This window comes from Alkalihalobacterium sp. APHAB7 (assembly GCF_048323755.1).
GTDB lineage: Bacteria > Bacillota > Bacilli > Bacillales > Bacillaceae_F > Alkalihalobacterium.
The window spans coordinates 1-202,441 of record NZ_JBLWFS010000005.1; the positions used below are offsets into that span (position 1 = coordinate 1).

The window sequence follows — 202,441 nt, forward strand, 5'->3', positions numbered from 1 at the left end:
TCCATATTTAGGGTAAACTTAATTTGAGTCATATCAATTTCTCCTTTACGGTTTTTCGTGGTTGAAAACATTGTAACCAGAAATTGATATGGCTTATTCTTTTTACACAATTATATGGACTTTATCATTTAGAGGACTGAGAGGACCCTATTTGTTTAGATTTATTCAAAAACATCACGAAAAGTAGTAAATAAGAGCCGCTGAGTCCTTTATATTAAAAAAAGAGCAATTTTTACAGAAATAAGGGTCTGTGAGGCCGCTAATTTCGCGCTATAAATACACTGAAGCTACTCATACAAAAATGGATGTGATCGGCTTTAGATGTATAGGCTAGAGCCTTGCCATATATGGTAAAAGATACACGGCAACAATAGTTACCGGCAGCCGCTTTGAAAAAGAGGAATACTACAGCTTATCTTCGCAAAAAAAAATAGGCCAAAAGCTAAGGGGAAGCTTTTGTCCTAACAAGGGGATGTAAAACAACTTCCGTAAACTGAATGAAGGGATGAGCATAAACATCCAGTTTACAGGCATTGATGAAACCGTTCGAGATAATTATATCTTTCAACCGTAAATTTAGAATGAAGGTAATGTTAATATTTTGTAAATATAACTACTTTGCATCTAAACATCTAATTCATTGTTTGTACTTCTATGATTCATAAAAAAGCCATGTTCAGCTTTCGCTTCTTTATTAAATATAAGAATAAATAATGTACCTTTTCCTACATGACTTTCAACATCAATTTTACCATGATGGGCTTCTACTAAATGCTTTACAATTGCTAGACCTAGTCCCGTTCCACCTGAGTTACGGCTCCTTGCCCGGTCCACTCGGTAAAACCTCTCAAAAATACGAGGTAATTCGCTTTCACTTATCCCGATCCCTGTATCTCTTACCTTCAAGACCACATCTTCATCTTGTTCCTCTACTTCAACTAAGACCTCACCGCTTGCTGGAGTATACGTAATACTGTTGTTCACAAGATTAATAACGATCTGCTTTATCCGCACAGGGTCACCATCAATAACTGTGTCACCGATACACTTAATATTTAGTTGAATATCTTTTTCTTCTGCTTTTGGTCTTAATAGGGTATGAACATCTTCTACAATATCTGATATGTTCGTTTTCTGCCAATTTAATTTAAAATATTGCTGCTCAATTCTCGAAAGTTCTAAGAGATCATGAATTAAGTTTTGGAGCCTCTCACTTTCTTTCCAGATAATCGTTAAGAATTGTTCGCGGAGCTTTTGTTCTTCCATAGCTCCATCTAAAAGTGTTTCAGCAAATCCTCGAATAGAAGTCACTGGTGTCTTCAATTCATGAGAAACATTGGCAACAAAGTCTTTTCTCACTTGCTCTAATTTTTTTAATTCCGTAATATCATGGAAGACAAGAGCGATCCCCCGGAGCTTTTCGTCCTCCCCAATAATGGGTGCTCCATAGACATCGAAGTGCCGTACTTCTAAGTGAATTGGCAATTTTATTTGTTTCCGTTGTTTCTTTTCCGTCATAAAAATATCTTGTACAATTTTTATAATTTCCTTATGCTTTAATGCTTCGTGATACAAACGGTTTAACCATAAGTCCGTATCTTCTTGGAAAATATCTTTACATGACCGATTAATAAGCGAAATATCTCCTCGTGGATTAATAAAGATTAAACCACTTCCCATATTTTCAATTAACGTTTCCATTCGTTCTTGTTGAATTTGGTGTCTTCTTGTAATTTGGTCCAAGTTATAAGCTAGTACATTAATCGAACGGCTTAGTTGACCTACTTCATCATGACTACTTTCCATCGTTCGAGCCTTATAATTTCCTTCAGCAAGAGAGTTTGCCACTTTCGTCGCTGCTTCGATTGGACGAATCATTTGGTTCGCTATTCGATAAGAAACCGAAACAATCACGAAGAAGGCCAGTGAAAAGCTAAAAATGAGAAGCCCCCAAATTTTTTGATTCATCTTATTAAGTTCTTCAAACGGAATTCCAAGACGTAAAAACCCTATCGTTTCTCCAGCTTCTTCAACTGGAACTGCGTAGTATAGAAGTTCTTTACCCACCGTATCACTGTATCGAATTTCATAATGGCCTTCCCCCTCAATTACAGACTGAATTTCAGGTCGATCAATGTGATTGTCCATTAGTTGCGGATCAGAGGAAGATTCCCCAACCACTGTTCCATCAGCTAAGATAATTGTTACCCTCGTGTCAAGCTTCTCACTTATTTTTAGTGCCATTTCCTGAGATTGCCCATTTTCACTCAACCCTGATTCTAGTACACTGAATCCTGCTAACTCAGCTTCTTTTTTTAATCGATCCGTAATACTTTCAAAATAAAAATCCTTAAATAATTGACCAATGATTAGTCCAAGGCTTGCGAGCACGATAAGCGTGACTGCAAGTAATGAAAACACTAATCGAAATCGAAACTTACCCATTTAATTGAGGCTCCTCTAATTTATAACCTAACCCACGAATGGTTTTAATATAAATCGGTTTTTTCGTATTTGGTTCAATCTTCTCTCTTAAGTGGCTAATATGAACGTCCACAATCCGTGTGTCTCCAACAAATTCATAATTCCAAACTGCATTTAGTAATTGGTCTCGAGTCAATACTCTTCCTTTATGACTCGCTAGATATAAAAGCAACTCAAATTCTTTTGGTGTTAAATCCATCGGCTGCCCTTTATACTGTACCTCGTAGTTTTCTGGATAAATATCGACTTCACCAACACTAATTACTGTACCTTCAGTTTTTGATACTTCTTGGTCACTTTGACTTTGACCAACCCTTCTTAATATAGCCCGTACTCTTGCAACAACCTCTCTTGGACTAAAAGGCTTTGTCATGTAGTCATCCGCACCTAACTCTAAGCCTAAAACTTTATCAAACTCATCATCTTTAGCGGTTAACATCAAAATTGGTGTCATTAATTTATTTAAACGCATTTGCTTACAGACATCTAATCCATCCAGTTCGGGAATCATTAAATCTAAAACGATCAAATCAAATGGCTGTGATTGCGCTAATTCAAGTGCAGATGCCCCATCCATAGCTGTCACTACTTCATACCCTGCTTGTTCTAAGTTAAATTGAAGTAACGTTACAATCGACTCTTCATCATCTACAACTAATAATCTTTGTGTCATAGCGTCCTCCGATATTAAGGTTATTTAAAATTGTAATCTTTATTTTGATTATAGCAAATGAATGTAAATTTCATGTAAATTCTATTGAGAATTTTTTTCATTTACTTTACCCAAGACTCTTTCTCAAAGTTTTTTCGTATACTTTGTTGCATTTTGAAACATAATCCTAAAATGCTCCACACTAGGTATGAAACGCCAATAGAAACGATTAATAAAAAGTATATATGTTTCACATAGCAACACACAACTTATGTAGTGTAGCTATGTTTATCATAATAAAATTCTTTGGTTACGGTCCAATAGCTAAAAGCAACAACCTTTTAGAAAAGGGCCTATAAAAAATGACACACGCAGCAAGACTGCGTGTGTCATTCGTTAATTCCTATTTATCGTTGTTTATGCTTTCGGTAAAGCTGCCATTACGTTACGAACAGACTCAACAGATTGGTCTAAAGCCGTTTTCTCTTCAGCAGTTAACTCTAATTCAATAACTTTTTCGATACCGTCTCCACCGATAATTGTAGGAACTCCTACATATAGATCACTATATCCATATTCGCCTTCTAAGTAAGCAATTGTAGGGATAATTCGTTTCTTATCTTTCAGGATCGCTTCAACCATTTGAGTTAATGAAGCGGCTGGGGCATAGTATGCACTTCCGTTTCCTAGAAGACCAACGATCTCACCGCCACCTTTACGTGTACGTTCAACAATTGCTTCAAGACGATCTTTTGAAATAAGTTTTTCTAATGGAATTCCACCAGCATAGGAGTAACGGATAAGTGGTACCATATCGTCTCCATGTCCACCAAGAACAAAACCAGTTACATCTTCCACAGATACGTTCAATTCTTGAGCAACAAATGTGCGGAAACGAGCGGTATCAAGAACACCTGATTGACCTAATACGCGATTTTTCGGGAATCCTGACTCTTTGTATACAGTGTAAGTCATAGCATCTGCAGGATTAGTTAATACGATAATATAGCACTCTGGTGAATGTTTTACAACTTCTTTAGTAACAGCTTTCATGATACCAGCGTTTGTGTTAACTAGGTCATCACGGCTCATACCTGGTTTACGTGCAATACCTGCAGTGATAACAACAACATCGGACCCAGCAGTATCTTCATAGTTAGAAGTACCAATAATATTAGAGTCAAGACCTTGAACAGGTGTAGACTCAAGCATGTCTAATGCTTTTCCTTTAGTTGGGCCTTCCATCTGTGGAATGTCTAGAAGTACTACATCTCCTAATTCTTTTTGCGCTACCATAAGTGCAGTTGTTGCACCCGTAAAACCTCCACCAATTACAGAAATCTTTCTGCGTTTGATTGCCATTATTCACCACTCCCTTTGCGTTATTAGTGGTTGTTTGAAAAGTCCAGATGATTAAATCCTTTATCTCAGACAACCATATTAGATGTTGTTCAATAAAGTTGAACACATTCCTTGATAAAATCTAAACTTAAAGGGTATTAAAGGTTTTTAATAAGTTCATTTGCAAATTCAGAACATTTCACTTCAGTTGCGCCTTCCATTAGGCGTGCGAAGTCATATGTTACAACTTTACTTGCAATTGTTTTTTCCATTGAGCCCATGATTAAATCAGCAGCTTCAGTCCATCCAAGGTGACGAAGCATTAATTCACCAGATAGTAATACTGAAGATGGATTTACTTTATCTAAGCCTGCATATTTAGGAGCAGTACCATGAGTAGCTTCAAAAATAGCGTGACCAGTGTCATAGTTAATGTTTGCACCTGGTGCAATACCGATACCACCAACTTGAGCAGCTAGTGCATCAGAAATGTAATCTCCATTTAAGTTCATTGTTGCAACTACATCAAACTCAGCTGGACGAGTTAAGATTTGTTGTAAGAAGATATCAGCAATTGCATCTTTAACGATGATTTTGCCTTCAGCTTCTGCTTTTGCTTGCGCTTCATTTGCAGCATCTTTACCATCACGCTCTACGATTGCATCGTATTGAGCCCAAGTAAATACTTTGTCTCCAAACTCTACTTCAGCAAGCTCATAACCCCAGTTCTTAAATGCGCCTTCAGTAAATTTCATGATGTTACCTTTATGAACTAGTGTAACACTCTTACGTCCTTCAGTAATTGCATATTGAATAGCGGCACGTACTAGACGTGAAGTACCTTCTTGGGATACTGGCTTAATACCAATACCTGAAGTTTCTGGGAAACGGATTTTGTTAACACCCAATTCATTTTGTAAGAAACTGATTAATTTCTTAACTTCTTCAGAACCAGATTGATACTCAATACCCGCATAAATATCTTCAGTATTTTCACGGAAGATCACCATATCAGTATCTTCAGGACGTTTTACTGGTGATGGAACACCTGTAAAATAACGTACAGGACGTAAACAAGTAAATAGATCTAATTCTTGACGAAGTGCAACGTTTAATGAACGGAACCCTCCACCAATTGGAGTCGTTAACGGTCCTTTAATCGCAATTATGTATTCACGTACAGCCTCAAGAGTTTCCTCTGGTAACCAGTTGCCTGTTTCATTAAATGCTTTCTCACCAGCAAGAATTTCTTTCCACTCAATTTTCTTTTCACCGTTGTATGCTTTTTCAACTGCAGCATCTAATACTCTTGAAGCAGCTGCCCAAATATCTGGTCCAATTCCATCTCCCTCAATAAACGGAATGACTGGATTATTTGGTACTTCTAAAACCCCATTATTTACCTTAATTGCTTCTCCATTTGCCATAATCACAATTACCTCCCTAACTAAGATTAGTTAAAAACACAGAAATCATTCTATGTTTTTAACAATAAAATATGTACAAGGAGGAGTTTCCTCCTCCTGACATTATACACTAATAATCTTATTAACGTTGGTCAATTGGAACGTAAACTTGTTTGTCTGGACCAACATATTCTGCACGTGGACGAATTAGACGGTTGTTGCTGTATTGTTCTAAGATGTGAGCTAACCATCCAGAAGTACGACTCACTGCAAAGATTGGAGTGAACAAGTCATATTTAATTCCAAGACTATGGTATACGCTTGCTGAATAGAAATCAACATTCGGTAGTAAGCCTTTTTCACCACTTACCATTTCGTCAATTTTAATTGACATTTCATACCACTTAGGTTCACCAGTAATAGCTGTTAACTTTTTAGACATTTCACGTAAGTGTTTTGCACGTGGATCACCATTTTTATATACACGGTGACCGAAGCCCATAATCTTTTCTTTATTATCTAAAGCACGACGAATGTATGGCTCAGCATTTTCAACTTCACCGATTTCATGTAACATTTTCATAACAGCTTCGTTAGCGCCACCATGTAAAGGTCCTTTTAATGCACCAATTGCAGCTGTAATTCCAGAATACACATCAGACAAAGTTGCCACACAGACACGAGCAGTAAAGGTTGACGCATTTAACTCATGGTCAGCGTGAAGAACTAGCGCTTTATCAAATGCTTTCACAGCGATCTCATCTGGTTCTTCTCCTGTTAAAGTATATAGGAAGTTTGCAGCAAATCCTAAATCCTTACGTGGAGCGATTGGATCCTTACCTTCACGAATACGAGAAAACGCTGTTACAAGCGTTGGTATTTTGGCTTGTAAACGAATAGCTTTAAGGCGATTAGCTTGCTCGTCCATTACATCCGCTTGATCGTCATATAAAGCTAAACTAGAAACAGCTGTACGAAGAGCCGCCATTGGATGAACATCCTTGTTTGGGTAAGCTTTCATAAACTCTAAAACTTCTTGAGGAATGTCAGCGTTATCCGCTAAATCCTTTGTTAATTGATCAAGCTCATCTTGTTTCGGTAATCTACCATTCCAAAGCAGATAAATTACTTCTTCAAATGTTGCATTATTAGCTAGATCATCAATATCATATCCTTGATAAGTTAAAACGCTATCAATGATAGAACTCACACTAGAAGTTGTTGCTACAACTCCTTCAAGACCCTTTGTAGTACTCATTTCTCAACCTCTCCTTTTACCCTGTTATATTCATACAGATATTACACGAGGAAAAGTAAATGCTTACATTTCCATCTAAAAACTATGTAGGAAGGAAGTTTCAATCAACTTACATTATAAACATTTTTTAAGATTTTGTGAACGTTTAATCGAGATATTCATCACTCATCGTGAAAAGTTTTACTAATCTGAGTTTTCTGACAATAGCGAACGAGGCAAAATTAGCCTCCATTAGTTGTAAAAATTGATATAAGTTGAATAATTAAGTATGCGATTCCTGCGGCGATTAAAGGTCCTACAGCTATACCTTTAAACAATACAACAGCCAAAATAGTTCCTAGTACTAACGCTGTCGTAATGTGCGGGTCGTCTTTCAAAAGATCCACTCCGCTCGCTGCAATTAAGGCGACGGCTATTCCAGAAAATAATGCAATCCATGCATACGATGATTTAAGTGATTCTGTAAGTTGCTTAAACCCTATTTCACCAGTTGCGATGGGGACTAAAACGGCAATCGTAAGGATTGTTACTCCCCAATTAATCCCCTTTGCTTGTATAATTGGAAAGAGTTTATCACCTAGCCCAGTCCACTTTAATAATAGGAGTGCAACAACAGCTACTAGTAAAGACTGGTTTTTCCCTAACCAGCTAATGACTAGTAAAATCAGTAAAAACAATGATGATTGAGACAACAAATTAACTGTTCATCCTTCCTCCATAGACAATCCTCAGAATTCATCATATCATAATTTCTCAATATTCGCTATGTTTCATAATAGAAGAATATTTTTAGCTTCTATTATAGTACACAGCTTCTCTATGATAAATTATGATCGTTATATTGATATAAAAATGCTATTTCTAGTCAGGTTATTGTAGATCGCTCTTCACGCTGTGCGGAAAGTTTGAAAACGTCCAAAACAACAGCGTTTACGAAAAAAAGCCTTGTAATTTACCTTATTTTTGAGACTCGCCTCATTTTTTTCACTCTATGTTCATATGATGTACAAGCAGAGCATTAGGGGGCGATTTTTTGAACAAAGAGCAATTATCTTTAGCTTTGCGTATTCTTTTTGTTATCTTCATTATTTTTCTCGTGTTTATAAGCTCGTATTATGTTACATCGGTAACCTACCCCTTTCTATTTGGATTTATACTAGCATTTATTATTAATCCACTCGTCAATTTTTTAGAATTTCGTTGGAAGTTAAACAGAGCGGTAGCCGTTCTAATTTCACTTTTACTAATCCTGACTATTTTTTCTGGTCTTATCACTTTTTTCATCGCTGAAATCATCTCTGGATCAAACCACTTGGCTAACGTACTTCCTTATCATATAAATACACTAGTTCTTTATTTGGAGCGATTCTTTTTTACGACATTACTTCCGATTTATGATCAAATTATTCGTTCAATCAATTCGTTAGAGACCGAACAGCAGTCAACGATCATGAATTATATTCAAACGTTCAGTTCAGAAATTGCAACGACTGCAGGAACAGCGGTTCAGAAAATTTTCAATGGATTATCAGATTTCCTTATTTCACTGCCGAACTTAGCAACTGTATTTATTTTTACGATCATGGCCACTTTTTTTATTAGTAAGGATTGGTATAAAATAACGCGTTTCGTTCGAAAAACTTTACCACATAAAGTTACCGAAAGTTCAATAAAAGTACTCAATGATTTAAAACAAGCTCTTTTCGGCTATATGGTTGGCCAGCTTACATTGATTTCAATTACATTTGTTTTTGTACTTTCTGGTTTGCTATTCCTTAAGGTAGATTATCCTTTTACAATTGCTGTGGTTATTGCAATCGTTGATTTAATCCCTTACTTAGGAACAGGCCTTATCTTTATTCCATGGATTATATATACTTTTTTTGCGGGACAACTATCGTTAACGATCGGTCTTTGTGTCCTTTATGGAGTTATTTTAATTCAACGTCAATTATTAGAGCCTAAAGTTTTATCAAGCAGTATCGGGGTTGATCCTTTAGCAATGTTAATTGCTTTATTTGTCGGCTTTCAATTATTTGGTTTTCTTGGACTAATGATTGGACCAGCTAGCTTAGTTTTTCTAAATACACTTTATAAAGCAAATGTATTTCATGATATTCGTGATTTTATTTTGCAGAAAAAGGTGTAACTGCTGCCGTAAATAAGGAGCTTCAAAAACATGGAGAATATCTGAAATCACAGATTAAATAACAGATGAAACTATAACATTATTTGCAATATAATTAGACACAAAAAGGTTGGGGTTACTTAAATTCACCCCAACCTTTTTGTGTCTAATGTGTATAACGTTTATTGAGTTAAAACGAACCGGATGTTACTTTCTAGAAATAAAAATGAAATTACCACTATTAATCATTCGTTGCGAAATCTTCATTAAGAAGGCTTTTGCTGTTGCTCGAGTAAATGGAATTAATAAATAAAAACCAATAAAGTCCGTAATAAATCCTGGGGTGAGTAGAACAACTCCCCCAACTAAAATACATATTCCATCTAGGATCACACCACTAGGTAACTGGCCTTGTTGCATTTGTAATTGTGCCAGACGTAAGGTTTGAAGCCCCTCTCGCTTAGTTAACCATGCTCCCAATACTCCTGTTAGCACAACAAGAAAAACAGTAGGCCACACACCTAAATAATTTCCGGATAATATCAATACTCCAATTTCTAATGCCGGAACAATTATTATTAACAATAGTAACAATCGAAACAATATTAAAACCTACTTTCTAACTACCTAAAGACTTAAAAAATGGCAGGTAATTTTTCAACTACTATAAGATATAGAGCTTTATAGTTCCATTAGCTTTGAGCCTATATTCAACGGTAATTCACCCATGTTCTTTAGGCAAGTCATAATCTAAAAAAAGAAGGGAGAACCCCTTCTTTTCTAATTATAAAACACTAGCGTGTCCACTGTAAATATCGCCTCTTGTACTGTCGACTGTTACTTCTTCTCCATCTTTAAATCGTTCAGTAGCTAATTCAACACCAACAATTACAGGCTTCCCTAAATTTAAGCCAACAACTGCTGCATGCGAAGTTAAACCACCTTCTTCTGTAATAACTGCAGCTGCTTTTTCAAATGCCGGAATCATATCTTTATCGGTACTTAGTGTCACTAAAACATCTCCAACATTTACTTTTTCGTTTGCTTCTTCAGCTGTGGTTGCCACAACTACTTTCCCTGTAGCCGTTCTTCGACCTATACCTTGTCCTTTGGCAACAATTTCACCAATTACATGTACTTTTAGTAAGTTTGTTGTACCCGTTTCTCCAACCGGTACTCCTGCTGTAATAACAACTAGATCACCGTGCTTAACATAACCTGAGCCCATCGCAGCTTGTACAGTAATATCGAGCATTTCATCGGTTGTCGATGCTTCTCTTCCTAGTTGTGGAACAACACCCCAAACTAGCGCTAAACGCCGTAATACCTTTTCGCTACTTGTTACTGCGATAACTGGTGATTTAGGTCGATATTTGGCTGTTACTTTAGCTGTATATCCACTTTCAGTTGCTGTTAGGATTGCAGATGCATTTAAGTTATAAGCTGTATGAGAAACGGATTGACTAATTGCACTTGTAATCGTTATTCGAGTATCTTTAATACGTTTAGAAAGCATTTCTTTATAGTTTAGTGCTTCTTCTGTACGTTGTGCAATCGTGTGCATTGTTTGTACAGATTCAACCGGATAATCCCCAGCTGCCGTCTCTCCAGACAACATAATCGCATCTGTGCCATCAAAGATAGCATTCGCTACATCACTTGCTTCTGCTCGAGTTGGACGAGGATTACGTTGCATCGAGTCAAGCATTTGTGTTGCAGTAATAACAGGTTTTGCAACAGCGTTACACTTTTTGATTAATTCTTTTTGTACAAGCGGTACTTCTTCGGCAGGAATTTCAACCCCTAAGTCACCACGCGCTACCATTAAGCCATCAGCAATTTGTAAGATTTCATCGATATTATCCACACCTTCTTGGTTCTCAATTTTAGGAATAATATGGATATCTGATGCATTATACTTCTCTAATAGTTCTTTCATTTCTAGAACGTCAGATGCTCTTCTTACAAATGAAGCAGCAATAAAGTCAACACCTTGCTCAACTCCAAATTTAATATCTTCAGCATCTTTATCAGTAATAGCAGGTAAATTAACACTTACATTTGGAACGTTAACACCTTTTTTATTTTTTAAAATACCCGTATTTAGTACTTTGGTTCGCATTTCATTAGTTCCTACTTCAATAACTTCTAATCCAATTAAGCCATCATCTAGCAAAATCTTAGACCCAGGGTGTACATCATGGATAAGTCCAGGGTATGTAATAGAAATTTTTGAAGAGGTGCCAACTACTTCTTCCATAGAAATCAATAATTCTTGCCCTTGCTTAAGTTCTACTGATCCACCTTCAACCGTTTGTGTTCTAATTTCTGGACCTTTAGTATCCAATAAAATTGCTACATTTTTACCCGTAATTTCAGCTGCTTCACGGATATTTTTAATTCTTGCGCCATGCTCTTCGAAATCCCCGTGAGAAAAGTTTAATCGTGCTACATTCATACCAGCTTCCATTAAAGCGACTAATTTATCTACCGTTTCACTAGCTGGACCAATCGTACATACTATTTTTGTTTTACGCATCGTTATAGTATTCCTCCCAATATAATTGTTTAACTCTTCACAAGTTGTGTTTTATTTGTTTTAAATAAGAAATCGTTTTATATTGACAGTTCCTGTGAAAGTTTATACATTTCATTATCAATACTATGTTTTACTTGAAGAATATCATTTATGTCGTGGTGAACAAGTTTATTGCTTTGGATCCCTACTGTTCTTCCAGCTTGCCCTTCAAGTAACAATTCTACAGCCTTTGCCCCTAACCGACTTGCTAGTACACGATCAGCTGCAGTTGGTGAACCGCCGCGTTGAATATGACCTAGTACTGTCACACGTGTTTCTAAGCTTGTTGCCTCTTGGATTTTTTGCCCAATGTCAATTCCACTTCCTACGCCTTCAGCAACAATGATAATACTATGCTTTTTACCACGCTGATGTCCTCTTTTTAGACGACTTACAATTTGCTCCATTTCATATGGGGCTTCAGGAATAATAATTGATTCGGCACCACCTGCTAGTCCAGCCCACAATGCTAAGTCTCCTGCATCTCGCCCCATAACTTCTACAACATATGTTCGCTCATGGGAAGTGGCTGTATCACGAATTTTATCAATGGCATCAATGATTGTATTTAATGCTGTATCAAATCCAATCGTGAAGTCCGTACCCGGAATGTCATTATCAATTGTTCCAGGTACCCCTATAGTAGGATATCCATGTTCCGTTAATTTTTGCGCACCACGGTACGAACCGTCACCACCGATAACGACTAATCCTTCAATGCCATACTTCTTTAACTGCTCAATTGCTTTTTTCTGGCCGGCTTCTGTTTTAAATTCTTCACAGCGTGCCGTATGTAACATTGTTCCTCCACGATGAATAATATCACCAACGGATCCAATTTCTAATTTCTTTATTTCTCCTGTAATTAGACCGGAATAACCACCATAAACACCGTACACTTCTAACTCATGAAAAATTGCCTTACGAACAACCGCACGTATGGCAGCATTCATTCCTGGTGAATCGCCACCACTAGTTAACACACCAATTTTTTTCATTTCTTTTTCCTCCTTACGTGTGTATCTGCATTATTCAATCTACCATGTTGAAATAAGGAAAACAATAGCTCTATTTTGAAAAGAAAAGTGCTCTCTATAGTTGATAGAAAGCACTTTTCCTTATCTTATGCCAATGGTATCGTTTACAAACGTATATTGCCCAATATTTTTGTATTTTTTATGTCGATCCTCAACAAGCTCTTCTGGAGAAAGAGACGACATTTCATTTAATGCCTTTTGGATGATATTGTCAATCAGTTTTGCTTGTTCTTTCACATCACGGTGAGCCCCGCCCCTGACTTCAGGAATAATATCATCAATAACCCCTAACTCTTTTAAATCCGGCGCCGTAATTTTCATCGTATCTGCTGCACGTTGGGCTTGACCTGCATCTTTCCAAAGCAAAGCAGCTGCACCTTCAGGAGAAATAACTGAAAACCAAGTATTTTCTAACATATAAATTCGGTTCCCTACCCCAATTGCTAGAGCACCGCCACTTGCTCCTTCACCGATGACAACACAAATAATAGGAACGGCAAACCCTGACATTTCCAGTAAATTACGAGCAATGGCTTCACTTTGCCCTCTCTCTTCAGCTGACATTCCAGGATATGCTCCTTTTGTATCTAAGAAACAAATAATCGGTCGTCCGAATTTATTGGCTTGTTTCATTAATCGTAAAGCTTTTCGAAACCCTTCAGGATGTGGCATACCAAAGTTTCTGCGAATATTTTCTTTCGTATCTTTCCCACGCTGGTGTCCAATAATCGTTACTGGATTTCCTTTATACTTGGCAATTCCACCGACAATTGCTGCATCATCGCCATATAAGCGGTCTCCATGCATTTCAATAAAGTCAGTGAATAGGTTTTCAATGTAGTCTAGTGTAGTCGGCCTGTCACCTAAACGCGCAATTTGTACACGTTCCCAAGGTTTTAAATTTCCGTATATTTCCGTTTCCAACTGTTCAAGTCTTGATTCTAACTTTACAATTTCAGCGGAAAGATCAATATCCTTTTCTTGTGTAAAGGATTTAAGTTCTTTAATTTTCTCTTTTAGTTCTACAATCGGTTTTTCAAAACTCAACTCAGACATCTATTCCACCTCCTAACTTATTGATGCATTGAAATAACTTTTACAAGTGTGTCTTTCATATCCTTACGATGAACTACTCTATCAAGTTGTCCGTGCTTTAATAGAAATTCAGCGGTTTGAAAATCTTCAGGAAGCTCTTGACGAATGGTCTGCTCAATAATTCTTCGACCTGCAAAACCAATTAAAGCCTTCGGTTCTGCAAAGTTATAATCACCAAGAGAGGCAAAACTAGCAGAAACTCCTCCTGTGGTAGGGTGGGTCATAATTGATATAAATAAGCCACCTTGTTTATCTAGCTTCTGGAGTGCAGCACTTGTTTTTGCCATTTGCATCAAGCTTAATACACCTTCTTGCATTCTCGCTCCACCTGAAGCAGAAAATAGGATAAAAGGTTCTTTTCTATCAATAGCTTGTTCAATAGCACGTGTAATCTTTTCACCGACAACAGAACCCATACTTCCCATTCGGAAGCGTGCATCCATGACCCCAATAACAGCAGGATAACCGTCCATATTCCCGCGGCCAGTCACAACTGCTTCATTTAGTTCTGTTTTCTCTCGATCCTGCTCTAACTTTTCTTGATATGTAGGAAAGTTTAATGGATCCTTCGCTATCATCTCTTTGTCAAACTCTTCAAATGTTCCTGCTTCGACTAAACTGTCAATTCTCTCATAAGCAGTCATTCTATGGTGATGTCCGCAAGAAGAGCAGACGAATAAATTTTTCTTTAATTCTTTTGTGTACATGATCGTTCTGCACACTGGACATTTGGTCATTAATCCTTCTGGCACTTCTTGTTTGGCACGCTCAGATGGGATCGTTGCATACTTTTTCTTTTTTGAAAAAAAGTCTCTTAACACAATGACACCTCTCTCTAACTAGAGATATATTTTCTATCAAAATTTTACATTATCATATCATACTAATTTCTTTAATCGCAATAAATGGACCGATTAATCGTTCGTGGAATACCGATTAAAATCGACTGTTTTTCAAGTGTTTTTCTAAAGCTTTGACAGCGTCTTCTTCGTTTTTCCTCGCCAAGGCTTCAAAAATTTCTTCATGTTCGGCAATAGATGCTTCGGGCCTTCCTTCACGAGCTAGCGATTCCCGAATAGAAACTTTGTTATATTCAACTAACGGCATCCATAAATTCAACATAAGAACGTTATGACATGCTTCTACAATTGTTTTATGGAATAAGTAATCCTCTTCGACAGGAAAATCTCCATGACTCCATTCACTTTTTGATTGCTCAATTAGTTCTTTTAATCTAACAATTTGTTCATCTGTAATACGTTGGCATGCTAATCGTAACGCTTCAACCTCAACGATCTTCCTTGTCTCAGCTAAATCTTCTCTAGCACTATCATCATTTAATATAAAAGATAAGATAATTTCTACTAATCGATGACTTCCTACTTTTTTTATAAACGTTCCTTCGCCGCGACGTGTTTCAATTAACTCTAGTAATTCAAGTGCTCGAAAAGCTTCCCTTACAGAAGAACGTCCCACCTGAAGACGTTCACTTAACTCACGCTCAGATGGGAGGCGATCTCCGCTTTTTAATTGGTCGTTTCGAATAATTTGATTTAGTTGCTTAATGATTTCTATATACACTTTCGGATGGTCGTTAGCCACTATACTCACATCCTTTTTCATAAACTATTCAATAACTGCAAGCTTTCTCGTTTTTTCTGCAACTTGCTCTGGGTCGACCTTCTTGCGTGCTACCCCTGTTTCCATTGCTGCTTTTGCTACAGCTGCAGCTACAGCTGGCGCTACTCTCGGATCAAATGGGGCAGGTATTACATAATCTTCATTTAACTCTTCATCACTAACTAAGCTTGCAATAGCCTCGACTGCTGCTACTTTCATTTCTTCGTTAATATGAGTCGCACGTACATCTAAAGCACCACGGAAAATACCTGGGAACGCTAACACATTATTCACTTGGTTTGGAAAGTCTGATCTTCCTGTACCAATTACTTTTGCTCCAGCTGCTTTTGCTTCTTCTGGCATAATTTCTGGAACAGGGTTCGCCATTGCAAAAATGGTAGGCTCATCATTCATACTTTCAATCATTTCTTTCGTCAGTGCACCTGCTACGGATACACCAATGAAAACGTCAGTACCTTTAATAACATCTTCTAGACTGCCTTCTTTTTGATCACGGTTTGTAAATTTAGCTACTTCAGCTTTCACGTCATTCATACCGTATGGGCGGCCCTCATAGATTGCACCTTTGGAGTCACACATAATAATGTCTCGAACACCCATGCTATGCATTAATTTAATGATGGCAATTCCAGCAGCTCCAGCACCATTGGCAACTACTTTAATTTGAGACATTTTTTTGCCTGTTAGTTTTAACGCATTGATTAAACCTGCTAGAGTAACAATCGCTGTTCCATGTTGGTCATCATGAAATATTGGAATATTTGTTTCTCTCTTTAATCGTTCTTCAATAACGAAACAATTAGGTGCGGCAATATCTTCTAGGTTAACTCCGCCAAACGTCGGTTCAAGTAGCTTAACGGTTTCGATGATTTTCTCTACATCATTGGTCTTTAGGCAGATCGGAAACGCATCTACTCCAGCAAAAGACTTGAACAGAACAGCCTTTCCTTCCATTACAGGTAATGCTGCTTCTGGGCCGATGTTCCCAAGCCCTAAAACGGCTGTACCATCTGATACAACAGCAACCATATTACCTTTCATCGTGTATTCATAAACGTTTTCCACGTTATCAAAAATTTCTTTACACGGCTCAGCTACCCCCGGGGAATAAGCAAGACTTAAATCATCCGCATTACGAACGGCTACCTTTGATTTTGATTCTAACTTCCCTTGGTTTATTCGATGCATATGTAGGGCTTCTTCTCTGAGTGTCGACATGTGCATTCTCTCCCTTCTCTCTCTACCTATTGTCAATCCAGTAAAAATACCTCACTTTTTCTACTGGTCTGACCACTAACAAACTGACTATATTATACCAGAACCAACAAACCGTTACACTACTTATTCGCTTTTTATAACAACATTTTTTGTGCCTAAAATTTCCTGTAGCTGTCCAATCTCTTCACCTGTACTACTAATAGAATACTGATCAGCTAGAATAACTTTTTTATTTGTTTTCTCATAAAATAGAATGACTTGCGCTTCTCCTTCATTGGTTAAAAGAATACTTTTCACCTTTTCAAGGATTGCCTTATTCTCATATTTGTCTTGTATTCGTAGAAAAATTCTCGTTTTTTTCGGTTTTTCTTTTAACTCATTCATTAAGGCTAGGTGTTGTGCAATAAATGATCTTCTTTCTTGTCTTTCTTCAACTAACACCTCGACAAGAACTAATTCTTTTTCTTTCATAATTTGTTTATAGTGTTGCCAAACTTGAGGAAATATAACGATTTCTACTTCACCTTCTTCATCTTGAATGCGAATAAATCCCATTTCTTCCCCTTTTTTCGTTTTTACTATTCTTACACTTTGCAAAAAACCTGCTAAGAAATGCTTCGTTCTCTTTTCTTTAACTACAATTTGTCTGCTCGATATTCGGTTATACGACTTCAACACTTTACTGAAATTTTCGATTGGATGTCCTGAAAGATACATTCCCGTCAACTCTTTTTCAAATCGGAGAAGTTCCGCTTCACTAAATGGCGGGACAGAATAATAAATAGGTTGATCTAGTTGAATAGAAAATAATTGACCATCTGCCGTTTGGCTTTTTCTAATTTCGCCTCCGTACTCGATTGCCTCATCTAGTGTTGCTAATAGTTGTGCACGATGATAGCCAAATTCATCAAAGCAGCCAGCAACAATTAAAGCCTCTAACGCTCGTTTCGTTACAATCCGAGCATCTACTCGTGCACAAAAATCAAATAAGTCTTTGAACTCTTTTCTATTTCTTTGTTTAATGATTTCTAGCGCTGCCTTTTCTCCAACGTGCCGAATAGGTGCAAAACCAAAGCGAATCCCTTGTTTCTCTAAAGAGAACGGATAATAACTATAATTAATATGAGGTGGTGAAATAGTAATTCCATGATTTTTAGCTTCTGCGATATATTGACTTAGCTTTTCCTGGTGAAAGATAACACTCGAAAATAAAGCGGCATAAAACGGTTTAGGAAAGTTTGCCTTTAAATAAGCCAACTGATAGGCAATCATACTATAAGCCACCGCGTGACTACGGTTAAACCCATAGTTAGCAAATCGTACAATCATGTTATAAACGTCGTTCGCACTCGCTTCACCATACCCTTGTTCCATTGCACCGTTCACAAAGCGAAACCGTTGTTCCTCTAACACTTCCCGCTTCTTCTTACTAACCGCTCTTCTTAGCGAATCCGCTTCTCCTAGAGAAAATCCTGCCATCGTTGCGGCAATTTGCATAATTTGCTCCTGATAAACGATTACACCGTACGTTGGTTTTAAAATAGCTTCTAAATCTGGATGTGGATAAGTCACTTTACGTTTATGATGCTTACCATCAATATACGTTCCGATAAATTCCATTGGACCTGGACGATACAGTGCATTAACTGCGACGATATCTTCAAAATTAGTAGGCTGGAGCTGCTGTAAAACTCTTCGCATACCTTGAGACTCAAGTTGGAATATTCCCGTTGTTTCTCCTCTAGAAAGAAGCTCAAACGTCTTTTTATCTTCTAACGGTAATGCATCTAGATCTACTTGTTGACCAGTACTCCTCTCAATGGCGTGAATAATTTGTTCTAGTAGCGTTAAATTTCGCAGACCGAGAAAATCCATTTTTAGTAAGCCAATTTCCTCTAAAATATCCATAGGATACTGTGTTAATGATGCCCGGTCTTCCTCAATTAAGAGTGGGACATGATCTGTTAACGGAGCGGAACTCATCACTACCCCAGCTGCATGAGTTGAAGTGTGGCGAGGTAAACCTTCAACTAATAATGCAGCATCGTACAATTTTTTGGCATCAGGTGTATCTTCCAATATTGTTTGTAAACTCTTACTGTCTGCTATTGCTTGTACTAGCTTAATTCCAGGTGTATTAGGAATCAGCTTAGCCACTTTATCAACGACCCTTGTATCGGTGCCTAGCACCCGGCCAACATCACGAATAGCAGCCCTAGCAGCTAATGTCCCGAAAGTAATAATTTGCGCTACATGTTTTTCACCAAATTTTTGACGGACATATTCGATCACTTCATCACGACGATGATCTGGAAAATCGATATCAATATCAGGCATTGTTACTCGTTCAGGGTTTAAAAACCGTTCAAATAATAATCCATATTGAATAGGATCTATCTTTGTAATATCTAAAAGGTAAGCGACTAATGAACCAGCAGCAGATCCACGCCCTGGACCTGTGATCATCCCTTCCTCTCTAGCAAACTTCATAAAATCCCAAACAATTAAAAAATAGTCACTAAATCCCATCGTAGAAATCACTTGAAGTTCATATCCTAGTCTTTCTTTTATAGCTTCTGTCACTTTTGGATATTTTTCCGTCAACTGGTTATGGCAAATGTCAAACAAGTAATCATCGCTCGTAACGTCAGAACTTAACGGAAACTTAGGAAGATGGATTTTTCCTAAGGTTAGTGAAAGTGAACACCGCTCTGCTATTTTTAATGTATTCGATAGGAAACTTGGATACTTGTTGAAAATCTGTTTCATTTCTTCTTCCGATTTCAAATAATATTGTTCATGTCTACTTTCTTCCTCTAGCCATTGTCCATTTCGAATACTATTGACAATTTGAAAACCTAACAGCTGATCTTTATTTGTAAAATAAACATGGTTTGAAGCGATAATCTCAATATTTAATGAATGAGCAAGTTGAACTAGTTTATTCATCGTGACTAAGTCTTCACGCTGGTGGATTTGCAGTTCTATAAATAAATCATTTAAACTCAGCTTGGAGGTTAACTTAGAGATATAATTTTTAATTAGTTCGTAATTATTCGAATGAATGGCATCTAATAACAACCCGCCTTCATACCCAATCACGATGATTAAGTCATCACTAAACTTTAGGACTGTTTCCAGATCCACTGTAGGGGTATCGGATTGATTCGCTGTGGTGGAAAGGTTGATTAATTGCTGATAGCCTGCTTCATTTTTGGCATAAAACAGGAAAGGAAAGACATTTCCCCCCCCATCATTCGTTACTTTCAATTCTACGCCTATAATAGGTTTTATCCCTTCTTCTAGACAAGCCTTATAAAAAGGAATGACACCAAATAGAACATTCTCATCAGTAATTGCCAGTGCTGTATAACCACTTTCCTTAGCACGCTGAACCACTTCACGGATACGGCAAGTTCCTTTCAACAAACTGTACTCAGTATGTAAATGCAGATGTACAAAACTCATCTGTTTTCTCTCCCTTTTATATAGGATGCTTCAATTCGTGTGCCTTTGTCCCTTTTAATAGTAGCACCTTTCGAATTATCCACTTACTGTATGGCATTCTATTATAACTTCTCTTCTTCTATTCTCCATTTTTATTATACTACGCATAAACATAAAGGAAAAAACAAGCATATTATTCGTTCAGACGAGCTATACATGTAAAAAGGAAACTAACTAGTATAGATAAAGGAGAGGTTCTTTATGGACCGAAATTTTGCTGCTACTCTCGTCGTTGACTTCTTTGTCGCTTTCGGTGTAATCATTGGAGGAGCAATCATTGGAGGTATAAGCGCCTTTTTAATTGGGGAACCTCCGTTACAAAAAATTAGTGAACTAGCTGCAAGCTTAAAAATTTGGGCGATTGTTGCCGCCATCGGTGGAACTTTTGATGCATTTACAAGTTTAGAGCGCGGATTGTTTCAAGGAACACACGATGATATTTTTAAAACGTTATTCATGATTTTTGCTGCCTTATGCGGTGCCCAAGCTGGAACAACAGTTATTCATTGGCTGACCCAGAGTAATGCTTCATGAGAGTCCCTCCTTATTATAAAAGACCAGGTTGGCAGCGTTTTTTTGCAGGTGTAGTGATCGGAATGATTATCGGTTGGGCGTTTTTTGTTTATGAATTCGGTACTATTAATGAAACACTAGTAAGCGAAATTAAAAAGCAGCAAATTACGATTGAAAATTTAAACAAAGACCTTGAGACATTACGGAGTGTGGAAAAAAAACTGAATGAAGAAAATGAGAAAAGACTGACGATCCAAGAGCTAGAAATGTATTTTACAAATGAAAAACAGGTGAAGTTGAGTGAGCTAACTTTATATGAGCTTAAACAAAAAGGATTAAATGAACTCCGCTTTCTAAAAGGGAAAGATATCGCAACAGTCGCCTCGACAAATGAACTGATGATTAAAACGATAGAAAATACTGAATTTCAAATTGGCGATGGTCGATACAAGCTGAAAGTCGAACAAGTCTACTTATACACAACCTTGAAGCTTTATATGAAGATTGAACGGGTGCTTTAATTTCTCAACTCCCCTTCGTTCAAAGCCTGATTTGATTCCCTGTTTGAAGATTTGCAAAAAATAATACAAAACACTCTCATTTCCGATCTTTTTCCGTTATAATAGAATTAGCATATTTGTCTCATCGTACAAATTACTCCAATGCCTAGGAGGTGCTTTACCATGGATGTTACGGGAAAAGAAATGGTGATTAACCGAAAAGAAATGGCTTTAAAGAAAGTCGAAAAGTTAAAAGCTGGCTATTCTGCTTTTGCAGAATCTAAAGAAGTAACCGAAATGATTAAAAAACAACTTGCTAAAGAAGGTATTGATGTTTACGAAGACGTTACTGAAATGGGTTCATGGTTTATTCCCGCCAACAAAAAAGATTAATATCACGGAGAGGCTATCCTAAAGTGTTCACTGAATGGTGACTTTTTGGATAGCCTCTCTTCTATTAGGAAAATTCAAATTCTTTATCTAACCTTATCAACAATTGCTTCTATTGATAGCTTTTACAAACCTCATGTAAATCTGCAACAATGCTCTTCGTCTCTTCCCAATCTTTCGCTTTTGCTCCGGATGCCATTGGGTGACCACCCCCACGATATTTTTGTGCAATTTGATTAATCTGCGGTCCTTTAGATCGTAAGCGTACCCGTATGTCTTCGCTCTCTTCATCTTCTACAAAAAATACCCAAGCTTTTAGCCCGTCCACATCACTGAAGCAGTTTACTAGTTGCGAGGATTCATTAGCCGTATTATTAAATTTTCTAAGAATGTCAGCCGTTAAGTTCATAACACCAAGACCGTCCTCATACACTTCGAAATGCTGTAAAATGTACCCTTCTAACCGAGTCATTTTTAAATCCTTCTTATAAAACTGCGAATAAAAATCACTTTGATCAATGTTAAACTTTAACAGTTCGCCTGTGGACTGATGGGTTTTCGTCGTTGTATTTGGATAACGGAACCGTCCCGTATCCCCAACCATTCCAGCATATAAAACGAGTGCTCCCTTTTCCGAAAGTCTAAAACCTCTTTTCTTACCTTCCAAGTATAAATCAACAATCATTTCACTAACTGAACTTGCTTCGGTATCCACCCAAACGATATCCCCATACGGGTCTTCATTCGGATGATGATCGATCTTTATAAGAAAGTCGCCTTGGCTATAACGTTGATCGCTAATTCTTTCTGTGTTTGCCGTATCACATACAATGACGAGAGCTCCTTCATATGTAGAGTCTTCAATTTCGTCCATCGTGGAAAGAAAACGTAATGATGGCTCCTCTTCTCCAACAACATAAACATTTTTCTTCGAATCACTAGAGTTAATCAACTCTGCTAATCCCGCTTGTGAGCCTATCGCATCCGGATCTGGTCGTTCATGGCGATGGATAATAATCGTTTGGTACTCCTCGATCTTATTTAAAATTGTTTCAATCACTTGTCATTCTCCTTTGATAACTAGATTTCTTGAACTTTTCACGATAAAATATGTAATGTGCTTGTCCACTCATGGACACAAAGCTTAAGGAGGTCCTTACTACATGACACAATCATTACTTATATTAATTGTCATCTCGCTCGCATTCTTTATTTATTTTAAAATAAAGTTTTGGCGTACGACAGCTACAATTGAAAAAAAGTGGCAACAAACTCGAGCCAATATTGCACTAGGTTCTTTTCTCATTTTCTTCGGTCTTAATCTACTTGTCTTTCCTAGAAGTACAGTAGATATTATTATTGGTATTATCTTTGCTTTATTAGGTGCTGCTAATGCGTACTTTGGCTTGCAGAACTATAAACATTTTCTTCCTCAAGTCATTGAAGAGCGAAAAGCAAAATAAGAAAAAAAGAGGCGAAACTCTATTACCTACCCAAACCTCAATTATCCTATATAATTACATTGTACTTTTCGTACGGTCTGTAACTATATATTCACAAGAGGAGCGTAGACACTTTGGAGTCTGCCTCTTTTTCTTTTAGTCAAGAAGCTGTGCCATCATTAACGCTTTCCCGACAATTTCACCATTATGATAAAGCTCAACATCAATTTTCCCATTCTTCCTACCAATTTCAAGCACTTTCGGTCGAATATCAATGGTCGTATCAATTTGAACCGGTTTAATAAAGTAAAGGGTTACATTTTCGACGACAAGATCGCCTTTTTTGTATTTTCGTAAAGCTCGACTCCCTGCTTCGGTCACGATCGTCGTAACCACCCCATAGGATAACGTTCCAAGATGGTTGGTCATTTGAGGTGTTACTTCACATTGAAACAATAAATAATCTGAAGTGGAATGATCCGAAAAGCGACTGGTTACAACGTCCTCAATCGTTTCTCCCACATGGGGCTGACGTTGGGTCATCTGAAGGGCTTTTAGAACATCTTGACGACTAATAACCCCCATTAATTTCCGTTGTTGGTCTACTACAGGAAGTTGCTCGATTCCTTCCCATACCATCACGTGAGCAACTGAAGCGACAGACGTTCGTTCATTCACCGTAATCGGGTTTTTCGTCATTACTTTCTCAATAGGCGTTAACCGGTTTACCCCTAAAACATCTTTAGAAGTGACCATTCCTTGAACTCTAAACCCTTCGTCTACTACAGGATAACGGCTATGACCTGTTTTTTGATTAAGCTCATGCCATTTCTCAACTGAATTATTTATCGTCATATAATATGTATCTTGTAATGGAATTAAAATATCATCAACAAGAACAATTTCTTTCTTTATCAGTTGATCATAAATGGCGCGATTAATCATCGTTGCTACCGTAAATGTATCATAGCTTGTAGAAATAATCGGGAGCTCTAACTCGTCTGCTAGTTTAATGACTTCTTCACTTGTGTCAAAACCACCTGTTATTAATACAGCAGCTCCAGCCTCTAAAGCGATTTTATGAACTTGGTATCTGTTTCCAACAATTAATAAGTTACCCGGGTCTACATAACGCATCATCGCTTCAAGTTTCATTGCACCGATTACAAAACGATTTAACGTTTTGTATAGACCTTGTCGCCCGCCTAGAACCGATCCATCAACAATATTGACGACTTCAGCAAACGTTAGCTTTTCAATATTTTCTTTCTTTTTCTTTTCAATTCGTATCGTCCCGACGCGTTCAATCGTCGAAACAAATCCTTGGTTTTCAGCTTCTTTAATAGCGCGATATGCTGTTCCTTCACTGACATTAAGCGCTTTTGCAATTTGACGAACTGATATTTTTTCACCAATTCCTAGATCATTAATATATTGCAATATTTGTTCGTGTTTCGTTGCCATATCCCCTCACCACACTTTCTTATGAACTGTATCTATGAAAACTATCTAAACTGTATTAGTTCTATTATAACTGTTGGGGGATAGGCACTTCAAGACTACCTGCTATATCTTCTTAGCTTATTTCCTTCCTTTCTAGTTTCTTCGGTCAATACCGGTGTTTTTCTTTTATTCTTACCGTAAAGAAGTCCTACTAGATTTCCGCCCACAACAATTAGGGCAAATAAGAGCCAGGCGACAGCAAAAATACCTCCTAAGCCTGGATCACCTAATGGAATACGAGGAACAGCAAAATAAATAAGGGCAAATGCAAGCAGTAAACATAGTAACAGCCTTTGTTTCATTTCTTTTCATCCTTTCAAATGAGTATAATATCAAGCTATTTCTAGAGTTTCTTCTGTCCTGAACGATCAGTAAATTAAAGTTGTCCTACTTCATTCTATGAATATCCTCTAGAAAAAGAAGCATTACTTTCAAGAATTGACGAAGCTTGTTTGTGCTTATAGATACTCTAATATTGAATATTCATTTTATATTAGCGCTGTTAAAGAGTATTGTTGATTTTGGGCTCCTTCCTGAAAAAATAACCTGAAATTCTTGGAGAAAATGCATTTTCTCTTTCATTTCAGGTTATTTTTTCAACCTTTCAGTTCCTGAAAGGCGTGTGAAATGTTAATTTCACACGATGAGCCCAAAATCAACGGATATCAACAGTATTATTTAACATAGCTTTTATATTAATTAGAAACCGGATGTCACTTAGTTAGTAAAAACCGGTTTGTGTTTCTCCAGTTATATTGAGGGGCTTCTGTTCATAGAAAAAAGTACAACCTTTCAGATCTTCAGTAACAAAAAGAACTGAGTGTGGCAAAATGATATACTTCATATCTACATAAAAAGGACAACAGCACCTGTTGTCCTTTCTTCCTAACACTTATAATTCAAAGCCTTCTCCAGCTTCTAAAACTTTTCCTACACCTTCAGGCAGTTTTTCAACAAATTGGTTTCCATCTTGCTCAATGACAGGGAATGTATTGAAATGAATAGGTACAACTTGCTTGGCTTGAAGCCACTTAACAGCAACCGTTGCATCCTCTGGTCCCATTGTAAAGTTATCTCCGATAGGTAGAAAAGCTACATCAATCGTATTTAGTTCACCTATCATTTTCATGTCTGAGAATAACGCCGTATCCCCTGCATGGTAGATCGTTTTTCCTTCAACAGTAAGCAATATACCACTTGGCATACCTGTATAAATAATTTCTTTTTCTTCTTCTTTCACATAAGCTGAACCGTGAAACGCTTGTGTTAATTTTACTTTGCCAAACTCAAACGTATGAGAACCACCAATATGCATTGGGTGGACATTCACCCCTTGCCAGCCTAAATACGTTGCTAATTCAAATGGTGCGACAACTAGTGCATTATTACGCTTTGCCAGTTCAATAGTATCTCCTACGTGATCGTTATGACCGTGAGTTAGTAAAATAACATCTACTTTTACGTCATCTGCCTTTAAATCGGTTTGTCCATTACCTGAAATGAACGGGTCTATAATAATAGACGTACCATTGGTTTTAATCATCACAACAGAATGACCATGATAAGAAATTTTCATTATCTTCAGCTCCTTTTTTTCGTGTCTACACTAATGAATACGAGGTTATAAGATTATTTCCTGCTCTAATTTTTCGACGAATTTGAGTCAGGGTACACTCGCTTTTTCTTAATTCCTTGAGTTTCCGTCACAAAGGATGCTTCCAGTACGGCAATAGGATCTATTGTTAATACAACTTCCTTCAGCTTCGGGTACATAAAGCGGTTTGTAATACAATAGATGATGAGTCGTTCATCACCAGTATATCCACCTTGCCCATGAAGATAAGTAATTTGTACATCTAATTCTTTTAAAAGACTCTCTCCTACCTCATACGGACGGTCTGAAATAATCATTACCGATTTCCCTTGATTGAAACCATCCAACACAAAATCAATCATTTTCGAAACAATATAAAAAACAGCAATCGAAAACATTGCCTTTTCTAGCGTAAAAACAAAAGCAGCTGCCGTTAAAATAAGAGCATTAACTGCCAATAAAAACGTGCTAATCGGAATATGAAAGCGTCTTTGCATCCAAATTGCAATCATTTCAGTTCCGTCGACTGCACCACCTGATTTTACAACGAGCCCGACCCCAACTCCTAATAATAGTCCGCCGTAAAGAACAATTAACACTTCCGAAGAGGTGATGGCTGCCATTGGTGCTAACCACATAAGACCTATTGTTGTCACAACATTGGCATAGATCGTCCGTATAACAAACCGTTTCCCCATAAAATTAGCTGCAAACAATAAGGTAGGAAGATTTAAAGCAATATAAACGACCCATATCGGAAATCCCCATACGGAATTCACCATAATAGAGATCGCTGTTACTCCACCATCGACTAAACCATTTGGAGCCAGAATTAATTCAAGACCAGCAGCAGTGATTAAGGAGCCAATCGTCAGCAGTAAGTAATCAATTATTTTCTTCATTCGTTTCCCCTTTTGCTTTTCATCTTACTATTATTTTAACATATGCCCTCTTTCTCTCTTATATCAAAGGCTTGTAAAAATATTTAACAGCAAAAAAAACTAAAGAGTATTCTCTTTAGCCTTTTTACGAATTTTACGATTGAAGAAGTTCCAGTGCATTCTTGTATTCTAACCCTTGAGCTTCAGCAACAGCTTGATACGTAACATAGCCATCTAGTGTGTTAATTCCTTTTATCAGCGCTGAATTATCAAGACAAGCTTGACGGTATCCTTTGTTTGCTATTTGCGCAGCAAATGGGATCGTAACATTCGTTAAAGCAATCGTTGATGTTCGAGGAACTGCCCCTGGCATATTCGCCACTGCATAATGTAAGACACCATGCTTTTCGTACGTTGGATCATCGTGAGTCGTAATACGATCTGTCGTTTCAAATATCCCACCTTGATCAATTGCTACGTCAACTACGACAGAACCGGGCTGCATCGACTTAATCATTTCTTCCGTAACAAGACGCGGTGCCTTAGCGCCTGGAATAAGGACCGCTCCAATCACTAGATCCGAATCGCGAACAGCATCAGCAATATTCATGGGGTTAGACATCATGGTGTTGATTTCTTTTCCAAAAATATCGTCAAGCTGCCTTAAACGATCTGGACTTAAGTCAAGGATCGTAACATTGGCTCCTAACCCAATCGCAATTTTCGCTGCATTAGTCCCAACTATTCCTCCACCAATAATCGTAACTTTTCCACGACTAACTCCTGGAACTCCTGATAAAAGTGTTCCTTTTCCACCATTCGACTTTTCTAAAAATTGTGCACCAATTTGCGATGCCATTCTACCAGCCACTTCACTCATTGGGATCAGAAGAGGTAGTGATCCATTTGGTGGTTGTACCGTTTCATAGGCAATTCCAATGACTTTACGATCCATTAATGCCTGTGTTAATTGTCGTTCAGGAGCTAAATGTAAATATGTGAATAAGATCTGACCTTCATAGAAATAATCAAATTCCTCAGCAAGTGGTTCTTTTACTTTCATCACCATTTCTTGAGACCACGCTTCTTTTGATGTTTCCACGATTTTTGCCCCAGCATTTATATACTGATCATCGGTAAACCCTGAGCCGTTTCCAGCACCTCGCTGGATATAAACCTCATGGCCAAGATTGACGAGTGTAATCACACCAGCAGGCGTCATCGCTACTCGGTTTTCATTATTTTTTATTTCGGTTGGAACACCAATCCTCAAAGCCTACACCTCATTTGCATTAGTTAGTTCTATTACTAAATCTTGTATGTCATTTTAAAGAAGCTCCACTTTAGTCATTCCCAAATCTTTATTACCCATTACGAATGACCTCGATTACGCATGATCAATTACGGTTAATCTTTGTTCCATACCCATGTAAACAATTTTCCTTCACCGTTCATCATTCGTATATCGAGTCGCTCGATATCTTTGTAGCCATTTTCCTTTAGTTGTTTCACCATAAACTCCACTTTTGTGCCTTCGCGGAGTTGAATGAGGGAAATCATTGATTGCACCTCTTTTTCTGCCTCTTTCCCTCTTTTTATTACATTACCAGTTTCAAATTCGAATTTATCAGGGTTATCATATTCCCACTCATGTATAATCCCATTTTCGATAACTGTAATGCGAATCGCGAATTTATCCATAAGCTCTGATGCTAGCCCATGAGGTTGAAATGAGAATAAAACGAATAGTAAAACCATTAATAATAATAGCCTCTTTTTCATGATGATCACCTCTAGTATTAAGGTGTTCATTTCATGGAAAATAATACATATTTTCCAATCGTAACTTATATTTTTTCTTACAATTTGTAAATTTTTTATGTGAAAATAAATCGAGGTGAAAATCACTAACGATTTTCACCTCGACCAGAAATCTTATAAGAACACTAACAACACACTAGAAACGACTGAACTAGTCGTTATATTACGATCAATTCTTTAGTTACCTGTGGCTGTTAATGACATCTAAACCACCCGTGATTTCTAGAACAGTTCCAGTAATCATATCGGAATTATCTTGGCAAAGGAAACTTATAGCTCTAGCAATATCTTCACCCGTCCCCGAACGACCAACTGGTGTTTTCTCATCAAAAAAATGGCGTGAATGTTCAATGGTTGCCTCTTTCATTTCACCTAGTATATTGCCTGGACAAACCATATTTACTGTAATGCCGTGTTCAGCTTCTTCGATCGCTAAAGTTTTCATCAAGGATACGAGACCTACTTTTGCAGCTGCATAAGCTGAACGATAGATCCACCCTGGTGCATCGTTTGCCCCTTGAAATCCATATGCAACAATTCGGCCAAACTTCTGTTGTCTCATCAATGGAATAACACCTTTGGCAATATGAAAAAAGGAACTCAAGTTACCTTCTACCATTTCATACCACTCGTCATCTGTGTAATCTACAAGCTTTTTCCGCTCAAATATATAAGGGCCAGCATTATGAATAAATATATCTATTTTGTTGAACCTTTCTATTGAAGATTGGATGAGTTCGTCTAAATCCGCTTTATTAGTAACGTCAGCTTTTACAAACTGAAGCTGATCAGCTTTAGCTTCCCAGCGTTTCTTTAACTTTTCAACTGCACTCACATCGGTGCGATAACTAACCGTTACGGAGTAACCTTCTTCTAATAATTGTTCGGTAACTTTTAGACCAAGCCCTTTCGTACCTGCAGTAACAATCGCATGTCGCATAAACGTCCCACCTTCCACGTATTGGAACTACCTCTACTATATTGATCATACAATGAAAGGGACATGAAGTAAAAAAGATTGCACTACTGTTTACATTAAGTTTATGTAAAAAATCTTTCGTAGGTTGTCGCTCTTGCAAACGCAGGCTTTAAAGAACAACGAACTTTAGATAAAAAGAAGGCTGACTTCTAACTGTCAGCCTCACCCCTTAACTTACCCTTGTCGTTCGTCATTGTTTTGCTGTTGTCCATTTGCACGATCATCTTCGGTTGTTCCAACACGGTATGAGTCCATAATTTGTTCTAGCACCATCATTTCGCCATCCTCATCGTAGACCGTACCCGTTAACTTATGTTCTTTCATATGAAGCCCCCCTTCTGATCATTGAGACAAGTTTATTATTTAACAATTCATGAACTTTTATTACCAGCTGGATTATTATTAGAATGTTTTGATACAATGTTATTGTGGTAATAAAATACAACAAGATAAGCCACGTGGTTAAATTATAAATTCACAATTTTTTTTAGGGGAGTAGATATCAATGGAAAATAATTATCGTAATGTTTTAGTAGCAGTAGACGGTTCTGAAGAAGCAAAGTTAGCTTTAAACAAAGCTTTTACGGTTGCAAAAAAAGAAAATGCACATTTATTTATTGCACACGTAATCGACACTCGCACTTTTGCTACTGTTGAACAGTATGATCGTACAGTTGTCACCCGTGCGGAAAATTATGCAAAGGAACTTCTTGAAGAATATAAAGCAGAAGCTGAAAAAGCAGGGGTTGCAAACATTACAACAGTTCTTGATTTCGGCTCACCGAAAGTTAGAATTCCTAGAGATATCGCTAACAAACATGAAATAGATCTAATTATCACCGGAGCTACAGGTTTAAATGCTGTAGAGCGTATTTTAATCGGAAGTGTTTCTGAGTCAATTACAAGAAGTTCGAAATGTGATGTATTAATTGTTAGAAATAAATAAGTAATCTATAAATAAATGAAAGAGGATGGCACATTTGTCATCCTCTTTTCTATGGAAGCAACCATCTATGAGAAAGGCTCTTTTCTAAGAGATTGTTGCTTTTAGCTATTGGACCGTAACCAAGCGAATGCTTGGTTACGGTCCAATAGCAACAAAGTTTACGAAAACAGCCTTGAGATAAGAGTCATTAGAAAAAATTGTCTTTTTTCCCCTAAAAAAAGTGTTGAAATTCTTCTCCCAATCAGTAAAATTAGATTAGGTAAAAAACGCTTTTTATTTAACTACCGTAACTTTTTACTTCCATACTCACAACACAGGAACCCTTTTAGTTTTTTGAATATTTGAAATACTTTTATTCAAATGGTTTCTTTTATTAAAAAAAATTACAACAGAATATTGTTTAGGGAGAGAACAGAAGAAATGAAACATATTACATTTAACCCTTATCGTACTATAGGTATTCCGAATACTACCTATTTAAAATCTGATTCTATGTTTCAACATATTAAGCAAATCAAAGAGTCTGATTGGGTTTTGTTTCCTGAGTATTGGCAAGTAAATTCACTCGTTTACGGTTTAAATAAAAAGATCTTTCCTAGCGTTAACTCTTATCATTTAGGACATGACAAAATAGAAATGACCCGCGCCTTACTTTCTATTTGTCCTCAAAATGTGCCTTATACACTCATTTTACCGAATAATCAGTCCGGTTTTGAAACAGCTTTAAATGAAATGCCATTTCCGTTTATCGCTAAAGAAGTAAGAAATTCTATGGGCAAAGGTGTTTACCTCATTAATGACGTCACTGAGTTCCGTGAGTATGCATCTATTAGTAATGTATTATATGTACAAGAGCATTTACCAATAAATCGTGATATGAGGATCGTCTACGTTGGTGATGATGTTATAGCTGCTTATTGGCGAGTAGGTAATGGAGAGAGCCACTTAAACAACGTTTCACAAGGTGGGGAAATTGTATTAGAACTTATCCCGCGAGAAGCTATTGATCTAGTAAAACATGTAGCTCAAACATTAGGAATTAACCACGCTGGCTTTGACGTTGCCATGGTCGGTGATCAATTTTATATATTTGAATTTAACATTTTATTTGGAAACGTAGGATTTCAACAATTAGATGTTTCTGTAGAAGAAAAAATTGTAGAGTACATGCAAAAAGAAGATAGTAAATTGAGTATAGATACGATGTTTGTTTCTTAATAAATTAACGTTAAAAGGTAACGGAAAACTAATTCCGTTACCTTTTTTTATGTTTCGTATTTCGTAATGAAGATCTCTTATTAAATATAACAGGTTTTATTTATTATTGGCTGTTTACGTAAACTTTGTTGCTATTGGACCGTTTTTTGAATATAAATCAGCCCTAATGGATAAATTCATTTATCCATCTGGCTGATTTCTATTCAAAAGCTTCACGCTAAAGCGTGAAGAACCAAGCTTTCGCTTGGTTACGGTCCAATAGCTAAAAGCAACATTCTTTTAGAAAAGAGTCTTATTATTTAATAAGGTTTCAGCTTTTTCTAGCGCAAGTTGCACTTGAGCAAAGCCTGTACCACCAGCACTATTTCTACGAGCAACTACTGTTTTCGGTTGTAGTACTTCGTAGATATCTTCTTCAAATAATGAACTTGCTTCTTTATAATCCGCAAATGGCAGGTCTAGCAGGAAATGTCCTTGTTGGATACAATGAAGAACTAGCTTTCCTACCACTTCATGAGCATCACGGAATGGCATTCCTTTACTTGCTAGATAATCAGCAAGCTCAGTTGCATTTGAGAAGTCAGAATGCGTTGCTTTTTCCATCACATCTGTATTAACGGTCATTGTCTCAATCATACCCGTAAAGATCTTTAGTGAGCCTTTAACCGTTGTTACCGCATCAAACATTCCTTCTTTATCTTCTTGCATATCTTTGTTATACGCAAGTGGCAGACCTTTAAGAATTGTTAACAAGGAGAATAAACTTCCGTAAACTCTTCCTGTTTTTCCACGAATCAGTTCCGCCATATCCGGATTTTTCTTTTGCGGCATAATACTGCTTCCAGTAGCAAATGCGTCATCTAGTTCAATAAAGCGAAACTCTTGTGAAGACCAAAGAATGATTTCCTCACAAAGCCTTGATAAGTGCATCATCAAAATCGAAGAACCGCTTAAGAATTCTAAAATGAAATCACGATCACTAACTGCATCTAGACTATTTTCATAAATTCCATCGAATCCTAATAATTCTGCACTGTAATGGCGGTCGATTGGAAACGTAGTACCAGCCAACGCACCTGCACCAAGTGGAGAAATATTAACTCGCTTTAACCCATCTGCATAACGGTTATAGTCTCGTTCTAACATCCAAAAATAAGCCATTAAGTGATGGGCAAACGATACGGGCTGCGCACGTTGTAAATGTGTATACCCTGGAATTAGCGTTTCAATATGCTGTTTGCCTTGTTGAACTAAAGCGTTTTGCAGGTTTTTAATCTCTAAAAGAATTTCTTCCATTTGCTTACGTAAGTATAAATGCATATCTGTTGCTACTTGATCATTTCGACTTCTACCTGTATGAAGTTTCCCACCGACTGGACCGATCTCATCAATTAAGAACTTTTCCACATTTAAGTGAATGTCCTCATTTTGGACAGAATATTCAAGTTCACCGTTTTGAGCTTTTACTAAGATCTTCTGTAAACCTTCAGTAATTTTCTCAACCTCGTCTTCTGTTAAAATTCCACACTTGCCGAGCATTTTAACATGTGCAAGACTGCCTTCGATGTCTTCTTCTACGAGTAGTTGGTCGAAGCCGATAGAGGCGCCGAATTCATCGACCCACTCTTCGGCTGTTTTTGTAAATCGACCACCCCACAACTTACTCACAGTTTGACCCCCTTCTGGCTGTTAACGTCCTTGTTTACTTTACTGCTTACTTTTGTTGGTAGGCCCCAAAGTTTAATAAATCCAACTGCCGCATTATGGTCAAACTCATCATCAGTTGAGTAAGTCGCTAACTTCTCATCATATAATGAGTATTCTGATTTACGACCTTCAACGATAGCATGCCCTTTAAATAATTTTACACGAACAACACCCGTTACATTCTTTTGAGTTTCCGCTAAAAATGCTTGAAGTGCTGGAGTTAATGAAGAGAACCATAAACCGTTGTAAATCAGCTCAGCTAGTTTTTGGCTGATCACCGGTTTAAAGTGTGCTACATCTTTTGTTAATGTTAAGTCTTCTAATTCTTTATGTGCTTTTATTAGTGTCATCGCACCTGGACACTCATACACTTCACGAGATTTAATACCTACTAGGCGGTTTTCAACGTGGTCGATACGTCCAACCCCATGTTTACCTGCAATTTCGTTTAATTTTAAAATAAGTTCATGCAGTTCATACTTTGTTCCATCTATAGAAACCGGTACACCTTGTTCAAAAGCAATTTCTAAGTACTCTGGCACATCAGGTGTTTTCTCAAGAGGTGCTGTCATTTCATATGCACCTTCTGGTGGAGTCGCCCAAGGATCTTCTAATACTCCACACTCGTTCGCACGTCCCCAAAGGTTTGCATCGACTGAATACGGATTGTCTAAGTCAATCGGAATAGGAATATTATTATTTTTTGCATACTCAATCTCCTCATCACGAGACCAACCCCACTCACGAACTGGCGCGAGTACTTCTAAGTCTGGGTTTAAAGCTTGAATAGACACTTCAAAACGAACTTGGTCGTTTCCTTTTCCTGTACAACCATGTGCTACTGCATCAGCACCCACTTGTTCTGCAATTTCAACTAGCTTTTTAGAAATAAGCGGACGTGATAGTGCTGAGACAAGTGGATATTTTTGCTCATATAATGTATGAGCTTGAAGTGCTGGTAATACAAATTCTTCTGCGAATTCTTTCTTTGCATCAATTGTATAGGACTGAATAGCTCCCACTTTAAGAGCTTTATCTTTAATAAAGTCTAAATCCTTACCTTCACCAACATCTAATCCAACTGCTACAACATCGTATCCTTGATCGCTTAACCATTTAATCGCAACTGATGTATCTAATCCTCCAGAATATGCTAGCACCACTTTTTTCTTACTCATGTTATTCCCTCCAATAATATATGAATATAAATTCTCTGTGTATAATTTTTATGCATTGATGTTTTAAAAAATAAGAGGATCAATGTCCTCTGCTGAATGAATAAATTTAAATGAAAACTAATTATTATTCATTACTTTATCAACTATCTTCCTTTTTGGCAATAGGCTAAATTAAAAAAATGTATAATCTTTTTCTTTTTACGTTTTCACTATCTATATGTTTAAATCTCGAAAAAGTTCATGTAAAATTACTATAGGGGGTGGAGAAGTGGATTATCAATTTATTTATGATGAGCGTTTAGGAATAAAGCTTCCCGACTTTGATAAAGACTGGGATGAATATACATTTTCTACACAAACAGAAATTTTACTTCAATGGGAAAAAATACGTGGAAGTATACCTGATAGAATTGCTGATTTAGAAGTATTAATTAATAAGAAACAAGCTGCACTAAATAATGAAGAGAACTTTCAAAAGTCATGTGAGTTAAATAGTGAAATCTCAGAATTAGCTTCTATTATTAATGATTTATGGATTTGGTATCGTACCAATCAAAATATAAGCGATAAAGTTCATCAATAACAAAGCTGAGAATACACTTGCAGAGAAAATACGAAATAATATCCTATATCCTAATTGGAGTATAAATTGTAAATTTATACTCCAATCTCTTCGTAATTAAGGGTACATTTTTACCTTAATTTCTTTCAAGTAATAACCTTTTCTGATAAAAACGCTGCGCTACTTCAGTCACTTGTCTGGAAAACTGATAGTTCATCGTTGCTCCAAAAGCCATACCGATAAGTGGTACCCCTTGAATTAATTTTTTTCGCAGTAACATGATAACCATTGCTTTTACTAATTGTCTCAATGGTTGCTGGATCCAAGAAATGTCTGCAATTTCCTCATTTCCTGTATAAAACCACTCATCATTGTCTGCCGTCTGCACTTCGTTCCATAATGCATCCCATGCACCACCTTGTAAGTCTTTAGGAAGTGAGGCCACATGGAAAACTTTTAGCGCAATCATCATTTCTGATGGACGTTTTACATCATAGCCATAAGATAAGGCTATAAGTTGAATGGCTCGCATATTCATTGCGATCATCGCGGGCAGGTCTATTCCTAATAAAACAATGCCTCCCATACCAGCTACCCCACCTTGCCCTAAAGACAATAAACGTTGCTTAGCCATTTGCTGTTTGGCCATGAAGTTCAATTTTTCAATGGATAACTGTCTTATATCATGAACGTCTTCAATTTCTGCATCAAACACTTTTGCTTGTTCTAATATTCTCTCTCTTGCCTCTTCATGAAATCTTGAGTTCTGGATCATCGCATGTAAATGGAAAAGAAAGTTATCAATTGTCTCTAATACTTTGGATCGTTTTTCTTTAGCCATTTGATCGAGGCTAACATTTACCCATTTTTGATACATCATTTCAAAATCTGTAGGATCATGTTCAAAAAAAGTTTGTTCCCAACGTTCTACTTCAAGTACCAAGCGTTCTTCCTGTACCGTTAATGACACTCCTTTTGTCTCCTTTCGTTTGAACCATTTTTTCGAAACCATTTGACCATTTCATTTAATCGTCTTTCAACGCGATGATAGATCGTTCCTTCTGAGTAGCCGTGCAGTGTATCGTAGGCTCCCGCTTCATACCCAGTAAGAATTTCAATGCCTTCTTGTATCGATTGAATTGCCCAAATGGAAAACTGGTGATCTCTTACTGCTGTAACTACTTCTTCATCTAACATTAAATTTTTGACATTTTGTATCGGAATGATCACACCTTGATTTCCGGTTAAACCTTTCAATTTACATGTATAGTAAAACCCTTCAATCTTTTCATTAACACCACCAATCGGCTGTACTTCACCGAATTGGTTAACAGACCCAGTAACAGCGATCCCTTGGTTAATTGGAAGATCAGCTAAAGAAGATAAAATTCCATAGAGTTCTGTACTAGATGCGCTATCACCGTCCACCATATCATACGACTGTTCAAATGTAATGCTAGCAGCTAAAGGTAACGGATGATCTTTGGCAAACTCACCTTGCAAGTAACCAGATAAAATAAATAATCCCTTGGAATGAATAGGTCCGCTCAAATAAGACTCACGGTCAATATTAATAATTCCTTTTGATCCGATATACGTTCTAGCTGTAATTTTATTCGGTTGGCCAAACGTATAATTACCGGTACTTAATACAGATAAGCCATTAATTTGGCCGACCTTCTCTCCTTCTGTTTCAATCATGATCGTTCCGTCTTCGATAGATTTGTTTATTTTTTCTTCGATTAAGTTTGAACGTTGCTTGCGTTCTTTTAGGGCTTTATCGACATGAATTGCTGTCACATACGCAGCTTCTTCTATCACAGCCCAATAATTTGCTTCTACTAACAACTCTGTGATTTCATGAAAGCAAGTCGTTAGTTTGTTTTGATTGTTACTTAATCGAGTACTAAAATCAATTATTCTTCCAACGGCCTCTTTTGTATAATGCAATAAATTTTGAGTTTTACAATAAGTATGGATAAATGATGCATATTTCATACAATGCTCATCATTTCGTTCCATTTCCACATCAAAATCTACTTTTACTTTAAAGAATTTTTTAAAGTCTTCATCATAAGTATAGAGCAGTCGGTAGATATCGATTGTCCCAATTAAAATCACCTTCATTTCAACGGGGATCGACTCTGGTTTAAGCCCCGCAGAAACGACAGAACTACCGCTGTCCTCTAACAAATTCTCAATTCGCAATTCACCGGTTTTAAGCATTCGTTTTAATGCATTCCAAGAATAAGGATTTGCGAGCAGATCAGACGCCTGAAGAATAATATAACCTCCATTCGCCAAATGAAACGCACCTGGCTTCATCATTGAAAAACTAGTCATCAGCGATCCAAATGCACTTTTGAAATCAAATTTCCCAAATAGGTTCGTGTAGGTAGGATTATTTTCGTGGATGACCGGTGCCCCTTTTACCTCACTATTATCTATAAACACATTCACATGATAACGAGATTCGTCTTTTTTTTCATTTTTTTGTAATAAAGAAGTAAATAAGTCTTCTTCTTCATCCATTGGTGAGTCAATCAAGTCCTGCCAGTTTGCAATAATATCTTTTTCTAAACTCATAATATAGTCAGCCAGCTTATGTTGCCCTGAGTACTTATTTACTAACTGTTCAATATAAGGGTGGATCGTATCCAAGATTGTATTTTCTTCAAGGTCCTGAATACTTTTCTTTAAATCACGTTCTAAAAGAGCGGTTCGTCTGTTAATTTCGGTCAAACGTTTATTAAGCTCTCTCGACTTCTCAGCAATCTGTTGTTTTTGTTCATTTGAAAGATTGCGATAGGTTTCTTCCGTGTGTGCTTCTCTATTTTCATCTAGCGGTATCGCCATTAGGCTCGTTGAATTTCTTTCAATCTGAAAATATTCATTGTAAGCTAGCTCATCTAATTCTTGCCACTCTAAGTTAATAATTTCTTCGTAATATTGAATGATATCAATTTTTGTTTGTTCAAATTCTTTACTAGAAAGCACTTTTTCTATCTCTTGGCGAACTTCAGTGATAAATTCCGTAATGTCTTGCTGAAAAATAACACCTTGACCTGGCGGTAGCGATATCGCAATCGGTTGATCTGAGTGAGCAAAATTATAAACATAAATCCAGTCTGATGGTGTCGATTTTGTAGCAGCAACTTCTTTTACCTTTGATCTTGCAAACGTTGTTTTGCCAGTACCACTTGGCCCTACTAAAAATAAGTTGTATCCTTCTTGTTTAACGGTTAACCCAAAATCAATCGCTTGAACCGCCCTTTCTTGTCCGATCATTTCCCCTGTTAAACTGCCTGCTTCTGCTGTCGTTTCGAATGGGAATTGGCTTGGGTCCATACGATTTGTTAATTGATCAGATGTTAACTTTCTTTTCTCTATTTTTTCTAGCGATACTCGGTTCATCCCCTGTTCCCCCTCAGTTGTCGTCCAATTTACTTACGATTCGTGTACATTCTCCTCTTAAACATCGGTGAAAATGTCCAATCTTCATTGGCGTCAGTTCCTATCATAAAAAGAGCATTCAATTGATTATCTAGTTTATTAATATGTTGAAAAAATATGGCTTCTGCTGTTTTGCTGCTTACCCCGCTTTGCAGGCTATCATTCACGTGACTAGATAAAATACAATGCTTTACTGCTAAAACTTCGGTATCGTCTGTCGAAATTCCTGCTTCTATGGCTCCTTCTAATATCATTTCTATACTTAAGACAACATGACCAATTAATTCACCATTCGTTGTATAGTCTGGTACAACCGGATCACTTAATGCTTTTGTTTTTCCGATATCATGTAAAATACAGACTGCCATAATGACATCTTTATTTATTTGCGGGTATACTTGTAAGAGTTGGGCTGAGGCATGACAAAGTGTAACAATATGCTCGAGTAACCCAGCATAATAAGCATGATGATATTGCTTCGCTGCAGGAATGGTCGTTAACTTTTCGCGGACCTCTTTCTTCCTTAACAGTGTCTTTACTAGTTCTCGAAGCGTTTCACTGTCAATGTCTTCAATAAACATCCGTAACTCTTGCCACAAATCTTCACGTGGAATATTCGCATGATTTAATAGATCATTAATTTCAATCTCGTCTTCTTCCGTCACTAAACGAACCCGCTGGATCGTTAATTGTCGCTGCCCTCGATAAAATGTAATAAGGCCATCCACTTTAATAAGTGCTCGCTTAAGCAACCATTCCTTCTCTTTTTCCGTTACGTCCCATAATTTTGCTCGTATGATTCCATCCTTATTACTTAAAGTGAGAGATATATATTCGCTTCCATTCGTCGCAATGCTCGTTTCACGTTCTCTCACGATGAAAAATTCGACGACACGTTCTCCTTCTTGTTTGTTCATCCAGGTCAATTATGAACACTCTCCCAATAATTCTAAGTTACTTCCATTGTATGCGATCTATATCGTGAATAAAAGTTTTTTACGTTTGGATAAAAGGGCGGCATTTCATTAAAGAAAGGGGGAATATTTGCTGATCGAGAAATGTGGTTTCGAAGAAGGGCTTGCGTAAGTGATTGGAGTCAAAAGAAAAGGGTGTTTTCGTAAACTTTATTGCTATTGGACCGTTTTTTGAATATAAATCAGCCCTAATGGATAAATTCATTTATCCATCTGGCTGATTTATATTCAAAAGCTTCACGCTAAAGCGTGAAGAACCAAGCTTGCGCTTGGTTACGGTCCAATAGCTAAAAGCAACATTCTTATAGAAAAGAGCCAAAGAAAAAGAGGCTAACCATTTGAATGGGACGCCTCTTGAAACTGAATATTATTATTGTGATAATCTCATTGTATCTCTTGCAATCATCACTTCTTCGTTTGTCGGGATGATTAGTACTTTTACAGGTGAATGTGGATAATTGATAAAAGCTTCTTTTCCTCTTACTTTATTTAATGTCGGGTCCCAGTACACACCCATGAATTCTAATCCACGAAGTACGCGTTCGCGAATGACATCACTGTTTTCACCAATCCCTGCTGTAAAGATGATTGCGTCGACACCGTTCATACGAGCCGCATAAGAACCAATATATTTATGAATTCGTGAAGTAAATACTTCTAGAGCCAATTCAGCACGTTCATTACCGTTTTCCGCTTCTTGCTCAATATCTCGAAGATCACTTGAAAAACCAGAAACCCCAAGCATCCCGCTGTTTTTATTTAATACATCTAACACTTCTTGAGCTGTCTTCCCTGTCTTCTCCATAATGTACGGAATTAGCGCAGGATCAATATTACCAGAACGCGTTCCCATCGTTACCCCTGCTAGAGGTGTAAAGCCCATCGATGTATCAATTGATCTACCTCCATCAATTGCAGCAATACTTGCTCCATTTCCTAAATGACAAGAAATTAAACGAATTTGTTCTAACGGACGGTCAAGTAATTCTGCAGCACGTTCGGATACATATTTGTGTGATGTCCCGTGGAAACCGTATTTACGAATGCCGTATTCTTTGTAGTAATCGTAAGGTAAGCTATATAGAAATGATTTTTCCGGCATCGTTTGGTGGAAAGCTGTATCAAACACACCAACTGCTGGTACATTCGGTAAAACTTCTTTAAAAGCTTTTACTCCGACAATATTAGCTGGGTTATGTAATGGTGCTAGTTCAGAAACTTCCTCAATTCCAGCTAATACTTCATCTGTTATTAGAACTGAGTCATTAAATTTTTCACCGCCATGTACGATGCGATGACCAATTCCTTCAATTTCATCTAATGACGAAATAATGCCAAGAGTTGTTAACTTATCAAGTAACATTTTTACAGCAAACGAATGGTCCGGGATATCTGTTGTTTCTTTTTTCTTATCACCGTCAACCTCAATTGTAAAAATACTATCACCTAAACCTATTCTCTCAACGATACCTTTCGTTAACACTGTCTCTTCTGGCATCTCTAATAATTGAAACTTTAGTGAGGAACTACCTGCATTGATTGCTATTATCTTTGCCATTATTATCAACCGCTCCTTTTATTTGTACTGAGTTAATCATTATCACTCATTATCTATAATCAAGTTCTTAATCGTTGGTCATGAGTTGGTAATCCTAGACTAATAATCATATGATGACCATACCTATTTAAACATTGAAATTCAGTATTTTCAACTACATCTACTAAAGTCTTTAAATTCAGAAATGAATACGCTTTTCTTTTTAAAGAGTAACCCATCATTAATGTAACCGAATGTGAAGTTTATTATGTTGAAAAATTCTTAGAATGCGCATGTTACGAAAAGAAAGGCCCCTTGAGGTATTTGACTTGAAAGCCATGAATAACTAATCCCATGGTTTCGTGAACATCAAATATCAAGGAGCCTCTATTATTTTTTTACATCGATCTATTATTTTTTAGGGTATCTAGCGATTTTGGAAATTTTACGACAGATTTAATTCCTCTTTAAACCAACGATCAATTTGCTTTAACATATCTGCCAATGCGTCTTGACGTGAAAAAGATGGCATTTCTGCGAGTAAAGCTTGGCGTGGTTGAATTGCATTTGGCCCCTTTTTCTGCAGGATTAAAATGCTTTTTCCAGATTGTGCGTTTTTAAACATCGTCGGCGGCAATTGTAATAAGCCTAAGATGATTGATTTTTCTTTTAAGTAAGCATTAAGTGCCGGTGATTGATCACTTTCAAATAAGAAGTTAGGAACCAGAAAGATGAGATAGCCATCTTCTCTTGTCAACTCTAGTGATTTTTCAATCATTAAGTGGTGAACGAACGACCGGCCTTCTTTTGCCTTCAACTCATAATCAGCTGCAATGTCTTCGTTTGGATAATACCCTACTGGTAAATCCGATATCATTACATCTACAGGCGCTAAGCTTAACGGGCGAATACTATCTTGGTGGTACAGTTCAATTTCTTGTTGTTGTAAATTCGCACTGACAAACGCTAAATGTAATAGTGTTTCATCCGCTTCTAATCCGTAGCTTTTCGACTGCTTAGGAAGCCCATTCATAACAGCCGTTAGTAGGTTTCCTGTACCCACAGCTGGGTCGCCTATTGTAACTTCTTTCATTTTGCTCGTCACTTTGTTCACTAAATAACTGATAAAAACGGCTACGGTATCCGGCGTAAGAGCATGATTTGGTTGGGTCGCTTCTTTCATACCTTTTAGGACCGCTAACTGTAGTGCTTTTCGCACCTCTTCCTTATGTAATGATTCTACATCGACTTGTTCTAAACGTTGCTTTAATTGCTTTTTCGTAGAAGAAGTGAGTTCTTGCACGACTTCACCTTGAAATAGATTTTCTCCAGCTTCCGCTAAAGCTTCTAAGTAAGTAACGTCAAGCTCTTCTTTTAATAATTCCGCACTCTCATCTATAACCACGAATAGTTTTTCTAAATTAGTTTTTGCTTCTAACATGATTTCTCCCCCGTTCTATTTTTTGCCCATTCGTATATTCTAGCAAAAACATTCAAATAATAAACCTTTTGTGGAGGATTTTTTAATATTGTACGGGATTATTTTCTAAAAAGAGATTTTATAATTGAACTTTCTTTTCATTCCATAGAACAAAATAAGTTCGGTGTAAGCTAGTTCCGTCGCTTACAGCAAAAAAGAGGCTGATGAACTCAGCCTCTTCTGCTTTATGTGTTATTATTGAGCTGCTTTTACAGCTTCGATTGCTGCTTCGTAGTTTGGATGGTTTGTTGCTTCTGAAACATATTCTACATATGTTACTTTATCGTTAGCATCAATGACAAACACTGCGCGAGCTAATAAACGAAGCTCTTCGATTGCAACACCGTATGCTTTACCGAAAGATAAGTCACGGTGGTCAGAAACCGTTTGAAGGTTTTCAATACCTGCTGCAGCGCACCAGCGTTTTTGAGCGAAAGGTAGGTCAACACTTACTGTTAAAACTTGTACATCACCTAGACCCGCTGCTTCTTCATTAAATCGACGTGTTTGTTGATCACAAACTCCAGTGTCAACAGATGGTACTACACTGATTAAACGGACTTTCCCTTTGCTGTCTGCTAATGTTACCGGAGATAAGTCGTTAGCAAGTACTGTGAAATCTGGTGCCGTATCCCCAACGTTTACTTCGTTACCTACTAATGTTACTGGGTTACCTTTAAATGTTACGTTTGCCATAATAAATTTTCCTCCCTTAGTTATTAACATATGTACAGTGTTAATCATAATTTTTTTTAGCAATATTTTCAACCTATTTGTATTTCTACACGTTTGTCTTAATCCCTGCTTCAAGAGCCCTACAAAAAAAGCTAATCCTAAAAATTCATTTTTAAGTGAATATTGACTCCACCAAAAAACGAGAGGTCACAACGTACCCCTCGTTACTAACTCTTTTTAAGTTAAACGATCTGGATCAATATCTTCTAATGTAGAAGTTGTTGAAGTTGTCGTTGTAATTTTTGTTTCATCTTGATTTTGGTTCCCGCCACTACTGCTGTTTACCATTTGTTGAATTTTTTCAACTACTTGTGGTGCAAAATCAAGAAGCTTTTCATATAAGTGCGTACTACTGTCTAGATGAACCATTTTAACACCAGTTGAACTAACAACTAAGAAAGCGATTGGGGTAATGGAAACACCGCCCCCGCTACCTCCACCAAAAGGATGTAGTGTTTCAGTTGTACCTGTCGCTGTTTTATGGTCAACTACGAACTCACTACCACCCGCAGCAAACCCGAAGCCTACTTTCGAAATTGGCATAATAACACTTCCATCAGGAGTTTCAACTGGGTCACCTACAATTGTATTTACATCAACCATTTCTTTTAAATTTTCCATAGCTGTTTTCATTAAGCCTTGAATAGGATGATCTGACATAATAATTACCTCCTGTCATTTTTGTTATATTTCTATTGTCCCCAATTATCAACCTTTTATATCTTAAGTTTTGAATTATGTAGTTGTAATTGAGCTATGCTTTTTCCTCACTTGGTTTCAGTGATGCTGGTCTCCTTTTCCAGTGCCTTAATACAAGAAGACCCGCGATGATAGAATGTCCGATTCTAAAAGAAATTATACATTTAAAATCCGTTTGAGATAGCGTCTGTTGAAAATGGGGGGTAATCGTTAACTTCGGCATATTTCTCATTCTTGTGTAATTAGCAATTAAGCCGACGAGTCCACCTTTTACAGACCAGGCCATTCCTGAAAGGAAGCCTGTTAAAGCAGCATCAGATACACCTATATTTGTCGTCCATCTTATATCCTTAACAGATACACGTTTCAAAAAGCGACGTACAATTTTATGGAACCCGACGACATGCTGTAAAAAATCTTTAACCCTTTCAAGTTCTCTCATAATCCTTTCAAATGTTATTTTTACTTTTTTCTCATCTTCTATTCCACCGATTTCCTGTTCTTCTTCCACAATTAATGATGGAGAGTCTTTATCAATTTTGATTAATGGTGCTTTAAACGTATAAGAGAGAACTTTCCACATGCGAACGCGAACCATTAATTCATCGTCGTCGCCATTATGATAATAGCTGATAAAGATCGTTAATTTTGTTATAGAAATAATAAATAAGAGCAGAAAAATTATTAATATAACGAGAATGATGGTATTCATTCTAATCACCATTTCATTTTAAGATTATATTAAGTCGTAACCTTTTCCATTATTGACCAATGTAAAAAAAATAAACCTGTCAAATGACAGGTTATCTTTCTTCGTGTATGACATAGGTGTCGGCAATTCGATCATGCAAGCCTTGTTTTCTTTGTGAAAAAGGAATAATTAAATAAAGCATTTTCAAAGGTAAAAAAGGATGATGCAAATATCTGCCGATTACTTCGCGGAACACAGCTGTTTTCCAGGAAAGAGCTTCACCATTGGTTTGGACTACTTTTATACCAAATACTTGTTTACCTAATGTTTGTGAAAACCACTTGGTCAACAGCGTAAAATATATAAATCCGATTAGCGTCGTTAACGCTCCTGCCACTGAGAAAAACCAAATCGTTTCCTGTGTAAGGTCTAACCATCTTAAAACGGGTGTAACTAAAATTCCGTTAATGCTAAAAATGATAATGCCGTCTAATAAAAATGCCCATAATCGCATCCAAAACCCGGCATAACGGTAATCTTTTTGTGCATGGTTATCGGTCACTTCGACTTTTTCTTCTTGTAATTCGGTAAAATTATTTTCCATAAACCTTCTCCTACTTCGTATATAAATACATTAAGGACGGGGAATTGGTTTGTCGTAATAATTGCTGCAATCCAAGTAAATCACCTTGATCAGTCGATAACTTTTGTGCTGATAATTGCAGTAAATCATTAAAACCTACAGATGTCTCATAACGAATCACTCGTAAGTTCCCAAAACCTAAATCTTCAATTAATGCATCTACAGTTTCTTCATAGCTTCCAATTTCATCAACTAAATTGAGTTGTTTTGCCTGAGAACCGCTATAAATTCGACCATCAGCAATGTTTCTAACCTCATCCTCCGGTAGACCTCTTCCTTCTACGATTACCTGCACAAATTCATTATAAGCATCATCAATAATCGATTGAAGGATTTCTCTTTCATCTCCAGTCATATCTCTAGTCGGTGACATAATATCTTTAAATTCACCGCTTTTAATGGTCTGTTCTTTAATACCAATCTGTTCCGCTAACTCGGAAACATTGTACGACTGCATAATAACTCCTAAAGATCCTGTAATTGTTGATGTATTTGCAAAGATTTTATCAGCCGGAGCTGCTATGTAATATCCACCAGAAGCGGCCATACTGCCCATTGAAACGTATACTTTCTTAAAGTATTCCTCTTGAATACTGCGGATTTTGTCATAGACCTCAGCACTTTCAACGACTCCGCCACCTGGTGAATTCACTCGAATAATAATTCCTTCTACATCTGGATCTTTTCCAGCATGCTCAAGCATTTGTAAAAAGGTTCGATGTCGGTACCCAGGTGTTTGAAATAGTAATGAGCTATCTTCTTGGTCTTGAATGACTCCACTTACATCCAACACAACAATCTTTTCTTTTCTTTCCCCTTCACGTATTGTTCGTTCTACCCATTTACGGTCCACACCAGAAAAAACTTCATCCCAATTCGTTGTTGTAGTTGCAGTCCTAAAATTAATCGTAGTGGAAAGGATGAATAGGACCACAACTGCTAATAGCGCAAGCCATCTTTTTTTACTCATAATTAATATACACTCCTATACTTTAATACATTGTTAAATTTTAGCATATTGTTTGAAATTATGAAACGCATGTACATTTAAAGAGTTGACAATACTACGTATGAAAAAAATAATGTACCATAAGAAGGTAGCCTATTTTTGAAAGGAAGTTACATATTATGCCCAATCGTAAAAATCTTTTTTTCTTTTATAAACGAACACCAGAAATGGAGGAAAAAATTTCTGAATTACATGATTTAGCTCATCAACACGATTTTGAAACCGTTAATGAAGTGGACAAAGCCAACATCATTGTTTCTATCGGCGGAGACAATGCATTTTTACAAGCTCTTCGAAAAACAAACTTTCGAGAAGATTGTTTATACGTTGGTGTTAACACTGAGGATATTGGCTTTTACACAGACTTTACGATCCAAGAAGTAGATAAAATGATGGCTTCGATGAAAGATGAACAAGTTGAAGTAAGAAAATATTCAACCATTGAAGTAAAAATTGACGAGGAGACGCCATACTATTGTATTAATGAATGCAGTATTCGCTCTAATGTCATCAAAACATTAGTGATCGACGTTCTTATTGATAACGAGCACTTTGAAACCTTTCGCGGTGATGGAATAGTCGTTTCAACTCCTACAGGTAGCACGGGCTATAATAAGTCGGTTCGCGGCGCCGTCGTAGATCCTCGTTTACCTTCCATGCAAGTAAGTGAAATTGCTTCTATTAACAATAACGATTACCGAACACTCGGAACTTCATTTTTATTGAGTGATACGAGAACGTTAAAGCTTGAAATTGTTCAAGACGGAAATGATTATCCGATTATTGGTTTAGATAACGAAGCAATGAGCATTCGTCACGCGAAACAATTACAAATTAAAGTGTCACCACGTCAAATTAAAGTTCTGAAATTAAAAAACAATTCATTTTGGCAAAAAGTTCAACGCAAATTTCTCTAGATGATACAAAAGAATGCGGAAGATGCCGTTTACAGGCATAAATGTAGGAGCTATCCACCGAGATCGTGGGTTGAACAAAATTGCTTTAAGTAATTAGGGCACTGAGTGGACCTTATTTTAATGAAAACCACTACTTTTAAGGTTTTAGAGCACTCAGAAGCCCTTATTTGCAATGATTCTTTATGAAACAACACGAAAATCAACAAATAAGAGCCTCACAATGCTTCAAACTTCAAAAAGAACCGCTTTTGAAGGAAATAAGGGCTTGTGAGTTCCCTATTTTTAATCCAATGAGGCTGACATTGCGTCAGCCTTTTATTTGTTCATATATTCTAGTCTTATTATTGTTCATACATGACAGTTTCATCAACGACGGTCATGATTGGATTTGCTTTGATAATATCATTTCCTTTTAACTCAAAAAGGTCTTTTTCTAAGATTGTAAAATCGGCTGCAAATCCTTCTTTAATGAGTCCAAATCGATCTTGTTTGTTGATTGCTGCAGCACTTCCCGATGTATATAACTGTATCGCTTCAAACATGGATAACTTTTGGTCTGGCAAGTATCCTTCGTGGTCCTCAGATAGCTTTCTTCTTGTTACTGCAGCATGAATTCCTACTAATGGATTTACACTTTCAATCGGTGCATCTGATCCCCCAGCACATACGAATCCATAATCTAATAATGATTTCCAGGCAAAAGCTAAAGGTAATCTTTCGTATCCAAGCCTTTCTTCTACCCATGGGAAGTCGGTAGCAACGAATGATGGTTGAATGTCTAATATAAGCGGCAGCTTTTTCATACGATGTACTAGCTCTGGTCTTAACACTTGTACATGGATTAATCGGTCTGGCAACTCACCAATAAGCGGATATTTTTCTAACGCATTTAATGCAAACTCAACCGCTAAATCACCAATCGTATGAATCGCAACAGGTTTCTTTATAGACCTTGCGAACTTAACGATCTCCCCAAGTTCTTCTTCGGGGTGGATGGCTACCCCATTCGTATCAGGTGCATCATTGTATGGTGAGCTTAGTAATGCTGTTCTTCCACCCAAAGCTCCGTCAGCGAAGATTTTTACAGCGCCTAATTCAATATATGGATGATTAGAGAATTTCTTTGCAAATTCTTGTTCAACCGTTTTGGCTACTTGATGATGTACGAGTAAATGGGCTCTAAACTTCCTTTTCTGTCCATCAATTACTTCTTGAAAAGCTTGAAGTGGTCGGTCTGGAGAACCGTAATAGGATAAGTCTTCTGTATGTCCGCCAACTAATCCAAGTGAAAGCATGTCATCCACCGATTTCGTTAGTGCTTTATGTAAATATTTCCTACTGTCTTCAGGTACAGCTTGTTTTATTAATTCTTGTGCTTCATCAAGAAAATAGCCTGTTGGTTGACCATCATTATCACGAACAATCACACCACCTTGTGGATCAGGAGTTTCTATTTGAACATTAGCAAGTTCCATCGCTTTACTATTGGCTAATAAAGCGTGGCGACAAATTCTTTTGAGTAACATCGGATGCTCTGGTGCAATTTCATCTAACTCATTAAAATGAAAGATTTTTCGGTCAGAAAAGTTATTTTCATTCCAGCCTTCTCCAATGATCCAGTCACCTGCTTCTGCCTCTTTCACTTTTTCGATTAATAACTCTTTCATCCTCATTGCAGAATCGACTTCGGATAAATCAAGACGAATTAAGCGTTCCCCGTGTCCAATCATATGTAAATGGCTATCAACGAAACCTGGATATGCAAATCCACCTTTAATATTCACCTTCTCAGTAATTTGACTTCCAAAAGTTTGTTCCAATTCAGAAACATTTCCAAGCGCTTTAATAATTCCGTTTTTCGTTACAACCGCTTTTACTCTTTCCCCTTCCTTTTCCATCGTATAGAAAGTACCACCAAACCATAACGTTGCCATCGTATCACTCACTTTCTCTATCATGTCACTTCCAACATCTTCACAAAACTGAACATAAAATGCAAGGGGCAGACCAACGCTCTTTTACGTTAAAGAAAACTCACCGATTAGCGAGTCATTAGGCCAATAACAGAGACGTCGTTGCACTTGTCTTCTATCTTAAAATTGTTCAGTACGTCGAATAAACTTCTCTGCTCACAATTTTTCACTTTCTTAATGAAACAAAAGGTAGGAGACAGGTCTCCTACCTTTTAATAAACGAGCGCTCGCTCAATTAATATTTTAAATATTAAGCGTGCATTTCTTTTTCACGTTGACGTAACTCAACACGACGAATTTTTCCTGAAGTTGTTTTAGGTAAGTCTTGAACAAACTCAATACGTCTTGGATACTTATAAGGAGCTGTTAACGTTTTAACGTGATCCTGTAAACTAGCGATTAAATTTTCATCTTTTTCGTCTTCAGGGTTTCTAAGAACGATGAATGCTTTTACTACGCTTCCACGAATTTCGTCAGGGCTTCCTACAACCGCACATTCCTTAACTGCAGAATGCTTAGTTAAAGCATCTTCAACTTCAAATGGCCCAATTGTATAACCTGAACTAATGATGATATCATCGCTACGACCTTCAAACCAGAAGTAACCATCTTCATCTTTTTTCGCTTGGTCACCTGTAATATACCAATCGCCACGGAACGCCATTGCTGTACGCTCAGGATCTTTATAATACTCAGTAAATAAAGCTGGTGTACTGCGGTGTACTGCGATATCTCCTACTTCACCAGTTTGTACAGGGTTTCCATCTTCGTCAATGACTTCAACTTGGTTTCCTGGTGTTGGTTTACCCATTGAGCCTGGTTTAATTTCCATTCCCATTAAAGTACCAACTAATAATGTGTTTTCTGTTTGACCATACCCATCACGAACTTCTACATTAAAGTGTTTCTTAAATGTATCGATAACTTGACGGTTTAATGGCTCACCAGCCGATACGGTACTGCGTAAAGCTGGTAAAGAATACTGTTCAATGTTATCTACTTTTGCCATTAAGCGGTACTCAGTTGGTGTACAACATAATACGTTGATTTCATGGTCTTGAAGTAATTGTAAGAATGTATTTGGACTAAATTTACCGTGGTATACAAAAGCCGTTGCTCCCATACCAATTGTCGATAAGAATGGACTCCAAATCCATTTTTGCCACCCTGGTGCAGCCGTTGCCCAAACCGCATCTCCTTCTTGAACACCTAACCATTTTTTAGATGCTGTTTGTAAGTGTGCGAAAGCCCAACCGTGTGTATGCACAACCGCTTTAGGGTTTCCAGTTGTACCAGAAGTATATGGTAAGAATGCCATTTCATCACGTTTTGTTTTAGCGCCTTCATAAACATCACTTGCATCTGCAGCTAATGCATCAAGAGATGTCCAGCCTTCTTCTTCTGCACCAACGACAAACTTATGAGTTAATGATGGCATTTCTACTTGAATAAGGTTCACTTCAGTAGTGAACTGATAATATGCTATAACTGCCTTTGCTTCCGCATGATTAATACGGTAGATTAAATCTTTCGCACGCAGCATTTCTGAACATGGAATAATAACTAAGCCTGCTTTTAAACAAGCCAGATAAGTAAAATAAGCCTCTGGTAATCTCGGAAGAAGTAACAGTACTCGATCCCCTTGTTTTAACCCTTGGCTAAGGAAAGCGTTTGCAATCTTATTTACATTCTTTACTAATTCTGCATAAGAAACATTACGCGTTTCCCCTTCTTCGCTTAACCATTTGATTGCTAATAAGTCCTCATTCTGCGCAAATTTCTCTACTTCTTGTGATAAATTGTAATACTCTGGAGCAATTAAATCTTCGCGTTTCATGTAGTTTCCCCCTCATCAAAAGTATCGGACAATTTCATTATATCAGAATTCGACTATTTTTTTGAATATTTTTTTAAAATAAAAAATAGAGGGTACGGAATAAACCGTACCCTCATCAGCCATGATATAAATGGTAATTTAGATTATTGTTGTTGATAACCACCCATTTGTTGTTCTGCCATTTGAACTAAACGTTTAGTGATTTCACCACCGACAGAACCGTTAGCACGAGCAGTTGCATCTGGACCAAGTTGAACACCGAACTCAGAAGCGATTTCGTATTTCATTTGGTCTAATGCTTGTTGTACTCCAGGTACTACTAATTGGTTTGAGCTGTTGTTGTTTGCCATGTGTCTCACCTCCTTTGTTAACTATAGACTGTGTCAGACGAGGTGTTTTAATGCAAATTTCTCACTGGTAATTGTTACATTTAACTTGACAATTTCTTTTAGTTAAATAAAGGACAGGTATGATCCATAAGCAACAACGCATATAAAACCACGAAAAGACCGCCATTCGGCGGTCTTTTTATTAGCACTTATATGTCTATTTAAAATAAATCGTCCACAGCCTGTTCTTCTTTAGTTGGTTGATTACGAATAGTAACAACTTCTGTTTCAGCAACTGCTTTATCAACTAACGATGTGAAGTCAAAGTTACCTTCAAATTTATTCGCTAATTCTCTTCTAGGTCTTGTCTTAGAATTAGGAGGTAAGAAAATGGTACAGCAATCTTCATAAGGTAAGATTGACGTTTCGTACGTACCAATTTTTTTTGCGATTTCAATAACTTCTAACTTATCCATCGTAACTAATGGACGTATGATCGGCATATTCGTCACTTCATTAATTGCATTCATACTATGGAGCGTTTGACTCGCCACTTGTCCTAAGCTTTCGCCTGTAGCAATAGCTAACGCTGTTTGTTTTTGATTATCTGCAATCTTTTCACTGATGCGCATCATCATTCTTCTCATAATCGTCATCGCATAATCACCAGGAACTTTTTCATGGATGGTCGTTTGCATTTCTGTAAATGGGACAAGGTGCAATTGAATCGTTCCACAGTATTTCGTTAAAATCCTGACAAGTTCTTTTACTTTTTCTTTAGCTCGTTCATTTGTATACGGGGGACTGTGGAAATGAATAGCGTTAATTTTGACCCCACGTTTCATTGTTAAATAACCAGCGACTGGGCTATCAATACCACCAGATAACATGAGCATCACTTTTCCACCTGTACCAACCGGCAGCCCGCCAGCCCCAGGAATATTTCCACATGTGATATAAGTTGCCGTTTCACGAACTTCGACTCTTATTTCTACATCTGGTTTATGAACGTTAACCGTTATATCCTCCGTATTTTGTAGTACATATCCACCGACCAAAGGATTTAACGATTGTGAATCAATGGGAAAATTTTTGTTCGGTCGCTTAGCCGTTACTTTAAAGGTACGAACGGGTTGATTTCTACTATCCATTAGTGCAGCAAGTGCACCTTTTTGAATCGCTTCTAATTCGTTTTCGACTTTTAAAGCTAGGCTAAAAGAATGAATACCAAATACATCTTTTAATTTCTCAATAATTTCTTCTTCACGTGCATCATGCAATTCAATCATAATTCTTCCAAACATTCTATGGACTTTTACATCATAGCCCTTTAAAACAACATTGATATTACTTGCTAGAGCTTTTTCAAATACTGAACGGTTTTTTCCTTTTAATGCTAATTCTCCGACACGAACTAATATATGATCATATTTCATTTTCTTCTACCTCATTACTTGTAATAATTTGGGTACTTCTTTTTTCATCACTTGAATAAATGTATCAATTTCTTCAACTTGCGTTTCATAGGAAAAACTTATGCGAATTGCACTTTCGGCTCGTTTATGACCTAAGCCCATTTCTAATAAAATTCGACTTGGTGAAGATAATTTTGACGAACATGCAGATTTAGTGGATACATATATTTGTTGATGGGATAACGACTGTATCACTACTTCTGGTTTTGCACCAGGAATCGAGAAATTCACAATATGAGGAGCATGCCCTTTACCTGATTGACTATTAAGAATAATACCATCAATCTCTTTTAAGCCGGCAATGGCTTTTTCCTGAAGTCGAATTAGGTTTGATTTTCCTTTTTCTGACTTGTCCATCGTCATTCGAAGAGCTTTTGCTAAAGCAGCAATACCTGGTACATTTTCTGTTCCTGCTCTTAACCTCGCTTCTTGGACACCACCATGCAACATTGGACTTAAAGTAATTCCCTCTCTTACATATAATGCTCCAGTTCCTTTTACCCCATGAAATTTATGTCCCGATATCGTACAAAGATCAATATGATGTTTTTTTAAATGGACTGGAACTTTAGTGATTCCTTGTACATGATCGACATGAAATAATACTTTAGGGTAGTCTTTAAGTACTTCCCCAATTTCTTGAATTGGCTGAACAGCCCCTGTTTCATTGTTGACATGAATAAGGGATACTAAAATCGTATCAGAACGAATAGCTTTTTTAAGATCGTCAACCGAAACAAGTCCTGTTGGATTGACGGGTAAATACGTCACATCAAAGCCTTGATTTTCTAATTCGGCAAAGGTTTCATACGTTGATGCGTGCTCTACTACCGATGTAATGATATGTTTCCCTCTAGAAAGGTGCTCTAAAGAGACCCCTTTTATAGCTAAATTATTTCCTTCTGTCCCCCCAGAAGTAAAAATAACTTCTTTAGCTTTAACACCTAACAACTTGGCTATTACTTCTCGAGAACGTGTTAACACTTTCTCTGCTTCTAATCCTAGTGTATGAAGAGAAGATGGATTACCAAAATATTGTTCAGAAACAGTTAAATACGTCTCCAGAACTTCTTTATAGGGTTTAGTTGTAGCACTGTTGTCTAAATAAATCATACACAATTACCCCTTCTAATCAACTTCATTTTACAACTAATTATCATAACACATAAAAACCAAAATGGTAATAAGAAAAGCGAAAGGTGCCTGCTTATCGGCGAATGAGTGGTCCCTTCTAGATATACGTTAAGGGCTATTTAGGCTAATGCTTGTTTCTATTTGGCCCTTAATAATAATAGGTCTTTCATCAAAATAAGAGTATTGTCCGTTAATCCGTTAATATCAACCTATAAAAAATAGTGCGATACACACTTTTTTTGAAATTAGAGAATAATTTTAATTTTGGATCTTGTTTTAGGCTGATATAATTTTTAAAAAATTATGATAGTATGGTTACAGATATAAAGAAAACGTTTTCATCGGAGGTAAACGATATGAATACACTTTCAACAAAAGAAACGGTTGCCCTAGGCTTAATGACGTTCGCGTTATTTTTAGGTGCCGGAAACTTAATTTTCCCGCCAGCTATGGGTCAAGCAGCAGGAGAAAATGTGTGGGTAAGTACACTTGGATTTTTAATTACTGGAGTGGGTTTACCACTTCTTGCAATTATTGCGATAGCTCGAGCAGGAGGAAATTTACAATCTCTTTCGAACCGAGTCCATCCACTCTTTGGCGTCATTTTTACATTAACGATGTATTTAGCTATTGGTCCTTTTTTCGGTATTCCTAGAACAGGAACAGTAGCTTATGAAATTGGAGCAGTTCCATTTTTAAGCCCATCGTTTTTAACTTCTAGCATGCCCTTATTTTTATATACAGTTATCTTTTTCGGACTAACGTTTTGGTTAGCACTTAACCCAACTAAACTTGTTGATCGAGTGGGTAAACTTTTGACTCCTATCTTGTTATTGATTATTACCCTACTTGCAGTAAAAGGGGTTGTAACACCACTTGGTTCAATTGAAGGTGTTGCACCAGAGTATGAAGCAGCCCCATTTTTTAAAGGTTTTCTTGATGGATACTTAACAATGGATACAATTGCAGCTCTCGTATTTGGAATTGTTATTGTCTCACGTATTACCGAGCGTGGAGTTACCGATAAAAATGTCATTACCTCTATAACTATCAAAGCTGGGTTAATTGCAGGAATTGGATTAGCACTCGTCTATTTAGCTTTAGCATATCTAGGCGCAAGTAGCGTTTCGACTCTTGGCATGTTAGACAATGGTGGAGCTATACTTTCTGGAACAGCAAACGAATTATATGGTCTTCTTGGAACTGTGTTATTAGCAGTAGTCATCACAGTTGCTTGTTTAACAACATCAGTAGGACTAGTATCCGCTTGTGGTGAATATTTCGTTAAATTGATGCCAAAATTGTCTTACCCTATTATCGTTGCCATTCTTTGTGTTTTTAGTTTAACTATGGCAAACATGGGATTAGCACAGCTGATTTCATTCTCATTACCAGTTTTAATTGCGATTTATCCAATTGCGATTGTTTTAATTGTTCTATCGTTTTTACACAAAGCATTTAAAGGAATGCCACAAGTGTACGGCGGGGCATTAATTGGTGCAGGTGTCATTAGTATTGTGGATGGTTTAAATGTAACGTCATTACAGTTAAGTTTTATTAATTCCCTATACAGTTACATTCCTCTGTTTGCAGAAGGCGTAGGCTGGCTAATACCTGCAATAATTGGTGGAGTTATTGGTTATCTTTACGGAATTACGAAAAGAAATCCTACCAACGAAAGTTCTAGCTACCCTAATGCTAGGTAGATCATTCGAAAAATAAGAGGCTGACATTTAAAATGTCAGCCTCTTATTCATTAATTATTTCAAGTAACTCATCAACAGAAATTACTAGATGTGGCGCTAGTTCTTTTGCCTTTTGCAAAGTAATTCCGTTTTCTATGTGTAGACTAGTCTCTCCTACTACATGAATTTGAGATTGTTGTTCTTCATCTATTAACAGCGGTTTATACTCAACTTGAGGATCTACATGGTTTAGCTCTTCTGATGTTGAAGATGAATAAAGGAGAGTAAATACAACAGTCGTCCAAACTCCAATACATACTAACGATACGACTGTGAGTAAAATGAACTTTTTCATATTAACCCTCCCTATTCTATTAATTATTATACAGACACCGTATTCTTCTCTTCTTTTTCAGAAAGCTTTTCAAGAATGTTTGGTTCATACTTTTGAATAGCAGTTGATGCAAGTTCAATTGCATCATCATAATAAAAACTTCTAAAAGCCATTTCAGCTTCACTAAGTTGCATACTCGTCTCATCTGACTTTCTGCGATAGCGGTTTCCATATTGTATTAATCGTTCAGCTAATTGCGATTTTTCGACCGTCTCCTCAATTAGAGTATAAACATTATTAACAGCAATTGCAGCTTGTTCCACAATATGTATAACTCCAGCCATATCTAATGGTATTTCTTCTAACTTTTGAATAGCGGCTAAAAGTTTTTCTTCCCCATCTTCCATTTCGCTATTGATATAAGACGGCAAACCAGGAATATTGCTTTTTTGAACAATTCGCTTACCTTCTAATAATTTATACTTCAACTCTTTTAAAGTTTCTTTTGCTTTCAATTCATCTTTACGAAGTGTATCTAAGGCACCGCGAGACGTCTCAAGGGCTTCTTCTAACTTTTCATATTCACTATTGAAGTCCTCCACCATTTTTTGCAGTGTCGTAAAAGATTGCGTATTATTAATCGTTGCATCCTCTATTACGCTCAGTTGCGTAGTTAACTCTTTTAATTGTTTATTAATTTTTTGGTGGTTTTTCAAATCTTCTTCAGCGACACGATAACTTTGTTGCACTAGTTGCGCATCCTCATTTAATTCTTCTATTTTTTCGTCTGTTTGAATAAACTTGTCCGCGATTTGATCCAAATACGTTTGGACTTTCTGTTTGCATACTGCTTCAGTCTCTAGTGCTTCGTAGATCGCATCCACTTTTTCATTTAGTTCAGATAATTTTTCTTCCATACCTTCTAACTCTAATTTATGAACAGAAGAGATTAGTGCTTCACTCGTTTCTTTAATCGTTTCTATATCTTTTTCAAAACTAAAGTGTTCTAGGTTAAATCCAGCTTCCTCCATATCCTTCAGTCCAAAGTATAGGTTTTTCAATTCACTTGGTATATTCGTTTGTAACTGAACCAAATATTTAGGAATAGAATCCATTACAGAAGTTTCCTTTTCAATCTCTTCGTTTATTAAAACGAGCACTTCACGTGCTTGGATATAGTTACCGGATTTAGTTGCTTCATCAAATAAAGAAAACTTTTCGTAAATACCCTCAATTCTTTTTTCAATGAGGTCAGTAGCTTTACCGAATGAAGAACGATGTGTAGAAAAGTGTTTTTTTAAGTCTTGGTATAGCTTTTTTATGTCACCAATTTCCGTACGGTTTTGTTCTGCGCTTTGTACTAGTACATCAATATCGTCTAACATTCCTTTTAATTGGTCTTCTACTTCCATCAAACGTTCTTCAATGAGTTTATTCTTTTCTTTAGCCTTTTTAAAACGATATTTATTCGCTAATTCTTCAACATCAAACAAATCTTCTTCTATATCAGGAAGGACAACATCGACTACGCCATCCCACTCTTTACGCCACGTTTCAAACTTTTGTTCTGTTTCTCCCGACATCGTCAGCCCTTTAACTTTCGCAATTTCGTCAGTTATCGGCCTATTCATAATATCCATTTTCCAATCTTCTAATTGGTCCACCTGTTTGTATATACTTTTCCTCGTCCAAGCTCCGTATCCAAAAAACAGTATGACAACAGCAATTGTTATATATAAATAAACCATTCGAGGGTCTCCCTTCCGTCCTAACAAGTCGTAAATGCTATGTATTTATTATCCGTATTTAAAAGTATTCTATATTTCAACAGATTTTTATGTTTTCTGATAGATTCTGATACATATTATGATACCATGTAACAAAGGATTTGGGTTGACTTTTTTAGGAAAAATTAAAGAAAAGGAGTGTTTTTCATGATAATACACGATGGACATGTTCATACACCTTTTTGTCCCCATGGTTCTAAGGATCAGTTAGATTGTTATATTCAAAAAGCAATAGAGCTAAATATAAAGGGAATTACATTTACAGAGCACGCTCCATTACCACTAGATTTTGTAGATCCAGTACCTGAAAAAGATAGTGCTATGACGTGGGAGAATCTCACCCCATACATTCAAGGAATTCAACAACTTAAAGAAAAATATAAAGGAGAAATAACGATATTGTTAGGTCTCGAAGTGGATTTTATTGAGGGGTATGAAGAACAAACACGAAAGATCTTAAACGAAGTAGGTCCATATTTAGACGATGCTATTTTATCTGTCCATTTTTTAAAGCATAATAACCGCTATTTTTGCCTAGACTACAGCCCCGAAATGTTTAAAACTATGATTAGTGTTTTTGGATCAGTTGAAGCCATATATGACGCATACTTTACAACTGTACAAAAGTCAATTGATGCAAACTTAGGAACTTATAAACCAAAAAGAATCGGCCATATTTCTCTAGTTAAAAAGTTTCAACAAAAATTTCCTACGACTAAAAGCTATGATACTGTCTTCTCGCAATTGTTAGACTCTATAAAAGAAAAAGAAATGGCATTGGACTATAATAGCGCAGGTGTCGTTAAACCTTTATGTGGTGAACCGTACCCTCCTGAAAGTGTTATAAAAGGAGCATTAGAAAGAAAAATACCCCTTATCTATGGCTCAGACGCTCACAGTGTTAAGGGGTTATCACAAGGAATAGAAAAACTTTATTCGGGCGCCACATTAAGTGTTCCTGAACCGTTATCCTGATGCTTTTGTTACAAAGAGGTTTGGTTTCTGACTTAAGTAGCTATCCATCCACATGGATAAATAACTAATATAATGTTTTAAAAAGTAGCGCTCGTGCGGAATTAAATGGTGAACTTCACGAATGTATTGCGGATGTAAAAACGGCATGATCAACATTCCTCTTAATTGGATAATTATAAAATCGATCGGTTGTCTCTTAAACTCTTGACGGTCCATACCATTCTTAATCATTTGATAGTACATATGTTTTTCTTTCATTAAATAGGTACTCATCACTTCACGCACGAGCGTTGTATCTAATGTGATTTCCCGGTGCACAAAACGAGCCAAATGATGGTTTTCTTGTTGATATACAAGCGCATTTTCTAATGCAATTAACAAACAATCTCTGGTGGGCCTTTTGTTTAGTAATTGAACACCCTCTTCTAAAGCAGAATTAAACCCTTCGAAAAAAGTAGCCATTAATTCTTCTAGTAAACCCTTTTTGTTTCCAAAGTAATATGAGATCAACGCAACATTAACGTTAGCGCGGTCAGCAATCATTCGAACCGATGTACCATTAAATCCTTGTACATTAAATAAAGAAATAGCCGCATCCATAATTTTAAGTTTGGTACTTTCTTTTTCGTTTATCATTGTCCGTTCCCCCTTAAAAACTATGTACTAGTATATTTCTTGATCCTTTGTGGATGCCCTTCGTAAACCTCTCGACAAACCAGAAGAATGTTTCTACATGATCTGCTATAATGAAATGATTTCCGAGTTTAGGGAATTGATCCATGTTATACAAACCGTCGAATTATACTAGAGAACGTTCTTTTTGAGATGATAAAGTCGCATTAACACATAAACTTCCGTATACTACACCTGGAGTTTGAATAAAAAAAAGAGACTAACTTCATGTTAGCCTCCAATGATATATTTTCAAAGATGGGATTGGTCAATGACTTGATTTTTCCCTGACTTTTTAGCGATATACAGACATTCATCTGCCATGTTAAATAATAATTTAAGTGATTTTTTCTCCTCAGTTTGATCCCAAAAGGATATCCCGCATGAGATGGTAACTCTAGGGCTCGTTTCAATTGCAACATTTTTTACAATTCGCTCCGCTATCTTTTTACCTGTTTCCAACTGAACTTTTGGCAAGTAAATAGCTAACTCTTCCCCACCCCATCTAGCTGCAATATCGTTATCGCGAATATTCTTCTTCATTATATTTGCTACTTGAATTATGATATCATCACCGACTTGATGTCCGTACGTGTCATTAATCATTTTGAAGTTATCAATATCAATTAATACAAAACAGCCGTATGCATCACTCAACATCGATTCTTGGATTTTTTGATCAAGATAATTACGAGAATACAACCGAGTTAAATGATCCGTAATGACGAGACGCTCCAATTCTTCATGTAAAATTGAATTCGTAAATGCTAACGTCGAATGATGAATAAGTGATTGTAACAACTTGAAGTTTTCAAACGTGAAGTGATACGGGTTTTTATGAAGAACAACGACCATTCCTTTTAACTCTCCGCTTTGAACCATCGGAACAGCTAACAAGGACTGATAGGGGTCAATTTCATAAATACCATCAGCTTTTGCATCTCCTACAAATAACGATTCTTTCTCTACCTTAATTTTTTGGCTTAACGTCGCTAAAGGAACTTGAGCTTTTTCTGTAAAATAAAATTCAGTGCTTCCTTCTAATACATTTAATTCCCCGCTAGTGAACATGATATAGCCGACTTGTTCAGCACTAAATGATTGGAGAATTTGGTCTGTCATGAAGCGGATCGTATCTGATAACCGCAAGTTTGAATTTAGTTGATGAGACGTTTGGTTGATTAATTGCAAGTCATTAATTAGTTGTTGTGATTGCTGATACAACTCTGCATTTTCTAATGCATTTCCACCTATATCAGCTAACGTTTCAATAAATTCTATTTCATGCTTAGGAAATACTATTGAGTTGGTCGTTTGTATTTGCATTACACCGTATACACCCTGTTTTCCTCGTAACGGTGCATAAAGTCTCGAACATTGATCTTTAATTACGTCTTCAATTTGAATATCTCCTGTTAAAAATGCAGTTTCTCCAACACCATACGATTCAATGCCATAATTAAACTGCTTCACAGGAAGATCTTCACTTACTTTCCAGTCTCTAGATAATAATAAGTCTACTGAAAACGATGGATACATTTCTTCCACCGCATAAATCATTTCGCCTAATACATCTCCTACATCCATTGATGAATGAAATTTTTTTGTAACTTGAAGCAAGAGTGCCTTCCTCTTTAGTTCAACACTTGCTCTTTCGTTTTTATGTGCTTGTAATAAGATCGGTTTTACTTCTTGAAGAAAGCTCTTAAACTCTTCATAGTTATTCTCTTCTTCTAGTTGATCTCTCAACAAGATGACAAGAACGGCCACTGGATTGGCCGTTTCAGTACAGGTAGGAACAATTATAGCTTTGTCGTAGTGAAAGTCACACGACATCCACAGATTATCGGTCATTTCTGTATATGTATAAATACCCCATTCTTTTTGAATTGAGTTTTTGTGTAAGTAGCATTGTTTAGTGCTTGGTTTTGTTTGATTTTGAGTTGAAACAACTAAACTTAATAGTTCATCATCCATTCTTTCAAAAAGAAGCACATCTTTTACAATTTGATCAAATGATGTTCGAATTAGCTCTAATAAGGAGTTAGCAATAGTCGACATGCTTATATCGTAGTTCGACTTTTTTAGAATGTTTTGCAGTGCAGTTGCGTCTTCATTCATACCACTCTCGGTCTTTTCATGTTGATAATTCTGCAAATAGGAAGATAAATATAATGCATTACGGAAACCTTCAAGGAAACTTTTTATCGAAATGTCTTGGTCCGATTCGCCAATACTTGCAATCATTCCAAGGTAACCGTCCCAAGCCTTTTCTGGTAATGAAACACTAATTATATCCGCACGGCATCCGTTTAAATCAAATGGAAATTCATTTTCTAGCATACTATCTTTTAATTGGTACAACACTTCGATCATATCGGTCTTTAAACCACCAATTTCTCTAATGGTAATTATCTCTCCTTGTTGATCAGCAAGAAATAAGACAGCAGATGGAAAGTATTTTCCAAACGAAACACTGTCTGTGACTGACAACTGTAGGAGTTTAGACACATCTATTGAATTAACTTTGTTAGCATTAAGTTGATTCATGTTATAGCACCACCATTACATACTTAAGACAGCATTCCGATACTTTAATAATAGGGAAATAAAACTAATTTTATTGATATTTTTTCCAACCATAATAATTCTTTATTTCATTATACCTGATCTAATATTGTATTACTATAAATATATGGTAGGACTCACCTTATGATATTTGAATAGTTATTGTACACTGTCAAGGACTGTGGTTGACATCGGTATTGTAAAGTAATATAATAGCATTTGTGTGAAATATGACAGCCAAGGTAAGCTTGATTTGGACCCTCACATTTTGTTCCTCAATTCAGCGGCTGGTGATTGTGTTGAGGTGCATCGCGTAACTTCACGCTGTCGAAGCGAAGGTGCATGAAAGCAAAATGACCATTTCAGGAGATTGCCACAACTGTTGTTGTTTTGCTCAAACAAAATAACAAAGGAGGAGTCATTCATGGCTCGTTATACAGGTCCATCTTGGAAATTATCTCGTCGTTTAGGTATCTCATTAAGCGGTACTGGTAAAGAATTAGAAAAACGCCCTTACGCACCAGGACAACACGGTCCTAACCAACGTAAGAAATTCTCAGAGTACGGTTTACAATTACAAGAAAAGCAAAAGCTTCGTCACATGTTCGGAGTAAATGAGCGTCAATTCCGTCGTATTTTCGACGATGCTGGTAAAATGCCTGGTATCCACGGTGAAAACTTCATGATCTTACTTGAGTCTCGCCTTGATAACTTAGTTTACCGCATGGGTCTTGCTCGTACTCGTCGTGGAGCACGTCAGCTTGTGAACCACGGTCACGTAATGGTTGATGGAGGACGTGTTGATATTCCTTCATACCGCGTAAAACCTGGTCAAACAATTACTCTTCGTGAAAAATCTCAAAACTTGTCTGCTGTTAAAGAAGCTATTGAAGTGAACAACTTCGTTCCTGGATATATCTCTTTCGACGCTGAAAAGTTAGAAGGAACTTTCACTCGTTTACCAGAACGTTCTGAGCTTCCTGCTGAAATTACAGAAGCACTAATCGTAGAGTTCTACTCTCGTTAATAACAATGAGAACGATTGGATTATTCCAGTCGTTCTTTTTTGTTTTCTATTTTTCTTAGTATTAGGCTGTTTTCGTAAACTTTGTTGCTTTTGGACCGTTTTTTGAAAATAAAAAGCAGACTAACCAAGTCAGCCTGCTCTACATACTTAACTAATTTTTAATATTGAATTAAGTAGTACTTCTTCTTCCCGCGGCGAATAATCGTAAATTGTCCTTCAATTTTATCTTCTGTTTGTAAAAGACGACCTACATCCGTACATCTTTCACCATTAATGTAAATGGCACCATTTTGAATATCTTCACGGGCTTGACGTTTAGAAGGTGAAACTTTAGCTGCTACTAATAAATCAACTAATGCCATATTTTCATTTTCACAAGTATAAGAAGGAACATCTTTAAAACCTTGCTTAATTTCATTAGCACTCAAGTTCTTAATATCTCCACTAAATAAAGCATCGGAAATTCGAATGGCTTGTGCTAGCGCCTCTTCTCCATGAACTGTTTTAGTTAACTCCTCTGCAAGTCTGCGTTGTGCAAGGCGTAAGTGCGGCTCTGTATCAACTGCTTTTTCTAACTCGTTAATTTCATCGTGTGATAGGAATGTGAAGTACTTAATAAACTTAATGACATCACGGTCATCTGTATTGATTAAGAATTGGTAAAATTCGTATGGTGTTGTTTTTTCTGGGTCTAACCAAATGGCTCCACCTTCTGTTTTACCAAACTTAGTGCCATCTGCTTTTGTAACTAACGGGATGGTGAAACCAAACGCTTTTTCTTGATCACCTAATGATTTTCTAATTAACTCTAGACCCGCTGTGATATTTCCCCATTGGTCACTTCCACCAATTTGAAGTTTACAGTTTTCATTTTGGTATAAGTTAAGGAAATCGTACGACTGTAAGATCATGTAGCTAAACTCAGTAAAAGAAATCCCTGAAGAAATACGTGACTCTACAGAATCTTTAGCTAACATATAGTTAATCCCAAAGTTCTTACCTACATCTCTTAAAAACGTAATTACATCAAGTTTGCCAATCCAGTCATAGTTATTGACTAACTTAGCCCCTGATTCACCTTCAAAATCAAGAAAGCGGGACAACTGTCCTTTAATTCCTTCTGTAAATTGTTCAACGATCTCTTTTTCGTTTAACGTTCTCTCTGCTTTTTTACCACTTGGATCGCCAATAAGACCAGTAGCACCACCAACAAGTGCTAGCGGCTTATGACCGGCTAATTGAAATCTTCTTAATGTGAGAACCGTAAGCAGGTGTCCGATGTGCAAACTATCTGCCGTAGGATCAAACCCACAATATAACGTTACTTGCTCTTCACTTAACTGCTTAGCTAACCCCTCTTCATCTGTCACTTGATTAACTAATCCGCGAAATTGCAAATCCTTCAATAACTCCATTTGTTCCACTCCTATTTTTTATGAATTATTAGCCCGGAAATTAGCTATGTTAACACCATTTGAATGAAAGTCGTTGTTTTAGTCATTAGTGAAATCCATTCAATGATTAAAACAACTCAAATCAACACCTGTACATTAACAGAGCTTGTAAAAATAAAAGGCTCTTTTCTAAAAGGATGTTGCTTTTAGCTATTGGACCGTAATCAAGCGAAAGCTTGGTTCTTCACGCTTTAGCGTGAAGCTTTTGAATATAAATCAGCCAGATGGATAGATGAATTTATCCATTAGGGCTGATTTATATTCAAAAAACGGTCCAATGGCAACAAAGTATACGAAAACAGCCAAATAAAAAAAGTCCCTCAAAAAGGGACGAGAAATCTCGCGGTACCACCCTTCTTGAAGAACATTGATCTTCCACTTCACATGATAACGGAATTAATCCGCCTGTTATGAATAGTCATAACAGATTGCTCCTAGTTTGTAATTCATAGTTACTCTTTGTACCGATTCACACCATCCATCGGCTCTCTAAAACAGGGAGAGACTACTACTGAAAACTAATCAATGCAATAAATATTTATTATCCTTCTCTTTTTAACATAATTATTTTCTAATGTCAATCTTTGACTATACAATGTGGCAGAAAAACCATATTAATGACAAATTTAAATATGGTATAATATTGTTTGAAGTTTAGGAGGTTCTTATCTATGAGAAATCTATTAAATACTTTATCCAGTAAATGTGAACAGGTGGTTAACTTCTTAAGACGCAAAAAAATCTTAAGTAATCTCGATATTACATATCAAGTCGTTTGGAACATATTTTTAGTTTTTCTTGTATTTGGGGTTATTTCGATGTTTTTTGTAGGTGGTGCAGGAGCTGGCTTCTTTGCATCCCTTGTAAAAGATGAGCAATTAAGAAGTTATGAAGCGATGAAAAAAGACATTTACAATTATGAGGAAGTAAGCGAAATATACTTTGCTAATGATGTCTATCTAGGTGAACTTCCTACGGATCTAGAACGACGGGAAATTCCTTTAGAAGATATTTCTTCTCATCTGATTAATGCCATTATTGCTACAGAAGACGAATATTTTTATGAGCACGAAGGAATTGTACCAAAAGCCATCATGCGTGCAACGTTCCAAGAATTTACTAACGCTTCCCTGCAAACAGGTGGAAGTACACTCACACAACAATTAGTAAAAAATCAAATATTAACGAGCGAAGTTTCTTTTGACCGAAAAGCTCGTGAAATCGTACTTGCGATGCGCTTAGAGCACTTTTTTGAAAAAGATGAAATACTCGAAGCATATTTAAACATTGTACCGTTCGGAAGAAATGCCAATGGTCGAAACATTGCAGGTGTTCAAGCTGCTGCGCAAGGTATTTTCGGCGTTGATGCTAAAGATTTAAGTATTCCACAAGCGGCATTCATTGCGGGATTACCACAAAGTCCTTTTGGGTACACACCGTTTTATCGCAGTGAAGGAAAAGTCGTAGTTAAAGAAAATCTAGATCCTGGTATCAACCGGATGAAAACAGTTCTAAGAAGAATGCATGAAGGTGGACATATTACTGAACAAGAATATCAAGAAGCATTAAATTATGATATTCGTGCCAACTTAACAGCAGCAACACCAAGTATTAGGGATGAATATCCGTATATAGCCGATGAAGTTGTTGAGAGAGCGGTTAACATTTTAACTAACCAATATGTATTAGAAGAAGGAATTGAACTCGAACAGCTAGATGCCGAAGAAAGACTAGAAATCATTAACAAACATGCAGCCAAAGCTCGAGTTGACTTACGACAGAATGGTTATCGTATTCATACAACGATTGATAAAGAAATCCATGATGCGATGAACGAAGCGATAAAAGATGAACGTTTTTTTGGACCAACTAAAGATGGTGAACCTGAGGAAGTTGGTTCGATGTTAATTGAAAACCGAACAGGAGCCATTTTAGGTTTTGTCGGTGGTCGAGATTTTGAACGTGAACAGTTAAACCATGCAACAAATGCCCGTCGTCCAAACGGCTCGACGATGAAACCTCTTCTAGCTTATGGACCGGCAATGGATATCGGGGCACTTCAACCAGGACATATCATACCTGATGTACCTACATTTTATAAATCGGATTCATCGCGTCAGGTAAATAATTTCAATAGAAGCCACCGCGGATTAATTACTGTCCGAGAAGCACTTAAGACATCACAGAACACGACAGCGGTTCGGGGTTTATGGATGGCACCGCACGAAAAAAGCCGTGAAACTTTATTGAAAATGGGCTTTCGATTAAATCCAGGTGAACCATATGAAGCTGCAGCTCTTGGAGCAATAGATCACAATGTAACAGTTGAAAATAATACAAATGCATACGCTACTTTCGCAAATGGAGGAAAATACATTCCTTCTCATATGATTGATAGAATTGAAACGAAAGACGGCGAAGTTATTTTCGAACATCAAATCGAAGAAGTTGAAGTGTTCTCACCACAAACATCTTACTTAATGATTGATATGATGCGTGATGTGTTACGTGGAGGAACTGCAAGCTCATTGCCAGGGAGATTAAAATTTAGAGCTGATTGGGCAGGTAAAACGGGGACAACTCAAGACTTTTATGATGTCTGGTTTGTTGCTACCAATCCTAATGTCACAATGAGCGTCTGGATTGGTTATGATACACCAAAAGAAATCAAGCGAGAACCGATAGCGGGCCTAAGCTACAGCCAACGTACACAACAAATTTGGGCAAACATTGCCAATGCAGCCTATGATGTTCGACCAGAAGTCATGTCCCCAGGCCATAACTTCCAAATGCCAGATGGAATTGTTTCTAGAGCCATTTGTGGCGTATCTGGATTGCTTCCTTCTGATTTGTGTAAAGAAGCTGGTTTAGTAAAAACAGACCTCTTTAATGCTAAATTTGCGCCAACTAAAGTGGATGACAGCTTACAAAAAGTGAATTATGTTTTAATTGATGACCAACCTTATGTAGCGTTAGATAATACACCGAATGAGTTCACTTTTAGTGGAGTTATGATTAAAGAAGAGTATATCGAAACATATAGATTGAGCGGTTCTCTTCAAAACCAATTAAGCAATGTGATACCTGATCGAAAAGCAAAACATAACGGAAAGCAACCTTCTGCCGTTAATAATGTCAGCTTAAGTGGTTCAACATTAAGCTGGGGTAAACAAAATGAAAATGACATCGTTGGATACCGAATATATCAAGCACCAAATGGATCCGATCAATTTAAGCTTATTGCTAGTGTTAAAGGAAGTGCTACTACTTCCCACAACATTAATTCAGGTTCTTATGCCTACTATGTAACTGCGGTTGACGTTGCGGGCAAAGAATCTCCTGCATCGAATATTGCTAAAGGTGATAATTGGAGTGCGGAACCACTGAAAGAGGAAAAAGAAGAAAAAGAGCCTAAGAAAGATAAGAAAGAAGACGAAGATAAAAAGCCAAAACCACCGTCCGACGATAATGAAGACCCTAGAAAACCAACAACACCAAAACCTCCTTCAGAGTCAGGTGGAAGTGAAAATAATGGTTAAATATCCAAAGAGGCTGATAAAATGTCAGCCTCTTCTTTTTTGTTATTCATTAAATTTTTTTTATATCGACTAAACCGAAACTAAAAAAGAGACTAACTGAAGTTAGCCTCCCTTCTATTAATCTTCCATTGTAGATAAGTCACCAGTTGGTAAATCCAGTTCCCAAGCTTTAAGAACACGGCGCATAATTTTTCCACTTCTTGTTTTCGGAAGTTTTTCACGGAATTCAATTTCACGCGGTGCTGCATGTGCTGCAAGACCTTTTTTCACGAAGTTACGAATTTCCTCGATCAATTCATCATTTTGCTCATAACCTTCGCGTAAAGCGATAAAGGCTTTAATAATCTCCCCACGAACAGGATCTGGCTTTCCAATAACTCCCGCCTCTGCTACAGCTGGGTGCTCAATTAATTTACTTTCTACTTCAAATGGGCCAACACGTTCACCTGCAGTCATAATGACATCGTCAATTCGTCCTTGGAACCAGAAATAACCTTCCTCATCCATATAGGCCGAGTCACCTGATACATACCATCCTTTAATTTCAAAATAACTTTCGTACTTCTCTTCATTATTCCAAATCGTTCTCATCATAGAAGGCCATCCTTTAGCAATCGCTAAGTTCCCCATACGATTTGGCGGTAATTCGTTTCCTTGATCATCAATAATAGCCGCTTTTACTCCTGGAATTGGTTTACCCATTGATCCAGGCTTAATATCCATACAAGGATAATTACAGATAAGCTGAGCGCCCGTTTCAGTCATCCACCAAGTATCATGGATACGTAGATCAAATACTTTAGATCCCCAACGAACTACTTCAGGGTTTAGAGGCTCACCTACAGAAAGAATATGACGAATATTTGATAAATCATACTGCTTAACAAGCTCATCTCCAGCACTCATGAGCATACGGAACGCGGTTGGTGCACTGTACCAAACAGATACTTGATAACGCTGTAATGTTTCATACCAGTCTTGAGGGCTAAAACGTCCCCCACGAATGACGTTTGTTACACCACATAACCATGGACCAAAAATTCCATATGATGTTCCTGTTACCCAACCCGGATCAGCTGTACACCAATATACATCATCATCTTGTAAATCTAATACCCATCTAGCTGTTTGATAGTGTTGAATCATTGCGTTATGAACGTGAAGTACACCTTTTGGCTTACCTGTTGAACCCGAAGTGTAATGAAGAATTAGTCCATCTTCACGATCTACCCATGTAATTTCTAATTCACTACTTGCTTCTTGCATTAATTTATTAAAGTCCTTAATTGGACCTTCTTCTTTTACATTATCACCAATAATCAATACTGTTTCTAGATTTGGAAGATCCCCTACTGGGACACGTTCAAGAAGATCTGGCGTAGTTACTAAAACTTTTGCTGCACTATCTTCTAGACGATCACGTACAGCCCCCTCCATAAAAGCTTCGAATAATGGACCAACAATTGCACCTAGTTTAATAGCCCCAAGTACAGAAAAATATAGTTCTGGAGAACGTGGCATGAAAATAAAAACACGATCACCTTTCTCTACCCCTACGCTTTTCAAAACGTTACCCGCACGGTTAGACATTTGGCTCATTTGTTCAAATGTATATTTCTCATCACGTTTTGCGTCACTATAGTAAAGTGCCACTTTATCTTTTTTATCAGAAAAGGCATGACGATCAATGGCTTCATATGCCATATTTACCTTACCTGTTGTACTCCAAGAAAATTCTTTTTCAACTGTACTCCAATCAAAATTTGTAGCTGTTTCTTCATAACTTACTAGATTGTGGTTACCTTTCGTTGCTGGAAGCGCTTGCACGTTCATTTACCATCTTCCTCTCTACATGAATTTCCCTACTTTCTGAATTTATTATATTATAGTTAGAATATTTCTTCAATTATTATTTGGAAGTTTTGGAATTTTAATATTTTACCGATTAGATTAAATTGTGTAAACTTTTTGTGTCAATTGCTCGATGCAACGCTTTTGTAATATGATTCATGTATAATGATGTTGAAGTAAGGACTGAATAATTTTTAAGTTTTTTTAAAGGTGGTTACCACATTGAACCATGTAAAAACGTATTATCGTACAGAAATACCATTTGAAGATCGAACCATTGTGATTGAAGGTCCAATTAGCGGATCAGAAATTGAAAAATTAGATTACCACCCTGGATTAACTGCTTTTAGAACTCCAGAACAGCAAAAAAAAGCTTTAATTGGAATTGCTGATTTGCCAGAGGGTAGAATTAATATTGCTCGAGATGGAAATCAAATTATCGGGTATGTAACATTTGTTTATCCTGACCCTCTAGAGCGATGGTCTGAAGGAAAAATAGAAAACTTAATTGAATTAGGTGCAATTGAAGTTGCCAGAGAGTACCGTGGTATACAAATAGGAAAAAACCTACTAAGATTATCTGTAATGGATGATGCAATGGAAGACTACATTATCATTACGACTGAATACTATTGGCATTGGGATTTAAAAGGAAGTGGATTATCGGTATGGGACTACCGAAAAGTTATGGAAAAAATGATGCATGCCGGCGGGCTCGTTTGGTATGCTACTGACGACCCTGAAATTTGTTCACATCCTGCGAATTGTCTCATGGTTCGTATCGGTAGTCGTGTCGATAGTGAGTCGATTGAAAAGTTTGACCGTCTACGCTTTAAAAATCGCTTTATGTATTAATAATTCATAGGATTAAATCATAGTAACTTTGTTCTCAGTGAAAGGGTGCTTACAAATGATTGTAGAAGAAATAATGAATATTGGCATTACCACATTAAAGGCCACAGCAACCATTCAAGATGCAATTGAGATAATGAATAAAAATCGAATTCGCCATATACCAATTGTAGATGATGAAATGCATATCCTTGGAATTGTAACTAATCGCGATATACGTGATGCAAGTCCTTCTATTTTTCATGCAGATGAACATAAAGAAGACTTTTTAAAACCGGTAACTGAGATTATGACAACAAATGTGATTACGGCCCATCGCCTAGACTTTGTTGCTGAAGTTTCTGCTATTTTTTATGAGCATAACATTGGGTGCTTACCTATTACTGAAGATGATAAACTGATTGGAATTATTACAGAAACTGATATTCTCCACACATTAGTCGAATTAATGGGAGCACATCAACCAAGTTCACAAATTGATGTTCTTGTTGAAAACATTACCGGAAAACTTGCGGATATCGCTCATATTTTTAAAGAGAGAAAAGTCAACATTACAAGTGTACTCGTTTACCCTTATAGTGATGATCCGAATTATAAAGTCTTAACATTCCGTGTACAAACGATGGATCCAAGGGGGATTATTGAAGCAATCGAAAAAGAAGGCTATAAAGTGCTTTGGCCAAACATTCCAGGTATAGGCCTATGAATAAAGATGTAGCATTTATTTATTCCGAAGATCAACTCTCCTATAAATTTAGTAAAGATCACCCCTTCAATCATTTAAGGTTAAATCTAGTATACGATATGTTAAGAAAATTAAATGCTATTCATGATCATCAAATTGTTAAGCCAAGGATGGCAACAGATGAAGAAATTGCTCTTATTCATGATAAGGCTTATATCGATGCCGTTAAAGCAGCTGGTAAAGGTGAATTAAGCATTGGGATTGCCAACAATTATGGGCTTGGTACTGAGGATACTCCAATGTTTGAAAATATGCACGAAGCTGCTTCCCTACTCGTTGGTGGGACGCTTACCGCTTGTGATCTCGTTATGGAAAATAAAGTGAAGCATGCGATGAATCTAGGCGGTGGTCTTCATCACGGATTTCGTGGTAAGGCATCAGGTTTTTGTATTTATAATGATAGTTCCATCGCTATTGAATATATGAAACAGAAGTACGGTGCCAGAGTTCTTTACGTCGATACGGATGCTCATCATGGCGATGGTGTTCAATGGGCATTTTATGATGACCGTGACGTGTGTACTTTTTCTATTCATGAAACGGGCCGTTACTTATTTCCCGGAACAGGCCATGTGAGTGAAAAAGGTCAAGGGGAAGGTTACGGCTTTTCTATTAATATACCATTAGATGCGTTTACTGAAGATGAATCGTTTATGAAAGCCTATGAAACTGCTTTTCGTGAGGTCATCGAGTTTTTTAAGCCAGATGTCATTATTACTCAAAACGGTGCAGATGCTCATTATTATGATCCTTTAACTCACCTCTGTTCAACGATTGAGACCTACCGTTTTATTCCGAAGCTAGCTCATGAATTAGCACACGAATACTGTGATGGACGCTGGATTGCCGTAGGCGGCGGTGGTTATGACATATGGAGAGTCGTACCACGGGCTTGGTCTATGGTTTGGTTAGAAATGACAAACCAACTTCACTTAGCGCAAGGACCACTTCCTCAAGCATGGTTGGATGAGTGGAATGACAAAGCACCTGTATCTTTAACTACGACTTGGGAAGACCCAGAAAATCTATATCCAGAAATCCCAAGAAAACCCGAAATTGTAGAAAAAAATCATAAAACAGTTGAAAAAGCTCTATATCACATACGCCGAGAAATGAAAACGCAATCATGATAGAAAAGCGGAAGGCGCCTGCTTATCGGCGACAAGCGCTGGAGGGCCAGCAATAAGTGGCTCGCTCTTTAGACACGCTTGATGGACCGAAGCGACCTCGAGCCGATGGCGCCTGCAGCTAGACAGTAGAAAAGCGGAAGCGACCGGTTAGCGACGTAGGGACTGGAGCCCTCCGTATGAGATAAAGGATACACAGACTCAAAAATAACAGGCAGAGGTAAATCCTCGCCTGTTATTTTCTTATTATTCATCACTTTCTGTTATTCCATATGCTCTAACATCGCTTTGACAATGAAATTCGATTGCTTTGCTGCTACCTCAACAAATTCGTTAAAGCTCATCTTTGCTTCGCCATTTGCTTTGTCAGAAATCGAACGAATAATGACATATGGAATGTCATTTAACATCGCCACTTGGGCAACAGCCGAACCTTCCATTTCCACACAAGCTCCTGCGAATGTATCTTGAAGCTCCTGAACAAGTTCCTGACTCGCAATAAACTGATCTCCACTTAATACTCGTCCTTTAATAACTTGTATGTTTAACTGTTCCGATGCTTTTGTTGCTAACTCAATGAGTGAAACATCTGCAGGAAAATCAGACGTATGTTCAAACATTGGGATTTCGCCACGTTTGAAGCCTAATGGACTAGCATCAATGTCATGCTGAAGAGCACTCGTTGATATCACGATGTCCCCCACATTTAGGCTTGGATCAAGTGCTCCAGCTACACCTGTAAAAATAATCTTTTCCGTTTGAAAATGGTCAATTAAGATTTGGGTTGTCAGTGCAGCATTTACTTTCCCTACTCCAGATTTACAAAGAACAATTTTATGATTGCCCATCGTTCCTGAATAGAAGGTGTTTCTTGCAATTTTCGTTTCACTCTTAATGTCCATTTCTTCTTTCATCAGTTCAATTTCCTCATTCATTGCACCAATAATTCCAATTACCATACCTAAATCCTCCAACTATAATAGCGTTTATTATTTTAATGACTGTGGTTTATTGTAAACTAACTTCAGACGTTTCAACCTAGTGATAACTTGTACGAATATGCTTATTATATATTAGTTAAACATCATTTATCAGTGATACTGTCGAAAAAGATTTTCATAATAAAGAGCCTTTCCGATAGATGGTGAAAATCAAGCTTCCGTTTGATTAACGGTCCAAAAGGAAATAGCAACAATCTCTCTCTTTGATAAAAGAGCCTAAGCAAACAAAAAAGGCGACCGAAGGGTCAACCTTAAAATGTATCTTCAGCGTCATATGCAGGGTCAGAGATTACAATGACCACCCGACGATTCGTTTGTAAGTTCTCAACCGTTGTATTAGGAACAACTGGACGTGTATCACCATAACCGGTTGCCATAAAACGGTTAGCCTCCAGATTGTGATTGTCGACAAGGTAACGAATGACACTACTCGCGCGAGCACCAGATAACTCCCAGTTGGATGGATAACGATACGTTGATATCGGTCTAGAATCCGTATGACCTTCAACCTTTACCATATTGGGAATAGCCACTAACAACGTGCCGACTTTGTCCAAAAATGGTTTAGCATCTACCAGCACATCAGCTTCAGCTGTGGCAAATAACGTTCGCTCTTGTAATACGAGTACGACCCCGCGATCATCACGAGTTGCTGATATTAATTCAGTTAAATCATTCATCTCCAGGAATTCCTGAACTTCTTCTAGAAGCTCGTCCATATTAACATCTTGTTCTTCACCAAATTTCCCTTCATCAAAAGGGTCTTTTCGCTGCTCGCCTCTTTCTTCTCTCGGTGTCTCAAACTCAATTGCTGATGGAAGGAAGTCTAGCACTTGCCGCTGTTGAAACGATTCTGCTATCGCCCTAAATTTTTCAGCATCTACTACAGACATTGAAAATAATAGAATAAAGAATACTAGAATAAGAGTCATTAAATCCGAAAAAGTGACCATCCATTTTGGAGCACCTTTATCTTCTTTAGGACGTCTACGATTCAACATTTAAATCACTCGTCTCTTCGTTTGCATTTACTTTTTTACCTTTTGGAATGAAGGCACTTAATTTTTCTTCTAAAATTTTCGGGTTTTGGCCTGATTGAACACCAATGACACCTTCAACGATAATTTGTTTCACAAACACTTCTTCTTCTGTCTTATTTTCTAATTTAGCAGCAATTGGTAAGAAAACTAGATTAGCTAAAACCGTTCCATATAAAGTGGTTAATAGTGCGACAGCCATATTTGGTCCAAGTGTCGTTGGATCATTTAAATTTTGTAACATAAGAACAAGACCGATCAAAGTCCCGATCATTCCCCATGCAGGAGCATATTCCCCCATTTTTAAAATGATCGCCCTACCTTTACGGTGCCTTTCTTCCATAGCGATTACTTCAGCCATCATAATGTCCTTAATAACATCGGGTTCAATTCCGTCAACTGCAAGTAGCACCCCTTTTTTAATAAAAGGGTCCTCTACTTCCTCTAAACCTGCTTCTAATGCTAATAGCCCTTCCCGCCTTGCTTTTCCTGATAAATCAACAAATGTGTCGATTAACTTATTTAAATCATGTTCTTCATGACGGAAAGCCTCCATAAATACTTTTGGCAGTAATTTCACGTCCGCTATCGTAAAATTGATCACCGTAGCAGCTAATGTACCCCCAAAAACGATTAAGATTGAAGCAATTTGAATGAAAAATACAACTCCAGATGGACCAGCATTTGAGAAAATTGCTAATAATAGTACTGAAATTCCTACAAAAATACCTATAACCGTTAAAATATCAAACTTCTTCATAATCCTCTCCCTGACTATGTCCACCTACCACTTATAGCTAAAGTGTTTGAGAGTTAACTTTCCTTTTGAACGGTAGAATCTCGAAACTCTATCCGATGTGGCAGGACGACAATATGGTCTGTAACTTCTTCTTTGTTCATAAATTTTGTTAATAACCGCATCGAAACAGCCCCGATATCGTACATAGGTTGTACAACTGTCGTTAAGGTAGGGCGAACCATTGTTGCTAATCGAGTATTGTCAAAACCAATGACTTCAAAGTCTTTTGGAACTTCATAACCTCTATCTTGTGCCCCGTGAATAATACCAAGTGCCATTTCATCCGTTGATGCAAAAATAGCAGTCGGTTTTTCTTTAATCTCTAAGAAGCTCTGCATCGCTTCAATTCCGGAGTCATAAGTGTAATCACCAATTTTAATCATGTTATCGTTAAAAGTTAAACCAGCTTCTTCAATTGCTTGACGATAGCCTGCAAACTTTTGATACCCATTTACTGGATCTTCAAGTGGTCCTGATAACATTCCGATATTTTTATGGCCTTCTGATATTAAATGATTAATTGCATCATAAACAGCTTGTTGATAATCGATAACAACAGATGGAATCGTTTTTTCAGAGTCTAATGTTGCTGCAAGTACAACAGGTACTGGAGAATTCTTAAATTGTGCAGCATGTTCATCTGTAATTTGTCCACCCATGAAGACAATACCGTCCACTTGCTTTTCTAACAACGTATTAATCAGGCGAATTTCCTTTTCTTTGTTTTGATCTGAATTACATAAAATAATGTTATATTTATACATTGTCGCAATATCTTCAATTCCGCGAGCCAATTCTGCAAAGAAAATACTAGAAATGTCAGGGATAATTACACCTACTGTTGTTGTTTTCTTACTAGCCAACCCTCTAGCTACAGCATTCGGCCTGTATCCGAGTTGTTCGATTGCCTCCATTACTTTTTTTCTTGTTGCAGGTTTTACATTTGGGTTTCCATTGACAACACGAGAAACGGTTGCCATTGATACTCCTGCTTCTCTTGCTACATCATAAATCGTTGTATTCACGATGATCCTCCTCTATATTAATTACCTTATTTAAAATGGTTTAATTGTATAGTTATCATACGATACATTAAGGAGGTTCCGCAATCTGTTTACATTACTTATATCGACAACATTTTGATCATTTTTGAGCATAGATTTTAATTTTCCTGATTTTATGTAAAAAAATGTCGACACGGGTCCTTAATGAACCTAAAATTTCTTATAATTAGCAATATCCTTAACACTTATTTCCTATACCATTTAAATACGCAAAGAGACAAAAAGAGACTGTCCCAAAAGGTCCGGCTCTCGAAGTTACGTATGATATAGTGTAAGCTAATCTTCCACTATATCGATGAGATGCCTGGCTCTTTCATTTTGAGACAGCCTCGAATCATTTTAAATTAAAATTTGTATAACCCAGATTCTCTAAGATTACTTACAAATTCGTTAAATTGCCCGATATCCATTTGTTGTGCTGAGTCAGAAAGTGCTACGGCAGGATCTGGATGTACTTCTGCCATTACCGCATCAGCACCAATAGCTAGTGCAGCTTTTGCAGTTGGAAGTAAAAGATCTCTACGTCCAGTAGAGTGAGTCACATCAACTAATACTGGTAAGTGTGTTTCTTGTTTTAAAATTGGAACTGCTGAAATATCAAGTGTGTTACGGGTTGCCTTTTCGTACGTACGAATACCACGTTCACACAGCATGATGTTGCCATTTCCTTTAGATATAATATATTCTGCAGCATTGATGAACTCTTCAATAGTAGCAGAAAGACCTCTCTTTAGTAGAACTGGCTTATTAACAGATCCTGCTGCTTTTAACAATTCAAAGTTGTGCATGTTACGTGCACCGATTTGAATGACATCAATATATTCAACGGCAACTTCGATATCTTCAGGTCTTACAATTTCACTGATAACCGCCATATCATACTCGTCAGCAACACGTTTTAAAATTTGTAAACCTTCAAGCCCTAAGCCTTGGAAATCATATGGAGACGTACGAGGTTTAAATGCTCCACCACGTAACAATTTCATTCCTTGCTCTTTCATCGCCTTGGCTACTGCAGCAACTTGTTCATAGCTTTCAACAGCACATGGTCCCAATACGAGACGTTGTTGTCCATCACCAATTAGTTCTCCTTTAAGATCGATCACTGTATCTTCAGGATGTTTTTTACGAGAAACAAGTAGAGCTTTTCTATTATCATCTTCCTGTAATTCCAAACCTGCTTTAAAAATTTGTTTAAATAAATGTTGTAATGTAGATGTTTCAAACGGTCCGTTATTATTTTCAGCTATTAAATTAAGCATTTTTCGCTCACGCACTGGATCAAATCGATTTACACCTTGCTTGTTTTTTACTTTACCGATTTCTTGAACTAAGCGGGCACGCTCATTAATTAGCTCTAGTAACTGTAAGTTAACCTCATCTAACTTGTCTCTCAACATATCTAATTGCTCGTTGCTCATCTCTCCCACTCCTTATTGTTTGTTTCAAAGTTTTAAGAAATATGGTACATTTCTAATGATTAGGGATTATTATAAACGATATTTTCCTATATGTCACGACTTTTTTCTTTATTGATTAAACGCTTTTAAGCACTAAAGTGAAACTTATTATTTTTAGATAATAATTTACTGTTGATTTATAGCTTATGAAATATTTAGTGAGAAGGTGTTACATATGAACATAATTGAACAATCCCCTATATTCGCACTAGACATCGGGACTCGTTCTGTTGTTGGTCTTCTTTTACGCCAACAAAAAAATCACTATGAAGTAATTGATGTTATTTCAAAAGAACATAAAGAGCGTGCAATGCTCGATGGTCAAATCCATAATGTCTTATCCGTTTCTGAATTAATTTTAGAAATCAAAACAATTCTCGAAGAAAAGCACGGAAAGTTAACTAAAGTTTGCGTGGCGGCTGCTGGACGATCGTTAAAAACAAAGCGAGCTAAAATGGAGTTAAATATTTCAGGAAAAAACTTAGTAAATCAAGATGATATCCTTCACTTAGAATTAAGTGCTGTTCAACAAGCTCAATTTCAACTAGCCAACGACTTTCAAGATCAAGAAAGCTTTAACTACTACTGTGTGGGCTACTCCGTTCTTGACTATCGATTAGACGGGGAAAAAATCGGCAGTCTCCTCGACCAATCAGGGCAAACGGCAACGGTTGAAGTGATTGCAACGTTTTTACCGAAAGTCGTTGTTGAGTCTTTAATTGCGGCTCTTCAACGCAGTGGTTTAGAACTAGAGGCTTTAACGTTAGAACCGATTGCTGCCATTAATGTCCTCATACCACCATCGATGCGCAGGTTAAATGTAGCACTCGTCGATATTGGTGCCGGGACATCCGATATTGCTATTACAGATGAAGGAACAGTAACAGCTTACGGAATGGTGCCTTTTGCTGGAGACGAAGTAACAGAAGCGATTAGTGACCACTTTCTACTAGATTTCCCTGATGCCGAACTCATTAAAAGACAATTATCAGAAAAAGACGAAGTAACTCTTACTGATATTCTCGGCTTTGAAACAACGTACCCTAAAGATGAAGTAATTACAGCCATTGAAGGAACGATTAAAGAGTTAGCTAATGCCATTACGGCGCAAATCCTTGAACTCAATGGCAAATCTCCAAAAGCAGTGATGCTCGTTGGTGGAGGAAGCATGACGCCCTCTCTTACTAAGTATATCGCTCAAGCTTTACAATTACCTGATAATCGTGTGGCCATACGCGGAATTGATGCAATTAAAACATTGGCATCCACGGAAGGGATTAAGGAAGGCCCTGAACTAGTGACGCCGATTGGTATTGCGATTGCAGCAAAGGAAAATCCAATTGAATATATTAGTATCAATGTGAATGATCGCACGATTCGAGTTTTTGATGTTAAAAAATTAACTGTCGGAGACGGTCTCCTTGCAGCAGGAGTAGGAATATCAAAACTTTACGGAAGGCCTGGGAGTGCTATGATGATTTATGTAAATGAACAGCTAGTTACAATCCCTGGTTTCCACGGTGAACCGCCGACCATCTTAAAAAATGGTGAAAAAACATCCCTTGACGCCACTCTTGGACCAAATGATACGATCACTACTGAAAGAGGGAAAGACGGTGCTCCTGCCTCAGCCAAAGTAGGAGATATTGTGGAAGAAATCCCATCACTTCAAATCACGATTAATAACGAAATTAAATCTGTTTCAGCACTCGTTTTGAAAAATGGGAGCCCGACCGACATTGAGGAGTCACTTCACGAAAGAGACCAACTTGTCATTCAACTGCCAAAGACCGTAAAAGATGTTCTAACCTCTCTTCAATATATAGATGAGCTAACTGCTCTAACTCCGTTCTATGTTTATGTAGACGAAAAGAAAATCATCGTACCACAAGAACATACAATTATTCTGAATGGGGTTGAGGCAACGATTAACTCATCCATTAAAAATGGGGACACATTAGTGATTGATGTTGTAAAGGATCCTTCTCTCCCTACAACAAAAGAGTTGTTAGCGACTTTAAACGTTCTCACTCAACAAACCATTTCTGTTTTATATAATGGAAACCCAGTACAACTGACTAAACCTTCTGTTCAAATTACTCGAGAAGGGCAACCGATTGAAGAAGGAGCATCACTTGTACACGGCGAATTTTTATCGTTATCTAAGGTAGACAACGAACCGTTTATCTTTCAAGATTTATTCCGCTATGTAGATGTGGATATATCTCTGCAGCCTCTTCAACGTGTTTTAGTTGCTAAAAATGGAAAAGAAGCGTCCTTTAGTGAAGCGATATACAGTGGTGATAAATTGGAAATTCGTTTAGTCCCAATGAATCCTATAGAAAACTAGAGGCCAAAAGAAGTGCAACCGAGGGTTGCACTTCTTTTATTTATTAACTATGTTAAATAATACTGTTGATATCCGTTGATTTTGGGCTCATCGTGTGAAATGTTAATTTCACACGCCTTTGAAGAACTGAAAACTTGCAGGAATGAGCCCAAAATCAACAATACTCTTTAACAGCGTTTCTTTATTAAAGCTTCTGCCATTCAGCTTTTAATGCAGTAGCCGTCACATTCCAGTGGGAGGCATTCCAAACCACTTGACCTTCAGAAAACAATATGGCTTGCGGTGATTCGTGTTTTACTTCAAATTGCTCTGCAATATCATTGGAAAGCGGTCTTGCTTCTTGTACATTTAAGTAAAAGAATGCCCCCTCCTGTTCTTCTGCAAATTTAGAAAATTCCTTATAAGCTTCATGACTAACAGGACAAGTCGTACTATTTTTTAGTAAGAATAACTTACTGTGTTCATTTAATAACGCTGTAAACTCATCAGTTGTATTTACTTTCTGCATCTTTAATTTCTCCTTTTATGCTTGCTCTACTGCATCTTTACGCTTTTCTGTTTCCTCTGTAATCGTATCGTGCAAGTTGCTGACTTCTTGTTGAATACTTTCTTTTAAGTTTTCCGCACTATCTTCAACTTGATCAGTAACGTCTGCTACTAAATCTTCTGCAGAGCTTTGGGCATCTGCTACATCACTTTTAATATTCTTTGTAACTTCTTTCACTTTATCCACTACTTGAGAAGATTGTTCTGTAACTGTTTTTGCAAGATTAGAGGACTTTTCTTTTGCAAGTGTTGCCCACTCATTGCTTCTCTCATAGGCAGTATTTGTAAATTTAGTCGTTTTGTCTTTAGCCATTTGAGCTTGTTCATTAATATTACTTCTAAGCTCTTTCCCCGATTTAGGTGCTAAAAGAAGTGCTGCAGAAGCACCTACAATTCCCCCAATTAATGAACCAATTAAAAAGTCTTTTGTATTCATGTCTCCCATATCAAATTCCTCCTTTTATGAATTAACATCGTTTGGATGGTGTTGCTTCTTTTCTTTCCATTTCGAATATAAATCAATAGCAGCATTACCCCATTGAACAACTTGAGCAACTTGTGCAGATTGCTGCTCTGACTGCCTTGCTACTTCGTTTGAAACCCTCTTTAATGAATTGTTTACCGTCTGCACGGACTCACCAAGATCTTTAATCGAGTCAAACATCGTATTAAGAGACTGAGACTTTACATGAATGTCATCAGCAAGACGATTCGTCTTCTGAAGCAAATGTTCTGTCTCTCTCGTAACTCCCTGTAATTGCTTTTCTAGACTACTAACAGTATCTGCTACATTATTTAATGTTTTCGTTGCTGACTTTAAGGTTTGAACAAGATAAAGAACTAAAATTAGAAATGCTAATGCTACAACTGCTACACTTATGTATACGATAATCATGTTTATTCGCCACCTCCCTACATCATGCTATTTACCCACATAGAAGCTTTTTTAAACGGAGACTTGGTAAGAACTTCTACAAATATTGTAATAATCCTTCATTTATTTAGCTATTTTCTAATAAAAAATGTGTCAATCCTACTAACAATGAGTCCATAATCAATCGATGTGTAGTTAAGGTTCTTCAGCTATAAAGTTATGCATACAACCATCTATTTTGCATAAGTATCATTTACTATTGATGAAACGACTGCTATTATATTAGCTATTAAACGTTTACAATTAGAATATCAAACTTAGGAGGAATACAACTATGCGAGATCCAAGAATTACGACATTAGCGAAAAATCTAATTAATTACTCGGTTCGTCTTCAAAAAGGCGAAAAAATATTAATAGAAAATTTCGGTCTACAAAAAGAACTAGTTAATGCTCTCGTTCAAGAAGCTTATGCTGCTGGAGGCTTACCTTTCGTTACATTAAAAGAGCATCAAGTAGATCGTGCCCTATTAATGCATGCGACTGAAGAACAACAGTCTCTTACAGCTCAATTTGAAGCAAACGTTATGAAGGAGATGGATGCTTATATTGGATTACGTGCAGGGAATAACATTTCAGAGCTAAGTGATGTTCCTTCTGATAAAATGGCATTACATAGTAAAACCGTAGGAACCAAAGTTCACCGTGAAATTCGTGTTCCTAAAACGAAGTGGTGTGTACTGCGTTACCCTTCTTCATCAATGGCTCAATTGGCTAATATGAGTACGGAAAACTTTGAGGATTTTTACTTTGATGTTTGTAACTTAGATTACGGTAAAATGGACAAAGCGATGGACGCTCTTGTAGAGTTAATGAACAAAACGGATAAAGTTCAAATCAAAGGACCAGGAACAGATTTAACTTTCTCGATTAAAGATATTCCTGCTGTAAAATGTGCTGGGAATATGAACATCCCTGATGGCGAAGTTTATACGGCACCTGTTCGAGATTCCATCAATGGTACAATCTCTTATAACACACCTTCTCCTTATCAAAGTTTTACGTTTGAAAATGTTCAATTTACATTTAAAGATGGAAAAATCATCGAGGCCACTTCAAATGATACAGACAGAATTAACAAAATTCTTGATACAGATGAAGGCGCTCGTTACGTAGGGGAATTCGCGATTGGAGTTAACCCATTCATTCAACATCCAATGAAAGATATCCTTTTCGATGAGAAAATTGATGGAAGTTTCCACTTTACACCTGGGCAATGTTATGACGATGCATTTAATGATAATCACTCAGCTGTCCACTGGGATTTAGTTATGATCCAACGTCCTGAATATGGCGGTGGTGAAATTTACTTTGATGATGTACTCATCCGGAAAGATGGCCGATTTGTCATTCCAGAATTAGAGTCACTAAATCCAGAAAATCTTAAATAAATGTTTAAAGCAGGAGCTGATTTAACTTAAATTAACTCCTGCTTTACTTTTTGAATTTATTTGATTTCATCTTCATAAGCTTTTTGAAACTTTTGGATGTCACCCGCACCCATAAATAATAGTACACCATTTTCGTGCCTTTTCAGTTTCTCAACTTCCGCTTCACCAATAACTTCACTATTAGGAATTAATTCCTTAAGGTCATTAATCGTTAAACTTCCTTTATCTTCACGAGCCGAACCAAAAATATCGCATAAGTAAACCTTATCAGCTTCATTAAGGCTATCAGCAAACTCATTTAAGAATGCTTTTGTCCGAGTAAACGTATGGGGTTGGAATACAGCAACGATTTCCTTTTCCTCATACTTTCTCCTAGATGCATCAATTGTAGCTGTAATCTCAGTCGGGTGATGAGCATAATCATCAATTAACACTTGGTTATTATAAAATGTTTCGCTGAATCTACGCTTCACTCCTTGAAACGTTGCTAGGTGATCAATGAGAACATCTACTGGTACATTTTCATAATGACATAAAGCAATAACAGCTAAAGCATTTAATACATTATGCTTCCCATAACCTGGAATCGTAAATGTTCCATAAATGTTATTTCTTACAAAAACATCGAATGAAAGACCTGATTCTGTGACTTGGATATTACGGCCTTGGAAATCATTATGTTCTCCAAATCCGTAAAATACGATAGGAACATTGGCATGAGTTTCTTGTAAATATGGATCATCACCACAAGCCACTATCGCTTTATTCACTTGCATGGCCATTTCTTGAAATGCCGCACAAACATCTTCGACATCCTTAAAGTAATCCGGATGGTCAAAATCGATATTCGTCATAATACAGTAATCCGGCGTATAGTTTAGAAAATGTCTGCGATACTCACAGGCCTCAAACACAAAGTATTTACTATCTTGAGCACCTTTTCCAGTACCGTCACCAATTAAAAAAGAGGTAGGATAGGCCTCTCCAAGAACATGAGCTAATAGCCCAGTCGTCGACGTTTTTCCATGCGCACCAGTAACAGCAATATTTGTAAATTTCTTAATAAATTCGCCTAAAAACGTAGGATATGGATATACGTCAAGTCCCATCTCCTTGGCACGTTGAATTTCAACATGATCATCTTTGTAGGCTGCTGATGCAATAATGACCTGATTGTCCTCGATATTCTCAGCATTGAAAGGTAATATCTTAATACCTTTGTCTTCTAAAGGTTTTTGTGTAAAAAACTCTTTATCTACATCTGAACCTTGCACCGTATAATTCATATCATGCATGACTTGCGCCAATGCACTCATTCCCGACCCTTTAATTCCGATAAAATGGTAAACAGTCATTGACTGAACCTCCAAATAAATGATATATCTTCTCCAGTAAAAAGCGCTCTTACTACTTATGTATGAAAATTCCGCCAAATTGGGGAATAAATATTTTCAATTAGGATACGCCATACAAAGATTTATTATAACAGAAACAATGGTTTAGAAAAACAACAAATGAACAGACACATAAAAAATAGGTAAAAGACCACATTTCTTTTCCCACAAAAAAATATATGCCTCTTTTTTTAGAAAAGACCTGTCACTTTCGACAGGTCTTTTCAGACACGGAAACCTTCGTCAGCGATGACAGCAAATGTTCCGAGTAAATTTTTACTATTCTACAAGTTCAAGGTTAGGATTTTCTCGGTATCTTCTACCTGCTTTTGCTTCATCTTTTCCGTTAAGGATGACGTTATCACCAGTAAAACCGATGTTTATTTTCAATAAGCTACTCCCGACGCCATAAATATCAACTGGTACATTTAAATCTTCGTATTCTGCGATGCGTTGAGCAGTAAATCCACCAGTAGCAATAATATTTACATGGTTAAATCCTTCTTCATCTAGTGCTTGACGAAGAGCAAAAATGAGTTCCGGATTGGCTCCTCGCGGGTCAAAAGAACCCATCACTTTGGGGTTGCGACAAAAGTACTGATCAACCATCGTTCGAGAGGTGTCAACACGAACCCCTTTTAATTCCTCACCAAACTCTCTCGCTACTCGTAGTGCATCTGTAATTACGTCATTGTTATAATCAACAAGTGCCATTAAATCATCTTCTGGAAAAGTATCTTTATAGGCATGAGTTGCAGCAACTACGTCCCCTTCAAAAAGTTGAATTAATGCATGTGGCATCGTACCCATCCCTTTTTTACCCCACCATTCATGCATCGCATGCGTCGCCTGAGCCTTCGATCCACCAATATACGCAGCATAACCATCCCCAGATTGTTGGGTAAAATGATCATCACGATCTCCCATGAAAATAACTGGTTTTTGGCGGCCAGATTTTCTAGCTGATTTTACGACATTATAGACGTTAGTTGCTACTGACGTTCTACGTGCAAAGATTCCATCGATAATTCCCTCTAAGTATCCAAAGTATTGGTAAGGACCTTTAATTGTTAATACCGTTTCAAACGGTTTGATTTTATCTCCATCTTTAAGAGAGTAAATTTCGAGGCTATCAGGATCTTTTGCAAAAGTCTTGATTAATGCAATTACCTCATCCGTCCCGCATAGTACGGCATTGGTTTTTTGAAAAAACTGCATCGTAACTATATTATTCGGTTTATGTTTTTGGACAATTTCACGAGTTTTTAAGAAATAGACGGCAGAAAACCAGCCTTCTCTTACACGCTCATCAAATTTAAAAGTTTTGTTGGTTAGTCGTTTGATTTTCCCTTGTAACTTGAGTTCGATTTCTTTCATTCCTAGTCTCCTTGGATCTTTCCTGTAAAAAGCATTTATAGATAAACTTCCCTAGATTAAAGGATCTCATCCGTACAGGACTGTATTTTCTTTAGTTACAACTCCTAGAATTTTATCGCAGCCGACATCCTATTGGTAGAGAACATCTGCTCACTTAAATTTGATAGGACTGCATTTTTACATTCTGCATTTAGCGGACACACAGGCCGTTATTTCAGCGAAAAATACAATTTTACACAAATTAGCGGACTCAGAAGACGTTATTTACTAATATTCATGCTGTTTTTTAATGATTTTAGCTAAATAGGAGCCTCTGAGTCCGTTAAACATAGAAAACAACTATTCATCTATTCCTTTGACTACAAGTTATAGTGTTATCTTATCTAGAAGGGTACGCTCTATTCGTCGCTAAACAAGTGCTTCCACTTTTCTTATCATATAAAACCTGTTGAGGCATGACAACTTTTACTCGGTTGAAGTAGCTAGAATGTTCTCTTCAAATTCAGATACTGTTATAAGAATGTTTCGCGGCTTACTTCCCATTGCTTCTGAGACAATTCCTTTTGCCTCCATCATATCAATTAATCGAGCTGCACGATTATATCCAACTCGAAACCGTCTTTGCAAACTAGAGGCCGAAGCACCATCTTGTTCGATCACAAAGTAGCAAGCTTCTTCAAATAAATCGTCTTCCTGTCCTTCAACTTCTTGAACTTTATTTAAAAGCTCATTCTCAATTAAATATTGTGGTTGCCTTTGTTTTTTAACAAATTCAATGACTCTTTCAATCTCTTCATCTGATACAAATGTCCCTTGAACACGGACCGGTTTCGCTGTCCCGTTTTCATGGAAAAGCATATCTCCCTTTCCGAGTAATCGTTCAGCACCATTCATATCAATAATCGTCCGTGAGTCCACTTGTGATGAAACTGAAAAGGCAATACGTGTTGGAATATTGGCTTTAATTAACCCTGTAATGACGTCTACTGAAGGGCGCTGCGTCGCTAATAAAAGATGAATTCCACAAGCTCTTGCTTTTTGAGCAATCCGACAAATCGCTTCTTCAACATCTTGTGGAGAAACCATCATTAAATCTGCCAACTCATCAATGACTACAACAATATACGGTAAAGCAGGCTTTGCAGGATCTTCTGAATAAAGGTCATTATATCTGCCAATATCGCGAACACCACGCTGCGAGAACAATTCATACCTTCGTTCCATTTCAGCGACAACCCACTTTAAGGCAGCCGTCGCTTGTTTTGCATCTGTAATAACCGGTGTAACTAGGTGAGGCAATTCGTTATAAGGTGCTAATTCTACCATCTTCGGATCAACGAGCAATAATTTAACTTGATCAGGTGTAGCTTTATATAAGAGACTGACAAGGATCGAGTTGATACACACACTTTTTCCGGAACCTGTTGCACCTGCTACTAAGCCATGAGGCATTTTCGCTAAATTAGTAACGATTGGATGACCTGAAATATCTAGTCCTAATGCTACCGTTAGAGCTGAACCTCTCTGGAACTCTCCACGCCTTAATATTTCACGCAAAAATACAGGATCACTCTTCAAATTAGGCACTTCAATTCCAATCGCATGTTTACCTGGAATCGGTGCTTCCATTCGAATATCTTTTGCAGCTAAACATAGTTTTATGTCATCTGTTAAACTCGTAATCTTGCTAACCTTTACTCCAGGTGCCGGCTGAATTTCAAACCTTGTCACAGATGGCCCTTTCGTTACATGGATCACTTTTGCTGACACATTAAAATTTTGTAACGTCGACTCTAAAATCTCACCTTGTTCATTTAACCAATCCGTGCTTTCCTCTTCTTGACGCGGTGGAATATTCAACATTTGAATAGGCGGAAATCGATAACTCTCCTTTTCCACTACATTCTCTTCAAATGAAGTTTTTCGCTCCTTCTCTATCCGGTCTTGAGGTAACATGAGGACATTAAAAGGAATCGTTTTTGCAGCAGGCTGAGTCGTTTCCTCTTTATGGCTGTTAAGTAAAATACGTTTTTGAGACTGTTCACTTTGTTTTGTTTCTCTCTCTTTACTTTTTTCTTTTACTTCATTTACAGATGGATTAAATTCTTTTCGAGCTTCTGACTTTTCCTGACGTATCAACTCTATGTTTTCTTCTTTTAGCTGTTCATTTGGATACTCAGTATTTTCTTCCATTACTTCTAGATCATCAAATTGATCATCTAGATGATCAAGACTTGTAGAATGTGCTATGTGTTCATGTGAATCTGAGCTTCTTGCTTCTAGCTCTCTTTCAATGGTAAACTCGTTGCTGGCTAATTCTATCTCCTGTTGATGTAAATGGTCGCTTTTTACTTCCTCCACCTCATGCTCATGTGGAAACTCAATGCCCTTCTTCTCAAACTCCTGTTCATACTGAAGTTCGTTCCTTTGTTCCGCTACCGCTACCTCTTCTTCAATTAGATCCTTATTATCCTCTTTTATAGAATTGGCACTTGAATGATCTACCTCTTGCTCACGCAAAGACTGATTATTGTACTCAAAATCTAGTTGTTCAAGAGATGGCTTGAAGTTCGAAATATTCTTTAGCAGTATGACATCTTGAACATCAATTGCCTCTTCTGTTGTCGCTGCAATCTCATGCTCCTTATTTGGATAGTGATCTTCTTTACTACTAAGCTCATCGTTGATCTCACTTGATTTCGGTAGAACTTCTTGGTTAGAAACTTGTCCAAGATCAGCATTTTCAATGTCAGGACTTACTCTTTTTTCTTCGCGCTTTTTAAAGCCATAAATAGGAGAAGGAATGTATGTTGGCTTAAAATTACTGTTTGAGAATAACTCACGTTTATTTTCGCTTGAACTTTTATACTCTTCGCTTAAGCCCTGATAAGTAGAAACTACTCTTGTTTTTTCTTGTGGCTGATCTGATCCCTTTTTCTCTACCTTTCGCTCTGTTATTTTCTTGTTATTGAATTTATCATTTTCTTGGGTGACTGTTCTTGATTCATCGTCTATTACCGGAAATCGAAACTTTCCTTGTTTCGGGTATTGATGAACGACTCTCATCTCAGAAGATCGGTCGTCTGCTTCTAATCTGCCATATTGCGGTTTGCGTTTGTTTGGCTCCACCGTGTATGTCTCTTCTTTACCCAAAAACCACTCTTGGATTTTGCGTAACCATTTTGTATGTTTGGAAACCACTTTTTCACCTACTTTTTTTTAGGTAGTACTTGTCAAAACAAAATATTTTACTAGTCTTTTCATTTTAACGCAAAAACCACTAGAAATCTCTAGTGGTTGGCAAAGATATTACATTTTTCATATTTTTAACAACGTTTTTTAATGTTTGGGTTTCCGTTGCGCCAAAATAAACGTTGGTTCTAGCTCGCCATTTTCATAAATGAACGGAAGAGCTGTAATTGGGTTGCGACCTTGTGTAAAAAATTGAAACACCATTTGGCCTAATACATCATAGCCTGTATCATTTATAATATCTCCAAAAATTAATACATCCTGATGTGGTACAGCTACAGCTAATGTTCCTTTTGCCTTCTGCTTCATTTTTTCTAGCAATGACTCGTCTAAAATACGGCTTGCATCATAACCATCATTTGTATTTAAAAAGTAGAATGTATTCTCAGCCACTTGATCCTCTTTTAACGTATGAGTTAAAGATCTCACATTAAACAACGCAACTTCACGAATCGTTTTTAAAGTGTACTTATTTCGTTCTAGCATATCCTCATCAATGAGTGTATAGTAACTTCCCATGTCAACTGAATAGAATACTCGAGTTTCTGCTGTGTGTTCATCAAAAACTAGTTTTTTTCCATCCTTTGTTTCTGTTGGAAACGACGTCCCACGAATTACAGGGAAAATTTCTTTTTCTCTTCCATCTAATGAAATATCACGTTCCATTGCAGTTAACGTAATTTCTACATATCGAACCGCTTCTTCGATCGCTTCGTCCTTAACTCTTTCATACTTTGTTAATAGTGGCTGAAGTGCAACATTTGCCCCTTTTCGAATACCTTTGTTTTCAATGCGAAGGCGATCTTCCTCTTGATCATAATTAATCGTCCACTCCGGTCGCTCTAAACGCTTTTCAAGAGTTTCCCTTAGCATATGAAGGTCCATATAACGTCCCCCTAACTAATATCATGCACTAATTATAACACGATATAGGACTTAACACTTGCTTAATGCTTCTGATAAAAAAGTTTCAATTTCTTCCTGAGTCTTTCTATCTTTACTTACAAAGCGATCAATTTCTTTCCCATTATGATAAGCAAGAAAGCTTGGAATACCAAACACATTCAGTTCAGCACATAAATCAATAAACTTATCTCGATCTGCATATAAAAAAGTAATTTGAGAAAATTTGTCTTCTACTTCTGGTAGAAACGGCTCAATCACTCGACAATCTGGACACCAATCGGCTGAAAACATAACCACTTTTATGCCTGATGCTATTTCCGTATTAAACATGTCCATCGATTGTAAATCTTTCATTTTACATTCCCCCTATTTAATCATTTATTGCTCAATTTTCATATCACCCAGTTTTATTAGATTCATCTTTCTAAACCATTCAGATACGATGAGACTAATAATAGCCGGTCCAAGAATATGTAAAAATAATATAATAAAAAAGACATTCCAAGAAAACCCCATAGCCGTAAACGTCATAATTTGCCCTACAAATCCACTCGTCCCCATACCAGCACCAGCTGGGTTATTCACCATTTGAAAAACAACAGTTGCAAATGGTGCGAGGCAAATCCCTGCTACAGTTGGTGGAACGAGAATTAACGGGTTCTTTACAACGTTAGGTACTTGTAGCATGGAAGTCCCAATCCCTAAGGCCATTAACCCCGAAACACCATTCTCACGATAACTACTCACAGCAAAACCAACCATTTGAGCGGCACAACCCACCGTTGCTGCCCCTGCTGCAATTCCTTCGAGTTCTAGCATAATTGCAATCGCCGCACTAGAAATAGGTGCTGTTAATGCCAGCCCCATGAGTGTAGCAACTAAAATCCCCATGAGAAATGGCTGTTGTTCCGTTGCCCACATGACCAAACTTCCAAATTGGGTCATTCCAGATTGAATAGCCGGACCTATAAAGTTGGCTACAAAGAACCCTACAGCAATTGTAACAAAAGGAGTTACAATAATATCTACCTTTGTTTCTTTTGAGACCATTTTTCCAATCTCTGTTGAAAGTAGTGCACTGACAAACGCACCTGCAGGACCACCTAGCTGAGCACCAGCAGCACCGCTGACCACAGCTGCAAAAAGGACAAGACGTGGTGCTTTTAAACCGAAAGCAACCGCGACACCTATAGCAGGTCCCATAAGTCCCATCGCCAATACGCCCATTTCAGTTAAAAATTGTGGGATTGCTCCTAAAAACTGAAACCGAGCTAATTGTTCCCCAACAGTCCGGATAATCAGACCGATGATTAACGAGGAGAATAGACCAAGTGCCATAAAACTCAATGCGGTTATTACATAGGTTCGCCAAGACAAATCAATTCCCTTTCGCTCTAGAAATCCCATTTTGATTCCTCCTAAAGTTCACTTACTTTAGTTTTAGTCTTTATATTGTACACTATGTAAGATCTCAGTCATTATTTCAGTACTTTCTACTGCATTTTCTACCGCTGATAACGTTGTAATTTTAGCACCACCCAGTCCAACTATGATCTTATATAATCCTTCTTCACTTGGAGAAATAGATAAATAACCTAACTTATCTTCAGCCTCCAATACTTCAAACGCAACTGCATCGATTTCAAATTCTTGATCTCGTATTAAATGTACTTCGCTATCCCACGGTTCAACCGGTATGAAAAACAATAAAAAGATTTGATTATCTTTTTCTAACTGAATATTAAAATCGATTTCTTCTGTTACTTCCATTCCTCGCGGTAAATAAAAGTCGATTTGTTCACCTTCGTAATTCACTTCAACGATTTCTTCCGAAGCAAAACGTTCAGAAAAGACTTGTTGAGACGTCTCAATCGCTTCTTCTTCGGTAATTTGACATGCTGATATAAAAAGAATAAATGATACTATAGTCACTATTGAGAATAATGGCTTCACCCGTAATCGCCCTTTCAATTCATTAAAATCTTTCCTATATTTATAATACATTGAAATGATTTTTATTGACAAGTATAGCCTATTTTCGACAACTATCTTCCTTAGGCTTAATATGAAAATAGTACTCATTTCCTTACCTTATTATGGCTTTAATTTACTCTCGATGTTTCGACCTATAACGATGAATGCTAAAATAGAGCTAGCTATTATTAAGGAGGATGATTGTAAATGAAGTTATCTGTATATTTAGCTGGGCAAATTCACGACAATTGGCGCGAAGAAATTAAAAATTTGGCCCAACAGATGGACCTGCCTATTGAATTTACAGGTCCGATGGAAATCCATGAGCGTTCTGATAATATTGGTGAGGAAATTTTAGGAAAGCAACAGGATGCTATTTTGAAAGATGAAGCAGCATCCAGCATAAACAATTTACGCACACAAATTTTACTCCAGAAGGCTGACGTCGTCATTGCATTATTTGGTGAGAAATACCGCCAATGGAATAGTGCGATGGATGCAGCAACTGCAATAGCCTTAAACAAGCCTTTAATACTTGTACGTCCTGCTTCACTCCACCACCCTTTAAAAGAACTAGCAAATAAAGCGCAAGTCGTATGCGAAACACCTGAACAAGCCTTAAAAGCACTCGCTTACGTATTTGAAAACTAATATCGTAATGGTTAACTTAATGGTGACCTTCTCAGCGCTGTTGAGTTAACCTTCCTTTTTCTCCGAGTTTATTTAATTGCTTGAAATTCATACTGACCAACTAATAAATGAACGACATGCTCAAACATCGAGCTTCTGGTGACCCAACCGTTTGTTAAAATACCTATTGCTCCTCCTTTTTTACGGACATCTCGCTCTTTAGCATACCTATCAATGACCTCACCTAACTCTATCCCTGCTCTTACTTGGCTAGCGATTTGTTCCGGCAGTACAATTTTTGCGCCACTGGCAACAATAATTTCTCCATTTCGATCGACTAGCGCCCCCCAATTACAGAGCATAAGTCCAGCTTTTGTTTCGGTTACACCACCTTCTAAACCAAAACCAATCTGAACCTGTTCATTGACCAAACAAGCTTTTGCTCGATACAGGGCACCTTCCATCGTTTCCTGATCTGAAAACGGCTGTGCTGATACACCTGACCCTACTTCCATTCCTATAGTATTTACCTTATCTTGTGTAAAAACCGAACGGACCGCACTAATTTTTGCCGGATTCGTAGACCCTACAGCATATGTATTCATCTTCTCACCTCATTAGAAACAGAGGTGCCAACCATCGTGTGATTTGCACCTCTGTTTTGTGTATTATTTAATATTAACTTTCTAACTAAATCGCAACTTATTTCTTTAACTATTTTTTAAAATTTGCTCAACAACATTATTATCTGTTGTTTTAACTAATTTCGTTAATAGTTCTTTTGCAGCGGCATAATCATCAACGTGTACAATGGAAGCATGTGTATGGATATAACGTGAACATACTCCAACAACAATTGATGGTACTCCATTATTACTTGTATGAACACGCCCAGCGTCTGTTCCGCCTTGAGATAGGAAATACTGATATGGAATGTTATTTGATTCAGCCGTGTCTAAAACAAAGTCTCGAACGCCGCGGTGTGTGACCATCGTGCGGTCGTAGATACGAAGAAGTGCTCCTTTACCTAACTGTCCGAATGCATCTTTACCACCTGTTGCATCATTTGCAGGACTTGCGTCTAATGCATAGAAAATATCAGGTTGAATCATATTGGCTGCTGTAGCGGCCCCTCTTAGTCCCACTTCTTCTTGTACAGTGGCACCAGAATATAGTGTATTAGGAAGCTGTTCTCCTTGTAACTCTTTTAAAAGTTCAATGGATAAACCAACACCATAACGATTATCCCAAGCTTTCGCTAAAATTTTCTTCTCGTTTGCCATCGGTGTGAATGGACAAATCGGAACAATTTGCTGTCCTGGTTTAACACCAATTTTCAATGCATCAGCTTTATCATCTGCTCCAATGTCGATATACATTTCCTTGATATTCATTGGTTTGTTTCGTTGAGCATCCTCTAATAAGTGTGGAGGCGTTGAGCCAACGACACCGATAACCGGTCCATTATCTGTAATAATTTGAACGCGTTGAGCAAGTAATACTTGACTCCACCAACCGCCTAACGTTTGGAAACGGATAAGACCTTTATCATTAATCGAAGTGACCATGAAACCGACTTCGTCCATATGACCAGCTACCATTACTTTGGGTCCGCTTTCATTTCCTTTCTTAACACCAAAGATGCTTCCTAACTTATCTTGGATCACTTCATCTGAATACTTTTCTAACTCAGTGCGAACAAAACGACGAACTTCATGTTCAAACCCTGGTGCACCTGGTAATTCTGTTAATGTTTTAAAAAGAGCTAATGTATCTTTGTTCATGACTAGACTCCTTTCGAGTTCCGAAAAATATTATGTACACGCTTATTTTACCGAAAGATCACTTGTTTTTCCAGTGAAACGTAACAACAAGTACGTTATTTCACTGTCTTGATTTGGAAATCTCTTAAGAATTAAGTATACTTTAAGAAACGACTAATTATGAAGGTGGGATTGTTTTGGGAATGAAACGCTTTGCAATTGGTATTGGAGTTGGACTCGTTGCTGGACTTTTACTTCGCTCAAAGATGGGGCAAGAGCTTATTGCACCTGAGAAAGCACTAAAACAAGTCAAAAACAAGTTATCTCACTCATTTAATGTAACAGGTTCTTGGATTCATATGATACCCGAAACGTGGAACAAAAATCAGCTAGAATACACAGTATACCGTGGTGGGTTAACTGCATCCACAGAAAATGATGAAAACCTACAGTACGACTTCATCGTAGATGCTAAAACCGGAACCATTTTAGATGTAAACCAATAACACAATGGAAATTTCTGGCGCAAAAAAATATGGTAGCAGGTACCTTTAGTACACTAAAGGTACCTGCTACCAAAAAAGCGACACTGAAAAAGGCTGCGGGTCGCAGCCTTTTTTCGGTGTTATTTTACTGGTTTCTTTAAAATCTCAAGCTTAAGTGCCGTTACGGCTGTGCCTATATTAATTACCTATACACTCTTTGATTCGTCCTCTGCTTGTGGAATCGACTTTTTATTCACCCATTGTTTTTCTAATATCAACCATAGGACGATACCTACACCTAGCCCCCAAGCTGCACCTTGAGTAGCTAACACAGCTCCAATAATAATAGCGATCCCTTTTTCTAACGTTCCTTTTTCTTTTAAAATTTCCATCGCTAAGTACCCGCATAAATAACCTTGAATTAACATTGTTAACGCCATCCCAATATTAATACCTGGCTGGAATAACGTTACGAGTGGTCCTAATAGAAGTGCAATACTCATTCCCCAGTAAATCCCTGTAGCTCCACCCCAATAACTATCAACTTGTTTTCTACTATTATTCATATAGCGATTTAATACCAACGCTTGCCCACCTGTCCATTGCGGACCTGATAATGGAAGAAATGGCATAAAAACACCTGAAATAAAGTTCCGAATTGACACAATGATACTGTTTCGAGCTGGGCTAAAAATAACCTTTTCATCTTTTCGAACTTCATCTGCGTTTTTCAATAAGGAACTTGCTACTAGAACATCACCAAACGCTATGATGTATGCAGCAATTGCTAATGGAAGCGCTTGCAAAAAGTAACCTAATGGAGGGAATCCCACTCCAAAAATACTATAGGTGGATACGATTTCACCAATTGGTAGTGCAACAATACTCCAACTTATTTGTGGCATTCCTACTTCACCTATGATAATTCCAAATAAATATGCTAAAGCAAACGGAATTGCAATTCCGAATTGTGCTACATATCTAAAGAATGGATATCGTTCACGAAGTGGTGCTGCTGTTTTTGAAAACATCATGAAAAAACCTAAAGCTGCTCCAAGTAAGATTGTAATAGGCATAGTCCAGACACGACCGCCATCTGCAAATTCCCCATAGAGCGCCGCAAACCCAGCACCAAGTAATATCCCTGCTTTCAAGGAAGTTGGAACTCTCTTTACAAGAAGATCTGCCCCTTTAAAAATTCCCATACATAGGAAAATGACTGCAACGGTTAACTGCAATGCAATTAATGCTAAAATCCTCGCTTCTCCTTCAGGAAAACCAGCTAGAAACCCTACATATAATGGTATACCTGCAGTGATCCAACCTGCTATAGATGGGTCACCAAAATGGGTATGAAGCAAGTAAAGGAAGTTATTAATGATAACAAAGGCTATAGCTAGTTCAAATGGTATTCCTAATGTATCCATCATTACAGCTGTAATACTCATTGGAACTACACAAAGAATAGCACCTTGTAACCAATCAGGATATTCCATTTTATAATGGATAAACGGTAACCTTAGTTTTAACGGACCTAATATATACGGTTGCTCACTACCATCTTTCCTCTTTTTATATAACCCCATTTAGCAGTCGCTCCTTTAATTTTTATATTCTATTAGACTAGCGATCTGTAAGTTAGCATCTATAAAGTTGCTTTATTGCTGAATTGATTTTCCAGAATAAATTTTTGGATTTTACCACTTGGTGTCTTCGGTAAAGCATCTACAAAATGGTATTCTCGTGGCCTTTTATATTTTGCAAGTTTATCTCCTTGTATTAAAAATTCATCAAGTTCTTCTTCTGTTAAATTACTGTCACTTTTCGCCACTATGAAAGCGGTTACAATTTTTCCCCACTTAAGATCTGGCTTACCGATAACAGTAGCTTCAACTACATCGGGATGTTCTATTAATCGATCTTCAACTTCTCGAGGGTATACATTTTCAGCCCCTGAAACAATCATATGATCGATTCGATCTCTAATCCAAATATACCCCTCTTCATCAACAGAACCTAAATCACCTGTATGATACCAACCATATGCTAGTGCATTTTTGGTAGCTTCTTCCCTTTGGTAATATTCTTTCATTACACATGGGCCTTTTACGATGATTTCACCTACTTCGCCTACTTCACATAGGTTTTCTGGATGAGAAGGAGTGCCATCCTCATTAGGTTTTACTATCCTTACTTCATGAGTGAGTATAGCCTTCCCCGCTGATCCTGCTTTCGATAATTGCTCATCCTCATATAATACCGTCATAACAGGTCCCATCTCAGTCGTGCCGTACATTTGAACAAGGCCAGCATTCGTGCGTTTTTCAAATTCTTTTATAAGCACAGGAGCCATCGAAGCCCCCCCATAGCCTAGCAAGCGAAGGGCTGAAAGATCATATTTTTCAAAGTTTGGATGATTTAATAGCATATTCACCATTGTGGGAGCTGCAAATAAGTGACTTACTTTGTTCTTTTGTAACACATCAAGGGTTTCAGTTGAGTCGAAATGGTGTAATAAAATATTAGTAGCACCAACCTGTACTCTCGGTAAAAATGAAGTATGGAGTTCCGCCGTATGGTTTAATGGAGCAATCGATAAACCAATGTCATTTTTAGTTAAACCCATACATTGCATCATTAAAAAACTGTGATGTACCATATCCCGATGTTTATGAAGTACCCCTTTTGGTCTTCCCGTCGTCCCACTCGTATACATCATAATATAAATGTCATCTTCATCTACTAGATTAGTTGATCTTCTGTCTTCACCTTCTTCTAATAGCCGATAAAAATTAACACTAAAATCGGGGGTATCGGTATCTACGTAAACAAAGCTGTCAACATTAACTCCTAGCTCTCTCGTTTTAACAACGGTTTCTAAAACCTCTTCTTCATACAATAGAACTTTTGATTTCGCATCTGTTAAAATGTATTTTAGTTCATGAGCCGTTAAACGGTAATTAATTGGATTAAAAACTGCACCTAACCTCGCTGCTGCAAATAACGCTATAACGAATTCACTCGTATTATAAAGAAAGGTAGAAACGACATCTCCTTTTTTCACTCCTAACTTTTGGAGAGATGACGAGAAGCGATTAACTTTTTCGTCTAACTCTGAAAATGTCCACTCTTGATGTTTTCTTTCGTACACTAAAGCAAGTTTATTTTCATAATTTTGTGCTGACCAATCAAGCATTTGACCGACCGTAATTGTCATTAGCATTTCCTCCTTTTTAGATGGGGGCATTGCACCCTTAGCATGATTTCACCCTAGCCGCCCTTTTAACTCTGTAAGGCTACAAAAACTATAGTGTTTACTTTCTCATCACACCTCCCTACCTTTTACTAAAAGGCTTTTTTCGTAAACTTTGTTGCTTTTCAAAAGCTTCACGCTATGCGTGAAGAGCCAAGCATTCGCTTGGCTTACGGTCCAAAAGCAAGGAGCAACAATCTTTGAGAAAAGAGCCTACTAAAAAGAACTTAGTTTCTAGTTGCAACATCCATGCCAGTTTTTGTACCCCGGTTTTGCAATCTATATATTACTCAATTTTCTATAATTGTTTATTAAATAAACAAAAATGTATCCCCTGGAAACATCATTATTTCCAAAGGATACATTACAAAAAATTATATTTAGGTATTTGATATCAAATGAATTCTGTTTAACGATAGACTGCCTCGCATCTATAAATCCTCATTCCTTTGGACGAGAATTTTTCTTCGTATTCAGTCATAATATTTCCTACCATATCACTTTTGTGAAGATCTAAACTTACATTGTTAAGAATCAACCCGTACTTTGAAAAACTATGAAGTGAATACTCAAATAACGCTTGGTTATCTGTTTTAAAATGAATTTCACCATTAGGCTTTAATACTGATTCATATAACTTCAAAAACCCTTCATAAGTAAGCCGCCTTTTTTCATGCCTTGCTTTTGGCCATGGGTCAGTAAAGTTAATGTACACAAGACCAATTTCGCCAACCTCAAAATAATCGCTTAGATTTAAAACATCCTTATTAAGTAGTTTTACATTATCTACGTCTTCATCCCGAACATTTTCCATAGCGGAATGAATAACACTCGTATATTTCTCCATTCCAATGTAATTTATTTGAGGATTAGCTTGTCCCATCCTCGTTAAAAACTGCCCCTTCCCTGTTCCCACTTCGATATGAATAGGGTTATTGTTGCCAAACAGCTCATTCCATTTCCCTTTATATTGTTCTGGATGAGCAATGACAATAGAAGGTTCATTATTTATTTCATCTTGTGCCCAAGGTTTATTACGTAAACGCATGCTTCCACTCCTTTTAAATACGCTTTGTTAATGGGTAGTGTTGACAGTCAACTCAAAATTTTATTATATGTCCTTTCCATGAAATTGTATAGACACTCCTATAACTTATTCATTCTCCAATGTTTATTTAATCTTGATTAGGGTATTCGATTTATATAATAGCTCATTAAGGAGGGAGTAAGATGACATATAAAAAGCTAGTGAATACAAAACCTATCATTTCTATTTTACAATCCCAACTGGAAAAAGGTACAACGTCTTTTTCACAGTGTGAAGATTTACAGGAAGAAATTTCAAAAATGATTCAGGATGACATCGATCCAAACTTCAAGGGAACATTACAAGAAATACTCGCTTATTGTAAAACCATTAAAGAGAGTGAAGACGCAATGGAGCATATTAAATTAAATGATTTAAATTTGACACGTTGGATCGAGGAGCTTCACCTTGTTATGAAAGGAAGCGAAGCGGTTACGATTGACTACGACCAACGAAAAGGAAGAGAAATTTAACGGATAGTAATTCATTCCTTAACGCATTCTATAATTAGACTTATGTATATTATGCTGAAAGGACGTATCCGTTATGCCAATGAACAGTTACGATAAACTCGGGCTCCTTACTGATATTTTAAAAAACCAATCTTCCGAGCAATACATGACCAAAGATGAGTATGAACAAATTAACCGTCTTACCCAATCTCTTATCGCCGAAAGCCACAATGATCCCAATTTATTACAAGCACTACAGTCAATCCAACAATTAAATGTCGATAACCATCAACCTTTTGTAGATCAAGATGTCAATCAATGGATTGAAATTCTTGATAACACGAGCCTCACCTAGTTTTGAGGTTATCCAAAATTATTACAACAATTAAATTTTCGAGTAAACCAACTGCATAACGACAATATAAATAAAAAAATTCCCCATATTTCCTGGGGAATTTTGCATGATTTGCTAGTTTTAGACGTTATTTCTTCTCTTATCGACAGTTATTAATTAGAACTGTCACTAACCAGTTCGACAAGATATCTTTCCCAACGTTCTACTTGATCTAGTTCGTTCCTTTGAATGTGCCAAAGTATAATAAACATCGTTTGTGATACAACATACCAGTGCATACGCAAGTGCAACTCAGGTGTTAAAGGTATCCCATACTGACTAAGCCAACTTTCCCATTGGCTTTCTGATATATACAAATATAATAATAACCCTAAATCAAGAGCTGGGTCAGCAACTGTAGCCCCATCCCAATCAATCAAGTACAATTCGTTATTTTCACTCAAAACCCAATTGTTATGATTAACGTCAGTATGGCAAACAACAAATTTACTATGTTCCACTCTATCTTTTTGTTTGAATAAATAGATCAACCCATGCTCTAAAACTTCATCATATGATTGTAGCAATGATAACTTCTTTTGTAGATTTTCAATAATAATTTGTGGAGTTAGAGGTGTATTGCCAATCCGTTTAAACATTTCTAGTAACTCACTAGAACGATGAATTTTAGATAATAATTGTGCAACATTCTTACCATTCATCTCATGTGATTTTAATTCACGTCCATTTACCCACCGTTGCGCAGTAATGACATCTCCGCTTTCTAATCGTTTCGTCCAAAGCAATTTGGGAACAATTCCTTCTGCAGATAAAACGGCTAAAAATGGAGACGAGTTCCGCTTTAAAAAAAGCTTCTGGTCACCCTGCTGTGCAATATACGCTTCTCCTGTTGCTCCACCGGCAGGCGTTACTTGCCAGTCGTCTCCTAAAGAAAACTTCAACCATTTCACCCTCAATTTCATCTGTAGTTATTTCCCAACCATTTGTTATCTACAGTATAACCCAATTTTGTGAGTTAGCCTATGTATAATTTCACAGAATAATGAAGCAGAGCCATTTTGACAGGCTCTGCCTTATGTCTGAAACAATACTTTTGTACTAATTGGGGCAATTTTTACCTGCCTGTCTTTTTCCGAATATAATGGTATCAAATCCGCACTATTATCGTCAACGACTACTTGCCATTCACCATCATATGGTAAACGAACTTCGATTGTTGACCAGCTGCCGTTATGAATAACAGCGATACGATCCCATTCATCAATTGCTTCCAAGTGATCTAACATATAACCTATCACATGAGGTGGGGTAGGGAAAGGCTTCATATGTGCTTTAACTAATTCCATAGAGTTCAAACGAAAAGCAGGATGTTTCCTGCGTAACGCTATTAAACCTTTAACATACTCCACATTATCTTTAAACCTATCTTTACGTTCCCAGTTCAATGCATTAATAGAATCTGGCGAATTATAACTATTTTCTACACCATGTTTTGTCCGAAAAAACTCTTGACCAGCATGGAGAAATGGAATACCTTGAGCCGTTAAAACCATTGACGTTCCTAACCGGTGCATCCTGTACCGATACTCTTCCGGATCTTCACCATTCGATAGTGTAAGCTTATCCCATAATGTATGATTATCATGACATTCAATATAATTAATCGATTGCAGAGGGTGTAAGAATAGTTGATCCTGTGGTTGAAATAATCCTGTCGTTCCAGCTAATATCTCTCTCGTACTATCCGTCACTTCAGCATTACCGTTAATAAAACCTTTCTCTTGATGGTTAAAGCTACTTCCCTTTAACCGGTCACGAAAACGGTCATTAAAAAAGCTGACTTTCTCTAAAGTTTTTGCCTGCTCTAACACGGCTCGCTTTTCAAACGGAAAGGCAGTTGGTAAGTTCCAACCCTCTCCTAACAAAACGATAGACGGGTTAAGACGGTATAAGTGTTTCACGATCTTATCCATAGTCTCAACATCTAAGATCCCCATTAAGTCAAAGCGAAAACCGTCGACCTTATATTCCTCGACCCAATAAGAGACACAGTCTACAATGAATTTTTGAACCATTTTCCGTTCAGAAGCGATGTCATTCCCAACACCGGTTCCATTAGAAATTTGTCCATCTGAATGATATCTAAAATAATAGCCGGGAACTATTTTTTCAAAATCGCTCGTTTCCCAAATATAAACATGATTATATACGACATCTAAAATGACACGCAGATTAAATTTATGCAAAGTAGAAATTAATTGCTTTACCTCTTTAACACGTAAAAAAGGGTTTGCAGGGTCCGTTGAATAACTACCTTCTGGAGCAAAATAATGGGTAGGATCATATCCCCAATTATAGCTATCTAGCTTTAACTCATCGACACTTCCAAAATCATTGATAGGTAGAAGTTCAACATGAGTGACACCTAACTGTTTTAAATAATCTAATCCCGTTACTGTTTCATTTACACCCGTTGTTCCCTCTTCTAGCCAACCTGCATATTTCCCCTTCTTGTCTACACCACTCGTTGTTGCTATCGTAAAATCTCGTATGTGAGCTTCATATATGATCGTCTCATCTCGATTGTGAAACAATAATTGTATTGGCCAATCAGGTGGATTTGTTTTCTCTAAGTCAATAACAACTCCTTTTAAACCGTTTACGGCTAAGGCTTTAGCATAAGGGTCGACTGCCTCTTGCCAGTTCTTATTGACACATACTTTATAAAGATAAAACAGACCATCTTGATCTCCAGGTAACGTTAACTTCCAAACCCCTTTTTGCTTACGAACCATTGGAATTTCTATTCCCTTTTCCTCTTGCCAATTAGTAAAGATAACTAGCCTCACTTCTGTTGCAGTAGGAGCCCATACTTTAAATGTAGTTCCTGCTTTAGAGTAATTCGCTCCTAAATCATTTAACTCATAATAAAACATATCATCAAACGCTTTGGTCCGAACGACCTCACCTACTTCAACAAAAACACTCTCGCCATCTTTCATATATAACGTATAGTCTTTACCAAATTCAATAGAACCCATGAGCTGTAACGTCACTTCATTGCTAGAGGTTTGCTTCACATGAAGAATTGGGATTTCTTTGTTCCCCATTCGCAATCTAAAGTAATCATAGTCTAGTTGTTGTTCAATCGGTGAGGACATGATAACTGTTATTTGGTCTACTTTTTTTATTACTGCTTTTTGAACTTGAAAAGCCCTCATAGACATGCCCCCTAAACTTTTTCTTTAATAATAGCTATGTTAAATTAAGCTTTTGATATCCGTTAATTTTGGGCTCATCGTGTGAAGTGTTATTTCACACAACTGCTCTTTATTAATAGTATATTTCAGAAGCTGTAAATTGGTTATTTTTCAACCACCATTAATTATTAACCTTAATAATTAGGTATTCAGACATTGATCATTTTACTATTTTCTTTTTATGTACAAACATGATACTATTTTCTAAACTAACTGGTAAAAAAATTAAGGGTGGAGAAAAAGATGAGACAAAGAAAATCAGAAAACCGTGCAAAATTACTTATATCATGTCCGGATCGTCCTGGAATTGTATCAACGATATCTACTTTTCTACATGAAGAAGGTGCAAATATCGTCCAATCCGATCAATACACAACTGATCCAGAAAGCGGCATGTTCTACATGCGAGTCGAATTCGATCTAGAAGATTTTGATCAATCGTTTGAAAACATCCAAAAAGGAATTGCACCTATTGCTGATAGACTAACGATGGAATGGCGCCTTGAAAGTGAAAAGCGTATGAAGAGAATGGCCATTTTTGTATCAAAGCAAGATCATTGCTTATTAGAATTACTATGGAAATGGCGCTCTGGAGAATTATTAGTAGATATTCCATTAGTAATTAGTAATCATCAGGATCTCAGAGAAACTGTTGAAGCTTATGGAATTTCATTTTATCATATACCCGTAACTAAAGACACGAAAGCAGAAACTGAACAACGTCAAATACAACTTTTGAAACAATATGATATTGACTTCATTGCATTGGCTCGATATATGCAAATCTTATCATCAACCTTTGTTGCCGCGTTTCCAAAGCAAATCATTAATATTCATCATTCCTTTTTACCTGCATTTGTCGGAGCAAATCCATATGACCGAGCATTTGATCGTGGGGTAAAACTGATTGGTGCAACTGCTCATTACGTAACAGATGATCTAGATGAAGGGCCGATCATTGAGCAAGATGTCCTTCGAGTCAATCACAAATTTACAGCCGAGCAATTAAAAATAGCTGGTCGAGATGTAGAACGGATTACCTTTGCCCGAGCCGTTGCTTGGCATAACGAAGATCGTATCATTACGTATGGAAATAAAACGATTGTCTTTTCATAAGGCTCTTTTTACAAAGATTGTTGCTCCGTGCTTTTGGACCGTAAGCAACAAAGTTTACGAAAACAGCCTTTCATAAAGTGATGGAAAGGGGCTGCCACAATTTTTGTTGGCAGCCCCTTTCCGCGCTGTACAGACTTTTTTTGATAGGAACGAGCCGTTGTTTACTTAAATCGGAAGACGTCTGAAGGTAACACGAACTGAATAGTTAAACGCTATTTTCTTAACCATTCTATGGAGTAAATCGACCTTTCATTCATTCCATTCTTTTACGATTACATTTATTTGATTGACCTCTTCATCCGTCATCGCAGGTTCGATATATAACAATGGTTTTTCATTCTCGTTTAGTCTTAGGAGTTCTATTCGGCCTTCTTTCTTTACCCACAACTTAATAGCAAAAATTAAATCTTCCTTTGCCTCTTTATATGTATCACCGTGGCCGACACAGCCATCAAGACCTTTAACCTCTACACAATATTCTTCCTGACCATTCCAATTGTATTGTCTTCGCACAAGTAATGATTGCTGCCTTAAATCTAATATATTCTGATACTCTTGATGTCCGCGTTTCATAAAATTCCCCTTTTTATACGTTTTAAAAAGACTAACTGTATTTGTTGGGCTACATAGTTATCTGAACTTTTTTTCAAAGTCAAAAATAACCACTATTTCAACCAACATAACTCCATTCAGTCAGTCTTTTTCTATTTTTCTTCATAAAATTAAATTATACCCAATTTTCAATTCATCTATTCTCTATTTTTCAACTAATATCATGATTGATCTTGATCCGTGTTACCGTCTTCGATTCTCTGACGAACATGAGCCGAAGTATGACAATGGTCCAATAAAAGTTTAGCAACTTTTAATTGTTGACTCTTTATAGGAGAAGGATGTTTTTTCAGTTTTTCATGCCACTGAGAAAACGTACGTTTATCAACTAATTCCACCTTTAAACCTTGGCCTTTGTAATCAATGATACAGTCATTTGCCAGAACTGTTCTTTTAATTGGGAATTCACAATTGTTCTCTTGCAGGAGGTCCTTAATTATACTTGCCATCCTATTAACAGCTACAATTGGACTTAATATTTTTTTTTCTTTTTTATGGACGAGTTCTACCCAAAAACGATCCGATGAAGCTTCAAAAACACTATGTTCACTTCCTTCTAAAACCGTAATACAATGAATTTCGCTCGGCGTAATTAAGATAATATCCATATCTACCGGTGCTTGTTTGATCCAAAAAACGGGAGAGTACATCAAAAAGTAATTATCAGGAATTTGCTGAGCAAAAAAGCGTAATTGTTGATCGTATTTGTATTTTGGATTTAAGTAAGATCGTTCAAGTAATGAGGAGCTTGCCCACATAATTTGCGATTCGTATAAATCATCAAGAAATAATCTTTTCAAATGTTCAAGGTTTTTAGCTTTTAAAGGTATTCGATCTTCTTCCTCTCCAGCGATTTCAATTACCTCTACTTCTTCTCCCTTTTTATCTTTAAAAAAGACATTCCATTTTTTAAATTTTTCGACCGTTAACTTTAAAATGTTCGCTTGCGTTGACTCCTCTTCGGCAACCGTATTCACATGTTGAACTTCTTCATTCGAGTTAGGCAATCGCAATTGTTCCCATTCATTTTTTAAGTAATACCAACGTTCCTTTTTCATCCTTGTAAATTGAGTTGGATAACGTTGCATATCAAATTGATATCTAGAAATATAATCTTCTAACTTGATCAAGTGGGCCAATTCATGAACCTCCGTAATACTTATCTTCTATTCTTCTTTAAGTTATAGCGTGTGAAAAATAACAACATGTATTCACACAGCCTATCTATTAGAGGATGTTCAAAAAGTCCGGGAAAAATCTCTGGCGGTAGATGATCTTCGACTAAGAGCCCCACGTCCTGTGGGAACGTCGAAGTCACCACATCCTGTGGAAGCTCGTTGGTTTGCTGCTGCGTTCCTCACGTATTTATAGCATACGCTGCGGTACTCGCAACTGCACCTCCTCGAACTTCTTGGATCTTTTTGTCCTCCCTTTTTGAACACATACTATTAAACTATTTTTTTGCGAACCAGTTACTCTTTACTAATATAATAGGAAAACAAGCATAGGGCCTAATACCGATACAACAATTGCACTTAAAGTCATTGCAACTGAACTAGCCGCCCCTTCTTCTTCACTATTCTCTAAAGCTTTTGCTGTTCCAATCGCATGCGAAGCACTCCCTGTTCCAATGCCTTTTCCAATAAAATGATTAATCTTAAACCACTTAAATAAATAAGGAGCTAATACAACTCCTCCAATTCCTGCAACCATCACAAATATAGCTGCCAGCGGTGGTGCCCCACCCAGCGTCTTTGCAACGTCCATTGCTACAGGTGTTGTAACAGACTTCGGTACTAGAGAATAAATTAACATTTCTTCAACACCAAGCCATTTCGCTAAAAGCAAACCACTTGTAATTCCAATAATCGCCCCAACGAATACACCTACGACAATTGAGGTAAAATATTTCTTTAACATACTTAACTGTTTATATAGTGGATAAGCAAGTGCAACTACTGCGGGACCTAAAAGTCTTTCTATCCATTCCCCGCCTACACTATACGCATCGTACGGAATTCTAAACACAACTAAGATCGCAATCATTACAAGCGTTCCTACTACTAAAGGTAGTGTAAATGGATATGGAAATTTTTGATAAAACATTCTAGCACCCAAATAAACACCAACTGTTAAGCTAATAAAAAAAAGAGCTAAGAAAAAATCATTCATAATTTCTGCTCCTTTCGTGTTGCCAGAAGTTGACTAAGGGCACCAGAACAAACCATTACGATTAGGGTACTAATTAAAGCAATAATTACGAGTAAGAACCCTTTTCCAGAAAAGACGTCTAAAAAATTTAAAACACCTACGGTTACCGGTAAAAATAATAAAGGCATATGCCTCAGCAATAATGATGTGCCATATTCGATCCACTTCGGCTTTATGACTTTTGTAGCAAATAACACAAATAAAAGTAACATTCCAATGATACTACCCGGAATGAATAAATCAAACGTTTGTTGGATCCATACTCCAACCCAATAAAATAAATATAGTATCGCTACGTGAAGAATTGTTCGAAAGATAGTCAATTGAGACACTACTCCTCTTTGTTTGTACGAAATGCTCAATACCTTGAGCTGCTGACACCCCTAGATAGACTAGGCATCAGCAGAAAAAGAAAAAGTACGAAGTGGTTCATACATCGGACTTTTCCCTATGTGCGATTGATACAAGTGAAATTTATCGACTTTCCATGAGCTTAAATCATTTTTTGTAAATGACTGATTAGCTTTATCTGGTGAATAGATATCGTCACCATTCCACCGCCTTGCTAACGTAATATGCGGGCGGTATGGGCGATTTTCAATTTCGAGCCCAAGCCTTGCACACGTTTTAGCAACATTCGATTGTAATTCAATTAATTGTTCTTCTTTATCGACACCTGCCCAGAAAATTCTTGGACGTTTTTTTTCACCAAAAGTATCTAACCCATTAATGTTCAATGTGAAGGAGCTCTGTTGTTTTGCGACTAGCTCAAGCTGATCTCCTAAGCATTGTAACAAGCCGTCTTCCACATGTCCTAGAAAGACAAGCGTAATGTGTAAATCTTGAGGGTGCACCCATTTTTTAAATAAGAAGTAATTCTTATTTTGTTCCTGCCAGTTTATTAAACTTTGATTTGCAATCCCTACCACCGGAATAGCCAAGAAAAAATGTGTTTTCATTATCATACACCTTCCTCTAAATATTTTAACGAATTTCTCACATTTTGTCGTTACAATTTTTGTTATTCCTTTAACTAAAATGTAAGTGGTTAAATCCAATCTATTTGATAGGAATTATTCTTTTATTTGTGATAAAATAAGACTAAGTATTGTTGAAAACATAAAAATAAGGAAGTGACTATATGCGAGTTGTAAACAATATTGCGGAATTAATCGGTCATACCCCTTTAGTTAAACTTAACCGAATTGCAGATAAAAATGGTGCAGCCGTTTACCTCAAGCTTGAATTTTTTAACCCAAGTGGAAGTGTAAAGGACCGTGCTGCTTATCAAATGATTATTCAAGCAGAAAAAGACGGGTTGTTGAAGCCTGGAGCAACGATTATTGAACCTACGAGCGGTAACACTGGAATTGGTCTTGCTATGAATGCTGCCGCAAGAGGCTATCGTGCGATTTTAACAATGCCTGATACGATGAGCCAAGAACGTATTAATATTCTTAAAGCCTATGGTGCAGAAGTAGTGTTAACCGATGGAGATAAAAAAATGCCTGGGGCTATTGATAAAGCTCATGAATTATCAAAAAAAATACCAAATAGCTTTGTCCCTATGCAATTTGAAAATGCCGCAAACCCTGATGCACACCGTTACACGACTGCGGTAGAGATTAAAGAAGCACTCGACAGTATCGGCAAACATTTATCAGCATTTGTAGCTGCCTCTGGTACAGGTGGAACGATTACTGGTACGGGCGAAGAACTAAAAAAGTTTTACCCAAATGCTACAGTTCATGTTGTTGAACCAGCAGGCTCACCAGTACTATCTGGAGGAAAACCGGGCCCACATAAACTCGTCGGGACAAGTCCAGGGTTTATTCCACCGATCTTAAATCAACAGGTTTATAATGAAATTAAAAAAATTGAAGATGAAGATGCGTATTGGGCAACGATTGAGCTAGCCCAAAAAGAAGGGATCCTCGTTGGTCCTTCTTCTGGTGCCGCATGTTTTGCAGCTTTAGAAGTAGCTAAAAAGTTAACACCAGACGATGTGGTTGTAGCAATCGCTTGTGACACCGGTGAACGCTATTTATCCACCGATTTATTTGACTTTGAAAAAAAGTAGTCCATACAAGAAAGGCTAACTCATAATGACGCTACCCCTTATATGACATTCAGTAAGGTTAGGATAGCAGCGTACGAGTTAGCCTTTTTTATTTAATTGAATTCGCCATTTCAATCAAGTCATCGATGGAGACTTGATCCTCGATTCTCTTACTATTGGCTAGAATGTATTCCCAACCGTTTTTATGAAAAATTAAGATATTATGATATCTATCCCTTAATTGAATAGCCTTAGAATCATCTGTTAATGTAAATAACCGAGCAACCTTTGCTTTATTATATATACCTTGCTGCGCAGGAATAACAAACATTTTAATTTGTTCTCGGGGTTTATTTTCGTTTACATACTCAATTTCTAATTTTGCCGGATAACTATAGGAGTCAATAATTCCAAACGTATGGGTAATTTCGATTGGTGGTAATTTATTTGGCAGATTTACCTTTCTTTGATACAAATTCTCAAACTTTTTTACTGCAGCTTGAATCGATTGGTACCCCATTATTTCGTATTGCTCTTCAATGGACTGCGGATTCCAATAACTTTCACCGTAATAATCCTCAGCCTCAGCTTGCACCAAACCACTGCTACTAACAAGTCCAATTATTATAAAAAGGAAAGTAGATACAAATGTCTTCACCCAAACCCCCCCTTGCCGATTACACTCACTTTTCTTATTATCCTTAGCAACACCAACATTATACAAAGAAAAGAGAAAGGAATTCTAAATATACTACTGCAGCTGATAGTTTGCGGACTGAGAGGACCTTATTTTAACAAAAATCATCTCTTTGAAGCATCTAACGGACTGAGAGGCTCTTATTCACTTGATTTCGCTCAAAAACATCATGAATTTTACCAAATAAGGGCTTCTGAGTCCTCTTAAGCTTACAAAAACTGATTTTGACACTAATAAAGGCCTGTGAGTCCGCTTCTTTCATTAGTTAAACGGGTTATCCACTCCAATAATAGTGAAGCGGCGCCAACACATCGTGTGAACAAGACAGGTTGGAAGGTTAGTCATATGTGCTTTTATTTAATAACCCACCCAGCTTCGTAAAAAAATCTATTCTTTTGCTAATTCAAATATAGCTTGAGCATAAATCGCTGTTGCCTTCAATAAGTCGTCAACCATAATATACTCGTCTTTTTGATGGGCAACATCTTCACGGCCCGGAAATAGAGGGCCAAACGCAACTCCAGATTCTAATGAGCGCGCATATGTACCGCCGCCAATCGATAGAAGCTCTGCTTTTTCTCCTGTTTGTTCTTCATATACTCTAGACAATACTTGAATAAGCGAATGCCCACTATCCACATGATGAGGTGGCGAATGGTCAAGTACCGTTATAGAAAATTTTTTCTTCTCAGCTAATGATCGTAGGTTGTTAATCATTTTTTCACCATCATTCGTAACAGGGTAACGAATATTTAACCCTAAACTACCGCCACTGTCTCTTTTATAGACAAGGAGGCCGCAATTAACCGTTAAGTCACCTGTAACGTCATCCGTAAAGGCTACTCCTAACTGATTGCCTCTAGATTCGTTATGTAAATACTCTGCTGTAAATTGCGTAAACTGCTTACCAACCCCTCCAGTTAAAATCCCATTGAGGAATTCAGCTAAATACAATCCTGCATTTACACCTAATTTAGGCTCCATGCCATGAGCGGATTTTCCTTTAATATGTAGGATCAATTCTTCATTCTGTTCAGTTATATGTCCTTCCAAATTATTTTCTTTCAAAAATATATTGAAGTCCGTTTTAATTCGTAAAAGGTCTTCTTGTTTTACTTGGATTGTCGCAGTTGCTTGGTCAGGAACCATATTCATTCTTCTACCTGATTGAAAACTCACTAATAAAGGCAAGGATTGATCATCTGTACCATTCTTTGTCGTCTTTAATTGAATATCGCATATTCCCTTTTCGGCATAAATGATTGGAAAATCGGCATCTGGAGCAAAGCCAACGGTTGGCATTTCTTCATGTTTAAAGTAATGATCAACACATTGCCACGTACTTTCCTCATCCGTTCCTATAATCATTCTCACTCTTTTAGATAATGGTACCCCTAGTTCTTTAACGATTTTCATTGCGTAAAATGCAGCCATTGTTGGCCCTTTATCATCAATGGCTCCACGAGCAATGATTTTGCCGTCTACTATCTCAGCAGCGTAAGGAGGACTAGTCCACCCTTCCCCTTCTGGTACAACATCAATATGGCAAAGTATTCCTACAGATTCTTCTCCTTGACCAAATTCAATATAGCCTGCATAACCGTCTAAATTTTTAACATGAAAGTTACATTCTTTACCTATTTTTAATAAAAAATTTAGAGCATCGTTTATACCTGTACCAAATGGTTGTCCTACTCCTGCACTAGATTCGTCCAAAACACTTGGTATCTGTAGGAGTTTTCGTGTTTCATTGATTAATTCATGTTTTCTTTTCTCGACTTCATTTTTCCAATTAATACTTGACAATTTGCCTTCACAACCTTTCATTTCTTCAAAATGGTATTACGGTGCTTTGCTAAATTAAATGAATTATTGTACAATAAGTAACAAGAGGGATTTGATGTGAATTTTAGCCATATGATGGCTGCTACTGTTCGTCAATTACAACAAACGTTACGTATTAATATACTAAACTGTTTAATGGCAACACAAGCAGCTTTTGCAGTGATTAAGATTGATCATTTTTCATTCAGATTTCAAACATGACATCAGCCCCTCACCGGATAGGACAAAACATTGATATTAAAGGCTAATGTCCACTCACTGCTCATTCGACCATGTAGCCATAACTGTAATTGGCACGAATGATCATTACCCCTTTTTAATACAATGGTTGTAAGGACGATCATTTATAACAAGGAGTGGTTTTTTGAAAGCTTCAACTGATCGAATGCTGACTCGTATTAAGTCGATTTACCTCTACATTAAACAAAGGGGGACTGTCACAACGAATGAATTGGTTGAAGAGTTTGGCATAACTCAAAGAACGATCCAGAGAGACTTGAACGTCTTAGAGTATAATGATTTAGTACTTAGTCCTAGCCGTGGAAAATGGACCGTAAACAAGAAGAAAACGAAAGTATCTTAGATCCTTTGAATAAGAAAACAGCCACTGGAGTGGCTGTTTTCTTCATTTAGAATTCCTTAATATCTCAATTTCCTCTTCTGTCATCTCTCGGTATTCCCCAAGACGCAAATTAGAATCTAGCTCTAGAGGACCTATTGATATGCGTTTTAATTCCAATACTTTTTTTCCGACTGCTTGAAACATCCGTTTTACTTGATGAAATTTACCTTCAGTAATGGTTAACTCAATTTCTGAAATTGGACCAGCTTCACGAATTACGAGATGACCAGGCTTCGTAACATAGCCATCATCTAGTTCGACCCCTTCTTTAAACTTCTGCACATCTTCTTCTGTCACTTCTCCTCTTACGGTCGCTGCATAGGTTTTATCCACGTGTTTTTTAGGAGACATCAATTCATGTGATAGCTTTCCATCGTTCGTTAAAATAAGAAAACCTTCCGTATCTTTATCGAGCCTACCAACAGGAAAAGGTTCGTACACTGCATGTTCAAAGGCTAATAAATCAATGACGGTCTCATGCTGGTTGTCCTCAGTAGCAGAAATAACTCCTTTAGGCTTATTAAGCATCAAGTAAATATATGGCTTATACTCTACCGACTCACCGTGAACAGTAACAGACTGTTCGTCAAGTTTTACATGATATTTACCGTCCTTAACCGGTTCTCCATCTACATGGACAACACCAGTTTTCAGTAACTTTTTCACTTCTTTCCTTGTACCGAATCCAACGTTAGCTAGCAATTTATCAATTCTCATTTCCTGACCCCTCACTTTGTTTTTCTAATTCTTTTAGAAGGTCCCGTCCAAACCCTCCTAGCTGTTGATGGCAATAACTTTTAATCACACCTCTAACTGTTACTTCAAGTGAATGATCGATCCACTTCTCTACAAAACCCTTTTTATGTAGTTCTTTTTTTATAGATACTGCGAGTTCAAGCGCCGCTTTTGTGGCATGTTGATTAATGAGAAGCACGTCTTTTTCTTCTCCTGTTTGCAAGGTCATATCTTTTGAAAAAAAAGATTTGAGCCACATCAATTCCTGTTCAAAGGCTTCTGGTACAATGAGTAATCCTCGTTTATCTGTTACCATCTGATCCGCTTGACCGATACATTTGCACGGTACTACTTTACTGCCTTGCGTGTATGAGATGACTTCCTGCTCCATAATGGCAGTCGCCATATGAAAGATGATGGCTTCTTTATGTAAGTATTGACCATATTGAGTAAAAAAATCGTTGTATGCTGAAGCCGGTAATGCTAAAAAAATATGACTAGCCTTTGAAAACATATCTGGACCTGCATACTGAACTTTAAATTGATTGTAATAGTCCTCATCTCGAAGATTTTTATGAAAGACATAAATGGTTTCTTCGCTCTGTATAAAGGGTAAAAGTGACTGCGTTAACCGACCAAATCCAATAAATAAAATCATGTGCTCCTCCCTCTTCTAACTCGTACTATATGACGCCTAAACTAAACATACATGTATTTTCTTTTGGCCTTTTTCTAAAAGAATGTTGCTTTTAGCTATTAGACCGTAACCAAGCGAAAAAGCTTGGTTCTTCACGCTTTAGCGTGAAGCTTTTGAATAGCAACAAAGTTTACGAAAACAGCCTTTCTTTTAGATCATCTTATCCCCGTTTTCAGGAAAATGGCCAATAAAGGAAATAGAATAAAAACACCCACACCTCATGACGAAATATAGCGCTAACGTGCATTAGACTATATCATCCATTCAATGGTGCGGGCATCTCTTTTTACACTTCTTCGGTTTGGAACATATAATGCCTGGTTCTCATATTCACATTTAAAACGATTCCAAGAGCTAGCATATTTGTCATGAGGGCACTACCGCCATAACTGATAAAAGGTAAAGCAAGACCTGTAATAGGCATTATCCCTATCGTCATAGCGATATTTTGGAATATTTGAAACACTAGTAATCCTACAATTCCCGAAACTAAATACGTTCCAAATAAGTTATTACAACTAAAAGCAATGACAATCATTCGATAAAACATTAAGAAATAAATAACAATTAAAATGGTCGCGCCGAGAAAGCCAAATTCTTCCCCGATTACTGTAAAAATAAAGTCAGTATGGAGTTCTGGAACGCGGGCAGGTTCACTTTGTGATTGAACCCCTTGCATAAATCCACTTCCATATAGTCCCCCTGAACCAATTCCTTTTAAAGCCTCAACTAGCTGATACCCGTAACTACCTGCGTTCTCATTCGGATACAGCCAACCATAGATCCGTTCCATCTGGTGATTCTTAATAATTTTATTAAATAACGCAAAGTAATTGTTGTGTAACCAAACTAAGAAACCAATACCACTAATGACACTAACAAATAGTAAGGATAGCATTCTCCAACCGACACCAGACATTAAAATCATAGTGGCCATAATACTTGCTATGACTAAAGCAGTCCCTAAATCGGGTTGTTTTAGAATGAGGAAAAATGGCGGCAGACCTATCGCTACCACTTTCGCAACAACGATACAATCTGATTTAAAACTTTTTTCACGACCATCTTTTGTAATCTTATATAATAAATGAGCTAACGCAATAACGACGAAGACTTTTACAAACTCAGACGGTTGAAACCGTTGACCAGCAATTTGAATCCAACGTTGTGAGCCATTAAAGACGACTCCAAAAAACTCAACCCACAACAGTAGTAATATTCCGAGTATATATAAAGGAATTGAAAAATTCTTTAACATATCGTAATCAATAATCATTGCAGCGCCCATTAAAAAGAGCCCTGGCACTAACCATATAGCTTGTCTTTTCACGAATTGCATAGGATCAGCGGTATACTGTCCACCTGATCCACTATAAATTGCCATTAAACTGATACACATTAACAAAAAGAACAAAAACAGTAACGTATAATCAATCTGCTGTAACCCCGATTTACGTTCTTCCATAATTTCCTCCATCTATATAAAACGAGCTATGCTCCTAAACGTTCGTCACTTTCTTCAGCGAGCCGTCGTTGTTGTCGATTTTGTCTTGATATATTTGCTAAAACCGCTACCGATATCATCGATACGAGCAATGATGACCCCCCATTACTAATAAATGGTAATGGAATACCTGTAATCGGCAGCAAACCTGAAACCGCTCCAACGTTAAAAACAATTTGTATCCCAATTTGAAAAACAATCCCGAAAGCTAACAAGCTTCCAAACGGATTTTTACAACGAATACCAGCCATTACTCCTTTAAAGAAGATAATCGTGTAACAAGCAAAAACAAATGCTACACCTAATAACCCTAACTCCTCTGAAATGATCGCTAATATAAAATCAGTCTGTGGTTCAGGAAGGTACATAAGCTTTTGTACACTCTGTCCAAGACCAGCTCCAGACAAACCGCCATGTGCGATCGCGATATAGGACTGCAATATTTGGTACCCGTCACCAGCTGCATCTGCAAATGGATCCAGATAAGAGGTAATTCGCTTCATCCGATACGGCGCTGCCAAAACGGCAATAACAAACACTGCAACGCCTGACATACCTAATAAGATTAGGTGCTTAATCTTTGCTCCTGAAAAAAACACGATTAATATCGTGACAAGGAGGATTGACGTTGCCGTTCCTAAGTCAGGTTGTCTGACAATTAATGCCAATACGATCGTTACAACAATTAAAGGAGGCATAACACCTTTAATAAACTGATCAATATAGGCTTGTTTTTTACTATATACAGACGCTAAATACATAATCATTCCTAACTTTACAAACTCGGATGGCTGGATATTTAACGGCCCAATTCTAATCCACCGCTGTGCACCATATACTTCATGCCCGAAGAATAAAACGGCAGTCAATATAACGATTGACCCTAATATAATGACTGCTGATAATTTTCGATATAGTTGAAAGGGGATATGCATAACAATGAAAAATACAAAAATACCCATAAAAAACCACATCGACTGTCGCTTAATGAAAAAATAAAAATCCCCAGTTTGATAGAGAGCCCAAACATAACTTGAGCTAAATACCATAATCAACCCAAATATTGATAACAATGCAGTAACGACAATGAGTAGCCAATCATTGTCTTTTGAAATTGAATATTTCATGGCCCCTCCAAAGTTTATGTCCTCAAAAGGCTCATTAACGTAGTAATTGAAATTCGATTACTTTTCATGCTTGTACAATTATATCAAACCGCGAAAATAAGAGAAAGAGACTTTTGCTGGCACTTATTGTAGAAAAATAAGTAAAAATGAGGATTTAATCAAGAATTATAGAAAAATAGGCAGTTGCCTCATTCCATTCGCCCGCTTTTTACATAAGCTAAAACTGTAATGTACGAATACCCAGTTAAGGAGAGAGATCATTGAATTATAATTATTATCAACAACATCAACAACAACCTTATGTGATGGATGAAAGTCAATTTCAACAGCCTATGATGCAAGGCGAAAACCAATTCCAGCAACAGTCTTATGTGCAACAGGATGAAAGACAACAGCCTCAATTTTTCCCATCGCCTGGAGCACCTGGCTTACCTGGTCCCGGATTTCCTGGTACAGGGTTTCCCGGCACTGGCTTCCCTGGCCATACACCGCCTCGAGATATTGAACGCCGCTTAGCAAGGCTAGAGCGTACTGTTGAACAAAATACAGAGAGAATTAACCGTTTAAACCGTCGTCTGCGCAGAGTAGAGCGTCAACTAGGCTTTGGAGGCTTCGCTGACGGTTTCTAAGCAAAGAACATTATAAGCTCCTAACACGAAAACAAAAAACAAAATGCTAGGGTATTGCTTTGCCCTAGCATTTGCATTCATTTAAGCAGATGTTAATGTTGTAAACAGGACCATAAGTTCACCTAACCAAGCTACAGCACATTGAACTTTTACCCTTTTATAGACAAATTTATTAGCTGCTCTAGAGATGATTAGTGTGTTTCCGTTCTTTTTTTCTTCCAGCGCAGGAAAGAAAAGCGCTGACCAAGAATTTGGCCTGCTAAGTGTGACCTCACCGTTAAGAATAAATAAACGAGTCCACCAGTCGCTATCGACGGAATTAACACAATCAATGCATTCGTCCAGCTTGTCATCGGGAAAACGAGTTCAAGTACATGTTTAATGATGACAACAACAAATGCCATGATGGCTACAAAAATTGATATAAGTATAAATCGCTTAACAATAAAACGATAATTATAGTTAGCAAACTTGCCAATCGCCCAAACGTTAATGGCAATCGAAATCGTGTACCCTGCGTAAGTTGTTAACACACCACCAAGTGCACCTAATGAATAAATCGCCCAGTAATTCGATAAGAGCTTTACGATGAGTGCAACTAGTAATCCGATCACAGCATACTTTTGCTTATTCATTCCTTGCAATATCGCGGCAGAAACCGCAAATAATGAAAAGAATATAGCAATTGGTGCGTAGTATCTAAGAATACTTCCGCCCACTTCAAGATCCCCCAGTCCAAACAGGACACCAAAAGCCGGAAATGATAAGATCGATAAACCGACTGCTGCAGGGATCGTTAAGAATAAAATAATCTGATAGGTTTGTGTGATTTGACTTCGTAATAAGTCCTCATCACCATTAATAAACGACTTTGTAATCGTTGGGATAAGAGTGATTGAAAAAGCAGTCGCTAATGCTACTGGAATTAATATGAGCTTATGAGCAGATTGTGAAAATACACCAAAAGCAACCTCCGCGTCCTCTTGACTAACCCCTGAAGCAATCAACGCATTATTAAATGTAAATAAGTCAATGATTTGATATAACGGAATGGAAAGCCCAATAAAGGATAAAGGTAAAGCATAGGAAATGAGCTCTCGGTACATACTTTTAAGCGGGATTTGATGATCGACTGTACTCTCACTCATTTGGCGATTTAGGAGCTCTTTTCGTTTAAACCAATAAATTAATAGGACAGCAAGACCACCTAAAGCTCCAACGAATGCACCGAATGTAGCAAATCCAACGGCTAATCCGATTCCCCCTTGATAAACTCCAACAATCAAGAACGTTAAGCTTAAAATAAATATAATTCGTACGATTTGTTCAACAACTTGGGATATAGCTGTCGGTCCCATAGATTGAAAGCCTTGGAAATACCCTCGAATGACGGACATGATTGGTACAATAATTAAGGCCGTACTCACCATTCGGATGGAAAAGATAATATCATCCATCGAGTTTCCTTGAAGGTCACTAGGGTCTCTTATAATCAACGTAGCCAAAACAGGAGCCATGAAGAACAACATTAAAAAGGCGATAAATCCCGTGATGGACATGACGACCATTCCTGAGCGAAACAACCTTCTCCCTGTATAATAGTCTCCCAATGCATTATATTTAGCCACAAATTTAGAAACCGCCAAGGGGACTCCCATTGTGGCTAAACTAAGGATGACCGTATATGGCAAATATCCGTAAGCATACAATGCTAGACCTTGTTGCCCAACAATTGCACTAAACGGGAAAATATAGATTAAGCCAAGTATTTTAGAAATAAACGTCGCGGCTGTTAATATCATCGTGCCACGGAGAAGTTTAGAGTCTGACATTTTGTCCTCCTGAGTCATTAAAACGAACTGAACATATTCAGTCTACCTTATTTTTACAAAGTATCAAGTTACCCTTTTATGATTTTAAGAAAATAATTTCTTTTTCTTGGTCCGTCAAATTCGCAAAAGTAAATTCCTTGCCACTGACCTAATACGAGATCCCCACTAAAAATAATGACAGATTGCGAGGAACCTACCGTACTCGCTTTCAAATGAGAAGCTGAATTCCCCTCCATATGACGATACTTTGGATGTTCCCAAGGATAAACTTCATCTAACCGCATGAGCATATCATGCAAAACATCCGGGTCCGCATTTTCATTAATCGTAATACCTGCCGTTGTATGTGGACAATAAACCATCACTAAACCGTCCTTCACGCCAACATCTTTTACAAATTGTTGTACTTCATTCGTGATATCAATCATTTCATCTCGAGAAGCTGTATGTATTGTTAGTTTCGTTAACATGAAAAAGCCCCTTTCTTACTACCATTACTACATTGTACTAATCTCTTATTTTTAGATCAATGTTATTAAACCATATTACGATCTCATTTGGTACTTTCCACATATGACCTATTGCAATTTGTTACTTTTTGCATAAGTTGTACTAAGTAAGGTTAGAGGAGGTGTTTAGGATGGGCGCATACAAATTCGACTTTGCGTTAATCGTAGTCCTATTTATCTTGTTAGTTATTGTTGGTACTTTCTACACTTACTAATCAAGATATAGGAGTACCATCTATGTACAAAGATCAACCTACCTTGCTTAACTTACAGGCACCAATTCGGTGCCTGTTTTTAAATATTTTTTTCTATAGGGCTAGCGCAATTCTTTATGGCTATTTATCCTGAGAAGTTTTTTCGTATGAATTAGCTGTGACGCGCCTCTCGTAGTATAATTTCTTTTAAAAGTGAAACAATTACCAACAGACGTATAACCATGATAAACTACCTCTATAAATACCTAACGAAAGGTGCTATGAAAGTATGTATGATGTAATTGTAATTGGCGGTGGTCCATCTGGTTTAATGGCGTCCATTGCTGCTGCTAGTCAAGGGGCTGCCGTCCTTCTAATCGATAAAGGAGATCAGCTCGGCCGAAAGCTTGGCATTTCCGGTGGCGGTCGCTGTAATGTGACCAATCGTATGGCACTTGATGACTTAATTGCTCACATTCCTGGAAACGGGCGTTTTATGCACAGTCCTTTTTCCGTCTTTAATAATGAAGATATCATTCAATTTTTTGAGAATTTAGGAATTCGACTAAAAGAAGAAGACCGAGGTAGAATGTTCCCTGTCAGTGATAAAGCTTCTACCGTTGTAAGAATACTCATTGACAGGGTAAAAGATCTTGGAGTGAAAATTAAAACACATTCCTCGGTCAAAGAAGTTCGTTATGATGAAGAGAAAGTGCTTGGGGTTACCCTTGAAAATGGCGAAACGATTGATGCACAAGCTGTTATCATTGCAACAGGCGGGAAAAGTGTCCCACATACGGGCTCTACTGGCGATGGTTACCCTTGGGCAAGAAAAGCAGGTCACACAATTACTGACTTATATCCAACAGAAGTGCCGATTACATCCAACGAAACTTTCATTAAAAATAAAGTGCTTCAAGGGCTATCATTAAGAGACGTTGCACTTTCGGTTTTAAATGCAAAAGGAAAAGTCATTAAAACTCATGAAGGGGATATGATTTTCACTCACTTTGGAATTTCAGGACCTATTGCTTTAAGATGTAGTCAATACGTTGTAAAAGAATTAAAAAGGCAAAAAAAACAACCCGCCACTGTTGTGATGAGCATCGATCTTATTCCTGATAAGTCCGGGGAAGAGATTTTTCAAGAATTGAGGAAACTCATCAACAATGAGCCGAAAAAAGCAGTGAAAAATGTCCTAAAAGGCTACTTACCTGATCGAATGCTTACTTTCTTATTAGAAAAAATAGAAATTGATTTAGGGACGAGTTGTGCAAACATTGGTAATGAACCTTTGCGGTCTCTCTCTCTATTCATTAAAGAGTTTCGTTTTGAAGTCAACGGAACATTACCCATTGAAAAGGCATTTGTTACAGGTGGTGGTGTATCAGTAAAGGAAATTCATCCGAAAACAATGGAATCGAAATTCAAGAATGGTTTATATTTTTGTGGAGAAGTTTTAGATATTCACGGGTATACAGGTGGATATAACATTACAGCAGCTTTTTCCACAGGATATACAGCTGGTTTCTCAGCTGGATCAAGCAAAATGTAAGTTAACCACAAATTTATACACAACCTGTGGATAACCACAACCACAAATTGTGTATAAATTATTTACGTTAAATTAACGGTTTCCTTACATATTGAAAGGATTGTGGATAATTCCCTTGTTTATCCACATGATTATTCACAAAAAAAGTGGTTTTTCGACACATTTTATTTAGGTTTTTCAAATTTTTCATCATCATTTATAAATTTATGTGGATGAACGAAGAAATGAGGCTGAAGTTTCAGCCTCACTCTTTCTTATATCGAAAAGCCTCCAAGTTTTGTTTCTAAATACTCATGAATGCCTTCTTTTCCACCTTCGCGTCCGAGGCCACTTTCTTTCATACCTCCAAATGGGGCTGCGGCTGCAGTCGGGTTAATATCGTTTATGCCGATAATTCCGAACTTCAATTTTTCAAACATCGTCATCGCTCGCTTTAAATCATTTGTATAGACGTACGCAGCTAATCCGTAGTCTGTGTCATTCGCCATCTTCAATACTTCTTCTTCCGTGTCAAATGGAATGATCGGAGCTACCGGACCGAATGTTTCTTCATAATAAATAGTCATCGATTCATCAACACCGGTTAATACAGTTGGTGAATAGAATGTACCTTTATGAAGAGGTTCACTGATTATACGCTCACCACCAATCGCCACTTTAGCTCCTTTACTCGTTGCGTCACTTACTTGGTTATGAACTTTTTCTAGTGCTTGCGTATCAACGAGTGGGCCGATCGCAATTCCCTCTTCTAGCCCATTTCCTGCTTTCATTTTACTTACACGTTCCACAAATGTTTCAGTGAACTTGTCAATAATACTTCTGTGGACAAATATTCGGTTTGGACTTATACACGCTTGACCCGTATTTAAAAATTTCACAAGGGTTGCACCTTTTGCAGCATGAACAGGATCTGCATCATCGAAAACGATAAAAGGTGCATGGCCGCCAAGCTCCATCGAAACTCTTTTCACTTGTTTTCCTGCTTGTTCAGCAATATATTTCCCTACTTCTGTAGAGCCCGTAAACGTAATCTTCTTAACTGATTTATGTGTTAAAAATACGTGGCCAATTTCTTCTGGCTTTTCAGTTGTAACTAAGTTCACGACCCCATCAGGAAGACCAGCTTCTTCAAATACTTTAAACATTTCAACCGCACATAACGGTGTTTGTTCTGCAGGTTTTAATACGACCGTACAACCAGCTGCAATGGCTGGAGCTATTTTTCTAGTAATCATTGAAATCGGATAATTCCAAGGCGTAATCGCACAAACAACTCCTACAGGCTGATGTAGCACCATAAATCGTTGGTCTTTTCGTGGGGAAGGCAAAATCTCACCGTTTACTCGTTTCGCTTCTTCTGCATACAATAAGAGAAAATCTGCGCCATATTGGACTTCATTTCTTGCTGCTTTCAATGGCTTACCTTGCTCTTTTGACATCATAACTGCTAGTTGTTCTTTCTTTTCAATCATAATTTCATAGGCTTTATAAAGATAGTTAGAACGTTCATAAGCAGTTAGTGAAGACCATGCTTCAAATGCATTTTCAGCTGCATGGATCGCATTCAGAGCATCTTCAGCTGTCCCATTTGCAACCGTGTCTAGCACTTCACCGGTAGCTGGGTTAAACGAAGAAAAAGTGTTTCCGCTTTCTGGTTGTTTCCAGTTTCCATTGATATACAACACAATAAATCGCTCCTCATGTTTATTTGACGTTTACTGCTTTTTTGACTTGATCACAAAAAGCTTCAATTTGTTGTGCAAACTGTTTTGGCTTCTCTAGTTGAACGTAATGCCCAGCACCTGAAATGACTTCTAACTGGACATTTTTATTAGCATTTGCAATTTCTGTTTGTGCATTTGGAGGTAGTAATTTATCCTCATCACCATAAAGAGCTAAAATAGGAACTGCCAATTGAGAAATCGTTGTTTTTCCATTTTTATATTGATCACACGCTTTAAAATCATTTAAAGCAATTGTTACTGGCGTTTGATCTAGTTCTGCCTTCTCTTCAGTCATTAGACTTTCATCTGTCGCTTTGCTATATGAAGCTAAGAAAAGAAATTCCGGAAATTGCCCCATTTCTAGTTGGCCAATAATTTTCGGGTGGACAGGTAGTTCGTAAAAAGATGCAGCTAATACGAGACCTTTCACATGAGGGTTGATTGCAGCTAGTTCAATACCTACCATTCCGCCCATTGAATGACCTACAACAATAACGTCTTCTGTAATCGTATCGGATAAGCGTTTAGCATAGTCTTCAACTGACTCAGCGATCACTTCTTGGTTAGACCCGTGTCCTGGTAGGTCGATACTCTCAAACGAAACACCATTGAAATGTTCAGCCATTTTCCGCCACTTACTACTTGAACCGCCAGCACCATGAATAAATAATAGTTTCATTTATTTCCCTCCTAACAAATTTCTCGCGACAACTAAACGTTGAATCTGGTTTGTACCTTCATAAATTTGAGTAATCTTAGCGTCTCTCATCATTCGCTCTACATTGTACTCCTGAATGTAACCATACCCACCTAACAATTGGACGGCATCTGTCGTAACTTTCATCGCTACATCAGAAGCGAACATTTTGGCCATCGATGACGCTTGCGTAAGTTCTGGATTTTTACCGGTTGCCGTTAAATCATTTACTTTTGCTGCTGCACGATATACGAGACCTCGGGCAGCTTCTACTTGTGTCGCCATATCCGCTAACATGAATTGTACACCTTGGAAGGAGGCAATCGACTTACCGAACTGTTCTCTTTCTTGTACATACTCTAATGCAGCATCTAAAGCACCTTGAGCGATGCCAAGCGCTTGAGCAGCAACGGTCGGTCGCGACTTGTCAAAAGTTTTCATAGCCGCCATCCAACCTTCACCTTCAGCGCCGATCATATTTTCAGCTGGAACACGACAGTTTTCAAAGAAAAGTTGAGCTGTTGGCGATCCTTTAATTCCCATTTTCTTTTCTAACTTGCCGACTTCAAAGCCTGGAGTTTCTTTTTCAACGACAAATGCTGATATACCATTTTCTGTTTGCGCAAATACAGTGTATAAATCGGCAACCCCACCATTACTGATGAACATTTTTTGGCCGTCAAGAATATAACTGTCTCCGTCTTTTACCGCACGTGTCTTTAAGCTTTTTACATCAGAACCAGCGCCAGGCTCTGTTAACGCATAAGCAATTACCTTTTTGCCTGAAGCAACATCTGGGAGAAAACGTTGCTTTAACTCATGACTTCCGCTAATGATTATCGGCAACGCCCCAAGCTCTTGGACCACAACGACCTGTGAAGAAGATGCACACACACGTGCAATTTCTTCTACTATCGTACAAAAGCTAAGTAGATCTAACCCGGCCCCACCATATTCTTCAGGCATATTCGCTCCGATATAACCGTATTCAGATACAAGCTTCAATATATCCCAAGGATACTGTGCTTCTTCATCAATTTCCAACGCACGTGGCTTAATCTTTTCTTGAGCTAATCTATGAATCTCTTGTTTAATTTGCTGATGCTCTTTCGATAATTCAAAATAACTCATTCATTCTCCCCCAATTTCTAATTAATCACTCTCGTGTATCTTAGTACTCGTAAAAGCCTCTGCCCGTTTTTCTACCCAGGTGACCTGCTCTTACAAGTTTTCGTAATAAAGGTGCTGCACGGTATTTTGAATCTTGTGTTTCTTCATATAGAGAATCCTGTACGAATAATAACGTATCAAGTCCAATTAAATCAGCTAATGCTAACGGTCCGATCGGATGATTAGCGCCTAATTTCATTCCTGTATCAATGTCTTCAGCACTTGCAATTCCTTCTTGTAAAACAAAGATTGCTTCATTAATCATTGGTACTAAAATGCGGTTAACAGCAAACAACGGTGCTTCTTTAACATCAATTGCTTGTTTTCCTAAAGACTCTACTAAAGTTTTTGATTTTTCATATGTTGCTTCTGTCGTATCATATCCACGAATTAACTCTACTAATTTCATAACTGGCACGGGATTAAAGAAATGGAATCCCATTACGCGACTAGGGTCCTCTAGAACACTCGCCATTTCCGTAATACTTAATCCTGACGTATTGCTGACGATTAATGTTTCAGCACCTACAATCTTATCTAGCCTCTTGAAGATTTCTTTCTTCAATTCCATATTTTCATTTACAGCTTCGATGACACAATCCACTGTTGCTAGATCCTGCCAATTTGTTGACGTAACTAGTCGACTTTGATACTCTTCAACTTGTCCTTCCGTAATCTTCCCCTTCTCAACTGCACGCTTCCAATTTTTATTGATTTGTTTTAATCCTCTTTCAAAAAATGCCTCTTCTTGCTCAACAGCCTTTACAACGTACCCCGCTTCTACACAAACTTGAACAATACCTGATCCCATCGTCCCAAAACCAATTACACCAATATTTTTCATCTAATTTCTCCTCCTCAATTATTGTATAGTTCTAATTCTTATTTTCTTGTAAAATTAGGTTCTCTTTTCTCAAAGAAAGCAGCTACACCTTCATTTTTATCTTCAGTCTCACATAGCGTACCGAAATATGTAGCTTCCGTATGCAATCCTTCTTCTAATGATTGATCAAGTCCTTCATTTACTGCTTTTTTTGCAGCTCTCACAGCTAATGGACCTCTTTTCGAAATTTTCTCAGCCCATTTTCTAGCCTCATTCAATGCTGATTCTTCTGTTACTTCTTCAATAATTCCAACTTTATATGCCTCTTCAGCTGAAAGGAATTCACCCGAGAAGATAAGCTGTTTTGCTTTTCCACTACCGATTAAACGTGGTAACCTTTGCGTCCCTCCATATCCTGGTAATATTCCTAGCTTCACTTCTGGTAAACCGAATTGCGAGCGACTTGTTGCAATTCTAAAGTCACACGCAAGAGCTAACTCTAACCCACCGCCAAGTGTAAACCCATCAATTGCGGCAATGACAGGCTGTTCGAGATCTGCGATTTGTTGAAAGATTTGTTGGCCTTTCTTTACGAGCTCTACCCCTGTCTCCTTTGTCAAGTTAGGAAAATCTTTAATGTCTGCACCAGCAACAAACGCTTTATTGCCTCCTCCAGTAATAATAATCACGTTAACATCTTCATTAATTTTATTTACAATTTCTGAAAGTTCTTCTAGTACTTGCTTTTCTAACGCATTTACTGGAGGTGAATCAATTGTGATTGTTCCAATTTGATTTTCTACCTCATATTTTACTTTTACCATTGTATACCCCTCCTAAATTAATTAAATAATCTTCACTCTTTATAGTTGCAAAAATTGTGCCAATTTTTGCAACTATCCTATTCACTCTTTTTTCTTGGATTATCCATTTATCATTTATATAGTTGTTTCCTATAGAAACATTGCATGTTTCTATAGGAAACAACTGTTTCTTAAAGGAACACAAAATAGCAGTCGCACGAAGTTGCCCTTTTATTACAGCTTAAGTATAATATTTAAAAATCAAAATCTTAAAATAATCCTAATTTTTCAGTCTTTTTAATGTGAAGTTGCATCCATTTAAACTAGTCAAGGAGCTGATAACATGTTGGTTTATGCACTTAGTGGTCCAAGTGGTACTGGAAAAAGTACAAGTGCCCTTGCATTTGCCTATACTAAAAAAATTCCTGCAATTATAGATGATGGTCTATTAATTTATAATGGTAAAAAAATAGCCGGTACTTCCGCAAAGTTCGAAAAGAATTATATTACAGCTGTTAAAAGAGCTACTTTTTACTTCAAAGACCATCAGAAAGAGGTTCAGAATGCCATAAAGAAATATCATATTTCAAAAATATTAATCATTGGCACTTCACCAAGAATGGTCCACTCTATTTGTTCTGCACTTGAATTAGGAGAAATTGATCACCTATTCGATGTAACTGAAGTAAGGTCTTCTAAAGAAATTAAGATGGCTCAGTACGTTCGGTTAACACAAGGAAAACACGTGATCCCAGTCCCACACATTCAAGTTGAGCAAAGTTTCTTTAAGCGATTAATTAAACAAGGAATGAAAATAATATCACAAAAAGAAGAAATCATTGGAGAAACAACCGTCGTCTACCCCGATTTTGATCGGAACTCCATTCAAATTTCAAATAAAGTATTAAACTCCATAGCCTTATATGAATGTGAACATATCACTCAAGTTAAACAGTGTCATTACGTCCATGTTCAAATGACAGCACTACCTTCTGTTGAGGTATCTATCAGTCTCAATCATCCAATACAACAACCAATTCAAGAGATTGGAGAACTGATTCAACAAAAAATTCACCAAGCTTTTCAAGATTATTTACATGTTGAAGTTTATTCAATTCATGTTCACATCGTTAAGTAACGTATAGTAAATTCATGTCTCTAATGGCGCATCTTGCTTTACTAGATTCTTCTCTTAAAGTTTGGTCGCCTTTTTTCTACAAAAGAAGCTACACCTTCTGGAAAATCATTCCGATCCACAAAAGGGGTTTCTTCCTGCCATAATTCTTCGACACTGTTTACACAATTTGCAACAGAACGTTTAATTGCTTTAAGGGATGCGGGAGACTGGGAAGCAACTAGTTTCCCCAACCGAATAGCATAACGGTCAAGTTTTTCCTCCTGTATTAAATAATTAATTAAACCTAAACTTTTACATTCTTCAGCATCATAAATTCTACCTGTGTATACAAGATCCTTTGTTCGACTTGGACCAATTAAACTAACTAGCCTTTGAGCAAATTTATTATTTAAGGTAATTCCTAACCTTCCTACCGGAATCCCCATCTTGGTAAAATTTGATCCTATTCTAATATCACAGGCTAGTGCTAACTCTAACCCAGCTCCCATCGCTGGTCCATTGATGACACCAATTGTCGGTAAAGGTAATCGTTCAAATGTAGAAATAGCTCTTTCCATAAGGAGAAATGACGCTTCCGCTTCCTCTACAGACATCTCATGAAATTCCTTAATATCTGATCCTGCAGTAAACTGTTCTCCAGCTCCCCTCAATATTACAACCTTATTTTTCGGATTATCTAAAATTTTTGCCCCAATCTCTGATAATTGTGTCCACATATTGCTCGTTAGGGCATTTTTTGAACGAGGACGACTTAAACTAATAATTGCTAAACCTGCTGTTTCTTGGTAAGTAATTTTTGCATCTCCATCTTCCATTCTCTGAATTAGAACTTTCATATATATGCCTCCTTGCTTTTATTAAAAATCTATTTAACAGTATATATGCAAGTAACGTGCCAATTTTACAGAATAATAGAAGAGGGTAATCAAAGTTGTATGTTTGTTATAACATATCGTATTTTTTAAGTTTGGAATAAAAGGCTTTTCTGCTGATTCCTAGTGTTTTAATCGCATCTGAACGATTTTTACTTACCTTAATCACTTTCTCAATAAGATTTCTCTCTGTGTTTTCTAACACTTCATTCAGTTGATAATTTGTGTTTTTCTTATCGACATATTCTCTTTGCAGTATATGAGGATCTGCGAGTTTACTTTCTGTTCCTTCTCGAATGTAATCTGGAATATCTTCGAGTTCAAAATGAGATTTAGAACATACCGCAACCATATGTTCTAACACGTTAAATAATTCTCTTACATTTCCTGGCCAACGATATTCCATCAACACCTCTATAATCTCTTCGTCTACTATTACGTGCTTTCCATATTTGGATTTCAATTCACGTAATAGGTTATCTATTATAAACGGTATATCTTCTTTTCTATCTCGAAGAGGAGGAATTGTAATTGGAACGACATTAATCCTGTAATATAGATCTTCTCGGAAAGTCCCTTTTTTTATTTCTTCACTTAAATTTCGATTCGTTGCACAAATAATACGAATATCCATTGGAACGGCTTTCGTCCCACCAACCTTGTTAAACGAACGTTCTTGGATAACGCGTAGGAGCTTCGCTTGTACATTTAACGACATTTCTCCAATTTCATCTAAAAATAACGTACCACCACTAGCTAACTCAATCAATCCTTTTTTGCCACCTTTTCTAGACCCTGTAAATGACCCTTCCTCAAACCCAAACAATTCACTTTCAAATAAAGCATCCGGTATTGAAGCGATATTTATTGGAATAAAGGGCTTACTATGTCTTGTACTCGCTTCGTGAATGGCTTTTGCAAAAACTTCTTTTCCTACTCCACTTTCACCGTATAACATAATCGTGGCATCCGTTGCAGCCACTTTTTTAGCTAGAGAAACGACTGTCTTCATTTTATAGACATTACTGTGTAACAAGGAAAAATTCTTTTGATCTAATTGTTTTCTTAGCTCCGATGAATACATCTTATAACGGTTCAGTTCTTCCTGTAGGTTAGTCACTTCACTAATATCTCTCATAATGGTAACAACACCAGTCATCTTACCTTTTTCTATTAATGGTGTGATATTTGCACAGACATCTTTTTTTAGAGAGTGGACATAACTGCAATCATTAATAAGTGGCTCACCGCTTTTTAAGACTTCAATAATTCTAGAATTTTCTTCTATTTTATGTAAGTTTCTGCCGATAATTTTTTCTTTAGGCACATTAAATTGTTCAGTGTATGCTTTGTTCACATATGCTACTGTATAATCAGTGAGAACAACAATTACTGCATCATGAAGAGATTCTAAAATAGATAATAGTTGATGGTCTAACTTCATCTGCATTCTCCCCATTCAATTCGTATTTTTATAGCAATTGTTCAACTTGCAAAATATACTTAGCTGCCCTTCATTAAGATCAATATATAGAAAGGTGACTCATAAATATCCTGGCCTCAGAATGCAAGACGAAAGGCACAGTGATCTGATCTTATGAGTCACCCTATAGAAACATTATTTAATAATCATAACAGGTATTGAAGAAGTTTGTGCAACTTTATGACTAACACTTCCTAACACCATTTCTTTGAAACTACCAAGTCCACGACTTCCAATAATGATTAAATCAACGTTTTCTTTTTCTGAAAACTGACAAATAGAATTTGCCGGGTCACCTTCAAGAATGTAATATTGAGAAGTACCTCCATTTTCTTGCACTTCTTGTTTTGCACGGTTAATTATTTGTTCAGCTTCTTCTTTCTTTACTTCTTTCAGTTTCTTTTTGTAATCATATTGAGCTGTTGAAAAATCACCAATAATAATAGGTGCTGAACCTGTATCCGGAACAATGTGAATAACCGTTAATTGCCCCGAAACATCTTTTACATGTTCTACCGCCTTTTTTAAAGCAAGATAACTATGCTTTGAACCATCAATCGCAACTACTACTTTTTTAAATCCCATTATTTCTCCTCCTCAGTTATATTGATTCTATAATAAGTGAAATGCCTTGTCCGCCACCTATACAAAGTGACGCTAGACCGTATTTCTTATTTTGAAGCTTTAATTCTTTCGCCAATGAATATACAATTCGAGCTCCACTAGCCCCGACAGGATGCCCTAGTGCAATTGCGCCACCGTTAACATTTGCTTTCTGACGATCTAACCCTAATTCTTTTTCAACCGCTAGATATTGAGCTGCAAACGCCTCATTGATTTCGATTAAATCTATATCTTGGATCGTTAAACTAGCTTTCTGTAATGCAATTTTACTAGCTGGAACTGGACCTATTCCCATATAAGCAGGATCAACTCCTGCAATACCCCATGAAACAATTTTAGCTAATGGCTTAATATTCCTTTCTTTAATAAAGGTTTCACTAGCTAAAGTGACTGCAGCTGCACCGTCATTAATACCGCTTGCATTTCCAGCTGTAACCGTTCCCTCTTTTTTAAATGCTGCATTTAGCTTACCTAATTTTTCAACCGTTGTATCACCTTTAATATGTTCGTCTTTATCTACAACCACTTCTTTTTTTCTTACTTTTAAAGAAACGGGGACAATTTCTTGATCAAAACGTCCATTTTCACGCGCATTAGCAGCTAATTCATGTGAACGTACTGAAAATTCATCCTGTTCTTCTCTACTAATGTTATATTTTTCAGCCAAATTTTCTGCAGTCACACCCATACCGCATCCAGCATGATGATCTGTCAAAGTTGCCCAAAGCATGTCATCAATTTTTGGTGCTTGTAACTTACTTCCGAAGCGTGTATCTCTTAATACGTGCGGTGATTGACTCATGTTTTCTGCTCCGCCAACTAAAGCTGTTCTACCATCACCTAACATAATTTGCTGTGCTCCAGAAACAATTGCTTGTAATCCTGAACCACATAATCGATTGACAGATAAGGCTGGAGCTCCATGAGGAACTCCAGATTTTAATCCGATATACCTAGCAAGATATGAAGAGGATTGATTGGTATGAATAACGTTACCAAAAAACACATGGTCGATTTGTTCAGGAGATATGTGGCTACGTTTCATCGCTTCTCGACTAGCTGTAACTCCTAAATCAATATCTGAAACGTCTTTAAATGCTCCTCCAAAAGTTCCAAATGCTGTTCTTGCTCCTTCAACAATATAAACCGCTTCCATTTTAAATCACCTTTTTCTAAAACTTTTTTTATGCAGATTTCTCTTCAGAAACTAATTCAGTCTCTTTTGGCTCCTTACCAATTAGTAAGATGTACAATATGATACCTGCTCCAATTCCCCACGCAGGACCTTGAACAGCTGTTAAAAGACCAATACCAAGAACTAACCCTCTTGATGTATTGTTAGATACCATTGACATTGCAACATAAGCACAAGCAAAACCAGTTAAAAGAAGAGTAAGCGATAATGCTACAGGTAACAACGGAATCATAATACCTATCATTGGTGTAAAGAAGGCTAAAGGTAAAGATAACCAATACCAGTTAACTGGTCCTGAGAAAATCGTATCCAGTGCTGTTCTACTTTTCTTATACCGCTCTAAAATATATACTTGGATACCTGTCCACATAGGTCCATGCAATGGTATAAGTACTCCACCCGTGAATAGTTGTCCAATGTTACGGAAAACTAACGCAAAATGTGTACGTGTATGGTTTACATCTATCTTTTCATCAGGTCGAGCCTTCGAAGCATCCTTTAATAACGTATCTGCTACAAGAAGGTCACCGAATACGAGAATGTAGACCATGATTGAAATAGGAATAGCAGCTACGATCACTGACCAAGTTGGAAACCCTACACCCCAAGGTGAAGTCGCTGCTAATAATTCTCCAAATTGTGGAACAAAAATACCCCATTCTATCTCGAATTTTAATTCTCCAGAAAGGATACCTGCTATACTCGCAGCAACAAACCCCATTAATATAGCATTTGATGTAACTATTACTTTTGCCTTTGTATTTGGTAACTTATTAAATGGGATTGAAAACATAATAACTAATACAACAATCCAAGATGTAATCAACGTAATAGGTAATGTTTGAACTCGTGTAAGTTCAGATTGAAACGCTGCAATCGCAGCCCCCATTATTATACCTGCCTTTAAAGTTGTTGGTATTAGCTTATTAAACCTCGCTCCTAAACCCGTTATACCAAAGAAAAGGAACAAGGTTGAAACAACTAAGGTGATAGCTATCATGGCTTGAACAGCCTCAGCACCTGGAGTAAAGCTTCCTAAAAATACTAATATTAATGGTAATGCAGGCGTGATCCAACCTGCAGCATAAGCATCCCCGAATAAAAATGATTGAGTCCATACCCAAAAGAGTTGAATAGATACAATCGACCATGCGACACCAAAAGGAATATCAAAATATTGCATCATTAGGGGGACAAGTGCTCCACCTGTCGCTAACGATAGAAAACCTCCTTGAATAACTTCAGACCAAGTAATTGGTACATGTACACCAGGTAACCTCAGTGTAAAAGGCCCCCACTTTACACCTGGCTGTATACCGCCATATTCACGTTTTTTTAGCATAGTAAGCCCCCTATTATAAACCTCTAAGTTCCTATGATTTATAATTTAATAAAAATATAAAATTTTCAGTTAAAATGTTTGAAAAGAATAGGGGATTATTCCCTAATGTACCGATTTTTTTTATGATTTGTTCATGCTGGTGCCGGTATTAAATTCACTATTAAATTTCGGATTTTTTATTTTATTGTCTAAGATATTAATCAGGATACACTCATTTTTTCTTCAAGTTGACTGCGCAACTCACGTTTTAAAAACTTCCCAACGGTTGTCTTTGGAATTTCATCGATAAATAATACTTTATCAGGAAGCCACCACTTTGCAAATTTAGGTGTCAAAAATTCAATGATATCTTTTTCTGTAACTTTATCCTTGTATTCCGGCTTTAAAACGACACAAGCAACAGGACGTTCTAACCACTTTTCACTAGGGACAGCTACTACAGCAGCTTCAAAAACTCCTTCATGTGCCATTAAAGCATTTTCTAAATCAACAGAAGAGATCCATTCTCCACCGCTCTTAATTAAGTCTTTTGTTCGGTCTACAAGCTTAAGGGTTCCTTCCTCATCAATTGTAGCGATATCACCAGTATGAAGCCAACCATCTTTAAATGTATCAATCGTTCTGTCATCTTCAAAATAACTATCAGCGATCCAATTCCCTCTTAATAAGAGCTCACCCATGTCTTTTCCATCCCACTCAACTGGTCCCTGTTCATTAACAATTTTCATTTCAACACCTGGAACAAACAACCCTTGTTTTGATCGAATTTCAAGTTTCTCTTCGTTGCTTAATTCTTGCTGATAACTCTTAATACGAGATAAAGCTACAATTGGTGTTGTTTCCGTCATACCATATGCATGCATAAATGGTATCCCGTAATCCTCTTCATATTTTTTAATCATGGACATTGGTGCAGCTGACCCACCGCATATAACAGCTCTTAAACTACTCATTTCACGTTTCTCTTTTTCTAGTAAATTTAAGACGCCAAGCCATATGGTTGGTACACCGGCTGTAATAGTAACCTTTTCGTTCTCAATTAATTCAGTAATCACTTCAGGGGTGAAATTTGGTCCAGGTAAGACTAGCTGTGTACCATACCAAGCAGAAGCATACGGTAATCCCCATGCATTAACATGGAACATTGGAACGAGCGGCATACAAACATCACTTTCAGAAAGCGCTAACGTATCTGCCATACCAAGCATCATACTATGTAGAGTTAGAGCACGATGACTGTATAGTACTCCTTTGGGGTTTCCAGTCGTGGCCGAAGTATAACACATACCTGCCGGAGTATTTTCATCAATGTCTTTTCTAAATTGAAAATCTTTGTCACCTTGGTTAATTAAATCCTCGTAGGAATATAGAGGCTCTAATGTTGTTTCTGGTAGTTCTTCCTGATCTGTCATTAGTATAAAAGCTTCTACAGTCTTTAGTTCATCTTTCACACTTTCAATAATCGGCAATAAGTCCTCGTCAATCAGTAGTATACGATCATTCGCATGGTTGATGATATACGAGATATGTTCTTCAGATAAACGAATATTCACCATATGAAGAACTGCACCTAAACTCGGAACAGCAAAATACGTCTCAAGGTGACGATGTTGATTCCATGCAAATGTTGCAACCTTGTCCCCCTCTTTTATTCCAAGTCTTTCAAGAGAACTTGCTAACCTGCGAGTTCTTTCACCAATTTCTTTATAATTTAATCGATGAGTCTTAGATAAAGTCCTTGATACGACACCCTTCTTAGGAAAAAAGTTCTCAGCGCGCTCTAACATCGAACTTATCGTTAATGGAACATTCATCATGATTTTTATTCCTCCCCTATCCATTTCTATCTTTACCGACCGACCGACCGGTCAGTTATTTTAAATTTTAAGAAAAATCTGCTAATAAGTCAACTATAAATCGAAATAATCTGACTATATTAGACAAAGTTTTCACTAAAAATAGTTACATATTTTTCATTACTGGTATAAGCTAATTTTTCAGATTAACTATATTTATATACTAAATCTTTATTTCTAATCATATTTATTCACAGGTTGTTAATAAGTAAACGAATAAATGTTTAGAATTAAATGTTGGTTTTATCGTCTTTTCTAGCTTTTTGTGGATAACTGCATAGTCTATTCACAGACTTATGCACATTATTCACGGTCATCCACAATCCTTCGTGCCACCTACTATTTAGTTTTTAAAAATGAAAACGAGCAAAACATTTTATTATAATAATGTTTTGCTCATTTATCTTAATTTGCTACAATATTTACTAACTTCCCAGGAACGGCAATTACTTTACGAACCGTTTTCCCTTCGATTGCTTCTGCTACTTTTTCATCCGCTCGTGCCAGTTCTTCCATTTGTTCTTTATTTGCATCTTTCGGAATGACTAATTTTGCTTTTACTTTCCCGTTTACTTGAACAACAATTTCAATTTCATCTTCGACCAAATACTTCTCATCGTATGTTGGCCATGCTTCGTAAGCTAGTGTTCCTTGATGCCCAAGCTTTTGCCATAATTCTTCAGCCAAATGAGGAGCGACTGGAGATATGAGCTTCACAAAGCCTTCCATTAATGATTTCGGTAATTGCTCTTGCTTATAGGCTTCGTTAATGAAGACCATTAATTGTGATATACCAACGTTAAAGCGTAAGCCTTCAAAGTCTTCACTTACTTTTTTAACAGTTTGATGATACGTACGTGTTAAAACTTCTGTCCCTTCTTCATCGGTGATTATTGTGTTGAGTTCGCCAGTCGCTTCATCAATAAACAATCTCCAAATACGATCTAAGAAACGACGCGCACCATCTAAGCCATTTTCAGACCAAGCAATGGATGCATCAAGTGGCCCCATAAACATTTCATAGAGACGAAGTGTGTCAGCCCCATGGCTCACAATAATATCATCGGGGTTTACCACATTTCCTTTTGATTTACTCATCTTTTCATTGTTTTCACCAAGAATCATGCCTTGGTTATATAACTTTTGGAATGGCTCTTTTGTTGGAACAACCCCAATATCATAAAGAACTTTATGCCAGAAACGTGCGTACAGTAAATGAAGGACCGCGTGCTCTGCTCCACCGATATAAATATCAACTGGAAGCCAGTGGTTTACTTTTTCAGGGTCTGCAAGCTGTTCATTATTTTTTGGATCAATATAACGTAAGTAGTACCAGCAGCTTCCTGCCCATTGAGGCATTGTATTTGTTTCACGACGTCCTTTTTTCCCTGTCTCAGGACAAACGACTTCTAACCAATCCTTTGCATTAGCTAATGGCGATTCACCTGTTCCAGAAGGCCTGATTTCATCCATCTCTGGAAGAACTAACGGTAACTCTTCTTCAGCTACAGGAGTCATTGTCCCATCTTCCCAATGAATAATTGGAATTGGCTCACCCCAATAACGTTGACGACTAAATAACCAGTCACGCAGACGGTACGTAATTTTCTTCGTCCCTTTCCCTTCTTTTTCAAGCCATTCAAGCATTTGGCTAATAGCTTCTTCTTTATTTAATCCATCAAGGAAGCCTGAATTGATATGAGGACCGTCTCCAGTATATGCTTCTTCTTCAATGTTACCACCAGCTACCACTTCTTTAATTTGCAGGTTAAATTCTTTGGCAAACTCATAATCTCTTTCATCATGTCCAGGAACCGCCATAATCGCACCTGTTCCGTAGCTAACGAGAACATAATCTGCAATCCAAATCGGCAACTTCTCGCCATTTACAGGGTTAATGGCATAAGCACCAGTAAATACACCTGTTTTTTCTTTAGAAAGCTCTGTACGCTCAAGATCACTTTTGGTAGCTACTTTCTTCTTGTAAGCTTCAATTGCTTCTTTTTGTTCTGGTGTCGTAATTAAGTCAATGAATTTGTGTTCTGGCGCTAATACCATATACGTTGCACCAAATAACGTATCAGGACGCGTTGTAAATACCGTAATAGACTCATCGTGACCGTCAATCGTGAACGTCACTTCTGCCCCTTCTGATTTCCCAATCCAGTTACGTTGCATGTCTTTAATGCTTTCAGGCCAATCTAATTCCTCTAAATCTTCTAATAGGCGGTCCGCATATTCTGTAATCTTCAGCACCCATTGCTTCATTGGACGGCGTTCTACAGGGTGTCCCCCACGTTCACTTTTCCCGTCAATGACTTCTTCATTCGCAAGCACTGTTCCTAAAGCAGGACACCAGTTTACAGCTACTTCATCTACATAGGCCAATCCTTTTTTATAGAGTTGGATGAAGATCCACTGTGTCCACTTATAGTAATTCGGGTCTGTCGTATCTACTTCACGATCCCAATCATATGAAAAGCCTAGAGATTTAATTTGTCTTCTAAAGTTATTAATATTTTGTTGCGTAAAATCACGCGGGTGTTTACCTGTATCAAGTGCATACTGTTCTGCAGGAAGTCCAAAAGCGTCCCACCCCATTGGATGTAATACATTATATCCTTGCATACGCTTCATTCTTGATAATATGTCTGTAGCTGTATAACCTTCCGGGTGTCCCACGTGAAGACCTGCACCAGACGGATATGGAAACATATCTAGTGCGTAAAATTTCTTTTTCTCTAGCTCATCTAACGTTTTAAACGTTTTATTTCCTTCCCAATACTGTTGCCATTTTTTTTCGATTACTTGATGTTGAAAAGACATTATTTTTCCTCCAATTGAATGTTATGTTTAGTTTAATATGTATTAGTTTTACATTAAGCTTTCATAAAACATAATGTATGAAAATTTTACTTCTGACCAATAAAAAAACCTCCCATCCCTAGCGTTATCGTTAGGGACGAGAGGTTGATCACAAAGTAAAATTTCCCGCGGTACCACCCAAATTAGCATAAACTTAAGTTTACACTCACTTTAGTAACCTTAACGCGGCGGACGGCAGTAGCTACTCTTCGTTCACTTCTGCAACTTGGAGGCGAGTTCATGGGTATCATCGATTGACTTTCACCAACCGTCAATTCTCTAATTACGAGATACGTCACTACTATTCCTCTTCATCGTTATTAGCGATTATTTCAATTCTATAAAGTCAATATACTTGCTATTGTATGAATATGTCGATTTTCTGTCAAGACCATTTTTGCCAAAATCCACTAGAAACATACTCTTTTTATACAATTAAGACTGAATAGAATGTTTGGCCGTAGGTTCAGCAGCTGTTTTTTCTTTTAATATTCGATCATATACGGCAGTTGATATGAATGCAAAACAGAATAATCCCATGATTGCATAGAAAAGAATGACCATACCAAAAGCTTCAGCAATCAGTCCTCCTATAAATGGTCCCATCATTCTTCCACCTGTCGCTACACTGTTAACAACACCTTGATAAAAACCGGCTTTACCTTCAGGAGCGAGCTTATGAGCGATCGTAGGAATCGCTGGCCAAATAAACATTTCACCAATCGTTAAGATGATCATCGCCGCAATAAACATTGTAAACACTTGTGCTTGCGACAGAACAAAAAAGGAAATAATAAATATAACTAACCCTGTGTATATTTGTGCTTTTAATGTATGCACCCATCTTCGAACGAAGAAAGCAATAACCGGTTGAAATAGTACGATCATGGCCCCATTTATCGTCCATAATATACTATATTGCTTTAATGATATTCCCAGTTGTTGAGTATATACAGAAATATTCGACTGCCACTGTACATAGGCTAACCAACAAATAAAGTACCCCGATAATACAATAAGTAGGGCTATAAACGGTCGACTGAACGAAAAGTGTTTCTTTTGTTCAAACACATTTGAAGTAGTAGCGTGTGACACCGTTCGGTTCGCTTCTATTTGTCTAAAACCGAAAATAGCCAAAAATAAAAATAAACAGTAGACAATTCCATTAGAAATAAAAATATAATCGATCTTTATAGAAGCAACAACACCAGCTAATGCTGTTCCTAAAGCAACACCAACATTTTGGGCAACGTACATTGCATTGAAGGCTTTTCTTCCTCCTTCAGGCCATGCGGTTCCAGCCATTGCATAGAGGGCAGGAAACGTCATCCCAGCACCAAAACCAATCCCTACTAAAAGGGCTACATACCACATAAAGGTGTGGTTATAGGCAAGAATAAAGGCACTGATGATCGTAATCGCAATTCCATAGATGACCGTTTTATAACCACCTATTCGATCAAACAAAGTTCCCCCAATGAGATTTCCAATGACACCAGCACCTGCATTCATCATTAATACGAATCCAGCAACAGATAATGGTTGGCCTAACTCTTGATGTAAATAAATCGTGTTTAACGGCCAAATGAAAGAAGCACCTGTTACATTGATAACCATACCAATAACAAGTAACCAAATTGCTTTAGGCATTATATGACTCTCCTCTTATTTCGTCTCTCTAAAGAAATAGTAAAAGATAACAATCAAAATAGCAATGCTTTTTCAATGGAAAAGAACGTATAAGTGTTTAAATGTTTTCTAGCTGGAGGTGCCATTGGCTCAGGCTCGCTGACTCCGCTTACTCTCATGCACTTCATCAACATTAGTTATGCAGGGAAGGACCTTGACGACGAAGATTTAGCGGACTCCACAGGCCCTTATTTCTTTAAAAAATTGCTAATTTGACTTCTTAGGGACCTCAGAAGCCCTTATTTACTAAATTTCATGATGTTTTTGCTTAATTTTAAGGGAATAAGGGCCTCTCAGTGCCACAAATGATTAATTGTGGTCATTTTTTCTAAAATAACGTCCTCTCAGTGCCCCAAAAATAAAAACCTATAGCACCAGTTGGAGAACGCTGCAACAAATGCCGCATCAGCACCCTAACTATAATCCGATATTAAGCGGTAAACACCGAAAATAAACCTTACAATTAGGACCCTCCAACTTTTCAAACTTCTCTATTTCAACCGTTCGAGTTTCTTGTTCGTTTGTGATAGGATGATGAAGTAACAGTAACTTATAACCAACTAAAGGTGATATATATGGAGATTAAACAACATCAACCTGTTCCTCTACGTTTCGGTGACAAAAGGTACCATTCTTGGAACTACCATTTAAGACAACAATTCGGTGAAAAGGTGTTTAAAATACCACTCGATGCTGGCTTTGACTGCCCTAACCGTGATGGTAAGGTAGCCAGTGGCGGCTGTACGTTTTGCAGTGATCGCGGTTCTGGTGATTTTGCCGGTGATCGAAAAGACGATTTAGTCACACAGTTTCATACGATTAAAGAACGTATGCACCGGAAATGGAAGAGTGGTAAATATATCGGCTATTTTCAGGCATACAGTAATACGTATGCACCTGTTAGCGAGCTTAGAGAAATGTTTGAAATTATTTTACAACAAGAAGGTGTGGTCGGGCTTTCGATCGCCACTCGCCCAGACTGCTTGCCTGATGACGTTGTTGACTATTTAGCTGAATTAAACGAACGAACTTATTTATGGGTTGAACTTGGCCTACAAACCGTTCATGAACGCACCGGTCTCTTAATAAACCGCGCACATGACTATCAATGTTATATCGATGGTGTAAATAAACTTAGAAAGCATGGCATCCGGGTATGTGCTCACATCATTAATGGGTTGCCTTTAGAGACGACTGAAATGATGAAGCAAACGGTAGAAGAAGTTTGTAAATTAGACATCCAAGGAATTAAAATTCACTTGCTTCATTTAATGAAAAAAACGCCAATGGTTAAACAATATGAAAAAGGACTTGTCCAGTTTATGGATTTCGATGAATACATCAACCTCGTCGTCGACCAAATCGAAATGCTCCCGCCTCACGTCATTATTCATCGTTTAACAGGAGACGGACCAGCCGACATGGTGATCGGACCGATGTGGAGCCTAAAAAAATGGGATGTCCTCAATGCCATTGAAGCTGAACTCAAACGCCGTGACACATGGCAAGGAAAGTTGTACCGAAAGGAAGTTGAAATGGAATGAATGTAGATGGAATTCTTCCTTATGCCAGAATACTACTAGAAAAAGTGGTTCACAGTGGTGACATTGCTATTGATTGTACGGCAGGAAATGGTCACGACACATTATTCTTAGCTAAACGAGTCGGAGAAAATGGCCACGTCTATTCTTTTGATATTCAAGAAAAGGCGATTGAAAAAACCAAAAAGAGAATACAAGACCATGATGTGGAAAAACAAGTAACTCTTCTTCATAAAAGTCATGACCACTTAACGGATTGCATCCCAGAAAATCACCAAGGAAAAATAAAAGGAGCGATCTTTAATTTAGGGTATTTACCCGGCGGTGACAAAGAAATTGTAACGAAGCCTGATTCAACACTAGCATCTATTGAACAGCTCTTTCGTATGTTGGATGCAGGCGGCATAATTGTACTTGTAATCTATCACGGTCATGAACAAGGAAAACTTGAAAAAGCTGCCGTTTTACATTACGCAGAACAACTAAATCAAGAAGACGCTCATGTACTAAAATACGAATTTATTAATCAAAAAAATAATCCCCCATTTATTGTCGCGATTGAAAAAAGGTAAATTACATTATTTTTTATTTTTCAAACGGTTGACAAGTCTGTGAAGGTGTCATAAAACTATAGTTATCATAAAAAGTCAGAAAATTAGAGATAGAGACCAGTTAATGAATTAGCGGGGGGAGAAACCTATGACAATATTACAGACCATCCTTGATTATAACGAGACGTTTGTAGAAGAAAAAAAGTACGAAGAATACCAAACGACGAAGTTTCCAAATAAAAAGTTAGTAATTTTAACTTGTATGGATACTCGCCTTACAGAATTATTACCTCGTGCAATGAACTTAAAAAATGGGGATGCAAAAATTATTAAAAATGCCGGAGCGGTAATTAGCCACCCATTTGGCAGTATTATGAGAAGTATAATTGTGGCACTTTACGAGTTACAAGCCCAAGAAGTATGTATCATCGGTCACCATGGCTGCGGAATGGCTGGATTAGAGTCTTCTAGCGTTCTGTCTAAAGCCGAAGATCGCGGTGTCTCAATGGAGAAAGTCGAAACGGTCGCCTTTGCGGGTATTAATGTGAACGAATGGCTTAAAGGCTTTTCTAAGGTAGAAGAAAGTGTAATGCATAGTGTTGAGATGGTTAGAAAACATCCACTGCTACCACAGAATACACCGGTCCACGGATTAGTTATTTGTCCTGAAACAGGTAAGTTAGAAATAGTCATCGATGGTTATACATCTTCCTAAAATGCAACTAGATTCAAAATAAACCGAAAGCTCCTCATTTATTTTGAAAAGGAAACATTGTAAGTACATACGATTTGATGTTCCCTTTTTCTAATAAGACAGCTAGACAACAAAGCCACATTGGATTATAACCCCAATGCGGCATTTTTTTATATTCAATTTTAGCAGACTCAAAGGACGGTATTTCAGTCTGTTAAAATGAATCGGTATAATTAGCCGTTTCTCTTTTTTTACTGATCATCACCCTACTGTAAACAATCGTCCAGCAACTCTCTAGTTCATCACTTACTTCCTCGACGGTAGACCCAACTATTTAAATAGAAGAAAAGTGTAGCCATGCCGCCAAGTCTAATAAACTTCTTGGCTGTATCCTTGACCTTCTTTTGCCCTTGTACCTTCTCATCTGCTAGGTAAATTGCAACTAAACCTTTATTAATCAAGTAATGAAAGTTTCGATTAGGGAGTTGGTCAATACTCGACTCTGCTTGTTTTACAAAATGACGAAAACGCGAAATGAGTTCTTCCTCACTTTCATAGTAAAAACAAAAATTTAAGTCTCCGCCGACCCGATCTTCCTCCTGATCAATAAAATAATCTAGCAATATATGTAACCCTTGTACATAAGGAAAATAACCATCTCTCACTCGTTGAACCGTCTCTTCCGTAAGACCTTCATTCGTTGCATAAGCCGCAAGACAAAAGATCCCTAAAGTCGAACCTGCACAAGCAGAAAACTCAAACCATGACATTTCTGGAACCTTGTCTTTATGTTGGGTAAACCAGTCTTCGAGAAGCGGGACACGGTCCTCTTGTTTAACATGTTTGTAAACTTGAAGGTCACAGTAATATTGACAAAGCTCTAGCATGACAGGCTGAGCCTTTTCAAAGGACGGTAGCTGCTTTAAGACTTGCTGGCACGTAAACACTAAGCTACTTAAGTAACCACCATCGTCCTGTTCTTCTCTCAATCGATAATAGTTTACTGGCTCAGTCCCAGGTGTTAAAGCGTGAACCATAGATTGATGAAGCGCACGGAAGTCTTCAGGATCTAAAGATGTACTACGATCACATAGGTTATCTAAGTAATCACTAATGGTTTGATACGCAACGATAAACTTAATAATTTTATTTACTTCTGGCCCTGCCAATAAGCCGTATATACCGCCACCCTCACAATGAAAAGTCTTTGACTCTATACTCATCAATGCTTGTTTTCTTAGTTCTGGATTCGGAATAGCATCCGCTTTTTCTTTCCATTCCTCTAAATAACGATGAACGGTCGGTATTACATTCCGATAAACACTGTACATCAACGTCCAAGGCTGACTAGGAATTTTCAAATTAACCCCCCTCACCAGTTTCTTCCTTTTAATAATAGTACTTTATCATACCCGTTTTTATTATCCAAATCTATTGACCCGTGGAAATGCGAAGGTGCCTGAATATCTCATTGCACCCATAGAAAGCAACAACTGTCCTGCTTTGGACTTTGTTTACTAGCCTGAAACAACTTGAGCGATAGATCTTTGGCAAAATTCGCCTTATAATATTTCACTTATCGTTTGAAAAAGCCTCACCCAATCAAAGGTGAAGCTCAGCAAATAGTTTGGCATATTGAAAAACGTCGTCTCGTTCAGGTTCATTGAATAGCTCATGGTACATCCCATCCCATTCCTTAAACCATTTCTCCGCAATTTTTAACTCATCATACCAAAACCTAGAAGCTTCATTATCTACAATATGATCGTCACTAGCTTGTATTAAAAGAAGTGGAACATTTGGAAATTTATTTACCTTCTTTTTAGCAATTGCCATTGCTTTTACAATTTCTTGATACCATCGTAAAGAAACTTTAGTTACTCGTAATTCATCCATCATATACGCTTCTCGGATCTCTGCATTTCTAGTCACGAGATGTGTCTTCAACCCTGATGGTGCAGTAACACTCGGTAATAGTCGATGCAATGCCTTCGAAGTCATCGTCTTATATTTAGGTGGTTCTTCCGCTAACCTTAATAACGGGGATGACAAGATGACCCCATGTAAATCCATTTTCTTTTCCATTAACGTACGAATGGAAACGAGCCCCCCCATACTATGACCTAGCAAATAAATAGGTAAACCATATAATGCAGCTTCTTTATACCATTCATATACCGTCTCAATATATTGATTAAACGAATCAATATGGCCACGTTTCCCTCGCGTTTTTCCTTGTCCAGGCAAGTCTCCCATCACGATATGAAAGCCAGCCTCCTGCCACTGTTTTCTTAACCAGCCGTATCTGCCATGGTGCTCCCCGGCTCCATGTACGATTACGATAACCCCTTTTGGTTGTTGACTACATTCCCATTTCCACATATTAATCCCCTTTCTCTCTATTTTTTTCCCCCAGCATTTGCTAAACTAAACGTATTGTATCAGGAGATATGATGGTGTTTATTATATTTATGTCAGATCTTCGCCTCATTGTCATCTTAAATCTTTTTATCATTTATTAGTTTAAAAGGAGTTGTTTTCTTTGATCTATCCATATAACGGTAAAACACCAGATATTGCCGAGTCAGCATTTATCGCAGACTTTGTTACAGTTACGGGTGATGTGAAAATTGGAGAGGAAACGAGCATTTGGTTTAACTCCGTCATCCGTGGTGATGTAGCCCCTACCATCATTGGTGACCGAGTCAATGTACAAGATAATTCAGTTCTGCATCAAAGCCCAAACAATCCCCTTATTATTGAAAATGACGTTACAGTAGGTCATCAAGTGATTTTACATAGTTGTATTCTACGCAAAAATGCACTTATCGGAATGGGATCGATTGTACTTGATGGAGCAGAAGTCGGTGAAGGAGCTTTTATCGGTGCTGGAAGTCTCGTTCCCCAAGGAAAAGTCATTCCACCCAACAGTCTTGCGTTCGGACGCCCTGCAAAAGTGGTACGTGAACTAACAGAAGAAGATCGTAAAGACATGGCCCGCATTCGTAGAGAATATGTGGAAAAAGGACAGTACTATAAAAGTTTGCAGAAAAAGTAAACTGAGTAAATCATTATGGGTAAGGGAGTTTTAACATAAAGATTTAACAAAACCTTCCTTTCCCTTACGTTTTTTTCTTCAACGAACGCCCCATTTACTCAATTATGAAATTACCACCAACATCTCTACGCTTTTTTATCTAGTCCCTTTAGCCAATATTTAACTAAATAATTCGATATATATGCAGTTAAAGGAATAACTGCTATTTAAGCTATGAAACTAGTCAGAAATATAGGAGATAAAGACATTGAAGCAGTCTTGTCATAAAACTTTAAGTAAGAGAGCGACGTTTTTTTGTCTGAACGATGTTTTATTAGCCAAATTTAGGTTTTTATTGTCCGATTTAAAATTTTATTGTCCGATTTCGCGTTTTTATTGTCCAAATTGTATCATCGCTTTTAGGGTGTAAGTTTAATTGATTTTCTTTTATACAAAGTTACATTAAGAAACACACTAGGATTAAACTTGATCGTGTTGTGTTTTTCCTCCCCCTTTTTCTTCTCTATTAACTCCCCCACTCGCTTTCTTTCGTCAGTATTTGCAGAAAAATGAGGAATATCATTAAGGTTTCTTTACGTTTATTAACTATTTTTTAAAAATTCCTTCATATTAAGAAAACAAATAATTGCTACAATTTTATTAACAATATTTACCGAGTGCCATAGGGCAACTTCCTTAGGAAAGAGGGTTTCGTATGGATCGATCCAAACAATGGTTTTACCAAACGGATTGTAACTTGTTTTATTTTTTCAACGAGAAAAGTCGTTCCAAAGGTTCTTTTCTTTTCATGAACTACATTACACATTTAGGAGGAGCCACTTTTACGGTAGGCAGCACCGTTATCCTTTGTATGCTACTCGCTGCTCCATTCCAACCCACGGCATTTGCAGCAGCGCTGGCCTTAACTCTTAGTCATGCCGTTGTCGTAATCGTAAAGAAAGGGTACCACAGAAAGCGCCCTTACCTCGTCTTACCAAATACTAATGTAGTTAAAAACCCGTTCAAGGATCATTCCTTTCCTTCAGGACATACGACAGCAATCTTCTCAGTGGTAACACCATATATTCTTTTTAATCCTATGCTTTCCCTTCTTTTGTTACCTATTGCCATATTAGTAGGCCTATCTAGAATATTTCTAGGACTACATTATCCTTCTGATGTGGTCGTTGGAGCTTTACTTGGGTTTTCTAGTGCATTTTTGACGACTATTTTCATGAATTACTGGTTCTATTAGTTTACTAACCTTTAATGAAGGAATGATGTAGGAGGTCTATAAATGAAAATTGCTTTATTTACTGATACATTTACTCCACAAGTAAACGGTGTAGCTCGAACCTTACAACGCCTAGTTCAGCACTTTGAGCATCGAAATGTACCTTATCAATTATTTGTTCCTGAAACCATTCAGCAAAGCGACATGTACTCTAATCATATTCACTCATTTTTCAGTTTACCTTTTTTCTTGTATCCAGAATGTCGGATGGCCCTTCCCAACCCATTTACCATTCGGCAACAGATGGACAGCTTCAAACCCGACCTCATTCATATTACAACTCCGTTTAATATCGGCTTAAGCGGACTCCATTATGGAAAAAAACATAGTATTCCGATGGTTGGCTCGTACCACACTCATTTCGATCACTACTTAAAATACTATAAACTCACCTTTATGTCAGAGTGGTTATGGAAATTTATGAAATGGTTTTATTCTCATTTTCATAAGACCTTTGTACCTTCCCAAGAAACGAAGACACATCTAACTAAACGGGGATTTACAAATATTGAACTTTGGACTCGTGGTGTAGACTGTTTTCAGTTCAGTCCTAAAGAAAAAGATTTCAGTTTATACGAGCGTTTTAACATACGTAACAAGTATGTCCTTCTGTATGTGGGAAGAATGGCTCCTGAAAAAGATTTAGACACATTACGCTTAGTTATGGAACAACTTCCAGGACACCTAAGGAATGAAGTTCATTGGATCTATGTTGGGGATGGTCCACTGTTAAATGACTATAAAGAACGCTTCAATGAAAACATTTCATTCACTGGTTATTTAACTGGTAATGAGTTAGCTTCGATCTATGCATTAGCAGACTTATTTGTTTTCCCGTCCACTACTGAAACATTCGGCAATGTCGTTTTAGAAGCTTTAGCATCAGGAACACCGGCAATTGTCGCTAACAAAGGCGGCGTCACTGAGATTGTAGGTCATGAAAAAACAGGATTAATTTGTGAAGCTAAAAAACCACAATCCTTTATTATGGCTATTGAAAAACTATTAAACGACCCTACACTTCGCTTACAAATGGGCTACGAAGCTAGAAAGTATGCCAGAACTCAATCATGGGAAGCTATCTTTGACAACCTTCTTATCCAATATGAGAAAGCTTACGAAATGTCTCGTTCACACATTAAACTAGCTTCTTCTAACTAAGAAAAACGAAAGGCGCTTAAAGCTAGACTAGAAAAATGCAAACGCCCGTTTAGCGACGGACGGACTGGAGCTCACCGTATGAGATAAAGGAAACACGGTGTGATCGCTAGGGAGCCGATGTTGAATTATCGCAAGGAGGTGAACGAAGTCTCGCTAGTCGCTGAGTGCTGGAGCTAGACATCTTCAAAAAGTTATACATTCTTACCACCAAAAGAAAGGAGTGGGAAATCCCACTCCTTTCTTTCCTATATTATAGAGCTTCCGTTTTTAAAACATCGGCTTTATCTGTTTGCTCCCAAGGAAGATCAATATCATTACGTCCAAAGTGACCGTAAGCAGCTGTTTGCTTATAGATCGGACGGCGAAGATCTAACATTTTAATGATACCAGCTGGACGAAGGTCAAAGTGTTTACGAACAAGTACGACTAATACTTCTTCTGATACTTTGCCTGTTCCAAACGTATCAACAGCGATAGATACTGGTTGTGCGACACCAATGGCATAAGCAAGTTGTACTTCACAACGGTCTGCCAAACCAGCAGCGACGATATTTTTAGCTACATAGCGAGCAGCATATGCACCAGAACGGTCAACTTTTGTTGGATCCTTACCTGAGAATGCTCCCCCACCATGACGAGCATAACCACCATACGTGTCAACGATAATCTTACGCCCTGTTAAACCAGCATCTCCTTGAGGTCCACCAATTACGAAACGCCCCGTCGGATTAATGAAGTATTTTGTTTCGTCATCAATTAACTCAGCTGGTACTACCGGTTTAATGACATACTCTTTAAGATTACGCTGAATTTGCTCTAACGATACTTCAGGGTGATGTTGAGTCGAAATAACAATTGTATCAATACGTACAGGCTTTCCATTCTCGTCATATTCCACTGTTACTTGCGTTTTTCCATCGGGACGTAAATAAGGAAGAATTTCATCTTTACGTACTTCTGTTAGGCGACGAGCTAATTTATGTGCTAAAGAAATCGGAAGCGGCATTAATTCTTCCGTTTCATTATCTGCGTAACCAAACATTAACCCTTGGTCTCCTGCACCGATTGCTTCAATTTCTTCATCTGACATTTGGCCTTCACGAGCTTCAAGTGCTTGGTTAACCCCTTGAGCAATATCTGCTGATTGCTCATCGATTGAAGTTAATACTGCACATGTTTCAGAATCAAAACCATACTTCGCTCGCGTGTAACCAATATTTTGAACCGTTTCACGAACGATCTTCGGAATATCAACGTATGTACTTGTCGTGATTTCACCAGCTACAAGTACTAACCCTGTAGTTACTGAAGTTTCACAAGCTACACGTGCATTCGCATCATTTGTTAAGATTGCATCTAAAATTGCATCCGAAATTTGGTCACAAATTTTATCTGGATGCCCTTCTGTCACTGATTCTGAAGTGAATAAGCGACGACTTTTCTTTTCTACCATCTAACAGTATCCTCCTTTTACACATCTTTTAGAGTGAATACAATCCTATACTAGTAGCTTCCCCTTAAAATGTGTTAAATATTGATACGGCACTCATTCCCTCACCATTGTGAGTAAAATTTAAGACATGTATAGTCATGAAAACCCTTTTCCTCATGAGGAAAAGGGTTAGACTTATCACCTTTAACCTCTTATCTTTCAAAGCATTCGCTTTGCAGGTTAGCACCTTTTCACCTTTTTTAACTGGTGTTGGTTGCTGGGTTTCTTCGGGCCTGTCCCTCCACCGACTCGGGATAAGAGTATCCGTTCGCGACATATCATAACTTACAAAGCAAAAGATGTCAACAGTTGCTAGTTGACATCTAAAAAGTCGAAAAAAAACAAAATAAAAAAATGGATTTAATAAGGAGTATCTATATCTTGGTTATGGTTTTGATTTACATTTTGATTTACATTTTGGCTTTGGTTTGGAAGACGGTTTTGACGTTGATTACTATTTTGATAATAACTCATGTTTTGGTTTTGACTTAAATTCATCTGATTTTGCCGTTGTTGATCCTGCTCTTCTCTAATTTCTTCCCGCATTTGCATTTTTAATAATTCATTTTGGTTATCTCTCGGTTTGACTTGACTGTACACACCACTTGCCGTTAACCCAATTACCAAAGCAACTAACACTTCGTTTCCCCATTCTCTTGGAATAAACCATAATAGACAGGCTACGCCGATCGCCAGCAATGCACGATACTTTTTATCAATATTAAAAGCATTTCCTACAACCGTAACTAATGCAGCAACGACAGCTGAAACGGTCGCAAGGTCCATTATTGAAATACTGTCCACTGCACTCCCTCCTTTTCCTTCTATACTATGCAACATAAAAAAAAAGGGTACAGCACTATTAGTGTCCTAATTTTTTGTCCACCTGGCTTCCTTATTTCAAAAGAGCTGTTAAAATTGATATTGTAACTTTTTTTAAAGTTAGAATTCGAATAAGAATGGTACAATTATATAAACAGGCTTAACAATTAGATACCTATAAAAAACGCTTAAAGATGTAAACCTATAAAGAAACTTCCTATATAGTAGACCCCATTATAAATAGACACATAATTTTTCAACTTATTTGCACACAAATTGAAATAATAGTATAGACTATTTAGTAAAATGTGTTATACTAATTTCAACATAAAAAATTGATTGTTAATCCTGACTAACATAATTTTAAAATATAAAAAAGAGAGGGTTTTGTGACCAATGAGTACAATTAGCTTCGCTACTGAATTAGAGCATATTTTACGAGGAGAAAATGTTCACCTAGATCTTCCTGTTTCTAAATTAGTCGAAAGGTCACTAATGAGAAATGAAGGCGCTTTAACTTCAACAGGTGCACTGAGTGTGGCTACGGGAAAATACACTGGACGTTCACCTAAAGATAAATTTATCGTTATGGAAGACTCGGTTAAAGACAAAATTGACTGGGGTTCTGTCAACCAACCAATTGAAAAAGAAGTATTTACTAAATTATATAATAAAGTAATGAATTACTTAAAAGAACAAGAAGAATTATTTGTTTTCCGTGGTTTTGCCGGCGCCGATAAAAGCTACCGACTGCCGATCCAAGTAATCAACGAATATGCTTGGCATAACCTTTTTGCAAAACAATTATTTATTCGCCCATCTCAAGAAGAATTAGAAAATCATGAAGCTGAATTCACCGTTATTTCTGCTCCAAACTTTAAAGCAGACCCTGAAGTGGACGGAACTCGCTCTGAAACTTTCATTATCGTTTCTTTCGAAGAGAGAGTTGTACTAATCGGTGGTACTGAATATGCTGGTGAAATGAAAAAATCTATCTTCTCTATTATGAACTACTTATTACCAGAACAAGATGTTCTTTCTATGCACTGCTCAGCAAATGCTGGGAAAGAAGGAGACGTTGCACTATTCTTCGGACTTTCTGGTACGGGTAAGACAACATTATCTGCAGACCCTAACCGTTACTTGATCGGTGATGATGAGCATGGTTGGTCTAACAATGGTGTATTTAACGTTGAAGGCGGATGCTATGCTAAATGTGTAAATTTATCTTATGAAAAAGAGCCAGAAATTTGGAATGCGATTCGTTTTGGTTCTGTATTAGAGAATGTTGTTCTTGATGAAAAAACAGGAAACCCTGATTACGACGACACTTCCCTAACAGAAAACACTCGAGTAGCTTACCCATTAGAAGCTATTCCGAACACATTAATGCCAAGTATTGCTGGCCATCCAAATACTATTATTTTCTTAACTGCTGATGCTTTTGGTGTATTACCTCCAATCAGTAAGTTAACGAAAGAGCAAGCAATGTACCATTTCTTATCAGGTTACACTAGTAAACTAGCAGGAACTGAGCGTGGTGTTACAGAGCCTGAAGCAACATTCTCAACTTGTTTCGGTGCACCATTCCTTCCATTACCTGCTCGTCGTTATGCTGAAATGTTAGGTGAGAAGATCGCTCAACACGATGCACAAGTGTTCCTAGTGAATACAGGTTGGTCAGGCGGTCCTTACGGTGTTGGGAAGCGTATGAACTTAGCTTATACTCGTGCGATGATCCAAGCAGCTCTTCAAGGTGAATTAAACTCTGCTGAATTTTCAGTAGATCCAATCTTCGGACTCAATGTGCCTATTCATTGCCCTGGTGTTCCAGATGAAGTTCTTCAACCGAAACTAACTTGGGATAACGGTGAAGAGTACGATAAAAAAGCTCAAGAGCTTGCAAACAAGTTCAAAGAGAACTTCGAAAAGTTCGATAACGTTACTAAAGAAATTAAAAATGCAGGTCCACTCGTTTAAATCATAAAGAAAAGCGCAGCCTCGTTAAGCAACGTACGGACTGTACCTAGATTTCTTCAAATTTTAAAAAATAAAGGAGACTGATGTAAATCAGTCTCCTTTTCCTATGAAGAATTCTTTTCACTCCTATACATTTGCCGTTTCATCCATGCCGTCAACTCTGTGACAATTCCTCGATTATCTGGTTCAGGGAAAAAGTGATTAAACCCTTCGTAATACCAAGTCTCTACACTTTTACCTTTGCTTTTTAAATTCTCTTCTAATCGATAACTATGCTCAATCGAAACATGTTCATCCTGCTGCCCATGAATAAGGAGTGTAGGACATGTAATTTTTTCACTTACATTAAGCGGCGTTCTCCAGTCATACTGTTCTGGAAATTTAGTCGGCGTTCCGATCACTCGTTTCATCATTCGCCGTAAATCGGTCCGTTCTTCATACGTGAGCCTCATATCAGAAACACCATTCCAACATACAAGTGAACGAATAAAATTCAATGTAGAAGCTGTAAATAAAGCCATTGCACCACCTCGAGAAAACCCAAACAAATGTATATTGTCTTTCTGAACCGAAGGATGTCTATGTAAGAGCAAACATGCATGAATTGCATCATTACGGTCATTACCCGCAAAATCCTCTTGTCCCTCTCCCCCTTTATTGCCTCGATAAAAAGGAGCGAATACAACAAAACCTTCTGAAGAAAATTGAATGATCCTCGCAATTCTCGGCATACCTACATTTTTAATTCCACCTCTCAAGTACAAAAATCCAGGTAATTTTCCAACAGTATCAGGTTCGGCTAAGTAACCTTTAACTCTTAAACCGTCACTGCTGTACGTTACTAAATAGAGCTTTATTCGAGGATGTGGTGAAGGTATGCGATTCTTTTCAATGACTTGACCATCCATCATTGCGCTCCCTCACTACCCTCAAGTAAATGGGCCCATTTTTCTTTTACTTCCTTTATAGCCAGTTCAATGACTTGGTCCTTCATAATAAAACTAAACCGATCATCATTTTTTACATTACTTGGAAACCCCTTCATTAAAACTGGGCCATTTGTTTCTAGATAATTATCTTTCTTTATCAAATCATCTACTAGCCCAAAATATATATTTTTAACAAATTCTCCGTCTGGATCGTACACCTTATATTGTCCTAAATATAGAAGCTCATTTACAGTTGCTCCTGCTTCCTCAAAGAGTTCTCGCTTTGCAGCCTCTTCAACCGTTTCACCCATTTCTACCTTTCCACCTGGAAATTCAATTCCTCTTTTCGGATGTTGAATGAGTAACCAACTATCTTTGTAATAAGAAATGACCAGCACATGTTTTGGCTGTAATGAAAAGGTGGTCGTATCAAGGCTTAATTCAACAAGGTATCCTCTTTCATCGTAAAAACTTATGAACTTACACATTTATTTCTCCTCAACCCTATTTGTTTTTTCTAATCATCTTCTGACGGTTTGATCGCAACTAATGCCGTTATGAGAGCACCAATACATACAAGTGTGTTTGTAAAAAATAAAATAAAATGAGATGCTTTCATAAGTACAGCAAAAACAGGTGGTCCCAGGGCAACGCCAGCAAACCGCATACTACTATAAATGGAAGTAATCGTTCCTCTCTGTTCTTTTGCTATCCCTTCTGTAACGAGAGCATCCAAGCTAGGCAAAGCAATTCCAATGCCAATCCCACTTGCAAATAGTGCCGTTAAAAGCACATATATATCTTTTGAAAAGGATATGGAAAATACAGAAATTGTTAATAAAGCCAAACCAATAACTGTCATCCACTTCATTTTTAGTTTTTCTTCACCAATCCCTTTTCCAGTCACATAAGATGATAGACAAAGGGCCGCTAATGGGATTGCTAAGACAATCCCTTTTTTTACACCATCAATACCGTGTTGTTCCTCAAGCATTGTCGATAAATAAAAAAGTACACCAAAGATGACGAACATACAAATACAGCCGATTAAAAAGATCGCATATAACCAGCGACCTTCATTATTAAATATTCTTTTAATCGAGTGAAGAAAGTCCTTAAATGCAAGAGGTGCTCCAGTTTTTGATGGTGTCTTAACTAGAAATATCATTAAAAAAATTGAAACGGTGCAAAAGACTGGAAAGGCAAAGAATGGCATAAACCAAACCCAACTTGCTAGGAGTGCCCCTAGGATTGGACTTAATACTTTACCGAATGTATTCGATGTTTCGATGACCCCTAATCCTTCACTTACTTCACTTTCCTGTTTAAACAGATCACCTACTAAGGGCAGTACAATTGGTGAGGCACCAGCTGCTCCCAGGCCTTGTAACAGTCTGCCGAAAATAATAATTCCATACGGATCATTAACTTGCCAAGAAGCAAATCCGGATATTAATCCTCCAATCCCTGCAATGATTAAACTAGGAATAATGATTTTTTTTCGTCCATAACGATCCGACATATAACCCGCAATAGGAATACATATGATAGCAACAACCGAGTAGACAGTTATAATCATACTTACTTGCAAGGCTGAAATGTTTAATTCTTTTTCAATCGCTGGCAAGACAGGTATTAACATGGAATTCCCAAGAGTCATTACTAACGGTATGGAGGCTATGGAGACTAGATCCCATGTCTTTTTCTCTTCCATCACAATCCCCCCAAGGTCCAATCAATAAGTGTAGTATTAATCATCTGAATAATTCTATACGTTGGATAATTGGGGAGTTGCCAACCTGCAGACTAAAGCCAATGACATAGTGACTATCTTTTGTTTTTTTGAAATTTTTAGTTAAGCTTTGAAGAACATTTATTTTTCACTAGGTTCTATAGTGTGAAAGGTAAGATTTTCATCGGTGTTAACTTGTTTGTAAATATTTTCTACGATTTTCTCGACACCACGCGTTGCTTTTCTTCTTTTGAACTCTTCTAGTAAAGCCTCACCTGTTAAACCTTCATCGACGATACTTTCTAAGATAACATCAATAATGTCATCTTTTCGGACGGCCATTAATCCATCCAGCAAAATACTCACTTTATTCGAGAGATGGGTAATTTTTCGAACTTTTGTGACCATCGTTGCCGGATAATTGTTTTCACTTGTAATGACTGCTTCAAGAATTAACTTGCCATTTTCCTTTTCACATTTTTCAAAAATACCGATAACATCTTGATTAATAACAGCATCGATTAACCATTTTTTAGCACTATCCTCCATATCGATAATTAGACCATCTTGTAGAGGAATTTCAACTTGGCTAACCCCTTTTTCATGAGGTTGCAACACTCGAAGTGAAAATAACCGATAAGTTTTCACACGATCGCCTCCGTTAACTACATTTTATATGTATCATTAAAACATATATTTTATTGTGATGCATGTTCATCTTGGCCTAAACGTAAAAGAGACTGACTCAATAGGTTGTGTCAGCCTCAACATTAATAGGGTTTAAGAACTTTTTAACTTTTTGTACTTCTTTTCATATTGGCGCTCTTTCACCCACGTAATGAGCTCTAGCTCTTTTTTCGTAAGTTTTCTTCCTAATTTTAAAGTACATTCGGTAACTAAATCATTGTAAATCTTGTCAAAGGTCATGAATGGTGACTCCTCTGTACCATATTTCTTTTTGAACACCACTTTACATATTAGACATTACGTATAGGAATACCTTCAAATATTTTTATTTTTTTCAAAGGCTCTTTTTACAAAGATTGTTGCTCCGTGCTTTTGGACCGTAAGCCAAGCGAATGCTTGGTTCTTCACGCTATGCGTGAAGCTTTTGAAAACGGTCCAAAAGCAACAAAGTTTACGAAAACAGCCGTTTCAAAATAGGCTTAAGAACAAGATTTAGGTCGTGTCTTAAGAGTGATTATCAGATTTGTCATACTTTTTTAACATTCACTACGTGTTTTAACACTACACCTTAACAAATCATTAATATTACTACTGTATACTAAAGTGGATATACTACTTTAGAGAGTCATACGCATTTTTTAATCTTTTAAGTCCTTCATTTACCGAATTCCTCGAACAAGCTAAGTTCATTCGTTCGAATGGCTCTCCTTCTTTACCAAACACAATTCCGTTACTTAAGGCTAATTTCGCTTGCTCGGTAAGCCATTTTTTTCTTTCTTGAGCCGTCATTCCTAATCCACTACAATCGAGCCATAGTAAATAGGTGCCTTCAGGTTGTATCACTTTAATTTTCGGCATATGTTCTTCGATATATGCTTTTACAAATTGAACATTTCCTTCTACATAGCGAAGGAATTCTTCGAGCCACGATTCACCATCGGTATATGCTGCTTCCATCGCAACCGCGCCAATTGAATGAAACATATTTAAGAATTCTTGACTTAGATGGTTCTTAAACTTTCGTCTTAAAGCTGGATTAGGGATGATCGTATATGAGGTTTGCAATCCTGCTAAATTAAACGTTTTACTTGGAGCCATACACGTTATCGTTCGTTGGCTCATTTCGTCCGATAATGTAGCTGTTGGTATATGTTCATGCCCTTTAAAAATAATGTCACAATGAATTTCATCAGAAATCACTAACAAGTCATGCTTAATGCAAATTTCAGCTAATTGCTTAAGCTCTTCTTCTGTCCATACTCTCCCAACTGGATTATGCGGGCTACATAATAATAATATTTTCGTTTCTTGATCAATGACTGATTGAAGATGGTCTAAGTCCATTCGATAGTGAGTTCCGTCAAAAACTAATGGATTTTCAATTAATTTTCGATCCTGATTGGTAACTACATTAAAAAATGGATAATAGACGGGTGGTTGAATAATCACCTTATCCCCAGGTTCCGTAAACCGTTTAATAATTTGCGCAATAGCTGGAACGACTCCTGAAGTGTAAACTAACTGTTCTGCGTCAACGTTCCAATTAAACCTTCTCTTTACCCAAGATTGTACGGCAGTGTCAACGGAAGCCGACCTGACCGGATAACCAAAAATTCCTCTCCCAACCTCTTCTTGAATCGCCTTTATAACTTGGGGTGGTGCTGGAAAGTCCATATCTGCTACCCACATCGGCCATAAGTCTTCACCCTCATAAAGCTTATCTACAGCATCCCATTTCATAGAACTAGTACCTTTACGATTTTCAACTTGATCAAAGCGTGATGTCATCGTTCATCCCCCTTTTCAAATTTAGTATGACTCTATTTGAATCCCTACTTTTATGTAAACCCTTCGTGCGAAATGTTATCAACCGATTGACATAGCTCGTATACATAATGATGTCTATAGCAGGTAGAAATACGTTCATTCAATTTAGTTTAGTGAATAAAACAAGCTTGAACTGAAATACATCAATCCAGGAGGGATCTTTTTGTTTAATAACTTATATTTTCAATATTCTATGATGTATACCTTCTTTTTCGGTGGGCTTTTAATTGGCGCTGACTATGTTTTTAATCTCTCTAATAGTAGCTTCAATTCTTATCTCTTTGCTAAATTTGTTCTCATCCAAGTCACTATTCATCTAGTCGTTTTATTTATTACAGTTAAGCTAATGGAAAAACGATTATACAACACTCGAAATCAAAGTTATTTTAAAAAAATCAATCGCCTTCGTGCTATTACAGAGTTAACGGCCGCCGTTGCCCATGAGATACGAAATCCTCTAACCTCGGCTAGTGGCTTTCTTCAATTACTAATGACTGGAAAAGAAATTCCTCTTAAAGCACAAGAGTATGTTCAAATAATTCATAGCGAAATTGCAACAGTTGAAAAAGTTGTGGAGAAATATATTCGTATCACTCATCCTAGTCAACTAAGTCTGACCCCAATTTCCTTAGACCTTCTCCTTCATGAAATCTACATGGATTTTTCAAGTACTTGTAACTCGCAAAACATACAATTTGCGATAAACTTACGTCAAAATGGTACATTCCAAGCAGATACCGAGAAATTAAAACAAGCATTATCCAACATCGTCATGAATGGAATTGAAGCCATGCCAAATGGCGGCAAAATTACGATCTATGGTAACGTTTCAAAAAAAGAGGTAACGATCCGAGTTAGCGACGAAGGAATCGGCATGACTGAATCTGAAATGGATCAAATCGGCACTCCGTTTTATTCATTAAAAGAAAAAGGGACGGGGCTTGGACTGATGCTTTGTTATCAACTCATTCATTGTATGGATGGACGAATTGAAGTTTATAGTAAAAAAGGAGTGGGTTCCACTTTCATTATTTACCTTCCCAGTCAAGAAAAAGAACTGGCACTAAATATCTTTCCTGCTACTCTTAGTAATAAAACAGAAGGACAGAATTAATTAACTCTACCCTTCTTGTTGTTGCTGTACGTATACATATGTGGCGGTTCCACCTTTATTAGCTGTACCAACAAAAGAAGCCCGGTCTTCTTGTAAAACTAATTGAGCCCGAAAAACCATAAAGTCCTCTTTTGATATAAAAACCTTCTCCTGTGCCCCGCTTCTCAATTGCTCTAATAATTCAATTGCTTGCTGTTCATTCATCATGCTCACCCTAACACTTTTTGTTCATTTACCCCTATCATACCTTATCTAACGAAAACAAAAAAGGTACCTAATCACGTAGAGATTTGGTCATGACTTCTACAAAATCATGAACAAAAAATTGGTAATTCAACTCTAAAGCTACACGGCGTAATACGTCTGTCGGTTCAGGCTCCCAACCAGGTCGAAAATCGGTAACACTTTGCCCTCTCGTTTCCGCTAATATTTGAACTGTAACGGGACGCATCACGTATTGAACCAAGTCTCGATTCGTCACTGCACTTAAAGTCAGCACATCATGCATTGGTGCACCGTTCAATCCTGGAACTAGCTCTACGTATGCATCTGCGTAAAACTCAAAAATCGGTTCAATTAATGGTGTAAAGGGATTGAACTGAAACTGTGTGATATAGTCTACCACTTCAGAAGTAACGATAGCCTCGGTCGTTACATTTAAAGGTATGATCGTTACATTTGTCGCTTTACTAAGCACTAAATTAGCTGCGATAGGATCCCCGTAAAAATTAGCTTCTGCAACTGGAGTCACATTACCTGGAACTAAAAAGGCTCCACCCATAATAAAATAATCCTTCACCTTCTTCATATGTTCTTCCCCTAGAATAAAGGCAATTGCTAATGAAGTCATTCTGCCAATTTCAACAATCGTAAGCTCTCCTTTATATTGTTCAATGATCTCAAATACGCGATTATAGTTTAAGAGTTCGCCGACAATCGTTTCTGGAGGTCTGATCGGACCTAGCCCCTCTGGTCCATGAATTTCAGGATAGTAAACGGTAATTTCCCCAGAAAGAGGGCCTTTTGCTCCACCGATTAATGGAATATCCTCTCTACCAGCTAACTTCAGTAAATAGGCCACATTATTCGTTGCCTGCTCTTGTGGTACATTCCCATAGCTAGACACGATTCCAACTACGTCTAAATCAGGATGAAGTAAGGCATACATAATAGCTAAAGAGTCATCGATACCCGGATCACAAAAAAGGAGAATTTTATTCATTATTAAACTCCCTTCGTTTTTTATCAGTACTAAAATACATATTCTTGCAAAGCGAATATTAAAACACCCTTTTCTACCTATGAAAAGTTCACAGATAGGCGTAGTTAGGGATATCGATGTTTAAATAATGGAAATCTATAAGGAACCTATACAAAATACCAGATTTTTATTAAAGGTTGTTTCCATATACTTTATTGCTTTTGGACCGTTTTCGCTTCACGCTTTGCGTGGAGAAACTTAAAAATAATTAGTGTTTCATTTTTATCTATTTACAAACAAGTTAGTAACAGTGTATTATTTAACTAGTACACTAAATAATTAATATTAAGAGGTGACAATTATGAAAGAAGGTACTGTACTTTCTGTTCAAGACGTTTCTAAAGTGATTAAAAATAAAAAGATTATCGATTCCGTCTCTTTCGATGTTTATCCCGGTGAAGTATTTGGGTTCTTAGGCCCCAATGGTGCTGGAAAAACGACAACGATCCGAATGATTGTGGGACTTATTTCGATTAGTGAAGGTGATATATATATCAATGGAAAACATATTTCAAAAGAATTTGAAAAAGCGATTGCTCATACCGGTGCAATTGTAGAAAATCCTGAGATGTATAGTTATTTAAGTGGTATTGAAAATTTACGGCAATATGCCCGAATGGTAGATGGTGTTGGCGAAGAAAGAATTAAAGAAGTCATTGAATTAGTTGGCTTAACAGACCGTATTAAAGAAAAAGTAAAAACCTATTCTCTTGGAATGCGGCAACGGTTAGGAATCGCACAAGCACTTCTGCACTCCCCGTCCCTGCTAATTTTAGATGAACCTACAAATGGTCTAGACCCAGCTGGAATAAGAGAAATTCGAGACTACTTGCGACGTTTAGCACACGAAGAGGGATTAGCCGTTCTCGTTTCAAGTCATTTACTCTCAGAAATGGAACTAATGTGTGATCGAATTGGAATCATTCAAGATGGGAAGATGATTGACATCAAAACCGTTAGAGATTTTGTTAACGAAGAGGAGAAGCAATCGTATGTCTTTGATGTTAAGCCTTTAGATAGTGCTTTAACCGTCATCAACGAAAAATTTCCACAACTCCATAGCAAACTAGAAAATGAACATATGCAAGTGGTCGCTTCTTCCGATGATATTCCATCAATTACGCGTGAACTTATACAAAACGATATACAAATATATTTAATAGAAAGAAAAACAACGACGTTAGAGGATAAATTTTTACAAGTGACAGGAGGTCGCAAATAATGAAACGAATGTTGAACCTGATTCACAATGAAAATATAAAGATAGCTTCACGTACTAGCACGTGGGTGATGATTGGTTTATTACTTTTTATGGTATTGAGTGTCGGTGTCCTTACAAAGTTTTTACTGCCTTATGAAGAAGTAAACGACTGGAGAGCAACTGTTTCCGCTGAAAATGAGCACCTGGCACAAATTGTGAACGATCCTATCGTTTCTGAAGGAGAGCGTCGGGCTTTACAAGAAACGATCGCCCTAAATGACTACAGGCTTACAAATGATCTCCCCCCGGTTAGTGATCAATCCATTTTGGGGTTTACTTTAAGCAGTTCGATGCTTATTAGTATCATTACATTATTTACAATCATTTTCGCCGCAACATCAGTAGCTGCGGAATTTTCGTCTGGGACCATCAAGCTTTTACTCATTCGGCCTGTTCATCGATTAAAGATTTTATTTTCTAAATACATTTCTTCTTTTTGTTTTTCGATCATATTTCTAGTTGTATTACTCGTCTCATCTCTACTATTTGGTGCCTTATTTTTCGGATTTGAAAATTTTAATGCAGTGAACCTTTCATATGAACAAGGAATAATAACTGAAACACCGATGCTCTTACACATTCTTTTCATTTATGTACTAAACAGTGTAGAATTATTAATGATGGTAACATTTGCTTTTATGATTGCTAGTGTTTTCCGCAATCAGTCGTTAGCGATCGGTTTATCCATCTTCTTAATGTTTACTGGATCGCAACTTGTATTTGCTTTAAGCCAATACGATTGGGTCAAATATATTTTATTTGCCAATACACACCTTCAACAATTTTTTACAGGACAACCGCTCATTGAAGGCTTAACATTAGGATTTTCACTAATGATGCTACTTATTTATTTTATTATTTTTCATGCAATAGCATCTTACATGTTTGTAAAAAGAGATGTAGGTGCTTAATTAGGTTAAGGGAGATGAGTTATGTCTCGTGACTTTGACAATACAAAACCAATTTATTATCAACTAATGCATCGATTTTTCCATAAAATTTGCAGTGGTCATATTCAACCGGGGGAGAAACTCCCTTCTGTCAGAGAAACCGCCGTTGATGCAGGCGTTAATCCAAATACGGTTCAGAGGACCTATATGGAAATGGAACGGATGGGTGTCGTCGAATCCAAACGGGGGCAAGGTACGTTTGTCGTGAATGAACCGGATGTTATTAAACAACTAAGACTCCAGCTTGCTGAAGAACAAATGGATTCGTTCATTGAAGAAATGAAAAGTATTGGCTTTACTCCACCTGAAATTTTACAAAGACTGCAAACCAAAATTACAGAGAAAGGAGAATAGCTAAATTGAATACACCTATTCTTTCTGTTGAAAATGTAATGAAACGGTATGGAACGAAAAAGGCAGTAGATAACATTACATTTTCTGTAAACCACCCTGGCATTATCGGGCTAATCGGTGCCAATGGAAGCGGCAAATCGACGATATTAAAACTCATTGCCGGATTACTAAAAACATCCACTGGTACGGTGCAACTATTAGGAAGTAATGTGTCTAGAAAAACAACGAAATATTGTGCTTACCTGTCAGAAGATGATGATTTATACCCCTTCTATACAGTCAAAGAAACATTATTATTTTATGAAAAAGTGTTCCCTGACTTTGAACGATCCAAATCAGAAAACATCTTAACCGATATCCATGTTTCTAAAGAGGAAAAAATCGGTCATCTCTCAAAAGGAAACCGGGCTCGAGTGAAGATTGCGCTTGCTCTTGGAAGACAGGTCCCTTGCCTTCTTCTAGATGAGCCCTTATCAGGTCTAGATCCTATCGTGAGGGAAGATATTATCAAAGCTTTTGCAAAATATGCAGACTTAGAAAAGCAATTAATCATTTTGTCAACACACGAAGTAGAGGAGATTGAGCCACTTCTTGATCAAGTTCTCTTCATTAAGGATGGTTCCATCATTTACTTCAATGAGGTGGAACAACTTCGTGAAGAACGAGGGCAAAGTGTAATTGATTACATGAGAGAGGTGTTAAAGTGAGTTGGTTTGCCTTATATCAAAAAGATTTACGAGCCAACAATTTACGTCTAGTTGTAAATATTAGTCTCTTACTTCTTTTTTTCCTCTCCATATTTTTTATGATGTTCAGGTACAATAACGAATTTATTTTAATGAGTTTTGTGCCCGTTCTTATGTTGCATGTGATCTATTTATTTATAGGGATGTTCGATTCCCTCTCCAAAGAATGGCGCCATCATAACGTAAATCTTTGGTTAAACATACCTCAAAGTGGCTGGTCCCTTATCACTGCGAAGTTTTCAGCAGTGGCTACCCACTTTTTGATTTCACTTTCGGTTACTTTTATCGGGTTTTACCTTTTCATTTATGTATTTAACCATCAAATAAGCGAACCGTTTTTTATTGCACTGTCTATTTTTCACACGTATTGGTATGTTCCGGCCTTTATTTTAGTCCTAGCCTCATTACAACTTGGGGCTTTTGCAACCGTGTTGTACCTCATTTCCAAAACGGTTTACAAAGGTGGTTGGATCCTTGCTGTTGCGATCGGGATCGGAACGCAATATATTTGGAACATAGTAAAGGATACAGACATTTACCTTACGATGACTGGATGGGGAGCACTTATTACACCTGCAGATATACAGGCTACACTTCAGCAGATGATGCTACTAGAAGCTGACATTGGCGTGTCCGTGGATATGGACGGTACGTTTTATTTAGGTTATCTCATCTCTGAGGCCGCAGTTATCGTTGTCCTACTCGTTATTTCTAGTTGGTTATTAGATCGTTATGTTCAATTGTATAAATGACAACAGGAGCCTCGATGGCTCCTGTTGTCATTTTAGGATACGATTTATTGAGCGCGAGAAAACGTTAAAAACAGGGTATCCTTTTAGTTCTCCCAAATAAAAACCCCATCTTCATTAACAATATCCGTGGCGGCTGGAACTATTAAATCGGCTAATTCTTCTAACTCCTCACTCCTGCTTGCCCCAGATAAAACTCCAATCGCTAGTCCTGCCCTCCCATTATGAGCCAATGCCAAATCAACGTTAGTATCTCCAACTACAGCGACTTCGTTTGACTGCAGGCCGGTTCTTTCACAAAACTTCTCAATAATTGACCGATGCGGTTTAGAGAATCCATGTGTATCTGCAGTAATTACGAAAGAAAAATACCTAGTGAGACCTAACTTAGTTAAACATATTTTTGTTGTTTCAAGATCGTCCGCTGTGGCAATGCCAACTTCTATATTTTTAGCTTTTAACACGTTAAGCATCTCAATTAAGTTTCCAGTTGGCTCAATGTATTGACTATTTTCTCTTGTGATTTCAACCATCTTTTCTGATAACCAAACATAAATTTCATCGAGTTTATACTGATGATAGCCTGCCTCTAACATGAATCTATAAAATGTGTTTGCAATATCATGTGTGGTCCCCCCTGCTAAAATTCCATTACCATCGACCCTTTCTCCTTCAAGACCAATTAATTTTTCCAATTGGTCACAAATGTCATCCCCATGATTCAAATAGGCCTTGGCAAATTGCTTTACTAAACTTTTAGCAATCGGTAACCAAATAGAATGAAAGTGAATTAACGTACCATCTTTATCAAAGAGGATTCCTTTGATTGGTTGTTCTAATTTTGCAATCCTGCTTGTTCTAGTAATTGTGACCATATTTCATCCCGCTTTCCTTTTCTTAAATAATACACGCACCGCTTCACATACCTTTACCATAACAGATAGATATGAACGAAGTATTAAACTAATATTAAGTTCGACCTTTTTTAATTAAACGTTTATTTAATTTTTGTCTGTTCTATCTAGACGTCTAATAAGAATGAAAAAGACAAATAAAAAGGGAATGCTCAAAGAGCATTCCTTCCGCTTTAATTATACAATTTTAAGTTTGACCAGTGATTCTAGAGTTCCTTCTTTAGCTAACGCTTCCATGCTAACGGCCTCTTCACTTATTGGTGTAGAGAACACTCGAAATTCGTATAAGCCTGTTTCTAACCCAACGTCAGTAAAGGTATTAACATGCATATCATTGGATGCTTGCTTTTCACCCTGCTCCACTGTAACTTTTCTTAATGCTTTCTGCTTCCCGTCCCCAGCTAATAAAATTAAATGTAAATCACGCTCCATTTGATCGATAGCAGATATAAACATCACGAGACTGAAGGTAACTCCCTTTTCTCCCTTTTTAAATTGATTATGTATACCTTTTAATGCTCCTGTACCTTTGTCGATTTCGTGACAAAGCACAAGGTTAATATTAAGTTTACTCATGATTACACCTCTTTAATTCATAGACTGTCCTTTTAATATACACAACTTTATTAAATTTTTGAAGCTTCAGATGAAAATGTAATGAGCTATTCCACTAGCGCTTGTCCTGCTCTAGTGAAATAGCCCGTAATGTTACTGGTTATCGAAATTCTCCATTTCTTTAAAGCCTTCCTCAGCTCTTCCTAAATCTGCATTGTTTCGCGTTTCCTCAATTTCACCATCAATTGTACCTTCTACATAAGCATCACTTACTTGTTCATGTACAAAAGCAAGACCTTGCTCCGTTTCATTAGAACTTTTGTAATCAGATGGATGATACGAGTTTTCAGCAACTTCTCTACTCTGCTCGATTGGTGTTTTGTTATTATCTTTATTCACTGTAAGCCCTCCCTTCATTAGTTATAGTTTCCCTTTCATGTAAAATAATATTTACTTCTTATTCCATAGATGTTTATGTAACCGTATAACTTGCTATCGTCCAGTTGCTGACTCATATTCATAAGAAAAGAGGGTGACTGCTAAGCATCACCCTCTTTTCATGAACTGATTAATAGCCGTAACCAGTGTAAGAAGCTCCAATGATGATAAGGAGGATAAACAATACGACTAATAACGCAAATCCACCAGTGTATCCGTAACCTGACATTTCGTTCACTCCTTTAAATCAATTTCAGCTTACAACAATACTGTATGCAAATCAGTTTTTAGATGTTTGGGCTTGAGTCCTCTTAAAAAAGAATGAACAGATGCCTACCTCATGAATATGATATGGGTGAATACATTAAGGAGGGTAACTAAATGCAACATTCTCATATGAACGGCCATATGGCTCATCAACCCACTGGACACATGACTCAACAACAAACTGTTCCTATGCAACACGGTCACATGGCACAACCTACTGTACATGGTCCACACATGACGGCAGCTGCAGAAGGCCATCAAGAACATAACAAGAAACTGCATGACTCATGCATGAGTCTTCATTTACACTTTGTTCAGTTACAAACGATTGACGGTCAAACTGTAGATGGAATTATTGAACATGTTGACCATGAAGGTGTTACAATGTTAATTCCAACAGGAGAAATGGAAGATGACCACCATCATCACCAACACCAGCACGATCATTCACGCCAAATTGGTGCAGGATACGGCGGACTTGGATATGGCCCTGGACTCGGATATGGCCCCGGGTTAGGATATGGTCCTGGATACGGATTCGGCCCTGGGTTTGGATATGGCCCTGGATTCGGATATCCTAGACGCTTCCGTAGATTCAGACGTCGTCGCTTCCCATTCTTAGGATTAGGCGGATTATTTTTACCTTTCTTTTTATAATTGCGCGTTCTTCGTTTGGGAAAACGACAAGAGAAGGTGACTCATTAAATGCCTTTATGGCACTTTTTGAGCCACCTTTTCTACATTGGACAAGTTGCTTGTAAAATGCATACAAAAAAGCAGATAAATTCAATTTAAATTCATCTGCTGAGCGGGGTCATTTTTTTCTCGACGACCGTTATTTACTTTTTTTCTTTGCCTCAGGTTGTTCAGTGCTCTCCTGTTGAGCAACTGGTTGTCTAGGAGGACCAAATACAAGCATATCCCAAGGATCCATTACTACTTCCTGACTTTTCGGCTCCGCTTCTGTTACCTTTTTTTCTTTTTCTGCCACCATTAACCCTCCTCATACATTAATCAGTTTATAATATTCTCTAAAAATAAAATGGTTCGAGTCTGGTGATCTTTTTTACAATTCGCTTTGAATTCCTTTTAAGAAAGTATCAATTATAAAGTTTAGACTTACATTGACATCTAGAGGGAGACCGAAGCCTCCACTCTGTTCTAATGCAGAAAAGCCATGAAGAATACTTCGCAGTCCTCGTACAGCATGAATAGTGTCCTCTTTTGATAAATGATATTTAGCAAACGCTTGAACGACGAGGTTTACAATACGATCCCCAACCTTCTGAACATCGGGCTCGCTCAAATCAGGCACTTGGACCGTTGCTTCATATAAACTAGGATGAGAACGAACGTATGAAACGTAAGCTAAAGAAATAGCCTTAATGGCATTATCTCCACTTTTGTTCGCAGCAGCTGTTGCTAACCTTTCATACAGTTGCTCCAAACCATAAATGGCTACTTTTTTCTTTATTTCTTCTAAACCTGTAATGTGATTATAAAGTGAAGGTGGGCGTATATTTAAGTGTTTAGCCAAAGAGGCTATGGTTACAGCGTCAATTCCTTCTGCATCTGCCATAGCAATTCCTGCTTTTACGATTGTTTCTGTATCTAATCCAACTCTCGGTGACATGTTAATTTTTCCTTTCTATCTTTCGTTTCGCGTAATCAATGGCTATTGCCATTTGTGCCTCGGGATTTTTAAGCATGTTCCCGTGACCAACAGCTAGTAAAGAGGGTTTTACATTCAATAATTTCTCAGCACTCGTTAATGCAAGACCTTTATTCCATGTAGCTAATGCCGGAAAGGGAAAACGTAGTTTTAAGTCGCTAACAACGGTTAGCCCCGTCCGCGTTTGAAAGGCATCTCCGGCAATGAGCGCTTGAGACCTCGTGTCAAAAAAGGCCATCTGACCTGGGGTATGACCTGGAGTAGAAATAGCAACAAGAGAACCAATTTCATCTCCCTCTCCGAGATGAACATCCGCACGCGTTTTTAGTTTTTTTGGCACGCCTCCTCGTATAGGCGTCTGCGGTTCTTCTTGATCAAGAGATAAGTCACCGGCCATTAATCGGGCATCACGCTTTGAAATATAAACAGGAACATGAGGAAGAACGTCTTTTAAGCGATCTAGTGAACCGACATGATCATCATGTGCGTGTGTCAACACGATACGAGTGATTGGTTTCCCTATGCTTTTTGCAGCGTTCAAAATGGCTTTGCTGCTAAAAGGCATTGCGGTATCAATTAATGTCAAACCATCATCTTCTTGAACAAAGTAACAATTAACAGGAAAAAATCGTGGCATAAACGACAATTGGTAAACTGAACCTTCTCGTGTCATTCTCATTTCATTCTCTCCTCACAATAAAACTAATACCATTAGTTTAAATTATAACTAATGGTATTAGTTTTACAATAGTTTCTTCCATTATTTTATATTTTTTTGGGAAAGGTTTTTTATGTAATAGCTTGTGTTACCAAAAAAAGGTTGGAATTTCTTAAATTTCCCTACCTTTTAGAATTTAGTGAGTATTTCATATATTAAATTAAACACTCGCCCGTTCGCCATACAAATGAAGGACATATTCCTTGCAGTTCTATCTTGGTATGTCCTTCATCAGCTTTATGAAGGACATTTCCACTTAAGTTCTTCCTTGTTTTGTCCTTCATCAACTTTTTGAAGAACACTCAGTCTTTGTTGCAATGACCTGTCTCATTATTTAATCTTTTAGTATGAAACAATCAATCCTTTACTTTGATATCAATGGAGGTGCTTTTATAATTATTTAGTTACGGTTTATCAATTGGCATATCTCGATCATTCCCCCACTCTGCCCATGAACCTTCATACACATGAAGATTTTCAAAGCCTAATAATCGTAACACAACATACGTATGTGACGTTCGTAAAGCCGTGTGGCAATAGATAATAATCGTTTTGTCTTTGGTGACCCCTAGTTCTTCGAATTGCTGTTCTAGTTGATATAATGGTTTAAGATTAGGAATACCTTCTGGGTTTATGGTATTCTTCCATTCTAAGTTTACAGCTGTAGGTATATGACCTCCCCTTTTCGCACGTTTATCTTCTCCGCGATACTCTTCAGGAGACCGGACATCAAGGAGGACTACACCTTCTTTTCCGATTGCATTTTTTACAAAGTCCTTATCAACTAGAAGGTTTTCTTTTAGGCTTGCTTTGAAGTTTCCTTTTTTATATTCATCAACATCGTGTGCTAGTTCTTTACCACTTTCGGTCCAAGCTGTTAGTCCTCCGTCTAGTAAACGTACATCCTCGTGCCCGTAATAATCTAATGCAAAAAATAATCTAGCCGCATAAGGGCTTCGGCCGTCATCGTATACAACTACCGTCTGGTCGTTACGAACCCCTATTGTTTTCATCTTTCTTTCAAAGTCTTTTTTCGAAATCAAGTAATCTTCAACTGGATGCTTAGGATCGTTTAATTGGGTATAAGGCATATGAACTGCTCCTGGAATGTGCTCCTCATCGAAACCTTTTTTTCGAGCATCAATAACTTGGACTAGCTCTTTATTTTTTTGGAGCCAGTCGGTGCTAACGATTATATCCGCTGCAACCCTTACATCTTTTCCAATTTCACTCGCCATTGTTCTGTCTGTCAAAGGACTTCCTAATAAAACGGCTAGCACCGATAAAATAGCAACGAGTACAACTAACTGCTTTTTCATCAATATAGAACCCTCCACCTCATTTAGTCCCGACTTATTATGCTCAATTACGGAAAAGATACAATCCATATCACCTAGTGGAAAAATGATACAAGATGTGAAATAAGATGAGTGAGTACACATCGGTCAACAAGTCCCAACCATTATAACAAACACAAAGAAAAAAAACGGTAGCAGGTACCTTTAGTGGACTAAAGGTACCTGCTACCGAATTTATTGGATAGCTAATTGTTGTTTCTATTTTGTTGCCCTGGTGGTTGTTTTGGTGTGTTCGACCGTTCTTCTCGTTTTTGTTGCCCTGGAGGAGGTGATGGTGGTCCTTTAATTTCTTTTTGTTGTTTTCCTGGATTGGATGAGGAATTCCCTTTTGTCTCTGACGGCTTTCCTCTTTCACTAGGGGCATTCCCTCTATTTTCAGCTGGTTTCCCGCGTTCGCTAGGAACATTCCCTTTATTTTCTGATGATTTCCCACGATGATTCGGGGCATTTCCTTTATTTTCAGAAGGTTTTCCACGCTCACTAGGAGCATTTCCTTTATTTTCAGAAGACCTTCCTTCGTTTTGATCCTTTTTATCTTCCTGATGTTCGTTTGAAGGTTTATTCTGCTTATCGTCTTTTGGTGGAGCGCCATTCTTTTTAGACTGGCCATTTGACGATTGCGATCTTTCTTTTGCTCGTTCCGGCTGTTTTTCCATTCTTTTTAACTCTGAGATGGATCTTCCTTTAATTTCAGAGGGATTTTGTACAATTCCTCGCTTTTCTAATTGCTTAAACTCTTTATAGTAGTTGACAGACATATTGGATTGTTTCGCTTCTTCATAAGTCTGTTTTTCATCGAGAGAAATGGAAACAGGAACAGTCGTCTCATTTTTCTCTAACGATGTATCAATCGCTTCTTTAAGTTCGTCAATAAACGGTTCAGACGTTTCCTTTAAAGGAATAACTGATGTCACAACGACCGGCTCTATATGCTTCTCGATATAACCAGCTTCAACCGTCAGGTCAATAATTTCATCGATTACCGTATATAAATTATCATTCCAATGGAGTGCCTCTATAATTTCTAACCCTTCTTCGTTCAAACCTTCTGCACGAACCACTTTAAAGTTACTATTCGTTGCGATCTCAAAGCTAGGATTAATGTCGAGTGAAATGATGTAAACCTCTTCACCTTCCCCACTAAAAGGAAAAATAAAGTAAGTGACGATCATTAAAAATAATGCAGCTGCAGCTGATGCTACCTTATATATAGGGAATATTCTTTTCGGCTTTTCAATATGAGTAAACGATTGTCCAATAAGTGGTACCTCGGAAGTAGATCGAGGAACATTTTTGAACCTTCCATCCATGGTTAACAAGACAATATGCTGCTCTGTTACTTTTACAACCGTACCTTTGATCGTCTCCACCTTTATTTCCCCCCTTGTCCTGAAGTTCCTTTAACATACTCTGCTAAATGTACCCATTGTGGATGTAAGCTAATTAAAATTAGTGTAATAATATATTTTCTGTGACGCTCAAGCGTCTTTCTTTTGTACACAGTTTTCTTAGAAAATGGACCAATTGGTAGCTGCTTTTTCCGTACCAAGCTTTCAACCAGCTCATCATCATTTAAAAAATCAGCAACCATTTCAAATAAAGACAATCGAGTATCTTCATGTTTAGGTGAGTAATGCTCGAGTTCTTCAAATGATATTTTATATTCGCTGAGCTTCTGATCTAATTCTAAGATTTCATCGACTAAGTCATTCGACTGGACCATTTCTTCATACTTACCGATCGCCTGATCATTTTCAAAATTTGAAGTAAGTGTATCTTGCTCAGAATCATCCAATGTAAGAGACAGATGAGATTCCTTTTGTTCTTTTCGGAAGAAGTCAATTAAATCTCGTTTAATTAACAAGTAAACAAAGTTTTGAAAAGTACGACCACCTTCCTCAGAAAACGTATCGATCGCTCGATTAAAGGCAATTATAGCTATACTTGATTCCTCATCACTCCAAGTGATATACCTCTTACAAATACTTCCTGCAACATTAATAACGTATGGCTTGTAATGAAGAATTAATTGCTCACGTGCAATGTCATTCCCCGTCTTTGCTTGAGCAAGGGCTGTGTTTAAATTAAAATTCTCCATTATCGATACACCTTCTTCATGAAACCGCTATTGTATGTCGATAAGCATACGCTAAATTAATTAATAGGTAAAGCTTTTTAGAGATGTACAGCGCTCCTTCTTGCAGGCCAAATATTACCTAGAGGAGAGCTATTTTGATACGTCATTAGAAAAAGACTGACCCATGCGCCAGCGCCTCTCTTGAGGTGTGCACGACACGTTCAAATGAGCCAGTCAGTCTAATTTATTTCTTAAGGTCTTCCACCATTTCCGTTGCCGTTCCCGTTTCCTGGTCCATTTCCATTGCCTTTACCATTTGAGTTTCCTGGGCCATTTTCCTTCGCTTGTTGACCACGGTTTTCTCCTGGTTGCTTAGCCTCGTGTCCACGTTTTTGTCCTTGTTCCTTAGCTTCATGACCACGTTTTTGACCTTGTTCTGCTTTTTGCTTTGCATTTTCTCTAGCTTGCTCCGCTCGTTCTTGACCCTTTTTTGCATTTTCGTTCTTTGGCTTTTGGTTTGCTTTTGACTCCTTCACTTTTTCTGTTTTGGGAGCCGTTGCGTCCTCTAGATCAACAAACTCTTCTTCAAGCTCTTCTTCTACTACTTCTTTATTTTCTCTTTCGGCTTTACGAAGTTCGTTTCTTTCTTTTGCTCGTTGACGATTTTCCATTGCTCTTTCTTGATTAGCAAGAGCTTTTCTAATTCCTGCCTTTGCTTGTTCTGGTAAGTCATCACGCTCTAATAATGCTACTAAATTCACACCACGCATCGAAGTTCTTTCAGCTACTTCTTCTTCAATATCCGTGTCAACCAACAATTCGTCTCCCTCGATACCGTTATCCTTATCAGTGATATCATCAGTATCATGACTAAGTGTTTCGTTCTCAATCCATTGATTGATACGGGCTACATCTTCGTTATATCTTTCAAGTAAGATCGTTGCTTTGTCAAACTGGCCTTGTTGAAGCAGGAATTCTAATTGTGCATTCTTACTTGCTACAAATTCAATTAAATATCTCAATTTCTCTTTCTCGCTAGGTGTTAAATCAATAATTGCTGAGTGAATAGCGTCCACAAAATCAACTAACTCATGGTTTGCTTCAGTTATATCCTCTTCATTAACCTCAACGTTTTCATAATAAGCAGTTAAATCCCCTGTGTTTACTGCAGGTTCGTAAACAATAGTTTCATCAGCTTTAACCGCTCCCGCAATTAAAAAAGAACCTGCTACGATTGTACAAATTATCTTTCTCATTCAACTCTCCCTTTCACTACGATTCTTGCTCAGTAAGCTTTATATTATTTTTGAATTGGTTCATATCTTCCTGATAACGTTCGAAATCATCCATTGGAGACATGAACGTTACAATTAATGTCTTTCCTTGATCATGGACTAGGAATAAATCTGATCGAATCCCTTCTTTTTGGTTCGTATGAAACGAAAAGAAATAATCGTTTTCTTCTAGGATCGTAATTAATCCATCCCCTAACTGAAGTTCCTGTTTAATTTGATCCATCGACTTCTCACTCGGAATCAGCGAAACTATTGCTTTTACTGTTTCATATTGAAAGGTTGCATTTAAATTTCGTGTAAACACTTCCTGTTCTAACGTCCATTGGTTAGATTCATAGATTTTTAATCCAGCATCCATATTTTCATAAATGATTGATTTACTCTCGGCTTGTGCTTCACCATCAGATGTTGTTGATGATACAGAAGAACAACCCGTAGCGAGCATTGCACCCGCTAGTAAACCAACCATTAATTTTTTTATTTTTAACATGAGGCACCTCACAGCTATGTACATATTTTCTTGTTTCGAAAGCCGCTTTCCTATAGCTTTACGTAAGAGGTTTTTATTTTGAGGGGGTTTGAAAAATATTTTTAAATACCAATTTTTATTAAAAAGGTTTGTGATACAAAGGTTGATATAGCGCGTATTATTGAAGAGTCTTAAAGGATACTTGGGGAAGTGGGCAATAAGAACTGCGTGTATCGAGAATTTCTTTACATTTTGACCGCCAATATAACTCACTACAGTTCTTAGCGGACTGACAGGCCCTTATTACCTTAAAATCTATCATTCTCACAGTGTTATAGCACTGTGAGGCCCTTATTTTAAATAATTTTAGGGAAATCGTCTGTTTTTTCATGTAATAAGCGCTTCTGAGTCACCTAAACATTAGAAATTCACTGTTTTGTCACAAATAACGGCTCTAGAGTTCCCTAACAAGATCACAATTAGTCTACTAAACATATTGATAATCCCTGATAATGCTATCGTCATAAAATAAAAAACAGAGGTGCTAATCATAGCAGCACCTCTGTTCTACTTAACTAAAGCATCACTCATAACGCAACGAATCAATTGGATTTAGCTTAGACGCCTTATTAGCTGGTAGCATGCCAAATAGGACACCGATCAGCATGGAAAACAGGACTCCTCCTAAGATGACTGGCCAAGAAACTAGCGATGGCCATCCGGCAATAAGTGAAATGATGGTTGCGATTCCTGCACCGAGTAAGATCCCGATTATGCCCCCAATTAAAGTTAAAATAATCGACTCGATGATAAACTGAAACAGAATTTGTCTTCGAGTTGCTCCTAACGCTTTTCGGATCCCAATTTCTCTCGTGCGTTCGGTAACGGATACTAACATAATATTCATGACTCCGATGCCACCGACTAAAAGGGAAATTCCTGCAATGCCTCCAATAATCATCGTCATGACTCGAGTAATTTGACCAATGGCATCTGCTATTTCTTCCATATTTAAAACTTCATAAGAATCTTCTGTGTTATTTGCTTGATTGAGCATGGTTACTGCTTTTTCACCAGCTACTTGTAATTCTTCTAAACTATTAGCTTGTAACGTGACTTGGCTAAAACTCGTTTTCATATAGATCGAACGCCACGTTTGCCAAGGAAGATACACATCCATAGAACCGAAAGCAAAAAATCCCGTCGGCGTTTCGAGAACACCAATAATCTCAACCGGTTGATTGCCAATTCGAATGATTTCACCTAATGCGGATTGATCTTCAAACAGCTCTTCTTGTAGTGTTGCTGAAATCAGTGCTGTTCTTTTTCCACCTATGAAATCACCTTGTGAGAAGGATATGCCTTCTGCAACATTTAATGTGTGGACTTGTAAATACGCATCATTAATTCCAAACACAGCAGCATCTACGGTTTCCGACTGATGTCTAATCGAACTGTATTCTGAACTAGAAGCAACTACACGCTTAACTTCTGGAATACTTTCTAAGCTGCGGATATCATCTAAAGAAAAAGCAGTATCAAAGCCAATATTCGGATTAGACCTTATCTCCTCATCGGAAGGATAATAATAAATTTCAAGCGTATTGTCTGCTCCGGCAATTTGTGACTTGATCATCGCTTCCCCGCCCTGGCCAATGGCTACAACAATAATGACAGCGGCTACACCGATAATAACACCTAACATCGTCAGAAGAGACCGCAACTTATGAGCACGTATGGACTGTAATGCCATCTTTACATTTTCCATTATACTCATAACGTTTTTAAACCTTCCCTATTTAATGATTCATCTATGATTTCACCGTCTCGAACAACAATTGTCTTATCCGTATATTCTGCAATTTCAGGTTCATGCGTGACAATTAGAATCGTCGTCCCCTCGGCATTTAATTCTGTAAGCAATTCCATAATAGAACCGCTCGTTTTTGTATCCAATGCTCCTGTCGGCTCATCGGCAAGCACCATGTTCGGGTGATTAACCAATGCTCTTGCAATGGCTACTCTTTGCTTCTGTCCACCAGATAGTGAATTCGGCAAATGTTCTACCCGATCCGCTAAACCGACCTTTTCTAGTGCAAGTATCGCCCGCTCTTTTCTTTCCTTTTTGTTAACTCCAGCATACACCATTGGCAGTTCTACATTTCTTAAAGCCGTTAACCTTGGCAATAATTGAAACTGTTGAAAGACAAATCCAATCGATTTATTTCTTAACTTGGACAGCTCAGCATCATTATAATGGGTAATATCCATTCCATTGAGTTCATATGTTCCACTTGTTGGTTGGTCTAAGCAGCCGATAATATTCATTAACGTTGACTTTCCAGAACCAGAAGGACCCATGATCGCGATAAATTCCCCAGTGCTAACATCTAGATTTATGTTTCGAAGAACATTAACGTCTTGAGCTCCCAGTTTATACGTTTTAGAAAGTGAGCGTAGCTTAATCATGGATACTCACTTCCATTCCATCATATAAGCGTGAGGTTGGTTCCTTAATGACACGGTCTTCTCTACCCATACCGCTTATCACTTCAATATTTTCACCACTTACAATTCCTAACTCTACCTCTTTCTTTTCCACAAACCCATCATTCTCAATAAACACGTAACTCTGTCCGTCCTCTTGCCAGATCGAAGACAATGGAATAGTCAACGCTTCCTTTTCTTCTATTACAATTTGAAGGATTAATTGTAAGCCTGGTCTTAATGAAGCCGTGTTTCCTTCAGTCAGTACGACAGAAATCGGATATTGAACTGCGGTCGCATTCAGATCCAAGCCTTCGACAGTCTTTGGAAAATAAGCAACAGTATCAACTAAACCCTTCCATTCTTCATCTAGAATGGCATCGGATCGAATGTGAACCTCTTGCCCTTCGTTCACAAGGAGAGAATCGTATTCGGATAGTGCGCCTCTCACAACAAGATTTCCTTTATTTGCCAGATGCAAAATTGGTGAGTTTGTTTCGTTTAAATCGTTCCCAGAGAATTCGTTGACTTGAATAACGGAACCTTCAATCTCACTTTTCACTATTAGCTTCTCTTCTTGGTGAGTCATTCCTTGGCGTTGTAATTGAATTTGCCTCAACTCAATATTTGCCATTTTTAGTTCCATATCTACTTGTTGTTCTTCGGCTTCAACCATCTTTCGTGCCTCATCTTTTCCTACTTCTTTTTCAAGATCATTTTTCTTTTTACGAAGTGCTTCCTGTTGCTTTTTGATGTGGTTAATTCGTAAGTTGGCAGACTCCACCGATAAGGCCATTTGTTCTTTTTCAAGATCCATTTGACTATTCGTATATTGAACTAACTCAGTGCCGACTTCAACATCTTGCCCTTCCTCTACTAAAATTTCAAATTCTTCACCGTTTTTAATAGAATGATAAACCACCTGTTCATCTAGTAATTCTAACGTTCCTGGTATTAATACTTCCGACGCTATTGTTTCTTGTTTTGGTTGAATAACTACCACTTCTACATTTGAGTCTTCCTTGGCTTTTAAAACGCCAATTGAACTGAGACCAAGTATTGCGACGACGACACAAATAATGACCGATATCTTTTTTTTATTCATTTGTTTCTCCTTCATTAACAACCGTTTATACCCCAATAAGACTAATGAAAATACCAATCACGCTATAGATAATGACTGTTGCCCAAGCTAAACCGGCATTGAATTCTGCTACTTTTCTTAAACCAAGGACTGTTACAATTAGTTGCCAAATCGTAAAGACTTCAATGGAAGCAAGTATTATTGCTAATTTTCCTTCGGCTTGCATTAAAACAGCTAAACTCGTAAACGGAGTATTCGGGTTCGCTCCAAAAACTGTAGTCATAATGCCATTAAATAAAAAACCCAGACCCCCAATTACTGAAACGAATAAACTTAGAGAATATAGCTTTTTAAACGTGACATTTGCCTTTCCTGCGGCTTTGGCAATAATTAAAAAAACCACGGCAAAGATTAATGCACCAATTAAAGGGATCAATAATCCAGTCACTAAAATCATAATTCGCATAAATCCTTCTATTTCAGCAAAAAATTGTGCTTCTTCAGGACCTAACTCTTGTAAAATCCAAATACTGTCCATTCCAAATGCAGTGATAGCGGCTCCAATCGTATAAAGAAGGGTAACTAATAAAAGCGGAACGAGAACTTTTGGGTTTCCCTTTACTCGCTCTAACTGTTCACCCGGACTAAAAACCATCCCTATTAATGAGGGCTTCTCAGGCTTAAAATTCTCCTCTGAATTAACATTTACTTCTGACATATAAACACCTCTCCCAATTTGCTTCTAAAGTTTATACAAGAAGAAGAAATCGCTCCTCCTGTACTTCGATATGTAATACGTTTTAATAAAATGAAGGTTTCGTTTTTCCTAGAAAAATTTTCTAATTAATTCACCCTCCTATATATCGAATGTCGCTGAAATGAAAAGGTTGTTTTCGTAATTTCTAGAGAAAAGAGCATTGAAATTAGGCTCAATAACGGAAAAACTGTCAGCCAGTCGTTTTTTCTGTTAAACTAAGCATAGTTAATAAGGAGGATGAAACAATGGTTGAGGCATTTCTTTTCGGTATAGCGATCTTTTTTGGTTGGGTCATCTTCGACTTCGTCAAGCATAAAAAATTTTCTAAGGAGAATATTCTAAGTGCACTCGTTGTAGGGGTTATCGGCGGGGTGGCGTGGTTTATAATCGAGTGGATTTTTTGACAAAATGTACCACCTTTTAAAACCAATATGTTTGAGTAAAGTACATAATAAAAAGGATCCATACTCATTCGTTCTATAAAGCTAAACAATCCTATTGACAGAATCAGTTGAGAATTGTAAATTTAAATAAATTAGTAAATTTTTAAACGGGGCATTAGCTCAGCTGGGAGAGCGCTACGCTGGCAGCGTAGAGGTCAGGGGTTCGAGCCCCCTATGCTCCACCATACATAAACGTTGTTACAACAGGGTTACTTCACTTCGAAGGAATCCTGTTTTTCTGTTGTTTTTGGTCGTGGTCACGATATGGTAACGGTGAAGTATTTGTAAGGAAATTGTGATTCAACTAACAATCATAATGTATAAGCATCATGGCTGCTTTTAAACGTGTAAACTTTCGCTCAGATGTTTCCATAAGAAAAAGTATTGTTTCAATACAGCGAAACAATACTTTTTTACTTTACTACTTATGCTTTATATTTTCGAAATTCGTCCTGAAGCTCATCGGCTAAATTTGATAAGGAATTAGCGGATGATGTAATTTCCTCCATTGAAGCCAATTGTTCTTCAGAAGCTGCTGAAATTTTTTCTATACTTGCCATACTACTTTGTGCAATCTTTGAAAACTCATCTACAACTTCTACCGTACGTAAAGAGTCCTGAGAAATTGAATTAGACAAAATAGAAACCTCTTTAACTTGCTTAGCTACTTTATGTGCTGCATCTTGAATCTCCTCGAATAACTGCCCCGCATTATTGACGCTTAGGATTCCTTCCTTCACCTCACCTGTCGTCTTCTCATTAGCTTTTATCGCCTCATCCGTCTTACTTTGAATCGTTCGAATAAGACTTGTAATTTGTTTCGCATTAGTAGCTGACAGTTCAGCTAATTTGCGAACTTCTGAAGCCACGACAGAAAATCCTTTTCCATGTTCCCCTGCACGGGCTGATTCAATAGCAGCATTGAGTGCAAGCAAATTTGTCTGTTCTGATATATTCGTAATAACACTAATGATTTGCCCGATTTCTTGAGAATATTGACCTAATTCAGATATCGAGTCTCCTAATCCTTGAACAGATTCACTGATATCACCCATTTTCTTAACTGCAGTTAGGATTGATTGCTCTCCTTCAGATGATTTCTCCGAAGCAAAATTTGCCTGAGTAGAAGAGGACTCTGCATGCTCAACTACATTACATATTCTTTCATTCATATTCTTCATAGTATCTGAAAGTTCATCCACCATTTTTACCTGTTCATCTAAACCTTGAGAAATATCCTCCATCGAATTAGAAACAGATTCCGTTCCTAGTGTTGTCTGTTCAGCGCTCGCTGTTAGTTGTTGTGCTGAACTAGATAGATGATTTGATGAATCACCAACAGAGTTGAGAATAGAACTAAAAGAATCTAACATTCTATTAAAACTAGAACCAACGATACCAATTTCATCTTTAGAACGAATATCTGCACGTACAGATAAATTCCCATTACTTACTTTTTCAGATATCTCTTTTAAGTGGTCTAACGGTCTTGTAATTGATTTAATAACAAAGTATGCAAGTGCTACCCCTACAATAATAGCAGCAATAATGACAATCAAAGTAATATTAAAGATAGGAGCTGCACTACGTTCAATTTCTTCTTCACTTATTGTACTTCCAATTGTCCACCCTGTTAGTTCATTTGTGACAAAGTTACTTCTCATAATTTGACCATGAAGGTTTACATAATCAAATTGACCACGATCACTAGCTAGAATATTTACGCCCCAGTCCGCTTCCAACGGTTCACCAATTTCAAGTTCTGGGTGTACTACAGGCACGTTGTTTTCATCAAGAATAAAGACGAAACCTTCTTCACCTATAGTAATGGTTGATATAATATCTTGAAAATCAGTTAAATCCATTTGTAATCCAATAACTCCTGATAAATCACTAGTTGCCTTCGAAAAAGTGACAACCATCCGTCCTGTTGAAATGGCTATGTATGGTTCGGTAATGCTCACAGCACTTGTATCAGCCATCGCACCTTCATACCATGGTCGAGTTCGAGGATCAAAGCCTTCTGACTCTGGTCCAGGATTTGGCTGACGAATCATCTCTCCTTCAAACGTACCTAAGTAAGCAAAGTCAAGTTCAGGATGATTTACTACATAATCATCTAATATTTGTCGTACTTTATGACTTTCCCAACCATCATATAGTTCTTGACTAATTAATTTTGATAAAAAATCAACTTCTGCCATTTTACTTGAAACCATTTCATCAACTTTTTGATTAACTATATTAGTATTTTCCATTGCTCCATCCATCATTTGATTCTCTAATGAACTTTTGGCAGATTGATAGGATATTGTTCCTATAACTAGTGATGGAATAATTAGGAGTAACAAAAAAGTAAATAGTAGTTTGTTTTTTAAATTCATTGCGTTCTCCTCCCCTAAACATCAACACAATTACTAATTTCCAGTAATCACATTTCTATATAGGACTATTTTATCTATGAGAACTCAAATAATATGTGATGAATCTCACACTTCACAACTTTGTCGAGTTTTCTACTACTTTAGTCATAGTGATACTAACTTATTCACCCTAAAAAACATCCTTTAAAAAAGTCTTTCAAATTCACAAAAAATTGAACAGTCACTAAATAGTGACTGTCCAATTTTTTAACTTTTTATAAATAATATCGAAATGATAAAGTCTATAAGAGCTGAACATTTCTAACGCTTTTGCAAGAACATAAATATCGTTTTTACCAGAATGTAAAAGTGAACTCACAGCTGAAAATTAGAGTGTTTTTCCTTAAAGTTATCCCTTCACTCTAGAAAGGGTCAACCCATCACCGATTGGAATCAGAAGTGATTCCAATCAAGGATGATTGGCCACGACTTCATTAAATTTCTTCATTGAGTCGGTATATTTTCTACGTTTAAGAGTCTCGTCTGCCACACTGCCGCCTGCAAGTACGTTGTCCGTTACAATTAAAGCATGGGGTGCAGCTAGTTTTTTGCAGTATTCGAGGTAATTTTCATAGTTTTCTTTATCTGCGTCGATAAAGAAAAAATCATACTTCTTCTGTTCGTTCACTAGCGTTTCTAAGCTCGTTAATGCTTCCCCGATTATATATGTAACCTTCTTGCCTAGGCCAGCCTTTGTTAAATTCGCGTGTGCAAGTTTTCCATATTCTTCTTCAAGCTCAAGTGATGTTAAACGCCCTTGGTCATCTAAGCCTCTTGCCAAACAAGTTCCACTATAGCCACCTAGTGCACCGATTTCAAGGATCTCCTTTGCACCTGAAATAGCTACTAGCATGGTCAGGAGCTTTCCGGCATTCGGCGAAACCGATATCGATGGCATTCCTCGTTCCATAATGGATGCTTTAATTTCTTCTAAAAAAGCTTCATTCGTATGAAACGTTGACTCAATATACTGCTCCACTTTCTCCATTCTGATTCACTCATTTCTTTTCGCGTTTTCATTTTGCAATAACTATATAGATGCTACTATGAGTTACTTCAGTCTATTTAAGCTTCTTGTTTCTTAACTGCCTTTACCTCATACATATTCACATTTATATCAAGGATATATTCGGGCTTGGTTTTTCCTTTGTTGTTCTTATGGCCTTGGATATGGACGTCACTTTTCTCCCAATTCTTCCATGCTTCTAATGATTCCCAACGGACCATGAAGATGACCTCTTCTTGGTCTTTCTTTTTTCGATTAACCATGACCGTTCGATCAATCAGTCCGTCCATTGTGTCGATTGGACTATCTTGTGAAAAACGCTCTACCACTTGGTCGCTATAGCCCGGTTGAACGGTAATTGTTCTTGTTTGAATAACCATATTAAAATTCCTCCCTCTATTCTTCGGAGAAAAGACCTGTTTTATCAGGTGAAAAAACAGGGCTTTCTCTCATTATTGAATTGCTGCTTCGATCGCCTTGACCATTTCAGAAACAGAAACTAACCCGCCTCCAGAAAGGTACCAATAGTTTGGATCAAGATATATGATGTTTCCATTTTGATAAGCTTTTGTTTCTTGAACTAACTCATTTTCAATCGTATCTTGAGCAGCCGCTTCACCTGCTACAACTGCGTTACGATCGACTACAAATAACAAGTCAGGATCTTTCTCCACAAGGTATTCAAACGATACGTTCATACCATGAGTTGAAACTTCTATACCTTCATCTACAGCTTCTACACCAAGCACATCATGGATAATACCAAAACGTGAACCTGGTCCGTATGCACTAATATTTCCTTCGTTCGCTAAAATAATTAAAGCTTTTCCTGCGTCAGCAGCTTTTTCGTTAATACCTGCAATTGCTTCGTTAATTACTGATAATTCAGCAGCAACTGCTTCTTCCTTAGCAAAAATTTGTCCAAGCACTTCCATGTTATGAGTGAAAGACTCCATATAATTTGTATTATCTACTCCCATAAAAATCGTTGGCCCAAGCTTTGATAATTCATCATATAAATCAAGTTGTCTTCCAGAAATGATGATCAGATCTGGATTAATTTCAGCAATTTTTTCAAAATCCGGCTCTTTTAATGAACCGATATTCTCGTATTTTGCATCTTCATATTTTGCTAAGTATGGAGGAACATTAGCTTGTGGTAATGCAGTAACCTCTACGCCTAATTTATCAAGTGAATCTAGTACTCCAAAGTCAAATACGACAACTTTCTCAGGATTAACAGATACTGTAACCTCACCTAATTGATGTTCAAAAGTAAGCTCAGTTGGCTCCGCTGTTACTTCTGTTGCTTCTGTTTCTGTTACTTCTGTCTCTTCAGCTGGTTCAGTTGACTCATTTCCTCCTGTTTGCTGTCCACCGCAAGCAGCTAAAACAAACATTAGTACAAGTGCTAAGAATAGTAATAGTGCATTCTTTTTCATCGATCATTTCTCCTTAGTTTTAATATATATTGTAATGTTATTTTGATACTTCTTTGATAAAATAGTTGATCAGGCTATTTTAGGAAACGATCAAAACAACGAATTACCCATGGTTCAGTGTTTATAGATTTGTTTTTAACTCTTCGCTAACTACTAACCACTAATTGCTATCTCTACCTAAAAATACACACAAATGCGATTTTGATTAATGTTCTCGATGTGAATATCCATATCATAAATTTCTTTTAGTGCCTCTGGGTTAATAATCTCAGGTGTAGTACCCTTTCTGACAATTTTCCCATCTTTAAGAGCTACGATATGATCCGAGTAACAGGATGCAAAGTTTATATCATGAATAACAATTACGACTGTTTTCCCGAGCTCATCTACTAATCTGCGTAACACCTGCATGATTTGTACAGAATGCTTCATATCTAAGTTATTCAGTGGCTCATCGAGTAAAACATATTCAGTATCCTGCGCAATAACCATCGCGATAAACGCTCGTTGGCGCTGGCCTCCACTTAGTTGGTCGAGAAACTTATTTTCCATCTCACCAAGCTCCATATATTCGATGGCCTGATCCACATGCTGCCAATCTTCTTTTGTCAGGTTGCCTTTTGAATAAGGAAATCTTCCAAAAGCCACAAGGTCACGTACAGTTAAACGTATATTGAGGTGATTGGATTGCTTAAGTATTGAAATTTTCTTCGCTAGGTCCTCACTTTTGCATTCGCTCAGTTCCTTATCATCAATGCTAATCAGACCACAGTCCTTCGCAATCAACCGGCTAATCATCGATATGAGTGTACTTTTTCCCGCTCCATTCGGTCCGATAAACGAAGTAATTGTTCCTTTTTCAATATCTACGGAAACATCTTCTACGACATTTTTATTTCCATATTTTTTTGAAACGCCTTTTACAACTACCATGATTTATTCCCCCTTAAAAGTAAGTAAATAAAGTACACACCACCAATAAAGTTGATGATTACGCTGATGGGTACAGAGAAAGCAAATACTCGTTCAACTAAAAACTGACCACTGACAAGAGCAACAATACTAATTAACATCGCACCGGTAATAAGGTAAGAGTGCTTATGTGTTTTCAGAAATTCATACGTAACATTGGCGACAAGTAAGCCTAGGAATAAGATTGGACCTACTAATGCGGTTGAAATAGAAACGAGAATGGCCACTAGAATTAGAAGCCTCTTTACCACATGGTCATAATCGACACCTAGATTGACTGCAGTATCTCTACCTAGTGAAAGGACATCTAGATACTTCAAATATCTCCAAAAATAAATCGTCACTAGAATAAATAAGCCGATCGCAATCCCAAAAATATTAGTGTTTACGTTATTAAAGCTAGCAAACATTCGATCTTGAACAATAAGAAATTCATTTGGATCAATTAAGACCTGCATGAACGTTGAGATGCTAGAAAACAATGTTCCAAGTACAATCCCTACGAGGAGTAAGAAATATATATTTCTTACTCCTTCTCGCTTGAACAATATGTAGTAAAATACTCCAGCAAACGCCATCATAATCAAAACAGATAGAAAAAAGTTAACCTGTTTATTCATAACTAGAAAACTAGCAGATCCAAAAACAAAGATTAAAAACGTTTGAATGAGTAAATACAGTGAATCAAACCCTATAATACTTGGGGTTAAAATTCTATTGTTCGTTATCGTTTGGAAAACGACGGTTGAAAACGCAATAGCTGCACCAGTTACAATAATCGCTAAAATTTTAGCTCCACGTCTTGGTAAAATGTATTCTAAGTTACTATTGAAATTTAGGTTATAAAAGATAAATAAAGCCGTAAACACAAGTGATAATATAAAAAGTATGATTAATTTTGTTTTATTACTCATAGGCTTTTCTCCTCATTAGCAAGTAAAGGAAAATCGCACTTCCGATTACCCCAACCGTAGTTCCTATTGGTATTTCATACGGAAAAATTATAACTCGACCTAAAATATCACAGATTAAAACGAATACTGCACCGAGTAATGCCGTATGAGGCAGGTTCTTCTTTAAGTTATCTCCATTGTAGATACTTACTATATTTGGAATAATCAGCCCTAAGAATGGGATCATCCCAACTGTCAAAAGAACGACGGAAGTAACAGCAGCAACAAGGATTAAACCAATATTCACGACCTTCTTATAATTAAGACCGAGATTAACTGAAAACTCTTCCCCCATACCTGCAACTGTAAAACGATTCGCATAGAGGTAAGCAATAATCATGAGCGGAATACTTATGTATAAAATCTCGTAGCGCCCTTTAATAATTAACGAAAAATTTCCTTGCAGCCACGAGGACATATTCTGAATCAAGTCATTTCGATAAGCAAAAAATGTGGTGATCGATCCTATGATGCTACCAAACATTAATCCTACTAAAGGGATAAAAATAACATCCTTATGCTTCACCTTTTCAAGGATCTTCATAAAAATTAAAGTCCCTACAAGAGCAAAAGCAAATGCTACCAGCATTTTCACAAATGCACTAGCAGATGCAAACAGCATCAAAGACACTAGGACCCCTAGTCTAGCAGAATCTAATGTACCTGCCGTCGTTGGGGAAACAAACTTATTTCTCGTAAGTTGCTGCATGATGAGCCCACAAATACTCATACCCACCCCGGCAAGGATGATACTCACTAAGCGCGGAAACCGACTTACCCATAATATTTGTGCTTGTTCCTCCGTTAAGTTGAAAAGATCTAACGGACTAATTCCTTTTACACCGATAAATAACGAAGTGATAGATAATAGAATTAGTGCTAAAAATAAATACCTTAATTTCATTCTCTACCCCTGCTCTCTATGCTGCTCACTAGAAGTAATAATCATTATCAATTAAAGAGTTAAAAAAAGAAAATATGGGGGGTTTTCAGTTTTCGTTATCTAACTGATAATGATTATCTTTAACACTGTTACAGTATATTATCAACTGATAATCATTGTCAATGGCTTTTATTAAATTTATTTGTTTAAACAACTAAATTTAATGGTAATATACCTCTTTATTACTTATTTTTATTTACATCATTAATATAATACTTGTTTAAACTAGTATTTTAGGGAAAATAAAACACCTAGCTGAAACGATTTTTCGTTACTAGGTGTTCGGTTTATGTTCTAAAAAATTGGTATTATGGGATTTCGAACTTTAGCGGACTCACAGGCCGTTATTTCGTCGAAAATCACTAATTTTGCAATTTCGCGGACTGAGAGGACCTTATTCGCGTAAAATCGACTGTATCAACTTCAAAAACTAGCAAATAGCGGCTTCTGAGTCCGCCAAACTCATAGAAATCGCTATTTTACTGCAATAGAGGCCTCTGAGTCCCCTAATTTCCAGGCTTGCTCAATAAAGTAACAGCCTCCCCACTTACTCGTTCCACTCCTTGAAGATGGAGGTTTTCTGGCTGATATTTTTGATAATAATTAGCTCTGTTCTGACAGAACTAATATATTGTAGCAGGCATTTTCTATTCAAGTTGAGTAATGCTACGCATGGATTTGTTAGGCTTGGTAATAATACACGTAGAAAATGAAACCGAGTTTGGGCACATCTAAACATAAAAGGAGTAAGCCGCATGAATTTACAAACGGGTACGTATTATTGGCCGACTACATTAAAAAATCCACCTACCTATCCACCTCTGCAAGAAGATCTTGAATGTGATGTTCTTATTATTGGCGGTGGAAGTTCTGGTGCTCAATGCGCCTACTTGTTAGCAGATTCCGGCTTAAATGTCGTTGTAGTTGAGAAGAATACAATTGGTAGTGGGAGTACTACGACCAATACAGCTATCATTCAATATTCTGGTGAAAGGTTGTTTTCTGATCTAGTCAATAGCTTTGGCAGACCGTATATCTCCAGACATTTACAACTATGTAAACAGGCGATCAATGATATTGAAAAGGCCTCTTCGGTTGGAGATATTGATTTTGAATTTACGAGAAGAGATTCTTTTTACTTTGCTAGCTATAAAGAAGACGTTCAGAAATTACAAAACGAATACAACTTATTAGTCGAGGAAAAGTTTCCAGTCGATTTTCTAGACGCCGACCAAATTGAAGAACGCTATCCCTTTAGAAAAGAAGCCGCTCTTTATTCTTATGACGACGGAGAAATAAATCCATTTGCATTTACTCATAATTTATTTGATTACGCTGCAAAAAAGGGCGTAAAAATATTTGAACATACCGAAGTGAACGGTAAAAAATTCGAACAAACAAAGGCTACGATACGAACGAAAAATTATCATAGCATTCAAGCACGTCATGTCATTGTTGCTTGCGGCTACGAAGGACTGGATATCAAAAAAGAAAAGAAAACTTCTTTTGTCAGTACATATATCGTCACAACAAAACCTGTAGAGGTCGATAATTTCTCGTCCTGGTACAATAAAACCCTTATTTGGGAAACAGCACGACCGTATACCTTTATTCGTACAACAAAGGATAATCGAATTATTATCGGGGGTTTAGATGAAAATACCCCATACGCTGAAGTACGCGATCGTAAATTGATTAGTAAGAGAGATAAGCTTATCATTGAATTTAACAAGCTTTTTCCTGATATAAAAGTAGAGCCAGAATATTATGCCACCGCTTTTTATGGAGGAACGAATGATGGACTTCCTATCATCGGAAAATATGATGAATACCCAAATTGTCACTTCTTGTTTGGCTTTGGTGATAACGGTACAGTCTATAGCATGATTCTTTCTAGGATTATTGTGGATGACATTGTAAAAGGGCATAGTCCTGACCTAGAACTGTATTTACAAACTCGGCCGGTTAAGCCTAGTTAAATGATTCGAAAAAAATGCAGGACGACAAAAAACTGAGTGAACTCACTCAGTTTTTTTATTATTTTATAATAGCGTTAATCTTGCTGTTTTCCGATACTTAATCGATAAACTCTCATAATCTGTTCAACACTTTGTACAACTAACCGTTCTGCTTGAGTCATCGCCTCCTCTACCGAACAAGGTCCTGAAACGATGGGAAAGGCTGCCACAACCCCCAATCGCTCTAACTGAACACTCGTTAGCTCATTACTTCCACAGATTGCGATTACGGGAATGTTATATTGATTAGCCGCTTTACATACTCCTGATATTACCTTGCCAGAAAGGGTCTGTTCGTCTAACTTTCCTTCACCGGTTATGACGAGGCATGCGTCCTCTAGTTGACTCTCAAATTGAACTGCTTCTATCACTGTATCAATGCCCGACATGACCTTTGCTCCTAGAAACGAAATTAAACCCGCCCCCATTCCACCGGCTGCGCCTGCACCTGGAAAAGAGTGAATATCAATATTAAATCGTTCATTGATGACCTTTCCGTATTGATCAAGGCTATCATCCAATATTTCAACCATTTCTGGTGTCGCACCTTTTTGTGGACCAAAGATATGCGAGGCTCCATTCGGACCACATAGAGGGTTCTTAACATCGCTCGCTATGACAAACTCTGCTTCCGTTAGGCGCTGATCTATACTCGATAAGTCTAGTTCATCTAGTTGACGCAGATCACTGACATCACTTTTAATCAATTGGCCATTTTTCATAAAAAGTTTAACACCTAGTGCTTGAAGCATCCCGATACCACCATCGTTTGTAGCGCTTCCCCCTAAGCCGATGATAAATTTCCGATAACCTTGATCTAGTGCATGTAAGATTAATTCACCGGTCCCGAAACTGCTCGCCCTTAAAGGATTTCTTTCATGCTCTGTTAATAAAGGCAGGCCAGATGCTTGAGCCATTTCAATGACCGCTGTTTTTTCATCGCCCAACACTCCGTAAGCAGAAGAAATACTTCTTCCTAATGGGTCGGTTACATTCACACTTATAATGAATCCATTTGTCGCATGAACTAAGTTTTCCATCGTTCCTTCCCCGCCGTCTGCCATCGGAAGTTCAATTAACTCAGCTTCTGGAAAGATCGGGCGGATCCCTGCCCCAATTGCAGAACATAATTTTTTTGCAGAAACGGAACCTTTGAATGAGTCTGGAGCAATTATGATTTTCATTGTCTATACCTCCTTTGGCTCCCTTTAATATTACTTACTTCTTATGTAGCCTATTCAGTATTTTAATTGGCTTTTTAGCCATTTTTGTTAGCAAAACCAAACTTTAATAAAAAGACAGACCCATAGAGTCTGCCTTTATTTTACTATACTATGCTTTTTATTTTTACTTCTAGCTCCTGTTTTTCCTCAGGTGAAAGAAATTGCTCAGCAAGTGGAAAGAGGACATTTTCTTCTTTCATAAAATGCTCTGATAGGATCAAATACGCTTTTGCTGCATGATCAGCTATCGATCTAATGTTAGCAACATCTGTTTCAGCCCCTATTAAAGCAGCTTGTTCTAGGAACTGCCTTAAGTGGCTTTTGGCTTGATCATGCTCATATTCCATCACTGCAATCGGTCCCGTTTCACGTCCGATGTATACTGCAACCATTTCAAAAAGAATTCCTTCCTCCCGCTCTGAATGCGGCTCAAGTTCTGTAACAAATTGAGTGACTTGCTTATAAAGCTTTTGGAAGTTTTCGTGTGTTGCTTCTGTCTCCTTTTCTTCCATGAGTTGAGTAAGTTCGTAAAAATTCTCCATTTGCCTTGTGAGCGGAACATGCTCCTTTTTCAATTGCTCAAGCCCTGGACATAAATGGTCAATCTCTTTAAGCATCATACTACTCATGCAGCCTAATGGTTGTGTTTTCATTTTATTGAACCTCCTTTAACTCATTTAAGACTCTTGGAAACAGAATATTATTTTCAAGATGAATATGTTCGAACAGGTCGCTTTCCAACTGTTCGAGCTTTTGATAAGTTAATTGGTACGTCATGCAAGCCCAATCTGGAGCTGTGTATTCGTTTGTTACTTCTCGAAGTTTTCTAAGGAGGTCTCCTGCTCCTTCGTGGTCACCTTCCATGTCGCCAATTTTAGCTGTTAATTCACGCATTTGTTCTTTAGCTAGTTGTTCTTCAAAAGCCTCAATTAGCGGAAAAACCACATTCTCCTCTTCAATCGTATGCTGTTCAAGGTCTATTTTTAAGCTGTGAAACAATTTATGAACTTGAGCTAGTTCCGGGCAATGATTTCCGTGCACACGGAAAACCTTCGTAGTAAATTGACTCAGCTCAGGAAGGATCAAATTTAAAAATTGATGGTGGGTAGTGATGATATGATGAATTAATTCCTTGTTGGTCATTTCATCCCAAGTCACACTAGGCTTCTCTAAAGATTTAATAAAAGCACTATTTAACTGCTCTAAGATGTCTGGTCCATTTAAGTTTTTCTCTGCAATCACATCACCAATGGGACGGTTACCACCGCAGCAGAAATCAATTTTATATTTTTTTAAAATCGTACTTGTTTCCGGTAAACGTGTAACTATCTCACCTGTTTTCGTTGAAAGATTAAAGACAGTTTCCATATGAATAACCCCCGATTAGGATTTTTTAGTTTGTTCTACGATTTAAGTGTAACGAATCCAACCGGCAGATGAAGTGATATACATCACAAAAACAAAAAAAACTGTCTCAAAAGTCGTTTCCGAGCTTAAGAGACGGTTTTTTGATTGAATATCATTCAGTCTACTTTTAATCGGATCATTATAAACAAAATGAGCCTCTAATCAATTTGAAGTTCTTGCTTTACTAAATCAGTTGAAATAAGTAAGTATCCTTTTGGACCCATTTGTACAATGTTATTCTTCTTAAGCTTCGTTACCGTTCGATTAACTGTTTCTCTTGTAGTACCAATCATGTTCGCCAGTTCTTGGTTGGTAAAATGAATCGTTAATTTTACCAATCCATCATTGTAGTTTTGACCATGCATTTTGGAAAGCCGGAGAAATAACATCAAGATTTGCTCATACGTATTATGGAAAATTTGTTCGTCAAGACGATTTTGTAAGTCGATGATTTTCTCCCCCATGACACGAAATAACTTCATACAAATATCAGGACGCGTAAGTAGTAAACGTTCAAATTCGATAATCGGAATAACGAGTAACGTAGCATCCTCCATCACTTCAGCATGAGCTGGATAATTCCCTGTTCGAAAAAAACCTGCATGAGGAAACATGTCTCCATTTTGTAAGATCGAAACAATTTGTTCTTTCCCACTTACATCTGTTTTATAGATCTTAACTTTCCCCTTATGAATAAAGAAAACTCGGTCTAACGGTTCCCCTTGCATGAACAAAATTTCACGCTCTCTAAACTCTCGAGGAAGAGCAATTTCAATCACTGGATCGAGCTCTTGATCCGATAACTCTTTAAATAATGTGACATTTTTTAATAAAGTTTTCATTTCTTTTTTACTCACTGTCCATTACCCTCTTTGCTTTTTTATTCATTGTATCGAAGAGATGTTTAGTGGGGCGTGAAAAAAATCACTTTTTTATATTGTATAGCTTTTCTTTTAGCCTTCCTTCCTATTTATTATATCCAAGCCAAGATAGTGAATGAAATTCGTGAACGATTTGTGAAGTGTGATATTCATCACAACTCCAAAATTTTACACAATCTATCATAAAATCATTAGAAAGGAATGATCCTAAAATTACCTTGATTGGAAGAATAATAGAATAGGCTCAGTCCTTTCTATAAAAAAGATAGAAAGGAGCCACAAAATGAAAAGCTCAATACTTACTTTTGTCCTTACTTTTGCAATCGCCTTTGGAGGAGGCTATCTAGTTTTTCAACCGGAAAAAGAGGCGGAAATTCAGCATGAACAATCAGAAGAAACGGGCCAAGATCAAATGGATGCTGTTGAGATCGCTGAAGAAATGTCAGCAACTGTTGATTCGCTGGCTGGAGAAACATTAAACAACTTTAGTTGTTTAACTTGTCATGCCGTTTCAGGATTAGGGTTAGATGGTGGAGTTACAGGACCCGACTTGACCAACTCATATCTAAATGTAGAAGGAAAGCACGGGAAACCACTGGATGAATACTTAAAAGAACCTACTTCTGCTGTAATGAGTAGTGTTGTTAGCGGTAATCCAATGTCTGATGAAGAAATTGAAGCCATCGTTGCTATTTTGAAAGAAGCGTCTGAACAATAATTTGGGGGTGATTCGTGTGAAAAAGATTATATTTCCTGGGGTTGCTGGTTTAGTATCTGGAGTTTTAGCTGCAACTGTATTTTTTGCCGACTTTAATACAACAACTCCAACAACATCAGCGAGTGTCAAAAGTAAAGCTGAACAAGTATATGTACCTCATGGAGAATTAGATGATTATTACTTATTCAATTCCGGCGGACACTCCGGACAGCTATTCATTTATGGTGTTCCATCTATGCGCCATATTCGGACAGTCCCTGTCTTTACACCAGATCCTGCGACAGGATATGGTTTTGATGACTATACACGTGAAATGCTAGGCGACTATACGTGGGGCGATCTCCATCACCCTGCCTTTTCCGAGACAGATGGTGATTATGACGGAAAGTTTCTTTTTGCTACCGACGTAGCAAATAACCGTGTAGCTGCCCTTGACTTAGCTGATTTCCATACGGTCGATATGTTAAAAGTACCAAATAGCGGTGGACCACATTGTGCAGCATTCGTTACAGAAAACACTGAATACTTATTCTTACCAACACGCTTTGCTGTTCCGATGGGGAATGAATTTGCTTCACTTGATGAATACAGTGAGACGTATCGTGGCGTCATGTCTGCTGTGACTTTCGATGAAGAAGAACAAAAGTTAGATATTGCTTATCAAGTCTCCCTCCCCCCTTGGTCTTATGATAAGGCAAGAGCAGGTAAAGGACTTTCTGGTAAATGGGCCGTTATTACAACGTATAACACCGAAGAAGCAACAACAAATTTAGAAATTAACGCTTCTCAAGCGGACCGTGATTACATCGTCTTATTTAACTGGGAAGAGTTAGAACAAAAGATTGAGAATGGTGAATACGAGGAATTTGACGGACAAAAAATGATTTATCCAGAAAAACATAAAGGTGGCATTTATCTAGTCCCTGTTGCCAAATCTCCTCATGGTGTCGACGTTAGTCCAGATGGAAAGTACTTTGTCGCTTCTGGTAAACTAGCACCTGCAATGACCGTATTTTCATTTGAAAAAGCCTTTGAAGCTATTGCCAATGAAGATTTCTCTAGTGAAAGAAATGGTATTCCTGTCTTAAATTATGAGTCTGTTATGGAACGTGAAGTTGACCCTCCAGGAGCACTTGGACCACTTCACACTCAATTTGATGATAAAGGATATGCTTATACTACCATGTTTATTTCTTCTGAAGTCGTAAAATGGGACTATGAAACAGGAGAAGTCGTAGATCGACACGATGTCTATTATTCACCAGGTCACTTAGTAACGGCTCACGGTGATACAGCTAAACCACGTGGTGATTACTTAGTTTCCTTAAACAAAATTGCAAAAGACAACTATTTATCGGTTGGACCTTCGCATCCAGAATCAATGGATTTATTCAATATTAATGGGGAGAAGATGGTTCACTTATCATCTACACCTGTTAACCCTGAACCACACTATGGGCAAATGATTCATCGCGATGTGATCAACACCTTCCATGTATACCAGCAAGATGAAAACAATCCATATGCTGTATATGACCAAAAGAATACTCGTATTGAGCGAGATGGAGATCACGTTTCTGTTTACGGTATTTCAATGCGTTCGAAATTTATCTTTGATGCAGCTGCAGACCGTCCTGATGTCATCGAGGTAAACGAAGGTGATACAGTCACCCTTCATATTACAAACACGGACTTTGATCAAGATATCGTTCACGGACTTGGTATTATGGACTATAACTTGAACTTTGAACAAATGCCTGGCCAAACGAAATCACTCACATTTGTCGCCGATAAACCAGGCGTATTCCCGATTTATTGCACAAACTTCTGTTCAGCACTACACCAAGAAATGACTGGATACCTACTAGTCAAACCAAAGGAATAACAGGCGAAAGGGTATTGTAGCAATACCCTTTCCACTTCTTTTAGTGAGGTGAACTTTATGAATAATAAACTATCTTTTCCCTCCGTTGTTAGTTTACTAATAGCTGCCGGATGTATCGTTATCTCAATCTTTTTACCTTGGTGGGGAATGAAATTTTACGCTCCCCAATATCAAGAAGGGTTAAATATCCTGGTCTACCCTTACAAATTAGTTGGTGAAATTCAGATTATCAATAGCCTCAATCATTATATTGGCATGGCAAACTTTAGTGATTCTACCTTTCCAGAGTTGCAGTTTTTACCTTATATCATAGGTGGATTAGCGGTGTTTACGGTAATTGTCGCATTATTACAGAACAAAAAGTGGCTTTATGGCCTTATTAGTCTCTTCCTAGCTTTTGGTACTTACGGACTCTATCATCTGCAACAAACATTAACGAAGTTCGGAACCGAGCTAGACCCCAAAGCACCGATCACGATTGACCCGTTTGTTCCTCCAGTGATTGGAGAAAACACGTTAGCTAATTTTGTAACGCATAGTTCCTTTAGTTTTGGGTCTTATTTAATTGGCTTTGCCTTTTTACTCATCTTGTATCCTCTTTGGAAGGAGAGAAAGTAATGGTAAAAAAAGTGGCTTTGTTCCTGCTCTTATTTTCTGTTATCGGACATACTTTCACATTTGCCCAAGATGACCTGCAAAAAATAATTGAGAGTGCTCCAGAACATGGCGTTATCGAACTAGCTGATCAAGTCTACCATGGAAACATCGTCATTACAAAGCCACTTACCCTTATTGGGTCAAGAGAAACGGTGATTCGCGGTGACGGCACAGGAAACGTGATTTCGATTATTGCAGAAAATGTTCAAATTGAAAATGTGTCAGTTCAAAATAGTAGCTTCTCCTTAAATTCAGAAGAAGAGTTTTCAGCAATAAAAGTTCATACCGACCATAATGTTGTGAAAAATATAACGATTACCGATGCCTACCACGGTGTCTATCTTAGCCAAGCTCACGATAATCTCATTGAAGCTGTATTTGTGAGCGGTCAAGGGAATAACGCGATTCACGGTCAAGGCAATGGAATTCACGTTTCGTATTCGAACCGCAATCAATTTATCGATAATATCGTCACAGGGACAAGAGATGGGCTGTTCTTTGATTACTCGAATGAAAACGAAGTGAAAAATAACAAATTAACACATACAAGATACGGATTACATTTCATGTATTCGGATGACAACCAATTTATGAACAATCAGTTTAGTTTTAATACTGGTGGCGCTGCCATTATGAATTCGAGAAATAATCTGATCGCCAATAACGAATTTTCGTTAAACCAAAGTACTCGTTCATTTGGGTTACTTCTACAATCAGCCAACGATAATGTCATTACAGAGAATGAGTTTTTCCAAAACCAACGCGCATTCTTTATTGATCAGTCACAAAATAACCGCATTGAAAAAAATAATATTATACAAAATCAAATTGGTGTAGAACTTTGGGCAAGTTCAAAAAACCAAACCTTTACCGAGAATTCCTTTTTGAAAAATGTCGCCTCCGTTATTACTGTCGGCGGAGTACCCGAAACGAACTGGAGTGAACATCATCGCGGAAATAATTGGGGTCCTAATATGCCATTACTCGATTTAGATCAAAATGGAATTGGGGATACTCCATTGAAATATAGCTCGTCTCTTTACCGTCTAATTCAAGAAAATGAACTCGTCTACCTTTTTTTAAATAGCCCGACGATTTCTGTATACGAAAAGATGAATCAATTAATCCATAAAGATGAAGTGATGGTTGTCGATGAACATCCGTTAATACAGCAGGATACGAGCCTTCGTCTAGCTTGGGTTACCGCTCCTTTAATACTCCTATGGATTGCACTGTACTCGAAAAGGAGGACAAACAAATGATGATGTATTTGGCAAAAGAGTGGAAAGAGCTATCACGAGCAAAAGGGCTTTGGTTAGCTCTTGGAATCGTGATGATCTTGTCTATTTTATTACTGTTGGAAGCTCGAAGTTTTCCGATCGAACATGGATTTCAAGTCTTTTTACTATCTCTTTATGAAATGCAAGTTTTCTTAATTCCTTTATTAAGTTTGTTTTTAGCCTCATTTACGATTATGCAAGAGAAAGAACTAAAGACGTTAATGATCCTCATGACGAAAAAAGAGTCGTACCGTAGTTTTCTTTTAAAGAAAAGTTTTGCTATACACGGGATAACGTTAGGCGTTTTCATTAGTTGGTACATTATCTTTGCTATACCTATGAAACTATTTTTATCATTTAATAGCATCGATTTTCTCTACTTCTTAATTTCGATTTCTGCCTTATTATTAATTTTTAACCAAATTGGATTTCTTATGGGAAGTCTTTGCAACACCCGCATGCAACTAGTTGGTGCCAATACATTCATCTGGTTTTTCTTTATATTTTTAGTTGACCTAATTTTTCTTTATGCCTTACCTTATGTCACGTATTCCAACGTAACCATTTTTTCTGTTTTTTACTTTCTTGATCCTCTTCATACGCTAAAGTTTTTCTTGGAAACTTCGTTGGGAGTCTTTTCATTAGAGTACATGTCTCGTTTGATGGAAAAAGTGGTCTGGATGTCGCCATCACTTTTCTTCATCAGCAACCTCATCATTTGGATGGTCGTATCCTTTGAACTAGCCGTCTTTTTACGAAATAAGGGGGACAGACAATGATTACAGTAGAGCAAGTAACCCATAGCTACAAACAAACAAAAATTTTGGAGGATATTAGTTTGGAAGTCCAACAAAATGAACTTTGTGCCTTAGTCGGTCGAAATGGAGCAGGTAAATCAACGTTAATTCATATCATTCTCGGACTTCTACCTATGAAACAAGGTAAGGTCCACCTCGGAGGGATCTCTAATAAAAAAACCGGGTGGAAGAAGAAGGTCGCTTACTTACCAGAAAAGTTTCAGTTGTACCCACAATTAACAGGTGAGGAGAATATGCATTTCTTTGCTTCCCTAGCAGAAAAGGAACTCGATGAACAAAAAGTAACGGACGTGTTACAGCAAGTCAACTTACTTGAAGCACGAACAATGCCCGTAAAAAGCTATTCTAAAGGAATGTTACAACGTTTAGGATTAGGCATTATGCTCTATTACGATACTGAGATCTTAATTTTGGATGAACCGACGAGCGGCCTTGATCCAATGGGACGAGAAGAAATTCTTCAAATTTTAAAATCCTTACAGAATAAAACAATTTTATTATCTTCTCACCATATGGATGAAATCAGACAAATTTGCTCTCACATTGCTTACTTAGAGGATAAAAAAATTACGAAGTATACCGTTGAAGAGTTTTCAAATCACATACCTTTTGGAGGAAACACAAAATGAAAAAAATAATCGGATTACTCTTTCTCCTCTTAATCTTTACCGGATGCAGCTCAACTGCAAGTTCAGGAATTGAAACTATTATTGAACATGAACCTCAGCATAAAGAGGATATCCTCCAAATTTATATATCTGACAATGGTGACCCACTTACAGGACTCGTTATCACAGGAGTCTTTGAGATGGTACGAATGGATCATGGGGTCATTGAACACAAATTTACAGAAATTAATAATGGAGTTTATGAAGTAAATTTACATTTACCGATGGCTGGAGAATGGCTCTCACAACTGACAATGTCTAATGGTGTACAAACCTTTGAACATTTATTAACGTTTGAAATTCCATCCGAAATGGCACATAAAGAAAGTCCTCACCCACCTGAACAAAACATAGAAGGAGTTATATCAACGATTAATGGCGAGGAGATATTAGGAGAAGATCTCGAATTTTACCATTTTATAAATGTCTTACAAATCGCTCTTTACCGTAAAAATGATAAAGAACGGTATGAAGGAAAAGAATTAGAGGAAGCTTTAAAATTTTGGGAGGCCCAAGAAATAGAAGCTGGAAATGTTAATACATTGTTGACACAAATTATTCGACTTCGTGCTGTTGCCCTGTTAGCAATTGAAAAAGGACATATCACGACACAAGAAGAAGTAGCTCGTGAAATCGCTAAGGCAAAAGATGAATTGACCAATGAACCTGTTGCCATTGAACTCATTCAACAATACGGTGAAGACCGATTTTGGGAGAAGCAACAAAATCAGTACCAACTCATCGTTTTGTCGCAGAAGGTCCAACAAGATATGATTGATAAAGTGAGAGACGAGCACCCGACTGCAGTCGATGCAGAAATAAACTATTTAGCTCATCAAGAATACGAAGAACTACTCACTTCACAAGTCGAGTCGTTAGATATCCAAATCTACTTGCAATAGGTTGTCATGCAATAGAGGTGCCAGGCACCTCTATGCCACCTTCTACCGTAGATTATTAGAAACGGTTGAAACTGCCACCTTATATTTTTGGGCTATTTCCTGTTGAGTATATCCTTTATCATTATAAAGTTCTTGCCATATCGGAACCCATTGTTTTATTGTTTCTGTTTTAGTCAATTTTCTACGGATTTCAACTCTATTACAAATATTTTTATAAACAGTGTTAGAACTTACATCGTACTTTTTAGCAATACTTTCAAAAGATAGCCCTTCCTCATAACTTTTGATCCAATTTTCAATTAAATGGTCATAGGTTTTTCTTTGATTAATACAAGGAATGGCAACCTCACTTTCGATTGTATTTCGAACAATTTTAGGATGTATATTATATATTTGGCCAATTCCCCGTAATGAATGACCTTTTTTATACAATGAAACCCAATTCCATTTGAGGTCATTAATAACAGGGATTATGCCATTGTAAATATACCTCCTCACAACTGTTTTGCTTACTTTATACGACTTAGCAATATCACATATCCTCTTTCCAGATTGATAATTTTTAATCCAATCATTCAGATATTCATTATAAGCAAAGTTGTTAGTTACAGTGATTTTATCTTTTATATATTTAGAAACAGTCTCAACTTGCACACCATGTTTTTGGGCTATTTGTGAAAAATTCATTCCCTCTTCATTATAAAGTCGAAGCCACTCATTCTCTAAGTGTTCAAATTGTCTCTTTCTCCCTCTTGGCATTACAATTTACCTTCCTTATCTTAATCATTAATCGTTTACAAATATTAATTAAGCACTTTCAGGTCTTCCTAATAAATAACCTTGACCCATTGGTACTCCTAATACTTTTGCCGATGCTAAGTCAATTTCGTATTCCAGGCCTTCTAAAATCAACTGAATGTTATTTAACTGACAATATGTGACTAAAGCTTGTATCATCGCTTGTTTATCAAGAGAACTAGATAATTTTAATGAAAAATATCTATCTAGCTTTGCAAAATGGGGCCTTAATTCAATAATTTGACTTAGTGATGACCATCCATTTCCTAAATCATCTATCGCGATTAAAAAGCCATATTCTTTCAACATTTCAATTCGTTCTTTTAAAGTAATGATATTCGATACAACCTCAGACTCATTAATTTCAAATACCACTTGTTTGCAAGATAACTTTGTTTGATTTTTTAAATCAAGAATAAACATTGGAAACATCGGATTAAGCAATGTTGACGGAAAAATATTTATAAACAACAGTTCAGATTTTACAGAATTTACAATGTCATCAGACGTAAAGACTTTTTCAATCGACCCGGTATCTAATTCATACAGTCGGTTATTTTGTTTGGCGTAATCAAACAAAAGATTCGGCGCTCCTAAATTAGAACGTAGTAAAACTTCATAACCATACTTTTTCCAAGATTGGATATTGTAAATCGGCTGAATAAAGTGGTAAAAATCGTTTTCCTTCATTAGTTCGTCAAATTGAGATACAGTAACTTCCATGATAACCCCCACGATTGTATATTATTTTATTCACCAATTCCCAATAAAAAAGACTATTCAAATAAAATGAATAGCCAAAATCACAGTTCTATTAATGGAATGCATTTCCTTTTGGCAGCCTGGCGATCATAGTAAAAACCTTAGACCCATAGCTTTGCGTCCTACTCTTTCGGTGTAGTTTGCCTATATCAATATTTTAATTTTTTTCTTTTTTGAAGTTAGCTTTTAGCAACGTTAAAATTATCTACTACTTGATTTAAACCGCTAGACAACTGTTGTAACTTTGTACTCATATTAGTTAATTGCTTCATCGTGGAAGTGAGTTGTTCAGCTGATGCGGCCACCTCTTCGGTACTAGCCCTAGATTCCTCGATAAATGCTCCTGTATTTGTAACCGATTGTTGCACTAAGTTGCTGCTTGTAGTTAAATCTTTAATAAATTTATTAATTTCTTCTGTTTGTCCATTTATATCTAATGTGGATGCATTAATATCATTAATCGTTCCCTCTGTACTCTTAACCTGCTCAACCATCATCTCCACTTCATTTCCACTCTGGTTTGTTGCTTCGACGATTACTTTAATACCACTTTGAATTTCATTTATTAAATCCTGTATTTTTACGGTTGATTCTTTCGACTGATTGGCAAGCTTTCTAACTTCCTCAGCAACCACAACAAATCCTTTACCCGCTTCACCGGCCCTTGCAGCTTCAATGGCAGCATTTAACGCCAATAAATTAGTTTGTTCAGAAATACTATTAATGATCTCAATGATATTGGTAATTAACTCGGATTTTTCTTGTAGAGTAGTAACACTTTTTATAGTTTCATTCACTTTAACTTTAGTTACTTCAGCTTTTTCAATCGATGAGTGGATAGATTCATATCCTAACGCAACTAAATTAGTCACCTGTGAAGTCCTTTTATCTACAGCTTCCATACTTGATGCAACCTGTTGTATAGAAGAATTAATATCACTAATTTCTTCTACAATTCCACTTACCTCATCGGCCATTTGTTCTGAGCCCCCAGATACCTGTTCCGTACTCTCGGCAATAAGTTGAGATGAGGAAAGTGTTTCTTCTATAGCTACTTTCATATCATTCGCTTGAGTATCTACAATTTTACTGGCCTTTTGAAGTTCTCTTACCATTTCTTCAAACCGAGAGGCAGTAATATTGAAAACCTCACCTAACTGTTGGAACTCATCCTTCGTTGTTAATTTTACTCGTTTTGAATAATCATTTTCTAGAAAGGCATAAGCTAGTTCTGTTAATTGATCTAGAGGCTTTTTTATCACAAGTCGAATGATGATAAAAGCTCCAAATGACGCTAAAACGATACTTACCCCAGCTGAGAGAATATTTAAGAAAAATAAGTTTTCAAAATACATATTAGCAAAACCTAGGAAAATTGTTCGAAGTGATATAATTAGAGTTAACAATACGACAATGATTGCAGTTAATTTTACTTGGAGATTAAAACGGTGCTTCTTTACCATTTCTTTTTCATTACGTTGATTTCTTTTCAAGTTATCCACCCTTTCACTTCATAAACCTTAAGACCCATTACTTTAATCATTACTCCGTGTAATTAACTGTATTTTTATAGTGCTAATGTAATATAATAACAACGACTTCTATCATAAAACAATATTCAGCGTTATTCAACAAAATATGAAAATGTTCCAGTTTTTTTTTATAGAATTTTGGGAAACTCATAAAAAATTCAGTATTTTCATATTAAATAAACTCTTAACTATGTATTTTTATACGATGAGATTAATATCGAGTAGGAGGAGGTGATTAACCTCCGACCTCTCACACCACCGTACGTACGGTTCCGTATACGGCGGTTCAATTTTATACTAAGCATGTACTTTGTTGTAATGTTGGACACAAGAGATTAGCCCAAAGTTAGCTAATCTCTTAT

Annotated in this window: 189 protein-coding genes, 1 tRNA gene, 2 riboswitches and 2 other annotated features; of the genes, 54 read left to right on the forward strand and 136 right to left on the reverse strand. The window is 37.3% G+C overall.

Annotated features, from left to right (window positions below):
* Positions 1–624: 624 nt before the first annotated feature.
* From pnpS to ACNSTQ_RS06970, 6 genes are all read right to left on the reverse strand, one after another.
* Positions 625–2,445 carry a two-component system histidine kinase PnpS gene (gene pnpS, locus ACNSTQ_RS06945; RefSeq protein WP_418199129.1) on the reverse strand — a complete coding sequence of 607 codons (1,821 nt, stop codon included), beginning with the start codon at positions 2,443–2,445 and terminating at the stop codon, positions 625–627.
* The gene (locus tag ACNSTQ_RS06950; protein ID WP_418199130.1) at positions 2,438–3,157 is read right to left on the reverse strand and encodes a response regulator transcription factor; all 720 of its coding nucleotides are present in this window, start codon (positions 3,155–3,157) and stop codon (positions 2,438–2,440) included. The genes pnpS and ACNSTQ_RS06950 overlap by 8 nt, the downstream gene beginning before the upstream one ends.
* 396 nt (positions 3,158–3,553) lie before the next feature.
* Positions 3,554–4,498 (reverse strand): malate dehydrogenase, encoded by a 945-nt coding sequence (gene mdh, locus ACNSTQ_RS06955; protein WP_418199131.1) that lies wholly within the window; start codon positions 4,496–4,498, stop codon positions 3,554–3,556.
* Positions 4,499–4,635: 137 nt separating this feature from the next.
* Entirely contained in the window at positions 4,636–5,904 is a 1,269-nt protein-coding gene (gene icd / locus ACNSTQ_RS06960; RefSeq protein ID WP_418199132.1) for an NADP-dependent isocitrate dehydrogenase, read from the reverse strand.
* Positions 5,905–6,025: 121 nt separating this feature from the next.
* Positions 6,026–7,141: a citrate synthase gene (gene citZ / locus ACNSTQ_RS06965; RefSeq protein ID WP_418199133.1), complete on the reverse strand. Its 1,116-nt coding sequence runs from the start codon at positions 7,139–7,141 to the stop codon at positions 6,026–6,028.
* Between the two features lie 221 nt (positions 7,142–7,362).
* Entirely contained in the window at positions 7,363–7,836 is a 474-nt protein-coding gene (locus ACNSTQ_RS06970; RefSeq protein ID WP_418199134.1) for a DUF441 domain-containing protein, read from the reverse strand.
* A 338-nt stretch (positions 7,837–8,174) separates the two neighbouring features.
* On the opposite strand from ACNSTQ_RS06970, the gene ytvI reads away from it, so the two are divergent.
* Entirely contained in the window at positions 8,175–9,290 is a 1,116-nt protein-coding gene (ytvI, locus tag ACNSTQ_RS06975; protein WP_418199135.1) for a sporulation integral membrane protein YtvI, read from the forward strand.
* 186 nt (positions 9,291–9,476) lie between these two features.
* Here ytvI and ACNSTQ_RS06980 read toward each other — a convergent pair whose 3' ends face one another.
* The 8 genes from ACNSTQ_RS06980 to dnaE all read right to left on the reverse strand — a co-directional run bounded on the left by ACNSTQ_RS06980 (position 9,477) and on the right by dnaE (position 20,306).
* Positions 9,477–9,872 (reverse strand): FxsA family protein, encoded by a 396-nt coding sequence (locus ACNSTQ_RS06980; protein ID WP_418199136.1) that lies wholly within the window; start codon positions 9,870–9,872, stop codon positions 9,477–9,479.
* Positions 9,873–10,053: 181 nt separating this feature from the next.
* Positions 10,054–11,808 (reverse strand): pyruvate kinase, encoded by a 1,755-nt coding sequence (pyk, locus tag ACNSTQ_RS06985; RefSeq protein ID WP_418199137.1) that lies wholly within the window; start codon positions 11,806–11,808, stop codon positions 10,054–10,056.
* Positions 11,809–11,885: 77 nt separating this feature from the next.
* A complete protein-coding gene (pfkA, locus tag ACNSTQ_RS06990; RefSeq protein WP_418199138.1) occupies positions 11,886–12,845 on the reverse strand; it encodes a 6-phosphofructokinase in 960 nt (319 codons plus the stop codon).
* 120 nt (positions 12,846–12,965) lie between these two features.
* On the reverse strand, positions 12,966–13,940 hold the full coding sequence (gene accA, locus ACNSTQ_RS06995; protein ID WP_418199139.1) for an acetyl-CoA carboxylase carboxyl transferase subunit alpha: 975 nt from the start codon (positions 13,938–13,940) through the stop codon (positions 12,966–12,968).
* A gap of 17 nt (positions 13,941–13,957) precedes the next feature.
* Positions 13,958–14,800 carry an acetyl-CoA carboxylase, carboxyltransferase subunit beta gene (gene accD, locus ACNSTQ_RS07000; RefSeq protein WP_418199140.1) on the reverse strand — a complete coding sequence of 281 codons (843 nt, stop codon included), beginning with the start codon at positions 14,798–14,800 and terminating at the stop codon, positions 13,958–13,960.
* A gap of 115 nt (positions 14,801–14,915) precedes the next feature.
* Positions 14,916–15,581 carry a FadR/GntR family transcriptional regulator gene (locus tag ACNSTQ_RS07005; RefSeq protein WP_418199141.1) on the reverse strand — a complete coding sequence of 222 codons (666 nt, stop codon included), beginning with the start codon at positions 15,579–15,581 and terminating at the stop codon, positions 14,916–14,918.
* Positions 15,582–15,605: 24 nt separating this feature from the next.
* On the reverse strand, positions 15,606–16,838 hold the full coding sequence (locus tag ACNSTQ_RS07010; protein ID WP_418199142.1) for an NAD(P)-dependent malic enzyme: 1,233 nt from the start codon (positions 16,836–16,838) through the stop codon (positions 15,606–15,608).
* Between the two features lie 123 nt (positions 16,839–16,961).
* Entirely contained in the window at positions 16,962–20,306 is a 3,345-nt protein-coding gene (gene dnaE, locus ACNSTQ_RS07015; RefSeq protein ID WP_418199143.1) for a DNA polymerase III subunit alpha, read from the reverse strand.
* 240 nt (positions 20,307–20,546) lie between these two features.
* Here dnaE and ACNSTQ_RS07020 point away from each other — a divergent pair, with 240 nt between their 5' ends.
* From ACNSTQ_RS07020 to ACNSTQ_RS07030, 3 genes are all read left to right on the forward strand, one after another.
* Complete coding sequence (locus ACNSTQ_RS07020) at positions 20,547–20,879, forward strand: YtrH family sporulation protein (protein ID WP_418199144.1); 333 nt, start codon at positions 20,547–20,549, stop codon at positions 20,877–20,879.
* Entirely contained in the window at positions 20,876–21,379 is a 504-nt protein-coding gene (gene ytrI, locus ACNSTQ_RS07025; RefSeq protein WP_418199145.1) for a sporulation membrane protein YtrI, read from the forward strand. Before ACNSTQ_RS07020 ends, ytrI begins: the two co-directional genes overlap by 4 nt.
* Positions 21,380–21,541: 162 nt before the next feature.
* A complete protein-coding gene (locus ACNSTQ_RS07030) occupies positions 21,542–21,751 on the forward strand; it encodes a hypothetical protein (protein ID WP_275116955.1) in 210 nt (69 codons plus the stop codon).
* A 109-nt stretch (positions 21,752–21,860) separates the two neighbouring features.
* Here the strand turns inward: ACNSTQ_RS07030 and ACNSTQ_RS07035 are convergent, their stop codons facing one another.
* Positions 21,861–22,808, reverse strand: coding sequence for a DHH family phosphoesterase (locus tag ACNSTQ_RS07035; protein ID WP_418199146.1), 948 nt, complete (start codon positions 22,806–22,808; stop codon positions 21,861–21,863).
* Between the two features lie 103 nt (positions 22,809–22,911).
* Here ACNSTQ_RS07035 and ACNSTQ_RS07040 point away from each other — a divergent pair, with 103 nt between their 5' ends.
* Positions 22,912–23,211 (forward strand): YtpI family protein, encoded by a 300-nt coding sequence (locus tag ACNSTQ_RS07040; RefSeq protein WP_418199147.1) that lies wholly within the window; start codon positions 22,912–22,914, stop codon positions 23,209–23,211.
* A 135-nt stretch (positions 23,212–23,346) separates the two neighbouring features.
* On the opposite strand, the gene ACNSTQ_RS07045 is transcribed toward ACNSTQ_RS07040, so the two are convergent.
* The 8 genes from ACNSTQ_RS07045 to ACNSTQ_RS07080 all read right to left on the reverse strand — a co-directional run bounded on the left by ACNSTQ_RS07045 (position 23,347) and on the right by ACNSTQ_RS07080 (position 30,292).
* Positions 23,347–24,654, reverse strand: coding sequence for a DRTGG domain-containing protein (locus tag ACNSTQ_RS07045; RefSeq protein ID WP_418199148.1), 1,308 nt, complete (start codon positions 24,652–24,654; stop codon positions 23,347–23,349).
* Positions 24,655–24,749: 95 nt separating this feature from the next.
* Entirely contained in the window at positions 24,750–24,995 is a 246-nt protein-coding gene (locus ACNSTQ_RS07050; protein ID WP_418199149.1) for a hypothetical protein, read from the reverse strand.
* Between the two features lie 590 nt (positions 24,996–25,585).
* The gene (locus ACNSTQ_RS07055; protein ID WP_418199150.1) at positions 25,586–26,269 is read right to left on the reverse strand and encodes a metal-dependent hydrolase; all 684 of its coding nucleotides are present in this window, start codon (positions 26,267–26,269) and stop codon (positions 25,586–25,588) included.
* Between the two features lie 65 nt (positions 26,270–26,334).
* On the reverse strand, positions 26,335–27,189 hold the full coding sequence (locus tag ACNSTQ_RS07060; RefSeq protein WP_418199151.1) for a YitT family protein: 855 nt from the start codon (positions 27,187–27,189) through the stop codon (positions 26,335–26,337).
* Between the two features lie 133 nt (positions 27,190–27,322).
* Positions 27,323–28,441 carry an alanine dehydrogenase gene (ald, locus tag ACNSTQ_RS07065; RefSeq protein WP_418199152.1) on the reverse strand — a complete coding sequence of 373 codons (1,119 nt, stop codon included), beginning with the start codon at positions 28,439–28,441 and terminating at the stop codon, positions 27,323–27,325.
* Between the two features lie 134 nt (positions 28,442–28,575).
* Complete coding sequence (locus tag ACNSTQ_RS07070) at positions 28,576–28,950, reverse strand: hypothetical protein (protein ID WP_418199153.1); 375 nt, start codon at positions 28,948–28,950, stop codon at positions 28,576–28,578.
* Between the two features lie 220 nt (positions 28,951–29,170).
* Positions 29,171–29,929 carry an SDR family oxidoreductase gene (locus ACNSTQ_RS07075; protein WP_418199154.1) on the reverse strand — a complete coding sequence of 253 codons (759 nt, stop codon included), beginning with the start codon at positions 29,927–29,929 and terminating at the stop codon, positions 29,171–29,173.
* Positions 29,930–30,142: 213 nt separating this feature from the next.
* A complete protein-coding gene (locus ACNSTQ_RS07080; RefSeq protein WP_418199155.1) occupies positions 30,143–30,292 on the reverse strand; it encodes a hypothetical protein in 150 nt (49 codons plus the stop codon).
* Positions 30,293–30,473: 181 nt separating this feature from the next.
* On the opposite strand from ACNSTQ_RS07080, the gene ACNSTQ_RS07085 reads away from it, so the two are divergent.
* Positions 30,474–30,914 (forward strand): universal stress protein, encoded by a 441-nt coding sequence (locus tag ACNSTQ_RS07085; RefSeq protein WP_418199156.1) that lies wholly within the window; start codon positions 30,474–30,476, stop codon positions 30,912–30,914.
* Positions 30,915–31,334: 420 nt separating this feature from the next.
* The gene (locus tag ACNSTQ_RS07090; protein ID WP_418199157.1) at positions 31,335–32,132 is read left to right on the forward strand and encodes an ATP-grasp domain-containing protein; all 798 of its coding nucleotides are present in this window, start codon (positions 31,335–31,337) and stop codon (positions 32,130–32,132) included.
* A gap of 279 nt (positions 32,133–32,411) precedes the next feature.
* Here ACNSTQ_RS07090 and argH read toward each other — a convergent pair whose 3' ends face one another.
* Both argH and ACNSTQ_RS07100 read right to left on the reverse strand, forming a co-directional pair.
* Positions 32,412–33,800: an argininosuccinate lyase gene (argH, locus tag ACNSTQ_RS07095; RefSeq protein ID WP_418199158.1), complete on the reverse strand. Its 1,389-nt coding sequence runs from the start codon at positions 33,798–33,800 to the stop codon at positions 32,412–32,414.
* Complete coding sequence (locus ACNSTQ_RS07100; RefSeq protein ID WP_418199159.1) at positions 33,797–35,017, reverse strand: argininosuccinate synthase; 1,221 nt, start codon at positions 35,015–35,017, stop codon at positions 33,797–33,799. Before ACNSTQ_RS07100 ends, argH begins: the two co-directional genes overlap by 4 nt.
* Before the next feature lie 268 nt (positions 35,018–35,285).
* Here ACNSTQ_RS07100 and ACNSTQ_RS07105 point away from each other — a divergent pair, with 268 nt between their 5' ends.
* Positions 35,286–35,600: a hypothetical protein gene (locus ACNSTQ_RS07105; protein WP_418199160.1), complete on the forward strand. Its 315-nt coding sequence runs from the start codon at positions 35,286–35,288 to the stop codon at positions 35,598–35,600.
* A 115-nt stretch (positions 35,601–35,715) separates the two neighbouring features.
* Here ACNSTQ_RS07105 and ACNSTQ_RS07110 read toward each other — a convergent pair whose 3' ends face one another.
* From ACNSTQ_RS07110 to sppA, 10 genes are all read right to left on the reverse strand, one after another.
* Positions 35,716–36,549 (reverse strand): EcsC family protein, encoded by an 834-nt coding sequence (locus tag ACNSTQ_RS07110; RefSeq protein WP_418199161.1) that lies wholly within the window; start codon positions 36,547–36,549, stop codon positions 35,716–35,718.
* Complete coding sequence (locus ACNSTQ_RS07115; protein ID WP_418199162.1) at positions 36,540–38,993, reverse strand: AAA family ATPase; 2,454 nt, start codon at positions 38,991–38,993, stop codon at positions 36,540–36,542. Before ACNSTQ_RS07115 ends, ACNSTQ_RS07110 begins: the two co-directional genes overlap by 10 nt.
* A gap of 29 nt (positions 38,994–39,022) precedes the next feature.
* The gene (locus ACNSTQ_RS07120; protein WP_418199309.1) at positions 39,023–39,949 is read right to left on the reverse strand and encodes a 3'-5' exoribonuclease YhaM family protein; all 927 of its coding nucleotides are present in this window, start codon (positions 39,947–39,949) and stop codon (positions 39,023–39,025) included.
* A 427-nt stretch (positions 39,950–40,376) separates the two neighbouring features.
* Positions 40,377–41,564: an acetate kinase gene (locus ACNSTQ_RS07125; protein WP_418199163.1), complete on the reverse strand. Its 1,188-nt coding sequence runs from the start codon at positions 41,562–41,564 to the stop codon at positions 40,377–40,379.
* 424 nt (positions 41,565–41,988) lie between these two features.
* Complete coding sequence (locus ACNSTQ_RS07130) at positions 41,989–42,984, reverse strand: class I SAM-dependent methyltransferase (RefSeq protein WP_418199164.1); 996 nt, start codon at positions 42,982–42,984, stop codon at positions 41,989–41,991.
* Between the two features lie 234 nt (positions 42,985–43,218).
* Positions 43,219–43,719, reverse strand: a complete 501-nt coding sequence (gene tpx / locus ACNSTQ_RS07135; protein WP_418199165.1) for a thiol peroxidase — start codon at positions 43,717–43,719, stop codon at positions 43,219–43,221.
* A 216-nt stretch (positions 43,720–43,935) separates the two neighbouring features.
* The gene (ytfJ, locus tag ACNSTQ_RS07140; RefSeq protein WP_418199166.1) at positions 43,936–44,418 is read right to left on the reverse strand and encodes a GerW family sporulation protein; all 483 of its coding nucleotides are present in this window, start codon (positions 44,416–44,418) and stop codon (positions 43,936–43,938) included.
* Positions 44,419–44,512: 94 nt separating this feature from the next.
* The gene (locus ACNSTQ_RS07145; protein WP_418199167.1) at positions 44,513–45,169 is read right to left on the reverse strand and encodes a DUF2953 domain-containing protein; all 657 of its coding nucleotides are present in this window, start codon (positions 45,167–45,169) and stop codon (positions 44,513–44,515) included.
* A 91-nt stretch (positions 45,170–45,260) separates the two neighbouring features.
* A complete protein-coding gene (locus tag ACNSTQ_RS07150; protein ID WP_418199168.1) occupies positions 45,261–45,752 on the reverse strand; it encodes an RDD family protein in 492 nt (163 codons plus the stop codon).
* 10 nt (positions 45,753–45,762) lie between these two features.
* Positions 45,763–46,761, reverse strand: coding sequence for a signal peptide peptidase SppA (gene sppA, locus ACNSTQ_RS07155; RefSeq protein WP_418199169.1), 999 nt, complete (start codon positions 46,759–46,761; stop codon positions 45,763–45,765).
* Positions 46,762–46,919: 158 nt separating this feature from the next.
* Here sppA and ACNSTQ_RS07160 point away from each other — a divergent pair, with 158 nt between their 5' ends.
* Positions 46,920–47,717 (forward strand): NAD kinase, encoded by a 798-nt coding sequence (locus ACNSTQ_RS07160; RefSeq protein ID WP_418199170.1) that lies wholly within the window; start codon positions 46,920–46,922, stop codon positions 47,715–47,717.
* 341 nt (positions 47,718–48,058) lie between these two features.
* Here ACNSTQ_RS07160 and ACNSTQ_RS07165 read toward each other — a convergent pair whose 3' ends face one another.
* The 5 genes from ACNSTQ_RS07165 to ACNSTQ_RS07185 all read right to left on the reverse strand — a co-directional run bounded on the left by ACNSTQ_RS07165 (position 48,059) and on the right by ACNSTQ_RS07185 (position 54,444).
* Positions 48,059–49,675 (reverse strand): amidohydrolase, encoded by a 1,617-nt coding sequence (locus tag ACNSTQ_RS07165; protein ID WP_418199171.1) that lies wholly within the window; start codon positions 49,673–49,675, stop codon positions 48,059–48,061.
* 265 nt (positions 49,676–49,940) lie between these two features.
* On the reverse strand, positions 49,941–51,527 hold the full coding sequence (gene mbcS / locus ACNSTQ_RS07170) for an acyl-CoA synthetase MbcS (RefSeq protein ID WP_418199172.1): 1,587 nt from the start codon (positions 51,525–51,527) through the stop codon (positions 49,941–49,943).
* A gap of 143 nt (positions 51,528–51,670) precedes the next feature.
* Positions 51,671–51,877: an alpha/beta-type small acid-soluble spore protein gene (locus ACNSTQ_RS07175; protein WP_275120490.1), complete on the reverse strand. Its 207-nt coding sequence runs from the start codon at positions 51,875–51,877 to the stop codon at positions 51,671–51,673.
* A gap of 200 nt (positions 51,878–52,077) precedes the next feature.
* The gene (gene thiI, locus ACNSTQ_RS07180; RefSeq protein ID WP_418199173.1) at positions 52,078–53,292 is read right to left on the reverse strand and encodes a tRNA uracil 4-sulfurtransferase ThiI; all 1,215 of its coding nucleotides are present in this window, start codon (positions 53,290–53,292) and stop codon (positions 52,078–52,080) included.
* Between the two features lie 6 nt (positions 53,293–53,298).
* The gene (locus ACNSTQ_RS07185) at positions 53,299–54,444 is read right to left on the reverse strand and encodes a cysteine desulfurase family protein (RefSeq protein ID WP_418199174.1); all 1,146 of its coding nucleotides are present in this window, start codon (positions 54,442–54,444) and stop codon (positions 53,299–53,301) included.
* Between the two features lie 377 nt (positions 54,445–54,821).
* Between ACNSTQ_RS07185 and brnQ the strand changes: the two genes are divergently transcribed.
* Entirely contained in the window at positions 54,822–56,171 is a 1,350-nt protein-coding gene (gene brnQ / locus ACNSTQ_RS07190) for a branched-chain amino acid transport system II carrier protein (RefSeq protein ID WP_418199175.1), read from the forward strand.
* Between the two features lie 43 nt (positions 56,172–56,214).
* On the opposite strand, the gene ACNSTQ_RS07195 is transcribed toward brnQ, so the two are convergent.
* Together ACNSTQ_RS07195 and ezrA are read right to left on the reverse strand one after the other, a co-directional pair.
* The gene (locus ACNSTQ_RS07195; protein WP_418199176.1) at positions 56,215–56,505 is read right to left on the reverse strand and encodes a hypothetical protein; all 291 of its coding nucleotides are present in this window, start codon (positions 56,503–56,505) and stop codon (positions 56,215–56,217) included.
* Between the two features lie 26 nt (positions 56,506–56,531).
* Positions 56,532–58,232, reverse strand: coding sequence for a septation ring formation regulator EzrA (gene ezrA / locus ACNSTQ_RS07200; protein ID WP_418199177.1), 1,701 nt, complete (start codon positions 58,230–58,232; stop codon positions 56,532–56,534).
* 186 nt (positions 58,233–58,418) lie between these two features.
* Here ezrA and hisJ point away from each other — a divergent pair, with 186 nt between their 5' ends.
* Positions 58,419–59,246: a histidinol-phosphatase HisJ gene (gene hisJ, locus ACNSTQ_RS07205; RefSeq protein WP_418199178.1), complete on the forward strand. Its 828-nt coding sequence runs from the start codon at positions 58,419–58,421 to the stop codon at positions 59,244–59,246.
* Here the strand turns inward: hisJ and refZ are convergent.
* A complete protein-coding gene (gene refZ / locus ACNSTQ_RS07210) occupies positions 59,238–59,882 on the reverse strand; it encodes a forespore capture DNA-binding protein RefZ (protein WP_418199179.1) in 645 nt (214 codons plus the stop codon). The two genes, hisJ and refZ, sit on opposite strands and share 9 nt — an antisense overlap.
* A gap of 288 nt (positions 59,883–60,170) precedes the next feature.
* Complete coding sequence (locus ACNSTQ_RS07215; protein ID WP_418199180.1) at positions 60,171–62,468, reverse strand: diguanylate cyclase domain-containing protein; 2,298 nt, start codon at positions 62,466–62,468, stop codon at positions 60,171–60,173.
* Between the two features lie 442 nt (positions 62,469–62,910).
* Here ACNSTQ_RS07215 and rpsD point away from each other — a divergent pair, with 442 nt between their 5' ends.
* On the forward strand, positions 62,911–63,513 hold the full coding sequence (gene rpsD, locus ACNSTQ_RS07220) for a 30S ribosomal protein S4 (protein WP_418199181.1): 603 nt from the start codon (positions 62,911–62,913) through the stop codon (positions 63,511–63,513).
* A gap of 158 nt (positions 63,514–63,671) precedes the next feature.
* On the opposite strand, the gene tyrS is transcribed toward rpsD, so the two are convergent.
* Entirely contained in the window at positions 63,672–64,928 is a 1,257-nt protein-coding gene (gene tyrS / locus ACNSTQ_RS07225) for a tyrosine--tRNA ligase (protein ID WP_418199182.1), read from the reverse strand.
* Between the two features lie 362 nt (positions 64,929–65,290).
* Positions 65,291–65,502, reverse strand: a binding site (T-box leader).
* Positions 65,503–65,638: 136 nt separating this feature from the next.
* On the opposite strand from tyrS, the gene ACNSTQ_RS07230 reads away from it, so the two are divergent.
* Positions 65,639–68,506 carry a transglycosylase domain-containing protein gene (locus tag ACNSTQ_RS07230; protein WP_418199183.1) on the forward strand — a complete coding sequence of 956 codons (2,868 nt, stop codon included), beginning with the start codon at positions 65,639–65,641 and terminating at the stop codon, positions 68,504–68,506.
* 117 nt (positions 68,507–68,623) lie between these two features.
* Here the strand turns inward: ACNSTQ_RS07230 and acsA are convergent, their stop codons facing one another.
* The gene (acsA, locus tag ACNSTQ_RS07235) at positions 68,624–70,339 is read right to left on the reverse strand and encodes an acetate--CoA ligase (protein WP_418199184.1); all 1,716 of its coding nucleotides are present in this window, start codon (positions 70,337–70,339) and stop codon (positions 68,624–68,626) included.
* A gap of 240 nt (positions 70,340–70,579) precedes the next feature.
* Between acsA and ACNSTQ_RS07240 the strand changes: the two genes are divergently transcribed.
* From ACNSTQ_RS07240 to ACNSTQ_RS07250, 3 genes are read left to right on the forward strand one after another with little or no spacing between them, the layout of a single operon-like run.
* The gene (locus ACNSTQ_RS07240) at positions 70,580–71,212 is read left to right on the forward strand and encodes a GNAT family N-acetyltransferase (RefSeq protein ID WP_418199185.1); all 633 of its coding nucleotides are present in this window, start codon (positions 70,580–70,582) and stop codon (positions 71,210–71,212) included.
* 55 nt (positions 71,213–71,267) lie between these two features.
* The gene (locus ACNSTQ_RS07245) at positions 71,268–71,915 is read left to right on the forward strand and encodes an acetoin utilization AcuB family protein (protein WP_418199186.1); all 648 of its coding nucleotides are present in this window, start codon (positions 71,268–71,270) and stop codon (positions 71,913–71,915) included.
* Positions 71,912–73,084, forward strand: coding sequence for an acetoin utilization protein AcuC (locus ACNSTQ_RS07250; RefSeq protein ID WP_418199187.1), 1,173 nt, complete (start codon positions 71,912–71,914; stop codon positions 73,082–73,084). Before ACNSTQ_RS07245 ends, ACNSTQ_RS07250 begins: the two co-directional genes overlap by 4 nt.
* 260 nt (positions 73,085–73,344) lie before the next feature.
* Here ACNSTQ_RS07250 and ACNSTQ_RS07255 read toward each other — a convergent pair whose 3' ends face one another.
* From ACNSTQ_RS07255 to ACNSTQ_RS07275, 5 genes are all read right to left on the reverse strand, one after another.
* The gene (locus ACNSTQ_RS07255; protein ID WP_418199188.1) at positions 73,345–74,040 is read right to left on the reverse strand and encodes a 5'-methylthioadenosine/adenosylhomocysteine nucleosidase; all 696 of its coding nucleotides are present in this window, start codon (positions 74,038–74,040) and stop codon (positions 73,345–73,347) included.
* A 293-nt stretch (positions 74,041–74,333) separates the two neighbouring features.
* Positions 74,334–75,080, reverse strand: coding sequence for a flagellar motor protein MotS (gene motS / locus ACNSTQ_RS07260; protein WP_418199310.1), 747 nt, complete (start codon positions 75,078–75,080; stop codon positions 74,334–74,336).
* On the reverse strand, positions 75,070–75,879 hold the full coding sequence (motP, locus tag ACNSTQ_RS07265) for a flagellar motor protein MotP (protein WP_418199189.1): 810 nt from the start codon (positions 75,877–75,879) through the stop codon (positions 75,070–75,072). The genes motS and motP overlap by 11 nt, the downstream gene beginning before the upstream one ends.
* A 53-nt stretch (positions 75,880–75,932) precedes the next feature.
* The gene (ccpA, locus tag ACNSTQ_RS07270) at positions 75,933–76,943 is read right to left on the reverse strand and encodes a catabolite control protein A (protein ID WP_418199190.1); all 1,011 of its coding nucleotides are present in this window, start codon (positions 76,941–76,943) and stop codon (positions 75,933–75,935) included.
* Between the two features lie 383 nt (positions 76,944–77,326).
* Entirely contained in the window at positions 77,327–78,403 is a 1,077-nt protein-coding gene (locus ACNSTQ_RS07275) for a bifunctional 3-deoxy-7-phosphoheptulonate synthase/chorismate mutase (RefSeq protein ID WP_418199191.1), read from the reverse strand.
* Positions 78,404–78,617: 214 nt separating this feature from the next.
* On the opposite strand from ACNSTQ_RS07275, the gene ACNSTQ_RS07280 reads away from it, so the two are divergent.
* Entirely contained in the window at positions 78,618–80,792 is a 2,175-nt protein-coding gene (locus ACNSTQ_RS07280; RefSeq protein ID WP_418199192.1) for a cell division protein FtsA, read from the forward strand.
* A gap of 184 nt (positions 80,793–80,976) precedes the next feature.
* Here ACNSTQ_RS07280 and ytxJ read toward each other — a convergent pair whose 3' ends face one another.
* The 3 genes from ytxJ to ACNSTQ_RS07295 are packed head-to-tail and all read right to left on the reverse strand — an operon-like array spanning position 80,977 to position 82,233.
* Positions 80,977–81,300, reverse strand: a complete 324-nt coding sequence (gene ytxJ / locus ACNSTQ_RS07285) for a bacillithiol system redox-active protein YtxJ (RefSeq protein ID WP_418199193.1) — start codon at positions 81,298–81,300, stop codon at positions 80,977–80,979.
* 15 nt (positions 81,301–81,315) lie between these two features.
* A complete protein-coding gene (locus ACNSTQ_RS07290) occupies positions 81,316–81,783 on the reverse strand; it encodes a YtxH domain-containing protein (RefSeq protein ID WP_418199194.1) in 468 nt (155 codons plus the stop codon).
* A gap of 15 nt (positions 81,784–81,798) precedes the next feature.
* Positions 81,799–82,233: a DUF948 domain-containing protein gene (locus tag ACNSTQ_RS07295; RefSeq protein WP_418199195.1), complete on the reverse strand. Its 435-nt coding sequence runs from the start codon at positions 82,231–82,233 to the stop codon at positions 81,799–81,801.
* A gap of 313 nt (positions 82,234–82,546) precedes the next feature.
* Between ACNSTQ_RS07295 and ACNSTQ_RS07300 the strand changes: the two genes are divergently transcribed.
* Positions 82,547–83,662 carry an aminopeptidase gene (locus ACNSTQ_RS07300; protein ID WP_418199196.1) on the forward strand — a complete coding sequence of 372 codons (1,116 nt, stop codon included), beginning with the start codon at positions 82,547–82,549 and terminating at the stop codon, positions 83,660–83,662.
* A gap of 56 nt (positions 83,663–83,718) precedes the next feature.
* Here the strand turns inward: ACNSTQ_RS07300 and murC are convergent, their stop codons facing one another.
* The 7 genes from murC to ACNSTQ_RS07335 all read right to left on the reverse strand — a co-directional run bounded on the left by murC (position 83,719) and on the right by ACNSTQ_RS07335 (position 92,544).
* Positions 83,719–85,017, reverse strand: coding sequence for a UDP-N-acetylmuramate--L-alanine ligase (gene murC, locus ACNSTQ_RS07305; RefSeq protein ID WP_418199197.1), 1,299 nt, complete (start codon positions 85,015–85,017; stop codon positions 83,719–83,721).
* 318 nt (positions 85,018–85,335) lie between these two features.
* On the reverse strand, positions 85,336–86,433 hold the full coding sequence (locus ACNSTQ_RS07310; RefSeq protein ID WP_418199198.1) for a nicotinate phosphoribosyltransferase: 1,098 nt from the start codon (positions 86,431–86,433) through the stop codon (positions 85,336–85,338).
* A gap of 465 nt (positions 86,434–86,898) precedes the next feature.
* On the reverse strand, positions 86,899–89,562 hold the full coding sequence (locus ACNSTQ_RS07315; RefSeq protein WP_418199199.1) for a DNA translocase FtsK: 2,664 nt from the start codon (positions 89,560–89,562) through the stop codon (positions 86,899–86,901).
* Between the two features lie 210 nt (positions 89,563–89,772).
* Positions 89,773–90,570, reverse strand: coding sequence for a DUF1444 domain-containing protein (locus ACNSTQ_RS07320; protein ID WP_418199200.1), 798 nt, complete (start codon positions 90,568–90,570; stop codon positions 89,773–89,775).
* Between the two features lie 51 nt (positions 90,571–90,621).
* Positions 90,622–90,945: a thioredoxin family protein gene (locus ACNSTQ_RS07325; RefSeq protein ID WP_418199201.1), complete on the reverse strand. Its 324-nt coding sequence runs from the start codon at positions 90,943–90,945 to the stop codon at positions 90,622–90,624.
* 24 nt (positions 90,946–90,969) lie between these two features.
* Positions 90,970–91,998 carry a PTS transporter subunit IIC gene (locus tag ACNSTQ_RS07330; protein WP_418199202.1) on the reverse strand — a complete coding sequence of 343 codons (1,029 nt, stop codon included), beginning with the start codon at positions 91,996–91,998 and terminating at the stop codon, positions 90,970–90,972.
* A 33-nt stretch (positions 91,999–92,031) separates the two neighbouring features.
* Entirely contained in the window at positions 92,032–92,544 is a 513-nt protein-coding gene (locus ACNSTQ_RS07335) for a hypothetical protein (protein ID WP_418199203.1), read from the reverse strand.
* A gap of 228 nt (positions 92,545–92,772) precedes the next feature.
* Here ACNSTQ_RS07335 and ACNSTQ_RS07340 point away from each other — a divergent pair, with 228 nt between their 5' ends.
* On the forward strand, positions 92,773–93,216 hold the full coding sequence (locus ACNSTQ_RS07340) for a YtoQ family protein (protein WP_418199204.1): 444 nt from the start codon (positions 92,773–92,775) through the stop codon (positions 93,214–93,216).
* 68 nt (positions 93,217–93,284) lie between these two features.
* Here the strand turns inward: ACNSTQ_RS07340 and ACNSTQ_RS07345 are convergent, their stop codons facing one another.
* Positions 93,285–93,800: a DUF84 family protein gene (locus tag ACNSTQ_RS07345; RefSeq protein ID WP_418199205.1), complete on the reverse strand. Its 516-nt coding sequence runs from the start codon at positions 93,798–93,800 to the stop codon at positions 93,285–93,287.
* A 105-nt stretch (positions 93,801–93,905) separates the two neighbouring features.
* Complete coding sequence (locus ACNSTQ_RS07350) at positions 93,906–94,979, reverse strand: M42 family metallopeptidase (RefSeq protein WP_418199206.1); 1,074 nt, start codon at positions 94,977–94,979, stop codon at positions 93,906–93,908.
* A gap of 182 nt (positions 94,980–95,161) precedes the next feature.
* On the opposite strand from ACNSTQ_RS07350, the gene ACNSTQ_RS07355 reads away from it, so the two are divergent.
* On the forward strand, positions 95,162–95,464 hold the full coding sequence (locus ACNSTQ_RS07355) for a PepSY domain-containing protein (RefSeq protein ID WP_418199311.1): 303 nt from the start codon (positions 95,162–95,164) through the stop codon (positions 95,462–95,464).
* A gap of 185 nt (positions 95,465–95,649) precedes the next feature.
* Here ACNSTQ_RS07355 and ACNSTQ_RS07360 read toward each other — a convergent pair whose 3' ends face one another.
* The 3 genes from ACNSTQ_RS07360 to trmB form a co-directional block, all read right to left on the reverse strand.
* The gene (locus ACNSTQ_RS07360; protein ID WP_418199207.1) at positions 95,650–97,029 is read right to left on the reverse strand and encodes a hypothetical protein; all 1,380 of its coding nucleotides are present in this window, start codon (positions 97,027–97,029) and stop codon (positions 95,650–95,652) included.
* A 59-nt stretch (positions 97,030–97,088) separates the two neighbouring features.
* Entirely contained in the window at positions 97,089–98,660 is a 1,572-nt protein-coding gene (locus tag ACNSTQ_RS07365) for a long-chain-fatty-acid--CoA ligase (RefSeq protein WP_418199208.1), read from the reverse strand.
* Positions 98,661–99,105: 445 nt separating this feature from the next.
* A complete protein-coding gene (trmB, locus tag ACNSTQ_RS07370) occupies positions 99,106–99,744 on the reverse strand; it encodes a tRNA (guanosine(46)-N7)-methyltransferase TrmB (RefSeq protein WP_418199209.1) in 639 nt (212 codons plus the stop codon).
* Between the two features lie 182 nt (positions 99,745–99,926).
* Between trmB and ACNSTQ_RS07375 the strand changes: the two genes are divergently transcribed.
* Both ACNSTQ_RS07375 and ACNSTQ_RS07380 read left to right on the forward strand, forming a co-directional pair.
* Positions 99,927–100,256 (forward strand): YtzH-like family protein, encoded by a 330-nt coding sequence (locus ACNSTQ_RS07375; protein WP_418199210.1) that lies wholly within the window; start codon positions 99,927–99,929, stop codon positions 100,254–100,256.
* Between the two features lie 73 nt (positions 100,257–100,329).
* The gene (locus ACNSTQ_RS07380; RefSeq protein WP_418199211.1) at positions 100,330–100,590 is read left to right on the forward strand and encodes a YtzH-like family protein; all 261 of its coding nucleotides are present in this window, start codon (positions 100,330–100,332) and stop codon (positions 100,588–100,590) included.
* A 152-nt stretch (positions 100,591–100,742) separates the two neighbouring features.
* Here the strand turns inward: ACNSTQ_RS07380 and ACNSTQ_RS07385 are convergent, their stop codons facing one another.
* Together ACNSTQ_RS07385 and pulA are read right to left on the reverse strand one after the other, a co-directional pair.
* Positions 100,743–101,531, reverse strand: a complete 789-nt coding sequence (locus ACNSTQ_RS07385; RefSeq protein WP_418199212.1) for a phosphotransferase family protein — start codon at positions 101,529–101,531, stop codon at positions 100,743–100,745.
* Between the two features lie 132 nt (positions 101,532–101,663).
* Positions 101,664–103,811 carry a type I pullulanase gene (pulA, locus tag ACNSTQ_RS07390; protein ID WP_418199213.1) on the reverse strand — a complete coding sequence of 716 codons (2,148 nt, stop codon included), beginning with the start codon at positions 103,809–103,811 and terminating at the stop codon, positions 101,664–101,666.
* Between the two features lie 282 nt (positions 103,812–104,093).
* Between pulA and purU the strand changes: the two genes are divergently transcribed.
* Entirely contained in the window at positions 104,094–104,966 is an 873-nt protein-coding gene (gene purU, locus ACNSTQ_RS07395; protein WP_418199214.1) for a formyltetrahydrofolate deformylase, read from the forward strand.
* Positions 104,967–105,215: 249 nt separating this feature from the next.
* Here purU and ACNSTQ_RS07400 read toward each other — a convergent pair whose 3' ends face one another.
* The 5 genes from ACNSTQ_RS07400 to thpR form a co-directional block, all read right to left on the reverse strand.
* Positions 105,216–105,539, reverse strand: a complete 324-nt coding sequence (locus ACNSTQ_RS07400; RefSeq protein WP_418199215.1) for a type II toxin-antitoxin system HicB family antitoxin — start codon at positions 105,537–105,539, stop codon at positions 105,216–105,218.
* A 200-nt stretch (positions 105,540–105,739) separates the two neighbouring features.
* The gene (locus ACNSTQ_RS07405; RefSeq protein WP_418199216.1) at positions 105,740–106,717 is read right to left on the reverse strand and encodes an NERD domain-containing protein; all 978 of its coding nucleotides are present in this window, start codon (positions 106,715–106,717) and stop codon (positions 105,740–105,742) included.
* A 343-nt stretch (positions 106,718–107,060) separates the two neighbouring features.
* Positions 107,061–107,750: an LrgB family protein gene (locus tag ACNSTQ_RS07410; RefSeq protein WP_418199217.1), complete on the reverse strand. Its 690-nt coding sequence runs from the start codon at positions 107,748–107,750 to the stop codon at positions 107,061–107,063.
* Positions 107,747–108,112 carry a CidA/LrgA family protein gene (locus ACNSTQ_RS07415; protein ID WP_418199218.1) on the reverse strand — a complete coding sequence of 122 codons (366 nt, stop codon included), beginning with the start codon at positions 108,110–108,112 and terminating at the stop codon, positions 107,747–107,749. Before ACNSTQ_RS07415 ends, ACNSTQ_RS07410 begins: the two co-directional genes overlap by 4 nt.
* A 69-nt stretch (positions 108,113–108,181) precedes the next feature.
* Positions 108,182–108,748: an RNA 2',3'-cyclic phosphodiesterase gene (gene thpR / locus ACNSTQ_RS07420; RefSeq protein ID WP_418199219.1), complete on the reverse strand. Its 567-nt coding sequence runs from the start codon at positions 108,746–108,748 to the stop codon at positions 108,182–108,184.
* Positions 108,749–108,930: 182 nt separating this feature from the next.
* On the opposite strand from thpR, the gene cysK reads away from it, so the two are divergent.
* Positions 108,931–109,869, forward strand: a complete 939-nt coding sequence (gene cysK / locus ACNSTQ_RS07425) for a cysteine synthase A (protein WP_418199220.1) — start codon at positions 108,931–108,933, stop codon at positions 109,867–109,869.
* Positions 109,870–109,957: 88 nt separating this feature from the next.
* Here the strand turns inward: cysK and ACNSTQ_RS07430 are convergent, their stop codons facing one another.
* Both ACNSTQ_RS07430 and pepV read right to left on the reverse strand, forming a co-directional pair.
* Positions 109,958–110,506, reverse strand: coding sequence for a hypothetical protein (locus ACNSTQ_RS07430; RefSeq protein ID WP_418199221.1), 549 nt, complete (start codon positions 110,504–110,506; stop codon positions 109,958–109,960).
* Between the two features lie 426 nt (positions 110,507–110,932).
* Positions 110,933–112,351: a dipeptidase PepV gene (gene pepV, locus ACNSTQ_RS07435; RefSeq protein WP_418199222.1), complete on the reverse strand. Its 1,419-nt coding sequence runs from the start codon at positions 112,349–112,351 to the stop codon at positions 110,933–110,935.
* 96 nt (positions 112,352–112,447) lie between these two features.
* Here pepV and ACNSTQ_RS07440 point away from each other — a divergent pair, with 96 nt between their 5' ends.
* Positions 112,448–112,591, forward strand: a complete 144-nt coding sequence (locus tag ACNSTQ_RS07440; protein ID WP_418199223.1) for a hypothetical protein — start codon at positions 112,448–112,450, stop codon at positions 112,589–112,591.
* A gap of 163 nt (positions 112,592–112,754) precedes the next feature.
* The gene (locus tag ACNSTQ_RS07445; RefSeq protein ID WP_175576473.1) at positions 112,755–112,973 is read left to right on the forward strand and encodes a DeoR family transcriptional regulator; all 219 of its coding nucleotides are present in this window, start codon (positions 112,755–112,757) and stop codon (positions 112,971–112,973) included.
* Between the two features lie 42 nt (positions 112,974–113,015).
* Here the strand turns inward: ACNSTQ_RS07445 and ACNSTQ_RS07450 are convergent, their stop codons facing one another.
* From ACNSTQ_RS07450 to ftsW, 4 genes are all read right to left on the reverse strand, one after another.
* Positions 113,016–113,729 (reverse strand): pseudouridine synthase, encoded by a 714-nt coding sequence (locus ACNSTQ_RS07450; RefSeq protein ID WP_418199224.1) that lies wholly within the window; start codon positions 113,727–113,729, stop codon positions 113,016–113,018.
* Positions 113,719–114,405 carry a hypothetical protein gene (locus ACNSTQ_RS07455; protein ID WP_418199225.1) on the reverse strand — a complete coding sequence of 229 codons (687 nt, stop codon included), beginning with the start codon at positions 114,403–114,405 and terminating at the stop codon, positions 113,719–113,721. The genes ACNSTQ_RS07450 and ACNSTQ_RS07455 overlap by 11 nt, the downstream gene beginning before the upstream one ends.
* Before the next feature lie 325 nt (positions 114,406–114,730).
* Complete coding sequence (gene rodA, locus ACNSTQ_RS07460; RefSeq protein WP_418199226.1) at positions 114,731–115,909, reverse strand: rod shape-determining protein RodA; 1,179 nt, start codon at positions 115,907–115,909, stop codon at positions 114,731–114,733.
* 26 nt (positions 115,910–115,935) lie between these two features.
* The gene (gene ftsW / locus ACNSTQ_RS07465) at positions 115,936–117,075 is read right to left on the reverse strand and encodes a putative lipid II flippase FtsW (RefSeq protein ID WP_418199227.1); all 1,140 of its coding nucleotides are present in this window, start codon (positions 117,073–117,075) and stop codon (positions 115,936–115,938) included.
* A gap of 260 nt (positions 117,076–117,335) precedes the next feature.
* Between ftsW and ACNSTQ_RS07470 the strand changes: the two genes are divergently transcribed.
* Entirely contained in the window at positions 117,336–117,704 is a 369-nt protein-coding gene (locus ACNSTQ_RS07470; RefSeq protein WP_418199228.1) for a hypothetical protein, read from the forward strand.
* 191 nt (positions 117,705–117,895) lie between these two features.
* On the opposite strand, the gene ACNSTQ_RS07475 is transcribed toward ACNSTQ_RS07470, so the two are convergent.
* Together ACNSTQ_RS07475 and ACNSTQ_RS07480 are read right to left on the reverse strand one after the other, a co-directional pair.
* A complete protein-coding gene (locus ACNSTQ_RS07475; RefSeq protein ID WP_418199229.1) occupies positions 117,896–119,536 on the reverse strand; it encodes a putative polysaccharide biosynthesis protein in 1,641 nt (546 codons plus the stop codon).
* A gap of 68 nt (positions 119,537–119,604) precedes the next feature.
* Complete coding sequence (locus ACNSTQ_RS07480; protein ID WP_418199230.1) at positions 119,605–120,006, reverse strand: secondary thiamine-phosphate synthase enzyme YjbQ; 402 nt, start codon at positions 120,004–120,006, stop codon at positions 119,605–119,607.
* A 170-nt stretch (positions 120,007–120,176) separates the two neighbouring features.
* Here ACNSTQ_RS07480 and ACNSTQ_RS07485 point away from each other — a divergent pair, with 170 nt between their 5' ends.
* Positions 120,177–120,260, forward strand: coding sequence for a YjcZ family sporulation protein (locus ACNSTQ_RS07485; RefSeq protein WP_275120328.1), 84 nt, complete (start codon positions 120,177–120,179; stop codon positions 120,258–120,260).
* A gap of 268 nt (positions 120,261–120,528) precedes the next feature.
* Positions 120,529–121,794 carry an NAD(P)/FAD-dependent oxidoreductase gene (locus ACNSTQ_RS07490; RefSeq protein ID WP_418199231.1) on the forward strand — a complete coding sequence of 422 codons (1,266 nt, stop codon included), beginning with the start codon at positions 120,529–120,531 and terminating at the stop codon, positions 121,792–121,794.
* A gap of 254 nt (positions 121,795–122,048) precedes the next feature.
* On the opposite strand, the gene ACNSTQ_RS07495 is transcribed toward ACNSTQ_RS07490, so the two are convergent.
* The 5 genes from ACNSTQ_RS07495 to ACNSTQ_RS07515 are packed head-to-tail and all read right to left on the reverse strand — an operon-like array spanning position 122,049 to position 127,032.
* Positions 122,049–123,479: an NAD-dependent succinate-semialdehyde dehydrogenase gene (locus ACNSTQ_RS07495; RefSeq protein ID WP_418199232.1), complete on the reverse strand. Its 1,431-nt coding sequence runs from the start codon at positions 123,477–123,479 to the stop codon at positions 122,049–122,051.
* Positions 123,480–123,498: 19 nt separating this feature from the next.
* A complete protein-coding gene (locus tag ACNSTQ_RS07500) occupies positions 123,499–124,197 on the reverse strand; it encodes an alpha/beta fold hydrolase (RefSeq protein WP_418199233.1) in 699 nt (232 codons plus the stop codon).
* Positions 124,198–125,346, reverse strand: coding sequence for an acyl-CoA dehydrogenase family protein (locus ACNSTQ_RS07505; protein ID WP_418199234.1), 1,149 nt, complete (start codon positions 125,344–125,346; stop codon positions 124,198–124,200). It abuts the gene before it with no gap.
* A gap of 40 nt (positions 125,347–125,386) precedes the next feature.
* Positions 125,387–126,229 carry a 3-hydroxyacyl-CoA dehydrogenase NAD-binding domain-containing protein gene (locus ACNSTQ_RS07510; RefSeq protein WP_418199235.1) on the reverse strand — a complete coding sequence of 281 codons (843 nt, stop codon included), beginning with the start codon at positions 126,227–126,229 and terminating at the stop codon, positions 125,387–125,389.
* Between the two features lie 38 nt (positions 126,230–126,267).
* Positions 126,268–127,032: an enoyl-CoA hydratase/isomerase family protein gene (locus ACNSTQ_RS07515; RefSeq protein ID WP_418199236.1), complete on the reverse strand. Its 765-nt coding sequence runs from the start codon at positions 127,030–127,032 to the stop codon at positions 126,268–126,270.
* A 322-nt stretch (positions 127,033–127,354) separates the two neighbouring features.
* Here ACNSTQ_RS07515 and ACNSTQ_RS07520 point away from each other — a divergent pair, with 322 nt between their 5' ends.
* On the forward strand, positions 127,355–128,149 hold the full coding sequence (locus tag ACNSTQ_RS07520) for a hypothetical protein (RefSeq protein WP_418199237.1): 795 nt from the start codon (positions 127,355–127,357) through the stop codon (positions 128,147–128,149).
* A gap of 41 nt (positions 128,150–128,190) precedes the next feature.
* On the opposite strand, the gene ACNSTQ_RS07525 is transcribed toward ACNSTQ_RS07520, so the two are convergent.
* The 8 genes from ACNSTQ_RS07525 to ACNSTQ_RS07560 all read right to left on the reverse strand — a co-directional run bounded on the left by ACNSTQ_RS07525 (position 128,191) and on the right by ACNSTQ_RS07560 (position 140,036).
* Entirely contained in the window at positions 128,191–128,985 is a 795-nt protein-coding gene (locus ACNSTQ_RS07525) for an enoyl-CoA hydratase/isomerase family protein (RefSeq protein ID WP_418199238.1), read from the reverse strand.
* Positions 128,986–129,091: 106 nt separating this feature from the next.
* Positions 129,092–130,465 (reverse strand): sigma-54 interaction domain-containing protein, encoded by a 1,374-nt coding sequence (locus tag ACNSTQ_RS07530; RefSeq protein WP_418199239.1) that lies wholly within the window; start codon positions 130,463–130,465, stop codon positions 129,092–129,094.
* Between the two features lie 174 nt (positions 130,466–130,639).
* Positions 130,640–131,089, reverse strand: coding sequence for a universal stress protein (locus ACNSTQ_RS07535; RefSeq protein ID WP_418199240.1), 450 nt, complete (start codon positions 131,087–131,089; stop codon positions 130,640–130,642).
* Between the two features lie 16 nt (positions 131,090–131,105).
* Positions 131,106–132,284 (reverse strand): thiolase family protein, encoded by a 1,179-nt coding sequence (locus ACNSTQ_RS07540; protein ID WP_418199241.1) that lies wholly within the window; start codon positions 132,282–132,284, stop codon positions 131,106–131,108.
* Between the two features lie 28 nt (positions 132,285–132,312).
* Positions 132,313–133,665 (reverse strand): hypothetical protein, encoded by a 1,353-nt coding sequence (locus ACNSTQ_RS07545; RefSeq protein ID WP_418199242.1) that lies wholly within the window; start codon positions 133,663–133,665, stop codon positions 132,313–132,315.
* Positions 133,666–133,865: 200 nt separating this feature from the next.
* Positions 133,866–135,482 (reverse strand): long-chain fatty acid--CoA ligase, encoded by a 1,617-nt coding sequence (locus ACNSTQ_RS07550; protein ID WP_418199243.1) that lies wholly within the window; start codon positions 135,480–135,482, stop codon positions 133,866–133,868.
* A gap of 444 nt (positions 135,483–135,926) precedes the next feature.
* Positions 135,927–138,347 carry a leucine--tRNA ligase gene (leuS, locus tag ACNSTQ_RS07555; RefSeq protein ID WP_418199244.1) on the reverse strand — a complete coding sequence of 807 codons (2,421 nt, stop codon included), beginning with the start codon at positions 138,345–138,347 and terminating at the stop codon, positions 135,927–135,929.
* Positions 138,348–138,476: 129 nt separating this feature from the next.
* Positions 138,477–138,710, reverse strand: a binding site (T-box leader).
* 111 nt (positions 138,711–138,821) lie between these two features.
* A complete protein-coding gene (locus tag ACNSTQ_RS07560; protein ID WP_418199245.1) occupies positions 138,822–140,036 on the reverse strand; it encodes an MDR family MFS transporter in 1,215 nt (404 codons plus the stop codon).
* A 614-nt stretch (positions 140,037–140,650) separates the two neighbouring features.
* Here ACNSTQ_RS07560 and ACNSTQ_RS07565 point away from each other — a divergent pair.
* From ACNSTQ_RS07565 to ACNSTQ_RS07575, 3 genes are all read left to right on the forward strand, one after another.
* Positions 140,651–141,619, forward strand: a complete 969-nt coding sequence (locus tag ACNSTQ_RS07565) for a TIGR01212 family radical SAM protein (protein ID WP_418199246.1) — start codon at positions 140,651–140,653, stop codon at positions 141,617–141,619.
* Entirely contained in the window at positions 141,616–142,188 is a 573-nt protein-coding gene (locus ACNSTQ_RS07570) for a class I SAM-dependent methyltransferase (protein ID WP_418199247.1), read from the forward strand. Before ACNSTQ_RS07565 ends, ACNSTQ_RS07570 begins: the two co-directional genes overlap by 4 nt.
* A gap of 127 nt (positions 142,189–142,315) precedes the next feature.
* Positions 142,316–142,882, forward strand: a complete 567-nt coding sequence (locus ACNSTQ_RS07575; protein WP_418199248.1) for a beta-class carbonic anhydrase — start codon at positions 142,316–142,318, stop codon at positions 142,880–142,882.
* Positions 142,883–143,163: 281 nt separating this feature from the next.
* Here ACNSTQ_RS07575 and ACNSTQ_RS07580 read toward each other — a convergent pair whose 3' ends face one another.
* Together ACNSTQ_RS07580 and ACNSTQ_RS07585 are read right to left on the reverse strand one after the other, a co-directional pair.
* Entirely contained in the window at positions 143,164–144,222 is a 1,059-nt protein-coding gene (locus tag ACNSTQ_RS07580) for a tetraprenyl-beta-curcumene synthase family protein (RefSeq protein WP_418199249.1), read from the reverse strand.
* Between the two features lie 241 nt (positions 144,223–144,463).
* Positions 144,464–145,243, reverse strand: coding sequence for a lysophospholipase (locus ACNSTQ_RS07585; RefSeq protein WP_418199250.1), 780 nt, complete (start codon positions 145,241–145,243; stop codon positions 144,464–144,466).
* Positions 145,244–145,403: 160 nt separating this feature from the next.
* Between ACNSTQ_RS07585 and ACNSTQ_RS07590 the strand changes: the two genes are divergently transcribed.
* The 3 genes from ACNSTQ_RS07590 to ACNSTQ_RS07600 all read left to right on the forward strand — a co-directional run bounded on the left by ACNSTQ_RS07590 (position 145,404) and on the right by ACNSTQ_RS07600 (position 148,353).
* On the forward strand, positions 145,404–145,919 hold the full coding sequence (locus tag ACNSTQ_RS07590) for a gamma carbonic anhydrase family protein (protein ID WP_418199251.1): 516 nt from the start codon (positions 145,404–145,406) through the stop codon (positions 145,917–145,919).
* Positions 145,920–146,613: 694 nt separating this feature from the next.
* Positions 146,614–147,153, forward strand: a complete 540-nt coding sequence (locus tag ACNSTQ_RS07595) for a phosphatase PAP2 family protein (protein WP_418199252.1) — start codon at positions 146,614–146,616, stop codon at positions 147,151–147,153.
* 42 nt (positions 147,154–147,195) lie between these two features.
* Positions 147,196–148,353, forward strand: coding sequence for a glycosyltransferase family 4 protein (locus tag ACNSTQ_RS07600; RefSeq protein ID WP_418199253.1), 1,158 nt, complete (start codon positions 147,196–147,198; stop codon positions 148,351–148,353).
* Between the two features lie 250 nt (positions 148,354–148,603).
* Here the strand turns inward: ACNSTQ_RS07600 and metK are convergent, their stop codons facing one another.
* Together metK and ACNSTQ_RS07610 are read right to left on the reverse strand one after the other, a co-directional pair.
* Positions 148,604–149,806 (reverse strand): methionine adenosyltransferase, encoded by a 1,203-nt coding sequence (metK, locus tag ACNSTQ_RS07605; RefSeq protein ID WP_418199254.1) that lies wholly within the window; start codon positions 149,804–149,806, stop codon positions 148,604–148,606.
* Positions 149,807–149,994: 188 nt separating this feature from the next.
* A riboswitch (SAM riboswitch) is annotated at positions 149,995–150,106 on the reverse strand.
* Between the two features lie 99 nt (positions 150,107–150,205).
* Complete coding sequence (locus tag ACNSTQ_RS07610) at positions 150,206–150,649, reverse strand: hypothetical protein (protein ID WP_418199255.1); 444 nt, start codon at positions 150,647–150,649, stop codon at positions 150,206–150,208.
* Positions 150,650–151,063: 414 nt separating this feature from the next.
* Here ACNSTQ_RS07610 and pckA point away from each other — a divergent pair, with 414 nt between their 5' ends.
* Complete coding sequence (gene pckA / locus ACNSTQ_RS07615; RefSeq protein ID WP_418199256.1) at positions 151,064–152,647, forward strand: phosphoenolpyruvate carboxykinase (ATP); 1,584 nt, start codon at positions 151,064–151,066, stop codon at positions 152,645–152,647.
* A 104-nt stretch (positions 152,648–152,751) separates the two neighbouring features.
* Here pckA and ACNSTQ_RS07620 read toward each other — a convergent pair whose 3' ends face one another.
* The 6 genes from ACNSTQ_RS07620 to ACNSTQ_RS07645 form a co-directional block, all read right to left on the reverse strand.
* Positions 152,752–153,558, reverse strand: coding sequence for an alpha/beta hydrolase family protein (locus ACNSTQ_RS07620; protein ID WP_418199257.1), 807 nt, complete (start codon positions 153,556–153,558; stop codon positions 152,752–152,754).
* Positions 153,555–154,064: an RNA deprotection pyrophosphohydrolase gene (ytkD, locus tag ACNSTQ_RS07625; RefSeq protein WP_418199258.1), complete on the reverse strand. Its 510-nt coding sequence runs from the start codon at positions 154,062–154,064 to the stop codon at positions 153,555–153,557. The genes ACNSTQ_RS07620 and ytkD overlap by 4 nt, the downstream gene beginning before the upstream one ends.
* A gap of 29 nt (positions 154,065–154,093) precedes the next feature.
* On the reverse strand, positions 154,094–155,290 hold the full coding sequence (locus ACNSTQ_RS07630; RefSeq protein WP_418199259.1) for an MFS transporter: 1,197 nt from the start codon (positions 155,288–155,290) through the stop codon (positions 154,094–154,096).
* A gap of 159 nt (positions 155,291–155,449) precedes the next feature.
* Complete coding sequence (locus ACNSTQ_RS07635) at positions 155,450–155,956, reverse strand: YwpF family protein (RefSeq protein ID WP_418199260.1); 507 nt, start codon at positions 155,954–155,956, stop codon at positions 155,450–155,452.
* A 132-nt stretch (positions 155,957–156,088) separates the two neighbouring features.
* Positions 156,089–156,235 (reverse strand): hypothetical protein, encoded by a 147-nt coding sequence (locus ACNSTQ_RS07640; protein ID WP_418199261.1) that lies wholly within the window; start codon positions 156,233–156,235, stop codon positions 156,089–156,091.
* Between the two features lie 372 nt (positions 156,236–156,607).
* The gene (locus ACNSTQ_RS07645) at positions 156,608–157,783 is read right to left on the reverse strand and encodes a MalY/PatB family protein (protein WP_418199262.1); all 1,176 of its coding nucleotides are present in this window, start codon (positions 157,781–157,783) and stop codon (positions 156,608–156,610) included.
* A gap of 202 nt (positions 157,784–157,985) precedes the next feature.
* Between ACNSTQ_RS07645 and ACNSTQ_RS07650 the strand changes: the two genes are divergently transcribed.
* The gene (locus ACNSTQ_RS07650; RefSeq protein WP_418199263.1) at positions 157,986–158,936 is read left to right on the forward strand and encodes an ATP-binding protein; all 951 of its coding nucleotides are present in this window, start codon (positions 157,986–157,988) and stop codon (positions 158,934–158,936) included.
* Positions 158,937–158,942: 6 nt separating this feature from the next.
* Here the strand turns inward: ACNSTQ_RS07650 and ACNSTQ_RS07655 are convergent, their stop codons facing one another.
* Positions 158,943–159,140 carry a hypothetical protein gene (locus ACNSTQ_RS07655; protein WP_418199264.1) on the reverse strand — a complete coding sequence of 66 codons (198 nt, stop codon included), beginning with the start codon at positions 159,138–159,140 and terminating at the stop codon, positions 158,943–158,945.
* 70 nt (positions 159,141–159,210) lie between these two features.
* The gene (locus ACNSTQ_RS07660) at positions 159,211–160,158 is read right to left on the reverse strand and encodes a nucleoside hydrolase (RefSeq protein ID WP_418199265.1); all 948 of its coding nucleotides are present in this window, start codon (positions 160,156–160,158) and stop codon (positions 159,211–159,213) included.
* A 340-nt stretch (positions 160,159–160,498) separates the two neighbouring features.
* On the opposite strand from ACNSTQ_RS07660, the gene ACNSTQ_RS07665 reads away from it, so the two are divergent.
* The 5 genes from ACNSTQ_RS07665 to ACNSTQ_RS07685 are packed head-to-tail and all read left to right on the forward strand — an operon-like array spanning position 160,499 to position 164,260.
* Positions 160,499–161,419, forward strand: coding sequence for an ABC transporter ATP-binding protein (locus ACNSTQ_RS07665; RefSeq protein ID WP_418199266.1), 921 nt, complete (start codon positions 160,499–160,501; stop codon positions 161,417–161,419).
* Complete coding sequence (locus tag ACNSTQ_RS07670) at positions 161,419–162,369, forward strand: ABC transporter permease (RefSeq protein ID WP_418199267.1); 951 nt, start codon at positions 161,419–161,421, stop codon at positions 162,367–162,369. The genes ACNSTQ_RS07665 and ACNSTQ_RS07670 overlap by 1 nt, the downstream gene beginning before the upstream one ends.
* Positions 162,370–162,390: 21 nt before the next feature.
* On the forward strand, positions 162,391–162,762 hold the full coding sequence (locus ACNSTQ_RS07675; RefSeq protein ID WP_418199268.1) for a GntR family transcriptional regulator: 372 nt from the start codon (positions 162,391–162,393) through the stop codon (positions 162,760–162,762).
* Positions 162,763–162,767: 5 nt separating this feature from the next.
* Positions 162,768–163,469 (forward strand): ABC transporter ATP-binding protein, encoded by a 702-nt coding sequence (locus tag ACNSTQ_RS07680; protein ID WP_418199269.1) that lies wholly within the window; start codon positions 162,768–162,770, stop codon positions 163,467–163,469.
* Positions 163,466–164,260, forward strand: coding sequence for a hypothetical protein (locus ACNSTQ_RS07685; protein ID WP_418199270.1), 795 nt, complete (start codon positions 163,466–163,468; stop codon positions 164,258–164,260). The genes ACNSTQ_RS07680 and ACNSTQ_RS07685 overlap by 4 nt, the downstream gene beginning before the upstream one ends.
* An 83-nt stretch (positions 164,261–164,343) precedes the next feature.
* Here the strand turns inward: ACNSTQ_RS07685 and ACNSTQ_RS07690 are convergent, their stop codons facing one another.
* From ACNSTQ_RS07690 to ACNSTQ_RS07705, 4 genes are all read right to left on the reverse strand, one after another.
* Positions 164,344–165,132 (reverse strand): HAD family hydrolase, encoded by a 789-nt coding sequence (locus ACNSTQ_RS07690; RefSeq protein ID WP_418199271.1) that lies wholly within the window; start codon positions 165,130–165,132, stop codon positions 164,344–164,346.
* A gap of 216 nt (positions 165,133–165,348) precedes the next feature.
* Positions 165,349–165,747: a hypothetical protein gene (locus ACNSTQ_RS07695; RefSeq protein WP_418199272.1), complete on the reverse strand. Its 399-nt coding sequence runs from the start codon at positions 165,745–165,747 to the stop codon at positions 165,349–165,351.
* A gap of 132 nt (positions 165,748–165,879) precedes the next feature.
* The gene (locus ACNSTQ_RS07700; RefSeq protein ID WP_418199273.1) at positions 165,880–166,125 is read right to left on the reverse strand and encodes a YozQ family protein; all 246 of its coding nucleotides are present in this window, start codon (positions 166,123–166,125) and stop codon (positions 165,880–165,882) included.
* A gap of 169 nt (positions 166,126–166,294) precedes the next feature.
* On the reverse strand, positions 166,295–166,393 hold the full coding sequence (locus ACNSTQ_RS07705; protein WP_418199274.1) for a YjcZ family sporulation protein: 99 nt from the start codon (positions 166,391–166,393) through the stop codon (positions 166,295–166,297).
* Between the two features lie 152 nt (positions 166,394–166,545).
* Between ACNSTQ_RS07705 and ACNSTQ_RS07710 the strand changes: the two genes are divergently transcribed.
* Entirely contained in the window at positions 166,546–167,088 is a 543-nt protein-coding gene (locus ACNSTQ_RS07710) for a hypothetical protein (protein WP_418199275.1), read from the forward strand.
* 178 nt (positions 167,089–167,266) lie between these two features.
* On the opposite strand, the gene ACNSTQ_RS07715 is transcribed toward ACNSTQ_RS07710, so the two are convergent.
* From ACNSTQ_RS07715 to ACNSTQ_RS07770, 12 genes are all read right to left on the reverse strand, one after another.
* Positions 167,267–167,422, reverse strand: a complete 156-nt coding sequence (locus ACNSTQ_RS07715; RefSeq protein ID WP_418199276.1) for a hypothetical protein — start codon at positions 167,420–167,422, stop codon at positions 167,267–167,269.
* 75 nt (positions 167,423–167,497) lie between these two features.
* Entirely contained in the window at positions 167,498–168,064 is a 567-nt protein-coding gene (locus tag ACNSTQ_RS07720; RefSeq protein ID WP_418199277.1) for a TetR/AcrR family transcriptional regulator, read from the reverse strand.
* Between the two features lies 1 nt (position 168,065).
* Positions 168,066–168,782: an MBL fold metallo-hydrolase gene (locus ACNSTQ_RS07725; protein ID WP_418199278.1), complete on the reverse strand. Its 717-nt coding sequence runs from the start codon at positions 168,780–168,782 to the stop codon at positions 168,066–168,068.
* A gap of 443 nt (positions 168,783–169,225) precedes the next feature.
* A complete protein-coding gene (locus ACNSTQ_RS07730; RefSeq protein WP_418199312.1) occupies positions 169,226–170,140 on the reverse strand; it encodes a sulfurtransferase in 915 nt (304 codons plus the stop codon).
* Between the two features lie 224 nt (positions 170,141–170,364).
* Positions 170,365–171,549, reverse strand: coding sequence for an anti-sigma factor domain-containing protein (locus ACNSTQ_RS07735; protein ID WP_418199279.1), 1,185 nt, complete (start codon positions 171,547–171,549; stop codon positions 170,365–170,367).
* A 2-nt stretch (positions 171,550–171,551) separates the two neighbouring features.
* Positions 171,552–172,277 carry an RNA polymerase sigma-I factor gene (gene sigI, locus ACNSTQ_RS07740; protein ID WP_418199280.1) on the reverse strand — a complete coding sequence of 242 codons (726 nt, stop codon included), beginning with the start codon at positions 172,275–172,277 and terminating at the stop codon, positions 171,552–171,554.
* A gap of 230 nt (positions 172,278–172,507) precedes the next feature.
* The gene (locus ACNSTQ_RS07745) at positions 172,508–173,512 is read right to left on the reverse strand and encodes a hypothetical protein (protein ID WP_418199281.1); all 1,005 of its coding nucleotides are present in this window, start codon (positions 173,510–173,512) and stop codon (positions 172,508–172,510) included.
* Positions 173,513–173,528: 16 nt separating this feature from the next.
* A complete protein-coding gene (locus ACNSTQ_RS07750; RefSeq protein WP_418199282.1) occupies positions 173,529–174,041 on the reverse strand; it encodes a hypothetical protein in 513 nt (170 codons plus the stop codon).
* A gap of 562 nt (positions 174,042–174,603) precedes the next feature.
* The gene (locus ACNSTQ_RS07755; RefSeq protein ID WP_418199283.1) at positions 174,604–175,797 is read right to left on the reverse strand and encodes an ABC transporter permease; all 1,194 of its coding nucleotides are present in this window, start codon (positions 175,795–175,797) and stop codon (positions 174,604–174,606) included.
* Complete coding sequence (locus ACNSTQ_RS07760) at positions 175,794–176,489, reverse strand: ABC transporter ATP-binding protein (RefSeq protein WP_418199284.1); 696 nt, start codon at positions 176,487–176,489, stop codon at positions 175,794–175,796. The genes ACNSTQ_RS07755 and ACNSTQ_RS07760 overlap by 4 nt, the downstream gene beginning before the upstream one ends.
* The gene (locus ACNSTQ_RS07765) at positions 176,482–177,612 is read right to left on the reverse strand and encodes an efflux RND transporter periplasmic adaptor subunit (RefSeq protein WP_418199285.1); all 1,131 of its coding nucleotides are present in this window, start codon (positions 177,610–177,612) and stop codon (positions 176,482–176,484) included. Before ACNSTQ_RS07765 ends, ACNSTQ_RS07760 begins: the two co-directional genes overlap by 8 nt.
* A gap of 25 nt (positions 177,613–177,637) precedes the next feature.
* A complete protein-coding gene (locus ACNSTQ_RS07770; RefSeq protein WP_418199286.1) occupies positions 177,638–178,309 on the reverse strand; it encodes a YIP1 family protein in 672 nt (223 codons plus the stop codon).
* Positions 178,310–178,593: 284 nt separating this feature from the next.
* Here ACNSTQ_RS07770 and ACNSTQ_RS07775 point away from each other — a divergent pair, with 284 nt between their 5' ends.
* Together ACNSTQ_RS07775 and ACNSTQ_RS07780 are read left to right on the forward strand one after the other, a co-directional pair.
* Positions 178,594–178,752 carry a hypothetical protein gene (locus ACNSTQ_RS07775; RefSeq protein WP_418199287.1) on the forward strand — a complete coding sequence of 53 codons (159 nt, stop codon included), beginning with the start codon at positions 178,594–178,596 and terminating at the stop codon, positions 178,750–178,752.
* Positions 178,753–178,900: 148 nt separating this feature from the next.
* A tRNA-Ala gene (locus tag ACNSTQ_RS07780) sits at positions 178,901–178,976 on the forward strand.
* Between the two features lie 240 nt (positions 178,977–179,216).
* Here the strand turns inward: ACNSTQ_RS07780 and ACNSTQ_RS07785 are convergent.
* The 7 genes from ACNSTQ_RS07785 to ACNSTQ_RS07815 form a co-directional block, all read right to left on the reverse strand.
* Complete coding sequence (locus ACNSTQ_RS07785) at positions 179,217–181,175, reverse strand: methyl-accepting chemotaxis protein (RefSeq protein WP_418199288.1); 1,959 nt, start codon at positions 181,173–181,175, stop codon at positions 179,217–179,219.
* 448 nt (positions 181,176–181,623) lie between these two features.
* Positions 181,624–182,202, reverse strand: a complete 579-nt coding sequence (locus tag ACNSTQ_RS07790) for an O-methyltransferase (protein ID WP_418199289.1) — start codon at positions 182,200–182,202, stop codon at positions 181,624–181,626.
* Between the two features lie 77 nt (positions 182,203–182,279).
* Positions 182,280–182,600 (reverse strand): antibiotic biosynthesis monooxygenase, encoded by a 321-nt coding sequence (locus ACNSTQ_RS07795; protein WP_418199290.1) that lies wholly within the window; start codon positions 182,598–182,600, stop codon positions 182,280–182,282.
* A gap of 72 nt (positions 182,601–182,672) precedes the next feature.
* A complete protein-coding gene (locus ACNSTQ_RS07800) occupies positions 182,673–183,662 on the reverse strand; it encodes a siderophore ABC transporter substrate-binding protein (protein ID WP_418199291.1) in 990 nt (329 codons plus the stop codon).
* A 177-nt stretch (positions 183,663–183,839) separates the two neighbouring features.
* A complete protein-coding gene (locus tag ACNSTQ_RS07805; protein WP_418199292.1) occupies positions 183,840–184,595 on the reverse strand; it encodes an ABC transporter ATP-binding protein in 756 nt (251 codons plus the stop codon).
* Positions 184,589–185,548, reverse strand: coding sequence for an iron chelate uptake ABC transporter family permease subunit (locus ACNSTQ_RS07810; RefSeq protein WP_418199293.1), 960 nt, complete (start codon positions 185,546–185,548; stop codon positions 184,589–184,591). The genes ACNSTQ_RS07805 and ACNSTQ_RS07810 overlap by 7 nt, the downstream gene beginning before the upstream one ends.
* On the reverse strand, positions 185,541–186,491 hold the full coding sequence (locus tag ACNSTQ_RS07815) for an ABC transporter permease (RefSeq protein WP_418199294.1): 951 nt from the start codon (positions 186,489–186,491) through the stop codon (positions 185,541–185,543). Before ACNSTQ_RS07815 ends, ACNSTQ_RS07810 begins: the two co-directional genes overlap by 8 nt.
* 794 nt (positions 186,492–187,285) lie before the next feature.
* Here ACNSTQ_RS07815 and ACNSTQ_RS07820 point away from each other — a divergent pair.
* Positions 187,286–188,509 (forward strand): NAD(P)/FAD-dependent oxidoreductase, encoded by a 1,224-nt coding sequence (locus tag ACNSTQ_RS07820; protein WP_418199295.1) that lies wholly within the window; start codon positions 187,286–187,288, stop codon positions 188,507–188,509.
* A gap of 74 nt (positions 188,510–188,583) precedes the next feature.
* Here the strand turns inward: ACNSTQ_RS07820 and ACNSTQ_RS07825 are convergent, their stop codons facing one another.
* The 4 genes from ACNSTQ_RS07825 to ACNSTQ_RS07840 form a co-directional block, all read right to left on the reverse strand.
* Positions 188,584–189,732, reverse strand: coding sequence for a glycerate kinase (locus ACNSTQ_RS07825; protein ID WP_418199296.1), 1,149 nt, complete (start codon positions 189,730–189,732; stop codon positions 188,584–188,586).
* A gap of 143 nt (positions 189,733–189,875) precedes the next feature.
* Positions 189,876–190,424, reverse strand: a complete 549-nt coding sequence (locus ACNSTQ_RS07830) for a hemerythrin domain-containing protein (protein WP_418199297.1) — start codon at positions 190,422–190,424, stop codon at positions 189,876–189,878.
* A 1-nt stretch (position 190,425) separates the two neighbouring features.
* On the reverse strand, positions 190,426–191,139 hold the full coding sequence (ric, locus tag ACNSTQ_RS07835) for an iron-sulfur cluster repair di-iron protein (RefSeq protein ID WP_418199298.1): 714 nt from the start codon (positions 191,137–191,139) through the stop codon (positions 190,426–190,428).
* Between the two features lie 197 nt (positions 191,140–191,336).
* On the reverse strand, positions 191,337–192,020 hold the full coding sequence (locus tag ACNSTQ_RS07840; protein ID WP_418199313.1) for a Crp/Fnr family transcriptional regulator: 684 nt from the start codon (positions 192,018–192,020) through the stop codon (positions 191,337–191,339).
* A 322-nt stretch (positions 192,021–192,342) separates the two neighbouring features.
* Between ACNSTQ_RS07840 and ACNSTQ_RS07845 the strand changes: the two genes are divergently transcribed.
* Genes ACNSTQ_RS07845 through ACNSTQ_RS07875 form a run of 7 tightly spaced genes read left to right on the forward strand, consistent with a single transcriptional unit; the run spans position 192,343 to position 198,987 of the window.
* A complete protein-coding gene (locus ACNSTQ_RS07845; protein ID WP_418199299.1) occupies positions 192,343–192,777 on the forward strand; it encodes a c-type cytochrome in 435 nt (144 codons plus the stop codon).
* Positions 192,778–192,793: 16 nt separating this feature from the next.
* Positions 192,794–194,662: a Sec-dependent nitrous-oxide reductase gene (gene nosZ, locus ACNSTQ_RS07850; RefSeq protein ID WP_418199300.1), complete on the forward strand. Its 1,869-nt coding sequence runs from the start codon at positions 192,794–192,796 to the stop codon at positions 194,660–194,662.
* 57 nt (positions 194,663–194,719) lie between these two features.
* The gene (locus tag ACNSTQ_RS07855; RefSeq protein ID WP_418199301.1) at positions 194,720–195,280 is read left to right on the forward strand and encodes a hypothetical protein; all 561 of its coding nucleotides are present in this window, start codon (positions 194,720–194,722) and stop codon (positions 195,278–195,280) included.
* Positions 195,280–196,581: a nitrous oxide reductase family maturation protein NosD gene (gene nosD / locus ACNSTQ_RS07860; protein ID WP_418199302.1), complete on the forward strand. Its 1,302-nt coding sequence runs from the start codon at positions 195,280–195,282 to the stop codon at positions 196,579–196,581. The genes ACNSTQ_RS07855 and nosD overlap by 1 nt, the downstream gene beginning before the upstream one ends.
* Positions 196,578–197,378: a copper ABC transporter permease gene (locus ACNSTQ_RS07865; RefSeq protein WP_418199303.1), complete on the forward strand. Its 801-nt coding sequence runs from the start codon at positions 196,578–196,580 to the stop codon at positions 197,376–197,378. The genes nosD and ACNSTQ_RS07865 overlap by 4 nt, the downstream gene beginning before the upstream one ends.
* Positions 197,375–198,046 carry an ABC transporter ATP-binding protein gene (locus tag ACNSTQ_RS07870; protein ID WP_418199304.1) on the forward strand — a complete coding sequence of 224 codons (672 nt, stop codon included), beginning with the start codon at positions 197,375–197,377 and terminating at the stop codon, positions 198,044–198,046. The genes ACNSTQ_RS07865 and ACNSTQ_RS07870 overlap by 4 nt, the downstream gene beginning before the upstream one ends.
* Positions 198,043–198,987: a FixH family protein gene (locus tag ACNSTQ_RS07875; protein ID WP_418199305.1), complete on the forward strand. Its 945-nt coding sequence runs from the start codon at positions 198,043–198,045 to the stop codon at positions 198,985–198,987. Before ACNSTQ_RS07870 ends, ACNSTQ_RS07875 begins: the two co-directional genes overlap by 4 nt.
* Positions 198,988–199,029: 42 nt before the next feature.
* Here the strand turns inward: ACNSTQ_RS07875 and ACNSTQ_RS07880 are convergent, their stop codons facing one another.
* From ACNSTQ_RS07880 to ACNSTQ_RS07890, 3 genes are all read right to left on the reverse strand, one after another.
* Complete coding sequence (locus ACNSTQ_RS07880; protein ID WP_418199306.1) at positions 199,030–199,746, reverse strand: hypothetical protein; 717 nt, start codon at positions 199,744–199,746, stop codon at positions 199,030–199,032.
* Between the two features lie 48 nt (positions 199,747–199,794).
* Positions 199,795–200,508 (reverse strand): EAL domain-containing protein, encoded by a 714-nt coding sequence (locus ACNSTQ_RS07885; protein ID WP_418199307.1) that lies wholly within the window; start codon positions 200,506–200,508, stop codon positions 199,795–199,797.
* A 110-nt stretch (positions 200,509–200,618) separates the two neighbouring features.
* Positions 200,619–200,702: riboswitch (cyclic di-GMP riboswitch) on the reverse strand.
* A gap of 24 nt (positions 200,703–200,726) precedes the next feature.
* Positions 200,727–202,040 carry a methyl-accepting chemotaxis protein gene (locus ACNSTQ_RS07890; protein ID WP_418199308.1) on the reverse strand — a complete coding sequence of 438 codons (1,314 nt, stop codon included), beginning with the start codon at positions 202,038–202,040 and terminating at the stop codon, positions 200,727–200,729.
* Positions 202,041–202,441: the final 401 nt, after the last annotated feature.

Excerpts from the sequence above, each read along its gene's own strand:
- pnpS (WP_418199129.1), bottom strand. The coding sequence starts at position 2,445 with ATGGGTAAGTTTCGATTTCGATTAGTGTTTTCATTACTTGCAGTCACG.
- ACNSTQ_RS06950 (WP_418199130.1), bottom strand. The coding sequence starts at position 3,157 with ATGACACAAAGATTATTAGTTGTAGATGATGAAGAGTCGATTGTAACG.
- mdh (WP_418199131.1), bottom strand. The coding sequence starts at position 4,498 with ATGGCAATCAAACGCAGAAAGATTTCTGTAATTGGTGGAGGTTTTACG.
- icd (WP_418199132.1), bottom strand. The coding sequence starts at position 5,904 with ATGGCAAATGGAGAAGCAATTAAGGTAAATAATGGGGTTTTAGAAGTA.
- citZ (WP_418199133.1), bottom strand. The coding sequence starts at position 7,141 with ATGAGTACTACAAAGGGTCTTGAAGGAGTTGTAGCAACAACTTCTAGT.
- pyk (WP_418199137.1), bottom strand. The coding sequence starts at position 11,808 with ATGCGTAAAACAAAAATAGTATGTACGATTGGTCCAGCTAGTGAAACG.
- pfkA (WP_418199138.1), bottom strand. The coding sequence starts at position 12,845 with ATGAAAAAAATTGGTGTGTTAACTAGTGGTGGCGATTCACCAGGAATG.
- accA (WP_418199139.1), bottom strand. The coding sequence starts at position 13,940 with ATGTCTGAGTTGAGTTTTGAAAAACCGATTGTAGAACTAAAAGAGAAA.
- ACNSTQ_RS07010 (WP_418199142.1), bottom strand. The coding sequence starts at position 16,838 with ATGTCGACACTCAGAGAAGAAGCCCTACATATGCATCGAATAAACCAA.
- dnaE (WP_418199143.1), bottom strand. The coding sequence starts at position 20,306 with ATGAGTTTTGTACATCTGCATTTACATACTGAGTACAGTTTGTTGAAA.
- ACNSTQ_RS07020 (WP_418199144.1), top strand. The coding sequence starts at position 20,547 with ATGGACCGAAATTTTGCTGCTACTCTCGTCGTTGACTTCTTTGTCGCT.
- ytrI (WP_418199145.1), top strand. The coding sequence starts at position 20,876 with ATGAGAGTCCCTCCTTATTATAAAAGACCAGGTTGGCAGCGTTTTTTT.
- ACNSTQ_RS07030 (WP_275116955.1), top strand. The coding sequence starts at position 21,542 with ATGGATGTTACGGGAAAAGAAATGGTGATTAACCGAAAAGAAATGGCT.
- ACNSTQ_RS07040 (WP_418199147.1), top strand. The coding sequence starts at position 22,912 with ATGACACAATCATTACTTATATTAATTGTCATCTCGCTCGCATTCTTT.
- ACNSTQ_RS07045 (WP_418199148.1), bottom strand. The coding sequence starts at position 24,654 with ATGGCAACGAAACACGAACAAATATTGCAATATATTAATGATCTAGGA.
- ACNSTQ_RS07050 (WP_418199149.1), bottom strand. The coding sequence starts at position 24,995 with ATGAAACAAAGGCTGTTACTATGTTTACTGCTTGCATTTGCCCTTATT.
- ACNSTQ_RS07055 (WP_418199150.1), bottom strand. The coding sequence starts at position 26,269 with ATGAAAATTTCTTATCATGGTCATTCTGTTGTGATGATTAAAACCAAT.
- ACNSTQ_RS07060 (WP_418199151.1), bottom strand. The coding sequence starts at position 27,189 with ATGAAGAAAATAATTGATTACTTACTGCTGACGATTGGCTCCTTAATC.
- ACNSTQ_RS07070 (WP_418199153.1), bottom strand. The coding sequence starts at position 28,950 with ATGAAAAAGAGGCTATTATTATTAATGGTTTTACTATTCGTTTTATTC.
- ACNSTQ_RS07075 (WP_418199154.1), bottom strand. The coding sequence starts at position 29,929 with ATGCGACATGCGATTGTTACTGCAGGTACGAAAGGGCTTGGTCTAAAA.
- ACNSTQ_RS07080 (WP_418199155.1), bottom strand. The coding sequence starts at position 30,292 with ATGAAAGAACATAAGTTAACGGGTACGGTCTACGATGAGGATGGCGAA.
- ACNSTQ_RS07085 (WP_418199156.1), top strand. The coding sequence starts at position 30,474 with ATGGAAAATAATTATCGTAATGTTTTAGTAGCAGTAGACGGTTCTGAA.
- ACNSTQ_RS07090 (WP_418199157.1), top strand. The coding sequence starts at position 31,335 with ATGAAACATATTACATTTAACCCTTATCGTACTATAGGTATTCCGAAT.
- ACNSTQ_RS07100 (WP_418199159.1), bottom strand. The coding sequence starts at position 35,017 with ATGAGTAAGAAAAAAGTGGTGCTAGCATATTCTGGAGGATTAGATACA.
- ACNSTQ_RS07115 (WP_418199162.1), bottom strand. The coding sequence starts at position 38,993 with ATGAACCGAGTATCGCTAGAAAAAATAGAGAAAAGAAAGTTAACATCT.
- ACNSTQ_RS07120 (WP_418199309.1), bottom strand. The coding sequence starts at position 39,949 with ATGAACAAACAAGAAGGAGAACGTGTCGTCGAATTTTTCATCGTGAGA.
- ACNSTQ_RS07125 (WP_418199163.1), bottom strand. The coding sequence starts at position 41,564 with ATGGCAAAGATAATAGCAATCAATGCAGGTAGTTCCTCACTAAAGTTT.
- ACNSTQ_RS07130 (WP_418199164.1), bottom strand. The coding sequence starts at position 42,984 with ATGTTAGAAGCAAAAACTAATTTAGAAAAACTATTCGTGGTTATAGAT.
- tpx (WP_418199165.1), bottom strand. The coding sequence starts at position 43,719 with ATGGCAAACGTAACATTTAAAGGTAACCCAGTAACATTAGTAGGTAAC.
- ytfJ (WP_418199166.1), bottom strand. The coding sequence starts at position 44,418 with ATGTCAGATCATCCTATTCAAGGCTTAATGAAAACAGCTATGGAAAAT.
- ACNSTQ_RS07145 (WP_418199167.1), bottom strand. The coding sequence starts at position 45,169 with ATGAATACCATCATTCTCGTTATATTAATAATTTTTCTGCTCTTATTT.
- ACNSTQ_RS07150 (WP_418199168.1), bottom strand. The coding sequence starts at position 45,752 with ATGGAAAATAATTTTACCGAATTACAAGAAGAAAAAGTCGAAGTGACC.
- sppA (WP_418199169.1), bottom strand. The coding sequence starts at position 46,761 with ATGAGTAAAAAAAGATGGCTTGCGCTATTAGCAGTTGTGGTCCTATTC.
- ACNSTQ_RS07160 (WP_418199170.1), top strand. The coding sequence starts at position 46,920 with ATGCCCAATCGTAAAAATCTTTTTTTCTTTTATAAACGAACACCAGAA.
- ACNSTQ_RS07165 (WP_418199171.1), bottom strand. The coding sequence starts at position 49,675 with ATGATAGAGAAAGTGAGTGATACGATGGCAACGTTATGGTTTGGTGGT.
- mbcS (WP_418199172.1), bottom strand. The coding sequence starts at position 51,527 with ATGAAACGCGAAGATTTAATTGCTCCAGAGTATTACAATTTATCACAA.
- ACNSTQ_RS07175 (WP_275120490.1), bottom strand. The coding sequence starts at position 51,877 with ATGGCAAACAACAACAGCTCAAACCAATTAGTAGTACCTGGAGTACAA.
- thiI (WP_418199173.1), bottom strand. The coding sequence starts at position 53,292 with ATGAAATATGATCATATATTAGTTCGTGTCGGAGAATTAGCATTAAAA.
- ACNSTQ_RS07185 (WP_418199174.1), bottom strand. The coding sequence starts at position 54,444 with ATGATTTATTTAGACAACAGTGCTACAACTAAACCCTATAAAGAAGTT.
- brnQ (WP_418199175.1), top strand. The coding sequence starts at position 54,822 with ATGAATACACTTTCAACAAAAGAAACGGTTGCCCTAGGCTTAATGACG.
- ACNSTQ_RS07195 (WP_418199176.1), bottom strand. The coding sequence starts at position 56,505 with ATGAAAAAGTTCATTTTACTCACAGTCGTATCGTTAGTATGTATTGGA.
- ezrA (WP_418199177.1), bottom strand. The coding sequence starts at position 58,232 with ATGGTTTATTTATATATAACAATTGCTGTTGTCATACTGTTTTTTGGA.
- hisJ (WP_418199178.1), top strand. The coding sequence starts at position 58,419 with ATGATAATACACGATGGACATGTTCATACACCTTTTTGTCCCCATGGT.
- refZ (WP_418199179.1), bottom strand. The coding sequence starts at position 59,882 with ATGATAAACGAAAAAGAAAGTACCAAACTTAAAATTATGGATGCGGCT.
- ACNSTQ_RS07215 (WP_418199180.1), bottom strand. The coding sequence starts at position 62,468 with ATGAATCAACTTAATGCTAACAAAGTTAATTCAATAGATGTGTCTAAA.
- rpsD (WP_418199181.1), top strand. The coding sequence starts at position 62,911 with ATGGCTCGTTATACAGGTCCATCTTGGAAATTATCTCGTCGTTTAGGT.
- tyrS (WP_418199182.1), bottom strand. The coding sequence starts at position 64,928 with ATGGAGTTATTGAAGGATTTGCAATTTCGCGGATTAGTTAATCAAGTG.
- ACNSTQ_RS07230 (WP_418199183.1), top strand. The coding sequence starts at position 65,639 with ATGAGAAATCTATTAAATACTTTATCCAGTAAATGTGAACAGGTGGTT.
- acsA (WP_418199184.1), bottom strand. The coding sequence starts at position 70,339 with ATGAACGTGCAAGCGCTTCCAGCAACGAAAGGTAACCACAATCTAGTA.
- ACNSTQ_RS07245 (WP_418199186.1), top strand. The coding sequence starts at position 71,268 with ATGATTGTAGAAGAAATAATGAATATTGGCATTACCACATTAAAGGCC.
- ACNSTQ_RS07250 (WP_418199187.1), top strand. The coding sequence starts at position 71,912 with ATGAATAAAGATGTAGCATTTATTTATTCCGAAGATCAACTCTCCTAT.
- ACNSTQ_RS07255 (WP_418199188.1), bottom strand. The coding sequence starts at position 74,040 with ATGGTAATTGGAATTATTGGTGCAATGAATGAGGAAATTGAACTGATG.
- motP (WP_418199189.1), bottom strand. The coding sequence starts at position 75,879 with ATGAAGAAGTTTGATATTTTAACGGTTATAGGTATTTTTGTAGGAATT.
- ACNSTQ_RS07275 (WP_418199191.1), bottom strand. The coding sequence starts at position 78,403 with ATGAGCAACGAGCAATTAGATATGTTGAGAGACAAGTTAGATGAGGTT.
- ACNSTQ_RS07280 (WP_418199192.1), top strand. The coding sequence starts at position 78,618 with ATGAACATAATTGAACAATCCCCTATATTCGCACTAGACATCGGGACT.
- ytxJ (WP_418199193.1), bottom strand. The coding sequence starts at position 81,300 with ATGCAGAAAGTAAATACAACTGATGAGTTTACAGCGTTATTAAATGAA.
- ACNSTQ_RS07290 (WP_418199194.1), bottom strand. The coding sequence starts at position 81,783 with ATGGGAGACATGAATACAAAAGACTTTTTAATTGGTTCATTAATTGGG.
- ACNSTQ_RS07295 (WP_418199195.1), bottom strand. The coding sequence starts at position 82,233 with ATGATTATCGTATACATAAGTGTAGCAGTTGTAGCATTAGCATTTCTA.
- ACNSTQ_RS07300 (WP_418199196.1), top strand. The coding sequence starts at position 82,547 with ATGCGAGATCCAAGAATTACGACATTAGCGAAAAATCTAATTAATTAC.
- murC (WP_418199197.1), bottom strand. The coding sequence starts at position 85,017 with ATGACTGTTTACCATTTTATCGGAATTAAAGGGTCGGGAATGAGTGCA.
- ACNSTQ_RS07310 (WP_418199198.1), bottom strand. The coding sequence starts at position 86,433 with ATGAAAGAAATCGAACTCAAGTTACAAGGGAAAATCAAACGACTAACC.
- ACNSTQ_RS07320 (WP_418199200.1), bottom strand. The coding sequence starts at position 90,570 with ATGGACCTTCATATGCTAAGGGAAACTCTTGAAAAGCGTTTAGAGCGA.
- ACNSTQ_RS07325 (WP_418199201.1), bottom strand. The coding sequence starts at position 90,945 with ATGAAAGATTTACAATCGATGGACATGTTTAATACGGAAATAGCATCA.
- ACNSTQ_RS07330 (WP_418199202.1), bottom strand. The coding sequence starts at position 91,998 with ATGGGATTTCTAGAGCGAAAGGGAATTGATTTGTCTTGGCGAACCTAT.
- ACNSTQ_RS07340 (WP_418199204.1), top strand. The coding sequence starts at position 92,773 with ATGAAGTTATCTGTATATTTAGCTGGGCAAATTCACGACAATTGGCGC.
- ACNSTQ_RS07345 (WP_418199205.1), bottom strand. The coding sequence starts at position 93,800 with ATGAATACATATGCTGTAGGGTCTACGAATCCGGCAAAAATTAGTGCG.
- ACNSTQ_RS07350 (WP_418199206.1), bottom strand. The coding sequence starts at position 94,979 with ATGAACAAAGATACATTAGCTCTTTTTAAAACATTAACAGAATTACCA.
- ACNSTQ_RS07355 (WP_418199311.1), top strand. The coding sequence starts at position 95,162 with ATGAAACGCTTTGCAATTGGTATTGGAGTTGGACTCGTTGCTGGACTT.
- ACNSTQ_RS07360 (WP_418199207.1), bottom strand. The coding sequence starts at position 97,029 with ATGGGGTTATATAAAAAGAGGAAAGATGGTAGTGAGCAACCGTATATA.
- ACNSTQ_RS07365 (WP_418199208.1), bottom strand. The coding sequence starts at position 98,660 with ATGACAATTACGGTCGGTCAAATGCTTGATTGGTCAGCACAAAATTAT.
- trmB (WP_418199209.1), bottom strand. The coding sequence starts at position 99,744 with ATGCGTTTACGTAATAAACCTTGGGCACAAGATGAAATAAATAATGAA.
- ACNSTQ_RS07375 (WP_418199210.1), top strand. The coding sequence starts at position 99,927 with ATGACATATAAAAAGCTAGTGAATACAAAACCTATCATTTCTATTTTA.
- ACNSTQ_RS07380 (WP_418199211.1), top strand. The coding sequence starts at position 100,330 with ATGCCAATGAACAGTTACGATAAACTCGGGCTCCTTACTGATATTTTA.
- pulA (WP_418199213.1), bottom strand. The coding sequence starts at position 103,811 with ATGAGGGCTTTTCAAGTTCAAAAAGCAGTAATAAAAAAAGTAGACCAA.
- purU (WP_418199214.1), top strand. The coding sequence starts at position 104,094 with ATGAGACAAAGAAAATCAGAAAACCGTGCAAAATTACTTATATCATGT.
- ACNSTQ_RS07400 (WP_418199215.1), bottom strand. The coding sequence starts at position 105,539 with ATGAAACGCGGACATCAAGAGTATCAGAATATATTAGATTTAAGGCAG.
- ACNSTQ_RS07410 (WP_418199217.1), bottom strand. The coding sequence starts at position 107,750 with ATGAATGATTTTTTCTTAGCTCTTTTTTTTATTAGCTTAACAGTTGGT.
- thpR (WP_418199219.1), bottom strand. The coding sequence starts at position 108,748 with ATGAAAACACATTTTTTCTTGGCTATTCCGGTGGTAGGGATTGCAAAT.
- cysK (WP_418199220.1), top strand. The coding sequence starts at position 108,931 with ATGCGAGTTGTAAACAATATTGCGGAATTAATCGGTCATACCCCTTTA.
- ACNSTQ_RS07450 (WP_418199224.1), bottom strand. The coding sequence starts at position 113,729 with ATGAGAATTGATAAATTGCTAGCTAACGTTGGATTCGGTACAAGGAAA.
- ACNSTQ_RS07455 (WP_418199225.1), bottom strand. The coding sequence starts at position 114,405 with ATGATTTTATTTATTGGATTTGGTCGGTTAACGCAGTCACTTTTACCC.
- rodA (WP_418199226.1), bottom strand. The coding sequence starts at position 115,909 with ATGGAAGAACGTAAATCGGGGTTACAGCAGATTGATTATACGTTACTG.
- ftsW (WP_418199227.1), bottom strand. The coding sequence starts at position 117,075 with ATGAAATATTCAATTTCAAAAGACAATGATTGGCTACTCATTGTCGTT.
- ACNSTQ_RS07475 (WP_418199229.1), bottom strand. The coding sequence starts at position 119,536 with ATGTCAGACTCTAAACTTCTCCGTGGCACGATGATATTAACAGCCGCG.
- ACNSTQ_RS07480 (WP_418199230.1), bottom strand. The coding sequence starts at position 120,006 with ATGTTAACGAAACTAACAATACATACAGCTTCTCGAGATGAAATGATT.
- ACNSTQ_RS07485 (WP_275120328.1), top strand. The coding sequence starts at position 120,177 with ATGGGCGCATACAAATTCGACTTTGCGTTAATCGTAGTCCTATTTATC.
- ACNSTQ_RS07490 (WP_418199231.1), top strand. The coding sequence starts at position 120,529 with ATGTATGATGTAATTGTAATTGGCGGTGGTCCATCTGGTTTAATGGCG.
- ACNSTQ_RS07500 (WP_418199233.1), bottom strand. The coding sequence starts at position 124,197 with ATGAAACTATTATTTATTCATGGTGCTGGCGGTTCAAGTAGTAAGTGG.
- ACNSTQ_RS07505 (WP_418199234.1), bottom strand. The coding sequence starts at position 125,346 with ATGAGTTATTTTGAATTATCGAAAGAGCATCAGCAAATTAAACAAGAG.
- ACNSTQ_RS07510 (WP_418199235.1), bottom strand. The coding sequence starts at position 126,229 with ATGAAAAATATTGGTGTAATTGGTTTTGGGACGATGGGATCAGGTATT.
- ACNSTQ_RS07515 (WP_418199236.1), bottom strand. The coding sequence starts at position 127,032 with ATGGTAAAAGTAAAATATGAGGTAGAAAATCAAATTGGAACAATCACA.
- ACNSTQ_RS07520 (WP_418199237.1), top strand. The coding sequence starts at position 127,355 with ATGTTGGTTTATGCACTTAGTGGTCCAAGTGGTACTGGAAAAAGTACA.
- ACNSTQ_RS07525 (WP_418199238.1), bottom strand. The coding sequence starts at position 128,985 with ATGAAAGTTCTAATTCAGAGAATGGAAGATGGAGATGCAAAAATTACT.
- ACNSTQ_RS07530 (WP_418199239.1), bottom strand. The coding sequence starts at position 130,465 with ATGAAGTTAGACCATCAACTATTATCTATTTTAGAATCTCTTCATGAT.
- ACNSTQ_RS07535 (WP_418199240.1), bottom strand. The coding sequence starts at position 131,089 with ATGGGATTTAAAAAAGTAGTAGTTGCGATTGATGGTTCAAAGCATAGT.
- ACNSTQ_RS07540 (WP_418199241.1), bottom strand. The coding sequence starts at position 132,284 with ATGGAAGCGGTTTATATTGTTGAAGGAGCAAGAACAGCATTTGGAACT.
- ACNSTQ_RS07545 (WP_418199242.1), bottom strand. The coding sequence starts at position 133,665 with ATGCTAAAAAAACGTGAATATGGCGGTATACAGCCAGGTGTAAAGTGG.
- ACNSTQ_RS07550 (WP_418199243.1), bottom strand. The coding sequence starts at position 135,482 with ATGATGAATGTTCCATTAACGATAAGTTCGATGTTAGAGCGCGCTGAG.
- leuS (WP_418199244.1), bottom strand. The coding sequence starts at position 138,347 with ATGTCTTTTCAACATCAAGTAATCGAAAAAAAATGGCAACAGTATTGG.
- ACNSTQ_RS07560 (WP_418199245.1), bottom strand. The coding sequence starts at position 140,036 with ATGCCTAAAGCAATTTGGTTACTTGTTATTGGTATGGTTATCAATGTA.
- ACNSTQ_RS07565 (WP_418199246.1), top strand. The coding sequence starts at position 140,651 with ATGGAGATTAAACAACATCAACCTGTTCCTCTACGTTTCGGTGACAAA.
- ACNSTQ_RS07570 (WP_418199247.1), top strand. The coding sequence starts at position 141,616 with ATGAATGTAGATGGAATTCTTCCTTATGCCAGAATACTACTAGAAAAA.
- ACNSTQ_RS07575 (WP_418199248.1), top strand. The coding sequence starts at position 142,316 with ATGACAATATTACAGACCATCCTTGATTATAACGAGACGTTTGTAGAA.
- ACNSTQ_RS07585 (WP_418199250.1), bottom strand. The coding sequence starts at position 145,243 with ATGTGGAAATGGGAATGTAGTCAACAACCAAAAGGGGTTATCGTAATC.
- ACNSTQ_RS07595 (WP_418199252.1), top strand. The coding sequence starts at position 146,614 with ATGGATCGATCCAAACAATGGTTTTACCAAACGGATTGTAACTTGTTT.
- ACNSTQ_RS07600 (WP_418199253.1), top strand. The coding sequence starts at position 147,196 with ATGAAAATTGCTTTATTTACTGATACATTTACTCCACAAGTAAACGGT.
- metK (WP_418199254.1), bottom strand. The coding sequence starts at position 149,806 with ATGGTAGAAAAGAAAAGTCGTCGCTTATTCACTTCAGAATCAGTGACA.
- pckA (WP_418199256.1), top strand. The coding sequence starts at position 151,064 with ATGAGTACAATTAGCTTCGCTACTGAATTAGAGCATATTTTACGAGGA.
- ACNSTQ_RS07620 (WP_418199257.1), bottom strand. The coding sequence starts at position 153,558 with ATGATGGATGGTCAAGTCATTGAAAAGAATCGCATACCTTCACCACAT.
- ytkD (WP_418199258.1), bottom strand. The coding sequence starts at position 154,064 with ATGTGTAAGTTCATAAGTTTTTACGATGAAAGAGGATACCTTGTTGAA.
- ACNSTQ_RS07630 (WP_418199259.1), bottom strand. The coding sequence starts at position 155,290 with ATGGAAGAGAAAAAGACATGGGATCTAGTCTCCATAGCCTCCATACCG.
- ACNSTQ_RS07640 (WP_418199261.1), bottom strand. The coding sequence starts at position 156,235 with ATGACCTTTGACAAGATTTACAATGATTTAGTTACCGAATGTACTTTA.
- ACNSTQ_RS07645 (WP_418199262.1), bottom strand. The coding sequence starts at position 157,783 with ATGACATCACGCTTTGATCAAGTTGAAAATCGTAAAGGTACTAGTTCT.
- ACNSTQ_RS07655 (WP_418199264.1), bottom strand. The coding sequence starts at position 159,140 with ATGAATGAACAGCAAGCAATTGAATTATTAGAGCAATTGAGAAGCGGG.
- ACNSTQ_RS07660 (WP_418199265.1), bottom strand. The coding sequence starts at position 160,158 with ATGAATAAAATTCTCCTTTTTTGTGATCCGGGTATCGATGACTCTTTA.
- ACNSTQ_RS07665 (WP_418199266.1), top strand. The coding sequence starts at position 160,499 with ATGAAAGAAGGTACTGTACTTTCTGTTCAAGACGTTTCTAAAGTGATT.
- ACNSTQ_RS07670 (WP_418199267.1), top strand. The coding sequence starts at position 161,419 with ATGAAACGAATGTTGAACCTGATTCACAATGAAAATATAAAGATAGCT.
- ACNSTQ_RS07675 (WP_418199268.1), top strand. The coding sequence starts at position 162,391 with ATGTCTCGTGACTTTGACAATACAAAACCAATTTATTATCAACTAATG.
- ACNSTQ_RS07690 (WP_418199271.1), bottom strand. The coding sequence starts at position 165,132 with ATGGTCACAATTACTAGAACAAGCAGGATTGCAAAATTAGAACAACCA.
- ACNSTQ_RS07695 (WP_418199272.1), bottom strand. The coding sequence starts at position 165,747 with ATGAGTAAACTTAATATTAACCTTGTGCTTTGTCACGAAATCGACAAA.
- ACNSTQ_RS07705 (WP_418199274.1), bottom strand. The coding sequence starts at position 166,393 with ATGTCAGGTTACGGATACACTGGTGGATTTGCGTTATTAGTCGTATTG.
- ACNSTQ_RS07710 (WP_418199275.1), top strand. The coding sequence starts at position 166,546 with ATGCAACATTCTCATATGAACGGCCATATGGCTCATCAACCCACTGGA.
- ACNSTQ_RS07720 (WP_418199277.1), bottom strand. The coding sequence starts at position 168,064 with ATGTCACCGAGAGTTGGATTAGATACAGAAACAATCGTAAAAGCAGGA.
- ACNSTQ_RS07725 (WP_418199278.1), bottom strand. The coding sequence starts at position 168,782 with ATGAGAATGACACGAGAAGGTTCAGTTTACCAATTGTCGTTTATGCCA.
- ACNSTQ_RS07730 (WP_418199312.1), bottom strand. The coding sequence starts at position 170,140 with ATGAAAAAGCAGTTAGTTGTACTCGTTGCTATTTTATCGGTGCTAGCC.
- sigI (WP_418199280.1), bottom strand. The coding sequence starts at position 172,277 with ATGGAGAATTTTAATTTAAACACAGCCCTTGCTCAAGCAAAGACGGGG.
- ACNSTQ_RS07745 (WP_418199281.1), bottom strand. The coding sequence starts at position 173,512 with ATGAGAAAGATAATTTGTACAATCGTAGCAGGTTCTTTTTTAATTGCG.
- ACNSTQ_RS07750 (WP_418199282.1), bottom strand. The coding sequence starts at position 174,041 with ATGTTAAAAATAAAAAAATTAATGGTTGGTTTACTAGCGGGTGCAATG.
- ACNSTQ_RS07755 (WP_418199283.1), bottom strand. The coding sequence starts at position 175,797 with ATGAGTATAATGGAAAATGTAAAGATGGCATTACAGTCCATACGTGCT.
- ACNSTQ_RS07760 (WP_418199284.1), bottom strand. The coding sequence starts at position 176,489 with ATGATTAAGCTACGCTCACTTTCTAAAACGTATAAACTGGGAGCTCAA.
- ACNSTQ_RS07765 (WP_418199285.1), bottom strand. The coding sequence starts at position 177,612 with ATGAATAAAAAAAAGATATCGGTCATTATTTGTGTCGTCGTCGCAATA.
- ACNSTQ_RS07770 (WP_418199286.1), bottom strand. The coding sequence starts at position 178,309 with ATGTCAGAAGTAAATGTTAATTCAGAGGAGAATTTTAAGCCTGAGAAG.
- ACNSTQ_RS07775 (WP_418199287.1), top strand. The coding sequence starts at position 178,594 with ATGGTTGAGGCATTTCTTTTCGGTATAGCGATCTTTTTTGGTTGGGTC.
- ACNSTQ_RS07785 (WP_418199288.1), bottom strand. The coding sequence starts at position 181,175 with ATGAATTTAAAAAACAAACTACTATTTACTTTTTTGTTACTCCTAATT.
- ACNSTQ_RS07790 (WP_418199289.1), bottom strand. The coding sequence starts at position 182,202 with ATGGAGAAAGTGGAGCAGTATATTGAGTCAACGTTTCATACGAATGAA.
- ACNSTQ_RS07795 (WP_418199290.1), bottom strand. The coding sequence starts at position 182,600 with ATGGTTATTCAAACAAGAACAATTACCGTTCAACCGGGCTATAGCGAC.
- ACNSTQ_RS07800 (WP_418199291.1), bottom strand. The coding sequence starts at position 183,662 with ATGAAAAAGAATGCACTATTACTATTCTTAGCACTTGTACTAATGTTT.
- ACNSTQ_RS07805 (WP_418199292.1), bottom strand. The coding sequence starts at position 184,595 with ATGGTAGTTGTAAAAGGCGTTTCAAAAAAATATGGAAATAAAAATGTC.
- ACNSTQ_RS07810 (WP_418199293.1), bottom strand. The coding sequence starts at position 185,548 with ATGAGTAATAAAACAAAATTAATCATACTTTTTATATTATCACTTGTG.
- ACNSTQ_RS07815 (WP_418199294.1), bottom strand. The coding sequence starts at position 186,491 with ATGAAATTAAGGTATTTATTTTTAGCACTAATTCTATTATCTATCACT.
- ACNSTQ_RS07820 (WP_418199295.1), top strand. The coding sequence starts at position 187,286 with ATGAATTTACAAACGGGTACGTATTATTGGCCGACTACATTAAAAAAT.
- ACNSTQ_RS07825 (WP_418199296.1), bottom strand. The coding sequence starts at position 189,732 with ATGAAAATCATAATTGCTCCAGACTCATTCAAAGGTTCCGTTTCTGCA.
- ACNSTQ_RS07830 (WP_418199297.1), bottom strand. The coding sequence starts at position 190,424 with ATGAAAACACAACCATTAGGCTGCATGAGTAGTATGATGCTTAAAGAG.
- ric (WP_418199298.1), bottom strand. The coding sequence starts at position 191,139 with ATGGAAACTGTCTTTAATCTTTCAACGAAAACAGGTGAGATAGTTACA.
- ACNSTQ_RS07840 (WP_418199313.1), bottom strand. The coding sequence starts at position 192,020 with ATGAAAACTTTATTAAAAAATGTCACATTATTTAAAGAGTTATCGGAT.
- ACNSTQ_RS07845 (WP_418199299.1), top strand. The coding sequence starts at position 192,343 with ATGAAAAGCTCAATACTTACTTTTGTCCTTACTTTTGCAATCGCCTTT.
- ACNSTQ_RS07855 (WP_418199301.1), top strand. The coding sequence starts at position 194,720 with ATGAATAATAAACTATCTTTTCCCTCCGTTGTTAGTTTACTAATAGCT.
- nosD (WP_418199302.1), top strand. The coding sequence starts at position 195,280 with ATGGTAAAAAAAGTGGCTTTGTTCCTGCTCTTATTTTCTGTTATCGGA.
- ACNSTQ_RS07865 (WP_418199303.1), top strand. The coding sequence starts at position 196,578 with ATGATGATGTATTTGGCAAAAGAGTGGAAAGAGCTATCACGAGCAAAA.
- ACNSTQ_RS07870 (WP_418199304.1), top strand. The coding sequence starts at position 197,375 with ATGATTACAGTAGAGCAAGTAACCCATAGCTACAAACAAACAAAAATT.
- ACNSTQ_RS07875 (WP_418199305.1), top strand. The coding sequence starts at position 198,043 with ATGAAAAAAATAATCGGATTACTCTTTCTCCTCTTAATCTTTACCGGA.
- ACNSTQ_RS07880 (WP_418199306.1), bottom strand. The coding sequence starts at position 199,746 with ATGCCAAGAGGGAGAAAGAGACAATTTGAACACTTAGAGAATGAGTGG.
- ACNSTQ_RS07885 (WP_418199307.1), bottom strand. The coding sequence starts at position 200,508 with ATGGAAGTTACTGTATCTCAATTTGACGAACTAATGAAGGAAAACGAT.